214 protein-coding genes and 3 pseudogenes (1 of these 217 cut by a window edge) are annotated in these 227,680 nt (G+C 63.9%); 100 read left to right on the top strand and 117 right to left on the bottom strand.

What is annotated here, in order from left to right; genetic code table 11:
* The 5 genes from ACFDR6_RS27460 to ACFDR6_RS27440 form a co-directional block, all read right to left on the bottom strand.
* Positions 1–98, bottom strand: partial view of an ABC transporter ATP-binding protein gene (locus ACFDR6_RS27460; RefSeq protein WP_212091374.1) — the 5' portion only. 619 nt of this gene lie to the left of the window's left edge; the window shows 98 of its 717 coding nt (coding positions 1–98); its start codon is at positions 96–98; the stop codon falls past the left edge of the window.
* Entirely contained in the window at positions 91–846 is a 756-nt protein-coding gene (locus ACFDR6_RS27455; RefSeq protein WP_212091371.1) for an ABC transporter ATP-binding protein, read from the bottom strand. The genes ACFDR6_RS27460 and ACFDR6_RS27455 overlap by 8 nt, the downstream gene beginning before the upstream one ends.
* Positions 843–1,871 carry a branched-chain amino acid ABC transporter permease gene (locus tag ACFDR6_RS27450; RefSeq protein WP_212091368.1) on the bottom strand — a complete coding sequence of 343 codons (1,029 nt, stop codon included), beginning with the start codon at positions 1,869–1,871 and terminating at the stop codon, positions 843–845. The genes ACFDR6_RS27455 and ACFDR6_RS27450 overlap by 4 nt, the downstream gene beginning before the upstream one ends.
* A gap of 8 nt (positions 1,872–1,879) precedes the next feature.
* Positions 1,880–2,749, bottom strand: a complete 870-nt coding sequence (locus ACFDR6_RS27445) for a branched-chain amino acid ABC transporter permease (RefSeq protein ID WP_375860188.1) — start codon at positions 2,747–2,749, stop codon at positions 1,880–1,882.
* A gap of 166 nt (positions 2,750–2,915) precedes the next feature.
* On the bottom strand, positions 2,916–4,133 hold the full coding sequence (locus ACFDR6_RS27440; RefSeq protein WP_212091362.1) for an ABC transporter substrate-binding protein: 1,218 nt from the start codon (positions 4,131–4,133) through the stop codon (positions 2,916–2,918).
* A 530-nt stretch (positions 4,134–4,663) separates the two neighbouring features.
* Here ACFDR6_RS27440 and ACFDR6_RS27435 point away from each other — a divergent pair.
* Positions 4,664–4,963, top strand: a complete 300-nt coding sequence (locus ACFDR6_RS27435; RefSeq protein WP_375860239.1) for a hypothetical protein — start codon at positions 4,664–4,666, stop codon at positions 4,961–4,963.
* 80 nt (positions 4,964–5,043) lie between these two features.
* On the opposite strand, the gene purU is transcribed toward ACFDR6_RS27435, so the two are convergent.
* A complete protein-coding gene (gene purU / locus ACFDR6_RS27430; protein WP_212091357.1) occupies positions 5,044–5,907 on the bottom strand; it encodes a formyltetrahydrofolate deformylase in 864 nt (287 codons plus the stop codon).
* A 149-nt stretch (positions 5,908–6,056) separates the two neighbouring features.
* Here purU and ACFDR6_RS27425 point away from each other — a divergent pair, with 149 nt between their 5' ends.
* Positions 6,057–6,896 (top strand): uroporphyrinogen-III synthase, encoded by an 840-nt coding sequence (locus ACFDR6_RS27425; RefSeq protein WP_375860187.1) that lies wholly within the window; start codon positions 6,057–6,059, stop codon positions 6,894–6,896.
* A 5-nt stretch (positions 6,897–6,901) separates the two neighbouring features.
* On the opposite strand, the gene ACFDR6_RS27420 is transcribed toward ACFDR6_RS27425, so the two are convergent.
* The 3 genes from ACFDR6_RS27420 to ACFDR6_RS27410 all read right to left on the bottom strand — a co-directional run bounded on the left by ACFDR6_RS27420 (position 6,902) and on the right by ACFDR6_RS27410 (position 12,497).
* A complete protein-coding gene (locus ACFDR6_RS27420; protein ID WP_375860186.1) occupies positions 6,902–8,347 on the bottom strand; it encodes an adenylate/guanylate cyclase domain-containing protein in 1,446 nt (481 codons plus the stop codon).
* A gap of 124 nt (positions 8,348–8,471) precedes the next feature.
* Positions 8,472–9,152 (bottom strand): redoxin domain-containing protein, encoded by a 681-nt coding sequence (locus ACFDR6_RS27415; protein ID WP_212091348.1) that lies wholly within the window; start codon positions 9,150–9,152, stop codon positions 8,472–8,474.
* A 21-nt stretch (positions 9,153–9,173) separates the two neighbouring features.
* A complete protein-coding gene (locus ACFDR6_RS27410; protein ID WP_375860185.1) occupies positions 9,174–12,497 on the bottom strand; it encodes an adenylate/guanylate cyclase domain-containing protein in 3,324 nt (1,107 codons plus the stop codon).
* A 337-nt stretch (positions 12,498–12,834) separates the two neighbouring features.
* Here ACFDR6_RS27410 and ACFDR6_RS27405 point away from each other — a divergent pair, with 337 nt between their 5' ends.
* Positions 12,835–14,097 carry an MFS transporter gene (locus ACFDR6_RS27405; RefSeq protein ID WP_375860183.1) on the top strand — a complete coding sequence of 421 codons (1,263 nt, stop codon included), beginning with the start codon at positions 12,835–12,837 and terminating at the stop codon, positions 14,095–14,097.
* A gap of 93 nt (positions 14,098–14,190) precedes the next feature.
* Here ACFDR6_RS27405 and ACFDR6_RS27400 read toward each other — a convergent pair whose 3' ends face one another.
* Positions 14,191–14,865, bottom strand: a complete 675-nt coding sequence (locus ACFDR6_RS27400) for a Crp/Fnr family transcriptional regulator (protein WP_317243281.1) — start codon at positions 14,863–14,865, stop codon at positions 14,191–14,193.
* Positions 14,866–15,203: 338 nt separating this feature from the next.
* Between ACFDR6_RS27400 and ACFDR6_RS27395 the strand changes: the two genes are divergently transcribed.
* The 6 genes from ACFDR6_RS27395 (at position 15,204) to ACFDR6_RS27370 (ending at position 22,426) form a co-directional block, all read left to right on the top strand.
* The gene (locus ACFDR6_RS27395; RefSeq protein ID WP_212091335.1) at positions 15,204–16,025 is read left to right on the top strand and encodes an ABC transporter ATP-binding protein; all 822 of its coding nucleotides are present in this window, start codon (positions 15,204–15,206) and stop codon (positions 16,023–16,025) included.
* Positions 16,022–17,953 (top strand): long-chain fatty acid--CoA ligase, encoded by a 1,932-nt coding sequence (locus ACFDR6_RS27390; RefSeq protein WP_317243280.1) that lies wholly within the window; start codon positions 16,022–16,024, stop codon positions 17,951–17,953. The genes ACFDR6_RS27395 and ACFDR6_RS27390 overlap by 4 nt, the downstream gene beginning before the upstream one ends.
* A gap of 217 nt (positions 17,954–18,170) precedes the next feature.
* Positions 18,171–19,064, top strand: coding sequence for a branched-chain amino acid ABC transporter permease (locus tag ACFDR6_RS27385; protein ID WP_212091329.1), 894 nt, complete (start codon positions 18,171–18,173; stop codon positions 19,062–19,064).
* A gap of 3 nt (positions 19,065–19,067) precedes the next feature.
* A complete protein-coding gene (locus ACFDR6_RS27380) occupies positions 19,068–20,141 on the top strand; it encodes a branched-chain amino acid ABC transporter permease (protein ID WP_212091326.1) in 1,074 nt (357 codons plus the stop codon).
* A 44-nt stretch (positions 20,142–20,185) separates the two neighbouring features.
* Positions 20,186–21,469 carry an ABC transporter substrate-binding protein gene (locus ACFDR6_RS27375; RefSeq protein WP_375860181.1) on the top strand — a complete coding sequence of 428 codons (1,284 nt, stop codon included), beginning with the start codon at positions 20,186–20,188 and terminating at the stop codon, positions 21,467–21,469.
* Between the two features lie 117 nt (positions 21,470–21,586).
* Entirely contained in the window at positions 21,587–22,426 is an 840-nt protein-coding gene (locus ACFDR6_RS27370) for an ABC transporter ATP-binding protein (protein WP_375860179.1), read from the top strand.
* On the opposite strand, the gene ACFDR6_RS27365 is transcribed toward ACFDR6_RS27370, so the two are convergent.
* Positions 22,423–23,577 carry an AGE family epimerase/isomerase gene (locus ACFDR6_RS27365; RefSeq protein WP_212091317.1) on the bottom strand — a complete coding sequence of 385 codons (1,155 nt, stop codon included), beginning with the start codon at positions 23,575–23,577 and terminating at the stop codon, positions 22,423–22,425. The genes ACFDR6_RS27370 and ACFDR6_RS27365 overlap by 4 nt on opposite strands.
* Before the next feature lie 86 nt (positions 23,578–23,663).
* On the opposite strand from ACFDR6_RS27365, the gene ACFDR6_RS27360 reads away from it, so the two are divergent.
* The gene (locus ACFDR6_RS27360; RefSeq protein ID WP_375860177.1) at positions 23,664–24,887 is read left to right on the top strand and encodes a phenylacetate--CoA ligase family protein; all 1,224 of its coding nucleotides are present in this window, start codon (positions 23,664–23,666) and stop codon (positions 24,885–24,887) included.
* Positions 24,888–24,889: 2 nt separating this feature from the next.
* Here the strand turns inward: ACFDR6_RS27360 and ACFDR6_RS27355 are convergent, their stop codons facing one another.
* Positions 24,890–26,527: a carbamoyltransferase family protein gene (locus ACFDR6_RS27355; RefSeq protein ID WP_375860176.1), complete on the bottom strand. Its 1,638-nt coding sequence runs from the start codon at positions 26,525–26,527 to the stop codon at positions 24,890–24,892.
* 197 nt (positions 26,528–26,724) lie between these two features.
* Between ACFDR6_RS27355 and ACFDR6_RS27350 the strand changes: the two genes are divergently transcribed.
* The 7 genes from ACFDR6_RS27350 to ACFDR6_RS27320 are packed head-to-tail and all read left to right on the top strand — an operon-like array spanning position 26,725 to position 33,944.
* Positions 26,725–28,101 (top strand): GHMP family kinase ATP-binding protein, encoded by a 1,377-nt coding sequence (locus ACFDR6_RS27350; protein ID WP_212091308.1) that lies wholly within the window; start codon positions 26,725–26,727, stop codon positions 28,099–28,101.
* A 21-nt stretch (positions 28,102–28,122) separates the two neighbouring features.
* Positions 28,123–30,042: an N-acetylneuraminate synthase family protein gene (locus ACFDR6_RS27345; protein ID WP_317243277.1), complete on the top strand. Its 1,920-nt coding sequence runs from the start codon at positions 28,123–28,125 to the stop codon at positions 30,040–30,042.
* Positions 30,042–30,731, top strand: a complete 690-nt coding sequence (locus ACFDR6_RS27340; protein ID WP_317243276.1) for an acylneuraminate cytidylyltransferase family protein — start codon at positions 30,042–30,044, stop codon at positions 30,729–30,731. The genes ACFDR6_RS27345 and ACFDR6_RS27340 overlap by 1 nt, the downstream gene beginning before the upstream one ends.
* On the top strand, positions 30,724–31,488 hold the full coding sequence (locus ACFDR6_RS27335) for an SDR family oxidoreductase (protein ID WP_317243275.1): 765 nt from the start codon (positions 30,724–30,726) through the stop codon (positions 31,486–31,488). The genes ACFDR6_RS27340 and ACFDR6_RS27335 overlap by 8 nt, the downstream gene beginning before the upstream one ends.
* Positions 31,485–32,333: a sugar phosphate isomerase/epimerase family protein gene (locus ACFDR6_RS27330; protein ID WP_375860174.1), complete on the top strand. Its 849-nt coding sequence runs from the start codon at positions 31,485–31,487 to the stop codon at positions 32,331–32,333. The genes ACFDR6_RS27335 and ACFDR6_RS27330 overlap by 4 nt, the downstream gene beginning before the upstream one ends.
* The gene (locus ACFDR6_RS27325; RefSeq protein ID WP_375860172.1) at positions 32,330–33,091 is read left to right on the top strand and encodes an SDR family NAD(P)-dependent oxidoreductase; all 762 of its coding nucleotides are present in this window, start codon (positions 32,330–32,332) and stop codon (positions 33,089–33,091) included. The genes ACFDR6_RS27330 and ACFDR6_RS27325 overlap by 4 nt, the downstream gene beginning before the upstream one ends.
* A 13-nt stretch (positions 33,092–33,104) precedes the next feature.
* Positions 33,105–33,944 carry an SDR family oxidoreductase gene (locus ACFDR6_RS27320; RefSeq protein ID WP_375860171.1) on the top strand — a complete coding sequence of 280 codons (840 nt, stop codon included), beginning with the start codon at positions 33,105–33,107 and terminating at the stop codon, positions 33,942–33,944.
* 75 nt (positions 33,945–34,019) lie between these two features.
* On the opposite strand, the gene ACFDR6_RS27315 is transcribed toward ACFDR6_RS27320, so the two are convergent.
* The 3 genes from ACFDR6_RS27315 to ACFDR6_RS27305 all read right to left on the bottom strand — a co-directional run bounded on the left by ACFDR6_RS27315 (position 34,020) and on the right by ACFDR6_RS27305 (position 36,915).
* On the bottom strand, positions 34,020–35,159 hold the full coding sequence (locus ACFDR6_RS27315; protein WP_317243271.1) for a hypothetical protein: 1,140 nt from the start codon (positions 35,157–35,159) through the stop codon (positions 34,020–34,022).
* A gap of 81 nt (positions 35,160–35,240) precedes the next feature.
* A complete protein-coding gene (locus tag ACFDR6_RS27310; protein ID WP_375860170.1) occupies positions 35,241–36,083 on the bottom strand; it encodes a hypothetical protein in 843 nt (280 codons plus the stop codon).
* Between the two features lie 91 nt (positions 36,084–36,174).
* Positions 36,175–36,915, bottom strand: a complete 741-nt coding sequence (locus ACFDR6_RS27305; RefSeq protein WP_375860169.1) for a hypothetical protein — start codon at positions 36,913–36,915, stop codon at positions 36,175–36,177.
* A 478-nt stretch (positions 36,916–37,393) separates the two neighbouring features.
* Between ACFDR6_RS27305 and ACFDR6_RS27300 the strand changes: the two genes are divergently transcribed.
* The 7 genes from ACFDR6_RS27300 (at position 37,394) to neuB (ending at position 46,724) form a co-directional block, all read left to right on the top strand.
* Positions 37,394–38,278, top strand: a complete 885-nt coding sequence (locus ACFDR6_RS27300; protein ID WP_375860168.1) for a class I SAM-dependent methyltransferase — start codon at positions 37,394–37,396, stop codon at positions 38,276–38,278.
* A gap of 51 nt (positions 38,279–38,329) precedes the next feature.
* Positions 38,330–40,837 (top strand): hypothetical protein, encoded by a 2,508-nt coding sequence (locus tag ACFDR6_RS27295; protein WP_375860166.1) that lies wholly within the window; start codon positions 38,330–38,332, stop codon positions 40,835–40,837.
* 84 nt (positions 40,838–40,921) lie between these two features.
* Positions 40,922–42,124: an HAD-IIIA family hydrolase gene (locus ACFDR6_RS27290; protein WP_375860164.1), complete on the top strand. Its 1,203-nt coding sequence runs from the start codon at positions 40,922–40,924 to the stop codon at positions 42,122–42,124.
* A gap of 138 nt (positions 42,125–42,262) precedes the next feature.
* A complete protein-coding gene (locus tag ACFDR6_RS27285) occupies positions 42,263–43,282 on the top strand; it encodes an NAD-dependent 4,6-dehydratase LegB (RefSeq protein WP_375860162.1) in 1,020 nt (339 codons plus the stop codon).
* Positions 43,275–44,486, top strand: a complete 1,212-nt coding sequence (locus tag ACFDR6_RS27280; RefSeq protein ID WP_375860161.1) for a LegC family aminotransferase — start codon at positions 43,275–43,277, stop codon at positions 44,484–44,486. The genes ACFDR6_RS27285 and ACFDR6_RS27280 overlap by 8 nt, the downstream gene beginning before the upstream one ends.
* Positions 44,479–45,657 carry a UDP-N-acetylglucosamine 2-epimerase gene (neuC, locus tag ACFDR6_RS27275; protein WP_375860160.1) on the top strand — a complete coding sequence of 393 codons (1,179 nt, stop codon included), beginning with the start codon at positions 44,479–44,481 and terminating at the stop codon, positions 45,655–45,657. Before ACFDR6_RS27280 ends, neuC begins: the two co-directional genes overlap by 8 nt.
* Positions 45,654–46,724 carry an N-acetylneuraminate synthase gene (neuB, locus tag ACFDR6_RS27270; protein WP_317243263.1) on the top strand — a complete coding sequence of 357 codons (1,071 nt, stop codon included), beginning with the start codon at positions 45,654–45,656 and terminating at the stop codon, positions 46,722–46,724. The genes neuC and neuB overlap by 4 nt, the downstream gene beginning before the upstream one ends.
* On the opposite strand, the gene ACFDR6_RS27265 is transcribed toward neuB, so the two are convergent.
* On the bottom strand, positions 46,721–47,332 hold the full coding sequence (locus tag ACFDR6_RS27265) for an acetyltransferase (protein WP_317243262.1): 612 nt from the start codon (positions 47,330–47,332) through the stop codon (positions 46,721–46,723). The two genes, neuB and ACFDR6_RS27265, sit on opposite strands and share 4 nt — an antisense overlap.
* A gap of 195 nt (positions 47,333–47,527) precedes the next feature.
* Here ACFDR6_RS27265 and ACFDR6_RS27260 point away from each other — a divergent pair, with 195 nt between their 5' ends.
* From ACFDR6_RS27260 to ACFDR6_RS27205, 12 genes are all read left to right on the top strand, one after another.
* On the top strand, positions 47,528–48,577 hold the full coding sequence (locus tag ACFDR6_RS27260; RefSeq protein WP_375860158.1) for a nucleotidyltransferase family protein: 1,050 nt from the start codon (positions 47,528–47,530) through the stop codon (positions 48,575–48,577).
* Positions 48,574–49,482 carry a Gfo/Idh/MocA family protein gene (locus tag ACFDR6_RS27255; protein WP_375860156.1) on the top strand — a complete coding sequence of 303 codons (909 nt, stop codon included), beginning with the start codon at positions 48,574–48,576 and terminating at the stop codon, positions 49,480–49,482. The genes ACFDR6_RS27260 and ACFDR6_RS27255 overlap by 4 nt, the downstream gene beginning before the upstream one ends.
* The gene (locus ACFDR6_RS27250; RefSeq protein WP_375860155.1) at positions 49,479–50,180 is read left to right on the top strand and encodes an acylneuraminate cytidylyltransferase family protein; all 702 of its coding nucleotides are present in this window, start codon (positions 49,479–49,481) and stop codon (positions 50,178–50,180) included. The genes ACFDR6_RS27255 and ACFDR6_RS27250 overlap by 4 nt, the downstream gene beginning before the upstream one ends.
* 13 nt (positions 50,181–50,193) lie before the next feature.
* On the top strand, positions 50,194–51,015 hold the full coding sequence (locus tag ACFDR6_RS27245) for an SDR family oxidoreductase (protein WP_212091207.1): 822 nt from the start codon (positions 50,194–50,196) through the stop codon (positions 51,013–51,015).
* A gap of 10 nt (positions 51,016–51,025) precedes the next feature.
* Positions 51,026–52,549: a lipopolysaccharide biosynthesis protein gene (locus tag ACFDR6_RS27240; RefSeq protein WP_375860153.1), complete on the top strand. Its 1,524-nt coding sequence runs from the start codon at positions 51,026–51,028 to the stop codon at positions 52,547–52,549.
* The gene (locus tag ACFDR6_RS27235; protein WP_375860152.1) at positions 52,550–53,440 is read left to right on the top strand and encodes a class I SAM-dependent methyltransferase; all 891 of its coding nucleotides are present in this window, start codon (positions 52,550–52,552) and stop codon (positions 53,438–53,440) included.
* Positions 53,437–54,369 (top strand): hypothetical protein, encoded by a 933-nt coding sequence (locus tag ACFDR6_RS27230; protein WP_317243257.1) that lies wholly within the window; start codon positions 53,437–53,439, stop codon positions 54,367–54,369. The genes ACFDR6_RS27235 and ACFDR6_RS27230 overlap by 4 nt, the downstream gene beginning before the upstream one ends.
* Positions 54,370–54,394: 25 nt before the next feature.
* Positions 54,395–55,783, top strand: coding sequence for a surface carbohydrate biosynthesis protein (locus tag ACFDR6_RS27225; protein WP_212091196.1), 1,389 nt, complete (start codon positions 54,395–54,397; stop codon positions 55,781–55,783).
* 4 nt (positions 55,784–55,787) lie between these two features.
* The gene (locus tag ACFDR6_RS27220; protein WP_375860150.1) at positions 55,788–57,191 is read left to right on the top strand and encodes a capsular polysaccharide export protein, LipB/KpsS family; all 1,404 of its coding nucleotides are present in this window, start codon (positions 55,788–55,790) and stop codon (positions 57,189–57,191) included.
* Between the two features lie 11 nt (positions 57,192–57,202).
* Positions 57,203–57,952 (top strand): glycosyltransferase family 2 protein, encoded by a 750-nt coding sequence (locus ACFDR6_RS27215; protein ID WP_212091190.1) that lies wholly within the window; start codon positions 57,203–57,205, stop codon positions 57,950–57,952.
* 106 nt (positions 57,953–58,058) lie between these two features.
* Complete coding sequence (locus ACFDR6_RS27210) at positions 58,059–59,537, top strand: DUF6056 family protein (RefSeq protein ID WP_375860148.1); 1,479 nt, start codon at positions 58,059–58,061, stop codon at positions 59,535–59,537.
* A gap of 28 nt (positions 59,538–59,565) precedes the next feature.
* Complete coding sequence (locus ACFDR6_RS27205; protein WP_212091184.1) at positions 59,566–60,528, top strand: glycosyltransferase family 2 protein; 963 nt, start codon at positions 59,566–59,568, stop codon at positions 60,526–60,528.
* Positions 60,529–60,541: 13 nt separating this feature from the next.
* Here the strand turns inward: ACFDR6_RS27205 and ACFDR6_RS27200 are convergent, their stop codons facing one another.
* The 3 genes from ACFDR6_RS27200 to ACFDR6_RS27190 are packed head-to-tail and all read right to left on the bottom strand — an operon-like array spanning position 60,542 to position 63,175.
* A complete protein-coding gene (locus tag ACFDR6_RS27200; protein WP_375860147.1) occupies positions 60,542–61,465 on the bottom strand; it encodes a transketolase family protein in 924 nt (307 codons plus the stop codon).
* Complete coding sequence (locus ACFDR6_RS27195; protein WP_317243250.1) at positions 61,462–62,280, bottom strand: transketolase; 819 nt, start codon at positions 62,278–62,280, stop codon at positions 61,462–61,464. The genes ACFDR6_RS27200 and ACFDR6_RS27195 overlap by 4 nt, the downstream gene beginning before the upstream one ends.
* On the bottom strand, positions 62,258–63,175 hold the full coding sequence (locus ACFDR6_RS27190; RefSeq protein WP_375860146.1) for an NAD-dependent epimerase/dehydratase family protein: 918 nt from the start codon (positions 63,173–63,175) through the stop codon (positions 62,258–62,260). The genes ACFDR6_RS27195 and ACFDR6_RS27190 overlap by 23 nt, the downstream gene beginning before the upstream one ends.
* A gap of 168 nt (positions 63,176–63,343) precedes the next feature.
* On the opposite strand from ACFDR6_RS27190, the gene ACFDR6_RS27185 reads away from it, so the two are divergent.
* Positions 63,344–64,297, top strand: a complete 954-nt coding sequence (locus ACFDR6_RS27185) for a sulfotransferase family protein (protein ID WP_375860144.1) — start codon at positions 63,344–63,346, stop codon at positions 64,295–64,297.
* Positions 64,287–65,171: a phosphotransferase gene (locus tag ACFDR6_RS27180; protein WP_375860143.1), complete on the top strand. Its 885-nt coding sequence runs from the start codon at positions 64,287–64,289 to the stop codon at positions 65,169–65,171. The genes ACFDR6_RS27185 and ACFDR6_RS27180 overlap by 11 nt, the downstream gene beginning before the upstream one ends.
* Here the strand turns inward: ACFDR6_RS27180 and rfbG are convergent, their stop codons facing one another.
* Together rfbG and rfbF are read right to left on the bottom strand one after the other, a co-directional pair.
* A complete protein-coding gene (gene rfbG / locus ACFDR6_RS27175; RefSeq protein WP_375860141.1) occupies positions 65,172–66,236 on the bottom strand; it encodes a CDP-glucose 4,6-dehydratase in 1,065 nt (354 codons plus the stop codon). It abuts the gene before it with no gap.
* Entirely contained in the window at positions 66,233–67,003 is a 771-nt protein-coding gene (gene rfbF, locus ACFDR6_RS27170; protein WP_375860140.1) for a glucose-1-phosphate cytidylyltransferase, read from the bottom strand. Before rfbF ends, rfbG begins: the two co-directional genes overlap by 4 nt.
* A gap of 218 nt (positions 67,004–67,221) precedes the next feature.
* On the opposite strand from rfbF, the gene ACFDR6_RS27165 reads away from it, so the two are divergent.
* Together ACFDR6_RS27165 and ACFDR6_RS27160 are read left to right on the top strand one after the other, a co-directional pair.
* On the top strand, positions 67,222–68,184 hold the full coding sequence (locus tag ACFDR6_RS27165; RefSeq protein WP_375860139.1) for a UDP-glucuronic acid decarboxylase family protein: 963 nt from the start codon (positions 67,222–67,224) through the stop codon (positions 68,182–68,184).
* A gap of 39 nt (positions 68,185–68,223) precedes the next feature.
* Positions 68,224–69,528, top strand: a complete 1,305-nt coding sequence (locus ACFDR6_RS27160) for a hypothetical protein (protein ID WP_375860138.1) — start codon at positions 68,224–68,226, stop codon at positions 69,526–69,528.
* Between the two features lie 13 nt (positions 69,529–69,541).
* Here the strand turns inward: ACFDR6_RS27160 and ACFDR6_RS27155 are convergent, their stop codons facing one another.
* From ACFDR6_RS27155 to ACFDR6_RS27120, 8 genes are all read right to left on the bottom strand, one after another.
* On the bottom strand, positions 69,542–70,618 hold the full coding sequence (locus tag ACFDR6_RS27155) for a glycosyltransferase family 4 protein (protein ID WP_375860137.1): 1,077 nt from the start codon (positions 70,616–70,618) through the stop codon (positions 69,542–69,544).
* Between the two features lie 109 nt (positions 70,619–70,727).
* Positions 70,728–71,657, bottom strand: a complete 930-nt coding sequence (locus ACFDR6_RS27150; protein WP_375860136.1) for an NAD-dependent epimerase/dehydratase family protein — start codon at positions 71,655–71,657, stop codon at positions 70,728–70,730.
* Positions 71,658–71,660: 3 nt separating this feature from the next.
* Positions 71,661–72,512: a class I SAM-dependent methyltransferase gene (locus ACFDR6_RS27145; protein WP_375860135.1), complete on the bottom strand. Its 852-nt coding sequence runs from the start codon at positions 72,510–72,512 to the stop codon at positions 71,661–71,663.
* Positions 72,502–73,107 carry an acyltransferase gene (locus tag ACFDR6_RS27140; protein ID WP_317243239.1) on the bottom strand — a complete coding sequence of 202 codons (606 nt, stop codon included), beginning with the start codon at positions 73,105–73,107 and terminating at the stop codon, positions 72,502–72,504. Before ACFDR6_RS27140 ends, ACFDR6_RS27145 begins: the two co-directional genes overlap by 11 nt.
* Before the next feature lie 43 nt (positions 73,108–73,150).
* Complete coding sequence (locus ACFDR6_RS27135) at positions 73,151–74,239, bottom strand: glycosyltransferase family protein (protein WP_375860133.1); 1,089 nt, start codon at positions 74,237–74,239, stop codon at positions 73,151–73,153.
* 3 nt (positions 74,240–74,242) lie between these two features.
* A complete protein-coding gene (gene asnB / locus ACFDR6_RS27130) occupies positions 74,243–76,081 on the bottom strand; it encodes an asparagine synthase (glutamine-hydrolyzing) (protein WP_375860132.1) in 1,839 nt (612 codons plus the stop codon).
* Positions 76,082–76,084: 3 nt separating this feature from the next.
* Positions 76,085–77,638, bottom strand: a complete 1,554-nt coding sequence (locus tag ACFDR6_RS27125) for a lipopolysaccharide biosynthesis protein (RefSeq protein WP_375860131.1) — start codon at positions 77,636–77,638, stop codon at positions 76,085–76,087.
* A 142-nt stretch (positions 77,639–77,780) separates the two neighbouring features.
* Entirely contained in the window at positions 77,781–78,461 is a 681-nt protein-coding gene (locus ACFDR6_RS27120) for a hypothetical protein (RefSeq protein WP_375860130.1), read from the bottom strand.
* 327 nt (positions 78,462–78,788) lie between these two features.
* Here ACFDR6_RS27120 and ACFDR6_RS27115 point away from each other — a divergent pair, with 327 nt between their 5' ends.
* Complete coding sequence (locus tag ACFDR6_RS27115) at positions 78,789–82,406, top strand: autotransporter domain-containing protein (protein WP_375860128.1); 3,618 nt, start codon at positions 78,789–78,791, stop codon at positions 82,404–82,406.
* A gap of 30 nt (positions 82,407–82,436) precedes the next feature.
* Here the strand turns inward: ACFDR6_RS27115 and gspM are convergent, their stop codons facing one another.
* From gspM to ACFDR6_RS27070, 9 genes are read right to left on the bottom strand one after another with little or no spacing between them, the layout of a single operon-like run.
* Complete coding sequence (gene gspM / locus ACFDR6_RS27110) at positions 82,437–83,018, bottom strand: type II secretion system protein GspM (protein ID WP_212091133.1); 582 nt, start codon at positions 83,016–83,018, stop codon at positions 82,437–82,439.
* Positions 83,015–84,052, bottom strand: a complete 1,038-nt coding sequence (locus tag ACFDR6_RS27105; RefSeq protein WP_375860127.1) for a PilN domain-containing protein — start codon at positions 84,050–84,052, stop codon at positions 83,015–83,017. The genes gspM and ACFDR6_RS27105 overlap by 4 nt, the downstream gene beginning before the upstream one ends.
* A 1-nt stretch (position 84,053) precedes the next feature.
* On the bottom strand, positions 84,054–84,968 hold the full coding sequence (locus tag ACFDR6_RS27100; protein WP_317243232.1) for a type II secretion system minor pseudopilin: 915 nt from the start codon (positions 84,966–84,968) through the stop codon (positions 84,054–84,056).
* Complete coding sequence (locus tag ACFDR6_RS27095) at positions 84,965–85,699, bottom strand: PulJ/GspJ family protein (RefSeq protein WP_375860126.1); 735 nt, start codon at positions 85,697–85,699, stop codon at positions 84,965–84,967. Before ACFDR6_RS27095 ends, ACFDR6_RS27100 begins: the two co-directional genes overlap by 4 nt.
* On the bottom strand, positions 85,696–86,091 hold the full coding sequence (locus ACFDR6_RS27090) for a type IV pilus modification PilV family protein (protein WP_375860125.1): 396 nt from the start codon (positions 86,089–86,091) through the stop codon (positions 85,696–85,698). The genes ACFDR6_RS27095 and ACFDR6_RS27090 overlap by 4 nt, the downstream gene beginning before the upstream one ends.
* Positions 86,069–86,563, bottom strand: a complete 495-nt coding sequence (locus ACFDR6_RS27085; RefSeq protein WP_375860123.1) for a prepilin-type N-terminal cleavage/methylation domain-containing protein — start codon at positions 86,561–86,563, stop codon at positions 86,069–86,071. The genes ACFDR6_RS27090 and ACFDR6_RS27085 overlap by 23 nt, the downstream gene beginning before the upstream one ends.
* Complete coding sequence (gspG, locus tag ACFDR6_RS27080; protein ID WP_212091116.1) at positions 86,526–86,981, bottom strand: type II secretion system major pseudopilin GspG; 456 nt, start codon at positions 86,979–86,981, stop codon at positions 86,526–86,528. The genes ACFDR6_RS27085 and gspG overlap by 38 nt, the downstream gene beginning before the upstream one ends.
* Before the next feature lie 39 nt (positions 86,982–87,020).
* Positions 87,021–88,232 (bottom strand): type II secretion system F family protein, encoded by a 1,212-nt coding sequence (locus ACFDR6_RS27075; RefSeq protein ID WP_212091112.1) that lies wholly within the window; start codon positions 88,230–88,232, stop codon positions 87,021–87,023.
* 3 nt (positions 88,233–88,235) lie between these two features.
* On the bottom strand, positions 88,236–89,924 hold the full coding sequence (locus ACFDR6_RS27070) for a GspE/PulE family protein (RefSeq protein WP_375860122.1): 1,689 nt from the start codon (positions 89,922–89,924) through the stop codon (positions 88,236–88,238).
* Positions 89,925–90,063: 139 nt separating this feature from the next.
* Between ACFDR6_RS27070 and gspD the strand changes: the two genes are divergently transcribed.
* Complete coding sequence (gspD, locus tag ACFDR6_RS27065) at positions 90,064–92,442, top strand: type II secretion system secretin GspD (RefSeq protein ID WP_375860121.1); 2,379 nt, start codon at positions 90,064–90,066, stop codon at positions 92,440–92,442.
* 4 nt (positions 92,443–92,446) lie between these two features.
* Complete coding sequence (locus ACFDR6_RS27060; RefSeq protein ID WP_375860120.1) at positions 92,447–93,037, top strand: prepilin peptidase; 591 nt, start codon at positions 92,447–92,449, stop codon at positions 93,035–93,037.
* A 231-nt stretch (positions 93,038–93,268) separates the two neighbouring features.
* Here ACFDR6_RS27060 and ACFDR6_RS27055 read toward each other — a convergent pair whose 3' ends face one another.
* The 4 genes from ACFDR6_RS27055 to ACFDR6_RS27040 all read right to left on the bottom strand — a co-directional run bounded on the left by ACFDR6_RS27055 (position 93,269) and on the right by ACFDR6_RS27040 (position 98,815).
* Positions 93,269–93,826 carry a tetratricopeptide repeat protein gene (locus ACFDR6_RS27055; RefSeq protein ID WP_317243227.1) on the bottom strand — a complete coding sequence of 186 codons (558 nt, stop codon included), beginning with the start codon at positions 93,824–93,826 and terminating at the stop codon, positions 93,269–93,271.
* A 122-nt stretch (positions 93,827–93,948) separates the two neighbouring features.
* Positions 93,949–94,755 carry a right-handed parallel beta-helix repeat-containing protein gene (locus ACFDR6_RS27050; RefSeq protein WP_375860119.1) on the bottom strand — a complete coding sequence of 269 codons (807 nt, stop codon included), beginning with the start codon at positions 94,753–94,755 and terminating at the stop codon, positions 93,949–93,951.
* Between the two features lie 105 nt (positions 94,756–94,860).
* Positions 94,861–95,709 carry a right-handed parallel beta-helix repeat-containing protein gene (locus tag ACFDR6_RS27045; protein WP_317243225.1) on the bottom strand — a complete coding sequence of 283 codons (849 nt, stop codon included), beginning with the start codon at positions 95,707–95,709 and terminating at the stop codon, positions 94,861–94,863.
* Between the two features lie 487 nt (positions 95,710–96,196).
* Positions 96,197–98,815 carry a M10 family metallopeptidase C-terminal domain-containing protein gene (locus tag ACFDR6_RS27040; RefSeq protein WP_375860117.1) on the bottom strand — a complete coding sequence of 873 codons (2,619 nt, stop codon included), beginning with the start codon at positions 98,813–98,815 and terminating at the stop codon, positions 96,197–96,199.
* Between the two features lie 186 nt (positions 98,816–99,001).
* Here ACFDR6_RS27040 and ACFDR6_RS27035 point away from each other — a divergent pair, with 186 nt between their 5' ends.
* Positions 99,002–99,307, top strand: coding sequence for a hypothetical protein (locus tag ACFDR6_RS27035; protein ID WP_375860116.1), 306 nt, complete (start codon positions 99,002–99,004; stop codon positions 99,305–99,307).
* 116 nt (positions 99,308–99,423) lie between these two features.
* Complete coding sequence (locus ACFDR6_RS27030) at positions 99,424–100,617, top strand: CaiB/BaiF CoA transferase family protein (RefSeq protein WP_317243223.1); 1,194 nt, start codon at positions 99,424–99,426, stop codon at positions 100,615–100,617.
* Positions 100,618–100,695: 78 nt separating this feature from the next.
* Here ACFDR6_RS27030 and ACFDR6_RS27025 read toward each other — a convergent pair whose 3' ends face one another.
* From ACFDR6_RS27025 to ACFDR6_RS26995, 7 genes are all read right to left on the bottom strand, one after another.
* A complete protein-coding gene (locus ACFDR6_RS27025; RefSeq protein ID WP_317243222.1) occupies positions 100,696–101,565 on the bottom strand; it encodes an outer membrane protein in 870 nt (289 codons plus the stop codon).
* 160 nt (positions 101,566–101,725) lie between these two features.
* On the bottom strand, positions 101,726–103,243 hold the full coding sequence (locus ACFDR6_RS27020; protein ID WP_317243221.1) for a tripartite tricarboxylate transporter permease: 1,518 nt from the start codon (positions 103,241–103,243) through the stop codon (positions 101,726–101,728).
* A 12-nt stretch (positions 103,244–103,255) separates the two neighbouring features.
* Complete coding sequence (locus ACFDR6_RS27015) at positions 103,256–103,798, bottom strand: tripartite tricarboxylate transporter TctB family protein (RefSeq protein WP_375860115.1); 543 nt, start codon at positions 103,796–103,798, stop codon at positions 103,256–103,258.
* A 179-nt stretch (positions 103,799–103,977) separates the two neighbouring features.
* Positions 103,978–104,952: a Bug family tripartite tricarboxylate transporter substrate binding protein gene (locus ACFDR6_RS27010; protein WP_317243219.1), complete on the bottom strand. Its 975-nt coding sequence runs from the start codon at positions 104,950–104,952 to the stop codon at positions 103,978–103,980.
* 200 nt (positions 104,953–105,152) lie between these two features.
* Positions 105,153–109,061 carry a beta strand repeat-containing protein gene (locus tag ACFDR6_RS27005; protein ID WP_375860114.1) on the bottom strand — a complete coding sequence of 1,303 codons (3,909 nt, stop codon included), beginning with the start codon at positions 109,059–109,061 and terminating at the stop codon, positions 105,153–105,155.
* A 563-nt stretch (positions 109,062–109,624) separates the two neighbouring features.
* On the bottom strand, positions 109,625–110,422 hold the full coding sequence (locus tag ACFDR6_RS27000) for an enoyl-CoA hydratase/isomerase family protein (protein WP_317243217.1): 798 nt from the start codon (positions 110,420–110,422) through the stop codon (positions 109,625–109,627).
* A 45-nt stretch (positions 110,423–110,467) separates the two neighbouring features.
* The gene (locus ACFDR6_RS26995) at positions 110,468–111,667 is read right to left on the bottom strand and encodes a pyridoxal-phosphate-dependent aminotransferase family protein (protein WP_375860112.1); all 1,200 of its coding nucleotides are present in this window, start codon (positions 111,665–111,667) and stop codon (positions 110,468–110,470) included.
* A gap of 204 nt (positions 111,668–111,871) precedes the next feature.
* Here ACFDR6_RS26995 and ACFDR6_RS26990 point away from each other — a divergent pair, with 204 nt between their 5' ends.
* A complete protein-coding gene (locus ACFDR6_RS26990) occupies positions 111,872–114,880 on the top strand; it encodes an FAD-binding and (Fe-S)-binding domain-containing protein (protein WP_375860237.1) in 3,009 nt (1,002 codons plus the stop codon).
* Positions 114,873–115,301 carry a GlcG/HbpS family heme-binding protein gene (locus tag ACFDR6_RS26985; RefSeq protein WP_375860111.1) on the top strand — a complete coding sequence of 143 codons (429 nt, stop codon included), beginning with the start codon at positions 114,873–114,875 and terminating at the stop codon, positions 115,299–115,301. Before ACFDR6_RS26990 ends, ACFDR6_RS26985 begins: the two co-directional genes overlap by 8 nt.
* Positions 115,302–115,469: 168 nt before the next feature.
* Here ACFDR6_RS26985 and ACFDR6_RS26980 read toward each other — a convergent pair whose 3' ends face one another.
* A complete protein-coding gene (locus ACFDR6_RS26980; protein WP_375860110.1) occupies positions 115,470–116,252 on the bottom strand; it encodes an enoyl-CoA hydratase/isomerase family protein in 783 nt (260 codons plus the stop codon).
* A 168-nt stretch (positions 116,253–116,420) separates the two neighbouring features.
* On the opposite strand from ACFDR6_RS26980, the gene ACFDR6_RS26975 reads away from it, so the two are divergent.
* Entirely contained in the window at positions 116,421–117,797 is a 1,377-nt protein-coding gene (locus ACFDR6_RS26975; protein ID WP_375860109.1) for a caspase family protein, read from the top strand.
* On the opposite strand, the gene ACFDR6_RS26970 is transcribed toward ACFDR6_RS26975, so the two are convergent.
* The 5 genes from ACFDR6_RS26970 to ACFDR6_RS26950 all read right to left on the bottom strand — a co-directional run bounded on the left by ACFDR6_RS26970 (position 117,770) and on the right by ACFDR6_RS26950 (position 123,735).
* Complete coding sequence (locus tag ACFDR6_RS26970) at positions 117,770–119,884, bottom strand: molybdopterin oxidoreductase family protein (protein WP_375860108.1); 2,115 nt, start codon at positions 119,882–119,884, stop codon at positions 117,770–117,772. The two genes, ACFDR6_RS26975 and ACFDR6_RS26970, sit on opposite strands and share 28 nt — an antisense overlap.
* A gap of 154 nt (positions 119,885–120,038) precedes the next feature.
* Positions 120,039–120,845, bottom strand: a complete 807-nt coding sequence (locus ACFDR6_RS26965) for an SDR family NAD(P)-dependent oxidoreductase (RefSeq protein WP_375860107.1) — start codon at positions 120,843–120,845, stop codon at positions 120,039–120,041.
* Between the two features lie 22 nt (positions 120,846–120,867).
* Entirely contained in the window at positions 120,868–122,160 is a 1,293-nt protein-coding gene (locus ACFDR6_RS26960; RefSeq protein WP_212090992.1) for a TRAP transporter large permease, read from the bottom strand.
* On the bottom strand, positions 122,151–122,699 hold the full coding sequence (locus ACFDR6_RS26955; RefSeq protein ID WP_375860106.1) for a TRAP transporter small permease: 549 nt from the start codon (positions 122,697–122,699) through the stop codon (positions 122,151–122,153). Before ACFDR6_RS26955 ends, ACFDR6_RS26960 begins: the two co-directional genes overlap by 10 nt.
* Before the next feature lie 64 nt (positions 122,700–122,763).
* A complete protein-coding gene (locus tag ACFDR6_RS26950; RefSeq protein ID WP_375860105.1) occupies positions 122,764–123,735 on the bottom strand; it encodes a TRAP transporter substrate-binding protein in 972 nt (323 codons plus the stop codon).
* A 293-nt stretch (positions 123,736–124,028) separates the two neighbouring features.
* On the opposite strand from ACFDR6_RS26950, the gene ACFDR6_RS26945 reads away from it, so the two are divergent.
* The gene (locus tag ACFDR6_RS26945) at positions 124,029–124,811 is read left to right on the top strand and encodes a cyclase family protein (protein WP_375860103.1); all 783 of its coding nucleotides are present in this window, start codon (positions 124,029–124,031) and stop codon (positions 124,809–124,811) included.
* 4 nt (positions 124,812–124,815) lie between these two features.
* Here ACFDR6_RS26945 and ACFDR6_RS26940 read toward each other — a convergent pair whose 3' ends face one another.
* From ACFDR6_RS26940 to ACFDR6_RS26930, 3 genes are all read right to left on the bottom strand, one after another.
* Complete coding sequence (locus ACFDR6_RS26940) at positions 124,816–125,544, bottom strand: Crp/Fnr family transcriptional regulator (protein WP_212090980.1); 729 nt, start codon at positions 125,542–125,544, stop codon at positions 124,816–124,818.
* A 274-nt stretch (positions 125,545–125,818) separates the two neighbouring features.
* A complete protein-coding gene (locus ACFDR6_RS26935; RefSeq protein ID WP_283818793.1) occupies positions 125,819–125,944 on the bottom strand; it encodes a hypothetical protein in 126 nt (41 codons plus the stop codon).
* Between the two features lie 96 nt (positions 125,945–126,040).
* Positions 126,041–126,754: a helix-turn-helix domain-containing protein gene (locus ACFDR6_RS26930; RefSeq protein WP_212091669.1), complete on the bottom strand. Its 714-nt coding sequence runs from the start codon at positions 126,752–126,754 to the stop codon at positions 126,041–126,043.
* A 153-nt stretch (positions 126,755–126,907) separates the two neighbouring features.
* On the opposite strand from ACFDR6_RS26930, the gene ACFDR6_RS26925 reads away from it, so the two are divergent.
* Positions 126,908–127,225, top strand: a complete 318-nt coding sequence (locus ACFDR6_RS26925; RefSeq protein ID WP_375860102.1) for a c-type cytochrome — start codon at positions 126,908–126,910, stop codon at positions 127,223–127,225.
* A 3-nt stretch (positions 127,226–127,228) separates the two neighbouring features.
* Here the strand turns inward: ACFDR6_RS26925 and ACFDR6_RS26920 are convergent, their stop codons facing one another.
* The 3 genes from ACFDR6_RS26920 to ACFDR6_RS26910 are packed head-to-tail and all read right to left on the bottom strand — an operon-like array spanning position 127,229 to position 130,242.
* The gene (locus tag ACFDR6_RS26920; protein ID WP_375860101.1) at positions 127,229–128,332 is read right to left on the bottom strand and encodes an ABC-type transport auxiliary lipoprotein family protein; all 1,104 of its coding nucleotides are present in this window, start codon (positions 128,330–128,332) and stop codon (positions 127,229–127,231) included.
* A 3-nt stretch (positions 128,333–128,335) separates the two neighbouring features.
* Positions 128,336–129,103, bottom strand: a complete 768-nt coding sequence (locus ACFDR6_RS26915) for an ABC transporter ATP-binding protein (RefSeq protein ID WP_212090959.1) — start codon at positions 129,101–129,103, stop codon at positions 128,336–128,338.
* A 2-nt stretch (positions 129,104–129,105) separates the two neighbouring features.
* Positions 129,106–130,242, bottom strand: a complete 1,137-nt coding sequence (locus ACFDR6_RS26910; RefSeq protein WP_375860100.1) for an ABC transporter permease — start codon at positions 130,240–130,242, stop codon at positions 129,106–129,108.
* Between the two features lie 175 nt (positions 130,243–130,417).
* Between ACFDR6_RS26910 and ACFDR6_RS26905 the strand changes: the two genes are divergently transcribed.
* The gene (locus tag ACFDR6_RS26905; protein ID WP_212091668.1) at positions 130,418–130,693 is read left to right on the top strand and encodes a hypothetical protein; all 276 of its coding nucleotides are present in this window, start codon (positions 130,418–130,420) and stop codon (positions 130,691–130,693) included.
* Positions 130,694–131,179, top strand: coding sequence for a phage holin family protein (locus ACFDR6_RS26900; protein WP_212090941.1), 486 nt, complete (start codon positions 130,694–130,696; stop codon positions 131,177–131,179). It abuts the gene before it with no gap.
* Positions 131,180–131,186: 7 nt separating this feature from the next.
* Here the strand turns inward: ACFDR6_RS26900 and ACFDR6_RS26895 are convergent, their stop codons facing one another.
* Entirely contained in the window at positions 131,187–133,880 is a 2,694-nt protein-coding gene (locus ACFDR6_RS26895) for a bifunctional acetate--CoA ligase family protein/GNAT family N-acetyltransferase (RefSeq protein ID WP_375860099.1), read from the bottom strand.
* A gap of 64 nt (positions 133,881–133,944) precedes the next feature.
* On the bottom strand, positions 133,945–134,784 hold the full coding sequence (locus tag ACFDR6_RS26890; RefSeq protein WP_375860098.1) for a universal stress protein: 840 nt from the start codon (positions 134,782–134,784) through the stop codon (positions 133,945–133,947).
* 186 nt (positions 134,785–134,970) lie between these two features.
* Between ACFDR6_RS26890 and ACFDR6_RS26885 the strand changes: the two genes are divergently transcribed.
* Together ACFDR6_RS26885 and ACFDR6_RS26880 are read left to right on the top strand one after the other, a co-directional pair.
* Positions 134,971–136,503, top strand: a complete 1,533-nt coding sequence (locus tag ACFDR6_RS26885; RefSeq protein WP_375860097.1) for a bifunctional aminoglycoside phosphotransferase/ATP-binding protein — start codon at positions 134,971–134,973, stop codon at positions 136,501–136,503.
* 25 nt (positions 136,504–136,528) lie between these two features.
* Complete coding sequence (locus tag ACFDR6_RS26880; RefSeq protein ID WP_317243206.1) at positions 136,529–137,503, top strand: CHAD domain-containing protein; 975 nt, start codon at positions 136,529–136,531, stop codon at positions 137,501–137,503.
* Here ACFDR6_RS26880 and ACFDR6_RS26875 read toward each other — a convergent pair.
* Positions 137,500–139,353: a PHA/PHB synthase family protein gene (locus tag ACFDR6_RS26875; protein ID WP_375860095.1), complete on the bottom strand. Its 1,854-nt coding sequence runs from the start codon at positions 139,351–139,353 to the stop codon at positions 137,500–137,502. The genes ACFDR6_RS26880 and ACFDR6_RS26875 overlap by 4 nt on opposite strands.
* 207 nt (positions 139,354–139,560) lie before the next feature.
* Between ACFDR6_RS26875 and ACFDR6_RS26870 the strand changes: the two genes are divergently transcribed.
* On the top strand, positions 139,561–140,289 hold the full coding sequence (locus ACFDR6_RS26870; protein WP_375860093.1) for a CBS domain-containing protein: 729 nt from the start codon (positions 139,561–139,563) through the stop codon (positions 140,287–140,289).
* Between the two features lie 42 nt (positions 140,290–140,331).
* Here ACFDR6_RS26870 and ACFDR6_RS26865 read toward each other — a convergent pair whose 3' ends face one another.
* The 3 genes from ACFDR6_RS26865 to ACFDR6_RS26855 form a co-directional block, all read right to left on the bottom strand.
* A complete protein-coding gene (locus ACFDR6_RS26865) occupies positions 140,332–140,790 on the bottom strand; it encodes a RidA family protein (RefSeq protein WP_375848855.1) in 459 nt (152 codons plus the stop codon).
* 19 nt (positions 140,791–140,809) lie between these two features.
* A complete protein-coding gene (locus ACFDR6_RS26860; protein WP_212090921.1) occupies positions 140,810–142,501 on the bottom strand; it encodes a benzoate-CoA ligase family protein in 1,692 nt (563 codons plus the stop codon).
* 146 nt (positions 142,502–142,647) lie between these two features.
* Positions 142,648–143,166 (bottom strand): MarR family winged helix-turn-helix transcriptional regulator, encoded by a 519-nt coding sequence (locus ACFDR6_RS26855; RefSeq protein ID WP_212090919.1) that lies wholly within the window; start codon positions 143,164–143,166, stop codon positions 142,648–142,650.
* A 247-nt stretch (positions 143,167–143,413) separates the two neighbouring features.
* On the opposite strand from ACFDR6_RS26855, the gene ACFDR6_RS26850 reads away from it, so the two are divergent.
* Both ACFDR6_RS26850 and ACFDR6_RS26845 read left to right on the top strand, forming a co-directional pair.
* A complete protein-coding gene (locus tag ACFDR6_RS26850; protein ID WP_212090916.1) occupies positions 143,414–144,589 on the top strand; it encodes an ABC transporter substrate-binding protein in 1,176 nt (391 codons plus the stop codon).
* A gap of 27 nt (positions 144,590–144,616) precedes the next feature.
* Entirely contained in the window at positions 144,617–145,072 is a 456-nt protein-coding gene (locus tag ACFDR6_RS26845) for a cupin domain-containing protein (protein ID WP_212090913.1), read from the top strand.
* A gap of 7 nt (positions 145,073–145,079) precedes the next feature.
* On the opposite strand, the gene ACFDR6_RS26840 is transcribed toward ACFDR6_RS26845, so the two are convergent.
* The 4 genes from ACFDR6_RS26840 to ACFDR6_RS26825 form a co-directional block, all read right to left on the bottom strand.
* Entirely contained in the window at positions 145,080–146,330 is a 1,251-nt protein-coding gene (locus tag ACFDR6_RS26840; RefSeq protein ID WP_375860091.1) for a flavin-dependent oxidoreductase, read from the bottom strand.
* Between the two features lie 51 nt (positions 146,331–146,381).
* Complete coding sequence (locus tag ACFDR6_RS26835; protein ID WP_375860089.1) at positions 146,382–148,733, bottom strand: bifunctional salicylyl-CoA 5-hydroxylase/oxidoreductase; 2,352 nt, start codon at positions 148,731–148,733, stop codon at positions 146,382–146,384.
* A gap of 99 nt (positions 148,734–148,832) precedes the next feature.
* Positions 148,833–149,669 (bottom strand): enoyl-CoA hydratase family protein, encoded by an 837-nt coding sequence (locus ACFDR6_RS26830; RefSeq protein ID WP_212090902.1) that lies wholly within the window; start codon positions 149,667–149,669, stop codon positions 148,833–148,835.
* A 43-nt stretch (positions 149,670–149,712) separates the two neighbouring features.
* Positions 149,713–150,474: an SDR family NAD(P)-dependent oxidoreductase gene (locus ACFDR6_RS26825; protein WP_375860088.1), complete on the bottom strand. Its 762-nt coding sequence runs from the start codon at positions 150,472–150,474 to the stop codon at positions 149,713–149,715.
* Between the two features lie 213 nt (positions 150,475–150,687).
* On the opposite strand from ACFDR6_RS26825, the gene ACFDR6_RS26820 reads away from it, so the two are divergent.
* From ACFDR6_RS26820 to ACFDR6_RS26800, 5 genes are read left to right on the top strand one after another with little or no spacing between them, the layout of a single operon-like run.
* Entirely contained in the window at positions 150,688–151,485 is a 798-nt protein-coding gene (locus ACFDR6_RS26820) for an alpha/beta fold hydrolase (RefSeq protein ID WP_375860087.1), read from the top strand.
* Positions 151,486–151,497: 12 nt separating this feature from the next.
* A complete protein-coding gene (locus ACFDR6_RS26815) occupies positions 151,498–152,787 on the top strand; it encodes an acyl-CoA dehydrogenase family protein (protein WP_375860086.1) in 1,290 nt (429 codons plus the stop codon).
* A gap of 2 nt (positions 152,788–152,789) precedes the next feature.
* Positions 152,790–154,325: a class I adenylate-forming enzyme family protein gene (locus ACFDR6_RS26810; protein WP_375860085.1), complete on the top strand. Its 1,536-nt coding sequence runs from the start codon at positions 152,790–152,792 to the stop codon at positions 154,323–154,325.
* Entirely contained in the window at positions 154,322–155,410 is a 1,089-nt protein-coding gene (locus tag ACFDR6_RS26805) for an NAD/NADP-dependent octopine/nopaline dehydrogenase family protein (RefSeq protein ID WP_375860084.1), read from the top strand. Before ACFDR6_RS26810 ends, ACFDR6_RS26805 begins: the two co-directional genes overlap by 4 nt.
* A 3-nt stretch (positions 155,411–155,413) precedes the next feature.
* Positions 155,414–156,409, top strand: coding sequence for a 3-hydroxybutyryl-CoA dehydrogenase (locus tag ACFDR6_RS26800; protein ID WP_317243193.1), 996 nt, complete (start codon positions 155,414–155,416; stop codon positions 156,407–156,409).
* On the opposite strand, the gene ACFDR6_RS26795 is transcribed toward ACFDR6_RS26800, so the two are convergent.
* From ACFDR6_RS26795 to ACFDR6_RS26770, 6 genes are all read right to left on the bottom strand, one after another.
* Positions 156,406–157,452: a 2,5-dihydroxypyridine 5,6-dioxygenase NicX family protein gene (locus ACFDR6_RS26795; protein ID WP_317243192.1), complete on the bottom strand. Its 1,047-nt coding sequence runs from the start codon at positions 157,450–157,452 to the stop codon at positions 156,406–156,408. The genes ACFDR6_RS26800 and ACFDR6_RS26795 overlap by 4 nt on opposite strands.
* Positions 157,453–157,490: 38 nt before the next feature.
* On the bottom strand, positions 157,491–158,258 hold the full coding sequence (locus ACFDR6_RS26790; RefSeq protein ID WP_317243191.1) for an ABC transporter permease: 768 nt from the start codon (positions 158,256–158,258) through the stop codon (positions 157,491–157,493).
* Positions 158,255–159,040, bottom strand: a complete 786-nt coding sequence (locus tag ACFDR6_RS26785) for an ABC transporter permease (RefSeq protein WP_212090875.1) — start codon at positions 159,038–159,040, stop codon at positions 158,255–158,257. Before ACFDR6_RS26785 ends, ACFDR6_RS26790 begins: the two co-directional genes overlap by 4 nt.
* A complete protein-coding gene (locus ACFDR6_RS26780; protein ID WP_212090872.1) occupies positions 159,037–159,882 on the bottom strand; it encodes an ABC transporter ATP-binding protein in 846 nt (281 codons plus the stop codon). Before ACFDR6_RS26780 ends, ACFDR6_RS26785 begins: the two co-directional genes overlap by 4 nt.
* Positions 159,883–160,005: 123 nt before the next feature.
* Positions 160,006–161,700: a dihydroxy-acid dehydratase gene (ilvD, locus tag ACFDR6_RS26775; RefSeq protein WP_375860083.1), complete on the bottom strand. Its 1,695-nt coding sequence runs from the start codon at positions 161,698–161,700 to the stop codon at positions 160,006–160,008.
* 78 nt (positions 161,701–161,778) lie between these two features.
* Positions 161,779–162,762, bottom strand: coding sequence for an ABC transporter substrate-binding protein (locus tag ACFDR6_RS26770; RefSeq protein WP_212090865.1), 984 nt, complete (start codon positions 162,760–162,762; stop codon positions 161,779–161,781).
* 165 nt (positions 162,763–162,927) lie between these two features.
* On the opposite strand from ACFDR6_RS26770, the gene ACFDR6_RS26765 reads away from it, so the two are divergent.
* A complete protein-coding gene (locus tag ACFDR6_RS26765; RefSeq protein ID WP_375860235.1) occupies positions 162,928–163,836 on the top strand; it encodes an NAD(P)-dependent oxidoreductase in 909 nt (302 codons plus the stop codon).
* Between the two features lie 22 nt (positions 163,837–163,858).
* Here ACFDR6_RS26765 and ACFDR6_RS26760 read toward each other — a convergent pair whose 3' ends face one another.
* The 5 genes and pseudogenes from ACFDR6_RS26760 to ACFDR6_RS26740 all read right to left on the bottom strand — a co-directional run.
* Entirely contained in the window at positions 163,859–164,422 is a 564-nt protein-coding gene (locus ACFDR6_RS26760; protein WP_212090859.1) for a flavin reductase family protein, read from the bottom strand.
* Positions 164,423–164,431: 9 nt separating this feature from the next.
* Entirely contained in the window at positions 164,432–165,637 is a 1,206-nt protein-coding gene (locus ACFDR6_RS26755) for an acyl-CoA dehydrogenase family protein (RefSeq protein ID WP_375860082.1), read from the bottom strand.
* Positions 165,638–165,790: 153 nt separating this feature from the next.
* The gene (locus tag ACFDR6_RS26750) at positions 165,791–167,059 is read right to left on the bottom strand and encodes a CaiB/BaiF CoA transferase family protein (protein ID WP_375860081.1); all 1,269 of its coding nucleotides are present in this window, start codon (positions 167,057–167,059) and stop codon (positions 165,791–165,793) included.
* A 244-nt stretch (positions 167,060–167,303) separates the two neighbouring features.
* Positions 167,304–167,498, bottom strand: a pseudogene (locus ACFDR6_RS26745) (GNAT family N-acetyltransferase); the annotation flags it as partial.
* A pseudogene (locus ACFDR6_RS26740) lies at positions 167,499–167,951 on the bottom strand (phage terminase large subunit); the annotation flags it as partial. It lies immediately after the preceding pseudogene.
* A 295-nt stretch (positions 167,952–168,246) separates the two neighbouring features.
* On the opposite strand from ACFDR6_RS26740, the gene ACFDR6_RS26735 reads away from it, so the two are divergent.
* Positions 168,247–168,414 carry a hypothetical protein gene (locus ACFDR6_RS26735; RefSeq protein WP_375860080.1) on the top strand — a complete coding sequence of 56 codons (168 nt, stop codon included), beginning with the start codon at positions 168,247–168,249 and terminating at the stop codon, positions 168,412–168,414.
* A 141-nt stretch (positions 168,415–168,555) separates the two neighbouring features.
* Here ACFDR6_RS26735 and ACFDR6_RS26730 read toward each other — a convergent pair whose 3' ends face one another.
* Complete coding sequence (locus ACFDR6_RS26730; RefSeq protein ID WP_375860079.1) at positions 168,556–168,879, bottom strand: hypothetical protein; 324 nt, start codon at positions 168,877–168,879, stop codon at positions 168,556–168,558.
* 561 nt (positions 168,880–169,440) lie between these two features.
* Between ACFDR6_RS26730 and ACFDR6_RS26725 the strand changes: the two genes are divergently transcribed.
* From ACFDR6_RS26725 to ACFDR6_RS26715, 3 genes are all read left to right on the top strand, one after another.
* Complete coding sequence (locus ACFDR6_RS26725) at positions 169,441–169,641, top strand: hypothetical protein (RefSeq protein WP_375860078.1); 201 nt, start codon at positions 169,441–169,443, stop codon at positions 169,639–169,641.
* Between the two features lie 63 nt (positions 169,642–169,704).
* The gene (locus ACFDR6_RS26720) at positions 169,705–170,049 is read left to right on the top strand and encodes a response regulator (protein WP_212090720.1); all 345 of its coding nucleotides are present in this window, start codon (positions 169,705–169,707) and stop codon (positions 170,047–170,049) included.
* A 221-nt stretch (positions 170,050–170,270) separates the two neighbouring features.
* Positions 170,271–171,818 carry an FAD-dependent monooxygenase gene (locus ACFDR6_RS26715; RefSeq protein ID WP_375860077.1) on the top strand — a complete coding sequence of 516 codons (1,548 nt, stop codon included), beginning with the start codon at positions 170,271–170,273 and terminating at the stop codon, positions 171,816–171,818.
* Between the two features lie 114 nt (positions 171,819–171,932).
* On the opposite strand, the gene ACFDR6_RS26710 is transcribed toward ACFDR6_RS26715, so the two are convergent.
* The 10 genes from ACFDR6_RS26710 to ACFDR6_RS26665 form a co-directional block, all read right to left on the bottom strand.
* Positions 171,933–172,139 (bottom strand): hypothetical protein, encoded by a 207-nt coding sequence (locus tag ACFDR6_RS26710; RefSeq protein WP_375860076.1) that lies wholly within the window; start codon positions 172,137–172,139, stop codon positions 171,933–171,935.
* A 183-nt stretch (positions 172,140–172,322) separates the two neighbouring features.
* The gene (locus ACFDR6_RS26705; protein WP_375860075.1) at positions 172,323–172,475 is read right to left on the bottom strand and encodes a hypothetical protein; all 153 of its coding nucleotides are present in this window, start codon (positions 172,473–172,475) and stop codon (positions 172,323–172,325) included.
* A gap of 397 nt (positions 172,476–172,872) precedes the next feature.
* Positions 172,873–173,052: a hypothetical protein gene (locus tag ACFDR6_RS26700; RefSeq protein ID WP_375860074.1), complete on the bottom strand. Its 180-nt coding sequence runs from the start codon at positions 173,050–173,052 to the stop codon at positions 172,873–172,875.
* Positions 173,049–173,492 carry a hypothetical protein gene (locus ACFDR6_RS26695; protein ID WP_375860073.1) on the bottom strand — a complete coding sequence of 148 codons (444 nt, stop codon included), beginning with the start codon at positions 173,490–173,492 and terminating at the stop codon, positions 173,049–173,051. The genes ACFDR6_RS26700 and ACFDR6_RS26695 overlap by 4 nt, the downstream gene beginning before the upstream one ends.
* A 223-nt stretch (positions 173,493–173,715) precedes the next feature.
* Entirely contained in the window at positions 173,716–175,323 is a 1,608-nt protein-coding gene (locus tag ACFDR6_RS26690; RefSeq protein ID WP_375860072.1) for a TRAP transporter large permease, read from the bottom strand.
* On the bottom strand, positions 175,320–175,859 hold the full coding sequence (locus ACFDR6_RS26685; RefSeq protein WP_271546522.1) for a TRAP transporter small permease subunit: 540 nt from the start codon (positions 175,857–175,859) through the stop codon (positions 175,320–175,322). Before ACFDR6_RS26685 ends, ACFDR6_RS26690 begins: the two co-directional genes overlap by 4 nt.
* A gap of 542 nt (positions 175,860–176,401) precedes the next feature.
* Entirely contained in the window at positions 176,402–176,638 is a 237-nt protein-coding gene (locus ACFDR6_RS26680; RefSeq protein ID WP_375860071.1) for a hypothetical protein, read from the bottom strand.
* 17 nt (positions 176,639–176,655) lie between these two features.
* Positions 176,656–176,865, bottom strand: coding sequence for a hypothetical protein (locus ACFDR6_RS26675; protein ID WP_375860070.1), 210 nt, complete (start codon positions 176,863–176,865; stop codon positions 176,656–176,658).
* 141 nt (positions 176,866–177,006) lie between these two features.
* The gene (locus ACFDR6_RS26670; protein WP_375860069.1) at positions 177,007–177,381 is read right to left on the bottom strand and encodes a hypothetical protein; all 375 of its coding nucleotides are present in this window, start codon (positions 177,379–177,381) and stop codon (positions 177,007–177,009) included.
* A gap of 475 nt (positions 177,382–177,856) precedes the next feature.
* Positions 177,857–178,045: a DUF3606 domain-containing protein gene (locus ACFDR6_RS26665; protein ID WP_375860068.1), complete on the bottom strand. Its 189-nt coding sequence runs from the start codon at positions 178,043–178,045 to the stop codon at positions 177,857–177,859.
* Positions 178,046–178,179: 134 nt separating this feature from the next.
* Here ACFDR6_RS26665 and ligD point away from each other — a divergent pair, with 134 nt between their 5' ends.
* The 6 genes from ligD to ACFDR6_RS26635 all read left to right on the top strand — a co-directional run bounded on the left by ligD (position 178,180) and on the right by ACFDR6_RS26635 (position 181,324).
* A complete protein-coding gene (gene ligD, locus ACFDR6_RS26660) occupies positions 178,180–179,103 on the top strand; it encodes a non-homologous end-joining DNA ligase (RefSeq protein ID WP_375860234.1) in 924 nt (307 codons plus the stop codon).
* Between the two features lie 207 nt (positions 179,104–179,310).
* Positions 179,311–179,472, top strand: coding sequence for a hypothetical protein (locus ACFDR6_RS26655; protein WP_375860067.1), 162 nt, complete (start codon positions 179,311–179,313; stop codon positions 179,470–179,472).
* Between the two features lie 105 nt (positions 179,473–179,577).
* Positions 179,578–179,991 carry a hypothetical protein gene (locus ACFDR6_RS26650; protein ID WP_375860066.1) on the top strand — a complete coding sequence of 138 codons (414 nt, stop codon included), beginning with the start codon at positions 179,578–179,580 and terminating at the stop codon, positions 179,989–179,991.
* A gap of 13 nt (positions 179,992–180,004) precedes the next feature.
* Entirely contained in the window at positions 180,005–180,673 is a 669-nt protein-coding gene (locus tag ACFDR6_RS26645; RefSeq protein ID WP_375860065.1) for an SOS response-associated peptidase, read from the top strand.
* 223 nt (positions 180,674–180,896) lie between these two features.
* A complete protein-coding gene (locus ACFDR6_RS26640) occupies positions 180,897–181,097 on the top strand; it encodes a hypothetical protein (RefSeq protein WP_212090687.1) in 201 nt (66 codons plus the stop codon).
* The gene (locus ACFDR6_RS26635; RefSeq protein ID WP_317243179.1) at positions 181,094–181,324 is read left to right on the top strand and encodes a hypothetical protein; all 231 of its coding nucleotides are present in this window, start codon (positions 181,094–181,096) and stop codon (positions 181,322–181,324) included. The genes ACFDR6_RS26640 and ACFDR6_RS26635 overlap by 4 nt, the downstream gene beginning before the upstream one ends.
* Here the strand turns inward: ACFDR6_RS26635 and ACFDR6_RS26630 are convergent.
* A complete protein-coding gene (locus ACFDR6_RS26630; RefSeq protein WP_212090668.1) occupies positions 181,318–181,587 on the bottom strand; it encodes a DUF6894 family protein in 270 nt (89 codons plus the stop codon). The genes ACFDR6_RS26635 and ACFDR6_RS26630 overlap by 7 nt on opposite strands.
* A gap of 128 nt (positions 181,588–181,715) precedes the next feature.
* Positions 181,716–181,964 carry a hypothetical protein gene (locus ACFDR6_RS26625; protein ID WP_375860064.1) on the bottom strand — a complete coding sequence of 83 codons (249 nt, stop codon included), beginning with the start codon at positions 181,962–181,964 and terminating at the stop codon, positions 181,716–181,718.
* 290 nt (positions 181,965–182,254) lie between these two features.
* On the opposite strand from ACFDR6_RS26625, the pseudogene ACFDR6_RS26620 reads away from it, so the two are divergent.
* Positions 182,255–182,344, top strand: a pseudogene (locus ACFDR6_RS26620) (EAL domain-containing protein); the annotation flags it as partial.
* A 173-nt stretch (positions 182,345–182,517) separates the two neighbouring features.
* Here the strand turns inward: ACFDR6_RS26620 and ACFDR6_RS26615 are convergent.
* The gene (locus ACFDR6_RS26615) at positions 182,518–182,745 is read right to left on the bottom strand and encodes a hypothetical protein (protein WP_211419921.1); all 228 of its coding nucleotides are present in this window, start codon (positions 182,743–182,745) and stop codon (positions 182,518–182,520) included.
* Positions 182,746–182,871: 126 nt separating this feature from the next.
* Here ACFDR6_RS26615 and ACFDR6_RS26610 point away from each other — a divergent pair, with 126 nt between their 5' ends.
* Positions 182,872–183,066, top strand: coding sequence for a hypothetical protein (locus ACFDR6_RS26610; protein ID WP_375860063.1), 195 nt, complete (start codon positions 182,872–182,874; stop codon positions 183,064–183,066).
* A gap of 81 nt (positions 183,067–183,147) precedes the next feature.
* On the opposite strand, the gene ACFDR6_RS26605 is transcribed toward ACFDR6_RS26610, so the two are convergent.
* On the bottom strand, positions 183,148–183,339 hold the full coding sequence (locus ACFDR6_RS26605; RefSeq protein WP_375860062.1) for a hypothetical protein: 192 nt from the start codon (positions 183,337–183,339) through the stop codon (positions 183,148–183,150).
* A gap of 248 nt (positions 183,340–183,587) precedes the next feature.
* Between ACFDR6_RS26605 and ACFDR6_RS26600 the strand changes: the two genes are divergently transcribed.
* The 4 genes from ACFDR6_RS26600 to ACFDR6_RS26585 all read left to right on the top strand — a co-directional run bounded on the left by ACFDR6_RS26600 (position 183,588) and on the right by ACFDR6_RS26585 (position 186,474).
* The gene (locus ACFDR6_RS26600; RefSeq protein ID WP_212090656.1) at positions 183,588–183,908 is read left to right on the top strand and encodes a hypothetical protein; all 321 of its coding nucleotides are present in this window, start codon (positions 183,588–183,590) and stop codon (positions 183,906–183,908) included.
* 12 nt (positions 183,909–183,920) lie between these two features.
* On the top strand, positions 183,921–184,547 hold the full coding sequence (locus ACFDR6_RS26595; protein ID WP_375860061.1) for a hypothetical protein: 627 nt from the start codon (positions 183,921–183,923) through the stop codon (positions 184,545–184,547).
* A gap of 222 nt (positions 184,548–184,769) precedes the next feature.
* Positions 184,770–184,955: a hypothetical protein gene (locus tag ACFDR6_RS26590; RefSeq protein WP_375860060.1), complete on the top strand. Its 186-nt coding sequence runs from the start codon at positions 184,770–184,772 to the stop codon at positions 184,953–184,955.
* Between the two features lie 232 nt (positions 184,956–185,187).
* A complete protein-coding gene (locus tag ACFDR6_RS26585; RefSeq protein ID WP_375860059.1) occupies positions 185,188–186,474 on the top strand; it encodes an NRAMP family divalent metal transporter in 1,287 nt (428 codons plus the stop codon).
* 75 nt (positions 186,475–186,549) lie between these two features.
* Here ACFDR6_RS26585 and ACFDR6_RS26580 read toward each other — a convergent pair whose 3' ends face one another.
* Together ACFDR6_RS26580 and ACFDR6_RS26575 are read right to left on the bottom strand one after the other, a co-directional pair.
* Positions 186,550–186,834 (bottom strand): hypothetical protein, encoded by a 285-nt coding sequence (locus tag ACFDR6_RS26580; protein WP_375860058.1) that lies wholly within the window; start codon positions 186,832–186,834, stop codon positions 186,550–186,552.
* 150 nt (positions 186,835–186,984) lie between these two features.
* Positions 186,985–190,776: a LuxR C-terminal-related transcriptional regulator gene (locus tag ACFDR6_RS26575; RefSeq protein WP_375860057.1), complete on the bottom strand. Its 3,792-nt coding sequence runs from the start codon at positions 190,774–190,776 to the stop codon at positions 186,985–186,987.
* Positions 190,777–190,922: 146 nt separating this feature from the next.
* Here ACFDR6_RS26575 and ACFDR6_RS26570 point away from each other — a divergent pair, with 146 nt between their 5' ends.
* Positions 190,923–191,249, top strand: a complete 327-nt coding sequence (locus ACFDR6_RS26570) for a nuclear transport factor 2 family protein (protein WP_375860056.1) — start codon at positions 190,923–190,925, stop codon at positions 191,247–191,249.
* Positions 191,250–191,292: 43 nt separating this feature from the next.
* On the opposite strand, the gene ACFDR6_RS26565 is transcribed toward ACFDR6_RS26570, so the two are convergent.
* Positions 191,293–191,415 (bottom strand): hypothetical protein, encoded by a 123-nt coding sequence (locus ACFDR6_RS26565; RefSeq protein WP_375860055.1) that lies wholly within the window; start codon positions 191,413–191,415, stop codon positions 191,293–191,295.
* A 5-nt stretch (positions 191,416–191,420) separates the two neighbouring features.
* Positions 191,421–191,627, bottom strand: coding sequence for a hypothetical protein (locus tag ACFDR6_RS26560; protein WP_375860054.1), 207 nt, complete (start codon positions 191,625–191,627; stop codon positions 191,421–191,423).
* Positions 191,628–191,869: 242 nt separating this feature from the next.
* On the opposite strand from ACFDR6_RS26560, the gene ACFDR6_RS26555 reads away from it, so the two are divergent.
* Entirely contained in the window at positions 191,870–192,280 is a 411-nt protein-coding gene (locus ACFDR6_RS26555) for a hypothetical protein (protein WP_375860053.1), read from the top strand.
* Positions 192,281–192,354: 74 nt separating this feature from the next.
* On the opposite strand, the gene ACFDR6_RS26550 is transcribed toward ACFDR6_RS26555, so the two are convergent.
* Both ACFDR6_RS26550 and rocF read right to left on the bottom strand, forming a co-directional pair.
* Entirely contained in the window at positions 192,355–192,693 is a 339-nt protein-coding gene (locus tag ACFDR6_RS26550) for a hypothetical protein (RefSeq protein WP_212090633.1), read from the bottom strand.
* Positions 192,694–193,002: 309 nt separating this feature from the next.
* On the bottom strand, positions 193,003–193,980 hold the full coding sequence (gene rocF / locus ACFDR6_RS26545) for an arginase (RefSeq protein WP_212090619.1): 978 nt from the start codon (positions 193,978–193,980) through the stop codon (positions 193,003–193,005).
* A 257-nt stretch (positions 193,981–194,237) separates the two neighbouring features.
* On the opposite strand from rocF, the gene ACFDR6_RS26540 reads away from it, so the two are divergent.
* A complete protein-coding gene (locus ACFDR6_RS26540; protein ID WP_212090616.1) occupies positions 194,238–194,498 on the top strand; it encodes a hypothetical protein in 261 nt (86 codons plus the stop codon).
* 15 nt (positions 194,499–194,513) lie between these two features.
* Here the strand turns inward: ACFDR6_RS26540 and ACFDR6_RS26535 are convergent, their stop codons facing one another.
* Positions 194,514–197,255, bottom strand: a complete 2,742-nt coding sequence (locus ACFDR6_RS26535; RefSeq protein ID WP_375860052.1) for an EAL domain-containing protein — start codon at positions 197,253–197,255, stop codon at positions 194,514–194,516.
* A gap of 62 nt (positions 197,256–197,317) precedes the next feature.
* Entirely contained in the window at positions 197,318–198,517 is a 1,200-nt protein-coding gene (locus ACFDR6_RS26530) for a FecR domain-containing protein (RefSeq protein ID WP_375860051.1), read from the bottom strand.
* 130 nt (positions 198,518–198,647) lie between these two features.
* On the opposite strand from ACFDR6_RS26530, the gene ACFDR6_RS26525 reads away from it, so the two are divergent.
* The 3 genes from ACFDR6_RS26525 (at position 198,648) to ACFDR6_RS26515 (ending at position 202,020) form a co-directional block, all read left to right on the top strand.
* Positions 198,648–200,444, top strand: a complete 1,797-nt coding sequence (locus tag ACFDR6_RS26525; RefSeq protein WP_375860050.1) for a ShlB/FhaC/HecB family hemolysin secretion/activation protein — start codon at positions 198,648–198,650, stop codon at positions 200,442–200,444.
* 160 nt (positions 200,445–200,604) lie between these two features.
* The gene (locus ACFDR6_RS26520; protein WP_212090597.1) at positions 200,605–201,435 is read left to right on the top strand and encodes an alpha/beta hydrolase; all 831 of its coding nucleotides are present in this window, start codon (positions 200,605–200,607) and stop codon (positions 201,433–201,435) included.
* Positions 201,436–201,702: 267 nt separating this feature from the next.
* Complete coding sequence (locus ACFDR6_RS26515) at positions 201,703–202,020, top strand: c-type cytochrome (protein ID WP_212090595.1); 318 nt, start codon at positions 201,703–201,705, stop codon at positions 202,018–202,020.
* 237 nt (positions 202,021–202,257) lie between these two features.
* On the opposite strand, the gene ACFDR6_RS26510 is transcribed toward ACFDR6_RS26515, so the two are convergent.
* Together ACFDR6_RS26510 and ACFDR6_RS26505 are read right to left on the bottom strand one after the other, a co-directional pair.
* A complete protein-coding gene (locus ACFDR6_RS26510; protein ID WP_094972645.1) occupies positions 202,258–202,599 on the bottom strand; it encodes a phasin in 342 nt (113 codons plus the stop codon).
* Positions 202,600–202,748: 149 nt separating this feature from the next.
* A complete protein-coding gene (locus tag ACFDR6_RS26505; RefSeq protein WP_007601490.1) occupies positions 202,749–202,934 on the bottom strand; it encodes a hypothetical protein in 186 nt (61 codons plus the stop codon).
* A 641-nt stretch (positions 202,935–203,575) separates the two neighbouring features.
* Here ACFDR6_RS26505 and ACFDR6_RS26500 point away from each other — a divergent pair.
* Positions 203,576–203,932, top strand: coding sequence for a hypothetical protein (locus ACFDR6_RS26500; RefSeq protein WP_317243166.1), 357 nt, complete (start codon positions 203,576–203,578; stop codon positions 203,930–203,932).
* Between the two features lie 149 nt (positions 203,933–204,081).
* Here the strand turns inward: ACFDR6_RS26500 and ACFDR6_RS26495 are convergent, their stop codons facing one another.
* Both ACFDR6_RS26495 and ACFDR6_RS26490 read right to left on the bottom strand, forming a co-directional pair.
* On the bottom strand, positions 204,082–204,657 hold the full coding sequence (locus ACFDR6_RS26495; RefSeq protein WP_212090591.1) for a hypothetical protein: 576 nt from the start codon (positions 204,655–204,657) through the stop codon (positions 204,082–204,084).
* 45 nt (positions 204,658–204,702) lie between these two features.
* Positions 204,703–205,233 (bottom strand): GcrA family cell cycle regulator, encoded by a 531-nt coding sequence (locus tag ACFDR6_RS26490; RefSeq protein ID WP_375860049.1) that lies wholly within the window; start codon positions 205,231–205,233, stop codon positions 204,703–204,705.
* A gap of 165 nt (positions 205,234–205,398) precedes the next feature.
* On the opposite strand from ACFDR6_RS26490, the gene ACFDR6_RS26485 reads away from it, so the two are divergent.
* Together ACFDR6_RS26485 and ACFDR6_RS26480 are read left to right on the top strand one after the other, a co-directional pair.
* Positions 205,399–206,007 carry a S24 family peptidase gene (locus ACFDR6_RS26485; RefSeq protein ID WP_041748162.1) on the top strand — a complete coding sequence of 203 codons (609 nt, stop codon included), beginning with the start codon at positions 205,399–205,401 and terminating at the stop codon, positions 206,005–206,007.
* Between the two features lie 112 nt (positions 206,008–206,119).
* Positions 206,120–206,395: a hypothetical protein gene (locus tag ACFDR6_RS26480; RefSeq protein ID WP_375860047.1), complete on the top strand. Its 276-nt coding sequence runs from the start codon at positions 206,120–206,122 to the stop codon at positions 206,393–206,395.
* Positions 206,396–206,432: 37 nt separating this feature from the next.
* Here ACFDR6_RS26480 and ACFDR6_RS26475 read toward each other — a convergent pair whose 3' ends face one another.
* The gene (locus ACFDR6_RS26475; RefSeq protein WP_212090586.1) at positions 206,433–207,407 is read right to left on the bottom strand and encodes a quinone oxidoreductase family protein; all 975 of its coding nucleotides are present in this window, start codon (positions 207,405–207,407) and stop codon (positions 206,433–206,435) included.
* A gap of 224 nt (positions 207,408–207,631) precedes the next feature.
* On the opposite strand from ACFDR6_RS26475, the gene ACFDR6_RS26470 reads away from it, so the two are divergent.
* The 3 genes from ACFDR6_RS26470 to ACFDR6_RS26460 all read left to right on the top strand — a co-directional run bounded on the left by ACFDR6_RS26470 (position 207,632) and on the right by ACFDR6_RS26460 (position 210,311).
* The gene (locus ACFDR6_RS26470; RefSeq protein ID WP_027545881.1) at positions 207,632–207,832 is read left to right on the top strand and encodes a hypothetical protein; all 201 of its coding nucleotides are present in this window, start codon (positions 207,632–207,634) and stop codon (positions 207,830–207,832) included.
* Between the two features lie 146 nt (positions 207,833–207,978).
* Positions 207,979–208,926, top strand: coding sequence for an AAA family ATPase (locus ACFDR6_RS26465; protein WP_212090584.1), 948 nt, complete (start codon positions 207,979–207,981; stop codon positions 208,924–208,926).
* A gap of 5 nt (positions 208,927–208,931) precedes the next feature.
* Entirely contained in the window at positions 208,932–210,311 is a 1,380-nt protein-coding gene (locus ACFDR6_RS26460) for a vWA domain-containing protein (protein ID WP_375860046.1), read from the top strand.
* A gap of 34 nt (positions 210,312–210,345) precedes the next feature.
* Here ACFDR6_RS26460 and ACFDR6_RS26455 read toward each other — a convergent pair whose 3' ends face one another.
* Entirely contained in the window at positions 210,346–210,528 is a 183-nt protein-coding gene (locus ACFDR6_RS26455) for a hypothetical protein (RefSeq protein ID WP_317243164.1), read from the bottom strand.
* A 347-nt stretch (positions 210,529–210,875) separates the two neighbouring features.
* Here ACFDR6_RS26455 and ACFDR6_RS26450 point away from each other — a divergent pair, with 347 nt between their 5' ends.
* The gene (locus ACFDR6_RS26450; RefSeq protein WP_317243163.1) at positions 210,876–211,097 is read left to right on the top strand and encodes a hypothetical protein; all 222 of its coding nucleotides are present in this window, start codon (positions 210,876–210,878) and stop codon (positions 211,095–211,097) included.
* Positions 211,098–211,151: 54 nt separating this feature from the next.
* Here ACFDR6_RS26450 and ACFDR6_RS26445 read toward each other — a convergent pair whose 3' ends face one another.
* The gene (locus ACFDR6_RS26445; protein ID WP_375860044.1) at positions 211,152–212,525 is read right to left on the bottom strand and encodes a hypothetical protein; all 1,374 of its coding nucleotides are present in this window, start codon (positions 212,523–212,525) and stop codon (positions 211,152–211,154) included.
* Between the two features lie 182 nt (positions 212,526–212,707).
* Here ACFDR6_RS26445 and ACFDR6_RS26440 point away from each other — a divergent pair, with 182 nt between their 5' ends.
* From ACFDR6_RS26440 to ACFDR6_RS26420, 5 genes are all read left to right on the top strand, one after another.
* The gene (locus tag ACFDR6_RS26440) at positions 212,708–213,190 is read left to right on the top strand and encodes a nucleoside deaminase (protein WP_375860042.1); all 483 of its coding nucleotides are present in this window, start codon (positions 212,708–212,710) and stop codon (positions 213,188–213,190) included.
* A gap of 188 nt (positions 213,191–213,378) precedes the next feature.
* Positions 213,379–214,968, top strand: coding sequence for an ABC transporter ATP-binding protein (locus tag ACFDR6_RS26435; protein ID WP_375860041.1), 1,590 nt, complete (start codon positions 213,379–213,381; stop codon positions 214,966–214,968).
* Positions 214,952–216,043, top strand: coding sequence for an ABC transporter permease (locus tag ACFDR6_RS26430; protein ID WP_375860039.1), 1,092 nt, complete (start codon positions 214,952–214,954; stop codon positions 216,041–216,043). The genes ACFDR6_RS26435 and ACFDR6_RS26430 overlap by 17 nt, the downstream gene beginning before the upstream one ends.
* The gene (locus ACFDR6_RS26425; protein ID WP_375860037.1) at positions 216,030–216,947 is read left to right on the top strand and encodes an ABC transporter permease; all 918 of its coding nucleotides are present in this window, start codon (positions 216,030–216,032) and stop codon (positions 216,945–216,947) included. Before ACFDR6_RS26430 ends, ACFDR6_RS26425 begins: the two co-directional genes overlap by 14 nt.
* A gap of 78 nt (positions 216,948–217,025) precedes the next feature.
* A complete protein-coding gene (locus ACFDR6_RS26420; RefSeq protein WP_375860035.1) occupies positions 217,026–218,102 on the top strand; it encodes a BMP family ABC transporter substrate-binding protein in 1,077 nt (358 codons plus the stop codon).
* 107 nt (positions 218,103–218,209) lie between these two features.
* On the opposite strand, the gene ACFDR6_RS26415 is transcribed toward ACFDR6_RS26420, so the two are convergent.
* A complete protein-coding gene (locus ACFDR6_RS26415) occupies positions 218,210–219,559 on the bottom strand; it encodes an 8-oxoguanine deaminase (protein ID WP_375860034.1) in 1,350 nt (449 codons plus the stop codon).
* 147 nt (positions 219,560–219,706) lie between these two features.
* Between ACFDR6_RS26415 and ACFDR6_RS26410 the strand changes: the two genes are divergently transcribed.
* The 3 genes from ACFDR6_RS26410 to ACFDR6_RS26400 are packed head-to-tail and all read left to right on the top strand — an operon-like array spanning position 219,707 to position 224,674.
* Positions 219,707–220,534: an FAD binding domain-containing protein gene (locus ACFDR6_RS26410; protein ID WP_375860033.1), complete on the top strand. Its 828-nt coding sequence runs from the start codon at positions 219,707–219,709 to the stop codon at positions 220,532–220,534.
* Positions 220,531–223,254, top strand: coding sequence for a molybdopterin-dependent oxidoreductase (locus tag ACFDR6_RS26405; RefSeq protein ID WP_375860032.1), 2,724 nt, complete (start codon positions 220,531–220,533; stop codon positions 223,252–223,254). The genes ACFDR6_RS26410 and ACFDR6_RS26405 overlap by 4 nt, the downstream gene beginning before the upstream one ends.
* 22 nt (positions 223,255–223,276) lie before the next feature.
* Positions 223,277–224,674: a nucleobase:cation symporter-2 family protein gene (locus tag ACFDR6_RS26400; protein ID WP_375860031.1), complete on the top strand. Its 1,398-nt coding sequence runs from the start codon at positions 223,277–223,279 to the stop codon at positions 224,672–224,674.
* Here the strand turns inward: ACFDR6_RS26400 and uraD are convergent.
* From uraD to ACFDR6_RS26380, 4 genes are all read right to left on the bottom strand, one after another.
* Positions 224,671–225,558 carry a 2-oxo-4-hydroxy-4-carboxy-5-ureidoimidazoline decarboxylase gene (gene uraD, locus ACFDR6_RS26395; protein ID WP_212090500.1) on the bottom strand — a complete coding sequence of 296 codons (888 nt, stop codon included), beginning with the start codon at positions 225,556–225,558 and terminating at the stop codon, positions 224,671–224,673. The genes ACFDR6_RS26400 and uraD overlap by 4 nt on opposite strands.
* Before the next feature lie 3 nt (positions 225,559–225,561).
* Positions 225,562–226,497 (bottom strand): allantoinase PuuE, encoded by a 936-nt coding sequence (gene puuE / locus ACFDR6_RS26390; protein WP_212090496.1) that lies wholly within the window; start codon positions 226,495–226,497, stop codon positions 225,562–225,564.
* Positions 226,498–226,911, bottom strand: coding sequence for a DUF3830 family protein (locus tag ACFDR6_RS26385; protein ID WP_375860030.1), 414 nt, complete (start codon positions 226,909–226,911; stop codon positions 226,498–226,500).
* A gap of 89 nt (positions 226,912–227,000) precedes the next feature.
* Complete coding sequence (locus ACFDR6_RS26380; protein ID WP_375860029.1) at positions 227,001–227,267, bottom strand: hypothetical protein; 267 nt, start codon at positions 227,265–227,267, stop codon at positions 227,001–227,003.
* Between the last annotated feature and the right edge of the window lie 413 nt (positions 227,268–227,680).

Below are 227,680 nucleotides of genomic sequence, written 5' to 3'. Positions count from 1 at the left end.
AGCACCTGTCCCTCGGCGAGGCGCAAGGACATGTTTGGCAGCACGACCGCCTCGCCATAGCCGGCCCGCAATGAATCGATCGCGAGCAGGTCAGACATTGACCGCCTCCTCGCCGAGATAGACCGCCTTGACCTGCGGATCGCGCGCGACCTGCTCGGGCGGGCCCTCGGTGAGCAGCGCGCCGGAGACCAGCACCGAGATGCGGTCGGCGAAGGAGAACACGAGGTCCATGTCGTGCTCGATCAAGAGCACCGTGACGCCGCGCGGCAGGCTGCCGACGACGGCAAGGATGTCGTGACGCTCGCTCTCGGGCACGCCGGCGGCGGGCTCGTCCAGCAGGAGCACGCGCGGCTTGGCGGCGATCGCGACGGCGATCTCGAGCAGGCGCTGCTTGCCATAAGGCAACGTCACGGTCTGCTCGTTCATGACGTCGAGCAAATGGAAGCGCGAGAGCAGATCGGCGATCTCACCGTTGACGTCGCTGCGCGTGCCCATCCGCCGCCACCAATCGCCGCCATGGCCTAGGCGCTCGGAGACGGCAAGGCCGATGGTCTCGAGCGGGGTCAGATCGGGATAGAGTTGGTTGATCTGGAAGGTGCGCGAGAGCCCGCGCAGCACCCGCTCGTGCACGGGCAGATCGGTGATGTCCTGGCCTTCGAGCAGGATGCGGCCCGAGTTCGGCTTGAGGACGCCGGTCAGCTGATTGATGACCGTGGTCTTGCCGGCACCGTTCGGGCCGATAAGCGCGTGGCGGGCGCCCTGCTCGATCTTCAAGGACAGATCGCGCGTGACGCGCAGGCCGCCGAACTGCTTTTCGAGATTTTGGGTTTCGAGCACGATGGTCATGCGTCGCTCTCCGGAACGGCGACGACGGCCTTGCGCCCGGCGATTTTCTTGATGATCAGATTGGGCACGTAGAGCGCCCAGCGATGCAGACGCTGGCGGCCGACCAGCACGATCACGACCAGCACGAGGCCGATCCAGAACTGCCAGTATTGCGGGGTGATGGTGGAGAACAATTCCTGCAGCATGCGGAACACCACTGCGCCGATCAGCCCGCCATAGAGATAGCCGGTGCCGCCGATGACGAGCACCAGCATCAGATCGGCCGAGCGCTCGAAGGCAAACACATCGAGCGAGGCGATCGCGGTGGTCTGCGTGAACAGCGCGCCGGCGATGCCGGCATAGAACGCCGCCAGCGTGTAGATCGCGATCAGGCGGCGGTTGACGGGGATGCCGATCGCGGCGGCCCGCAGCGGATTGTTCTTGATCGCGCGCAGCGACAGCCCAAATGGCGAATGCACCACGCGACGGGCGAACAGGAAGAGGAGGAACAGCACGGCCAGCGAATAGAAGAAGCCGGCCTTGCCGAACATATCGAACGGGATCTCGCCGAAGATCGGCTGCATCTCGATTCCCTGCAGGCCGTCAGTACCGCCGGTGATGTTGGAGAAGCGTTCGGCGAGCGCTTCCAGCAGCAGGGCGATGCCGAGCGTGACCATCAGGCGCGTCAGGTCGACGCCCCGGATCACCAGGAAGCTGGTGGCAAAGCCGAGCACCATCGCGGCGAGACCAGCGACGATCAATGCCAGCACGGGCTCCTTGACGATGCCGTGCAAGGCAAGCAGCCCCGCGGCATAGGCGCCGACGCCGAAGAACGCGGCATGGCCGAGCGAGACGATGCCGGCATAACCGAGGATGAGGTCCAGCGACATCGTGAACAGCGCCAGCCGCAGGATGTCGGTCATGATGAGGTAGCGGGAGGGAAACAGGAAACCGCAGGCCAGCACGACCAGCCAGAAGGCGATTTCGCCGTAGTGCCAGCGCGCCTGGCGCTGGGCGTGATAACCGACGTCGGAAGCAGCGCTCATCGGCGAACTCAACGCGCGGCGGTGCGGCCGAACAGGCCGTTCGGGCGCCAGATCAGGATCACGATCATCATGGTGTAGATCACGAAGGGGCCCATCTTAGGCACGTAATACTTTCCGGCGACGTCGCCGATGCCGAGCAGTAGCGAGGCCAGGAACGGACCTGTGATCGAGGAGGACCCGCCGACGGTGACCACGATCAGGAAGTAGATCATGAACTTCAGCGGGAAGTACGGATCGAGGCCCAGGATCTCGGCACTCAGCGCGCCGCCGAGGCCGGCGAGCCCGCATCCGAATGCGAATGTGAGGGCGAACACTTGCGGCACGTTGATGCCGAGGCCGCTGGCGGCGCGGGGGTCGTCAACTGCCGCGCGCAAGCGGCTGCCGAAGCGCGTCTTGGCCAGCACCATCTGGAGACCAATGGTCAGCAGGCCGCAGATCACGATGATCATCAACCGATAGCGGCCGATGCCTACGCCGAACAGGTCGAACTGGCCCTGGAGCGCGGCCGGCAAATTGATGAAGACGCGCGAGGAGCCTTGGATGTAGTCGACGGCCGCCACCGACATGAAGGTCAGGCCGATGGTGAACAGCACCTGGTCGAGATGGCTGCGGGCATAAAGGTGGCGATAGAGCGTGCGTTCGAGCGCGATCCCGATCGCGGCCGCGGAGAGGAAAGCGAGCGGCAGTGCTGCGAAGAACGGCCAGCCCATCCGGTTGACCAGCACCATGCAAACATAGCCGCCGGCCATGGCGAAGGCGCCGTGGGCGAGATTGACGAAGTTCATCAATCCGAGGGTGACCGCGAGCCCGCAAGCGAGCACGAACAGCAGCATGCCGTAGGCAACGCCATCGAACAGGTTGGTGAGGATTGCGGTCATCGTCTCAGCTTGGAGTTATTGTCATGGCCGGATTCGTCCCGGCCATCCACGTTCTTGTCTGGGCTTTGCGTGGATGCCCGGGACAAGCCCGGGCATGACGCAGAAAGTGGCTCGCGAGATCCGGGATGAGCGCTAAGCGCGCTCCGGGATGACGCGCTTTCGCGCATCACTTCTTGGTCTTGCCGAGATCCTTGACGGCTTCGAAGGTCGCGAACTCTACATTGTAGAGCTCGCCATCGACCTTCTCGACCTTGCGGATGTAGATGTTCTGCACGATGTCGCGGGTCTCGGGATCGATCGAGATCGGGCCGCGCGGGCTTTCCCACTTCTGCCCCTTCATGGCTTCGATCAGCTTGTCGCCGTTGGTGTCGCCGCCCGTCTTCTTCAGCGCCTCGTAGATCAGATGGATGCCATCATAGCCGCCCACCGCCATGAAACCCGGACGATTGCCGAACGCCTTCTTGTAGGCGGCGACGAAATCCTTGTTCATCTGCGAGGGATGCGCCGCGGAGTAGAGATGCGCGGTGACGGTGCCGAGGACGGCGTCGCCCATATTGTTGAGGAGATCGTCATCGGTGACGTCGCCGGGTCCGATCACCTTGATGCCGGCCTTGTCGAGGCCGCGCTCGGCATATTGCTTCATGAAGTTGCCGCCCTGACCGGCCGGCACGAACACGAAGATCGCATCGGGCTTGGCGTCCTTCATGCGCTGGAGGAACGGTGCGAAGTCGGGGTTCTGCAGCGGCACCTTGACCTCTTCGACCACCTCACCGCCGCCGGCGGTGAAATGCTGCTTGAAGAAGTTCAGCGCGTCATTGCCGGGCGCATAGTCGGAAGTCAGGGTCGCCACCTTCTTGATGCCGTTCTTGACGGCCCAGTCGCCGATGATGGTGGAGGACTGCGCCAGCGTGAAGCTGGTTCGCACGATATAGGGCGAGCGCTCGGTGATGATCGAGGTGCCGGCCGCCATGACGACTTCCGGGATCTTGGCCTGCGTCGCCAGCGGTGCGGCGGCGAGCGCGGCCGGCGTCACGCCGAAGCCGGCGATGAAGTTGACCTTGTCGTTGACGATCAGCTCCTGCGCGGCGGTCTTGGTCTTGTCCGGGATCGCAGCGTCGTCCTTGAGGATGATCTCGATCTTCTTGCCGGCGACGGTGTCGCCCTTCTGCTGCATGTAGAGTTTGATCGCGTTCTCGATCTGCTTGCCGGTCGAGGCCTGGCCGCCGGTCATCGGCAGGATCAGGCCGATCTTGACGCTGTCCTGGGCCTTCGCCGGCACGATCGCTGCAAGGCTCGCGATGGCCGCAACGGCAGCTGCCCAAGCAGCCTTGGAACGAGCAGCCTTGGAAGATGCCCTATGAGACGGTTGCTTGCGTTCGAACATCAGATGTCCCTCCCCTTCATTCCTGGCTCTTGTGCCCTGGACCGAGTGCCCGGCCCTTGTCTTAAACCTAGCCCGCTCGCGGACGACGCTCGCGCGCCACATGGGCGTCTTTCGCGCCTGCCTTGTCAATCGGACGTTTGGCGACCCTTCGGCGCAAGCCGGGCGTTCCAATGTCCCATCGACCGGAAGTCGGTCGCTCGGGTTACCTCGGATAACTCGAGCAACTCGATCACCAGGGCTTTCATTTGTACGAATGTACAAAGAAAATGGACTTGTCAACGAAAACCCCTGCCGGCGACCAAACCATGCTGCCGCGGGCCTCGCATCGCAGTCTAGAAGCGGCAGCGACCGCGTGGATGGAGGATTTCGTCTTTCCTTTGCAGAATTCGGACATCCGCGCGATTTGGCAGGCTACATTTCGGTAATAAAATACCTACCTCGAATAAGCCTATTTTACCTTGTTGAAGGCTACTCTTCCTCCGGCCGGCCCGAGCTGGCGTCCAATGACCGAACGCGTGCGCGCCCAGACAATGTCCGAATTTTTTCGGTCCAAGACTTTTCGTTCCGCCCTCATCCTCGTCGCGCTCGCCGCGGGGCTGTCCGGCTGCGGGACGGTCAACGAAAAACTCTCCGCCGGCATGGGCGACTACGTCCCGCAATGGGCCGGCGGCCTGCCGGCCGATGCCCCGCCGCGCGCGGGCACGCCGCAATACGACGCCTACATGCGGGAACGCGAACGCAAGCGGCTGCTGCCCGCTGCGGATCGCGAGAAGGAAGAGCAGGCCCAGAAGAGCGCGGCGGAGGCTACGTCGGCTGGCGCGGCGCGATAAAGGACGAATGGCGAACAGGGAGTAACGAATAGAGGGCCGCCCTGCTCCATTCGCTACTCGCCACTCCCTATTCGCTACCACTAATCCACGAACACCACGGTCTTGCGGCCGTTGAGGATGACGCGGTCGTCGAGATGGTAGCGGATCGCGCGGGCGAGCACGCGGCGTTCGATGTCGCGGCCCTTGCGGACCAGATCCTCGGGCGTATCGCGATGGCTGATGCGCTCGACGTCCTGGTCGATGATCGGGCCCTCGTCGAGGTCGCGCGTGACGTAATGCGCGGTGGCACCGATCAGCTTGACGCCACGCTCATGGGCCTGATGATAGGGCTTTGCGCCCTTGAAGCCCGGCAGGAAGGAGTGGTGGATGTTGATGCAGCGTCCCGAAAGCTTCGCCGACAGATCGTCCGACAGGATCTGCATGTAGCGGGCGAGCACGACGAGATCGGTCTTCGTGTTGCCGACGAGGTCCATGATCTGGCTCTCCTGCTCGTGCTTGGTGTCCTTGGTCACGGGCAAATGGTGGAACGGGATGCCGCCGAAATCGAGCCCGCCATAGACCTCGCGCGGGTGATTGGAGACGATCGCCGTCAGCGTCATCGGCAGCTCGCCGGTGCGCCAGCGATAGAGGATGTCGACCAGGCAGTGATCCGACTTCGACACCAGCAGCATCACCTTGCGATGCGCGGCGCGGTCGCGCATCTGCCAGTCCATGCCGAAGCGCTCCGCGATCGCCGCAAAGCCGGTCTGCAGCGCCGATAGTTCCACCGCGAGATCCGCCGCGGTGAACACCACCCGCATGAAGAACTTCTTGGTCTCGATGTCGTCGAACTGCTGGGCATCGAGGATGTTCTGTCCGTTATGTGCGAGGAACGTCGACACCGCCGACACGATGCCGGGACGATCCGGACAGGACAGGGTCAGGACATATTGATGATCGGGCATGTGATGAACGGCTTGGCTCTTGATGAAGGATTGGGCAGCGGAACTGTCCGCGATTTGCGCCTGCTCTAGCACCGACCCTGGCCTTGCGCCAATCCCGCACGCGGAGTCAGGATGAACGGACAATTGCGATTTTTGACCGGAGCACACCCATGGCCGACCGCTTGAACGGCACCCGCATCCTCATCCTGGAAACGCGCGAGGAGGCGCAGTTCTCAAAACTGCTGGCCGAGCAAGGCGCCGAGGTCGTGCAGTGCCCGATGTTCACCATTCACGACGCGCCAGACCCGGCGCCGATCGAGGCCTGGATCCGCCGCGCCATCGACAAGCCTCTTGACGACCTCGTGCTGATGACCGGCGAAGGCCTGCGGCGGATCATGAAGCTCGCGCGCGCCCGTGAGCTCGACGCCGCTCTCGTCGCGGCGCTCGCCAAGGCGCGGAAATTCACCCGCGGCCCGAAGCCCGGCAAGGCGTTGCGCGAGGTCGGGCTGGAAACGCAGCAGACCACGGAGAAACCGACCACCGAAGGCGTGATCGAGATGCTGGGCAAGCTCGACTTGAAGGGACGGCGCCTCGGCCTCCAGCTCTATCCGGACAAGGATCATGGCGAGCTGACCGGCGCGCTCTCGGCACAGGGTGCCGAGGTCGATATCGTGCTGCCCTATGTCTATGACTCCAAGGCAGCGGACGTCAACATCGTCGCCGCCATCGACGACATGGCGGAGGGACGGATCGATTGCATCGCGCTGACCAATCTCGGCCAGGTCCGCCGCCTGATCGAAGCGGCGAAGGCCGATGGCAGCGAGGCGAAGTTGCGCGCGGGGTTGGAGCGGACGCTGATTGCGTCGGTGGGACCGGCGGTATCCGGCGAGCTCGCCGGACATGGCTTGCGCACCGACATCGTGCCGGCGGAGGACGCTTATTTCATGCGACCACTCATCTCGGCGATGGCTGTAGCGCTCGCGGAGAAGCAGCCATCACGAGAGAGCTGAGAGTCCTACGCGCGCAAGACACGATACACGCTGGCGTTTCCTTCAACGCCGCGAAGAGGTGCATCAAATACTGCGATCGGATGCCCGGAGAGGAGATCACTCACTCCTGGCGCCGCATACAGCGCCTCCGAGATACAAATCTCGCCCGCGTCCGCCAGCGACTGCACACGCGCGGCAACATTCACGGTCTGACCGAAATAATCCAGATTGTCGTTCAGGGTGACGGCGATAGAGGGGCCGCAATGGGCTCCAATCTTCAGGATGATGCTTGGATCGCCATGCTCGGAGTTGTGGCGCTCAATTTCTCCCAGCATGTGGAGCGCCGCCGAAACCGCGTCCGTTGGACGAGAGAAGACAGCCATGACCGCGTCCCCAATCGTCTTGACGATCGCCCCGGAATGCTCCTGGATGGTCGCACCGAGCAGAGCAAAATGTTCGCGGACCAGCGCATAGGCATTGAGATCGCCGAGCCGTTCGTACATGGCGGTCGAACCTTTGAGATCCGTGAACAGCAAGGTCACCTGCCGGATACCCAGGCCCTCCCTTTCGTCCACGCGTTCTGACCGGAACAGGCGGCGAAACGTCTGTCTCGCAAGCAACATCCCTCCAGACATGTAGGGATCGAAATCAAGCGGCGGCTTGATCGCTTGAGCCAGAACTTCAGGCGGCCAATTGATCAGGAGCAAGGAGCCTCGCATCGCTCCGGAGTTCTCCGTCTCGACAATGACGGGACCGGGCGGTACGGCGGCCAGCGAAGACGAAAAGCGCTGCCCATCGTATCCAATTCGCAAGATTGTCGGCACGGTTGTCGGCTCGCCGGTCACCGCAACGACGAACGCAGCCTGGGTTTGAATGTTGACCCCCGCCAGAGCTCCGGGACCCAGCTCGCAGCGAATGGTCGTGACGCAGACTGGTGGTAAGAACGAAAGGCCGCGAACGAACGCATGCAAATGGTCGAGAAACCGGATTTGCTGGCCCGGTATCCGTGCGTCATTCAGAAATCGAAGCTTCCAATGGAAATCCTCGACCGAAAGGGAGGCGGGATCATGAAACGGAAGCCGCCGGAGCTGCGGCGACACCGTAAACGTGACCTCTATGAAGTCGTCGAGATCGGTTTCGCCAGAGACGTCGCACAAGCCGCAAACATAATGGGTCTTGAGCGTGCGCAAGGCGCCAAAGCTATCGAGCACCATGCCGGATTGCGGACAAACAACGTCCCAGCTCATGTCGAATAGTCCGCTTCTCGTCGCATAGAGAAACAGGTCTATGCTTTCCGGCTCTGCTATGGCACGGTCGCGCGCGAATGCCAGAGGATTGACGCGGTAGAGCGATAAATCGTCACCGCTCCTGATGAGCGCTTCGAATTTGGAGATCACGCGGGGGCTCCAGGATCGGGCCCGCTCGATCTCGGTCATCTTGCTTTCGAGGAGCCTTTCCTGAATCTCGGTCATTGTACGCCCGGGATCATTACCTTCGTCACGTGCAGGCGAGGTCGGGAAAACGACGGCTGCACCTCAAGCGCAAAGGCTCATGCCTGCTGCGGCCAAGGGCAACGCGCCAACCAGACGACGATGCCTAGCCTGCCACCTGCGAAGCAGCCGACATCAACTCCTGCGGGCTCGGCATCCCGAACATGCGCTGGCCGCCTTCGGGTACCTCAGTAAAGGTCCAGCGTACGACCCCTTCCCGATCGAGCAGGAACTGGCCGAACAACTGGCCCTGGCCGGTCGCTGCCATGCGCTGATCGGCTTCCATCATCTCGTAGCCATCCTTGTTGTTGAGCTGCTCGGCAGCTGCCATGCGATTCATCGGCCCGGGCAATTCTCCGGGAATGTCCACCTGCATGCTCATGATGACGTCCATGCCCACCTTGCTCGGCCACTCCGTCTCCTTCTCCGTGAACTCGAGATTGGGCAGGCCGAACGCGCGGTGCGAAACCCGCTCGGGATCGGACGCAGCGAGCAGGTTGGGCAATGGGTGATATCGGAAGTAGAGCCGCGCCCGATCGATCGGCGTATTGACGACGGTGAGACTTTCGACGCCCTTGTCGCGCAGGGCCGCGTCAAGCTGCGCCTGTGCCGCAATATGGCGGCGGCAGAACGGGCAATGCAGGCCCCGAAACAGGCCGACCAATATCGGACTTTGCCCGCGAAAATCATCGAGCGCGATTTTCCCGTCGCGCGTGATGGCGTCCAGCACGATGTTCGGTGCGCGATCACCCGGTTGCAGCGGTCCATCGACATGACGTTCTGACATGGTTGAACTCCTTCACATGACCTAGTCAAGAAATGGCAGTACAATCAGTCCGGCGGGATCAAGCCCGTGCCTGGTGCAGACGTCATCGGCCAGCGCGAAATACCGCTCGGCCTCGGGCAAATCACCGCGATCAAGGTTCAGCGTCGCGAGACCATCATAGCATGGAAAGAGCTGCTGCGGCTCGCCGGTTTCGCTGGCGACCTCGATGGCCTGATTGTAGCAGCGGGCAGCCTGATCGGGCCGGAAATGGCATTGATGGATTTGCCCGAGTACGATCAGGGGTACGGGGAGGTGCTCGCGCTGATCGAGCGCACGGTCGATCTCGATCGCCTTTTCGGCAGCCGGCACTCCCTCCTCGGCACATCTGTCCGTGAAGGTGCAACAGGCCACGGCATAATTGGCAAGAAGGCGGGCCTGGAAGCCGAGGTCGCCGATACGATGCGCGACATCGAGCCCGCGTCTGCAAACCTCCATCGCTCTCGCCGGATCGACGATCGTGTAGAGCACGCCAAGATTGGTGTAGCCGCGACACGCTACGTTGAGGAGGCCGGCGGCTTCGGCTGCCGCGACACTTTGCTCCACCTCGCGCACCGCCTCCTGGTGTTGCCCAAGCCGCGCCAGCGCAACCCCCTTGGTGTTGAGTGCCTCCGCAATGGCGCGCGCCGCCTCGCTCCCGACCTGCTCGTCCGCGTTCGCCGGCGCGGATCGCGCGAAGCCGAGCGCCTCGTCTGCCCACCTGGCGGCGGCGACGTGATCCCCCACACGAAACGCGAGACGGCCGCGCTCCTGCAGGAGATGCGCCCACTCGATCGGCGCATCTGTCCCGCCAAGCCGTTCGGCCGCCTCGGCATAATGTGTCTCGGCGCTGGTGCGCTTGCCGGCGTCCCACAACAGGTGGCCGAGCTTGCGAAGAATTCGCGCTTCGCCGATCCGGTCCCCGGCCGTGCGATGCTCCTCAAGGGCGCGTCGGTAGTGCTCCTCGGCCGTGCTTCGGCGGCCAGCCACGCGACAGAGATCCGCGATCCGCTCATAGAGGACCAGGCGTTCCGGGCTCCGTTCGCCGCCGGCGAGCAGCACGGCGAGAGACTGCTGATAGAAGCGGATGGCATCGTCGTTGGCATAGCTCGCGCGTGCGCGATCGCCGGCCGCGCGCAGATAGCGCGCGCCCTTCGGCTTGCTTGCGCTGAGACTGAAATGGTGTCCAAGCAGGACGAGATCTTCGAGCTGCTCGGGCTCGTTGCCATAGAGCCGCTCCAGCGCGGCGCCGATCCGTCCGTGGAGCTCGATCCGGCGCTGCAGAAGCAGGTTCTGATAGATCACGTCCTGAAGCATGGTCTGCGTGAAGCGGTAGGTCCGCAGCGAAATCGAGTTCGAGCCTGCGACCTCCTCCACGATCTCGGCGTCGCACAGAAGTTCGAGCCCCGGCTCGACCCTTGCCGGCTCGGTTGCCGCCGCACCGAGAACGGCCGCATCGAAGCGCGGGCCAATCACTGCGGCTTCCTGGGCCAGGCGCCTCACCTGATGCGGCAACCGATCCAGGCGCGCCAGCAACAGCGCCTGAATGCTCGCTGGAATATCGGCGGCGGCCTCATCCGCCTTCATCCGCCACTGCGCGCCGTCACGCACGAGGGTGCCGGCTTCGATGAGACCGCGGATGATCTCCTCGAGGAAAAGCGGATTGCCGCCGGCGCGCTCGAGGATACGGCTGAACAAATGTCCCGGCGGTTCACGCAGACTGTGACCGAAGTACGCCGCGATCAGCCTTTGTCCGTCAGTGTCGCCAAGCGGAGCCAGCCGAAGAGTGGCGTGACTGATCCGGCTCGAACCGAACTGATCCAGCTCCAGCATCGGCCGATGTGTGAACAGCAGCATCAGCCGCGACCGCTCCAGCCGGTCCATCAGGAACCGCAAAGCTTCGAGCGACACCGCATCGGCCCAATGCAGATCCTCGACGATGATCAGCAGCGGCGACAGCGCGAGCCGGCGTTCGAAGATGGTACGGATCGCGAAAAAGATCTGCCGACGGAGCTGTTCGGGCTCGACGTGCCTGAGCACGGCGTCGCGGTCGCCGTGGCCAAGAACGTGCAGATAGAGAGGCATCAGGCGGTCGGCCTCGTCAGTCGCGAGGCCAAGCTCCGACAGCGCTTCGGCAACCTTCGCCTCCGCCTCTGCGGCGCCGGCCTTCTGTGCGATGCCATAGGCGCTGCGCAGCACGGCGGCGAGTGTGCCATAGGATTGTTCGCCGAGCGGCGAGCAGACCGCCTGCCGGATCGCCACGCCTGCGAAGCGATCCTCCTCACCGATGCGGACGACGAATTCGCTCACCAAGCGTGTCTTCCCGATGCCGGCCTCGCCGACGAGCCGCACCAGCTGAGCCGCGCCGCCGCACGCGCGATCGAGGCTGCCGATCACGCGCGCGAGCTCAGCGTCGCGTCCGATCAGCGGCGCATCAATGCCCAGCGTGTCGAGGCCTCGTGCCGCACGGGGCGTATCGAGCGGTCCCTTCAGACGATGGACCAGAACGCTGCCCATCTTGCCCTTGAGCGAGACCTCGCCAAGCGAATCATAGGCGAACGCATGCCGCGTCAGACGGTAGGTCAACGGTCCGACCAGCACCTCGCCCGGAGGCGCCATCGACTGCAGCCGCTGGGCGGTATTCACGGTGTCGCCGGTCACCGAATAGGATTTGGCAACGCCCACGCCCAGCCCGCCCGCAACGACGTGTCCGGTGTTGATGCCGACATGGAGCAGCAGCGGCGAACCGGCATAGGCCTTCGCGCGCTCGCTAAGTCGCGCCGTCCGGATGATCATGTCGAGGGCAGCGCGGACTGCCCGCTCCGGGTCGTCCTCGTGCGCGGCTGGCGCACCAAACAGTGCGAGCAGCGCATCGCCGATGAATTTGTCCACAAAGCCGCCAAAGCTCTGCACCGCGGCCGTCAGCTCCGCGAACAATTCGTTCTGAAGCGTCTGCATGTCCTCGGGGTCGAGCCGCTCGCTCATCGCAGTGAAGCCGCTGAGGTCGGCAAACAGCACGGTGATGGTGCGGCGATTCGCTTCGCTATCGATTTTGTCCGACGGCCGTCGAAATGCGTGTTGGGCCTCGGGCGTGAGCACGAGCGGTGGCGAAGAGGAGCTCGACGGGACTGCCGTCGAGTCCGTCCGCACCGCTGCCTGCCCGCCGCCTTTGGGGGCCGCAGCGACGAGAGTGCCGCATTTCGGGCAATACGCGAAATCCGGTGCGCATGCAAAGCCGCAACCAGGGCACGCGCTCGGCTGCTTCGTGCCGCACTGCGGGCAGAAGGCAAAGCCGCTCTGAACCTCGAAACCGCAACCCGAGCAGTTCATGGCCCAAAACCTCGCGGGAGCCGCGATGGCGCTATCCGCTGAGCCCGACCTCATGGGCCCAGGATGCGGACCAGAATGGGCTCGACGGACCGGAAGAGCAAGCGGCGGCGACTGGTCCCCCCTTCGTAGCGGATCAGACGGCGAAGCAATGCTGCGGGTGCACTGGCGGATCGAAAGCCGGCCGCAGCGCGAAGTGATTCATGGCGCAGCGCAAATTGTCGGCAAGCATGGCGGCATGCCGTAGCGTCAATTGACACGCGCGTCACCGGTACTACGCTCACGAACAGAAGAACGAATAATAAGGGCAGGGAATCGCCGTGAAACCCGTCATCGCATCTTGAACACAGCCGCACGACCTTCCGCGCTCGCGCCATTCCGCATCCGCAACTATCGTTTCCAGTGGCCGTCCGACCTGCTCACCTCCTGGGCCTTCGAGGTCGAGACGCTGGTGCTCGGCTGGTACATCCTGGTCGAGACCGGCTCGGTGCTGCTGCTCACCGTGCTTGCCTCGCTCCAGTTCGTCGGGACATTGGTCGCGCCGGTGTTCGGCATGATCGGCGACCGCATGGGCCATCGCGATCTGCTGGTCGTGATGCGTCTGGCCTATACGGTGCTCTCGTCGACCATCATGGTTCTGGCGCTGACCGGACAGTTGTCGCCGCTGAGCGTCATGATCATCGTCGCGATCATGGGCCTGATCCGCCCTTCGGATCTGGGCGTCCGGGGCGCGCTGCTCGCCGAGATCATGCCGCCCGAGCAACTGGTGGGCGCCATCAGCGTTGCACGCACCACCCAGGACAGCGCCCGCATCGCCGGAGCGTTGACGGGCGCCGGGCTGTTCGCCGTCCTCGGCATCGGCCTCGTCTATGTCGCGATCGCCTGTCTCTACTTCTCGGCCGCGCTTCTCATGCTCTGCCTGACCCGGCCGAAGAGAATTATCACCACGACCGATCTTCCCGCCGACAGCCGCGCCATTTCGCGATTGTTCGGCGACCTCAAGGAGGGGATCGTCTACGCGTGGAACGGCCCGGGAATGCGCGCGGCGCTCTGCGTCGCTTTCCTTGCCAACCTCACCGCTTTTCCTTTCACCGGCGGATTGCTGCCCTATATCGCGCGAGAGATCTTTCAGACCGACCAGACCGGCCTCGGCTATCTCTCGGCGAGCTTCGCCGTCGGCTCGCTGATCGGCTCTATCACGCTCAGTCTCGTCAGCGGGCTGCGCATTGCCCGGCTTCTGATCGGCGCGACGCTGGCCTGGTACGCCATGCTACTGATCTTCGTCGAGGTCAGGACCATGCCGGTGGCGATGGCCTGCCTCGTTCTCGCCGGTATCGCGCAGAGCATGTCGATGATCTCGGCCGCCGTGATCCTGATGCGAACGGCGAGTGCCCATCTGCGCGGCCGCGTCATGGGTGTGCGCATGATGGTGATCTATGGCCTGCCGCTGGGGTTGCTCGCCGCCGGCAGCCTGATCGACATCATCGGCTATTCCGCGACCGGCTCGCTCTATGCCGCCGCGGGCTTCATCGCGATGCTGGCGATCGCGATCCGCTGGCGCGCTGATCTCTGGCCGACGCACGCCCCCGCCAATGCGCGCTAGAGTCTCGTTCCGATGAATCGGAACGAGATTCTGGATTCTCGTTCTGACGCGGTTTCTTGACGCGAACCGGTATCCACTTCGCTCGAAAACGCTCTAGTCACCGTACCCGCGCAGCCGCTCGATATCGAGGATGGTGATGCCGCCATATTCCAGCCGCAGCAGTCCCTCCTTCTCCAGCCGGTTCAGCGACCGGTTGGCGTTCTGGCGGGACATGCCGGAGAGCGCGCCGATTTCCTCCTGGGTGATCTCCAGATGCGCCGTCGATTCCGGATAGAGGATCGGGTTGTACAGCGAGGCGATGCTGCGGGCGAGGCGCGCGGTGGCATCCAGCGTGCGGTTGACCTCGAGCATGCCGATGAACTGGCCGAGCCGTTCGTTGAGCTGGCGCACCAGAAAGCGGTTGAAGCCGACGCTGTTCTCGAACAGCCACATGAAGGCACTGCGTTCCATCAGAGCGACGCGGCTGTCGCGTAGCGCGACCACGTCATAGCGGCGCGGCTCGTTCTTGAGCACGCTGCCCTCGCCGAACCAGGCCCCCGCCGTCAGCCCGGCAAGGCTGGTCTCCTTGCCGTCCCGCGAGACGCCGCCCATGCGGGCAAGGCCGCCCACCATGCCGGCCCAATAGGCAAAAATATCGCCGCGCATGAACACGGTCTCGCCGGTGCCGTATGACCGCTCGGTGATTCCGGCCCGCGCGACCTCGATCTCCGCTCGCGTGAGCTCGCGCGACCAGGCGGCGACGCGCTTCAGATGATCTTCTGAAATCATGATCTCGCCGCCAGCCGCACCGTTCCGTCGCTCCGCCTTCTGCTGCAATGCAGCATGATGATTTCGACCGCCATCCGACGAAAGATGAAGGCCACAGCCGCCCGGCAAACTTTGTCGCAGAATTGTCAGCCGGGAGACATTTCAAAATAGCGCTATCCCCTATTGAGGACCACCTCGGGCAATGCGGCTTTTGATCCCAAACGGGAACGAGAGTGGCGCGGGCTCCGGTCGAGACCATCTGCTGCATGGCCTCACCGGCACCACCGTACTAGGATCGCCCGGAAGGAACGGACGAAGAGCGCCACTGAAGTGCGCCATCACCGGGAGGGATTCGTTTGGTGGCTACCAGTCTTGAAGTGCGCGGCGTGTCCTTGCGGTTCGGCGGCGTCCGCGCGCTGACCGACGTCAGCTTCGCCATCAGGGAGGGTGAGCTGTTCTCGATCATCGGCCCCAACGGCGCCGGCAAGACCTCGATCGTGAACTGTATTTCCGGCCGCTACAAGCCGACCGAGGGCCATCTTTTCTACCAGGGCCGCGACATCACCGGCTTGACGCCGAATGCCCGCGCCTCGCTCGGCATCGGCCGCACCTTCCAGAACCTCGCGCTGTTCCACCACATGAGCGTGCTCGACAACATCATGGTCGGGCGTCATCACCTTCTGAAGAACAATTTCCTCACGGGCTCGCTGTACTGGCTCACCGGCGCGCGCAAGGAGGAGCTCGCGCACCGCCGCAAGGTCGAGGAGATCATCGACTTCCTCGATCTCCAGTCGGTGCGAAAAGCCACCGCCGGCACCCTCTCCTACGGCCTGCGCAAGCGCGTGGAGCTCGCCCGCGCCATGGCGCTGGAGCCGCGTCTCATCCTCCTCGACGAGCCGATGGCCGGCATGAACTTCGAGGAGAAGGAGGACATGGCCCGCTACATCGTCGACCTCAACGAGGAGTTCGGGATGACGGTGGTGATGATCGAGCACGACATGGGCGTGGTGATGGACATCTCCCATCGGGTCATGGTGCTGGATTTCGGCAAGAAGATCGCCGAGGGTGACCCGGCGACCGTGCTTGCCGATCCCCACGTCAGGCGCGCCTATCTCGGCGAGGAAGACGAGGTGCTGGTCGATCCCGACGACGCTCCGCCAGCGCAGGAGAGCGCGGCATGATGGATTACGCAGGCCGCGTCGCGAAGGCCGACACCTATCCGAAGATGCTCCGGCTCAACGCGAAGGAGCATGGCAACGAGATCGCATTGCGCGAGAAGGATCTCGGGCTCTGGCGGGTGTTCACCTGGAACGACTATCAGACCCGCGTGCGCGAGTTTGCACTCGGTCTTCTCGAAGTGGGCCTTGGCCGCGGCGACGTCATCGGCATCATCGGCGACAACCGGCCGGACTGGGTGGCAGCGGAAGTGGCGACACACGCCATTGGCGGCCTCAGCCTCGGACTTTATCGCGACGTGCTTGACGAGGAGGCCTCCTATCTCCTCAACTATGGCGAGGCGCAGCTCGTCTTCGCCGAGGATGAGGAGCAGGTCGACAAGCTCCTCACCCTCGCCGAGCGCGCGCCGAAGCTGAAGCACATCATCTATTCCGATCCGCGCGGAATGAGGAAATACGACGACCCGCGACTGATGTCCGCGGAGACGTTTGCCGAGCTCGGCCGGGCACGTGCCGCGCGGGAGCCGGAGCTTTACGATCGCCTAGTGGACGCGACCAAGGGCGAGGATGTCGCGATCCTCTGCACAACCTCAGGCACGACCTCGCATCCCAAGCTGGCGATGCTTGCGGCTGGCCGCGTGCTCGGCCATTGCGCCACCTATCTCGCCTTTGACCCGAAGGGCCCCGACGACGAATACGTCTCGGTGCTGCCCTTGCCCTGGATCATGGAACAGGTCTACGTGCTCGGCAAAGGCCTCCTGTGCCGGATGAAGATCAACTTCGTCGAAGAGCCGGACACCATGATGAACGATCTGCGCGAGATCGCGCCGACGTTCGTTCTGTTCGCGCCCCGCGTCTGGGAGTCGATCGCCGCGGACGTTCGCGCCAAGGTGATGGACGCGACGCCCCTAAAGCAGCGCATGTTCGATGTCGGCATGAAGTCGGGTCTGGCCGCGCTCGCGCAGGGCAAGCGCTCCGGTCTTGCCGACGCGATCCTGTTCCGCGCGCTGCGCGACCGCCTTGGCTTCACGCGCTTGCGCTCGGCGGCGACCGGCGGCGCCGCGCTCGGCCCAGAGACCTTCAAGTTTTTCCAGGCGATGGGCGTGCCGTTGCGCACGCTGTACGGCCAGACCGAGCTGCTGGGAGCCTATACGCTGCATCCCGAGGGCAAGGTCGATCCTGACACCACCGGCGTGCCGATGTCTGACAGCGTCGAGATCCGCATCGACAATGCCGACATCCACGGCGTCGGCGAGATCGTGGTGCGGCACCCCAACATGTTCCTTGGCTATTACAAGAACCCGGAAGCAAGCGTCGCCGACATCAAGGACGGCTGGATGTTGTCGGGAGACGCCGGCTATTTCAACGCGAACCAGCAGCTCGTCGTCATAGACCGAATCAAGGACCTCGCCGAGACCTCGCGCGGCGAACGCTTCTCGCCGCAATTCATCGAGAACAAGCTGAAATTCTCGCCCTATATCGCCGAAGCCGTGGTGCTCGGGGCTGGCCGCGATGCGCTCGCAGCAATGATCTGCATCCGCTACTCCATCATCTCCAAATGGGCGGAGAAGAACCGCCTCTCGTTCACGACCTACAGCGACCTCGCCTCGCGGCCCGAAGTCTATGCGCTGCTCCACAAGGAGGTCGAGACCGTCAACGCGACGCTGCCGCCGGCCCAGCGCATCTCGCGCTTCCTGCTGCTCTACAAGGAGCTCGACGCCGACGACGGCGAGCTCACCCGCACCAGAAAGGTGCGCCGCAGCGTCATCAACGAGAAATACGCCGGGATCATCGACGCCATCTACCGCGGCGATGCGGACATCCCCGTCGACACCGTGATCCGCTTCCAGGACGGCACCACGCAGCGCGTCCGCACGACGCTGCGCGTGGTGGATCTCGGCGGGCATGGGCACATGGCGGAGGCTGCGGAGTGAGCTCGCTTCCCGCCCAGCGCGCGATGCCGGATGATGCGCCCTCTGCCCTTGAGGGAGAGGGCCTCCCCGATGTCAGCCACACCCTCACTCGGGCGAGGGATCATCTCTCCGCATCGTCACTGCCGAAACACCCCCTCAGCCGTCTTCGCTTCGCGAAGCCACCCTCTCCCACAAGGGGAGAGGGGAAGAGCGCGCCGCATCTGTCCGCGAGCATCACATGAACACCGATTTCCTCATCCAGCTCCTGGTCAACGGCCTCGTGGTCGGCACGCTCTATGGCGTGGTCGCGATGTCGTTCGTGCTGATCTACAAGGCGACGCAGGTCGTCAATTTCGCGCAAGGCGAGCTGCTTCTGGTCGGTGCCTGGGTGTGCTGGGCCCTGCTGGCGAAGTACCAGGTGCCCTTCTGGATCGGCATGCCGATGACGCTGGTGTTCATGTTCGTGTTCGGCATCGCGATCCAGGTCCTGATCTTGCGTCCGATGATCGGCGAGCCCATCATTTCCGTGATCATGGTGACGATCGGCCTGTCGACCGTGCTCCAGGCGACGCTGAAATGGATGTTCGGCGTCAATCCGCAGCCGTTCCCGCGCGTGTTCGAGAGCCAGTCCGTCAGCCTGCTCGGCCTTCAGATCCAAACCGTCTATGTCATGAGCCTCGTGGTCTCCGTCGCCATGATGATCGGAATGGCCTGGTTCTTCCGCGCATCGAAATACGGCCTCGCAATGCGCGCCACGGCGTTCAACCAGCAGGTCGCGCAGTCGCTCGGCATTTCCGTGAAGAGCGTGTTCGCGATGGCCTGGGCAATCTCGGCGACCGTGTCCGCGGTGGCAGGCGTCGTCGTCGCGGTCGTGAACGGCGTTTCCTCGGGCCTTGCCGGCTACGGCATCAAGGTGTTTCCCGCTGCGATCCTCGGCGGGCTCGACTCCGTCGGCGGCGCCGTGCTCGGCGGCATCATCATCGGCTTGCTCGAGAATGTCGCGCAATATGTCGACAGCGAGTACCTGCACTGGGGCAATCTCTACGAGATCGCGCCGTTCTACGTCCTCATCATCGTGCTGATGATCAAGCCCTACGGCCTGTTCGGCACCCACGACATCGAGCGGATCTGACCCATGGCCGGCCCTGCCCTCATTCCTGCTGGTGATTTCCGTACCTCCTACGCGGCGGACACCACGATCTTCCCGACCACCACCAGCCGCAACTTCGCTATCGCGGGCGTGCTTCTGCTGTGCCTGGCGCCACAGTTCTTCAGCGGCTACTGGCTCAGCATCCTGATCCAGATCGGCATCTTCTCGATCGCGGCACTCGGTCTGAATATCCTCGTCGGCTTTACCGGCCAGATCTCGATCGGGCACGCGGCCTTCTTCCTGCTCGGCGCCTTCACCTCGGCCTACATCTCCAACAACGCGCCGATCCCGGTATTCTTCGCAATCCCGCTCGCCGGCGTCGTCACTGCGCTGGTCGGCCTGGTCTTCGGCATCCCGGCGGCGCGGCTGAAGGGGCTGTACCTCGTCATTGCGACGCTCGCCGCGCAATACATCCTGCTCGACTTTTTCTCCCGTGCCGAATGGTTTTCGGGCGGCTCGGTGCCGGCAAGCGCAAACCCGTTCTCGATCTTCGGCTACACGCTGCGCGGCGACAAACAATACTTCTACGTCGTGCTGGCCTATGTGCTGGCGAGCTATATCCTAGTCACCAATCTGATGCGCACCCGCGACGGCCGGGCGTTGGTGGCGATCCGCGACCATTATCTCTCCGCGGAGATCATGGGCATCAACCTCACCAAGTACCGCACGCTGTCGTTCGGCCTCGCCGCCTTCTTCGCCGGCATCGCGGGCGCGCTCTATGCGCACTACCAACTCGTGGTCTCCCAGGAAGGATTCGGCATCGAGCGCTCGATCCTGTTCCTCGCCATGATCATCATCGGCGGCACCGGCTCGATTATGGGCACGCTGATGGGCACCGCTTTCGTGGTGCTCCTGCCCGAGGGGATGGAGTTCATCAGCCACTATTTGAAGGGCGGCGTGATCGACAAGGCGCTGTCGCTCAACACCAACATCACCTTCCTACGCGAGATCGCGATCGGGGTGATCATCATCGCATTCCTGATGTTCGAGCCTGACGGGCTCGCGCATCGCTGGCGGCAGATCAAGGCATACTGGAAACTCTACCCGTTCTCGCATTGAGCGCGGGCAACTTCACTTAAACAATAAACAGGAGGAACCGACCCATGACGATGAAGTCCCTTTTGAGCACCGCATCGCTCGCCATCGCGATCGCCGCATTTTCGGCGGGCGCGCAGGCGCAGATCGCGATCGGGCACCTCGCCGACTATTCCGGCGGCACCTCCGATGTCGGCACGCCCTTTGGCCAGGCCGTCGCCGACACGTTCGCCTGGGTCAACAAGAACGGCGGCGTCGGCGGCAAGCAGCTCAACCTCGACACCAACGACTACGGCTATCAGGTGCCCCGCGCGATCGCGCTCTACAAGAAGTGGTCGGCGCCGGACAGCAAGGTCGCCGCGATCATGGGCTGGGGCACCGCCGACACCGAGGCGCTGACCGGCTTCCTCGCCCAGGACAAGATCCCCGACATGTCCGGCTCCTACGCCGCCGCCCTCACCGATCCCGGAGGCATCAGCGGCAAGGCCAAGCCCGCGCCCTACAATTTCTTCTATGGCCCGAGCTATTCGGACGCACTGCGCGCGATGCTGATGTGGGCCGCCGAGGACTGGAAGGCCAAGGGCAAGTCCGGCAAGCCGAAATTCGTGCATATGGGCGCCAACCATCCCTATCCGAACGCGCCGAAGGCTGCCGGTGAAGCGATGGCGCAGGAGCTCGGCTTCGAGGTGCTGCCGCCGCTGGTGTTCGCGCTCGCGCCGGGCGACTACAGCGCCCAGTGCTTGAGCCTGAAATCTTCGGGAGCCAACTACGCCTATCTCGGCAACACCGCCGCCTCCAACATCTCGGTTCTGAAGGCCTGCAAGACCGCCGGCGTCGAGATCCAGTTCATGGGCAATGTCTGGGGCATGGACGAGAACGCCGCCAAGACCGCAGGTGATGCCGCCAACGGCGTGATCTTCCCCTTGCGCACGGCGGTGAGCTGGGGCGGCGATGCGCCCGGCATGAAGACGTTGACGGAAATCTCGAAGATGTCCGACGCCAGCGGCAAGGTCTATCGCCCCGTGCACTACGTCGCGGCCGTCTGCTCGGCGCTCTACATGAAGGAGGCGATCGACTGGGCCGCCAAGAATGGCGGTGCCACCGGTGAGAACGTCGCCAAGGGCTTTTACCAGAAGAAGGATTGGGTGCCGGCTGGAATGGAAGGCGTCTGCAATCCCTCGACCTGGACCGACAAGGACCATCGCGGCACGATGAAGGTCGATCTCTATCGCACCAAGATCTCGGGCGCGACCGACGGCGACCTCAACGATCTCATGACCAAGGGCACGATCAAGCTCGAGAAGGTCAAGACCGTCGAGCTGCCGCGTAAGCCGGAATTGCTGGGCTGGTAACGCAAACTCAGACGTCATGGCCGGGCTTGTCCCGGCCATCCACGTCTGACCTCACGGCACTAAGTACGTTGATGCCCGGGACAAGCCCGGGCATGACGAGCGTAGCAAGGCTCCCCAATGACTGACACCCTCGAAGCATCTCGCGCCAAGACAACCGCCCTGGCGTCGGCCCCCCTCCTCGCCGTGCGCAACATCGAGGTCGTCTATGACGACGTCATCCTGGTGCTGCGCGGCCTCAGCCTCGACGTGCCCAAGGGCGCGATCGTGGCGCTGCTGGGCGCCAACGGCGCCGGCAAGTCGACGACGCTGAAGGCGATCTCCGGGCTGCTCAAGACCGAGGACGGCGAGGTCACGCGCGGCGAAATCGTGTTCGACAACGAGCGGATCGACGGCATCGACCCCGACAAGATCGTCCGCCGCGGCATCTTCCAGGTGATGGAGGGGCGGCGCATCGTCGCCGACATGACGTCACTGGAAAACCTCAAGCTGGGCGCCTTCACCCGCAGGGACCGCGGGGTCGACGCCGACCTCGACATGGTCTTCAATTATTTCCCGCGCCTGAAGGAGCGCACCGGGCTTGCCGGCTACCTCTCCGGCGGCGAGCAGCAGATGCTCGCGATCGGCCGTGCGCTGATGGCGCGCCCGAAGATGATCCTGATGGACGAGCCCTCCATGGGCCTGTCGCCACTGCTGGTGAAAGAGGTGTTCTCGATCATCCAGAAGATCAACCGCGACCTCGGCGTCACTATTCTCCTGGTCGAACAGAATGCGCGCGCCGCGCTGTCGGTCGCGAGCCACGGATACATCATGGAGCAGGGCAAGGTCGTGCTCGACGGCACCGCCGATGAGCTGCGCGACAACGAGGACGTCAAGGAATTTTACCTCGGAGGTGCGGGCGACCAGCGCAAGAGCTTCAAGAACCTCAAGAGCTTCAAGCGGCGCAAGCGCTGGCTTTAACTTTCAAGCACCTGCTCCGCTTCCGTGACTGCGCAGAGAACATGATAGAACGACGACGCGGGAATGGTGTCGATCAGCGACTTGCCGTCGCGATCGAACTGGTCGTACCAGCCACCCCTCACGGGATGGCTGAGATAATGCCGTTCGAGCCGCACCAGCGCCGCGCGCGCCTCGTCAGCCGCGCCCGCCTCGCCGGATTCGGCCTGTGCAATCCACGCCTTCGCGATTTCGGTCTGCGGCCAAAGCCGGCGCGTGCTGCGGCGAATGTTGCCGATGTCGTCCCCCTCGTCGATCAGGCAGCCGGTGGCCTCGTCGCGATAGCGCAGCGCGGTCGCCAGGAGTTCGGCACGCCGCTGCCCGGTCGGACATCCCGTGATGCGTTCGAAACCCTTCAGCAGCCAGACCCATTCCGCCTGGTGCCCCGGCTCGACGCTGACCGGTTCGATTTTCGACCAGTCCTCCTCGAAATACTCCGTCAGGATGCGCTTCTGCTTGTCGTAGAGATTGGCCAGGAACAGCGCGAAGAATTCGCCGGCACGGTTCTGGAACGAAAGATCGTGTGTCGCGTCGAAGCAGGCAATCATCGCCTCGAACAGATGCATGTGCGGGTTCTGCCGGCGCGGCAGCGACATCGGAAGGCCTTCGTGCACGCCCCCATGCGGCGAGCGGAGGCGGCCATCGAGAAAAGCCAGCAGCGCGTCGATCTCCGCACGAACCTGCGCGTCCTGGTCGAGCCCGTAGACGGTCGCGAGCGCGAACAGGATGAAGGCATGGTCGTAGGCATCGCGCCGGCCGTCGAGCACCGCGCCGTCCGGCGTCAGCCTGTGCACATAACCCGGCCTGCCGTCAGGCGCTTTGGCCTTGGCCAGCAAATGCTCCAGCCCCTTCAGCGCGGTTTCGCGCCCCTCGGGATACCAGCCCATCTGCGCGGCCTTGGCGTAGCACCAGATCTGGCGTGCCTGCACGAACACGCGCCGCGGCGCGGCCGTATCCGCAGTACCGTCGCGATGCAGCCGGTCGATGAAGCCGCCCGCGGAATGATCCCAGCCGACCGTCGACCACAGCGGCAGCGCCTCGTTGATCATGCGGCGCTTCAGGCGCGCGACCACGTCCGCAGCCTCATCCACCGCAATGTTTCCTACGTCCGCCATCGGGTCCCCTCTAGGCCTCGCCAATGGCGGTCTGATACCCATGCCGGTGGCGGTGCGCAACGGATGCCAACACGGAAAGAACAGCCATGACCGCCCATTACGACGCCCGCGAGACGCGTGAGCCAGCAGCGCGCGAGGTCGATCTGTTCTCCCGCCTGCCGGAGGTGCTGCGAGCCGCAATAGCCGCGCCGGCCTATGCCGAGCGGCTCAGGGGTGTCGATCCCGCCGCCGTGACCTCCAGAGCGGCACTGGCAGGCCTGCCGGTCTTGCGCAAGTCGGAACTGCCCGCTCTGCACAAGGCCTCTGCGCCCTTCGGAGGCTTCGTGGCGGCCGCGCCCGGCTCGTTTGCCCGTCTCTTCACCTCGCCCGGCCCGATCTTCGAGCCGGAGGGACGGCAGGCCGACCCCTGGCGCGGCGCAAGGGCGCTGTTCGCGGCCGGGTTCCGCCCCGATGACGTCGTCCTCAACACCTTCAGCTATCATCTCACCCCTGGCGGCTTCATCTTCGATGCGTCGGCGCGTGCGCTTGGCTGCGCGGTGATCCCGGCAGGGCCCGGAAATACCGAGCAACAGTTCGAGCTGATCGAGGCTTACCGCCCGGTTGGCTACAGCGGCACGCCGGACTTCCTGAAGATATTGCTCGATGCCGCGGCAAGCGCCGGCCGCGACGTCTCCTCGATCAAGCGCGCGCTGGTCTCGGGTGCCGCGTTCCCGCCCTCCCTCCAGGCCGAGATCAAGGCGCGCGGCATCGACGCCTACCAGGCTTTCGGCACCGCCGATCTCGGCCTCATCGCGTTCGAGACCGAGGCTCGTGAAGGCATGGTGGTCAACGAGGACCTGATCATGGAGATCGTCAAGCCCGGCACCGGCGATCCCGTGGCGCCCGGCGACGTCGGGGAGATCGTGGTGACCTCGCTCGACCCGCATCATCCCTGGATCCGGCTTGCTCTCGGCGACCTCACCGCGGCGTTGCCGGGCGCAAGTGCTTGCGGCCGCACCAACATGCGCATCAAGGGCTGGATGGGCCGCGCCGACCAGACCACCAAGGTCAAAGGCATGTTTGTCCGTCCCGAGCAGATCGCCGAGATCGGCAAGCGTCATTCCGCGCTCGGAAGACTACGTCTCGTCGTTACACGACAGGGAGAAACCGACGCAATGACGCTGAAGGCGGAAACTGCGACCGCCAACGACGCCCTGCGCGAAGAGGTCACAGCCAGCTTGCGCGCCGTGACGAAACTCGGTGGAAGCGTCGATCTGGTCGGTCCCGGCGCGCTGCCGAACGACGGCAAGGTGATCGCGGACGAGCGGTAGGCTCAATTCGATTTCGACAGTCGGCAATTGCCGAGATACAGCACGTCCAGGCCCGAGCAGAAATAGGTGTGGAGCGCCTCCAGCGGGGCGTTCACAGTCGGCTGCTCGTTGATGTTGAGGCTGGTGTTGATCAGAACCGGCAACGAGGTCGCCTTCGCGAATTCGCCGATCAGTCGGCTGTAGAGCGGGTTGCTGTCCGCATGGACGCTCTGGATGCGCGCGGTGTTGTCGACATGGACCACCGCGGGCATGGTCTCGGCGACCTTCTCATTGACCGGGAACGTCACCACCATGAAGGGCGCGTCGAAAGTGTCCTCGAAATATTCGGCCTGGCGCTCGTACAGCACCGACGGGCAGAACGGGCGGAATTCCTCGCGGTATTTGATGGTGAGGTTGATGCGGTCCTTCATGCCCGCATGCCTGGGATCGGCCAGGATCGAGCGGTTGCCGAGCGCGCGGGGACCGTACTCCATCCGGCCCTGGAACCAGCCCACCGTCTTCTGCTCGGTCAAATCGGTGACGCAGCGCGACACGGGATCGTCGAGCAGCTCGAACCGCGCCCCGATCTTGTCGAGCGTCTCCCGGATCGTGTCGTTGGAATAATCCGGTCCCCAATAAGCGTGGGTCAGCGGCGCGATCGCGTGGCCCGCCTCCGCGCATTTCATCATCGCGGCGCCGAGCGCCACGCCCGCATCGTGCGGCACAGGCGGAACGTAGAGACGCTTCACGGACGGCTCGGCCGCAATCTCCATGTTCATCTTGCAATTCAGGCCGACACCGCCGGCGATGCAGACGTCGCCGCAGCCGGTCTCGGCGATCGCGGAACGGATCACTTCGGTGGTGACGATCTCGAGCTGCTTCTGGCCGCTTGCGGCGATGTTGGTCAGCCGCGGATCGAGCGGCTGGCCGCGCAGTCGTCGCGGCCCCAAAATCTCCTCCATCTTCTCGGTGAAGATGCGCTCCTGCCGGGTCGAGAAATCGCTGGTGAAAATCTCGGCGTCGCGCCTGCGCTTGTCGAGATCGGGATCGAGCTCGTAGTTGATGCCGTTCGGCCGCAGGAGCTTGGCAAACTTGTCGAGGTATTCAGGGCTGCCATAGGAAGACAGGCCCATCACCTTGTACTCGTCGTTGGTCATCTGATAGCCGAGATACTGCGTCAGCATCCCGTAATAGAGCCCGAGGCTGTTGTTGCGGGCGAACCGCGTCAGCACGCGGAAGTCGTTGCCGCGCGCATGGGCGACGAGGCCCGAGCTGGAATCGCCCGAGAAGTCGAAGCAGGCAACGGTCGCCTCCGAGAAACCGGAGCCGTAGAACGAGCTCGCGGCATGACAGAGGTGATGGTCGTAGAGTTCGATCTTAGGGCTGTGGCCGAACTGATAGTTGAAATATTCGGTGAGACGCTGGGTGTAGTTGGTGTAGGTCTTCAGCGGCGAGCAGATCCAATCGACCTCACGCATGGTAATGCCGGCCTGCTTCAGGCAGAAGCCGATCGCGCCACGCGGCAGTTCGCCACGTGCATGCTTCGCCAGCGTGAAACGCTCCTCCTCCGCGGCAGCGATCAACTCTCCGTCGCGCAATAACACCGCCGCACCATCATGGTGCCCGTGCTTGATCCCAGAGCTGATTCCGATCACATACATGTCGCCGAGCCCCCTTGCGGAGCCTTCTATAGAAACCTCCGCCAAAGTAAATCGGCCACCCCGTGGCCGGAGCGCTCGATGGCCGCCATTTGGGCGCGATGCCCCGGGGCCAGGAACCTTGCATCGTCCCTGCCGCTCCCGTATTACGAACTCGGCTGCGATATGGCCTGGAATTGGCCCTTCCTGGACCCCAAAACGTGCTTGAACGAACCCTCGTCACCATCTCCGAGACCGAGACAATTGAGGAAGCTTTCCGGCGCCTCAATGCAAATATGCTCGGCATCCTGTTCGCGCAGGACGCGAGCGGACGAATTGTCGGCGCGGTGACGGACGGCGACATCCGCAGGCGCATGCTGGCCGGCACAACGATCCAGGACCGGGTTGCGACCTGCATCAATCGCAACTTCGTCTGGGCACGTACCGGCGGTCCGCGCGAACAGATCCTCAAATTGCTCGACCAACGCGTGCACGTGGTGCCGATCCTGGATGGCGAGGGACGACTCGTCGACGTGTTCAGCCGCGAGCTGTTCAATCTGTCCGAAGAGAGCGAGGTGTTCGCGCGCGCGCGCTCGCCGGTGCGGATCAGCTTCTCCGGCGGCGGCACCGACCTGACACACTATTTCGTGGAGAACGATGGCGGCGCGGTCATCAATGCCACGATCAAGATGTACGCTCACGCCACGTTGCGGCGCCGGAACGATTCAAGCATCCGGATCTATTCACACGATTTTCGTCGTACGATCGAGGCCAACAATCTCGCAGAACTCGGAACGGACGGAGACCTTGCGCTGATCAAGTCCGTCGTGCGCCTGATCAAGCCGACCTATGGATTCGAGCTCGAGGTCTCCGCCGACTTCCCGGTCGGCTCCGGCCTCGGCGGCTCTGCGGTGGTCACCTCTGCCATCATCGGCTGCTTCAACGAATTCCGCGGCGACCAGTGGGACCGCCACGAGATCGCGGAGATGGCGTTCCAGGCCGAGCGGCTGATGCTCAACATCCCCGGCGGCTGGCAGGATCAATACGCCACCGTGTTCGGCGGCTTCAATCACATGGAGTTCTTCTCCGACCAGAATACCATCGTGCCGCTGCGTCTCGACCCCAATATCATCGCCGAGCTCGAGGAGAGCCTGGTGCTCTGCTACACGGGCTCCGGCCGCGATTCCGGCGCCATCCACCGCGACCAGAAGGCTCAGCACGAGACCCGCGACGCGGTCGCCGCCGCTGCCAAGCAGAAGGAAGTGACGCGCGACATCCGGCGGCATCTCCTGCGCGGCCAGCTCCTTGAATGCGGCCGACTGATCGACGAGGCCTGGCACGCCAAGCGGAAGCTGAGCTCGAAGATCTCTTCGGACGCGATCGATGCGATCTACGATTTCGCCAAGCAGCATGGCGCGGTCGGCGGCAAGCTGCTGGGCGCCGGCGGGGGCGGCTATTTCATGTTCTTCGTACGGCCGTTCGAACGCTACCAGCTCATCGCTGCGCTGGAACAACAGGGGCATGGCTGCTCGCGCATCATGTTCGAAGAGAACGGGCTGCGAACGTGGAAGTCGCGCTTTCCCGCGCGATTGGCCTGACGATATGAGACGAGAATGTTGATGACATCGCCCAAACAGCCCTCTCAGGTCCGCATCGGCAACCATCTTCTGGGCAACGGCGAACCCTGCTACGTCATTGCCGAGATCGGCAACAACCACAATGGCGACTTCGATCGCGCCATTGCCCTGGTCGATGCCGCGGTCACGGCCGGGGCCGATTGCGCCAAGTTCCAGATGCGGAAGCTGGACGAGGTCTACCGTGCGTCGAGCCTCTCGGGCAAGGACGACGACCTCGCAGTCGAGTATACGCTCGACCTGTTGCGCCGTTTCGAGCTTCCGACCGCGCAGCAAAAGAAAATCGCCGAGTACTGCGCGGCGAAGGGCATCCAGTATCTCTGCACGCCCTGGGACGCGAGCAGCGTCGCCGTGCTCGAAGGCTTCGGCGTGCAAGCCTACAAGGTAGCCTCCGCCGACCTTACCAACCTGCCGCTGCTCGCGCGCCTCGCCGCCACCGGCAAGACGCTGATCGTCTCGACCGGCATGAGCACGACGGACGAGATCAAGGCCGCGGCGAAGTTCCTCGACGACCGCAACGCTAGCTACGTGCTCCTGCATTGCCAAAGCACCTATCCGGCCGCGCTCCACAACATCCATCTCCGCTTCATGGAAACGTTGCGCGAGATCCATCCGGTCGTCGGCTATTCGGGCCACGAGCGCGGCATTGCCGTTTCAACGGCCGCCGTCGCGCTCGGCGCCGTCGTCATCGAACGCCACATCACCCTCGACCGGGAGATGGAAGGCCCGGACCATGCCGCGAGCCTGGAGCCGGAGGAATTCAGATCGCTGGTCTCCGGCATCCGCGAGGTGGAGGCGGCGCGCGGCGAGAAACTGGCCGAGCGCGCGCTGAGCCAGGGCGAGTTGATCAACCGCGAGAACCTCGCCAAGAGCCTGGTGGCCGCGCGCGATCTTTCGGCCGGCACCGTGATCTCCGAAGCCGACATCGCGGTGAAGAGCCCGGGACAGGGGCTCTCGCCGCTGAAGATGCCGGCGCTGCTCGGCCGCAAGCTGGCGCGGAGCATGGGGGCCGACGACTATTTCTTCCAGAGCGATCTCGATGAAGGCACCGCGAAAGCACGGCGATACCGCTTCGACCGCCCCTGGGGTGTGCCGGTCCGCTATCACGACACCGAGCGCTTCCTGGAGATCTGCGAGCCCGACATCATCGAGTTCCATCTCAGCTACAGCGACATGGAGCGCGATCCCGCAGCGTATCTGTCCGGCACCTACGATCTCGGCTTCGTCGTGCATGCGCCGGAGCTGTTTGCCGGCTCCAAGCTGATGGACCTCGCAACGCCGGACGAGGCCCTGCGGCGCTATTCGCTGGAGCAGACACAGGCCGTGATCGACATTACCCGCGGCCTGAAGAAGTACTTTCCCAAGACCAAGCGCCCGCCCATCGTCGCCAATATCGGCGGCTTCACCATGGACGAGCCGCTGCCGCCGGAGGAGAAAGCCGAGCGCTACCGCATCTTCGCGCAGAGCTTGACCGAGCTCGACATGGACGGCGTCGAGCTGACGCCGCAGACCATGGCGCCGTTCCCCTGGCATTTCGGCGGTCAGCGCCACCAGAACATCTTCATCTTCCCGGAGGAATCGGCCGCGTTCTGCGCCAAGCACGATTTGCGGATGTGCGTCGATATCTCCCACACGAAGCTAGCTGCCAATCATTTCGGCTTCGATCTCGCGCAAGGGCTCGCCCAGCTCGGCCCGCACACCGCGCATCTGCATTTCGGCGACGCCAAGGGACTCGACGGCGAAGGACTTCAGATCGGCGAAGGCGAGATCGATTTCAACGAGATCGGACAGGTGCTCCGCCGGCATGCGCCGACGGCGTCGTTCATTCCCGAGATTTGGCAGGGCCACAAGAACATGGGCGAAGGCTTCTGGACCGCGCTCGAGCGTCTCGAGGGGCACATCTGATGGCGCGCAAGACGCTGGCCGTGATCGCCGCGCGCGGCGGCTCCAAGGGCATCCCGCACAAGAACCTGCTCGATCTCTGTGGCAAACCGCTGATCGCGTGGACGGTCGAGCAGGCGCGCGCCGCCCGCGGCGTCGATGTGGTGGCCGTGTCTTCGGACAGCGATCAGATTCTCGCCGCGGCCGAGGCCGCCGGCGCCGTCGGCGTGCGGCGTCCGGACGACATTTCGGGCGACCTCGCCTCCTCCGAATCCGCTTGGCTACATGCGCTCGATGCGATCGACGAGCGGATGGGACGGTTCGAGCGGATCGTCGCACTCCAGGCCACCTCGCCGATCCGCGAACCCGGCGACATCGAGAGCGCGCTTGCGGCCTTCGATCGCGACCATCTCGACAGCCTGCTCTCGGTCTGCGAGGTCGAGGATTATTTCAACTGGCGGATCGGCCAAAACGGACCGGAGCCGATCAACTACGATTTTCGCAATCGCCGCATGCGGCAGCAGATCGAGAAGCGCTATTTGGAGAACGGCTCGTTCTACGTCCTGATCCCATCCCTCCTGCGCGAGCAGAACAATCGTCTCGGCGGCAAGATCGGCTTCCATATGATGGAGCGTCACAAGATGTTCCAGATCGACCGCCCCGAGGACGTCAAGCTTTGCGCCGCCATCATGCGAAGTTACGGCTATGCCTGACCTCAGCGCCTTCTCGCTCAAAGGCAAGATCGCGGTAGTCACCGGCGCCTCGCGGGGGATTGGCGCGGCCATTGCGACCGGCCTGCAAGACGCGGGCGCCATGGTGTTCGGCCTCAGCCGCTCCGGGACCGCGCCGCAGGACGTGACCCCGATTGCCTGCGACCTCTCCGACGACAAGGCGATCGAAAACGCATTCGGCATGATCGCGGCGCAAGGCAGGCATATCGACACGCTGGTCAACGCCGCCGGCATCAGCCTCCCCGCACAAGGCGATGAAAGCGAGCTTGCGCGCTTTCGCGACACGGTCGCGACCGATCTCACCGGCGTCTACGCCACCATCCTCGCCGCGTATCCGCTCTTGAAGAAGGCGGGCTCGGCTGCGATCGTTAACGTCACCAGCATCAATTCGATCCGGGGCTTTCCCGGCAACCCCGGCTACGTGGCGGCGAAGGCGGGTCTTGCGGGGCTGACGCGCGCGCTCGCCGCCGACTACGCGCCCGACGGCATCCGCGTCAACGCGCTTGCGCCGGGCTACGTCGCGACAGAGATGACCGCGAAGAGTTTTGCCGATCCGGTCATGCACGAAGACAGGCGACGCCACACCATGCTCGGCCGGTGGGGACAGCCCGCCGACATGGTGGGAGCGGCGATCTTCCTGGCATCGGACGCCTCCGCCTATGTGACCGGCCAGGAGATCTTCGTCGACGGCGGCTGGATCGCCAAAGGTCTCGCCATCAGCTCGGATACCAAATCGTGACCGCAACGCTGCAACGCATCGGCTTCATGCAGGGACGGCTCTCGGCTCTGGTCGACGGCAAGATCCAGGCATTCCCCTGGGACGAGTGGCGGGAGGAATTCGCTCGCGCGAAGGCGCTCGGCCTGACGCGGATGGAATGGACCATCGATCAGGAACGGTTGCGCGAGAACCCGCTGGCGACCGAGCCGGGGCAGCAGGAGATTCTGGCCTTGTCGCGCGAGAACGGCGTGCGCATCCCGAGCCTGACCGGCGACTGCTTCATGCAGGCGCCGTTCTGGAAGGTCGATGCCGTCGTGCGCGACGCGCTCGTCGCCGACCTCGATCTCCTGATCGCCGCCTGTAGCCGCGTTGGCATCGAGTTCGTCGTGATCCCGCTGGTCGACAACGGCAAGATCGAGCGCAAGAGCGAGAGCGATACGCTGAAGCGCGTGCTGCTTGCCCGCTCCGAGCTGCTGGCGAGACGAAACGTCAAAATCGTCTTCGAATCCGATCTGCCGCCGGACGAGCTTGCCCGGTTCGTGGAGGCATTTCCGGCCGAGACCTTCGGCATCAATTACGACAGCGGCAACAGCGCCTCGCTCGGCTACGACAGCGACGAGGAGATCGCCGCCTATGCACGCCGCATTCTCAATGTACACGTGAAGGACCGCATCCGCGGCGGCACCACCGTGCCGCTCGGCACCGGCAATGCGGACCTTGCCAAGACGATCCGGCTGATCGAGCGCTCCGGCTACAAGGGCCAATACATCCTGCAGACGGCCCGGGCATCCGACGGCGACCATGCCGGCGCGCTGGCACGATATCGCGACATGACGGTCGGCTGGATCGAGGACGCAGCGCGATGAGGCTCGAGCTGAACGATCGCGTTGCGCTCGTCACCGGCGCCAGCCGCGGCATCGGACTTGCGATCGCGAGGACGCTCGCGGCGGAAGGTGCCAATGTCGCGCTCGCGGCGCGTGGCGCCGACGCGGTGAACGCTGCGCGCGCAACGATCGGCATCAACGCGTCTGCCCACATCGCAGACGTAACCGATCCGGCCGCGGCGAAAGCACTGGTCGAAAGCGTCGACAAGCAATGGGGTCGGCTCGATATCCTGGTCTGCAATGTCGGCAGCGGCGCCTCCGTCCCGCCGGGCATGGAAACTGCGGCGGAATGGTCGCGGATCATCGACCTGAATCTGTTCGCTGCGACCAACATGATCGAAGCGGCGCGGCCGCTGATGGGCCAAGGCAGCGGCGACCGGGCCATCGTCTGCATCTCCTCGATCGCAGGGATGGCGGCGCTTGGTGCACCCGTCACCTACTATGCCGCCAAAGCCGCGCTGAATGCGACCGTGCGTGGCCTGGCGCGGCCGCTCGCGCTCGATGGTATCCGCCTCAATGCGGTCGCCCCCGGAAATATCCTGGCTGCGGACGGCACCTGGGCGCGCAAGATCGCCGAAAACAAGCAGGCGGTCGATGACATGCTCCAGCGCGAGGTGGCGCTGCGCCGGCTCGGCACGCCCGAGGAGATCGCCGATATCGTCGCCTTCCTTGCTTCGCCCCGCGCCGCCTTCATCACCGGCAGCGTGATGGTAGCCGATGGCGGCCAGCTCAGAAGCTGAACAGGAGCCTTCGATGGCAAACCCCTCCTCCCGCTACGACCTGACCGGACGGACCGCGCTCGTGACCGGCGCCGGCGGCCTGTTGGGCAGGCAGCACGTCGCAGCGCTCAGCGAAGCCGGCGCGCGCGTGGTCGTCACCGACGTCAAACTGGCGCAGGCCGAAGCTGCAGTCGCGGCGCTGAAGCAGTCTGCGCCTTCAGCCGATCTGATCGCGCTCGAGATCGACGTCACCTCGCTCGAATCGGTGCGCGCCGCAAACGATCAGCTTGCCGGCCGTGGCATCAAGGTCGACATCCTCGTCAACAACGCCGCGATCGACCCGAAGGTGACGTCGAGCCCGGGAATCATGCACTCCTCGCGCTTCGAGGCGTTCCCGGTGCCGCAATGGCAGACCGAAATCGCCGTTGGCCTGACCGGTGCGATGCTGTGTGCGCAGGTGTTCGGCGGCGAGATGGCCAAACGCCGTCGCGGCGCGATCCTCAACATCGCCTCCGATCTCGGCGTGATTGCACCGGACCAGCGGCTGTACCGTCAGCCGCAGGTGACGCGCGAAGAAGAACAGCCGGTGAAGCCGGTGACTTATTCGGTGATCAAGCACGGCCTGATCGGCCTGACGAAATATCTGGCGACCTACTGGGCCGATCATGGCGTGCGCGTCAACGCGATCTCGCCGGGTGGCGTCTTCAACAACCAGGATCCGGCTTTCGTCGAACGACTGACGCGCCTGATCCCCATGGGCCGCATGGCCGATGTCGACGAATACCGCGCGGCTGTGCAGTTCCTCTGCTCGGACGCATCGAGCTACATGACGGGACAGAATCTGGTCATGGATGGTGGGCGGAGCGTCTGGTAGCAGCACGCAGAGCTCGCATGCGGACGGCGAGGCCGCGCGCCACCTCCTCGCGCTGATCCTCAAGCAGCCCCAGCCTCAGCCGCTGTCGGCTTTCCCGTCATTCTTGCCTTCCAGCAATTTCCCAAGTCCTTCACTCGCCACGAACACGAGCCCCGCCAGTCCAGGGATGATGAGCCGCGTCTCGGAAAAATCCGCGATGAAAAAGACGAGCCCGACATGAACCAGACACGCCGAACCGACCACGGCGATCGTTCGGGTCAACGCAAGCGTCCTCACGATCGCGATCGCGAGTACGGGACTTGCGATCGCGACCACGAGTTTCATGGTCTGCAGATTTCCAACCAGCTTGCTGAAGTCGCCATTCGTGACCAGGAACGATTTGTAGTCCGTTCCGGGATGCATCCAGATCAGCGCCTTCGGCACGGCCAGTGAGATACCGATCAGCAGCCCGAACACAGCCCATTCCTTCAGGGTCGGCCATCGCCGCTCGAAAGCTGCAAGGCTCAGAAGCGAGAACGCTGAAGCGAACACGACGTCGGTCCGCCCGAAGCTGATGATCAGTCCTGAAATGATCGCGGCGGGATATCGCCGCGACGTCAGCAGAAAGAGCTGCCATAACAACCCGCCCGCGATGAACACGGGACCCATGCGCCCCGGATAGATCGCGATCTGCGTGTAGAACGCAAAGGTGAGCAGGCAGAGCCATGTCGCAGTCGGCGAGAGAAGCAGCGTCGCCAACGCAAATACGGCGAGGAACGACAGGGAATCGAACAGGTAGTTGGCGACGATATGGGTGTAGAAGGTCGAGCCCCCGTGCGTGCGATCGTCGCCGAGTATCTGGACGTAGGCCTCGGTAATCTTGGCGAACAACGGCCGCATGACGCCCTCGACAGCGTCAGTATGGGCAAACTCGCGCTCGCGATCGAGACTGAACTGCAGTTGCTCGCGAAGCAAGTTGGCTTCGTGTGCAGTGATGGACAGCGCAAGGCAGCAACTGACGAGCAGTCCCAGCGTGACCGGATTGAAGAAGCTTCTTCTCACCTTGAACAGGAGCAGCAGCGGAACGAGTGCGACGGCCACGTAGAAGGCTATTCCGGCATACCGCAGCAGACCCGGGAGATACCTGTCGGATATATTTACCCAGTACCAGGCAATGACCAGAATGTTCGAGACAATCCAGAACCCGAGTACCAGGCCGAGAGATGGTGTCTTCACGACCGCCTCAGAAGTCCAAAATCGTCCAAGTGCGCCACTTGATGACAGCATCACCCTCGCCCCGAAAATTGGCCCGTCCAGCTAATGCTGCAGAATACCGGCGAGATTCATGTGCGCCGGACGCGAGTGCTCGATGCCCAGCAACGTCCGCCGATTATCGTTCGTGCGCTGCAAGTGCAGGCTGGCGAGTGTCATTCCGACGCAAGTGGTAACCGTGGTCCCGCGACCGCCGAACGGCTTGAGAAAATCGAACACGCGACTGCCGAACATGTCGACGACCGACATCTCGCGCGCACCGAGCGGCGGAATTTCGCCGAAATCGCCCTCGATCTGCTCGCCATCCTCGCGGATCAGCTTCGAGGTCGGCCGCGCCGAATGAGCATATTCGGGATCAGAGGAGTGATTGATCAGCATCACGCTGCTGACGATGTCACTGGTCGCAATGATCTTCGGATTAATTCCGGTGAACCCGACATGCGCCTTGAGCCTGCCCTCGTTCAAGGGGCGGGCAAACGCGCCGGTGCGGTAGATCGCGACGTTGTCCCGATCGACATAGGTCATCGAATAGCTGGCAGGCGAGGATCGGAAGCCGTCCATGCGACCGCGCGACATCACGGCAATGACCAGATAATCGTCCTGCGGCAGCTTGAGCGAGGCGAACAGGCGCGACAGCTCGATCTCCACGGAGGCGCCAGGCGCGTAGCTTTCCGGAAACGCGTAGGTCGCCCGGTACTCGCCATCACGCGACAGGATGTGTAGCCTGAACCGGAGCTTCTTGCTGAAGCCCGAGGCGACCAGACTGGCGAGCTCGGGCACGAGATCCTTCACCGTTTCACGAAGATTCTTGCGCAGGCTACCGGCGACGAGGCTACGAAGATACCTGACGTCGACCGGACGGTACCAAGCAGGGATCGAGAAACCCATGCGCGACTCGACACCCGCGAAAGTCGGAAACATGAATCTGGGCTCGTAGGGCTTCCAGGGACTGGACGAGAAACGTGTCACGAATGCGCCCTTAAAAATGATGCAGGCTGAACTTGCCGTTGGCAAATTCATAATAGCTGAACGGACTGGCGATGTTGGTTCCCTTGAACTCCAGGGCGAAACCTTCGGCCGCGCCGATCAGCCCTTCAGCCTCGGGGAAAAGGTCCAGCGTGCCGATGCGAACGGCGCCCATCGGTGCGATCTCAGGCAGCGCACGCTGACCCAATTCGGTGCCGTCCAGGGCCACGAGCCTGGCCGTCCCGACCGAGACGCCCTCGGATGCGATGCAGGAGTTCACGAGCACCACGCCGGACTCCTTCAAGAACCGCGTAAGATAGGATTGCATCCAGGCGGAGGTCGGGAACGGCGCTGCGGCGACCGGTTCGCGCTCGTGCGACAGCGTTATCGCGCCGTGCTGCGAGAAATATTGTGCGTAATAGCCGGTCGTCACCTTCCGTCCGGGACGAAGCTTGGTCTCGTGCTTCGGGACCAGCGTCATCGCGACCGTTCCCGAAACGCGTGGACACAGCTCCGACGTCTGCAATTGCAATTGTCCGTTGACGCCGAGTTCCCTGTGGAAATATCCGGCCGGCTTGCCCGCCCCGTCGAAGAGCCAGACATGAGCATCCACCTCCGGATGATCCTTCATGAAAACCGAGAAGTAGTTGAAGGCGCAGATTTCCGTCGTGACGATCTCGTCGTTGCGCAGGTATAGCACGGCGGGCGGATAGCCCCTTGCGACGGCCTCGCCAATCAGCAATTCACCGGGCATGCGACAGGACTCGGCGGGAGAGCAAGGGATCGGCATGGACCGAACCGGCCGGCGGCTCTGGACAAATCATACGCGATGTTCTTGCCCGCATGCTAAAACGTCGACGCGATTTCAGGCTTGTTTACGCTGAGCCGACAGGAGAATCAACCGGGAACGGCGTCGCATCGCGCAGCTCGAAAGCCACGGCACGAGCACCGTCGTCATGCTCACGAGCAGCCGGTTTTCTTCAGCCGCGTGGCAGCCGGAAAACGCGCGGCAGCCGGACAAGATGATGCTGTACAGGCGCCCACGACTTCCCTGCCCTGGAATCCTTGCAATGCCCCTGCGGCTCCCGTATGACCGAATCCGGCTACGGGACCTGGTACCCGCTTGAAAACAGGCCGGAACATCGGCCTATCCTGGATCAAAACCGTGCTTCAGCGACTGCTCGTGCGCATCACTCCAATCACGGCGTCCATTCCGCCGAGGAACCGCTGACGTGCGCTGGCAGACAAAGGCGCGAGCGTTCTCGGTGCTGTCGAATATCCCCTGGGGCGAAGACTTGCACTATGCCCTGCAGCGCTACGTCACACGACGACTGCCACGACCCGAGAAGCAGGTCAGATCCATCTACACCCTTGCCCAGCGGCTACTGGCAGTCCACGAGACGTACAGCTTGCGGCCGCTGCGGGATTCGACCTGCTTCGAGTTCGGCGCGGGACGCGATCTGATCGTTCCGCTGGCTTTCAGCGCCCACGGCGCACGGCGCTTCATCACCGTCGACATCGAGCGCTTGGCCAAGCTGGAACTGATCCGCTCCAACGCCGCCATCGTTTCTCGACTGAGCGGCACTGACCACCCCGAGATAAATTCCCTGGAGGATCTCGAGCCTTCGTGGAGGATCGACTATCGCGCACCGTCCGATGCCCGGACGACCGGCCTGCCCGCCGCCTCGATCGACTGCGCGGTCTCCGTCGAAACGCTCGAGCACATTCCCAAGCGCGACATCGCGGCAATCTTGAAGGAGCTGCGACGCATCATGCGTCCTGACGGACTGATCCTCATGCAGATCGACTATGGCGATCATTTCAAGGGCTTCGATCCGTCCATCAGTTCGTTCAACTTCCTGACCTATTCCGAGGAGGATTGGGCGCCTTTTCAGTCGCGCTTCCAATACGTCAATCGTTTGCGCCACAGCGAATATCTGCAGCTGTTCAGGGAGGCAGGGTTTCAACTGCTGAGCGACCAGCCCGACCGCCGGCCGCCGGAACAGCATATCCTGGAACGACTGGCACCATGTTTCAGAGACTTCTCCGAAGAGGACCTTTTTACGCTCGGCTCGCTGATCGTTGGCCGCCCGGCCGAGCTATCGAAAGGAAACTGAAGATCGCCATCTCCCGGTTGCTTGGCCGAAGCCCATTGTAGAGATCTCCCGATGTGGACGACCACATTTGTCCTGACGTTCCTGTTCTTCCTGATACAGCTCGGCACCGGGTTTTCGATTCTGGCCATTGCCTCAACGAAATTCGTCGAGGTGTGCCGATTCACGAGGGCTCAGCTCGTCGTTCTCGGATTTACGGTTGGCGCATCGACAACGGGCATCCTGCTCGGACTACTCTCGCTATTCGTAAGCGATATGCGGCTTCACCTCGCTGCAATGCTTGCCGTCTCCGGCTTCGGCCTCGTATGGTCATGGCCCAACTGGCGCCTCGGCCCCGGAGAGACACGCGCCGCGGCCACTTGGTGCATCCTGGCGGTGCCGATCGCGCTCCTGACGTGGTGGTGGTCCTTCGGCGCATTTTCGAGCTTTCCTTACGGGGACATCGGCGCGGATGTTCACTGGATGAAGACCGCGCAGGAGTACGCCGACGGTGGCGTCATCAATCCCTACGCGGCCCAATCCTATGTCGATCTTCGCTCGGCACTCGCAGGCTCCCTCGCTGGAACGCTCGGCCTGGATCTTCTGAGATTCAACTGGACATATCGCTTCTTCTCAATCCTGTTCTTCCTGTTGGCGTCCTACGCCTTCGTGCAAGGCATCTATTCCACGTCCCCGCGAAAGTGGATCTCCTTCTTCTTTGCCGCGACCGGCAACGCGATTGTCCTGATGACAAACGGTAGCCTGGCTGTCGCCAGCAGTGTCGTGTTTCTCGGCGTGCTGATGAACAATGCCGAGCGGCACGCAAACGATCTGTCGACACGATCTGTTTTGCTGCTGACGGCTATCGCCGGTGCAACGCTTCTGCTCGCGTTCGCATTCAACAATAACACGCTTGTACTTGCGTTACTCATGGCCGGGCTACTCGTGGTGAGGATCCTGGGTAACACGCGAAGATATGCAGGGCTTCTCTTTCTTGGTTGCATCTGGCCAGCAACGCTGCTGCTTGCACATCGCGGTTCCTTTCTGTTCGTTCCAACAGTCCTGGTCTGCTGGCTTCTCTATCTTGCCATCGTGCGGGTGATTTCCGTATGGCCATCCGCCAGCATCTCGGTCCTGCGATTTCTTTCCTTCGCGCTGCCCCTGATCATTGCCGGAATTGTCGTCTGCGTTGCAGGAATGCGCTTCGGCTACATTCCGCCGATGAGCGCCAATGACACGTTCTCCCCGATCACTGGCCTAATTCTAGGCAGACGGATCGAGGGCGGCGAAGAGCTGTTCCTGGGCTCCGGGCCGCAGGTCGCGATGATCGAGCTTGGCAGGGCGATGGGCCCGCTTTTCACTATTTGCATCACGCTGGGCGTCGCATGGTGGTGGATGACCCGACCGGTCCTCCGTAGTCCCTCTGGCGCGATCGGACCTCAAACCGAATGCTTCCTGACACTCGTGTGGTCCTGGATTGCCGGCTGCGGCCTGATACTGGCCGCTCTCTCGGGCTTCCCTTTCCTGTATCGCATCAGCACAATCATATTGTCGTTGCTGACGATCGCGGCCACCGAGACTTTCTGTCAGTTACTGATCGATACCAGCCCTCCCCGATCCCGACGGGCCATGGTTGCGGCGGCGGTCACGGTGCTTGCGACCGCCCTTGTGGTCTTGATCTACGCGTTTGCGTGGCGGACCGACCTGCCTTTTGCCGGCTACCAGTCATTCTTGCGACCGACGGAAATCGCAGGCATCGTACTGCTCACGGCGCTCGCACTATTGACCCTGGCCCGGTTGCGACGGGTCTACATTTACAGTCTCGCCGGGGTCGTGGGGTTGGGCATGGCGATAGACAAGATCGGCCTGTCAGGCATTGTTAGAAGCTACAGTTACGGTGCGCTTCCGGACCGCACTGAGGTCATTTCCCATTACAACGCCGACGATCTTGAAGTCGCACGCTGGGCCCGCGGCAACCTGCGAAAGGGCATCCTTCTCTCGGATCCGTATACATTGGGCATGGTCCAGGCCATCACGGGCGCGCCGGCCGCCTATCTGTTCTCCAATCTGGACACCGTGAACGAAGCGGTCGCGAAGCGGACAAAATCGGTGGTGCGCACGATCCTGCAGCCGACCGAAGGACATCAGCGGCTTGAAAGCACCTGCAGCTTGATCGCTCCCCTGGTGGGGGCGATCAATTCGGAGGCCTTCTTCCAGATGCGAAGGGTCGACGCGCTGGGCGGAATCATGAAATCTGTCCGCACCGTGCCCGCAGCGGTTCGGAAGGCGGCCCCGCCGTCTTCTGACCTCATCGCGTCCGGAAGCCCGGAAATGCCCGCCGAGCAAGCCAAGTCCACGATCACGAACATCCTGGCGACAGGTGAGAACGCCTGGAACCTCGTCGCGATCATCACGCCCCGCACGATCGCGTGGACACATCTCGCGGCCGACCAGCGTCTCAGCTATTTTCCTCCTGTTGAGCCGATGGCGCCCGCTATCGCCGATGCGCTTCGCGCAAGCCCGTTTCCGGTGCTGTTTGCCAACAGGCAGGCGATCGTCGTTCGCATTCCCTGTTCACGCTGATCGTGGAAATGGGATTGAAATTGTCCCTCGCATTGTCGCAGATTGCGTTAGGCATCACCGTCCACACCATCAAAAGAGCACATCATGCTGAGACAGGCCGTCATCCTCGTCGGAGGGCTCGGCACACGGCTAGGTGAGCGCACCAAGCTGGTTCCTAAGCCAATGCTCGAGATTGGCGGGCGGCCGTTTCTCGACACGCTGATCGACGAACTCGTGCGCTACGACGTGTTCGACGAGATTCTCCTGCTTGCCGGACACAAGGCCGAGATCGTCGAGAGCCATTATGCCGAGAAGAGCAAGGGCCGGGCAAAGATCCTCGTATCGCGCGAGATCGAGCCGCTCGGCACCGGCGGCGCGCTTGTGCATGCGCGCGACCTGCTGCACGACCGGTTCCTGCTGCTCAACGGCGATTCGCTGTTTGACTTCAACCTGCTCGATCTGATCTCGCGCGCGCATGGCGGCCGCGTCCACATGGCGCTTCGCGACGGCGTGGTCGGGGACCGCTACGGGCGCGTGGTGCTCGATGGCGACGTCGTGCGTGATTTCATCGCTCCCGGCGCGGGCGCCACGGGACCGGTCAATGCCGGAATCTATGTCGTCGACAAATCCATCCTTGCCGACATCGTAGAACTTCCCGCATCGCTCGAGCAGGATGTCTTCCCCGGCCTTTCCGCGTCCGGCACACTGCGCGGTACAGCCTATCGCGGGTACTTCATCGACATCGGAATTCCCGACGATTTCGCGCGTGCTGCTCGCGAGTTGCGGGAGCAGCTACGGCGGCCGGCCGTGTTCTTCGATCGCGACGGCGTCCTCAACCACGATTCAGGATACACTTTCGAGACGCACAAGCTCGAATGGATCGAAGGGGCACGCGAGGCCGTGAAAGCCGTCAACGACGCCGGCTATTTTGCCTTCGTCATCACCAATCAATCAGGCGTCGCACGCGGCTACTACGAAGAGCACCACGTCCTCACGCTGCACCGCTGGATGGCGGACGAGATGGCGCTGATCGGCGCGCATATCGATGCGTTCGAATATTGCCCTGACCACCCCGACGGGACCGTTGCGCGCTATTGCCGAATGAGCGACCGACGCAAGCCGGCGCCCGGCATGATCACCGATCTCGCCAAACGCTTCCCCGTCGACATGACGGGCAGCATGGTGATCGGGGACAAGGAAAGCGACATGAAAGCGGCGCAGGCGGCCGGCGTGGCGGGACATCTGTTCTCGGGGGGCAATCTGGAATCCTTCGTCAAGCAGCACCTCGGCCCGGCACGTGGGGTCTAATCCGGTCGGACTGCGCTCAAATTGCCTGCGGAGATGGTCATCCGGTGGGGAGGAGGACTCGTCTGTTGCACGCAACCGCCAGTGTGCTATAGCGCCATCCTATTGCGAAGACTGGATTAATCGCGTTTGGGGTCCGGCATGGAAGATCTGAAGGGCGCCCGCGTCCTCGTCACCGGCAGCGACGGCTTCATCGGCTCGCATGTCGTCGAGGAGCTCGTGAGAGCTGGCGCCCGCGTCAAGGCGATCGTCTACTACAACTCCTTCAACTCCTGGGGCTGGCTCGACGCGGTACCGGCCGACGTGATGACGTCGGTGGAGGTAGTGGCTGGCGACATCCGCGACCCGCATTTCATGATCGCGGCCGCGAGCGGCTGCACCGATGTGCTGCACCTGGCGGCGCTGATCGCCATCCCATTTTCCTACGTGGCGCCCGATTCCTATGTCGAGACCAATGTGCGCGGCACCGTGAACGTGCTCCAGGCCGCGCGCATGGCCGGTGTGCGGCGCTTCGTTCAGACCTCGACCAGCGAGGTTTACGGCACGGCGCAGACGGTTCCGATCAAGGAGAGCCATCCACTGGTCGGGCAGTCGCCCTACTCGGCCTCAAAGATCGCCTCCGACCAAATGGCGCTGTCGTTCCAGGCTTCGTTCGACATGCCCGTCGTGGTGATCCGGCCGTTCAACACATTTGGTCCGCGGCAATCGGCGCGGGCAGTGATCCCGACGATCATCAGCCAGATCGCGACAGGCAAGCGGAGGATCCGCCTCGGCGCCGTCAGCCCGACCCGAGATTTCTCGTTCGTCACCGACACCGCGCGCGGGCTGATCGCGGGCCTCACGGCGCCTGCGGAGCAAGTCGTGGGCCAGACCATCAATCTCGGCAGCGGCTTCGAGATTTCGGTCGGCGCTACCGCGCAGATGATCGCCGACGTCATGGGGACGACGATCGAAATCGAGACCGATGAAATGCGACTGCGTCCCGCCAATAGCGAGGTCGAGCGGCTCTGGGCCGACAATTCCAAGGCACGCCAGCGGCTCGGCTGGAGCCCGGAATTCGGCGGCATCGAGGGCATGCGACGCGGCATGGTCGAGACGGTGAACTGGTTCACCAATCCTATCAACCTCGGCCGCTACAAGGCTGACGTATACAATGTCTGAGGCGATGGTGGGCGGTCCCGTGACGAAGTCAGGCTTCGATCAAAAGACGATCGTCGATGCCGTGCGACGCGCGGTGGGAACGCCGAACGGCATCCTCGGCCTGCATGAGCCGGTGTTCGCCGGCAACGAGATCGCTTATCTCGAAGAGTGCATCAAGAGCACCTTCGTCTCCTCGGTCGGTCCCTTCGTCGATCGGTTCGAACGCATGCTCGAGGAGGTCACCGGCGCCAGACGCGCGGTCGCCGTCGTCAATGGCACGGCCGCGCTGCATGCCTGCTTCAAGCTCGCCGGCGTCGAGCCCGGCGACGAGGTCATCTCGCCGGCGCTGACCTTCATCGCGACGACAAATTCAATCGCCTATTGCGGTGCAGCGCCGCATTTCGTCGACAGCTCGCTCGACACATTGGGCATGGACGCGCGCGCGCTCGCGGTGCGACTCGATACGATTGCGCAGAAGACCGCGACCGGCACCATCAATCGGGAGACCGGCCGCCGCATCGCGGCTATCGCGCCGATGCACACCTTCGGCCACCCCGTCGATCTGGACACGATCGCCGCCCTTGCGGACGAATGGAACATCGCACTCGTGGAAGACGCCGCGGAATCGCTGGGGTCGACCTACAAGGGCCACGCGGTCGGATCGCGGGCGCGCCTCGCGGCACTCAGCTTCAACGGCAACAAGATCGTCACCACCGGCGGCGGCGGCGCCATCCTGACCAATGACGAGGAGCTCGGCCGCCGCGCCAAGCACCTGACGACGACGGCGAAGCTGCCGCACAAATGGGCCTTCATCCACGACGAAATCGGCTTCAACTACCGCCTGCCGAACTTGAACGCGGCACTCGGTTGTGCCCAGCTCGAGCAGCTCGACGGCTTCCTGGCGAGCAAGCGCAAGTTGGCTTCAGCCTATCAGCGCGCCTTTGCGGATGTTCCCGGCGTCCACTTCGCGCGCGAGCCAAAGGACACTACGAGCAATTACTGGCTGAACGCGATCCTGCTCGACGAAGCAAATGCTGACCGCCGCGACGACGTCCTTGCCGCGCTCAACGATGCCGGCTTTGGCGCGCGTCCGGCCTGGACGTTGATGCACAAGCTGCCGATGTTCGCGCAAAGCCCCCGCGGCAACCTTTCCACCGCCGAATCCATCGAACGCAGGCTGATCAACCTGCCCAGCAGCGCCAGTATCAGGACCCGCGATGAATAGTGGCGCGCGAAAGATCTGTTTCGTCACCGGCAGCCGTGCCGATTTCGGGCTGCTGATCTGGCCGATGCGCGCCATCCGGGGAACACCCGGCCTGACACTTCAGCTCGTCGCCACCGGCATGCACTTCGCGCCGGAGTTCGGCTACACTTTCAACGCAATCCGCGACGAGGGGTTCGAGGTCGACGCGCGCGTCGAGACGTTGCTGAGCAGCGACACCGGCGCCGGCGTCGCGAAATCGGTCGGGCTCGGCGTCATCGGCTTTGCCGATACCTTCACACGGCTACAGCCGGATCTCGTCGTCGTGCTGGGCGACCGTTTCGAGATGTTCGCAGCCGCACAGGCCGCGATGTTCATGCGGCTGCCGATGGCGCATCTGTTCGGTGGAGACGTTACCGAGGGCGCGGTCGACGAATCCACGCGCCATGCCATCAGCAAGATGTCGCACCTGCATTTCACCAGCAATCACGCCTCGACGCGACGATTGATACAGCTCGGCGAGCACCCCTCCCGTATCCACACTATCGGCTCGGTCGGCATTGACGCCATCAAGCATGTCGATCTGATGGACCGCGACGACATAGGCGGCGCGATCGGGATGCCACTCGGCGAACGCAATGCGCTCATCACATTCCACCCCGTCACGGTCGAGGCCGGACGCTCGGTGGCCGAGCTGGACGAATTGTTCGCAGCGCTCTCGACGCTCGATCCCGCCTTTCGTTTCGTGTTCACGCTCGCCAACGCCGATGCCGAGGGCCGCGCCTTGAACGCCCGGATCGAGGCTTTCGCGGCCAGCCGGCCGAACACGATCGCGGTCGCCTCGCTCGGGCAGCTTCGCTATCTCAGCCTGATGAACCAGGTGGACGTCGTGATCGGCAATTCCTCGAGCGGCGTGCTCGAAGCGCCCTCCTTCGGAGTTCCCACGGTCGATATTGGCGACCGCCAGAAGGGACGCGAGCGCGCGACGTCTGTATTTCACGCAGCGCCCGAGCGCGGCGCCATTGCCGCCGCCATCGCCGCGGGGCTGCAGCGCGGCCGTCAAGCCACCGTCAACCCTTACGGCGACGGCGAATCCAGCCGCCGATTTGCTGAAACTATCGCTGGCATCCCCGATTTCAGACCGCTTCTGGTCAAAGGCTTTTACGAGCTTCCGCCAAGAGGGGCGCAGGCATGACCACGCACACGCTCATCATCGCAGAAGCCGGCGTCAATCATGACGGAAGCCTGGAGAAGGCGCTGGCGCTGGTCGAGGCCGCCGCGGATGCCGGCGCCGACATCGTCAAATTTCAGACCTTCAATGCGAAAGCACTGGCTGGCAGCGCAGCAAGGAAGGCCGATTATCAGCAGCGCACGACGGATGCCGACGAAAGCCAGCTTGCCATGCTGGAACGGCTCGAGTTGCCGCAGGCCGCGCATCACACGCTGATCGAACGTGCGAGGGGGCGCGGCATCGAATTCCTGTCGACGCCGTTCGACGACGCTTCGCTCGCCTTCCTGCTGTTGCTGAAGCTGCCGCGCATCAAGATCGGATCAGGCGATCTCACCAATGCACCGCTGCTGCATGCGGCCGCCAAGGCCGGCGCGAAATTGATCCTGTCGACAGGCATGGCAACGCTCGGCGAGATCGAGGAGGCGCTGGGCGTGCTCGCGCATGGCTACAGCCAATCCGATGCCCCACCAGGCATCGCCGCTTTCCGCGCCGCATGGCGCGATCCAGCAGCGCGCACGACGCTCGCACAGCAAGTGAGCCTGCTGCATTGCACGACCGAATATCCCTGCCCCGTCGGCGACGTGAACCTCGCGGCGATGGGCACGATGCGGTCCGCGTTCCAGCTTCCGGTCGGCTATTCCGATCACACAGACGGTTTCGAGATCTCGGTGGCCTCCGTCGCGCTCGGCGCGACAATCATCGAAAAGCACCTGACGCTCGACCGCGGGGCGCAAGGCCCCGATCACGCGGCTTCGCTCGAGCCCGACGACTTCAAACGCATGGTCATCGCCATCCGCAACGTCGAGCGTGCGCTCGGTGACGGCGTGAAGACGCCAAAGGGCTCCGAGATCAGGAACGTCCCTGTGGCGCGCAAGAGCATCGTTGCGGCGCGCGCGCTGAAGGCTGGCGAGACCATCGGCCCCGCCGACATCACCGCCAAGCGACCCGGTGCGGGCCGGCCGCCGATCGACTACTGGTCGCTGGTCGGAACGGCCGCGCCCCGCGCGCTCGAACCGGACGATCCGCTTTAGCCTTGCGGCTTGGCCGGCACACCGCGAAGGACCGATCCTGGCGGGCATGGCGCCGTGACGACCGATCCCATCGCGACCAGCGTGTCGTTGCCGATCGCGATGTGGTCCCTGACCCGGCTGCCGAGGCCGATGAAGCAGTTCTCGCCGATCGTCGTGCCCCCGCCGACCACGGTTCCCGGCGACAGGTGCGTGCAATCGCCGATTCGCACGTCGTGCTCGACGACGACAGCGGAATTGATGATGCAGTGATCGCCGATGCGGCTTCGTCCATTGACGATCGCGCCCGGCATGATGACGGTGCCTGCGCCGATCGTGGCTGACGGCGAGACGATCGCGCGCGGATGAATCACGGACGCCCAGCGCTTGACCGGCATGCGGCCGATCATCTGCCGGCGTGCGGGCCCCGCCTGCATCGATCCGACTCCCACCACGAAGGCGGCATCCGGATACTCTGGCGCGGCCTCGTCGGTTCCGAGATAACTGACGTCGCCCAGCGTTCCGGGCTGCCGATCGAGGAAGCCGACGACCTTGAACTGGCCGGACAACAGCGCCGCTTCGTAGACCATGAAGGCATGCTCGCCGCCGCCTATGATGATGAGATCATCCATCGCGATTCCCCTGCGCCCGGCGATCTTAACGGGGGATCGCGGGTCTTCAAACCGTCGATTCGGGCCACGAAACGCTGGGGTTAACGGAGCTGTTCAGGGGGTACCGTTGGGGTTGACGCCGCCTCTCGCACCCGCGATATAGCAAGCTCAGCCGTGGGCCGCCCCCGATATCTGGCGTATACGAGGCAGATTGCCATGAAATCCTGGCGTAAGGCCGTCGTTGGAACGCAGGCGACCGTGGGCGAGGCCATTGCTGCCATCGAGAGCGGAAGCATTCAGATTGCGCTCGTGCTCGACGACCAGAATCGCCTGCTCGGCGTGGTCACCGATGGTGACGTGAGGCGTGGCCTGCTGCGGGGTGTACCGCTCACCGGACTTGCAACTGACATCATGAACCGCGGCCCGGTGTCGGCTTCTGCGACGCTGCCGCGCGAGGATCGCCTGCAGCTGATGCGGCAGAAGTCGATCAAGCAGCTCCCGCTGCTCGACGAGGGCGGCCATCTGGTCGTGGTCGAGACGCTCGATGAACTGCTCGAACCGGCTCACTATCCGAACCCTGTCCTGATCATGGCGGGCGGCCTTGGCGAGCGCCTGGGCGCGCTGACGCGCGACGTGCCGAAGCCGATGCTCAATGTCGGCGGCCGACCGCTGCTCGAGACGATCGTCCGCAACGTCGTGCAGCAGGGTTTTGGCAACATCTTCATCTCGGTCAACTACAAGGCCCAGACGATCAAGGACTACTTTGCCGATGGTGCCGCCTTCGGCGCCAATATCCAGTACGTCCACGAAACGGAACGCCTGGGGACTGCAGGCGCCCTCGGACTCTTCAGGGCGCCGCCGGCTCTGCCCATGATCGTCACCAACGGCGACATTCTCACCACGATCAACTACGGGGCTCTCCTCGATTTCCACAACGCGACGCCGGCTGAAGCGACGATGGCCGTGCGCGAGCACAAGGTGCACGTACCCTATGGCGTCGTGTCCACGTCAGACGGTTTTCTCGACGCCATCCGCGAGAAGCCGACCGAGAGCTGGTTCGTCAGTGCCGGCATCTACGTGATCGGCCAGTCCGTCTTTCGCCACGTCACGCCCGGCGCCAGTATCGACATGCCGACCGTGCTGGAACGCGTGATCGCCGGCAAAGGGCGGGTTGCGGTCTATCCCATTCGCGAATACTGGCTCGACATCGGCCGCCTGGAGGATTTCGAGCAGGCTCATGCGGAGTTTCACGAGGTCTTCCCGTGACCTCGACAAAAGCCGTCGTGGTTGGCCTCGGCTCGATCGGCACAAGGCATGCGCGCATCCTGCGCGAGCTTGGCCTGGAGGTCGCGACCGTCAGTCGCCGCGAAGGCGGCGATTACGGATCGATCACGCAGGCCGTCGCGACGGCGCATCCGGACTATGTAGTGATTGCCACCGAGACCGCGCGCCACGCTGACGATCTGCAAGAGCTCGCGCAGGCAGGCTTCCACGGCAGCGTTCTTGTCGAAAAGCCGCTGTTCGCAACACCGGCACCGCCCCCGAGATATCCGTTTTCCCATGTCAGCGTCGGATACAATCTGCGCTTTCACCCCGTGATGACGTCTCTGGCCGAAAGACTGCGCGGGCGCGACGTGATCACGGTCGCCGCCTATGTCGGCCAGGACATCAGGGACTGGCGGCCTGGCCGCGATCACCGCGCGACCGCATCCGCCACGGCCGACGCCGGCGGCGGCGTGCTGCGCGATCTCAGCCATGAGCTGGATTATCTCCTGTGGCTGTTCGGCCCGTGGCATCGCGTCGCCGGGCTCGGCGGCGCGTCGGGCGCGCGCGACATCGACGTCGATGACCACCTCGACCTGCTGCTCGATATGCAGCGGGCGCCGTCGGTCCACGTCCACATGGACTATCTCGACCGACAGGGCATCCGCCGCATTCGCGTCAATGTCGACGACGACACCATCGAGGCAGATCTCGTTGGCAGCCGTCTTGCCGTCAACGGCAAGGCCATGGAGATCCCCAGCGAGCGCGACCAAAGCTATCGCGACATGCACGCCGCGGCGATGCGTGGTGCCAGCCCGGCTTGTTCGCTGCCCGAGGCGCTCGGCGTCGTCCACCTGATCGACGCCAGCGAGCGTGCTCTACGCACCAAGACCTGGATTTCGCCATGAGTCTTCTCTGCACGATCTGCGCGCGGGGCGGCTCGAAAGGAGTCGTCGGCAAGAATGCGCGCGACCTGCTGGGCAAGCCCGTGCTCGCATGGAGCATCGCGCAGGCGCGCGAGACCGGCCTGTTCGACGCGATCGCCTTCAGCAGCGATTCGGATGCACTGCTCGATGCGGCACTTAAGGCTGGCGCCGACATCGCAATCCGACGTCCGGACGAGATGGCGACCGATACTGCACCGAAGCTGCCGGCGATCCGCCACTGTCTCGAGCAGGCCATCGCGCAAACGGGCAAGACGCCGGAGATCTTCGTCGATCTCGACGTCACCTCGCCGCTCCGCCTGGCCTCAGACATTACTGGTGCCGTGGCACTGCTGCGCGCAAGCGGCGCGCGCAACGTCATCACCGGGGCGCCGGCGCGACGCTCGCCCTATTTCAACCTGGTCGAGCAGCGCGCCGACGGCAGCGTCGGTCTCTCCAAACCGGCCGACCCTCCGATCACGCGCCGGCAGGATGCGCCGCGCTGCTTCGACATGAACGCATCGATCTATGTCTGGCGCGTCGCGTCATTCCTGGAGCAGCCTGCGGTGTTCTATCCGGACACGCGCCTGTTCGAAATGCCGGAAGAACGCTCGATCGACATCGATTCCGATCTCGATTTTGCCCTGGTTGAATTGCTGCTGCGCCAACGACTGCCGGCCTGAGGAGCCTCAAGCGATGACCACGAGCTTCAAGGCTTTGTTCGATCTGACCGGCCGAACCGCCGTCGTCACCGGAGGCTGTGGCATCCTCGGGCGCCGCTTTGCCGAGGGCCTTGCCGAGTTCGGCGCCAACGTTGCGATTGTCGATCTGGATCAGGCCGCAACCGAGGCTGCAGCAGCCGACGTCGCCTCCCGCCATGCCGTCCGCGCCAGAGGCTACGGTTGCGACATCACCAATCCTGAAGCGGTCCGCAACACAGCCGATGCGATCGAGGCCGACCTCGGACCGGTCTCGATCCTGCTCAACAACGCCGCCAGCAAGACCCGCGACGTCGACGCCTTTTTTGCCCCGGTGGAGAAGTTCTCGCAGGACACCTGGCGGGAGATCATGGCAGTCAATCTCGACGGCATGTTCAACGTTGCGCAGGTGTTCGGCGGCCGAATGGCCGAGCGCGGCTACGGCGCTATCGTGCAGACAGCCTCGATCTACGGCCTGCTGGCGCCCGACCAGCGCATCTACGAAGGCTCCGAATATCTCGGCCGGGCCATCAACACGCCCGCCGTCTACACGGCATCCAAGGCCGGCGTGATCGGCCTGACCAAGCACCTGGCGACCTATTGGGCGGCGAAGGGCGTCCGCGTCAATACCCTCACCCCCGGCGGGGTCGAGAGTGGGCAGAATGAGACCTTCAAGGCGCGCTATGGAGCCCGTATCCCCATCGGCCGCATGGCTCGCGCGGACGAGATGGTCGGCACAATGCTGTTCCTGGTATCGGACGCCGCGTCCTACGTGACTGGCCAGAACATCGCCGTCGACGGCGGCCTGAGCGCCTGGTAGCACGACCTCAATGATCAAGCGCCTGATCCAGAACACGGTGATTTCGGCGCTTGCCTTCGGCGTAGCCGCCTTGCTGGGCCTTGCGGTCATTCCGCTGATCATCGGGACCTGGGGGGTGACCGAGTTCGGCCTCATTGTCATCTCGCGGCTATTGCTTCCCAGCGGGATGATGGCGGTGCTGGACCTCGGCCTGTCCGAGGTCGCCACGCAGGTCGTCGCGCGTGCGAGAGAGCATCGAAATTGGACGCAGGCCAGCCGTCAGATCGCTTTCCTGGGGGTGGTCTCCATCGCTCTCACCGTGATCCTCAGCGCAGCCATATGGTTCGCGACACCGCTGTTCGTCATCGTGATGAAGGTTGACGCCGCGCATCTGGAGACGTTCACCCGGATCATGCACTGCACCGCCCTCGCGAATCTGATCTTCGTTCCGGCGCTGGTGTGGGAAGGTATCGTCAAGGGCTTCGAGCGCTACAACCTGCTCCGCATTGCGGAAGTCACGTCAACGGCGGGGTATGTCGGTCTGACATTCGCAGCCGCGTGGGCCGCGGCAGGCTTTGAAGTGGTCGCCTACATCTATCTTGCCACGCTTCTGGCCCGCGCCGTCGTCATTGGAATTGCTGCGTTGGTCGCCCTGCGGCACAAGCACGTGCGATTGCTGCCGTGGACGTCGGACATCCGGCAGGATATTCTGCACCGCTGCGTGCTGCTCCTGCAGGGCAAACTGATGGGCGGCGTTTCCGGACCGCTTCAGCCGTTCCTGATCGGATTGCTGTTCGGCCCCAAGGCCGTCGGCACCTACGACGCGCTGGTGCGATTGTCACGGGTTTCCAAAGTCGTCGTCAGCCTCCTGACATCCGCCTTGCTTCCCGTTGCCAGCCGCCTCGACGAGCGCGGCAGCGCGACGGCGTTCCAGCGTCTCGGTGACCTCGGCCTCGTCATGATGCCGATGTTCGTGGTGCCGCCGCTTGCCGCGACCGCGATCCTCTCGCCCGAGATCATGAACATCTGGATCGGTCCCCTTCTTGCGCCATACGCGTTCTGGATGGGTTTGAGCTTCCTGGTTCCGATCTGTGCCCAATACGTGGCGATCGGCAGCCTGATCTTTCTGACGCGGCCGGACGTGCAATCCAGGCTCAACAGGCTGGTCGCCGTTCAGCTTCTGGTCTGGGCGGTGGTCTCCGCCGCGACATTGCACCTGTTCGCGGAACGCGCTTTGATACTCGGCCAAGTCGTCGGCAGTATCGTTATCCTGCCCTTGCAGCTGAGAGAGTTGCGCGGTGCACTCGATCTCGACCGCAATCGCTTCGCGAAGGGTATCGGAACCCAGTTCGCAATCCTTATGCTGGCAAGCATTTTTCTAGCAACAATTGCAGGTTACATTCGGTTCGACAGCGTGCTAAAGCTCGCGCTCGGTTCCATGGTTTTCTGTCTGGTTACCTGGACACTCCAGTACTTCCTCGTGCTTGAAAAGCGGCACCGGACTGTATTTCCAGCCGTCGGACAACTGATGGGACTGACATCCAAAAGCAATTGAATGAACATCCACGCGACAGACACGAAAGCCGTCATCACAGGTTTCGCTCCGGCGTCGTTGTCGGACAAGGCGGCGACTTATGCGCTGGATGCAGCGAGGAGCATCGGACGCCTCGCGATGCGCCGCGTCAAACGCACGGCCGACGTCGTAGATTCCGAGTACAATCTATCGCACTGGCAGCGAACGCTGTCGGAAAAGGCCTGGACGAAGGCCGCAAGCATCGGCGAATTCCTGATCCCGAAGAATCCCGCGCGGGGTCTTCGCAAGGTCGACAATCAGATCTGCAGGGTCGCAGCCGACGACTATTATCGCTATCGCGCCAGGGCCCTCGGCGAGCTACTCGCGCGACACACGGGTGGCGCCACGGAGATCGTCGAACTCGGTGCGGGCTGCGGCATCAATCTGCTGTCGCTGCATCTCAATCATCCCGACTGGAGGCTGCGCGGGTTCGACATCGCGCCGAACGGCATCGCTGCGGGCCGCGAGATCGCAGCGCATTATGGCCTGTCGGACCGGATAACGCTCGACAGGATCGACCTGACCGACGGCAACGACCCAAACTACGCGGCGATCAGGGACCAGGTCGTTTTCACCTATTTCTGCATCGAGCAAATTCCTTACGACGTGCGCAAGGTGGTGGACAACATCATCGCTGCGAGGCCGAAACGCGTCATCAACATCGAGCCGACGACGGAGCTGCTGAATTTTTCGAGTCCGCGAGATCTCGTCAGCTTTCTCTACATCCGCTCGGTCGACTACCAGACCCAGCTGTTCTCGACGCTCGACGATTACGAGCGACAGGGCCGCGTCCGCATCTTGGCTCGCGAACGCATGCCGTTCGCACCGACGATTCACAATGATGGTTTTTTGTATTGCTGGGAGCCCACATGACAACCGTCGACACGACGGCTGATCGGCCTGCCCCGAAAAAGGCGAAGATCAGCCAGTTCCGCCGCCTCCTATGGCACGTCAACCGCACCGATCTCGGATGGGGGCTGAAGGCGGCTCTGACCGCCCTGCAATTGCCTGCGCGCGCAAAGCGCGTCGCGCTTCTCAAGCAGCTTCCAGCCAAGCCCGAATGGGCCGAGGCGAGCCGCAAACTCGCCGAGGACGGTTACGTCGACGTGTCCGCGCTCATCGATCGCAGCCTCGCGGAAGCCGTCGCGACGTTCGCCGACGGCAAGGTGAGCCGCCTCAATGAGCTCGTCGGCCAGCAGAAGGAACGGCACAAATCGTTCTGGGTCAGCCTGCTGGACGAGGATCTCGTCAACGGCGCCTTTGCGACCGACCATCCGTTCGTGCGCAACGCCCTGCAGCCAGCCGCGCTGCGCATCATCGGCGATTTCATGCACGACCTGCCGCAATTGTCGGACGTGGTGCTGACGCTGTCGCAGCCGACTCCGAACCAGGCGCTGAGCTTCTCCCAGCTATGGCATCTCGACCACGACGACAAGCGTGTCTGCAAGCTCTTCATCTACCTGACCGATGTGCGGAACACCGCCGACGGTCCGTTCACCTTCATTCCAGCCGGACCATCGAAGGCGTTCCGCAACACGCTCAAGAGCCACATGAGCGATGCGCAGGTATTCGCCAAGACCGGTCCCGGCGTGGTCAAGGAGATGGTCGCGCCCCGCCTGTCGTGCTTCATCGTCAACACGGCCCGCTGCCTGCACATGGGAAGCCGGATCCAGTCGGATCACAGCCGCCTCCTCTACACGGCAACCTATATCCAGCAGCCGCGCATCTATCCCGAACCGCCGGCGCGCTTCCGCGCGGCGGGTGCCCTGACGGAGCTTGAGCGCACCGTGATGCGGCTCTGACACGGACCTGCCGGGAGCCCACATCTTGCGCATAGGCCTGGTGGTCGATCACCCCAAGCGTGACCTGCCGGGGGCAGTCATGCTCGGTTATCAACTCGCGCGGCGCGGCGTCTCCGTCGTGCTGGTGCCGATGTACGAGCAGGCCGTCGATGTCCCGCGACTTGGGCTGGACGCGCTGGTCGTCAACTATGCGCGTCCCGTCAATCTCGGCCTGATGCAGAGCTTTGCCGGAGCCGGGCTGGCGCTGTACGTGCTCGATACCGAAGGCGGCGTGCTCGCGGAAAAGGGCGGCAACTCGCCTCCGGCGATGGCCGCTCATATCAAGGGCAGCGGCTACGCCGATATCCTGTCGGGCTATTTCTTCTGGGGAAGCCGGCTGCACGACGCCTTCCTCGCAGCCGGAACGATGAAGCCGGAGCAGCTTCACCTCACCGGATGTCCCCGATTCGATTTCGCAGCCCCTCGCTGGCGGGCGCTGCTCGACGGCGAGCCACGCGGCTATTTGCTCGTCAACGCCAATTTCCCGCTGGTCAATTCGCGCTTTACCGGCAAGCCGGGCGGAGAACGCGAAGCGATGGTGCGAGCCGGTTGGGATGGCGCCTATGTCGACCGCTTCATCGCGGACCTGAAGCAGGTCTTCACCAACTATCTCGCCGAGATCGAGCGGCTCGCCGCAGCGCGGCCCGACCGCAACATTCTGGTGCGCCCGCACCCCTTCGAGAGCGAGGAGGTCTATCGCAACGCCCTCTCGCGCCACCCGAACGTCCTGATTGACGGCACCGGCAGCGTGCTCGACCGCATCCGCAATGCAGCCGCCGTCATTCATCTCAACTGCGGGACGGCGGTCGAATCGGTCTTGCTGGGGAAATTGCCGCTCCAACTCGAATATTTGAACACATCGATCACCGCCGGCCATGCCGCGCTGCCCGCGCGCGTGAGCCGGCAGGTTGACTCGTTCGAAGAGCTGCTCGGCGCAGTCGATCACATCGAGCGTGAGACCGAGACCTTCGATTTCGCTCGCGTTCACGCCGCCGATATCGAAGCCTTCTTCCATCTCAACGACGGAAGAGCTGCCGAACGCGTCGCCGACGTCCTAGCCCGCGCAACGCATTCGGGCCACCCCTACCTCTCGCTGCTTGCGACCGTGAAAGGCACGCGGGCAAAGCCGAGCCTAGGCCAGATCGTCAAAGGCGCCGCCAGCGCAGCGCTCGGCTCGGCCGTCACGGAGCGGCTACGCAGCCAGTTCAACCCGGCTCGGCGCGACAAACGGATCGCGCCGTCATTCGTCCAGACCCTGCTTCAGCGCATCGCCGCCTATGACCAGGCGAGCCCGTCTCAATTTACGGCAAGACGCGCGCAATGCGCGACGACGGGCTTGCCGCTCGCGAGCATTGCGATCGAACACGTCCGATAGAACCATGGCAACATCTGCAAAGACCATTCTCATCACCACCCTTGCCGAATACCAGACCCGGTTCTGGATTCCGGTCGCGCAACGCTTGCGCGCGGCAGGCCACGATGTCGAGCTGCTCGCCTTCGATGATCGCAGCGCGGAGATGTCGGCTACCGAAGGCGTTCCGGTCACGAACATGTATCGTGAAGGCCTCAAGGCCGGCCCCTCGCCCGAGGATCGCAAGGCGCTCGACGCGCGCGTCGTATCTTACGGACTCGACGGAACCAATTTCCTGTTTAGCCACGAGCGGTTCACTTTCGGAATCCGCGATACTGCCGCGCTGCGCCGGCGCTTCATGATCTATACCAACGCGATGGAGGCGGTGCTCGACCGGCTTGAGCGACAAGGCAAGCGCCCCGAACTGGTGCAGGAACTCGGCGGCTTTCTTTCCGTGATAGCGAGCTTCTACGCCGCAAAGCGCCGCGGCATCCGCAACTGGTTCATCGAGCCTTCGTTCTTTCGCGGACGCATGTACTTTACGCCCGACACTCTCGGCGCACCCGACGTAATGCCGACGCCGGCGGACGCTGTGTCGCCCGAGGTGCGCGCCTATCTCGACGAAACGCTGACGCAGCGCGCGATTGTCATCCCCAGAAAGGATCAGCACCATTATTCGGCGGCCTTCAAGAAGGTCCTCAATTTTCGCAACGCCCGCCGCCTCACCGAGAAGCTGTGGGACCAGTTCGCGCTCGGCAAGCACCAGGAGTTCGGGCACAATCTGCGTCATGCCCGTGTCCACGCTGCGATGGCGCTCAACGCGACACGGCTGCGCAAGCTCTACAAACCGATTCCGGAAACGCCCTTCGTCTACTACCCGTTCCACGTTCCCGCCGACATGGCGCTGACGCTGCGCTCGCCGGACTATCTCGACCAGGTCGCGACCGTTGACTTTCTGCTGCGCACGATCCCGGATTCGCATGTCCTGGTCGTGAAGGAGCACCCTGCCCAGATCGGTGCGATCTCGGCCGATCGCCTGTTCGAACTGGCCCGCCGTTTCGACAATTTCGTACTGCTGCCGCCGCAGACGAATAATTACACCGTTCTCAATCGCGCCGATGCGGTCATCTCCGTCAACAGCAAGTCTGGTGCGGAAGCGCTGCTGCTCGGCAAGCCCGTCGTGGTGATGGGTGATGCGTTCTACCGCTCCTGCCCGCTGGTATACGCGGTCGATCGTCTGGCCGAAGTGCCCGCGCGACTGCGCGAGGCGCTCTCCGCCGGTCCGTTCGATCCGGCCAAAGGCGCGGCTTATTTCGAATCTGCCTGGCGCCGGTCTTATCCGGGCGAGCTTTATATCGGCGATCCCAAGCTGCTCGACACGTTTGCGGCCTCCTTGCGCGCGGCAATCGCCGAGCCGGCCCGCGTGAGCTGAACGGACCCATCATGCCGCTCGTCTCGATCATTACACCGTCCTGGAATGTCGAAGGCCTGATCGAGGAGACGATCCGCTCGGTGCAGAACCAGACATTCGCCGATTGGGAGCTCTTGATCGCCGACGACTGCTCGACTGACAAGACGCCGGCTATCATCGCGGACATCGGCGAGCGCGATCCACGCGTCAAGCTGATCCGGCAAGCCAGAAATGGCGGCCCGGCGCTGGCGCGCCAGGCGTCGATCGACGCCGCTCAGGGCCGCTATCTCGCCTTCCTCGACAGCGATGATCTTTGGCTGCCCGAGAAGCTGGAGCGGCAGCTTGCCTTCGCGCAGGAGAAGCAGGCCGCCCTCAGCTACACCGCCTTCCGCCGTATCAACGAGGCTAACACCGTCACCGGACGGCTGATCGAAGTGCCGGCCTCGCTGACTTATGACCAGCTCCTGAAGAACACGGCGATCGCGACGCTGACGGCGATGGTGGATCGCGAGATCGCCGGCCCCATCGTGATGAAGAACGAGGGCTACGACGATTTCTGCCTGTGGCTATCGATCCTCGAGCGCGGCCACACCGCATACGGCCTCAATGAGGATCTTGCACGCTACCGCGTCAGGGGCTCCTCAGTATCCAGCCGCCCGATGCGCTCGGCCAAATGGGTCTGGCAGATCTACCGCAATGTCGAGCACCTCTCCCTCGTCAAATCAGCCTGGTGTTTTGCCCATTGGGGAGCGCGGGCCTGGCTGAAGCGACGGGAGTTCTAGTGACGGCGCAGCTCACCGCGCAAGCCGCACGCTGCAGCGGCCGGAAATGAACATTGCGACCCGGGTCGGTTGTCTCTAGTCTGGCCCAGATCGCAGGGGGCTTTGCGTGGACAATCAAGGTGTTATTCCAATCGCAGCGCGTCCCCACGCCGATGGCCGGGCCTGGATTGGCTGGACGCTGTGCAGCCTGTTTCCTGCAATTTTTCTGCTGGTTCTGTTCGCGCTCACGTCACTTAGCGCGCCCGAACATGACGACTTCTGCTTCGCGGATTTGTACGCGCGTCATGGTTTCATCGATACCGTATCGCTCTTCTATCACTCGCAATCGGGCCGAGTTCTGGCTCTTTGGCTGACCCAGGTTCCGCCGGCGATCTCCGCAGCGGCGGGTGTCAGCCTGTTGTCGGCCTATTCACTGACGATGGCCGCGAGCGCAGGGCTGTTCCTGGCCGGCACGGCGCTCGCCATAGTCCGTGCATGGCCTCGCACCACCGCTCTGCAATTGGTTTTCCTCATACTTGCATTCGCGAGCGCCGTGGTCAGCGCTGCCCCGAGTGTGCGCGATCTGCTCTATTGGCTCTCGGCCGTGACCTGCTATGTCCCGCCCGCCTTGATCACCATCCTAATCCTCGGAGAGTGCATTCGGACCCTTGACGGGGAGGCCGGCTTCTCCTGGACGCTCAGCCTTGCGATGGCTCTAGGCGGTTTCGCGGCTGCGCTATGCAACGAATTCACCGGGCCGTGGCTGCTGCTGATTGTCTCGGCGTCACTGGCTGCGCGCCATCTCTTCGGCCAGCAGCGCCAGATCGTGCATCACTTGCTGATCGCGATCGCCATCGCGATCGGGTGGATCATCGTTGTCTCGGCCAGCGGCAACAGCGCGCGCATGGAACAACTCCCGAACGGCGGGCATGTGACATGGTCGGTGTTTCAAGCGCTCATCGACTCGCTCGTCGGTCTCGGTCGTTTCCTTCGAGAGCCCGCCATCGTCGCCTGGTTCGCCGCCGTCGGCCTCATCGCATTGATCGAGCCTGACCCGACGCCCCAGGGGCCCCAAGTGAGAAAGCTGTTGGCTCTCGGCACAATCGCGATCTGCCTGGCGTGCTGCTACTTCGAATATTTCGCTCATCGCTATGCGACGGGCATGCGGCTCATTGAACGGGCGCAGAACCAAGCATTGATCCTGCTGCTGTTCGGATCGACGCTGGGAGTCAAGCTGATCGTCGGTGCCTGCCGCCCGCAATTGCGCGAACGGGTTGCGGCGGGCGCGTTTCGCGGCCTGCTCGGCCCCATCGGGATGCCTGCGGGCTTGGCACTGCTCACGATCGCTTCGCTCTGCCTGAGCTCCACGGCATTTCAGCTGCGCGCGCAGTGGCAGGGCCTGTACCCGTACTGGCGGGAGAGCGCCGAACGGCATGCCCTCCTGACGACGAACCGCGAGCCCGTTGTCGCGGTTCCCCGTCACAGATGGACGCCGTCCCTGCTGATGACCGCCGATGTGACTGGCAACGCTGACCGGTTGCCGAACGACTGCATCGCCAGATATTACAACAAGTCCGCCGTCTACGCCGCCGACACGCCGCGATGAACATTTGCCCTTCTCGAGAGATGCGAACGTGAAAACAATCAGCGTCATCACGCCCTGCTATAATGAAGAGCTCAACGTCAGGGATTGCTATGATGCGATCCGGAAGATCTTCGACGCCGAGCTCCAGGGCTATCGGCGCGAGCACATCTTCTGTGATAACGCTTCCGACGATCGCACGGTCGAGATCCTGCGCGAGATCGCTGCACAGGACCCCGCGGTGAAGATCATCGTCAACGCGCGTAACTTCGGCCCGCTGCGCAACACTTTCAACGGCGTGATGGCCTCGCGCGGCGACGCTGTCCTTCTGTTCATGCCGGCCGACCTGCAGGATCCACCCGAATTGCTTCCCGAATTCGTCAAGCTGTGGGAAGCCGGATACGAGATCGTCTACGGCATCCGCGCGGTGCGCGAGGAAGGGCGGCTGATGCGCGGCATCCGCAACGCCTATTACCGCCTGCTGACCCGCTTCTCCGAGGTCAACGTTCCGCCCGGCGTCGGCGACTTCCAGCTCGTCGACCGGCGCGTGGTCGAGGCCATGCGGCACGTTCGCGACACATATCCGTTCATGCGGATGATGACGTTCGAATGCGGCGGCCGCGCCGTCGGCGTCCCCTACACCTGGCGCCAGCGCAAGAAGGGATTGTCCAAGAACCGCGCCGGCGCGCTGATCGACCAGGGCCTCAACGGACTGGTGTCCTTCACCACGGCACCGGTCCGCTTCGGGCTGCTCGCGGGTTTTCTGATCTCGGCGCTGAGCGTCGGTTACGCCATCGTCAATTTCGTGGTCGGCCTGATTCTGTACCGGCAGCTCGCCGAGCCCGGCATCATCACGCTGATCGTCGCCATGTTCTTCTTCGGCGGCGTGCAGCTGTTTTTCATGGGCATGATCGGCGAGTACGTCCTCGCGATCTACGGACAGGTGCGCGAGAAGCCCGTTGTGTTCGAGCGCGAGCGCGTCAATTTCGATCCCTCGCCGCCGTCTGGCGCATGATGCGCAGGCGGCGTCAGAGCTTCGCCAGCGACTGCTCGATCCGCGCGACGATCGCCTCGGCTGAAAGGCCGGCGGCATCAAGCAGCGCCTCTCGCGACCCCGCCTGCGAGGTCTTGCCGCCCTGCTCGGGAATGCCCATGCCCGTGATCGGCGGCCGGACTGCGTCGCCGGCAAACGCGCCCGCCACCAGGCTGAACAGGCCGCCGCGCAGAATATGCTCTTCCAGCGTCACGATGAGGGAGGCATCGCGCACGACGTCGCGGATCGCGAGCTCGTCGAGCGGCTTCAGACAGGAGACGCTGACGACACCGACGCCGCACCCCCGCCTGGCGAGTTCTCCGGCGGCATCCAGCGCGCGCGATGCAATCGGCCCCGACGCAAGGATGACGACATCCCGTCCGTCACGCAAAACCCTGGGCTTGCGCAGGTCGGTCACGGCGGCGCCGAGATTCGGCTCTCCCTGACGGCTGAGCCGCAGGTAGGATGGCTTGCCGCTCGTTGCGATCAGACGCGTCGCAGCCCGCACCTCAGAGGGATCGCAGGGTACGAACACCTCGATGCCCGGCAGCATCGACATGATCCCCGCATCCTCCAGCGCGTGGTGGGTATAGCCCTGGCTGCCATAGGCATAGCCGGCGCCCACCGCCACGACCTTGACGTCGGCACCATGGTAGCAGACGTCGTTGCGGAGTTGCTCGAGGCAGCGCAACGTCGGGAAATTTCCGATCGAATAGATGAAGACCGTCTTGCCCGACAGCGCTATGCCGGCGGCGATGCCGGCCATGTTCTGTTCGGCAACGCCGACATTGAGATAGCGATCGGGAAACTTCGCCGCAAACGGCTCCAGCACGGAGTAGCCGAGATCGCCGCAGAGCAGCCAGATGTCGGGGTTCTCGCTCGCGGCCTGTGACAGGCTCTCGATGAACGTCGTTCTCATGCGCCAACCTCGGCCAACGCCTGCGCGAGCAGCTCATCAGAAGGCGAGCGGTAGTGCCATTCGAGCTTGTTCTCCATGAAGCTCACGCCCTTGCCCTTCACGGTGTGCGCGATCACGACCGTCGGCCGGCCCGACGCCGTCGGCACACCTCCCAGCACATGCTCGAGCGCAGTGAGATCGTGGCCGTCGATCTCCTCGACCTGCCAGCCGAACGCCTTCCATTTCTCGGCAAACGGATCGAGGTTCAACACCTCGGCGACCGAACCAAAACTCTGGATCTTGTTGAAGTCGACGATGACGCAGAGATTATCGAGCTTGTGATGGGGCGCGAACAGGATGCCCTCCCAGTTCGAGCCCTCGTCGCATTCGCCGTCGCTGAGCAGGCAGAACACGCGGCTGCCAGCACCCGCCGTTCGCGCGGCGAGCGCCATGCCGATTGCAATCGGCAGACCATGGCCGAGGGAGCCCGTGGAAACCTCGACGCCGGGCACGGCATGGCTGACGTGTCCGGTGAAGATCGATCCGTCGCGGCAATAGGTGTCGAGCTCTGCCGGGGAAAAGAACCCGCTTTCGGCGAGGGCGGCGTACATGATCGCCGTGGCGTGGCCCTTGCTGAGAACGAAGCGATCGCGGCTTGCTGCTTGCGGATCGGCCGGATCGACGCGCAGGATCCGCGTGTAGAGCACCGCCAGGATGTCCGCCATCGAGAGGCAGCCGCCGATATGCGAAGCCTTGGCGGCATGCACCATACGCAACGCATGCGCACGAATGCGTCGTGCGAATTCTTTCGGCTCAGGAAGATTTGGTCGCGTCATGCCAGTCTACCGTCTCGCGTAACCCCTCATCCAACGGCACTTCGGGCTTCCAGCCCAAGGCGAGCATGCGCGAAACGTCCGCAGCCAGGACCATAACCTGATCGGGCCGATACGCCAACTCGCCGAAGCCGAGAGCAGCACCCGGGTCAATCAGATCGCGCAGCCGCGTCACGGTCTCGCGCAGCGGCGGTGCGTCCGCACTGCCGACATTGAAGATGCCGCTCGCCGCATCATGCGTGATCGCCAGGCGGAAAGCGCTGGCAGCGTCGCGCGCGTGCAAAAATCCCCAGCGCTGCTCACAAGCCGTCAGCGCCATGGGATGCCCGGAGCGCAAGTTCCGAATCATGCTCGGGATTAGCCAGTGGTCGGCATCCTTCGGACCGTATGTCGAGAAGATCCGGAGCCACGCCCCCCGCAGCCCGCGCTCCTCGCACAGGCGCATCGACATCGATCCAGCCGCGAGCTTGGCCATGCCGTACAGCGTCGTCGGCCGCGGCACGTCGTCCTCCCGGATCGCGCGATCATAGGGTCCGTATTCCGCCTGCGAACCGGCTCCGACGAAGATCCTGGCGCCGGCCTGGGCGGCGAGTTCGACGAGGTCCACCGTATCGGCCACATTGACGGCCTGAACCGGACTGTTGCGATCGCTGCCTGCGACGCCGCGCCAAGCCATGTGCACGACCGCCTCGGGCGCGAACGCCCCGAGTGCTGCACGCAGCGCGTCCGGATGCTCCAGACTGCCCGGGATCACGTGCAGCCGGTTACGAAGCTCCCCGAGGCGCCAATAGGAACTTGCCGGCCGCAACAGCACGGCCACCTCGTGCCCGCGCGCCAAGAGGTCCGCGACGAGATAGGAGCCCAGGAAACCGCTCGCACCGGTGGCAAAAACACGCATAAACCCCGGGTAGATCAGCTACCCGGGCCCGTCAATGTCGCGCTTCCGCAACTCCCCCCTGCCCGGTCCCCCTCCCGGCACGGCTGAACGGCGATCCGAACTTGATTATCCGGCCCATGCGGCTAAACGGAGGGCCGGATCGAGGTTCGACGACGCAGGGGTAGACGCATGAACGACTTCAGGCTGGCCATGATTTCCGCGGGCTTCGAGCACGGCGGAAACGTCACCCATCGTCACTTCGACGGCCATCCCGACCTGCTCGTCTATCCCTTCGAATCGCAGCTCGGCAATCGGAACTTCAACGACTTCCTGGCTTCGGTCGAGCGCGTCCAGTACCGCTATCCCGAATTCCCGGAGGGGCTGACGGCGATCGAGCTCTACGAGCAGATGATCGACGAGGAGCTGAAGACCTTCCTGCGCAAGCGCAATGGCTCCAAGTTCCGCGATGCGGATTGCGTCATGGACGAGAAGAAGCGGATCGCCGAGTTCGCCCGGATCGTCGGCCAGCCGCCGATCTTCCGCCGTCAGGTGGTCGAAGCCTTCTTCCGCGCGACCTTCGCGGCTTGGGAGAACTACTACACCAAGCCGCGGCCGGACATGGTTCATGTCGGCTACTCCCCCGCCATTGGGATCGATGCCGATCGCATGGTGCGCGACTTTCCCAACATCCGCATCCTGCACATCGTGCGCAATCCATTCTCGGCCTACCGAGACACCAAGCGCCGCCCGTTCCCGCAGCCGCTGTCCAAATACCTGATCACCTGGAACATCTATCACTCGACGGTCGAGATGTTTGCCAGGATGTACCCGGAGAACGTGCGCATCTTCCGTTACGAGGACCTCGTGGACGACAAGCGCAAGTTCATGACCGAGGCGGCCGGATTCATCGGCGTGCCCTTCGCGGACAGCATGCTCTATCCGAGCTGGAACGGGGTCGAGATCAAGGACTCCATCGCACCCTGGGGAACCGTGCTCAAGAGCACAAGGGACTACAACCAGGCCGTGATCCAGGAACTTTCGAACGAGGAGCGCAGGCAGATCGCGCAGGGCACCGCAGCCCTCGCCCGTCATTTCGGCTACGACCGGATCGACTATCTGAGCCAGCTCTATCGTGCTGAGTAAGATCGCGTTCTTCGAAACCTGCGACCGCCCCGACATTGCTGCCGATCGCGCGCAGCTCCTGCCCGCGCTGCGACAGCATCTGCAATCCTTCGACCGCAACGCCGCCGTCATGGCGGCCCCTGGCGGCACGCTCGGTGCCTGCTACGATGTAGACATCTCCGGCGAAAAGCGTTTCTTGAAGACGCATCTGCCGGGCGCGCGTGCCAACCTCGCCAAGGAAGCCGACATCCTCGAGCAGCTCTACGGCGACATGATCGTGCTCGACCGTTTCGAGATCCCGCTCGCGGATGGAACGGCGCGGCTCTGCCTCACGATGCCCGCGCTCACGCCGCTGGCCGGCCCGATAGAGCCCGCTGATGCCGCTGCAATGGCAGAGGCATGCAGTGAGCGGCTCAAGGGCTGGCGGCCGAATGGGCTTGCCTCGTTCGAACTCTATCTGGCTGCTGCCGCAGTGGCTCTGAAGACCCTTGCGAGCCGCCGTCTGCTGGAGCAGGCCACCGCGGCCGAAGTCCACAGACTGATCGCGCTGCTCGGGGATCGTCACGCGAATTTGCCCGAGGCGCTCTGTCATGGCGATTTCGGACCGAAGAACATCATGCTCCAGGGAACCGCACCGCGCGTCATCGACTGGGAAGACGCATTCCGCGGGATCGCCGGCTACGACTATCTCTATTGGCTGACTTTCATGGAGAACCGGCCTTGCCTGCAGACGGCCGCTTTCGGCCGAACCGGCCTTTCGCCCGACGTCGAGCGCGCCATCCTCGTGCTCGTCGTCCTGCTCAAATCCTATCTGGCAGTCTTGTCGGACGAGCACCTGAAGCACGCGGTGTCGGCAGAGGACCGCATCGCTGAGATCCTCCATCTGCCGGGCTAATCAAGCCTGCAGGGCGCCAGCGACCTGATCGAGCTGATCGAGCGAGAAGCTGCGCAGGTCCCGGCCTTCGCGTAGCGCCTTGTACCAATCGACAGTCAAGCGAAGCCCCTGTGCCAGATCGAGCCGGGGCGTCCAGCCGAGTTCGTTCCGCGCCTTCGCGCAATCAAGCCTGAGATAGGCAGCTTCGTACGGATGCGGGCCGGAATCGGCCGTCCACCGCGCGCCGTCGCCCCACAGCGCGATCAGGCGATCGACCACCGTCCCGACCGACACCTCGCTTGCGGTATCCGGTCCAAAATTCCAGCCCCCGACGAAACGTTCATCGCCCGCCAATCGCTCGACCAGCGAGAGATAGCCGAGCACCGGATCGAGTGCGTGCTGCCAGGGCCGCACCGAATTGGGATTGCGGATGCGGAGCGCCTCGCCTGCCAGGAAGGCCCGCATCGCATCGGGCACCAGGCGGTCGCGCGCCCAGTCACCGCCGCCGAACACGTTGCCGGCACGCGCGGTCGCGACGCGCGCCGCGCCGCTCGTGTTGAAGAAGCTGTGGCGGTAGGAATGAGTCACGAGCTCGGCACAGGCCTTGCTGTTGCTGTAGGGATCGTCACCGCCGAGCCGGTCGCCCTCGCCGAAGGCGGCGCCTGTACCGTTGTTCTCGTAGCACTTGTCGCTGGTGACGTTCAGGATCACCTGCACCGAGCGCAGATGCCGCGCCGCCTCCAGCACATGCACCGTGCCCATCACGTTGGTCGCGAACGTCTCGACAGGCTCTTCATAGGAGGGGCGAACCAGCGCTTGCGCCGCCATATGGATGACGATATCGGGCTCGGCCTCCGCCATTGCGTCGCGCAAGGTCGGGAGATCGCGGATGTCGGCCACGCGGTGCCTGATGTCGTCGGCGATGCGCGCCGTGATGAACAGCGCGGATTGGTGTGTCGGCGGCAGCGCATAGCCGTAGACGTCAGCCCCGAAACGGCGCAGCAGCAGCGAGGCCCACGCCCCCTTGAAGCCGGTGTGGCCGGTGAGGAAGACCTTCTTGCCGCGCCAGAATGCCGGATCCGTCACCAGATCCTCCATTTGGCGCGGTTGCTGGCCCATTCGCCCTCGAGGAAGTTGCGATCGCGCAGCGAGTCCATCGGGTGCCAGAAGCCGGGATGCACATAGGCGCGCAGATCGTCACCGCGCACCAGTTGCTCCATCGGCTCGCGCTCCCAGATCGTGTTGTCGTCTGCGATCAGCTCGCCGACCGATGGCGACAATAGAAAGAAACCGCCATTGATCCAGCCGCCATCGTCATTGGGCTTTTCCTCGAAATTGACGACCCGGTCACCCTCGATCGCGATCGCGCCGAAGCGCTTGGCCGGCCGCACCACTGAAACGGTGGCGCGGCGCCCATGCGCCTTGTGGAAAGCGATCTCGGCGGCAAGGTCGATGTCGGCGACACCGTCGCCATAGGTCAATGCGAAGAAGGGCTCGTCCGCGACGTAGGGCAGCACCCGCTTCAACCGGCCGCCGGTCTGGGTGTCCTCGCCGGTGTCGACCAGCGTGACCCGCCACGGCTCGGCGGTTTCGCGATGCACTTCCATCCGGTTCTCGGCGATGTGAAAGGTCACGTCGGACATGTGCAGGAAATAATTCGCGAAATACTCCTTGATCATGAAGCCCTTGTAGCCGAGGCAGATCACGAAATCATGGAAGCCGTAATGGCTGTAGATCTTCATGATGTGCCACAAGATGGGCCGCCCGCCGATCTCCACCATCGGCTTTGGTCGCGTGCTGGTCTCCTCCGCGATTCGCGTGCCGAGGCCCCCTGCAAGAATTACGACTTTCATTCGTTTGCTCCGAACGGGAGGCCCGCTCCCAGCGTATTCCCGACGGCTTCTATACGAAGTGGCGAGACCTGGAAAATCATCGGCTCTCAAGCAACTTTCGATGTCAAGGGGTATTAAATTACCCTCTTGCAAAGCTATTGGCGTTTTCGCCCGTAGCCGATACCACTCTGCCCGCCGCACCGGGGCAAGACCGTCCCGCGACCCAGCTGGAACCGACCATGCCGTTTGAAAACTACAGGAACAGCCGCATCCTCGTGACCGGGGGCGCCGGGTTCATCGGATCGCACCTCTGCGAGCGACTGCTCGATGCCGGGGCCGAGGTGGTGTCCGCGGACAATTATTTCACCGGCAGCCGGCGCAACATTGCCCACCTGATCGCAAATCCGCTGTTCGAAGCGGTCCGGCACGACGTCACCTTCCCGCTCTACATCGAGGTCGACGCGATCTTCAACCTGGCCTGCCCCGCCTCGCCGATCCATTATCAGCGTGACCCCGTGCAGACCACCAAGACCTCGGTGCACGGCGCGATCAACATGCTGGGGCTCGCCAAGCGGCTCAAGGCGCGCATCTTCCAGGCCTCGACCAGCGAGGTCTACGGCGATCCGCTGATCCATCCGCAGACCGAGGATTACTGGGGCAACGTCAACCCGATCGGCATCCGCTCCTGCTATGACGAGGGCAAGCGTTGCGCCGAGACGCTGTTCTTCGACTATTGGCGTCAGCACGACCTGCCGATCAAGGTCGCGCGCATCTTCAACACCTACGGCCCGCGCATGCAGCCAAATGACGGGCGCGTGGTGTCGTCCTTCATCGTCCAGGCGCTCAAGGGCGAGCCGATCACCGTGTTCGGCGACGGTGGGCAGACCCGCTCGTTCTGTTATGTCGACGACCTCGTCGAAGCCATCATGCGGTTGATGGTGACTGCGGAAGACATCACAGGCCCGATCAACCTCGGCAACAATTCCGAGTTCACCATCCGCGAGCTCGCCGAGAAGGTCATCAAGCTCACCGGCTCGCGCTCCAAGCTGGAGTTCAAGCCGCTGCCGCAGGACGACCCGCGCCAGCGCCAGCCCGACCTCGCCAAGGCGAAAGCGGTGCTGAACTGGCAGCCGAAGGTCGCGCTCGAGGACGGGCTGAAGGAGACGATCGCCTACTTCAAGCATTCGCTCGACATAGCCTGATCTGCTCGCAACTCCCGTCGTTCGCAGCGAGCTAAGGCCATGAGCGCACCGCCCGGCATCATCAGCGATCTGCGCGCCCGCCTGGACTCGAAAGCAGCGCTGACGAAACTGGTCCTGCTGCACAGCGCCGTTACCTGCCTGTCGCTGATCGAGGTCGCGACCTTCCAGCTTTCCATCGACTTCGATCCGAAACGCCTCTGGATCGCGGTTCTCGTTGCGGCCGGCTTTTCCGTCGTCTCGCTGCTATTCGCCTCCGCCCGCTTCAGCTTCGGCTATTTCGTCGGATTCTATTTTTACACGATGATCCTGGGCTTCCTGTGGATCGACGTCTTCTCCGACTACAACTACCCGCGATTGCTTGCAGGAATTTCGGCGGCATTGGCGCTGCTGCTCTTCCTGATCCCCGTTTTGTTCATCGGGGCGCCGGTGCGGCAATTCGTGCCCCTGTCCAACGCCCGCTTCGAGCATTTGCTGACGCTCATTCTGGCGGTCTCCATCGCTACCCTCGCGGTCGCTTCGACCTACAATTTCCGGATGGTCTCGGTCGCGCGCATTTACGACTATCGCGACACCCTCGAATTTCCGGGAGCGCTGCGATATCTCATAGGATGGGTTTCCAGCACGCTGCTGCCGTTCGCCTTCGCCTGCTACTGGCTGCTCGGCCATCGCGTCCGCGCCATCCTGGTCCTGGTCCTGCTTCTGTTGTTCTATCCCGTCACGCTGACGAAATTCGCGTTCTTCACGCCGGCCTGGCTGATCACGCTGGTCGTGCTGTCACGGCTTCTGGAAGCGAGAGCATCGGTCATTGCCTCGATTTTCGTCCCGATGCTGATAGGACTACTCGTGATCTGGCTGACAGAGGCGAGCCTGAGGAGCATTCCGGGCAGATATTTCGACATCGTCAACATCCGGATGATGGCGACGGCATCAGGCGCGCTCGACCTCTACAACCACTTCTTCGCGAACCACCCGCTGACCTGGTTCTGCCAGATCTCCGTCCTCAAGCCGCTGGTGCATTGTCCCTACGACGAACCGCTGGCGGTGGTGATGCAGAACACCTACGGTTTCGGGCAAGTCAATGCATCGCTGTTTGCGACTGAGGGCATTGCCTCCGTCGGACCGTATCTTGCGCCTCTGACCGCGCTCGCATCCGGCCTGGTGCTCGCGGTTGGCAATCGGACGTCGGCGGGGCTGCCGCCCCGCCTCGTACTGATCTCCGCCGGAACGTTGCCCCACGTTCTGCTCAACGTGCCGCTTACGGTCGCGCTCCTCACGCACGGAACGGCCCTTATGTTCCTGCTCTGGTATGTGGTGCCTCGGAGTATCTTTGCACCGAAGGTCTAGTCGGGCCGCGCGCTCAGCCGGCCCGTGACTCCATCACGTCCCGAGTCAGCCGGATGAAATCCGCAACGAACGCCTCGACGCGCTGCTCGAGGTTCGGCAACAGATTGCGGACGGTCGCAGCCTCGGCCGTTTGCGCAACCTGCAACATTTGATCGGCCAGCGCCGCGGCGTCTCGGATGCCGAAGTATCGCGCGCTACCCCCGGTCTGTTCGCGATGGACATCGATGTCGGACAGAATCATCGGGACACCGAACGACTTCGCTTCCTCGACAGTCGTGCTCCACCCCTCGCATTCCGAAGGATTGATGAGCGCCATCGATGCACGCAGGAGGGCATAGACATGATCCAGGGGAATCATTCCGAGATGCTTGAAGTTCGGCTCCAGCCCGCGCGAGCTGACCTCGCTCATGGTCTTGTCGAAAAGGCCGGACTCGCGGAAGTCCTCCGTATTTCCAGAGGCCGCGACGACGACGTCGCGCCCCCGAGACTTCAGCAGATCGAGCGCATCGACCACGAGCCGGTGATTCTTGTGCCGCCAGAACTGGTTGGGCAGATAGAAATAGCGTCGCGGAAGATCATAGCGGGCGATCACATCAGACGGATCCGTGGTGAGCAGTCCGACAGGGGGCTCGCTCGCGAATCGAACGACCGAGACGCCGTTCGAACTGCCCGGATAGAACTTCCTGAGATCGCCGAGCGCGCTGGCGCTGCTCAGCATGATGTGCCGACCAGACGCGATCTGAGCCCGAAAGCCGAGATCACGCCGCCAATAGGCGCCCCTGGAGAAAAGATGGGGAAGCAGGCGATGCTGAAAATCCGGGAACCATGCGACTGCCGGAATTGGCAGGCGCCAGCCAAAGAAGCGCGCGGATTCGAACACCATGTCGATCCCGTTGGCCTTGAATTCGGCAACGGCAGGCGCGTCCAATCCAAAGACGATCGCTCGAGCGAGATCCGTCGTGCGGGCAAGTCCGGTCGCGCCGTGATCGAACACCGGCGAGCGAACGACCTCGACGCCGGGAATGCTGGCCAAGGCCGCAATCTCATCGGGATCGTCCGCCGTTCCGGCAAACAGCACAGGGACCACCATTCCCGGAGAATGCCGGTTGAGCACCTCGAACAGATTGCGTTGATAGTTGTAACCGCCCGCCCATAGGCGTCGCGGAACGTTAGTGAAAGCAATCCGCAGCGGTGCGCGCTTAGGCACGGCCCGGGCCCCTGAACCATTCGACGTAATCGGCAAGACCGCGCTCCAACGGAAGGCGCCAGTCGAAATTCATCTCGCGCAAACGCCCGTCATCCGCCAGCAGGCTGACCGGGTCGCCCGGCCGCGCCACGCCGGAATAACGAACGACGGTGTTGCTTCCCCAATTCCGGATCAGGCCTTCGGCAATATCGGCGACGCTCGTGCCGCGTCCCGAGCCGCCATTGATCGGGCGAAATTCCTGGTGCACCTCCTCCGCAACGCGCGCCAGCAAGCGAACGACATCGCGGACGTCGGTCCAATCCCTTATCTCGGCCCCGGTCCCTCCCAGATCGAGAGACCGTTCATCGCTGCTCAGCCGTGAGCAGATGTCCCAGAGCAGTTGCTTGCGAAGGTTCGGACCGTAGACCGAGAACAACCGCACGACGGTGCAGCGAAGGCCGAAACTCTGGGCATAGCTCCGGCACAGCTGCTCCATCATCAGCTTGTGATGACCATAGGGCGACATCGGCGCGAGTGCGGCGCTTTCGGGAATCGGACCGGCATGCTCCGAACCGTAGACCGCCGCGCTCGACGCCACCACCAGACGGCACGCCGGTGCAGAGCTTCGAAGCCATTCGAGCAGGCGTGCCGTGCTCGTCACCGTCCGCAAAAAGTCCTCGAACGGGCGCGCGATCGACGGCCCGACCGACGATCCACCCGCCAGATGGAAGACCTGCGACGGCAACCCGCGCGCAGCGGCGAGCGCGCTCAGGTTGGCCGCGTCAACCTCGCCGTTGATCCACGTCTGCAAGCCGAGGGCGCGCGCATCTGCTGCATCGAGCGCACCGTGACCGACGCCATGAACTGCACGCCCGGCGCCTGCCAACTCGCGAACGAGATGGCGGCCGATGAACCCGTTCGCACCGGTGACCCACGCGGACATGATCTAAACCTTGTGACAAACGAACGAATAGAGCCGGCCAGGCCTGTGGTCAAAGCCCTCGGCCAGCGAAAGCAGCGATACGAAGACACGTTGCGAGGCAAAGGCCGCGCGCCACAGCGGACCGGCTGGAATCTTCAACGTCAGCCTTTCGACAACCGCGGATCGCAGCGTCTCCATCGTGTAGGGAAACAGATTGATGGGACTTTGCAGCGGAGCCAGCGTCTCGACAGCCGCAAAGCCGGCCGATTTCAGCGCGCCGGTATAACGGTTGAGCAGGTAGGCATGCTCGCCGCCGTAAAGGCGATGCAGCGGGTGCTGATCGAGGAACTGCTGAAGATCGCTTTCCTTGCTGATCACATGCTCCCGCGCGGCGATCAGCATCCCGCCGGGGCGAAGCACACGAAACATCTCGCGGCAGGCGCCGTCGAGGTCGCGCGTGTGATGCAGCACCGCGCGCGCAAATACGAGATCGAATGTTTCGTCCGCGAACGGCAGGCGCTCCGAGAATTCCTCGACCACGTGGATCGGCAGCTTTGTCTCGGCCGCCAGATCGCGGATCGCCGCCGCACCGACGATCGCGCTGCCATCGGGCTCGAGGGCAGTTACCTCAAATCCGCTGCGAGCCAGCGCGTAGCTCGCAATGCCGCGACCGGCACCGACGTCGAGCGCCGAGCCGGAGCGGCCGGACAGCAGCGCCGCAATCGCCTGCCACTCGGAGCTTCGAAAATAGCGCTCGGCAGCCGCGGCCAGCGGATCATCGTAGAAGGCGTCACGCACGAGCTGGCCCTGATCCGGCTGATTGCGCAGCCAGACCACGGCTTCCTCCCACGTCGTGAACTTCCCGTTACCGCTCATCGGGCCGGAGCTCCCTGACCAGCACCGCCGGGTTTCCGGCCACGATCGAGAAGGCCGGCACGTCCTTGGTGACGACCGCGCCGGCCGCTACCACTGCCCCCTCGCCAACCGTTACGCCGCGTAGCACCATCGCACCCGCGCCAACCCAGGCATCATCGCAGATCCGAACCGGGGCTTCGTCGAGCGAAAGCTCACGTGGATGACCGCTCGTGAATATCTGTCGGACCTGTTCGTGTCGCGCGGCCGCCCCGATCGGATGAGTCAGACTGTCGAATACATTCGCCGAATGGGAGATCAGAACCCGGTTTCCAATCTCGATGGAGGCGGCGGACCAGATCCGCGTCCCCTCGCCGACATAACACCATTCGCCGATCCTGATCTGCCCACCATGGGCGAAGGTCATGAGTTCGCCGAAAATTCGGCTCTGCGCGCCAATGTCGATCTTGTCGGTGTCGCCGTAGATATTCCTCATCCTGGCGTCGGCGCCGAGCACAGCGCCGGCACCGAGACGGCACGTCGCACGTCCAACCATCCGCTGGACCATGTAGTCGACATTGCGGCCGGTGAACCGCTGAATCAGGAAGTTGAGGTTCATGCAATCCACTGAAAATCGCGTCGCCCGGGACGCTCTAGCACGGCTAAATCCGTCCGACGAGATCGCCGAACTGCTTCCATTGCACGTCCTTGCGGTAGACGTCCCGGACGCGGGCCCGGCCAAGGGCGGCGATCTCCGCCGACCTCGGCCAGTCCTGCAAGCTTCGAGAAATGACCTCGACGGCCTGCTCCGGGGTATCGTAGGTCTCGATGGTGCGCCCCTCCTCCATACCGTCCGGATACCCTCCGGCGTCGGAGACGAGCAGCCCGCCGCAACCCATCGCCTCGAAGCAACGCATATTGCCGCGATCAGTGCCAGCCATGTCGATCGCGCCGTTGAGCACGATCTTCGACGACCCGATCAGTTCATAGAGGCTCCTCCCAAACACGGGAGGCTTCGCAATGGCGGCGATGGCATCGGGGCGCCGGTGCTCGCGCAGCGGGAGCAATCGTCCGAGCGCGGTCTCGGCGAGCCTGGTCAGACGCGAGGCATCGAGACATAGCACGATGTTGCGACTGGCCGCGAGCTGCGCGACCTGCTCCAGCGTCCGGGCGCGCGCCCGATGGTGCCGCGAGTAGCCGCCGACGAAGACGACGTCGATCGGGCGTTCGCCGTGGCCATATTCGTCCATCACGGGATCATGTGCCGGAAAGAACAATTCGGCCCGGCATCCCTTGCCGCGCCAAATGTCGAGGATCGACGGAAAGTTTCCCAGCACGGCGCCATACGCCGTGAAATCGGCATTTCCTGACGGCGCCGCACGCCAGCACAACGCCGTCTTGACACAGCCCGGCAGCTTGGCGACGAAGGCGCTCGGATAACGCATCGGATCGAGGTTGTAGAACACCTCGGTGGCGTGATGCTCGATCTGCGCAAGCAGGATGGCCTCGAGGGTCGGCTCGCCCGACATGCCCTGCTCGCGCGCCCAGCGGCGCTGCAGGATCTCGTCGTCTCCGTTGGTGAAGAAGGCTTCCGGCGATCCATCGAGCACCGGCTTGAGGAAATGCGCCGCGCCGAAACGGTCATGCAAGAACACATCCCGCCGCTCCGCGAAGCTATGGGTATTCGCCGCAAGCTGGTTCAGCCGCAGCAGATAGGACGGGTAGAGGGCGCTATTCTGGAACAGGCGCATCGCTCAGGCGTACCTCGCCAACATCCATTTCATGTTCAAATACGGCCAGATCCGACCGACCGTCTCCCAGTCCCAAGTTTTCGACGCCGTCAAGCGGCTCACCGCTCTGCGCAAGGCCGTTTCATCCACCATTTCGGCAAAGGCCGGCACCTCGCGGTCGAGCAGGTCCGCCGTCCATCCGGCCAAAGGTCCGTTCAGCCATTCGGGCATCGGTGAATTAAAGCCGACCTTGCGGCGCGCGGTCCGGATCGATTCCGGCATCAAATTGGCCATTGCCCGCCGGGCGACCGCCTTGGTGTAGCCATCTGCGAACTTGCTGCTTTCGGGAAGCGCCATCGTGTACGTCACCAGGCGCCAGTCCATGAAGGGCATGCGGACTTCGACGCCGTGAGCCATCGAGAGACGATCGAAGTTGCGCAGGATGGTGGGAAGCACCGTGCTGTGAAACATGCGGTAGAGGCGCTTGTTCAAGCCGCCCCATTCGCGCGGCAGCACGTCGTCCTCCGCCGTCAGCGGGAGTTGAGCGGGAAGATCGCGCAGACCGCCGCGCAGAAAGTACACCCCCTGGCGCCTGAGGCCGAACGCACGCAGGACATCCACGCCGCGCCGGGTCAGCGCCGAGCGCGAGGCGAGGTCTTCGGCTGCGTTCCGGATTCGGAATGCACGCGCCTGTCCTTGCTGCAAATAGGCGCCCATCAACTCGTCCGCGCCGTGGCCGTCCAGCGACACCGTCACGTTCTGCCGCCTCAGTTGCCGATAGATCAACCACACGGCGCTGGGCAGCCCGATATAGACGTCATCGAGATCGTCGAGAATCCGATCCAGGTCTGCAAGTGCATCCGCCTGCCCGATTTCGAGGAAGGTCGGCGCAACTTCAGCCCAGGCGGCGGCCTCCTCTGCCATCGGCCGCTCGTCGTTCGAGGCGCCGGGAAACGTCGCGACAAAGGCATGACGCCATGCGGCGCTGTCGCGCGGCCCCATGCCCGCCTTCTCGTGCGCCGCCATGGTGCAGATCACCGCCGATGAATCGAAACCTCCAGACAGGCAGGTCCCGATCGGCACATCGCTGCGCATGCGCAGTGCCACGGCGTCCTGGAACAGCTCGCGAAAGCGCGCGGCGCGTTCGGCTTCGGTGGCAGGCACGGTCGGCAGATGATCCACCGTCCGCCACCAGCGCCTGACACTGACCTTGCCCTGGCGCAGCCACATGAAATGGCCGCCCTGCAGGCGGCGAACCTGGCGAAACAGGGTTCGCTCGCTTCCTTCGATCCCGAAGGGGTCGAGCAGCAGCCGGCGCGCCACTTCCGTGTCAACGGATGCATCGATCAGCCCGCTCCGCACCAGCGCCCGCTGCTCGGACGCGAAGATGAATCGCTCCGGCGACGCCGCGTAGAGCAGCGGCTTGATGCCGAAGCGATCGCGCGCAAGAAACAATTCGCGCGTGCCCGTGTCGAAGATCGCCAGAGCCCACATGCCGTTGAAGCGGGACAGCATGTCTTCCCGCCAGGCCTGCCAGGCCGCCAAGATCACTTCGGTATCGGACTGGCTGCGGAACACCGCGCCCTGCCCCTCGAGTTCGCGGCGCAGCTCGAGAAAATTGTAGATTTCGCCATTGAACACGATCACATGGCGGCCGTCCGCAGACAGCATCGGCTGATATCCGCCCTCGCCGGGATCGATGATCGCCAGCCGGCGGTGGCCGAATGCGAGGCTTCGGTCTGCGCTGAACCAGGTCCCCTCGCCGAACGGACCACGATGCGCGATCAGGCCCGTCAGCCGCGAGATGTCAGCCCGCTCCACCGCATTGCCGCCCAGATTTACGATGCCCGCGATTCCGCACATGTCCTAGACGGCCTTGAGGGGCAGGAAGCGAGCGAGGATCGAACGAATATCTTGCCGGCACACCTTCCGATACGGGCCCAACTGCGAAGCGGCAACCGCGACCACGAGGATGATCGCAGCCGTCAGCGACGAGACGGCCCCCACCGACCACCAGGACGGCGCGAGCCGGAGCGGCATGCGGTCGAGACCGTACCGCACTGCCAGCGCCATCGCGATCCCGATGCAAAGCGGCGTCAATACGCAATGCGCGACACGCGACCACATGCCGGCGAGCTTAAAATTGCGCCGCAGCAGGAAGACGACAGTCAGCATCTGCGCGATCATGCCGGCGCATGCGCTCCAGCCCGCGGCATGCCATCCGAAACGCGGCAACGCGAACGCGCTGGTGACGAGTGTGACGACACCCGTGATCAATGCGATGAGCGCGTTGGAGCGTGACCGCCCCTGCGCCAGCAGGTAAAAACCGAAGACGTTCGCGCTCGATCCGAGTATTCCGGCGATCGACAGCACGACGAGAACCCGCGCAGCCTCGGCCGCGACTTCGGCGCCGGTCCAGACATGCAGCAGCGGGCCGGCCACCGAAATCAATCCACCCAGGGCACTTGCAGCCAGAACGTTCAGAATCCACGAGGACCGGAACAGCAGATCGGCCTTTCGGTCCTCGCTCTCGCCTTGCAACGTGCTGAAGTATGGAAACAGGATTTCGCCGACCTTCAGGATACCGATATAGGTCGCCTCCTGGAGACGTTGCGCAACACCATAAAAACCGACGAACTGCGGTTGAAGCAGCGCGCCGAGCAGATATCGATCGGCCTGCCCGGCGAGCAGCGCACCGCCCTGCGCGGCGACCTGCCAGCTGCCGAACCGGAGCAGCCTGCCAAGCGCCTCGCGATGCAACGCTGGCGGTGCCAGCCATTCGCGCAGTGTACCGCACGACCAGGCCACGGCGATCAGCAGGCTGGTCGCAAACCCCAGCGCCTGGCAGCCGAGGAAAGTCGATGCGTGGGGGGCGGCAGGGATCAGGAGGAGCATTGAAACGATCGAGACCACGGTGCTGACAATGCCGGTCGAGGCGATCCGGCGATAGTCCTGCCGCGCGGTGAACAAGGAAATGAAGACCGCCGACACGCATTGGCTCAGCCAGCCGAGAGCGGCCAACGCGAAGGCCGATCCAAGGTCCTCGGCGGCTGGACCGGCCAGATGAAATCCGAGCCGCGCAAGCGGAGCTCCGGCAACCAGAAAGAAAATGGTGATCAGGCCGCCCGCGCCAGCTGCAAGCATGACCGCGGTCGCGAACAGGCGTCGCGCATCGTCGCGGTCGGACGGCTCCAGTCGCTGCGCAAGCTCGCGCGCCGTCGACAATCCGAGCGTGTTGCTGAACACAAGGGCAGGCGCAATGCATGCGGTGACAAGCCCCGCGATGCCGAATGCGGCGAGGCCGAGGTGAACGATCACGAAAGGCAGGATGGCCAGGTTCAGCACCACCGCCACCAGGAAGGCCATCGCATTCCACGCGGAGTTTCCCAGCAGGTCGGGGGGTCTTTTCCTGAACGTCATGCCAGCCAACCGGCCATCACCTCACCAAGCCCTTGCCGCATCTCCGATCGGGTCCCGCGAGGGGCGCGAATTCGGGCTAGCAGCCGATCCAGGGAATGTCGATAGTCGATAGTCTACAGGGGCCCGGCGCGCCTGCCAGCGCTCAGAGTCCATCCGACTCGCCGTTCTTCGGCGTCGAACGCGGCACGAAGGGAGAGAACGACGGATCGGCCGGGCCGGGCATCGTCAGCTTGCCCCCGGCATCCGCGGGCGGGCCCGCGGGAGCGGCTGCATCCGACCGCTGGAGCACCAGCACCTCGCTGCGCTCGCCCTGCTTGAACGTCACCTCGCGCGGCTGCACCGACGTCAGCGACCAGCCAGCGAGCGATTCGCCCTGCCGCAGACGCACGACCTTCTGATCGGCGCGGTTGACGAGAATTGCGATCGCGTCGCCTTCGCCCACCACGGCCCCGACCAGCAACAACGGCGGCGGCGCCTCGACCGGCTTGGGCGTTGCCGCAGGACTTTCCTCGACCGGCAAAGCGGCGACCGCACGCGGCGGTGGCCGGCGCATGGACGAGAAGATCGGGCGTTCCTGGGTTGCGCTCAGCGCCGAGAGCGGCACCGACCACAGCGGATTGCCACGAGGGATAGGCTTGCCCGGCATTTGCTGCGCGGGCCGCGCGATCGGTCTCACCGTTCCGACGTCGACACTTTCAGCAGCGCTGCCGGCCGCGTCGTCCGACAGGACGTCCACCCGCGACGAGGTGGCCGCCATGGTTCCGGCAGCGCCCAGCACCACGCACAGCACGGCCAATCCTGTCGGCCTCAGCCAGCCGGACATCGATATTCCCCTGCGACGACGGACCACGCCACGACGACGGCGAGGCATCCGCGCCAAACTAGTTCCGATCCACGGCGCCATCAACCCGTCCTGCCACCCTAACTAGCATGCGCACTCCGCGCTGAACCTGTTGCAATGCACGAATATGTTGCCCGACGGCCACGATGGCTGAAAATGCAGGGCGGACAGGCCCGAACCCAACGCAAATGGATATCCATTCATTGCAGGCCGTTGCAGCGCCGTGAGATTATGGCGCGGGCGCCGGGCCTACGTACGCGCCCAGGTTGTATGCTCGCGATGATTTCTTTGATGTTTTGAGACGATCGGATGGCTGGACCGACAATGGCAGGTGGGCGAATCGGATACGGGCTGCGATCCGTCGTGCGCCACTCCCTGGCGACACTCCTCGCCACCACGGCACTCGGCGTCGTCGCCGCGCATGCCGTGGACGGCACATGGACCGGCGGCTCCACAGACTGGACGGATCCCACCAATTGGTCATCCAACCCGAGCGTGCCGGACGAGACCGCGACCTTCAGCAACACCGGAAGCACGGCGGTCGACAACAACAACGGCGTCGTCAGCATCGGCACGATCCAGTTCTCGAACGCCTCGCAGGCCTATACGTTCACGATCGGCAACCCGTTCATCGTCAATGCAACGGGCATCATCAACAACGATACGGGCAATACCCAGAATTTTGGAGTCACCGCCGGCAACAACCTGGTGTTCCAGAACAGCAGCACGGCGAGCGGCGGCGCCGGGGCCGTGACCATCACCAACGATGTCGGCGGCAACGTCAACTTCATCCAGGACAGCACCGCAGGGACGGCAACTCTCGCCAACAGCGGCTTCGTCACGTTCGAGGATTCGGCCTCTGCCGGCAGCGCCCAGATCACCAACAACGCCACCGGCCAGATCGATTTCTTCAGCAATGCTTCGGCCGGCACGGCTACGATCAACAACGGCGCAGGGGGAGTGCTGAGCTTCCACAACACCACCACCGCCGCCACCTCGTCCATCATCAACGACGGAACGTTGAATTTCGACGGCTCCGCCACCGCCGGCAGCGCCACCATCACCACCAACAACGGTGCAACGACGAACTTCAGCGGGTCGGCGACCGGCGGCAGCGCGCGCTTCATCACCAACGCCGGCGGCACCGTCGACATTTCGGGCCTGACCAGCGGCGGGATGACGTCCGGCTCGATTGAAGGCGCCGGCAATTATGCTCTGGGCGCCAATACGCTTACCACCGGCAGCCTCAACACCTCGACCCAGGTCGACGGCATCATCTCCGGCACCGGCGGCCTGACCAAGGTCGGCGCAGGCACGCTGACGTTGACCGGCACCAACACCTACACGGGCGCGACGACGATCTCGGCCGGAACATTGGCAATCTCCGGCTTCGGCAGTATTTCGTCATCCAGCGTCGTCACGGTGGACGCGACCTTCGACATCTCGGCATCCGCGGTTCCGTTCAACGCCATCACGACGCTTGCCGGCAGTTCGAGCGGCGCCGTCAACCTGGGTGCCAACAATCTGGTCATTACCAACGGCTCGACCGAGTTCTCGGGTGTGATCCAGGGCACAGGCGGGTTCGAGGTTTTCGGCGGAACGCAGACGCTCTCGGGCCTAAACACCTACACCAATGTCACGCAGATCGACGCGGGCGCAACCCTGGCACTGAAGGGCGGCGGCTCGATTGCAAATTCGCTTTATGTCGCCTTCTCGGGCGCGGCTTCGACGCTCGATATTTCCCAGACCACGTCCGGGGCATCGGTGACTCAGCTGCTCTCCTTCGGCACCAATGGCGTCGTCGCGCTGGGATCGAAGACGCTGACAATTACGGCTGGCAGCGGCACCGCCTTCGGCGGCGTGATCCAGGACGGCGGCATCGGCGGCGGCACCGCAGGCAATCTTGCGATCGCGAACGGAGGGCTGCAGCAGCTCTTCGGCACCAACACCTATACCGGCACCACGACCATCGCCAGCGGCGGCGAACTCGATCTCGTCAATTTCGGCGGCAGCGACGGCAGCATCGCGACCTCGAGCAGCGTCATCGCCAACGGCATCTTCGACATCGCCGCCTTGAGTACCGGCACCGCGATCAAGTCGCTCTCGGGCGCGGGCAACGTCAATCTCGGCGCCAACACGCTGACCATCACGAACGGCAACGGCACCTTTTCCGGCGTCATCGCCGATGGCGCCGCCGGCGGCGGACTTGCTCTGACGGGCGGCACGCAGACGCTCACCGGCGTCAACACCTATACGGGCGCCACCGCCGTGAACGGCGGCACGCTGGTGGTGGACGGCTCGCTTCTGAACAGCCTGACCACCATCAACACCGGCGGCACGCTCGCCGGCAGCGGCACGATCGCGGGCGTCGCGGTCAATGGAGGCACGCTGGCGCCCGGCAGCGCGGCGAATCCGTTCGGCACGATGACCATCAGTGGATCGCTGATCTTCACCGCCGCCTCGACCTATCTGGTGCAGGTTTCCTCGACCAGTGCCAGCCTCGCCCAGGTCAATGGCGCGGCCGACCTCGGCGGTGCAACGGTGCGCGCGAACTTCACCTCGGGCACGGTCAAGAAGCAGTACACGATCTTGACCGCGGCCGGCACCCTGGCCGGCAGTACCTTCAATCCGACAGTCTTGTCGAACATGCCGACGCTCAACGCGACGCTGAGCTACGACACCAACAACGTGTTCCTCAACGTCAATGTCAATTTCGCGCAAGGCGCCGGGCTCAACGTCAACCAGCAGAACGTCGCGAACACGCTAACCAATTTCTTCAACACCGCCGGCGGCATTCCAGCGGCCTTCGCCGCGCTGGGGCCGGCGGGACTGACGACCGCATCGGGTGAGCTCGGCACCGGCATCATCCAGTCTGCAATCAACGCCGACGGCCAGTTTCTGAATCTGATGCTCGACCCGACCGTCGTCGGGCGTAGCGGCGGCTTCGCCAAGGCGGGCAGCGTCGCGCAGTTCGCCGAGAGCAACGAGGCGGCGGCCTACGCGTCGAAGCGGCCCGCCACCGCGCGCGAGCGCGAGGCTTATGCGATGGCGACCAAGGCGCCGCTGTTCTCCTCGCAGCCGAGCAGCCGCTGGAGCGTCTGGGCGGCCGGCTATGGTGGTTCGGCCGAGGTCGGCGGCAATGTGCAGGTCGGCTCGCAGGACTTGACCGCGCGGGTCTGGGGCGGCGCGGCCGGTGCCGACTACCGAATCTCGGTGGACACGCTGGTCGGCTTTGCGCTCGGCGGCGGCGGACTGAACTACTCGCTCGCCAATGCGATGGGCGCAGGCTCGGCCGACCTGTTCCAGGCCGGTGTCTATGGCCGGCACAATTTCGGAGCGGCCTATGTCTCGGCCGCGCTTGCCTATGGCTGGCACGACGTCACGACCAACCGCACCGTGGCGCTCGCCGGGGCCGACCAGCTCCAGGGCCGCTTCAAGGCCGACACGTTCTCGGCGCGCTTCGAGGGCGGCTATCGGTTCACGACGCCGCTGATCGGCATCACGCCCTATGCCGCGGCGCAGGTGACGAACTTCAACCTGCCCAACTACTCCGAAGTCAGCCTCAACGGCGGCGGCCTGTTCGCGCTGAACTACGCTTCGCAGTCTCTGACCAATACCCGCTCCGAACTCGGCCTGCGCACCGACAAGTCCTACGCCATGCAGAGCGGCGTGCTGACGCTGCGCGGCCGTGCCGCCTGGGCGCACGACTACAATCCGGGCCGCGCCGTCACCGCCGTGTTCCAGACCTTGCCGGGCACCGGCTTCGTCGTGAACGGCGCCAGGGTCGATGCCGACTCCGCGCTCGTGAGCGGCAGCGCCGAGATGAAGTGGCTGAGCGGCTTCTCCATCGCCGCCACCTTCGACGGCGAGTTCTCCGGCAACGTCACCAGCTATTCCGGCAAGGGCGTGTTCAAGTACGCTTGGTGAGGCTGACCAGTCCGCCTTGATTTGGCCGACCTATTTCCCCGCCTGCCACTGGCCCGAGACGCCCAGGATCACCCTGACGCGACCGGTGCCTGCATCGCTCAGCGCGGTGGTCTGCGGCACCTGGACGTCGAGCTGATCGACAAACAGGAACGGCATGCCGGCCTCGATATCGTAGAGCAGCTTCTGGAGCGCGGGCTGTTCCAGCTCGCAGCTCACGACGAGGCCGACGAAGCCGTCCTTGGTTCGCGCGCCGGATACGTCAACTTGCGAGGACTGGACCTGGCCGCCGGCATCGCTGACAGCAGCGGCAACCCTCTGCAGCAGATTGGCGCCCGCGACGGTCACGGTTGGCCCCTCCAGGAACGGCGTACCCGGCCGCTCGGCCGATAACGCAGCCGCATTCTTGGCGCCTCCCTTGCGGCCACGCAACTGGTCGAGCAGGTCGGAAGTCTGCGCCAGCGCTTGCCGATGGGCGACGATCTCGGCGATCGACAGCCCCGTCGTCAGCAGCAGCGCGCCGGCAATCGCCACATAGAGCGTAACCGCGATCAGCGGCGAACTCGCGAGCGCCCGCGCGACCGCATTGCCGCCGGTGAGCTTGGCACTGCTCATGGCACGTTCCTCGGTTCGATTTGCGCCTCGATATGGAAGCGCTCGCCGGGATCGGAGGAGCTGCGCGTCGTCGGGGCGTAGAAGGTCGCGCGGTTGAAATGTCCGGATTGCTCGATCAACGGGATCAGCGAGGGCGCATCGCGGGTGATGCCGCCGATCTGCAGCTTGTTGCCCACAAGATGCAGCTCGGTGACATAGGTATGGTCCGGCAACACCCGGCTCAGCGTTTCCAGCACGATCACACTCGCCGCTGTCTCGTATTTGCGGCGTTCGAGCAGCGCGAGTGGGGATCGCTCGCCGCCATCGCTGCCGCGAAGCGCGGCGCGGCGCTGGGTGATCTGCCGTTCGAGCTCCTTCTCCTGCGCGCCGAGGCCGTCGGCAAGATAGCTTGCCGCGACCGATCCGGTCACCGCGGCGACGGCGGCAAGAGCCAGCACCGCTTGCAGCGCCCGGCTCAACCGCGCCGGATCGACCGCGCCGCGCGACCTCTGCTCGAATACCTTGATGCGTCCGCCCGCGCTCGCCTCCGTCGCGATCGCGACCGCCGACGGATGGAACGGGGAGACGGCATCTACATAGCTCATCGCCAGCTTGCGCGGCGCCGCGGCGATCTCCGTGGTGATGCTGTCGCTGCCATGCGCCGCCGGAGCGCGACAACCGAACACCGCTTCGTTCGCGGTCCACGGCGTCAGCCGGTCGATCTGCGCCCGCACGATGCCGTCGAGGAAATCGGCGGCACGCGCCGGCAGTTCCAGCGGACGAAACAAAAAGCGCGACGACCGCAGCACGATCTCGACGCGGCTGCCGCGGACGATCTGCGCGAGATTGGCGCTTGCAAACTTGCCATCCTCGAACACAATCTCCTTCGGGACGTTCTCCGACTTGGTCGCTTCCAGCGCGAACGTGCCGGTCTCGCTTTCGACCAGCCGGACCACCCGCGGCGACACGGCCCGCTCCATGGCGCGAACGATCGTGCCGGCTACAGTGCCGGTCCAGGCATCGAGAATAGCGCGAAGAGAAACGAGTGAGCTCATCTCACAGAGGCTTTCCGGCGGAGCCGTCGACGGCGTTATGCCACGACAATACACGATACGGCTCATCGCCGGTTTCGAGAAGCAGGATGACGACCTCGGCCGAGCTCCGCCGATGCGACGGCAGCTCGACCGCGACTGTCAACCGGTACGCCTTCGAGCCTTCGATCGTCGCATTGGTGCTGCCGGCAAGCCCGACCAAGGCCCGGGAATCGACGTTGGGATCGGTGCGGTCACGCAGCACCTGCTGCAATAGCCCGGGCGACATGCCCGGCAGCGCCGCCACTACCTGCGGCGCGGCGTCGAGCACGTTCACCGTCCGCATGTTGCTGAACACCGTGACGAAGGGCAGCACGCGCTCCACGACGGCGGCCGGAATGCCGCGCACTAGCCAGAGTTCGTCACTATGCGGAAACGGCGCGTGACGCGGCAAATAAGGCGCGCCGAGCGTGCGATAGTAGGAATCTTCCGCATTCTCCTGGCCGGGCTCGGTCGATGCGCGCCAGGCGAGAATCCGGTCGGCATAGACGGGTGCGTCCGTCGCGGAGACACCGAGCGCCGTCATCAGGCCCGATAGCAGCGGCTTCGGTGCCATGTTGAGATCGACGCGCGCAGCCTCCGAACGGAACGTCACGCTCACCCGACCGGCACCGACCCGGGCATTGAAGGTGCCGCTGGTCGGACGCAGCGCCTCGTTCTGCGCCGTCAGACGATAGGCCGCGAGCTCGATCCCCGCGGTCACCAGCGCATCGGCCTGCAACCGGTCGGCATTGACGGAGACCGTGACCGCCGTGTTGGTCACATAGGTCAGGTAGATCAGCGCCAGCGCCGCCAGCGCCGCCAGCATCCAGAGCACCGCGACGACGATGAAGCCGCGGCCGTCGCGAAGCGTTGCATGCGCGTCCCTTGCTCCGCTCAAAGCTGCTGCTCCTCTTTCTCCGCCTGTTCCGGCCGAGTGCGCGCCGTGACGCAGGTCGCCGGGTTCTTGGCTCGGGCGCATTCGGCCGGCGCCGTAATGCGCGGAACCGCCGCGCCCGAGACCGCGAGCACCTGCCCGGAAGCACTGTCCCGCACGGTGATGCGGATGCGATCCGGCAGCTGCGGCTGCCCGCGCCAGATCGGCTGCCACTGACCGTCGGGCCCGGCATAGGCGAAGCTGACGCGGAACGGCGCCCGGATCAGCACGACCTGATCGACGAAGCGGATCTGCCCGTCGGTCGGCATCGGTTGGAACGGCGCGCGGTCGCGCACCAGGGCGAGCCCTTGAGCGTCGGCCTTTTCGATCAGACGGACGAATTCGAGGCCTGGACGCGCGCTCGGGCCGAGCGCCGTGCGCAGGAAGGTCACCGACAATTCGCCGCCGTCGAACAGCGGCACCCTGGCGTCGCCGTTCACTGTCATCTGCTCGGCGACGGAGAGGTCGGAGACGATGCGCTCGAGCCCGGTCGCAAGACGCTCGGCCCGCTGCACGTGGGCAATGCCGCGATTCCAGTTCGGCAGCCATTGCGCCGTCACGGTCGCCAGCGCCGCAAGGATGACGGTCATCAGCAGGGTTGCGAGCAGCACTTCGAGCATAGTGAAGCCGGCCTCATTGGCCAGCGCGCGGCGCAGGCGCTTCATTGCCAGGCGCTTCGTTGCCAAACCCTTCATTGCGCCGCCCTCGGCACCAGTTTCACCGTCGTGACCTGGATCGCGCTGCCGTCGGCGCGCTGCAGGCGCAGATTGACGGCCAACGGCACGAAGCGATCGCTGGCGGGATCACCGCCCGGCATCTTCATCGGCGCAACGTCGACCCGCCAGCGGCTGCCGGCCAGTTCGCCGCTCCGCCGGCCAGGTTTCAGCAAAGAGCGCGCCGGCAGGTCTGCGAGCAGGGTCTCGGCCGTGCCAGCGAGCGCCAGACGCTGGTCGATCGCGCGCGTCCCCTTCACCGTCGTGGCGATGACCGAGCCGATCGTCCCGAGCATGACCGCGATGATCGCGAGCGCGACCAGCGCCTCGATCAGGGTGAAACCAGCGGTGTCAGAGCAGCTTCTGCGGGACAATCTCGACGCCTCCGGTCAGCCAGTTGACACGCACCTCATAGCCGATACCCGGCCTCGCCAACGCGATCACCCCGCCACACGACATGCCCGACGGAAAGAAATCGATCGTCCGGCCCGCGGCCCTGTCGGCGCAGCGCGAGGCCAGCATCGCCTGCACCACCACGTCATCAGGCAGGCGGATGGTCCGGCCGGTGACTCCGGAACGGATCGCGCGCGCCTCCGCGTCCACCTGAGTCGCCACCCTGGTTTGCCGGCGCAGCGCCGCGTTGCGGTCGGCTTTCAGCAGCGCCGCGGTCTCGACCGCGTAGCTCTCCAGCCTGGCGCGCGTCGTCGTGCGCGGGACAGCCGGCAGGATGATTGCCGCCAGCAGGCCGATGATCGCGAGCACGCACAGGATCTCGATCAGCGCGAAGCCACGCGCATCGCCGATGCCCTCAGCGCGCGCCGCTAACAATGTCGGCCGCCGTTCCACTGCCGCCTTCCTGACCGTCCGATCCCAGCGAGATGATCTCATAGGGCGCGCTCGCGCCCGGAGCGCGATAGACATAAATGTGCCCCCAGGGATCGTTTGGGACTACCCCGCCGCGCAAATAAGGCCCGTTCCAGCCGGCCTGATTGGTGCTGCGGGTCAACGCGGTGAGGCCTTCGTTCGATGTGGGATAACGGCCGAGATCGAGAAAATAGAGATCGAGCGCGCTGGAAAAGCTCTCGATCTGAATCTTGGCCGCCTTCGCCTTGGACTCGCTGAGATAGTTCAGCACCCGTGGGCCGACCAGCGCCATGATCATCCCGATGATGGTGATGACGACCAGCATCTCGACGAGGGTGAAGCCCGCCTCCCCTCGGCCGGCGCGCCGCCGGCCGCGCTTCGCGCTTCGATATTTGGTCACTCCAAGCCTCTCCCGTTACCTGCTTGCCATCTGGCCCAACTAACCGACAATCTGGCTCACCGACATCAGCGCCGTCATCACCGACGTGATCAGGCCGCCGACGACCAGCGAAATCGCGATGATCGCCGCCGGGCCCGCGATGCCGACCGCGCGGTCCAGCGTGCGCTGCAATTTGGCCTCGTAGAATTCGGCGATCCGTCCCGACAGCATCGGCAATTGCCCGGTCTCGTCGCCGAGCCGGAGCATGCGGACCGCCATTGCGGGCAGTGCTTCGGTCTCGGCCAGCGCATCGGACAGCTTCGAGCCATGGCGGACGCGGTCGGCGGCATTGCTCCAGACCGCGGACGGACCGGTTGTCGCCATCATGTCGACGAGGATGCGCAGCGTGATGGTGAGATTGACGCCGCTGCCGAGGAGCAGGCCGAGATTGCGGCAGAACAGTGCCGTCCGGTATGCGCTCATCACGTTGCGGATTGCCGGCAGCCGCGTGATCGCATTGGTGACGCCGCGCCGGACGCGCTCTTGCCGGAGCAGGAGCCACGCCGCGGCGATGGTGGCCGCAAGGCCAGCCAGCACCGCGTCCGAATTGCCGCGCAGGAAGGTGGAGATGTTGAGAAAAATTCCGACCACCGGATCAATCTTGGCCCCGAAATCCTGCAGCACGCTGGCGAACTGCGGCAGCACGAAAGTGAGGAAGAACAGCAGCACGCAACCCGCCGCGCCCAAGACGAACAGCGGATAGCGGATTGCATCCGACAATCGCCGCCTCAGCCCCTCGCTGCGCGTGCGCTCGCCGGCCAGCACCTCAAGCACCTGGTCCAGCGATCCCGAAGCCTCGCCGACCCGCACCAGCGCGACATACATTGGCGGGAACAGCCCCTCGTGCCGCGCCAGCGCTTCGGCAAAGCTCTCGCCCGCGACGACGCGCGAACGGATGTCCGCAACAACCGGACGCAGCCGACCGAAATCCGGGTCGGCCGCGAGCAGCTCCAATCCGTCATTGATGCGTGCACCGGCGCGCAGCAGCAGCGCGAGGTCGCGGGTGAAGATTGTGACGTCTTCCGGCTTGGGCCGGTTGAAGAGGCTGAACACGCGGCCCGCCGAGCCGCCCTCTTCCGGCGTGACGTTGTCGACCAGCACGAGACCGAGCCGCTCGATCCGCTGCGCGACGTCGCCCGGCGCGGGCGCGGCAATGGCGCCGGAGACCAGTTCGCCGTTGGCGTTGAGCGCGCGGTAGCGATAGTTCGGCATGCGTCAGCGCACCGTCGTGACGCGGAAGACCTCGGGCACGGTGGTGAGCCCTGCCCGGCATTTGGCGACCGCATCCTCCAGCATCGTCGTCATGCCGGCCCGCATCGCGGCGGCGTCGATCGAGTGCGAGTCGGTCTGCGGGCCGATCAGCGTGCGCACCTCGTCGGACATTTCGAGGATCTCGAACACGCCGTTACGGCCGCGATAGCCTGTGCCGCCGCAGCGCTCGCAGCCGCCGGCCTCGTGCACGACCTCGCCGCACTTGAAGCCGATCACCGCAAAGCGCGGGTCCTCGGCGAGATCGGCCTCGGTCAGCGCATGCGGGACCTTGCAGCGGTCGCAGAGCACGCGCACCAGGCGCTGCGCCACCACCGCGCGCAACGTGGACTTCAGCAGGAAGCCCTCGATACCGAGGTCGATCAGCCGCGGCACGGCGGCCGCGGCCGTCTCGGTGTGCAGCGTCGTCAGAACAAGGTGGCCGGTGAGTGCCGCGTGAATGGCGATATGCGCGGTCTCCGCATCGCGGACCTCGCCGACCATGATCACGTCGGGGTCCTGTCGGACGAAGGCGCGCATGGCGGAGGCGAAGGTCAGCCCGATGGACGGCTTGACCTGGGACTGGTTGATGCCGGGAATCTCGTACTCGACGGGATCCTCGATGGTGAGGATCTTGCGCGTGGGCTCGTTCAGGATCGACAGCATGGTCGCAAGCGTCGTGGTCTTGCCGCTGCCGGTCGGGCCCGTGATCACGATCATGCCATGCGGCATCGCGAGCAGCCGCGTCATCACGCTCTCGTCGCGCGCGGCGAGACCGAGCTTGCTCATCTCCAGGAGACCACGGTCGCGCGGCAGCAGGCGGATGACGGCGCTCTCGCCATGCTGCGTCGGCATGGTCGCGACGCGAACGTCGATCTCGCTGCGCCCGACCCGCACGCGCGCGGCGCCGTCCTGCGGCAAGCGCCGCTCCGCGATGTTGAGGCTGGCGAGAATCTTGATGCGCGAGATCAGCGCCTGCGGCGGAATACCGTGCGGCGACGGCAGCGCGCGCAGCAGGCCGTCGACGCGCATGCGCACGACGAGTCCGGCGCGGAACGGCTCGACGTGAATGTCGCTGGCACGCAAGTCCACGGCGCGCTCCAGGAGATCATTGAGCGCGCGCACCACCGGTGCGCCGCTGGCGAGATCGCGCAGGCTCTCGATGTCGTCGTCCGACTGCTGCGCAACGCTCCTGCCGGTTCGATCGGCATTTGCGTCGTCGGCATCGGCCCGTTGATCGAGGACCGTGGTGATGTCCTCGTATGAGGCCACGACGACATCGACCGGCGCTCCGAACACGATTTCGGCGGCACGAATGGCAGCCGTGTCGGAGGGATCGGCGACAGCCAACCGAAATACGTCGTTGGGCGCACTGAAAGGAAAGATGGTGGATTCACGCAGAAAACGGCGCGAGAAGCCGTCGAGGCAAGGCGTGGCTGCGAGCAGTTGCGGCAGGCTCAGCCGCGTCAGACCGAAATGATCGGAGACTTCATCTGCGAATTCGGCGGCGGAAAGATCGGTGGCCTCCCACAACTCCCGCAAGGGACGCACGAGCGCGGGGTTGGCCGATTTATCGACATGGGCATGCGCCCGCGGCGGCAATGAGTATTTTTCCAGGAGGTGCTGCCGGAAGCTATCTGCGGAGCGGTCGCGCATCGCATTCACGGCGTTGACCTTGTGACCTGAAAGCAACAACTTCGGCGGGTGACGATCGGCCCTTTGCCCTTGACTTATTTATTAGCAAAAACATAATCGTGGCGCAAATTATTGCGCGTCCGAACCAAAGGGGGATCGGATGCAATTTTCAATCAATATCAGCGTGGGCAGGCGTATTTTGTTCAAGGTGGTCCAGCCGCTTTTGCGCCTTCGCTCAGCGTTGCCTGGAACGCTCCTCCTGTTGTCGTCCGCTTTCGTGCTCGGCGCCTGCATCGTGACCGCCGACCAGTCGATCGAAGCCGATCCAAAGGACCCCCGCGCCCAGGACATCGCCGACAAGGTCCGCTCCCTCGATCTTCAGCCGCGTCAACCCGCCGACGCTGGCGCGAGCGGCATTGCGCAGGCGCGATCGTCAAAGCCGGCGATCTATCTCAGCGATGGTGCAACGCCGCAGGGCGGCGGGCTGGCCGAACGCGACGATGCCGGCGGCAGCGGTTACGACCTGAATTTCGAGAACGCGCCGGTCGCCACCGTCGCAAAGGTCGTTCTTGGTGACGTACTCAACGTCGGCTACACGATCGACCCGCGCGTGCAGGGAACCGTGACCCTGGCGTCGGTGCGGCCGGTGCCCAAGGCGGATGCGCTCTACGTGCTGGAGAACGCGCTGCGCATGTCCGGTGTCGCGCTGGTCCGTGACCGCACCGGCTATCGCCTGCTGCCGGCGCCCGAAGCCGGCCCTGGCGGGATCGATCGCTCGCTGAACGCTGCGGCCGGCCAGGGCATCACCGTGGTGCCGCTTCGCTACGTCTCGGCGCAGAACATCTTCAAGCTGCTCGATGCCTTCGGCGTGAAGGCCCAGACCATGCGTCCCGACAGCGCCCGCAACACCTTGATCGTCAGCGGCAGCGGCACCGACCGGGCGACCGCGGTCGACACCATTCTCTCCTTCGACGCCGACTGGATGCGGGGGCAATCGGTCGGCATCTTCCCGGTGCGGAACTCCACGCCCGAGCCGCTCATCTCCGAGATCGAAAAGATCATGGATTCGGGCGAAGGCGGCCTGGGCCAGAACGTGGTGAAATTCCAGCCGATCGGGCGCCTCAATTCGATTCTGGTCGTCAGCCAGAAGCCGGAATATCTCAAGCGCGCGCAGACATGGATCGCGCGGCTCGACCGCTCCGACACGGAAGGCGTGAATCTGAAATCCTACCCGCTACGCTACGGCAACTCCAAGGCGGTGGTGGCATTGCTGAACGAGATCCTGTTCAGCCAGAGCGCGACCAGCACCTCCTCGCTCGACAATTCGGCGGGCCAGATCTCCCCGGGCGCGGGCATCGCGACGTCCTCGTCCGGCACCAATCCGATCGCGTCCCTCAGCGCACTTCCGACCGCAGCGGCAGGTGCCGCGACCCCGGTCACCGGCGCTCCCGGCTCGTCGCTGGCCGCCCGCCCCGCCCCTGCTGCGGCCGGCCTTCCCGGCCAGGACAACGGCTCCCTGCTCGGCACCGGCGCAAAGCCCGTCAACAATGCGATCCTTCAAAACGTGCGGATCACGGCCGACGTCACCAACAACGCGGTGCTGGTCTACGCCAACGCGGAATCACAGCGCGTCGTCGAGCAGACGATCCGGCAGATCGACCGGCCGCAGCGCCAGATCGCGATCGAGGCGACGATCGCCGAGGTCACGCTGAACGACGCCTTGAACTACGGTGTCCAGTTCTTCATCGCCAGCAAGCACGGCTCGGTTTCCAACACCATTGGCGGCGTGAGCAACAGCGCTTCGGTCGGCAGCAACATCGAGCAGCAGACCGGCGCGGTCAACGCCGCCGCCGGCGCGCTGCTCGGCCGCGCCCTGCCCGGCTTCAACTTTCTGATCGGCGCGGAAAACTCTCCGCGCGTGGTGCTCGATGCGCTCCACAACGTCACCACCGTCAAAGTGCTGTCCAACCCGTCGCTGGTCGTGCTGGACAATCAGCCAGCGACCTTACAGGTCGGCGACCAGGTGCCGTTCTCGACCGGCACCGCGACCGTGCTGACCGCCAACAACACCGTCGTCAACACCATCGACTACAAGAACACCGGCATCATCCTGCGCGTGCTGCCGCGCGCCAACGCCAACGGCAACGTCGTGCTCGACGTCGAGCAGGAGATCTCGAGCGTGGCCGCCGGCAGCACCGGCTCGCTGACGCCGACGATCTCGCAGCGCCGGGTCAAGAGCTCGATCGCGGTGACGAGCGGCCAGACCGTACTGCTCGCTGGCCTGATCAGCGAGACCGAGAACAAGCAACGCCAGGGAATTCCAATCCTCGACTCCATTCCCGGCGTCGGCGATGCGTTCTCCCACCAGGGCAGCACGCGCGCCCGCACCGAGCTGATCCTGTTCATCCGCCCGACCGTCATCAAGGACGGCGTCGATGCGCACGTCATTGCGGAGGAAATGCGCAGCAAGATGAACAGCCGCCTCGTCGGCACCAGCAATCCCGTGATTCCCGTGAACCCGCCCAAGGCGGCGCGCTAAGGGCGTGACGGATCGGGCGGCGAATGCCGGGACGGGGGCTCCGCTCGCCATCCTCCTGCTGCTCGGCGTACTCGCAAGCCTCGTCGCCGCGCCGGGCGTCGAAGGCCTGTACGGCGCGTTCCTGGCCGCCCTGATGCTGGCGACCGCGGCGAACGATGCGCGCCACTACCGCATTCCGAACGAGCTGACCGGCGCCGCGTTCGCGCTCGCGCTGCTCCGCGCCGGCGCGTTCGTGCCCGACATCGCCGCCGAAGCGCTGCTCTGGCCTCTGATCCGAGCCACGGCCACGGGCCTTCCGCTGCTGCTCCTGATGGTGCTCTACCGCCGCTGGCGCGGCCGGGACGGGCTCGGGCTCGGCGACGTCAAGCTCGCCGCCGTCTGTGGCGCCTGGCTCGAGCTTGCGACCGTGGTCGCGGTGATCGAGCTTGCGGCGCTGTTTGCGATCGGCGCTTATCTGGCCAATGCCGCCCTGCAACGGAAGCCGCTGCGCGCCACGGCGTACCTGCCGTTCGGGCTGTTCCTAGCACCGGCGATCTGGATCGGCTGGCTCGGCGAAACCTGGTACACGAACTGGCTCGGCGGCTGGCCGGGCTGAAGCCTGGGATCGGGATCATCGTCGGCCCCGCCCACAGAATCGCGAAAACAACCCCATGCACAGTAGGCGGGGTCAGGTTTTTCAATGACTTACCAGGCGGCCACTTTGAGGATTTTACGAAGCGATTTGACAAATCGGGCAAAACACCGGCCATCACGGCGATTGCACTGCCCTTCCCCCGAATCACGAACCGATAGGCAACCGCGCCGATTGGCGGGCAAGCCGCAGCGCTCAGTGCTCGCGGCTCGGCGCCCATTCCAGCGCCCGCAGGCGGGCCTGGGCGATCTCTCCGCGCGTCATCTTGGTGGTGACGGCATCGCGGATCCGAGCCCGCGCTTCGCGCGCCGGCGGCGGTGCGGCGGCCGTGGACAGATTGAGCCATTTGGAGGCTTCGACGATGTCCTGCGGAACGCCCTGGCCGCGGTCGTAAAGAAGGCCCAGCGAATACTGGGCGCGGCTGTCGCCCTGCTCTGCCGCGCGCCGGTACCACATCGCGGCCTCCGTATAGTTCTGCGGCACGCCGCGGCCGGTCTCGAACAGGAAACCAAGATAGGACTGTGCAGCGGCATTGCCCCGCTCGGCGAGTGGAATGAAGATGCGGGACGCCGTCAAATAGTCCTGGCGATGGAAAGCGGAGACGCCCTGACGGAACGATTGGGCGTAGGCCGGGACTGCCAAGGCGAGCGTCAGCAGAACGGCAGCACAGCCCCACCCCGCCCGTCGCGACCAACCGCGCGTTTGCGGCGCCGAACGGCAAAGCCCCGAATTCTGACTGTCGAGGGTCTCCATGCCACCCGCGCTCCCTGCGTACGCGGCCAGACTAGTCTGCAGGCGTCCCGAAATCCATAGCGGTGCCAGGGACAAAAAAATCTCCGGGCGCATCGCGCCCGGAGCTCGTCGATTGGACAGGCCTAGTGATACCCGCCAGCGGTAGCCGGCGTCGTGTCCGGCGCATTGCCGTTGATCTGGTTGTCCAGATAGGACAGCACGTTGCCCGTCGTGGCTGCGCCGAGATTGTTGACGATCATCGATCGACCGATACGTGCCGCTGCAACACCGCTGAGGGCGAGGCCCGTGCTCACATTCTCCGAGATGCTGGTGTTGTTGACCTGGACGTTGGACGATCCCTGCACGTTCAGGCCGACGAAGTTCTTGTGAATGGCCGTGTTGTTAATCAGGACCCGGGTGCTGCCACCGTTCGTGTTGATGTTAATCCCGGCGCCAGCGGCGGCGGCGCCGTTGTGGGAGATCACGCTGTCGCGGATCATCAGCATCGAGTTGAAGTTCGACGGATTCGAGAAGATGCCGGCTCCGGACGCACCGTTGAAGTTCCTGATGAAGCAGTGCTCGATGACCACCGAGGCCGCCTGGAGGATGTTGACGCCCTTGAGACCGGTGCCGGCACCTTCGATGTCGAGGCCGCGAAGCACGATGTGATCGGTCGCCGCGGCATTGACGTTGATGCCATTGGTGCCGGACGCCAGGATGCTGCCGACGACGCCTTCGCAATAGATCGTCATCGCCTTGGTGATGGTCACTGTGCCGAAGCCGGCGGAATCGAGGCAGTTGATCTCGCCGCCCGCGGCGGTCTTCGAGATCGCGCCGGCAAAGGTCTTGCACGGCGCGGTGCGGCTGCACGGATTGACGTCATCGCCAACACCGGACACCCACGTCCTGGTCGCCTGGGCATGAGCCGGCTGCGACACGGCGAATGGCAAGAGAAATCCCGCGACAAGAGTCCATAGAGCAATACGGCGCATATTGAACCTCCAGAATTGAACGGAAAACTTGACGTTATTGTCAGGCCAGTAGATTCCCAGGACTTAATGATAACCACCAGCGGTGGCCGGCGTCGTGTCCGGGGCGTTGCCGTTGATCTGGTTGTCCAGATACGACAGCACATTGCCGGAGGTGGCCGCCCCCAGATTGTTGACGATCACCGAGCGGCCAATCCGCACCCCCGCACCGCCGGTAAGCGCGAGGCCCGTACCGAGATTCTCCGAGATGTTGGTGTTGTTGATCTGAACGTTGGCCGATCCCTGCACGCTCACGCCGATAAAGTTCTTGTGGATCGCCGTGTTATTGATCAGGCCCCGCGCGCTGCCGCCGTTGGTGTTGATGCTGACCCCAGCTCCGTTGGCCGCGGTGCCGTTGTGCGAAATCACGCTGTCGCGGATCAAGAGCATCGAGTTGAAGTTCGACGGATTGACGAAGACGCCGACGCCGCCTGCGCTGTTGAAGTTCCTGATGAAGCAGTGCTCGATGACCACCGAGGCTGCCTGAAGGACGTTGACACCCTTGATTCCGGTTCCCGCCCCGTCGATATCGAGACCGCGCAGCACGATGTGATCGGTCGCGGCCGCGTTGATGACAACGCCGGAACTCCCTGCTGCGAGGATGCCGCCGACAACGCCTTCGCAATAGATCGAGATCGCCTTGGTGATGGTCACGACGCCGAAACCGCCCGAGTCGAGACAATTGATCTCGCCGCCCGCGGCTGTCTTCGAGATCGCGCCGGGAAAGGTCTTGCACGGGGCGGTGCGACTGCACGGATTGGCATCATCGCCCACGCCCGACACCCACGTTCTGGTGGCCTGAGCATGCGCCGGCTGCGATGCGATCACCGGTGCGAACATCCCCGCAACCACAGCCAAGAGTGCAATTCGGCGCATTTCCCTTCCTCCCCGAGATTGAGCTGAGAGCCCCAGCCTGCTGCTATGCACACATCTTCGCTGCCGCAGCCCGCAGCTCGCGCGGCTTTACGGCATCATTCTCCATATTTCGCTGAAACTTCCCCCGCCGCTTTCGGCGCTCGCAATACGGCCTTCGCGTTCGAATGATTGGGTACGCAATGCTACTGGGAAAAATGGATGCAGGCTTCTTGGCACCTCGGCTCGCGCAACTGTTGCGCGACGTACCGCGGGCTTTCTAGTGGTCGCGCCGGATCAGGCAAGGTTCAACTCGATCTATCAATTTCTGTGAGGACTTTTACGCCAGGAGCGTGCCCACGACGTCACGAACCTCGTCCATGACGGCCGCCAGGACCGAGACTCGATCGCAAACACATCGTGCATGACACACGATGGCTACGTTAAAGCCCAGCCATGACGGGAATGATGGCCCGCGCTGCGTCGATTGGACGCGACGAGACCCATGCCGTCAGCTCAGCAGGAAGCCGGGCCCGTGCAGGTTGTGAAGAAAATCGGCCACTATGTCGAACGCAGCAGCCGTGTCGTGGCTTCCCGTCAGTTGAGACCACTGCTCCGACGTGGTCTGCACATTGGCTGGCGCGGGCATGGCATCCGGTAGCTCGGACGAAGTGGTCAATGGGGTCCCGCCCTCGGTGAAGTTGAACGCAAAGCCGTCACCGGACGTCCCGGCCCCCGCCGTGGCGGGCGGCGCTGCACCGATGGCACCGTCGCCATTGAGGTCCTGGTACAGCGTCGGCTCCAGCGCCTTCAGGGATGGGTCGGTTCCCAGCACTTCCGGAGACGCGGCGAGCGTGGTCAGGAAGTTGCCATTGCTGTCCGTGCTCCAGACCGAATAGTGGGCGTTCGCCGAGTTCTTCCAGACCACGTCGTAGCCGCCGCCGGACACCTGCTCGGCGCCGATCACCGACCACGTGCTGTAATTGGCCGCATTCACGACCGAGCCAGCGTATTTCAAGGTGGGGCCGGTACCGGCCGCATCGTACAGATAGTAGTTGCTACTAAACAAGACTGCACGGGTCGCTCCGAATGCCTCGATGGTGACGCCGTTGACGGGAACCAAGGCGAGACCGATCGTGCCGTCGCCGTTGATATCCTGATGCAGCGTCGGCTCCAGCGCCTGCAGCGACGCATCGGTGCCCAGCACTTCGGGAGCCGCGGCGAGCGTGGTCAGGAAGTTGCCGTTGCTGTCCGTGCTCCAGACCGAATAATGGGCGTTCGCCGAATTCTTCCAGACCACGTCGTAGCCGCCGCCCGTCACCTGCTCGGCGCCGATGACCGACCACGTGCTGTAATTGGCCGCGATCACCGCAGCGCCGGCATATTTCAGGACCGGTCCGGTGCCAGTCGAGATGCTGTTCAGGTAATAGTTTCCACCAGACAGGACCGCGCTGGTCGATCCGAACGTCTCGATCTCGACGCCGCTGACGATGGGGATGCTGACCACCCCTGTCGTGCCGTCGCCATTGAGATCCTGTTGCAGCGTCGATTCCAGCGCCTGTAGCGAGGCGTCCGTCCCCAGCATCTCCGGAGCCGAGCCGAGAGTCGTGATGAAATTGCCGGTGCTGTCCGTACTCCAGACCGAATAGTGGGCGTTCGCCGAATTCTTCCAGACCACGTCGTAGCCGCCGCCCGTCACCTGCTCGGCGCCGATGACCGACCACGTGCTGTAATTGGCCGCGATCACCGCGGCGCCGGCATATTTCAGGACCGGTCCGGTGCCGGTCGAGATGCTGTTCAGATAATAGTTACCGCCCGTCAGAGCCACGCTCGTCGATCCGAACGTCTCGATCGCGCTCGGCACGAGGCTGGCGGCGGCAACCGTAACGCCCGCGAACTGGAAATATTCGACGCCGGTGACCGTATCGGTACCATCGGGCACGCCGCTGCGCTGGTCGGTCAGAGTGAACGTCTGGGTCGCGGAATTATACGAGACCAGGTAGTTGGCCCGGCTGCCCGAATACACCGCCGTGTCGCTGCCCGAGCCGCCATTGATGCCGTCGTTGCCCGCACCGCCGACGATCGTGTCGTTGCCGCCGCCGCCGTTCAGCGCGTTGGCGATCGCGTTGCCCACCAGCGTGTCGTTGCCGGACCCGCCGGTGGCGTTGTCGATGTAGGAGCGCGCGTCGCCGTTGTACAGATAGGCGTTGTAGACGTTGCCCGATGCGTAATGGCCGTTGCCGAGATTGGCCAGTTGCACGGAGGAGAACACCGACGAGGCACCGGGATTGAGGTTGATGCTCAGGTTCGTCGTGTAGTTCGACAGATCGTAAGTATCGACGCCGCCGCCGTCCCAGACCGTCTCGTAGACGCGGTTGGCCGAGCCGCCGACGCCGCCGCCCGGCGCGAGCTGCCCGACGCCGTTAATGAACTGCTGCCCGGTGGTCGGATTCCAGGTGTAGACGGTGTTGCTGCTTTGGGTCGTGTAGTCCGCGCCGTACATGACCTGGAGCGCGAGAATATCGTTGGCCATGTAGGTCTGCGAATATCCGTACGCTTCGTTGGTGTAGCCGCTCGTAGTCGAAGCGCCGACATAGCTGCGATAGCTCATGACGGTATATTCGCTGCTGTCGTGCGCGCTCGGCACAGCGACGTTGCCGGGGCCGCCGACCTCCTGGCTGTGCTTGAGACCGAGGGCGTGGCCGAGCTCGTGCATCGCGGTCGTGAAGTAATAGTTGCCGAGCTTGGCGAGCGAGAAGTTGTATTGAGTGCCGAACCAGATGTCGCCGCCGGACGCATAATTCCCGGGATAGTAGGCATAGGCCGTTGGATTGGCCGCGGGCGACTGCGCGATCATGATGTCGGCGCCGTTCGTTCCCGCGTACTGGATGTTGGCGTTGGTGTAACTGAGGATCAGCCCGACCGCGTAATTGATCGCCGCCTTGATCTGGGTGAGCGCCGAGGCAAGGCCCGATGTGGTCGGCTCGCTGTCGCCGCCGTAATAGGGATTGGGGTAGTCGCTGGATGCGTCGGGAAAGCTATAGGTGATCGTGCCGGTCCATTTGACGCCGGACAGCAGGCCGTCGATCTCGGCATTGTTGGTGGCACTGACATTAACGGCGGTAGCCAATGGACTCTCCAGAGCAACGCATCGCGCGATTCAGAATAAAGCAGATGATTCTAGCTTGGGAGTTAAACGTTTGGTTTAAATTGGGCAGCGGCGTCCGCGCGCCTTCCATAAGACTATGTTAGCCATCAAATCCCGTAGTCATACGGTCCCTCAGTTCCCGCGGCACGCGTCATTTGCAGGGTTTCAATGAAACGACGTTCGTTCCTGGCCGGTCTGTTGTTCGGTACTCTGATCGCGCTGGCCGGACTGGATCACCAATCTTTCGGAGGACTGCCCGCCATGGTGGAGAAGGCCAATGCGGACGAGAACGGCAAGGCGGGACGCGCGCCCTCCATGCCGATGGCCCGAGATCCTGCCGCCGCCGTGGCAGAGGAATACGAAGCCGCCCGCCGGAAGGGAACGCGGGAGGCCTTCGAGCTCTTCATCGCCCGTCACGGCGATGCCCCCCTCGCCGAACGCGCGCGCGCGGAGCTGAAGCGCCTCTCGCGCTGATCTCAGGCACCGCATCAGGCATGGCATTTCGGCAGGCTGCATCGGCGCCGGGCCGGCTTGTCGCATGATCTTTCGACACTATGGTAGGCCCGCAATCTGCCCCGGAGCCACTCAAGATGCCTTTTCCGCATGCCTCGGAAGCCCTGTCGCGCTTCACCGTGCTCGATCTGACCCGCGTCCGCTCCGGGCCCACCTGCGTGCGGCAACTGGCGGACTGGGGGGCGAATGTCATCAAGATCGACGCGCTGACCGAGGACGCCGGCGGCGAGCAGCCGGGCGGCCCGCGCCGAGGTTCCGACTTCCAGAATCTGCATCGCAACAAGCGGGCCATGACGCTGAACCTGAAGGACGAGCGCGGGCTCGCCGTGTTCAAGCGCCTCGCCGCCAAGGCCGACGTCGTGGTCGAGAATTTCCGGCCCGACGTGAAGAAGAAGCTCGGCATCGACTATGGGAGTCTCGCCGAGATCAATCCACGCATCGTCTACGGCAGCATCTCCGGCTTCGGCCAGGACGGGCCCTATCACAAGCGGCCCGGCTTCGATCAGATCGCGCAAGGCATGGGCGGGTTGATGTCGATCACCGGGGCACCGGGCGAAGGCCCGATGCGGGTCGGCATTCCCGTCGCCGATCTGACGGCCGGCCTGTTCTGCGCCATGGGCATCCTCACCGCGCTGCTCGAGCGCGAGGTCTCGGGCAAGGGCCAATGGGTGCAGACCTCGCTGCTGCAGGCCCAGATCTTCATGCTCGACTTCCAGGCAGCGCGCTGGCTGATGGAGAAAGAGGTCGCCAAGCAGGCCGGCAACAACCATCCAACCAGCATCCCGACCGGCGTGTTCAAGACCTCGGACGGCTACATCAACATCGCCACGACGGGCGGGCGGATCTGGGAGCGCTGCGCCCAGGCGATTGGCGCGCCGGAGCTCTATGCCCATCCCGATTATGCGACGGCCCCTGCCCGCTCCAAGAACCGCGACGCCCTCAACGCCGAGATCGAGAAGCACACGGTGACGAAGTCGACCGAGACCTGGGTCCGCGAGCTCAACGAGGCCGGCGTGCCCTGCGGGCCGATCTACGCCATCGACCAGATGTTCGAGGACGCCCAGGTCAAGCATCTCGGCATCGCGCAGGACGTGCCGAACGACGAGAGCCGCCAGATCCGCCTGGTCGGCCAGCCCGTGACGCTGTCACGCACGCCGAGCAGGATGGTGGCGCGGCCACCGGAATTCGGCGAGCAGACCGACGAGGTGCTGAAGGAGTTCGGCCTCAGTGCGGACGAGATCAGCAGGCTGCGGGACGCGAAGGTGGTGTGAACATCATTTGCACCGTCTCCAACGACAAAGCCCGGCGCGAGGCCGGGCTTTGCTTCTTGTTGGACGCCTCGGTTGATCTCAGTACTTGGCGACGATCGGGCCACCAAACTGATAGTTGATGCCTGCGCGCAGGATGTGATCGGTGAAGTGCGAGGAGACGTTGGCGCTGATGTCCGAGCCCGGCGCCAGCGTGAACGGGCCGGAGCTGAAGCGGCCGAGGTCCATGTAGAGATATTCGAGCTTAGCGCTCCAGTTCTGGGTGATCTTGCCTTCGACGCCGACCCCGAGGGTCCAGCCGGCACGGGTAGTGCTGTTCGAGGCGACCGACGTGATCGGGAGGCTGAAACCGTCGAGGCCGGTCATGGTGCCGGTGGTCTTGATCTCGCCGAAGGCCAGACCGCCGGTGCCATAGAACAGCACCTTCGGGGTGGCCAAGATGCCGACGCGACCGCGCAACGTGCCGAACCACTGCAGCTTCTGGTCGATTGCCAAGGTGGTGCCGCCGACGGTCCCGGGAAGAAGGAACGTCAGAAGGGGATTACAGACGCCCGGAACGGGCCCTGCTGCAGGGGCGCAGGAATATAGGGCGCTGCCTCTTTCACCCGACCATTGCAGGTCGCCCTCGATGCCGTACACCCAGTTGCCGTTTTGCCAATTGTAGCCGGCCTGGGCGCCCGCGATACCGCCGTTCATGTCGAACGCCGCGCTGGTGATTGACCCGGCCGGAGGCGCGATCGGTGCGCCGGTTGGCGTGTTGAAATAGGAGACGTCGGTGCGCGAACGGCCCCAGCTGTAGCCGCCGTTGGCGCCGACATAGAAGCCGGTCCAGCTCCAGACCGGATCGACGATAGGCGCCTTGACATAGGGCCTTGCCGCGAGATCGGCAGCAACCGCGCCCGTCGCAAACAGCGACATCGCCGCCGCCATTCCAATCACAATCCGCTTCATGGAGAATCCCCCCGCTGCACAATTTCGTGATGAAACCATACGTCGAGGCGTGCCCAAGTGCTGTGCCGGGCCAGCAACAACCAGAAATAATCGCGGCGTATAGCGGCTAGGACCAGGGCGACACCGCCATTATACCGTTGAATTTTAAAGATATTTCTCCCTAGCTGGACGCTGGCTTGCTCCCCTGCGTCAATCCGACACGGGCGAGCAAGCCGTCGATTGCCGGCCAGAACAGCAGCACGATCGCCAATGTCGTGATCGAGCCGACCAGCCCATTCGACCAGAACACCTTGAGGTTGCCACCCGAACCGATCATCGACAGGCGGAAGGCGTCCTCGGCGCGGTTGCCGAGCACGAGCGCCAGCGTGAACGGCGCCAAGGGGATGCCGATCTTCTTGAAGACGTAGCCGACCACGCCGAAACCCAGCATCAGCCAGATGTCGAACATCGCGTTCTGGATCGCATAGGCGCCGATCGCGCAGGACACCACGATCATCGGCGCCACCGCGGCGAACGGCACACGCAGGATCGAGGCGAAGATCGGCACCGTCGTCAGCACCAGCACGAGGCCGACGACATTGCCGAGATACATCGAGGCGATCAGGCCCCAGACGAAGTCCTTGTGCTCGACGAACAGCAGCGGGCCGGGATTGAGGCCCCACACCATCAGGCCACCGAGCAGGATCGCGGCGGTGCCGGAGCCGGGGATGCCGAGCGCCAGCATCGGCAGCAAGGCCGCTGTGCCGGAGGCATGCGCCGCCGTCTCGGGCGCGAACACGCCTTCGATGCGACCCTTGCCGAAACCCTCGGGGTCCCTGGCGAAGCGCTTTGCCAAATTGTAGCCCATGAAGGAGGCAGCGATCGCACCGCCCGGCGTGATGCCGAGCCAGCAGCCGATGAAAGAGGAGCGCAGCAGCGTCATCCAATATTTCGGCAAATCTCTCCAGACGCCGAGCACGACGCGGAGCGAGATGCTCGCCGCGTGTCCGCGCAGCGCCAGCCGCTCCTCCATCGTCAGCAGAATCTCGCTGATGCCGAAAAGGCCGATGACCGCGACCAGGAAGTTGATGCCCCGTAGAAGCTCGGCCGAGCCGAAGGTCATGCGCAGATTGCCCGATACGGTATCCATGCCGATGCCGGCCAGCAGCAGCCCCAGCGACATCGAGATGACCGTCTTGTGCTTGGCTTCGCGCCCCAATCCGACGAAGGAGCAGAAGGTGAGCAGATACACCGCGAAGAACTCGGGCGGGCCGAACTTCAGCGCAAAGGACGAGATCATCGGCGCGAGGAAGGTGATCAGCATCACCGCGACCAGCGAGCCGATGAAGGAGGACGTGAACGCCGCGGTCAGCGCTTCGGCCGCCCTGCCTTGCTGCGCCATCGGATAACCGTCGAATGTGGTCGCGACCGACCAGGCCTCGCCGGGGATATTGAACAGGATCGATGTAATCGCGCCGCCGAACAGCGCGCCCCAATAGATGCAGGACAGCATCACGATGGCCGAGGTCGGATCCATCGTGAAGGTGAGCGGCAACAGGATCGCAACGCCGTTGGGGCCGCCCAGCCCCGGCAGCACGCCGACGAAGATGCCGAGCACCAGCCCGACCATCATCAGCACGAGCGTCTTCCACGTCAGCAGGACGGCGAAGCCGTGAAGCAGGAGACCGAGAGCTTCCATCGCGGGACCCGCCTAGCGACCGAAGGCCGCTTCGAGCGGCCCTTTCGGCATGATGACGTCGAAGGCGACATCGAAGGTGACGAACATGATCGCCGTGAACACGAGAGCGGTGAGCAGTGACTTCCACAGCGCGATCTTGCCGACGAAGCGCATGAAGCCGGAAATCAGAAGGAAGCTTGCGACATAGAGGCCGAGGAACTGCATCACCAGGCAGAACAGCAGCGTCGGCACGAATACCGCCATCACGCGGCGGGCTTGCGCGCGCGTGACGAAGGTCTGGCGCACCGCGCGCTGCGTGCGCAGCGCCGCGACAAGGCCGTAGAGGCTGCCGCCGCCGAGAATGATGGAGAGGTAGAAGGGGAAATAGCCGGGCTCGGGCCCGGTCGCATCCCAGGCCGCGCCCGTTCGCCAATTGTCGTAGCCGAGCGTGACGGCTAGCGCGAACAGCAGGAGACAGACGACAATCTCGATCGTGCCTCTAGAGACGACAGAAGGCGAGTCGTCTTCAGGCGCGGTCGGATCGTCGACGACGATTTCAAGATCGGTTTGGGACATGAGCTGTCAGGGACGGAGTGCGGTCAATCCTCCCTCTCCCCGCGTGCGGCGAGAGGGTCGGGGTGGGGGGGAGTCTCCACGGGGACAGTGAAAGTCGGACTCGCGGAGAGTCCCCCTCACCCGGATTGCATCTTCGATGCAATCCGACCTCTCCCCGCGAACGGGGCGAGGTGAAGAGGTCACTTCGCGACGAATCCGGCTTCCGTCATCAGCGACTTGTTGACGGCATCGTCCTCCTCGAGGAACTGCACCATGTCCTTGCCGGTGAGGAAGATCGGCTTCAACGCCTGCTTCTCCATGTACTCCTTGTACTCGGCGGTCTGCGTCACCTTGTGGAAGAGATCGACGTAGAAAGCCTGCTGCTCCGGCGTGACCTTGCCGGGCAGGAACATCGCGCGCAGCATCAGATACTGGACGTCGACGCCCTCCTCCTTGCAGGTCGGGATGTCGGCCCAGGACTGCGTCTCCGTCACCTTGGTGGTGTAGGCGATGCGCTCCTTGTCGAACACGCAGAGCGGACGCACCTGGCCCGCACGCCAGACTTCGAGATTCTCGGACGGATTGTTGACGTTGGCTTCGGTGTGGTTGCCGACCAGCTGGGTCGCGGCCTCGCCGCCGGACTTGTAGGGCAGATAGGAGAACTTCGCGCCGGTCTTCTGCTCCAGGAAGACGGTCAGCACGTGATCCTCGCGCTTGGAGCCGGTGCCGCCCATCTTGAACGGCGCGCTCGCCGCCTTCGCGGCCGCGACGAACTCCTTCACCGTCTTGGGGCCAGCGCTGTTGTCCCAGAGCACAAACTGGTCGAGCGCGACCACGGAAACCGGGGTCAGCTCACGCCAGTTGAACGGGATCTTCGCCGACAGCGGCAGCATGTAGATCAGCGAATAGGCGATCAGCACCTTGTTCGGATCGCCCTCGCTGGACTTCATGTACATCAGCGCTTCCGCGCCCGAGGCGCCGCCCTTGAGCGAGACGACCACCGGCTGCTTCATCAGATTGTTCTTCTGGATCGCGGCCTGCATCATCCGCGCCATCTGGTCGGAGGCGCCACCCGCGCCCGCCGCCACCACGATCTCGACCGGCTTTGCCGGCTCCCAGGCCGCAACAGCCGGCGTGCCGCAAAGCGCGGCGGCAAGCGCAATTGCGGCCTTCATTCCATGTCCCACGTGCGTCTTCCCTAGGTTCTTGTTTGGATTGGAAATTCAGAGACGAATTCGGCGTCCATTGTGCTGGGTAATCCAGCCGAGTTCAAGCCACCCCGCGTCATCCCGGTTATGACTTTGGAATGAGAATGGCGCGGCGCAAAAAAGCGCGGGCCCGCTGTAGGGCCCGCGGCTCGGCTCGATGGCAGAGCCTACACGACCAATATGTCGTGCTGATTGAGCATCACGCCGCTCTGGACGCTGACCACGGCAACAGCCGCGCCTTGCGTCCCGTCGGCGCTGTAATAGAGCGTCTGGCTGCTGGTGTCGAAATGGAATTGGGAGAGTCCCGAAAACACATCGTCACCCGAGGTTTCGAACGTCACGTCCATCCCAGCCGTCAACCCGCCGCCAAAACCGCTCGCCGAGACCGCGATGTGGTCCTGCTCGATGGAATTGTTGAAGTCGCCGATCGTGCTCGAACCGGACGGCTGGAGGAAAGCGAAGATGTCATTGCCACCGCGGCCGGTCATGGCATTGCCGCCCGCGGCGGCGATCAGGACGTCGCTGCCGCTGCCCCCGTTCATCGTCTCGGTTCCGTTGACGGCGATCAGGATGTCATCGCCACCGGTGCCGGTCAGGACGGTCGCGCCGGCCGCGTTGTTGATGATGGTCGCGGTCGCAACATTGGACGAAATCGTCGAGCCGTCGGAAGTCGTGTAGCTGAACGAGCCGCCGAGCGTCGCGTCATCGCTGAAGAAGGCATTCCCGAACGCCACGGCACCGCCGCCGGAACTCGCCGTGATACTGCCGAGCGACAGCTGGTCGATCGTGTCGGGGTCGGTGTCGTTCAAGGCCAGGGCCCAGCTGGGGATTTCGACGGTCGCGTTGGGGCCGACATCGGTGATTACGGTCTCGCCGACCGCGGTCGGCGCGTCATTGGTGCCGATGATGGTGACGGTGACGTTCTGCGTGGTCGAGCCGCCATTGTTGTCGGCGATCGTCACCAGATAGTCCTGGGTCAGCGTCTGCCCCTGCGCCAGGAACTGGATGTCGGAATTGTCGACCGTGAAATGCCAGGCGACGGTTCCGGCGCCGCCGGCCTCGCTGACCGGATCGAGCGAGAACGTACCGAAATAGCCGCCGTCGCCCGGCACGAAGCTGGCGCTGTGTGTATCGCCGGGATCGATGTCGGAGAACGACAGCGAGCCCGCGGCGGATTCGGTGGCAGGTCCCGTCGCCGGACTGACGTTGACGGAGTCGAGGATCATGCCGGTGCCGTCGTTCTCATAGGAGAACTGGAGCAGCGTGGACGACAGCAGGCCGTCGCCGAGCACGTCGAAGGAATAATGGTTGACGCCGGCCGGCACGTTGGCGAGCGCGAGGATCGTCACGCCATCCCACGACGCCGTGAACGGCGCGCTGACGCTCTCGGGATCGCCGATGACGTCGAAGCTGACGAAGTAGTGCTGGCCCGGCGTGGTCGCGACGTTCTGCGACAGTGTTTCCGGGCTGCTGTTGGGGAGCAGCTCGACCGAATAATGGCCGAAGCTGCCGCCGAGCTCGAGCTGCGTCACGTGGATGTGGCCGCCGCCGCTCACCGTCCAGTTGGCGAAATTGCCCATCTCGAAATCGCCGTTGAGGATCACCGGCGGGCCGGCGTCCTCGGTGATCGATCCGCTGAGATTGGCCGCGGTGACCTGTGGATTGTCGTTGGCGCCGGCGATGTCGAATGTCAGCGTGGTCGAGGCCTGATGGCCCTGGCCGTCGTCGACGGTGAACGTGAACTGGTCGGTGACGTTTTCGCCGGCGAGCAGCGCATCGACCGACGCGTCCGCGACATAGCCGTAGGAGCCGTCGGCGTTGAGCACCAGCGTTCCATGCGTACCGGCCACCGAACTACCGACATTGGCAGCGCTGCCGTTGATTTCGGTAATGGTCCGCGGTGTGCTCGAATCCACCGGCTGGGTGATCTCGAAGATGGCACCGGTCGCGATGGGCATGCCGGCATCCGGACCCGCGGTGTCGGACGTCGTGATCGTCAGCGGCGTGAGGACCAGCGGATCGGCCGCACCATCGATGGTGACGGTGACGGTCTGGACCGAATTGGTGAACCCGTCCCAGACGTTGACGGCATACTGCACCGTCAGCGTCTCGCCGAGGCTCAAGAAATCGAGATCGGCATCGGCGATGCTGAAAGTCCAGTCGATACTGCCGCTGCCGCTGCCCGTGGAATCGTGCAGCACCGTCGAGAGCGCCGATTGGAGGTCCACCAGCGTCTGCGCCGGGACCGAGAAACTGTTGGCCGACCACAAAGCGTAATCCAGCACCACGCTGATCGAATGCGTGTCCGACAGGTCGACGTCGTTGAAGCTCAGCGTTCCCGTCGGCACCGGGCTCGTGGTGTTGGGCGACGGGGATCCGGTCACGCCCGGCTGCTCGGACAGCGAAGCCGATCCCGGCCCGCTCGTGACCACCGGCGCGTCGTTGGCGCCGGTAATGACGACGGAGACCGTCTGCGTCGAGCTGGTCGAGCCGTCCGCGACCACGATATTGTAGGTCACTGTCAGCGTCTCGTTGAACGCGAGATAGTCGAGGTCCTGATCGGGGATCGCAAAGTTCCAGTCGATGCTGCCAGAGCCGGTGCCCGTGGAATCGTGTAGCGTCGTGGTCAGCGCCCCGGCGAGGTCGGCCTGTGTCGGGGCCGGCGGCGTTGGTCCTGAGGTCGAGTCCAGCGTCACCGTGACCGTATGCGTGTCGCCGGTGTCCTGGTCGGTGAAAGCGAGCGTGCCCGCCGGGGTCGTCGGCGTCGTATCCAGGACTGGGGAGCCCGTGGTGGCGTCCTGCTCGACCACGGTGGAGGATTGTGGACCACTTGTGATCACGACAGGCTCGTTGATGCCGAGGATCGTGATGGTGACGTCCTGGGTCGTGGCGGCGCCGGCGGAATCGGTGACCGTGACGTGATAGACCAGCGTCAGTGTCTCGCCGCCACCGAGGAAACTGGCTGAGGAATTGGGCAACGCGAAATTCCAGTCGACCTCGCCGAACAGGTGACCGGTGGAATCGTCGAGAGAGGTGCCAAACGCCGCGAGCAGCTGTGCATTGGTGAGCGGAATTGCGCCGCCGCCCGAGCGGGTCGCCGTCACGCTGGTCGAGACCATATGGGCGTCGGCGAGATCGATGTCGATGAAAGGCAGATCGCCATTGGCGTGCAGATTGCCCGAGGAATCCAGGTTCTGGTCCTCGACCAGGCTCGCGCAGTCCGGCGGCCCGAGGAACACCGGCTTGTCGTTGGTGCCGACCACCGTCACGGTCACCGTCTGAGTGGAAACCCCGCCGGCATGATCATCGAGCTGCACCGTGTAGGTGATGTCAAGATGCTGGCCTGCGGCCAGATAATCGAAAGCGAGATCTGGCGCGGAGAAGGTGGTGTTGATGACTCCGGTCGAGGAGCCGGAAGCCTTGACGACGTTGTCGACGTGGAAGAACGACATCAGCACGGCATTGCCGAAAGAGCCCGGCAGCAGGCCGGCCGTTGCGCCGGAGGCGGATACGCCTGTAACGGTCGCGGTGTGCCCGGTATTGGCGAGGTCGTCATCGGTGAAATTGAGCGCGACCTGAATCGTGTCGGGCGTGAGCGACAGCGTCTGGTTGGCCTGCTCGGTGACCGTCGCCGCCGTCGTCGTGTTGATGACGGGCTTGTCGTCGGTGCCGGTGACCGTGATCTTGACGGTCCGGATGGCGAAGCCGCCGTGATTGTCGAACACCTTGACGTCATAGATCAGGACAAGCGTCTGGTTCTTGGCCAGGAAGTCGAAATCCTGGTCCTGGTCGCTGAAACTCCATTTGAGCTGACCCGAGCCGTTTGAATCACTCAGGATCTGCGATTGCATCGCGGTCTGAAAATGCGCAAGCGAGGCCGCCGGAACGGTCGTTCCGCCCGAGACCACGGCGGAATGCAGCGTCACCGACGTCGTATGGGTGTCGGTCCTGTCGCCGTCCCTGAAGCTCATCGTCCCCGACAGCGTGTGCAGCGTTGTTGAATCGTTGAGGTTGGCAAATTCGGTGAAGCTGCCCGTCGCGGATGACGAGGTGAAAACCGGCGTTTGGTTGGTCATGGAAAAATCCCTGCCTGCGTTGCCATGAAATTGCTGCCGCACGAGAGCGCGGCGACGTGACTAATCGGTCTGAGAAATCAGACTGGACTCAACGGTCTTGCATCAAAGCGTTGGCTTAGGGTCTTGATCTAGGAACTTGGCTTGTTCGCGAGGCCGCGCCTGGCGTCGGGATGGTCAGCAGCAATGAAATTGGAGGCGGCTCGCGTCGTCGAAAATTACGTCACTATGTCTTCAGTTCAATGACATCAGGTTGCAGCACGGTCGGTCAGAACGCTTCACACAATTCACGTCGGTCAATCAATTTGATCAGGCCTAAAATGACTTGCTGGCCGGCCTGTCGGCACGAAGAATACGAGAAGGCATCATGCAACCTCCACGATCTTATGCCTGAGCTCGCCGCGTCGTCAACGTGGCCCCGTCATCGCGAGCGCACGCGATTGCGTTCCAGAGGGTGGAACCGGTTGTGACAATTGCAATTTACCCGGGATGGCCGACGATTGGCCTTTCAGCACTCGCTTCTGCCCCCGCCGCATCCGGAGTGGCCAACCAGCGAAGGAGGCGGGCTACTTGCCCTTCCAGTTCGGCGTGCGCTTGTTGAGGAAGGCGTCCATGCCCTCGCGGAAGTCTTCGCTCATGTAGGCTTTCAGGATCAGGTCCTCGCCCTCCTCACGCGACAGCGTGCGGCGAATGCGGCGCACCGCTTCCTTGGTGGCTTCCAGCGTGAGCGGCGCGTGGCTGGCGACGAGCTTTGCGGTCTCGTCCGCGCGGCGCTGAAGTGTCTCGACGTCGGGCACGACCTCGTTGAGCAGGCCGAGTGCAAGGGCTTCCGGCGCCTCGACGAGGCGCGCCTTGAAAATCATATCCTTGGTGCGGGCGGGACCGACCAGTGCGACGACGCGGCTGATGTTGGACATCGACAGGCAGTTACCGAGCGTGCGCGCAATCGGAAAGCCGATCCGCGTCGTCTCGGTGCCGATACGGAGGTCGCAGCAGGCAGCAATGCCGGCGCCGCCGCCGGTGCAGGCGCCGGCAATGGCCGCGATCACGGGCACGCGGCACTGTTCGAGCGTGCCGAGCACGCGGTCGATGCGGGCCTCATAGTCGAGTGCATCCTGCGCGGTCTTGAAGGCGCGGAACTGCGAGATATCGGTGCCGGAGGCGAAGGCCTTATCGCCGGTGCCGGTCAGGATCAACGCCTTGATCGAGCGATCCGCGTTGATCTCCTGGCAGATCTCCGCCATGCGGTCATACATGGCGAAGGTCATTGCGTTGCGGGCCTGGGGTCGGTTGAAGGTGATCCGCGCGATGCCGTCCTGGACGGAGTAGAGCAGGTCTTCGTTGGCGGTGGTCGGTGCGTTCATCGCGCGCTCTCTTCTTGGTCAGGTCGGTTCAGGCCGCCTTGGCCCTTAGGCGACCTGAGCTTTGGTCATCGGCACGGCGTCGCGCCCCTTCAGGACGTCCATCGCCGCCAACACCCCGCCGCTCCGGTGCGGAATCTTTGCAAGATCGAGGCCCATCTCGACGCCGGCGAGCGTGCCCATCAGCATCAGATCGTTGAAATGGCCGATATGGCCGATGCGGAACACCTTGCCCTTGACCTTGTTCAGGCCGGTGCCCAGCGACATGTCGAAGTTCTCCAGCACCACCTTGCGGAAGGCGTCGGCGTCGTGTCCATCCGGCACGCGCACGCCGGTCAGCGCCGGCGAGTGCGCAGCCGGGTCGGCGCACTGGGTCTCAAGGCCCCAAACCTTGATCGCGGCGCGCGTCGCCGCGCTGTGGCGCTTGTGGCGGGTCCAGACGTTCTCCAACCCCTCCTCTTCCAGCATCTTGACCGCTTCGCGCAGGCCATAGAGCAGATTGGTCGCGGGCGTATAGGGGAAGGTTCCGAGCTTGTTGAAGTTGATCACCTCCTGCCAGTCCCAGTAGGAGCGCATGCCGGGGTTGGCCTTGGCAATGGTGAGCGCCTTCTCCGAGACGGCGTTGAAGCCGAGGCCGGGCGGCAGCATCAGACCCTTCTGCGAGCCGGCGACCGAGACGTCGATGCCCCAGGCGTCGTGCTCATATTCCATCGAGCCGAGGCCGGAGATGGTGTCGACCATCAACAGCGCCGGATGCTTGACGCGGTCGAGCAGCTTGCGCACCTCCAGCGGCGGCGTCACGCAGCCGGTCGAGGTCTCGTTGTGGACGACGCACACCGCCTTGATCGCGTGCTGCTTGTCGGCGGCCAGGCGCTTCTCGATCTCGGCGAGGTCGGCGCCATGGCGCCAATCGCTCGGGATGAAGTCGACGTCGAGCTTGAACTTGTCGGCAATGCCGCGCCACAGCACGGCGAACTGGCCGGTCTCGCACATCAGGAGCTTGTCGCCGGGTGCGAACACATTGACCATCGCAGCCTCCCAGGCGCCGGTGCCGGACGAGGGGAAGATGATCACGGGCTGCTTGGTGCGGAATACCCGCTGCATCGAGGCGAGAACCGCAAAACCGAGCTCGGCGAACTCCGGACCACGATGGTCCAGCGTCGGCATGTCCATCGCCCGCAGCACCCGGTCGGGCACATTGGTCGGTCCTGGAATCTGTAGGAAATGCCTTCCAGTGTGCACGGTCATCGGCGTCCTTCCCGGTCTTTGAAGCTTGTCTCGGCGTTGGCTCGGAGGGCCCGAATTCGGAGCTCCCGCGAGCCGCTCGCATATCACTATTCGTCGGGCTTGTCCCTCGCCCGGCGGGGTCCGTCAATGCACAAGAAGCAGGGCTCGCTTGCCAAGGGCCGTGACGGGAGGCAAGACGGTGCCGGCGAACAGCGAGAGCGGACCATGGCGGCGGAAGTGGCTGGAAATTCACCGGAATCGGTCCAAACGGACCGCCTGGCCGCACGTCTGGCCCGGGAAATCACCGGCGACGTCCTGTTCGACCCCTTCAGCCGCGGCCGCTACGCCACTGACGCCTCGTTCTACCAGATCGTGCCATCAGGCGTGGTGGTCCCGAAGACCATGGACGAGGCGTTGTTGGCGCTGGCGATCGCCCGCGACGAGGGGCGTAAGGTCACCCCGCGCGGCGGCGGCACCTCGCAATGCGGCCAGACCGTCAATGATGGGCTCGTGGTCGATCTCTCCAAGCATCTCAACCGGATCCTGTCACTCGACGTCGAGGGCCGGACCTGCGTGGTCGAGCCGGGCATCGTGCTCGACGACCTCAACCGCCAGCTCAGGAAGCACGGCCTCTGGTTTCCGGTCGACGTCTCCACGGCCTCCCGCGCCACCATCGGCGGCATGGCCGGGAACAATTCATGCGGCGGCCGCAGCTTGCGCTACGGCACCATGCGCGACAACACGCTGTCGATGGAGGCTGCGCTCGCCGACGGCACGCTGAGCCGCTTCGGCGAGGTCTCGCGCGATCTCTCCGATGTCGAGGCCGGCGACAGTGCGCGCGCCCTGTTCCGCGACCTGCTCGATCTCGGCGCCCGCGAGGCCGACGAGATTGCCACTCGCTTTCCAAAAGTGCAGCGCCGCGTCGGCGGCTACAATCTCGATGCGCTGGTCCCGCGCAATGCGCGCAACAACATGGCGCATCTCCTGGTCGGCTCCGAGGGGACGCTGGCCTTCACCACCAAGGTCGAGCTGAAGCTGTGGCCCGTGATCCGCAACAAGGCCCTCGGCGTCTGCCATTTCGGCAGCTTTTACGAGGCGATGGATGCGGCCCAGCACCTGGTCAAGCTGAAACCGATTGCGGTCGAGCTGGTCGATCGCACCATGCTCGCGCTTGGCCGCGACATCGCGATGTTCCGCCCCATCATCTCAGCCGCGATCAAGGGCGATCCTGACGCCGTGCTGGTGGTCGAGTTCGCCGAAGAAGACCAGGCGGATAACCTCGTGCGCCTCAAGCAGCTCGGCGAGCTCATGAGCGATCTCGGCTTCGGCTGGAACAACGAGACGCGCAAATGGGGCGGCGTGGTCGAGATCATTGAGCCGGCGCTGCAGAGCGGCATCGCCGATTTCCGCGCTGCCGGCCTCAACGTCATGATGTCGATGAAGCAGGAGGGCAAGCCGGTCTCGTTCGTCGAGGACTGCGCCGTGCCGCTGCCGCATCTCGCCGACTACACCGCGCGACTGAACGAGGTGTTTGCCAGGCACGGCACCAGCGGCACGATGTATGCGCACGCGTCCGAGGGCTGCCTGCACGTCCGTCCGGTGCTGAATTTGAAGCTGGAGAAAGACGTCAAGGCAATGCGCGCCATCGCCGAAGAGGCCTTCGCGCTGGTGCGCGAATACAAGGGCTCGCATTCCGGCGAGCATGGCGACGGCCTGGTGCGCTCGGAATTCCACGAGACGATGTTCGGCGAGCGTCTCGTCGCCGACTTCAGGGAAGTGAAGCAGCGCTTCGACCCCGAGGGTGTTCTGAATCCCGGCAAGATCGTCGATGCGCCCAGGATGGACGATCGCTCGCTGTTCCGCTTCAAGCCCGACTATCGGGTCGGCGAGCTCAAGACCAGGCTCGACTGGTCGGCCTGGCCCGGGGCCGGCGGCGGCTTCCAGGGCGCCGTCGAGATGTGCAACAACAACGGTGCCTGCCGCAAGCTCGAAGGCGGCGTGATGTGCCCGTCCTATCGCGCCACGCGCAACGAGAAGGATGTCACGCGAGGGCGAGCGAATACGTTGCGGCTCGCGATCTCCGGCCAGCTCGGCGAGGGCGCGCTTTCTTCCGACGAAATGATGGAGACGCTCAAGCTCTGCGTCTCCTGCAAGGCCTGCCGCCATGAGTGCCCGACTGGCGTCGACATGGCCAAGATGAAGATCGAAGTGCTCGCCGCGCGCGCCGCCTCTCACGGCCTGACGCTGCGCGACCGCCTGGTCGGCTATCTGCCGCGCTATGCCGGCCTTGCCTCGCGCTTCGCGCCGCTGGCGAATTTGCGCAACCGCAGCCCGCTATTGCGAAAGCTGTTCGAGCGCGTTGCCGGCATCAGCGCGCGCCGCGCCCTGCCCGCCTTCCGCAGCGACGTGTTTGCGCCGGCAGCCGAAGCGATTGGTCCGCAGACGGGCCGCGAGGTCGTGCTGTTCGCCGACACCTTCAATCGCGTCTATGAGCGCGAGAACCTCGACGCCGCGCTCCGCGTGCTGACAACCGGCGGCTATCGTGTGCACCTGCCCAAGCCTTTGGCCGGCAGCCGCCCGCTTTGCTGCGGACGCACGTTCCTCTCCGCCGGTCTCGTCGACGAGGCCAAAGCCGAGCTCGATCGTCTCGTGGCGGCTTTCGCGCCCTTTGCCGCGCGCGGCGTGCCGATCATCGGCCTCGAGCCGAGCTGCCTGTTGACGCTACGCGACGAGCTCGCTGCGCTGCGCCAGGACAACGATACCAAGGCGGTCGGCGCCCATGCGCTGACCTTCGAGGAATTCCTGGTGCGCGAGGCCGAGGCCGGCCGGCTGCAATTGCCGCTCGGCGCGATCGCCGACAAGGCGATGGTGCACGGCCACTGCCATCAAAAATCCTTCGGCGCCTTCAAGCCCGTCGAGCAGGTGCTGCGGCTGGTCCCCGGCCTGAAGGTCGAGACCATCGAGTCGAGCTGTTGCGGCATGGCCGGCGCATTCGGCTATGGTGCCGACACCTATGATGCCTCGATCGAGATGGCCGAACTGTCGCTGCTGCCCGCCGTGCGGCGTGCGGACCAGACTGCGCTCATCGTTGCCGACGGCACCTCCTGCCGGCACCAGATCCATGACGGCGCCCAGCGCGAGGCGCTTCACGTCGCGCGCGTGCTGGCGATGAGCCTCGACCGCGCCAAGTCCAATTCCACGTCCCTCGCTGAAAAGGAAACCAGCCATGGCTGACCTCACCCTCGATACCGCCCGCAAGATCCTCGACGCCGCCTTCGCGAAGGCCGCCGAGCTCAAGTTGAAGCCGCTGGTCGTCACCATCCTCGACACCCGCGGCGTGCTCAAGCTCGCGGCGGCGCAGGACGGCACCAGCCTGATGCGCGCCGAGATCGCGCACGGAAAGGCCTATGGCGCGCTGGCCATGGGCGTGGGCTCGCGTGCCCTGTTCCAGCGCGCGCAGGAGCAGGCCTATTTCATCGATGCCGTGAACACCATGGCCAGAGGCGCCCTGGTGCCGGTGCCCGGCGGCGTGCTGATCATGGACGGCACCACCCTGCTCGGCGCCGTCGGCGTCTCCGGCGACACTTCCGACAATGACGAGGCCTGCGCGCTCGCGGGTATCCAGGCAGCTGGGCTGAAAGCCAACGCGGGGTAGATGGTCATTCCGGGGAGCGCCACTTGGCGCGAGCCCGGAATCCATTTTCCCGCGTCGCTGGCTGCACGATGGATTCCGGGCTCGCGCTACGCGCGCCCCGGAATGACGGCGGAGGAATGCGGCCTCCGTTGAAATCGAATTGAGGTGGTAAACTCCGCTCTCGTGCAGCTACCGCCCCGTCCAGACCGGCTTCCGCTTCTCGCTGAACGCCTTCAAGCCCTCCTTGGCGTCCTCGGTCATCGCAAGCAGCGCGATCTGGCTTTCGGTATAGGCGATGCTCTCGTCGAACGACATCGAGGCGATGGCGCGCATGGCATATTTGCCGCGGCGGATCGCGGTCGGCGATTTATCGACGATGCGGCCGATCAGCCAGTCGACCTTGGCATCGAGCTCCGCCGCAGGCACGACGTAGTTGAGGAGGCCCGCGGCCTGCGCGGCCCTGGCGTCGAACGGCTCGCCCGTCAGCGCCCATTCGTTGACGAGGCGCGGCGGCGCGATGTTCTGCAACAGGCTCAGCACCTGCATCGGGAACACGCCGACCTTCACCTCCGGCAGGCCGAAGATGACGTGATCGGCCGCGACCGCCATGTCGGTCATGCACAAAAGGCCCATGCCGCCGGCCATGCAGACGCCGCCGACCCGCGCAATCGCCGGTTTTGTGGCGTTCTGTGACAAACGTAACAGATCGGCATAGTCGACATTTGGTTTGGAATGATCCATCGCGAAAGCCGCGCCGGAATTCTGCAAGTCGGCGCCCGCGCAAAACGCCTTGTCGCCCGCGCCCGTCAGCACGATGACGCGGACGTCCTTGTCGTCGTGCGCGTCGCGATAGCCTTTGGTGATGCCGGCGATGACCTCGCCGTTCAACGCGTTGCGTTTCTCCGGCCGGTTGATGGTGATCCAGAACGCCTGGCCGCGCTTCTCAGTGATGATTGCATTGGTGTCGGTCATGGTGGGTTCGCTTCCTTGTGTTCCGTTTTGCGGCCATTTGCGGCAGGACGGCCGGCGCGCGCAAGGGCAATCTGCAACGCCATGTCACCATAGCGTGTGGGCACAAATTCGCACGGCGATTGAATTAGCGGTGACGGCCGCTATCCTGGCTGGAGATTTTGATCACCGATGAGCCATTTCATGCGCGCCGCGATGACGATGTTGCTGGCAGGCCTGCTCGCGCTGAGCGCAGGATCCGCAAGCCACGCGGCCGACGCCGCCAAGCTCGCGCTGGTGATCGGCAACGCAAGATACCCCGACAACGAAGCGGTGCTGAGCGAGGTCGCCAACGATGTCCAGGACGTCGCCGAGGAATTGAAGCGCGGCGGCTTCGTCGTCGATCGCCAGAGCAATCTCACGGCCGACGCCATGCGGCAGGTGCTGGATCGCTTCTATGCCCGCATCGAACGCGGCGCCGTGGCGTTGATCTTCTTCGACGGTTTTGCCATCCAGTCCAACCGGCAGACCTACCTGCTTCCGGTCGACGCGCAGATCTGGACCGAGCCGGATGTGGCGCGCGACGGCTTCAGCCTCGACACCATTCTCGCCGAGATGAACACGCGCGGCGCTGCGATCAAGATCGCGTTGATCGATGCCTCACGCCGCAACCCGTTCGAACGGCGCTTCCGCCGCTATTCGGCGGGCCTTGCGCCGGCGATCGCGCCGAGCAATTCGCTCGTGCTCTACTCCGCAGCGCTCGGCGCGGTCGCCGCCGGGGGCAAGGCCGATCACGGCCTGTTCGTCGCCGAGTTGCTCCGCGAGATGCGCGCGCCGAATATCAGCGCCGAGCAGGCTTTGACCAACACCAAGAACGGCGTGGTCGCCGCCACCAAACGGGAACAGGTGCCGTGGCTGTCATCCTCGCTGACCACGGAATTCTCGTTCGCAGGTTCGGTGGCGCAGCCGGCCGACAACAAGGCCGCCGAGCCGGCGAAGCCGGAGCCGCAGAAGCCGGTCTGCGACGCGCCGCAACCAGAGCCTGCTCCGAACGCCGGCGATCTCGCCAGGGATCCGGTCATCGCCGATCTCAGCCGCAAGATCGCAGCGAACGTCAATGACGTCGCCTCGCGATACAAGCGCGGCCAGGTCTATGCGATCAAGCGCGCCTACGCGCTCGCCATCCAGGATTTCGACGTCGTGATCCGCAAGGATCCCAGGGATGGCGAGGCGCTCAACAACCGCTGCTGGACACGCGCTGCCACCGGCGATCTGCAGGGCGCGCTGGCCGACTGCAATCTGGCGCTCCAGATCAATCCCGGATTGAGCGATGCGCTCGACAGCCGCGGGCTCGTCAACCTCAAGCTCGGCCGGACCAATGAGGCGATCAAGGACTACAACGACGCGATCCAGCGCAACCCGCGCTCGTCGTCGTCGCTGTTCGGCCGCGGCATCGCCACGCGCAAGAGCGGCGGCGACGGTGCCATCGATATCGCTCAGGCGAAGTCGATGAACCCTGATATCGCGAAGGAGTTCGCGGGCTATGGCGTCACGGAGTGCGTGCCCTGAGCTGCAGAGGCTTTCCTGATCCAGACCTTGTTGTCATGGAATGCGGCCCCGCCGATCGGCGCGACGGCTTCGGCTCCCGTCAGCATGTTGATGCCACGCCCGCCGATATGGTTCTTGTTGGGATGAACGGATTCCGCGATCAGGACCCCGCGCCGCACGCCGTCGAACAGCGTCGCAACCAGCGTGGTCTCGCCACGGGTATTGCCGAGCGTCACCGCATCGCCGTTGGCAATGTCGAGCGCGGCCGCATCCAGCGGATGGATCATCACACTCGCCTTGCCCTCGCGCGCCTGCGAGGACGGCGTCTCGTTGAAGGTGGTGTTGAGGAAGCTGCGCGAGGGGCTGGTCGCTAGCCGGAACGGATGGGCCTGGTCGGAATGCTCGATCACCGCCCAATGGTCCGGCAGATCAGGCATCTTGTCGAAATCGCCCATGGTCACGCCGAACGGCGGATGCGCCCAGTCCGCCCTGAAATGGAATTTCCCGTCGGCATGGGCAAAGCCATCGAGATAATGCGAGGTGCGGAAGTCCGGCTGCAGGTCGCGCCAGAGGTCGGCCTCGAGGCCGGCAATGTCGCCGTGATTGCTGAGCTTCAGCGTCGCGTCGATCAATTCGCGCGGCGTCATCTCGAAGCCCCGATGTCTGGCACCGAGCCGCGGCGCCAGTCCCTGCAGCACCTGATGGTTGGAGCGGCATTCGCCGGGTGGGTCGATCAGCTTCGGCCCGACCGAGATATGTTGATGGCCGCCGCCGTAATAGAGATCGTCGTGTTCCATGAACATGGTCGCCGGCAGCACGATGTCCGCCATCAGCGCCGTCTCGGTCATGAACTGCTCATGCACTGCGACGAACAGGTCCTCGCGCGCAAAACCCTCGCGCACCAGCGCCTGCTCCGGCGCCACCGTCATCGGGTTGGTGTTCTGGATCAGCATCGCCTTGACCGGGCCCTTGCCGCGCAGGGCTTCGGCATCGCCGGTGAGGATGCGACCAATCTTGGACTGGTCGAGCGCGCGCACATTTGGGTCGATGGCATCGTGGCCTTCGATGATGGATTCGTTGAAATGCCACAGGGCGTAATTGTTGAAGAAGGCGCCGCCGCCTTCATGCTGCCAGGCGCCGGTCACCGCGGGAATGCAATTGGCCGCGTGCATCTGCGTGGCGCCATTGCGGCTGCGCGTGAAGCCGTAGCCGAAGCGGAAGAAGGTGCGCTTGGTCTCGCCAACCGCTTTCGCAAACGCTTCGATTTCCGCCACCGGGACGCCGCAAATCGCAGACGCCCATTCCGGTGTGCGCGTCTTCAGGTGCGCCTCGAGCTCGGCAGGGCAATCGGTGTATTCGTCCATATAGGCGCGGTCGGCATAGCCGTCGCGGAACAGGACGTGCATGACGCCGCAGGCAAAGGCACCGTCGGTGCCGGGCCGCAGGATGATCTTGATATCAGCCTGCTTCATGGTCTCGTTGTCGTAGATGTCGACCGCGGCAATCTTCGCGCCGCGCTCCTTGCGGGCGCGGGAGGCGTGCGTCATCACGTTGACCTGGGTGTTGACCGGATTGGTGCCCCAGATCACGACGAGGTCGGAGAGCGCCATCTCGCGCGGATCGACGCCGGCGATCTTGCCGGTGCCGATGGCATAGCCGATGCGCGCGACATTGGCGCAGATGGTCTGATAGAAGCGGGAGTATTTTTTGACGTGCGTGAGACGGTTGAGGCCGTCGCGCATCACCAGGCCCATCGTGCCGGCATAGTAATAGGGCCAGATCGATTCTGCGCCGAACTCGCGCTCGGCTGCATTGAAGCGATGGCCGATCTCGTCCAGCGCCTCGTCCCAGGAGATCCGCACGAATTGACCTGAACCCTTCGGCCCGGTGCGGCGCATCGGAAACATCACCCGCTCGGGGTGATGAATGCGCTCGGCGTAGCGCGCGACCTTCGCGCAGACGACGCCGGCCGTATAGGTCTGCTGCTTCGAACCACGGACGCGGCCGATGCTGCGGCCGTCGACCACCTCGACATCGAGAGCGCATGCCGAGGGGCAATCATGCGGGCAGGTCGAATGGCGGATTTCGATCTTGGCGTGCTGGTTCATGGCAGATTGGTAACACCAAAATACCAGCCAGCCGAGCGCATTTATCCGGCACTGCCATGCGATTTGCTCAAGCCGTGCCCGTTGCAAGGTCTTGTCGCAACTGCGAAATGCGGCCGGAACACCGAAGAGGCGCGGCTTTCGTGCGCCGATCGACCTATTTGTGCAGCTGGGTGAGACCGGTCGGCGGGCCGTCGACCGCGGTCCAGCCGCCATCGACGAACAGCGTGCTGCCGCTGACATAGCTCGCGGCATCCGAGGCAAGATAGGCCACGGCGGTGGCGACCTCATCGGCGCTGCTCCAGCGGTTGAACACGGTGTGGCCGGCGTAGAGATTGTAGATGTCGGGGCGCTGCTTGAAAGGGCCAGTCAGCGCGGTCTCGGCGATGCTCGGCGCGATCGCGTTGACGCGCACACCGACGTGGCCGACCTCGGAGGCAAAGCCCTTGACCAGCAGGCCGATGGCGGCCTTGGTCGAGCCGTAGACACCAAGGCCCGGCTCGATGGTCACCGCGCGCACCGAGGAGCAGGCGATGATGCTGCCGCCCTTCTGCTCGACCATGATGCGGCCGAACGCCTGGAAGAACCAGACGGTGCCTTTGACGTTCAGGTTGAGGACGCGGTCGAGATCCTCCTCGGTGTAGTCGAGGATGGTCTTGCGGATGTTGAGCCCGGGCGTCGTCACGGCGATGTCGAGCCGCGGAAATTTCTGCATCACGATTCTGGCGAGCGTGTTGACGTCCGCAGCGCTTGCGGCGTCGCACGCCGCTGCTTCCGCCCAGCCGCCCTTGTCGCGAATACCTGCGGCCGTCGCTTCCGCGGCCTCGAGCGCGCGATCCGCGCAGACGACACGGGCCCCTAACCCGGCGAGGGCCTCGGCCGACGACTTGCCGATGCCGGATGCGCCACCGAGGACGACTGCCGTCTTGCCGGTGAGATCGAAGAGCTTGCGATAGTCCGTCACTGATAGTGTCTCCCTGGTGCTGCTAGCCCTTGTAGCCCATCAACAGGCGAGGCAGCCACAGCGAGAATGCAGGGACGTAGGTCACGAACATCAGTGCTGCGATCAGCGCGGCATAGAACGGCAGGATGGTGCGCATCACCGCGCCCACCGAAATGCCGCCGATGGCGCAGCCCACGAACTGCGTGGTTCCGACCGGCGGGGTGTTGAGTCCAAGCGCGCAGTTGATCAGCATCAGCATGCCGAACTGCACCGGGTCCATGCCCGCCTTCATCGCGATCGGCAGAAAGATCGGAGTGCAGATCAGAATGGTCGCCGCCATGTCCATGAACGTGCCGAGCACGAACAGGATGACGTTGATGAGCAGGAAGATGACCCAGGGTTGCGTCGACACCTTGCTCATCATCTCGCCGGCCAGGTCGGCCACCTCGTAGAGTCCCATCAGGTACTGGAACATGGTGGAGACCCCGATCAGCAGCAGCACCACGCCCGTCGTCTTCACGGCCTTGGCCGCGGCACGCAGGAAGTTGCCCCAGGTCATGGTGCGATAGATGAAGAAGGTCAGCAGGATCGTATAGGTGACCGCGATGGCCGCAGATTCAGTTGCCGTGAAGACGCCGGACAGGATGCCGGCCAGAATGATGCCGACGATCAGAAGACCCGGCAGCGCGGCCGCGAGCGAGCGGAACACCTCGGCCCAGCCCGGGAACTTGCCGGCCGGATAGCCGCGCTTCACCGCGACAGCGTAGGCGGCCACGAGCATGCAGACCATCAGCACGATCGCCGGCAGGAGGCCGGCGGCGATCAGCGCGCCGATCGAGACCTTGCCGCCGGCGGCCAGGGCATAGATGATCATGTTGTGGCTGGTCGGCATCAAGGCTCCGACCAGCGAGGCGTGGGTGGTGACGTTGACGGCGTAGTCGGTGTCGAAACCCTCTTTCTTCATCATCGGGATCATCACCGCGCCCATGGCGGACACGTCGGCCACGGGCGATCCGGAGACGCCGCCGAACAGCGTGCAGGCGACCACATTCGACATGCCGAGCCCGCCGCGGATGTGCCCGACGAGGTTCTTGGCGAGCTGCACGATCTTGTCGGCAACACCGCCATGCAGCATCAGCTCGCCGCTGAACACGAAGAACGGAATGGCAAGGAAGGAGAAGATGTTCATCCCCGACATCATCTGCTGGAAGATGACCGCGACGGGCAGGCCTTCGTAGAGAATAGTGCAGATCGCCGAGAGGCCGATGGCGAAGGCGACGGGAACGCCAAGAACGAGGAAGCCGAAGAAGGTGGCGCCGAGGATCATCAGTTCCATGAGGGGACGACCTCTTCGCCGCGCAAGAGAGCCATGATGTGCTCGATGGAAAAGGAAACGATCAGGAGACCGGAGGCGATGAGCGGCACGTAGCGGATCACCTCGGGCAGGCCGAGATTGGGGATCTTCACGGTGCCGACCGAAGACCCGAGGATCCAGCCGTTATAGGCCATCGCAATGCCGAACACGGCCACCAGGACGTGGATCACGAGCTCGATCTTCTCCCGCATGTGATCCGGAAGCATGACCAGCAGACTATCCATGCCGATGTGTCCGGCATCGCGCACGCCGACCGCGGCGCCGATCAGCGTGACATAGAGGATCAGAACCAGTGCAAGGTTCTCCGTCCAGGTCGGGCTGGAATTGAGGACGTAGCGCCCGAACACCTGATAGAACACGATGGTGACGATGACGAGCAGGCCGGCCACGGACAGATACATGCCGGTGCGAGCAATCGGAGCGTTGATCCGTGACAGCAAGCCGGTGGACGGTCGTCCGACCGCCTCATGCTCATGATCTGCGACGTGTGGGTCTGTCATCCCGCGCCTCCCCGCCTGGGTCCGGTGTCGCGGGTCGGCGACTCCGGACCCGACGCCGTTGTGCTTACTTCGAGTCCTGGATGCGCTTGACGAGGCCCTGCAGCTTCTCGTCGCCGGCGAACTTCTGGTACACCGGCTTCATCGCATCGACGAACTCCTGCTTGTTGGCGATCGTCACGACCTGGACGCCAGCCGCCTCGACCGTCTTGCGCGAGGCCTGCTCACGCTCGTCCCAGAGCTTGCGCATGACGGGCACCGATTCCTTGGCTGCCTTGCGGACCATCCCCTGGTCTTCCTTGCTCAGCGTGTCCCACACCTTCTTCGACATCACGAGAACTTCGGGCGCCAGGGAGTGCTCGGTGATGTTGTAGAACTTGGCGGCCTCGAAGTGGCGCGAGGACTCATAGGAGGGCCAGTTGTTCTCGGCAGCGTCGACAAGCCCGGTCTTGAGCGCGGTATAGACTTCGCCATATGGCATCGGCGTCGGATTGGCACCGAGGCTCTGGATCATGCCGACCCACAGGTCGGATTGCTGGACGCGGATCTTCAGACCCTTGAGGTCGGCGAGGGACTTGACCGGTGCCTTGACGGTGTAGATGGAGCGGGCGCCGCTGTCGTAATAGGCAAGGCCGACCAGGCCGGCGGGCGCCATCGCCGCCAGGATCTCGTCGCCGATCGGCCCGTCGAGGACGGTGCGCATGTGCTGCGTGTCGCGGAACACGAAGGGCAGGCACAGCGCGATGGTCTCGGGCACGAAATTGTTCAGCGGCGAGGCGTTGATCCGCATCATATCGAGCGCGCCGATCTTGAGTTGCTCGATGGTGTCCTTTTCGGAGCCCAGGGCACCGTTCGGAAACACCTTGACGCCGAGCTTGCCGCCGCTCGCCGCCGCGAGCTGCTTGCCCATGAACTTGACGGCCTCGACGGTCGGATAGTCTGCCGGATGGACGTCGGCCGAGCGGAAATCGCGTGCGGTCGCCAAAGGCGCCGAGAGCGCCAGCGCAACGGCTGTGATGATACCGGTGAGTGTCTTCATCTGGGCTTTCCTCCGGGGTTGATTATATCGTTGTCGGGCAGGCTGCGGGCCGCCTTGGGTCGCTCCACTTCAGGCGTGAAGTCAAGCACCAAGTCGTCCCTAGGGCGGACGGCATTCTCTGTCCAAACCAATTCCAGCATCGATCAATGCAAGAGTTGCATCGATCTTTTTCTGAGGCAATTCGCTTTATGGCGGGTACGGCCGGTGGCCGTCGTCGCCGCCAACTGACTTGACGCCGGCAACAGGGGCCCCTCAAAATATTCGAAACAGCGGACCATGTTGAGGGAATGCCCATGCCGCGGAAGCTGATCGATATCTCGGTGCCGCTGCGAAACGACGTGACGGCCGATCCGCCGGGCAACCATCCGACGATCCAGTATATCGATCACCAGCAAGGCCTGCCCCGGATGCTGCAGTTCTTCGATGGTCTCGAGGCGCAGGATCTGCCGGACGGACAGGGCTGGGCCGTCGAACAGGTCTCGCTTTCGACCCATAACGGCACGCATCTCGATGCACCCTGGCATTTCCATCCGACAATGAACCGTGGCGAGCGGTCATGGACCATCGACGAAGTCCCGCTGGAATGGTGCTTTCAGCCCGGCGTGAAGCTCGACTTCCGGCATCTGCCCGACGGCTATGTGGCGAGCGCCGACGACGTCGAGAACGAACTGAAGCGCATCGGACACACCCTGTCGCCGCTGGAGATCGTCGTCGTCAACACCAGCGCCGGGACCAAATTCGGCCAAGCCGAATACGTCAATTCCGGCTGCGGCATGGGTTATGCAGCCACCATGTACCTGCTCGAACGCGGCGTTCGCCTGACCGGCACCGACGGCTGGAGCTGGGACGCGCCGTTCGTCTACACCGCGAGGAAATACGCCGAGACAAAGGATGCCGGCCTGATCTGGGAAGGCCACAAGGCCGGACGGCACATCGGCTATTGCCATCTCGAGAAGCTGCACAATCTCGATCAACTGCCCTCGACCGGGTTCACGGTCTCATGCTTCCCGGTGAAGATCGAACGCGCCTCCGCGGGCTGGACCCGCGCGGTCGCCATCATCGACGATCAGGCCTGAGGCATCACTCGCCGTTGAGGCCGCTCTCGGCGAGTTCGCGCAGCGCATCCGTATCCAGCACGACGATGGCGCCGTGCTCGAGGCGAACCCAGTTGCGGCCGGCCCATGCGCGCAATTGCTTGTTGATGCTCTCGCGCGTCATTCCCACCATCTCGCTGATCTCCTGCTGCGTGATGGCCAGTGTGCCGCTGCCGGAGTCGAACTTGCGCTCCTCCGTGAGACCGAGCAGCGCGCTGGCGAGCCGCCCCGGCAGGTTCTGGAGAATGACCTGCTCGACCTGCTGGCTGGTCCAGCGCAGCCGCGCACAGAGCAGCTCGATGAACTTCATCGCCAGAGCCGGCTGGCTTTTCACGAACGGCAGGAAGTCCCGGCGGTCGATGATATAGAGCTCGCAATTGGTGTTGGCGGTGGCGTCGGCGGACCTGGGCGCGCCGTCGAGCACCGCGATCTCGCCGAAGATTTCCCCGGGACCGATCAGATTGAGAATGGCGTTCCGCCCATCTGGCGACGAGGAGGAGATCTTCACGGTCCCCGAGATCACCGCGAACAGATTGTTGCCTGGATCGCCCTTGGCGGCGATCGTCGCTCCGCGCTTCACGGTGGTGTGCTTGGCGTAGCGGCAGAGTTGATCGAGAGCCTCCGGCTCCAGATCCGCGAAGATCGGGTGCTTGCGCAGGACCGATAGTTTGTTGCCCGCCGACTGTCGGGGGTCGCCGGTCTTGTCCTGAGGCACGCCGCGGGGCTCCTAAGACTACGAGGCACTGAGGTTCCTGCGTAGTCAACGTTATCAGGCTTTTCAACCGGAAAGCACGCGCGCGGTTTGAGGCAAATGCCGCGAAAAAGCCGCGGTCATGCCGGAAGTCCACATCCGAAGGATGCGTCGATGCGTTTTAATTGATGCAGAGTTGCAGGCCGCGCAAGGCGCGATTGCGTTGAGACGCTGGCGAAAGCCAGCCGGGCGAGCGTCGGCCGCTGGCTCGTCTGAGCGGACGAAGACCTCAGGCGCTTCAGCGCTTGGAATCCGGATCGAGCCGGCCGGCGCTGGTTTGCCGGTCCGCCCAAGCCAGAGCTGCGGCGAATGCGACGAAGATCGCGACGACGACAATGGACATCAGCAATGCGTCAGCGGGCATCATGCTCCTCCCTGATGGTTTGCGCCATTATTTGCCGCGGCCGGCCGGCGTCATTGATTGAGATCAAAAAAGGATCAGGGCGCCGCGGACGGACCGTCAGGCTGCGGCCAGCGCTTCGGCGCGCGCAGGATCGAGCAGGCTGATGCCGCCGTGAATGATCTCGATCACGCCGTGACGCTCCAGCTTGGTGAAGGTGCGACTGACGGTTTCGATGGTCAGGCCGAGATAGTCGGCGATGTCCTGACGGCTCATCGGAAGCGGGACCGTATCGGACAGCCCATTGTGCGCGACCAACCGTCCACGCCAGCCGAGCAGAAAGGCTGCGACTTTCTCGTCGGCGGAGCGGCGGCCGAGCAGGACCATATGGTCGCGCGCTTGGCTCAACTCGCGAACGGCCAGCTCGTTGATCCGCCTGAGCAGCTGCGGCCGGTCTTCGATGAAGCGGCCGAACGGCGCTTTGCCGAACTGGCACACGGTGACCGCGCCGATCGCATCGGCAGAAAAATTGTGCCGGCCGGACAAATTCATCCCCAGGAAATCGCCGGGCAAAGCAAAGCCCACGATCTGCCGCCGGCCGTCGGGCAGCAGCTTGTACAGACGCATGACGCCTTCGAGAACGTTGTAGAACGAACTGGTGATGTCCTCCTCGGAGAACACGGTCTCGCCGGAGCCAAAATGAACGCGGCGTCCCAGATGTTCGAACTCCCTGAGCTCGGCCGCATCCAGCGACGAACAAACCGCTGCTCCTCGCACGGCGCAATCGTCGCAGAAGTGCCCGCTCGGCTCAATCGTGACCACGGAAGGCTTCATCCACCGCTCCTCGCGTCGATCCAGCTCCGCCCCCGGCCGAGCCCGCCACGCATCTGCATTTTACTGCACTGCGCCAAAGCCAGTTGACTCAGATCAAATTCGGGTGGCATCCCCGTCTTATTCTGCATCCAGCGTTCGACAGGATCACTTTCCATGCTGCAAGGCGCCCTGCGTCACGGCCTGATTGGGCTGCTTCTGATTACGCCTGCGCTGGCGGCCCCCACCGCTGAACAGCGCGGCAAGGCCTTTGCGCGGGCCAACTGCGCACGCTGTCACGCGATCGACCGCGATTCCCGCAGTCCGCTCGAGGACGCGCCGCCGCTGCGCACCCTGCATCGGCTCTATCCGATAGAGACCCTCGGTGAGGCGCTGGCCGAGGGGATTAACACCGGTCACGCCGACATGCCCGCCTTCGAGCTCAGTCCAGACCAGATCCACGACCTTCTGTCCTACCTGAAGACGCTGCAATAGGCGTCACACCGCCTGCACGGTCCAGCCGATCAGCTCCTTGGCGATGCGAGCAAAGGCCGCGTCGAAGGCGGCGACTGAGGCGGCCGGCTCGACCTTGTCGAGCTTTTCGCTGGTCTCGACCAGGCGCGAGGCGACCACCTTGCCGTTCTTGTCGACGATCCGCGCCGACACTCCGATCTCGACCCGTGGCTCACCCTCCGTGGCAATCCGAAAGCGCCGAATGTCGATCAGGAGCTGATAATCCGCCTGGCCGAGGTCGGACGTGCGCAGCGGGGCGTGAGCGATGTCGTAATTCTCGAAGCTGTCGATCAGGCGCGCCTGGAACAATTTCGGAATGCTGTCGGACCAGAGGAAGTCCGCAAAGCCCGGTCTGTCCCCGGCGGGCGCGAACAGCATGCGCTGGGTCTGCAGCATTGCGACCGCGCTCGGCTCGGGAATGGCCAGCGACGCCGTGAGCGTCTTGCCGGCCGGACCGAGGTTCTGCGGCGAGTGCAGGTCGTAGGTGACCTTCTGCGCAGGCGTACCGCCGCCGGCCATCTTCTCCAGGCCCGCCAGAATGCCGTCGATCTTGCCGGTGTTGCGCGCCAGCCCATCGGAGAACGTCTTCAGATTGGCTATCGTGTCCTTCAGCGGGCCGGAATTGTCCTCGAGGACGGTGTCGACCCGCCGCAGGGCATCGCGCGCGGCCTGGGTCATGCTTTGACCGGCGCCGGCCTCGGCGATCAGGGTCAGGGGCTCGCCGGACTTGGCCATGATCACACCGCCTTCCAGCGTCACCACCGGCACGCCGGTCAGACCCTGGAATTCGAGACCGACCTTGGTGTCGGAACGCACCGGAGTGGCGGTGGCAACCGAGATCGTCGCGTTGACGAAGCGCGGGTTGTCAGGCGCGAGCCCGAGCTGGGTCACCTCCCCGACACGAATACCATTGAACAGCACGCCGGCGCCGACCAGAAGTCCCGGGACCGGCCCCTGGAATTGCACGTGGTAGTTCGTGCGCGGCCCGATGCCGCCGGTGTTGTTCAGCCAATAGACGAAGCCGAACACCGCGAGGATCGCGGCCAGCACGAAACTGCCGATCAGCACGTAGGGAGCGCGGGTTTCCATGTCTCATCTCATCTCGTGTTGCAGCATCTGCGAGCGCTTGCCGTGGAAATAGGCCCGCACCCAGGGATGCTCGGATTGCAGCAATTCGCGCATCGGGCCGATCGCCACGATCTTGCCGTCGGCGAGCGCGGCGACGCGGTCGCAGACCGTGGTCAGGCTCGCAAGGTCGTGAGTGACCATGAACACGGTCAGCCCCAGCGTCTTCTGCAGCGTCTTGATCAGCGCGTCGAAATCGCCCGCGGCGATCGGATCGAGGCCGGATGTCGGCTCATCGAGGAACAGGATCGGCGGATCGAGCGCGAGCGCGCGCGCCAGTGCCACGCGCTTGGTCATGCCGCCGGACAGCTCCGCCGGATATTTGTCCGCGTCCTGGGCGCGCAAGCCCACCATTTCGAGCTTGGCGATCGCAATCTCGTCCATCAGCTCCTGCGACAGGACGAGATTTTCACGCAAGGGAAACTGGACGTTCTGGCGGACCGTCAGCGAGGAGAACAGCGCGCCCTGCTGAAATAGGATGCCCCATGTCGTGGCTGCGCCGCGGCCGTGACCACCGGTGGGTTGTCCCATGACTTCGATGGCCCCGCCCTGGCGCGGAATGAGGCCAATGATGGTCCGCATCAGCACCGATTTGCCGCCGCCGGACGCCCCCACCAGCCCCAGGATTTCGCCCCGGCGGACGTCGAGCGACAGATGGTCGAGCACGATCTGGCGGCCGAAGCCGACCACGAGGTCGCGAACGCGGATCGCGAACTGGTCTTGCGGTGCATCCATCGTCACATTCCGATCGACGCGAAGAAGATCGCGAACAGGCCGTCGAGCACGATCACCAGGAAGATCGACTTCACCACCGACGTCGTGGTCTGCCGTCCGAGCGACTCCGCGCTGCCCTTGACGCGCAATCCCTCGCTGCAGGCCACGATCCCGATCACCAGCGCCATGAACGGCGCCTTCAGGATGCCCACCTCGAAATGTGTGACTGTGATGGCCTCGTGCAGCCGCGCGATGTAGATCGCCGGCCCCATGTCGCCATAGAACTGCGCGACGAGACCGCCGCCATAGAGCGCGGCAATCGATCCGATGAAGGTGAGAATCGGCAGCGCAATGATGAGGGCCAGAACGCGCGGCAGGATCAGGACTTCGACGGGATCGAGCCCCATGGTCGAGAGCGCGTCGATCTCCTCGCGCATCTTCATCGAGCCGAGCTCGGCGGTGTAGGCGCTTCCCGACCGGCCGGCGACCATGATGGCGACGATCAGCACGCCGAGCTCACGCAGCACCAGGATGCCGACCATGTCGACGGTGTAGGACTCCGCGCCGAATCTGCGGAAATGGAAGAAGCCCTGCTGGGCGATGATGGCGCCGATCAGGAAGGTGATCAGCGCGACGATGGGAATCGCCTGCCACCCGATGCGGTAGAGCTGATACACCAGCGACGTCAGCCGCAGCGAACGCGGCCGTCGCAGCACACCGATCACCGCCATGAACAATGCGCCGAGCATCTGGAGGAAGATCGTGACGTCTTCCCGCGCGCCAACCGTAGATTTTCCGAAATCGCCAAGCCTCGCCAGCAGCGGATTGGGCGCAGCCGTCGGCGCCGGCGTATTGCGGTTGACCTGACGTACCTCGTCCATCAGCCCACTGAAATGATCGGCGACACCGACGAACTCGGTCGATCTGCCGGATGACGAAGCCCTGCGAGACAGCTTTTCCAGGATCCAGGCACCGAGCGTATCGAGCGCGCTGACGCCCGACATGTCCATGGTGACGACGCGCGACCGATCGACGTCGGGTCCCACCGACCGCGACAACGTCTCGAGTGTGACCACATTCGCGGCGGTCCAGGGCCCTTCGGGACGCAAGTTCAGCACGTCGCCGGACGGCGTTGCGAGCAACAGCGGTTCGTGGTTCACGCGTTCCACCTCATCGGGGCAATTGGCCCCCAGTCAGACAGCATTTCTAGGCCAGCATATGGCCGCCGGCTTGACCTGTCTCAAGACCCGGACCACGCCGCGGATTGACGCAAATCAAGCGCGATCACGCGCGCGGGTCCTAGGCTTGCTTACGTTCAATGGGGATATCAAGTCCATGTTCAACAGTGACGGGATGAGCGAAGAACTGCGGGCGCTGAAGGTCGATGTCACACGCTTGCTGAGCACCGCCGGCGAAGAGATGTTCGAGAGCTCGAAGGATCGCGCCGAGGCGCTCGCCGATCAGATCCGGGCCGCGCTCACCGAACTCGGCGAGACCGTCGACGACGAGCAGGAGCAGCTTCAGGGGCTCATCGCGGAGCGCCCGATCACATCGCTCGCCTCCGCGTTCGCACTCGGCGTGATTGTCGGCTTCATGCTGAGGAGACACTAAGTGAATACCGAGAATGTGGTCAAACATCTGCGCGCGCTGTGGCGCACCGACCGGATCATCGCGGACATCAGGCTGCGCCATCTGTTGATCGGCCTCGGCCTGCGCGCCTTTGCGGCGCTGATCGCGGCGTTCGGGCTTCTGATGTTGGAGCTGTCTGCCTATTTCGCACTGGTCCAGATCTGGAGTGCGATTGCCGCGGCGGCCATCCTCGGCGCCGTCAACTTTGCCATTGCGGCTGTTCTGTTCGCGATCGCCGGCCGCGCTCCGTCAGGGCGTGACCTCGAACTTGCCAGCGAAATTCACGACACCTCCATCGAGGCTCTCCAGCTCGAAGCGCGAGCCCTCCAGGCCCAGGTGTCGGGTGCCGTGCATCATCCGCTCAGCACGATCGTGCCTGTGCTGGTGCCGCTGATCGCGATCATCGTCAAGAACTTGCGCACAACGGCCAGGAAGTCTGCCGCAACGTCGACTGAAGCGGGCTCCTAGAGCGCGCTCAGAGCTTCAGCTTGACGTCGCAGATATCTGGCTCGGCGGAATCCGGCTTGACCTCGAAGCCGAGGTCCCGGCACATTTCGAGCATTACGATGTTCTCCTTGAGCACGTCGCCCGATATGACCTTCAGACCTTCCGACTTGGCGTAGTCGATGATCAGCTGCATGAGGGCCCAGCCGAGCCCCCTGCCCTTGAGATCGGATCGCAGCAGGATCGCGTATTCGCCGCTCTCGTAGATCGAGTCCGAATGGAGCCGGACCACGCCGACCATTTCGCCGGTGGCCTCGTCGAATGCAATGAAGGCCATCGCGCGTGCATAGTCGAGCTGGGTGAGGCGTGCGATGAATTCGTGGGTAAACTCCTTCATCGGCGCGAAGAAACGCAGGCGAAGGTCGTGCGCCGTGACGTGGCGCAGGAATTCGTGGATCGTCGGCTCGTCCTCGGGACGCATCGGCCGCACGAAGATGCGCCAGTCGTCCTTGACCTTGAGGCGGCGCTCCCATTGCGACGGATAGGCGCGAACGGCGAAATTGGCCGGGCCGGAGCCGACAAACTTCCGTTGCGGCGGCCCGACCGCGACGCGGGCATCCACCGCGGTCACGCCGGTTTCGTCCGCCAGCAGCGGGTTGATGTCGAATTCGCGGATCTCGGGAATGTCGGCCGCCATCTGCGCGAGCTTGACCAGCACCATGGCGACGGCATCTGGCTTCACCGCCGGCACGTCCCGATAAGCGGGCAGCAACCGCGACACGCGGGTGCGGTCGATCAGGTCGCGGGCCAGTTGCAAATCGAGCGGCGGCAGCGCAAGCGCCTTGTCGTTGATGATCTCGACCGCGGTTCCGCCACGGCCGAAGACGACCACGGTGCCGAAAGTCGGATCGTCGGCGAGGCCCAGGATGAGTTCGCGCGCCTTCGCCTTGACGACCATCGCCTGGACGATCACGCCGCCAATGCGGGCCTCGGGCCGCAGCTTTCTCGCCCGGGCGAGAATGTCGGACGTGGCCGCTCGCACGGCCTCCGGCGTCGTCAGATTGAGAACGACACCGCCGACATCGGATTTGTGGATGATGTCCCGCGACATGATCTTCAGCACCACGGTGCCGCCCTGTGCAAAGATCTCCTTTGCGTAGCTCACCGCCTGCTCGACATCGGCTGCCGCATAGGTCGGCACCATCGCGATGTCGTAGGCTTCGAGCAGATTCTTGATCTCGACAGGCTCGAGCCATTCGCGGCCGTCCGCAATCGCGGCGATGACGATCTGCCTCGCTTCCCGGGCGTCCGGAACGAACGTATCAGGCATCGCGGGAGGAACCTGGCTCAGCTCCTCTACCACTTCGCGGTGTCGGACCAGATGCATGAAGCCGCGCACGGCGTCGTCTTCGGTCGGGTAGTTCGGCATACCGGCGCCGGAAAGCGCCTGAATGATGTGCTGATCGGCTCCAACCCAGGCCGCCAATACGGGCTTCGCCCAGCGACGATGCTCCTCGCGATATTTGCCGACAAGGTCCATCACGGTCGTCGCGATGTCGGCCGCCGAGGCAATCGCCGTTTGCACGTTGAGGACCAGGACCGCATCATTGTCGCGATCGGCCAGCAGCACCTCCAAAGCCGCCGCGTAGCGCGAGGCGTCGGCGTCGCCCACGATATCGACGGGATTTGCCCCGGACCAGGTCGGCGGCAGGACCGCGTCGAGCGTCTTGCGCGCCTCAGCCGAGATGGTCGCCGGGATTCCGCCGAGCTCGACCAATCGATCGACGGCGAGGACACCGATCCCGCCACCGTTGGTCAGAATAGCGAGACGCTTCCCCGCGGGCGATTCGACTCGGCCGAGTGTCTCGGCGCAATCGAACAGCTCACGCAGATCGGAGACCCGCACCACACCCGCCCGGCGGAACGCCGCGTCATACACGGCGTCGGCGCCGGCGAGCGCGCCGGTATGCGTGGCCGCCGCCTTCGCGCCCTGCGCCATGCGGCCGGACTTCACCACGACGACGGGCTTCACGCGCGCGGCGGCACGCGCCGCCGACATGAATTTGCGCGCATCCTTGATGGACTCGATGTAGAGAAGGATCGCGCGCGTCTTGTGATCCATCGCGAAATAGTCGAGCAGATCGGCAATATCGACGTCGATCTGATCGCCGATTGAGACGATGCCGGAGAAGCCGACGCCGCGCTGCGCAGCCCAGTCCACCATGCCGGCAGCGATCGCGCCCGATTGCGAGATCAGCGCGAGGCTGCCCGCCCCCGGCATATGCGCCGCAAAGCTGGCATTGAGGCTGACCCCCGGCATCATGATGCCGAGACAGTTCGGTCCGATCAGCCGCATGCCGTATTTGCGGGCCGCGGTGATCGCAGCCTCGTACAGAGATCCCGGTCCATGGCCAAGCCCGGCCGAAACGATCAATGCGCCCGCCGAGCCGCGACGCCCGGCCTGGTCGATGATGGCGGGAATCTCGCGCGACGGCGCCGTGATGACCACGAGCTCGGGCACGAAGTCCAACCGCTCCAGACTCTTCACCGAGGCGACGCCGCCGATTTCGGCATGGCGCGGATTGACGAGGCCGAACCGGCCCTTGAATTCGGCCTTGTGAATGTTCTCCAGGACAGCGCGTCCGACGGAGGCTGGACGGGCGCTCGCGCCGACGAGCGCGACTGAACGCGGCGCCAGCAGATGGTTCAGACGATAGGTTGACATGAAAGCAAGCGAGCCCGGTCAGCGACGGTTCGATGGTTGACGATCAGGCTGGAGAGTAACGAGCCTAGTGTGAGATCATAACCCAGCATGGTGGCTGGCCAATGACGGTCTTTGTCACACCGCCCCACACGATCTCGTTCAAGCGCGAATGATGATAAGCGCCCATCACGATCGCATCCATTCCATGGGAATTCGCCCAGTTTCCCAAGATCTTGCCGATCGACCTGCCGCTGCCTTTGGCCGTTTCGAAGGAGGCGTGGACGCCGTGTTCCCTCAGATGATCGACGAGAGCGGCTCCGGATTGCACGACCGCTTCGGTCTTGTCATCCGTAACCGTCACCACGCGGACCGAGGCGGCCACCTGCAGGAGCGGCAGTGCATCGCCGACCGCCCGCGCCGCACGTGCGGAGTGATCCCAGGCGATCATGACGTTCTCGAATTCCGGCCGAAGTTCGTCCGCGTGATGTTCCGGACAGAGCAGAAGCGGTCGGCCGGATTCGAACAGGAAGGTTTCGACAATGGTCTCCGTTCGACTGTCGTGCGGCTTCACCGGAACCAGTGTGAGATCGCTGAAACGGGCGTGTTCCGCCAGGATCGCCGGAATCTGGTCCGCCGGCGCCTTGCCCGTTCGGCTCCGGGCGCGAATATTGGCGCAGGACGCCGCATTGGTGAATGCGTTCAGGAGCCGTTGCGCGTCGCTCGCCTCGCGCGAAATGCCGGCCTCCGCGGCCTCGCGATCGTAGGGCAGCATCACCTTCGACCGCTCGTCAACCTCTTCCTCAAGCGCCAGCGCGGTGATCCTGGCACCGAGGTCGGCGGCGACGGCCACGCACTTCTCTATCGCAGCCAAGGATGGCCCGCGCGGCTGACCGACAAGCGGCAGAAAGACATCCTTGATGGGCATCGGATTCTCCTTGGCCCGCCACAATAAGCCGGCTTTCATCGAGACGCTTGATCCTCGTCAAGCCAAGGGAACTCGGTCCGGTGGTTCGCGGCGGGCGTTGATCGACGTCAAGGACTGGCCGCGATCCGCTCGTAGGGATTTGATCGTCGGGCGGACCGCCTCCCGACGCATCTGGATGTGCCAGACATGACAGACGATTCTGCGACCCAGGACCGGATCTTCGTGGCGCTCACCAATTCCGCTGAGCATCCGAACGTCAAGCGGATCGACACGCATGCGGCTTCGGTCCTTCTCGACGGCAGGCGTGCGCTGAAGATCAAGCGCGCCGTGCAGTTTCCGTTCCTCGATTATTCGACGCTCGAGAAGCGGAAGGCAGCCTGCGAAGAGGAGATCCGGATCAACCGGCCGCTGGCGCCGCAGATATACCATCGCGTCGTCGCGATCACCGAGGAGCCGGACGGATCGTTCAAGGTCGACGGCCCCGGCCGTCCGGTCGAGTATGCGGTCGACATGTCGCGCTTCGACGAAAACCGCACGCTGGATCATCTGGCAAGGGCTGGCCCGCTGGATGCCGCTCTTGCGTCGGCCGCTGCTGACGCGATCGTAGATTCGCACGCCGCGGCGGCCCGCGCCGGGAGCGAGGCATGGATCTCCTCCATCCCGGCCCTGATCGACGGCAACAGTCACGGCCTGCGAGCCGGCGGCCATTTCGACGCGGGAGACATCGAAAAGCTCGGCAAGGCCTCGCACGAGGCATTTCTGCGCGTTCGTCCCCTGCTCGAGGAGCGCGGCCGGAAGGGCTTCGTGCGCCGCTGCCATGGCGATCTGCATCTCGCAAACATCGTTCTGATCGAGGACCGCCCAGTGCTGTTCGACGCCATCGAGTTCGATGCGCAGATGGCAACCGTCGACGTGCTCTACGATCTCGCATTCACGCTGATGGACCTGCTGCACCACGATCAGCCAGGTGCGGCCAACATCGTCCTGAACCGCTATCTCGCAGCGACGCCGGCCGACAATCTCGATGCGCTCTCGGCCCTGCCGCTTTTCATGTCCGTCCGGGCAGCGATCCGCGCACAAGTGGCCCTGGCGCGGCTGAAGCCGGCGCATCCCGATGACCCCGGCATCCTTGGCGAGGCAAGACGCTATTTTGACCTCGCGGGGGCGCTGATCCATCCCGCCGCACCGCGCCTGATTGCGGTCGGCGGCCTGTCGGGCACCGGCAAGACGGTTCTGGCGCAAGCGCTCGCACCCGTCGTCGCGCCGTCCCCCGGGGCCGTCGTGCTGCGCAGCGACCTCGTTCGCAAGCAGATGTTCGGGGTCGAGGATACGCACCGCCTTCCGCCCTCCGCTTACACGCCGGAACACGCGGCGCGCGTCTACGATACGCTGGCTCAGCGCGCCCGGAGGGTGCTGGCGCAAGGCCATTCGGCGATCATCGACGGCGTGTTCGCCCGCGAGGACGAACGGGACGCGATCGCCGCGCTGGCACGCGAGCGCAACGTGCCGCTGAACGGCCTGTTCCTCGTTGCCGATCTCGCGACCCGGCAGATGCGGATCGGAAGCCGCCGGGGAGACGCATCCGACGCCACGGAAGAGGTTGCCGCGCTGCAGGAGCAATATAGTATCGGCCATGTTGGCTGGGCGACCATCGATGCATCCGGGACACAGGAGCAAACGCTCCAGAGCTGTCGGGACGCGATCGCTGAGGGGCAATAGGGCAAGCTGATTGACGCGGGCAAGGATGTCGCGACCCACCAAGAGCTCGACGGCGGCCAAGCATGCCAAGCCGGCGACGCGGCGCAATGCCCTGCCCGCGCGCCTCAGCCCCGGCATGGCCTGCGACACCGCCTTCCGGATCATCGCGCGCCGTCACCTCGACGCCGTCCTCGCTCAGCATGACGGCACCTGCCGCGGCGATCCCGACGCGCTGCACCAGATCCGAATCGCATTGACACACCTGCGCACCGCCATCCGCTTCTTCTCCCCGATGGTCGACGACGCTGTGCGCCCGAATGTCTGGGCCGAGCTGAAATGGCTCAACGGCCAGCTCGGCATGGTGCGGGACCTCGACGTGGCGATCGAGCGGGTCGTCGCTGAGAGTGGCGACGAGCTTGCCGTGATCGCCGAGCTTCAGCACTGGGACGAAAAGCGCGCCGAGAGCCACCGCCAGCTGGCGCGCGCGCTGCAATCCGCGCGCTATCGCCGCCTTGTCGAGCAGACCTCGACCTGGATCGAGAGAGGCCCCTGGTCGACCCGGCGCAGCAAGGAAGCCATCCGATTGCGCCGTTGCACGCTCGCTGACCAGGCGACGGAGCGGCTGACCGAATGGGAAACGACGCTGCTCAAGAAAGCGCGAAAGCTCCGCAAGCTCGACGTCGAAAAACGCCACAAACTACGCCTTCTCAACAAGCGGATGACCTATTCGATCGAGTCGCTCCAGGACCTGTTCGCCGGAGAATCGCTGACGAAACAGAAGTCCATCCTCAAGAAGTTGCGCAAGGCGCAACGATCGCTCGGACAATTGAACGACGATGCGCGGGGACAAACGCTGGCGGCGTCGTTGAACGGCGCCGGCCTCGATGCGAGCAATCGCTTCCTCAATCGCAAGCGGGAAAAGAAGCTGTTGCGGACGGCGTCGGCGGCCTATCGGAAGCTGAACAAGACCAAGCCCTTCCGCTCCTCGGAGCTCGCGCCGAGCTCCGAGCCGGAGGTCTAGGTGTGAACGTAGTCCCCCGGCGCATCGGGCAGGCTGGGCGAATCTCCAATTCCGATCTGCGGTGGATCGCAAGGCGCGCCGGAGCGCGCCGCCAGCCATTTGGCCCATTCCGGCCACCACGACCCTTCAACGTGCGGAGCCAGCTTCAGCCATTCCTCCGCGCCGACATAGGGCGCATCAGCGGCTTTGGTCAGCACCTGATAGCTATGGCCGGGCTCCTCGGGAGGCGCAACCACACCGGCATTGTGACCGCCGCTGGTCAACAGGAACGTCACGTCTGCATCGACCTGATAGTGGATCTTGTAGACGGATCGCCATGGCGCCACGTGATCGGCGAGCGTGCCGACCACGAACATCGGAGCGTGAATATCGGAGAGCGAAATGCTCCTGCCTCCGACCTGATATCGCCCCCCGGCGAGATCGTTGTCGAGGAACAGTTTTCGTAGATATTCCGAGTGCATGCGATAGGGCAGCCGCGTTGCGTCCGCGTTCCATGCCATCAGATCGCTCGGTGGCGCGCCCTCGCCCATCAGATAGTCGTGTGACAGACGCGACCAGATCAACTCGTTGGAGCGCAGCAGCTGGAAGGCGCCGGCCATCTGCGTCGTGTCGAGATAGCCATGCTGCCACATCATGTCTTCGAGAAAAGCGACCTGGCTCTCGTTGATGAAGAGCGTCAGCTCTCCCGCCTCGGTGAAGTCAGTCTGGGCGGCAAGGAGAGTGACGGTACCGAGGCGGTTATCGCCGTCACGCTCCATTGCAGCGGCGGCGATCGACAGCAATGTGCCACCCAGACAATAGCCGAGCGCATGGATCTTCCGCCCCGGCATGACCAGGCCGATCATGTCCAGCGCCGCCATGACGCCCAGCCTGCGATAATCGTCGAAGGCGAGATCACGATCCCTCGCATCCGGATTGCGCCAAGAGATCGCAAACACGGTGAAACCTTGACCGGTCAGATATCCGACCAGCGAGTTCTGCGGCGAAAGATCGAGGATGTAGTATTTCATGATCCAGGCCGGCACGATCAGGATCGGCTCGGGTCGGACCTGCGCGGTGGTCGGAGAGTACTGAATCAGCTCGATCAGTTCGTTGCGGTAGACGACCTTGCCGGGCGACGCGGCCACCGTCTTGCCGACCACAAACTGCGCGTCATCCGCCAACCTCGCGTTGGAGAGCAGGCGCATCAGGTCGCTGCACCAATTCTGCCATCCGAAGACGAAATTTTCGCCGCCACTCTGGAACGCCTTCTCCAGCACCTTCGGATTGGTCGCCGCGAAATTCGACGGCGCCAGCATGTCGAGCATCTGCCGCATCGAGAACTCCACGATGGCTTCGTTGGTGTGCGAGACGCCTCGCACGCCGATCGCGGCATCGCGCCACCAGCGCTCTCCGAGCAGAAATGCCTGAGCCAGCAGATTGAACGGTGGGACCTCCCATTGCGGTCCACTGAAGCGGCGATCCCGGCCCTGCGGCTGGATCACCGACCACGGCTTCTGTCCCGGTGACGCCGTGTGCGCGACCGCTTCCACGAGCCTGCCGGTGTCGCGCACAGCGTTGCGGAAAATCTCCATCTGACGTTGTGGCGCCGCAGCGAGATGCGCCCCCCAATCGAGCCAGGCGAGCGACAGGGCAAGCGGCGAAATTCCGCCGGTGACCCGCGCCAGCATCGCATGGAACGCACGGTCGAGAGGGTATGGCTCTGACGCAGACAGAGGATCGGCGGCGGCCGCCATTCCTGCAAGCTTTTCGGGGCTCACGGTCGAGACTGCGCGACCCGCGGCGGGATCGACGGAGAGAGCCTGCGCCGCCGTTTCTTCGGTCCGGGGAAATATCTGGACGACGCTCATAGCTGAATGCTTCCTGTCGGCTCTGTTCTAATTCCACAGGATATGGCCCCGCTTCGCATCGGGGTTGAGCTGCATCAAATCCGGGCGCTTGTCGCAGTTGCTTAATCAGGATGGGCGGGCTTCGTCCGATTGACCTGCGTCAAACCGCGCCCGGATGCTCCAGCTAGTTTTCGCGCATCGAAATTCGACAAGCCAGCGGAGTTGTCCATGCGCGCCCACCAGATCATGCCCCGGTCGGTCATCTCGGTTACCCCCGACACCAGCATCGTCGAGGCGGCAAATATCATGCTGAAACGGCACGTCAGCGGTCTCACGGTGGTCGACGATGCCGGCAAGCTGGTCGGCGTCGTCTCCGAGGGAGATTTCATCCGCCGCAGCGAAATCGGCACCGGGCGCAAGCGCGGTCGCTGGCTGAGGTTCATCCTCGGCCCGGACAAATCGGCCAGCGACTTCGTCCACGAGCACGGCCGCAAAGTCTCGGAGGTGATGACAGAATCGGTCGTGACCATCACCGAGGATACGGCGCTTGCGGAGATCGTCGAGCTCATGGAGCGGAACAACGTCAAGCGGCTTCCGGTAGTGCGCGGCGACAAGGTTGTCGGGATTGTCTCTCGCGCCAATCTGCTTCAGGCGGTGGCGGAGCTCGCACGCGAGGTGCCGGATCCGACGGCGGACGACGACCACATTCGCAGCCGTATCATGGATACCATGGAGAAGAAGGATTGGTGCCCATTCGGGCTGAACGTCATCGTCCGCAACGGCATCGTTCACCTCAGCGGCGTTATCACCGAGGAACGCGCTCGGCAGGCAGCCGTCGTCGCGGCGGAGAATGTCCCTGGCGTGAAGAAGGTGCACGACCATCTCTGCTGGGTCGACACCATTTCGGGCGTTTATCTGAACTCGCCCGAAGACAACGAACTCGCCAAGGCGAGCTGATCGAAGGCGAGCTGATCAAGGCGAAGCTGATCGCAGCAGAGTTCAGCGAGGGATGACGGCGGTGGCCTCAATTTCGACGCGCGCCGCCTTCTCCACAAGCCGAACGACCTGCACCAGCGCCATCGCAGGATAGTGCGCGCCGAAGATGTCGCGGTAGACTCTGCCCAGCTCCTTCAGATTGGCTAGGTACTCGTCCATGTCGACGACGTACCAGGTCAGGCGCACGAGATGCTCGGGCCGGGCTCCGGCCTCGGCAAGGATCGCGGCAATATTGCCCAGGGTCTGATGCACCTGCGCGACGAAGCCATCGGCGAGGCGCTCATCGGCATCCCAGCCAATCACGCCGCCGCTAACGACGATGCGCCCCTCGGCGGCCATGCCGTTGGCATAGCCCTTCGGCATCGGCCACCCCGACGGCTGGAGCACCTGCACCCGCGGACGGGCGTCATTCTCGGCTGCGGTCGGTAGCGCCGCCAGTTGCGGGCCTTTCGGCGTCGTCACGGACAATTCTCCATCCCTCTCATTCCGCCGCGACACCCGAAGACGACACAGCGGCCTGCGCCAGTTGCCGCAGGGCAAAGCGCTTCAATTTTCCGGTCTCGGTTTTCGGGAGTTGCGTCACGAACTCGATGGCGCGCGGATATTTGTAGGGCGCGATCTCGCGTTTGACATGCTCCTGCAACTCGGTCACCAGCGCGGCGTCCGGCGTCACACCGGGCGCGGCGATAACATAGGCCTTCACGATCATGCCGCGCGCCTCGTCCGGGGCGCCGACCACACCGCACTCGGCGACCGCCGGATGCGTGAGAAGCGCCGCCTCGACATCCGTGCCGGCGATATTGTAGCCGGCAGACACGATCATGTCGTCGGAGCGCGACTGGTACCAGAAATAGCCGTCGCTATCCATCAGGTAGGTGTCGCCGGTGATATTCCAGCCGTTCTGGACGTATTTGCGCTGGCGCTCGTCGGCGAGATAGCGGCAGCCGGTCGGCCCGCGCACCGCGAGCTTTCCCATGGTTCCCGGCGGAACGTCACGGCCCTCATCATCGACGATCTTGGCTTCATAGCCCGGAACGGGCTTTCCCGTGGCGCCGGGACGGATCTCGTCCTCGGTCGCGCTGATGAAGATGTGCAGTAGCTCGGTCGAGCCGATGCCGTCCATCAACTTGATGCCGGTGGCCTTGAGCCAGGCGTCGAAGGTCGGCTTGGGCAGGGTCTCGCCTGCGGAAACACATTTGCGAAGCGAGGAGATGTCGCGGCCCGGAAGCTTGGCGATCATCGCCCGGTATGCGGTTGGCGCAGTGAAGCAAACCGTGGTCTTGTACTGCTCGATCGCCGCCAGCATGTCGTCCGGCGTCGTCTTCTCGAGCACGACGAACGAAGCGCCGATATGCATCGGAAACAGCACGCCGCCGAAACCGAACGTGAATGCGAGCGGCGCCGAGCCGACGAAGCGATCCTTCTGCTCGGCCCGCAAGATATTGCGCGCATAACCGTCGCAGACCGCGAGCATGTCACGGTGGAAATGCATGGTGCCCTTGGGATCGCCTGTCGTGCCCGACGTGAAAGCGATCAGGCAGATGTCGTCGGACGCGGTATCGACCGCCCTGAACTCCGGGCTCGCATCGGCGATCAGCGCCTCGAGCGTGGTGCCCGGACCGCTCCCCCAATAGACCACCTGCTTGAGACCGATTGCGGCGGCTTTCGCCTTCTCCATCTCTTCGGAAAGCTTTCCGTCGCATAGCGCCAGCGCAATCTCCGCCTTCTGGATCGGATAGGACAGCTCCTTGGCGCGCAGCAGCGGCATCGTCGCCACCACAATGCCGCCCGCCTTGATCACCGCGAGATAGGTCGCGACCATCATGGGGTTGTTGGCAGAGCGCAGCAGCACGCGACCGCCGGGGACAAGGCCGAGCTTGCCGACCAGCACGTTGGCGATGCGGTTCACCAGGGCTTGCAGCTCGCGATAGGTGTAGCTGACGGAGGGGCTGATGACGCAAGGCGCATCGCCAAGTCCCTGCTCGACCCAGCGGTCGAGGAAATAGCTGACGCAGTTCAATCGCGGTGGATAATTCAGCTCCGGCCGCGTGAAGATGAACTCGGGCCAGAGCTCGCGCGCCGGCAGATGCTGCTGCGCAAACGTATCGACATGGGCCGTCGCGGCGTTGCCGTCATGCGAGCCCGTCACTTGAACCTTGGCGGCGTTGGCCATCGCACGCTCCTTTCAGCATGGATTGCACCCGGCAGCACGATCTGGAAAACATTTTAGGCTTAAAGCAATTTGGCGCAATAGCGGATTTTGGGCATCCGGTGCTTTTTCCTGCGGCAAAAGGGATTGGCGGCCCACCGGCCCCGCGCTTACGCCCGGCGGCGCGCGGCCGATTTCTGCGCCGACGCCTTGGTCTTGGCGAGGAGCCGCATCAATTCGCGCACATCCTTCGGCGACAGATCGGCGAAGAGATCGGCGATCCAGGTCTCGTGCTCCGCGGCCATCCTGCGGAACTCGGCACGGCCGAGCTTCGTGAGGCGGATCACCTGGACACGGCGGTCGGTCTCCGAGGTCCGACGATCGAGATGGCCGGATTCCACAAGGCGCTCGACGAGACCCGTGACGTTGCCGTTGGACACCATCATGCGCTTGGAAACATCGGACAGCGTCATGCCGTCAGGGGCCTTGTCGAGCTGCGCCATCAAATCGAAACGGGGCAGCGTGACGTCGAACCGCTGCCGCAGCCGGCCACGCACCTCGCCCTCGATCAGGGTCGTGCAGGTCAGCAGACGCAACCACAGCCGCAGTTCGTCGGCATGGTCTTCCGGCGTTTCGACAGCCTTGGTCTCGGAATCGAGCATCCCGGTGCAGTCACTCTCGGCGGGCATTGGCGCCAGCACGGATTCCCCAACATTTTGAGCTTCAAGTAAATTGAAGCCGGCCGCAAGTCCAAAGCTGCAACAATCGACCGCAGATGAGTTTCTTTAAGCTTCAAACAATTGGCGCGCCGCTTGCATGCGCACTGCCTGCCTGATGGCGGCGCCTTGAGCTTGCTTGCCGCGGCAGCCATCATCGGCATAAGCTTGGATTGGAGTACGGCCTGCAACGCTCGCCGATAGTCACGAGGGACAGATCATGAAGATGCAGATGACCTTGGCCGCAGCCACCGCGCTGCTTGGCACCGCGATGACCCCTGCCCTCGCACAGGAGAAGATCAAGCTGGGCGTGATCGTGACCCTGTCGGGGCCTGCTGCTGCACTGGGCCAACAAGTTCGCGACGGCTTTGCGCTTGCGGTGAAGGATCTCGGCAGCAAAATGGGCGGCCGCGATGTCGAGGTCGTCGTGGTCGACGATGAACTCAAGCCGGACGCGGGAGTGACCAAGGTCAAGGGCCTTCTGGAGCGCGACAAGGTCGACTTCGTGATCGGCCCGATCTTCTCCAACATCCTGCAGGCGATCCACCGGCCCGTGACGGAATCGAAAACCTTCCTGATCAGCCCCAATGCCGGTCCGTCGACGTTCGCCGGCAAGGACTGCAATCCGTTCTTCTATGTCACGTCCTATCAGAACGATCAGGTTCACGAGATCCTCGGCAAGGTCGCGCAGGATCGCGGCTACAAGCGCATGTACCTGATGGTGCCGAACTATCAGGCCGGCAAGGATTCGGTGGCGGGCTTCAAGCTCGACTACAAGGGCGAGATCGTCGAGGAATCCTACATGCCGCTGAACACCCTGGACTTCCAGCCGGAGCTGTCCAAGATCTCCTCGCAGAAGCCCGATGCCCTGTTCACGTTCATGCCGGGCGGCCTCGGCGTCAATCTCGTCAAGCAATACCGGCAGGCCGGGCTCGCCGACAGCATTCCGGTGCTCTCGGCCTTCACGGTGGATGAATCGACCCTGCCGGCACAGCAGGACGCGGCCGTCGGCATGTTCGGCGGCGCCAACTGGGCGCCCAATCTCGACAATCCCCAGAACAAGAAGTTCGTCGCCTCCTACGAGGCCGCCTACAACGTCGTGCCTGGAACCTACGCCTTCCAGGCGTATGACGCCGCGATGCTGATCGACAGTGCGGTCAAGGCCGTGAAGGGCGACCTCTCGAACAAGGACGCCGTCCGGGCCGCGCTGAAGAAGGCCGACTTCACCTCGCTGCGCGGCGCCTTCAAGTTCAACACCAACGGCTATCCGATCCAGGACTTCTACCTGACCAAGGTCGCCAAGCGTCCGGACGGCAAGTTCCAGACCGAGATCGTCCAGAAGGTCTTCGAGAATTACGGCGATCGCTACGCCAAGGACTGCAAGGCGGCGAACTAAGCCGCGGCGGATTACGGGAGGACTTCAATGAGCAGCGAAATCACCGGCATCACGCGGGCCAATGAGGGCATCCAGGGCATTTCCTGGAACATCCTCGGTCAGACCTATGTGCCGAAGAGCTATGCCGAACACAGCTTCTCCTGGCATGCGACCTTGCCGCCGGGCACGTTCGTGCCGCCGCACATTCACCCCGACCAGGATGAATATCTCTACATGCTGGAGGGCAAGCTCGACTTCATGCTCGGCAATTCGGAGTCGCAGGCAACCGCCGGCGACCTCATCCGCCTCGGCATGGGCGTGCCGCACGGCATCTTCAACAAGTCGGAACAGACTGCAAAAGTGCTGTTCTGGGTCTCGCCAAGCCGCAAGCTGTTCGACCTGTTCTGGGGCCTTCACAACATGAAGGAACAGAAGCCGGAGGACGTGGTGGCGATGGCGGCTGAGTTCAACATCCACTTCCTGCCGCCGCCGCCCGGCAGCTAGCCGCGTCTTAGGCGCGGACCGCGGCAAGTCCCGGCACTGCGGCGAAGCCCGCCTTGGTGGCATAGCCGCGCACGATGGCTTCGCGCTGGGAATAGCTCAGGACATTGTCGACATTGTCGAATCCATCTGGCGCGAGCTGCTCGACGGCGTCGATGACGCCCTCGGGGCCGCCGCGCCGGTTGGAGCGAACGATATCGGCCGTCATCGGCAGGCGCTTCTTCTCATACTCGAGCAGCGCCTGGCGCGGATGCTCGGCACGCACCAGCGCGTCCGCGAGGCAGCGCGCATCGAGGATTGCCTGTGATGCCCCATTGGAGCCGACCGGATACATGGGGTGCGCGGCATCGCCGAGCAACGTGACGCGTCCGGACGACCAGTACGGCAAGGGATCGCGGTCACAGGTCGGATATTCGTAGAATTCGGGCGTCGCCGAGATCAGGCTCCTGATGTCGACATAGGGCACGGAGAAGCGCGCGACGTGGGGCATCAGCTCTTCGCGGCGACCCGGCCGCGACCAGTCTTCCTTCCGCGGCGGCGGCACATTGCCCTCGCCGACCTTCACCAGCACGGCCCAATTGGTCAGGCGGCTCGCCGGGCTCGATCCTTCCGCGATCGGGTAGATCACCACCTTGGCATTGAGGCCGCCGGCCACGATCATCGACTTGCCGGTGAGGAACAGCGGCCAGTCGCGCGCACCGCGCCATAGCATCAGGCCGTTCCAGCACGGCGGGCCCTCGTTCGGGAACAACGTTTCGCGGACACGGGAATGGATACCGTCGGCACCGATCAGGATATCGCCGCGCGCAGTGTGGACATGGGCGCCCGCACGATCGAAGAAATAGGCGGTGACGCCGCCCTCATCCTGCGTGAACGCACCAAGCCGGCAGCCGGTGTGGATCGCCCCCTGCCCGAGCCGCTCCTCGACCGCGCGATGGATGACGCCCTGGAGGCGGCCGCGATGGATCGAGAATTGCGGCACGTCGTGGCCGGCGTCGATGCCGCGGGCTTCGCGCCAGACCTCCTGGCCGTGGCGGTTGAGATAATAGAGCTGATCGGTGCGGATCGCGACGTCGTCGAGCTTCTGCAACAGGCCGAGACCTGCGAGCTCGCGCATGGCGTGCGGCAGCGTGTTGATTCCGACGCCGAGCTCGCGAATCGTGTCGGCCTGCTCGAAGATCTCACAATCCAGGCCGCGCGAGCGCAGCATCAATGCCGTGGTGAGACCACCGATACCGCCACCGATGACAATCGCCTTCATCGCCCAAACTCCACTCGAAACACAGGCAATGGGTTAACGTCGCACGGGCGGTCACTCCGCCGCAAGCGGCTTTGTCGCCTCCGCCTTGAGCTCGGCCCGGGTCTTGGGCTTAGCCTTAATTCTCAGCTCCTCGAGGTCCTGCCGGTCGCGGACGCTGTTGCGGAAAATTTGCTCTTTTCCGGGAAGATATTGCGGCGGACAGAACGCCTCGTTTGCCCCGTACCAGGCCGCCGCCTTCATGGTGAAGAACGGATCGACCAAATGCGGCCGGCCGAGGGCGACGAGATCCGCCCGGCCGGCGGCCAGGATGGTATTGGCTTGGTCCGCGGTCGTGATGTTGCCGACGCACATCGTGGCCACGCGCGCCTCGTTGCGGACCTGATCCGAGAACGGCGTCTGGAACATGCGCCCATAAATTGGCTGCGCATCGCGAACGGTCTGTCCCGTCGAGACGTCGACGAGATCGACACCGGCTTCGGCGAAGGCCCGCGCGATCGCCACCGCGTCGTCGCCGGTGATGCCGCCATCGGCCCAGTCAGTCGCGGAAATGCGCACCGACATCGGCTTGTGCGACGGCCACACCAGTCGCAGCGCCTCGAAGATCTCGAGCGGGAAACGCAGACGGTTTTCGAGCGAACCGCCATACTCGTCCGTGCGATTGTTCGTCAACGGCGAGATGAAGCTTGCGAGCAGATAGCCGTGAGCGCAATGCAGCTCCAGCATGTCGAAGCCGCAGCGCTCGCCGCGCTCGGCCGCCGCAACGAAAGCATCCCTCACCGCGTTCATGCCGGCGCGATCGAGCTCGCGCGGCACCTGGCTGTCGGGGAAATAGGGCAACGGCGACGCCGAAGCGATCTCCCAGCCGCCTTCTTCCAGCGGACGGTCCATGCCGTCCCACATCAGCTTGGTCGCGCCTTTGCGGCCGGCGTGCCCCAGTTGCAGGCAGATTTTCGCGGCCGAATTGCCGTGGACGAAATCCACGATGCGACGCCACGCGGCCTCTTGCTCGTCGTTCCACAGGCCGGCGCAGCCGGGCGTGATACGGGCATCGCGGCTGACGCAGGTCATCTCGGTGAAGACCAGCCCCGCGCCGCCGATCGCGCGCGAGCCGTAATGCACGAGATGGAAATCTGTCGGCACGCCTTCCTTGGCCGAATACATGCACATCGGCGACACCACCGCGCGATTGGCGAGCTCCATCTCGCGCAATCGGAACGGCTGGAACAGCGGCACCATCGGCCGCCCGGTGTCGACATCGAAACCGCTGCGGCGCACCTGGCTGGCGAATGACTTTTCGACCTCGGCCACGAAATCGGGCGCGCGAAGTTTGAGATTGTCATACGTGATTGCCTTCGAGCGCGTCATCACGCCAAAGGCAAACTGCACGGGGTCGAAATCCCAGAAGCGATCGACATGCTCGAACCAGACCAGCGAGACGTCGGCGGCGTGCTGCGTCTTCTCGACCTCCTCACGGCGGCCATGTTCATAGAGATCGAGCGCCGCCTTGGTGCTCGGCGCGTTCTGCATGGCTTCGGCCAGCGCAATCGCGTCTTCCATCGCGAGCTTGGTGCCGGATCCGATCGAAAAATGCGCGCTCGCCTTGGCATCGCCAAGCAGCACCATGTTGTCCTTGACCCAGCGCTTGCTGCGGATCATCGGGAAATTGCGCCACATCGAACGGTTGGTGAGCAGCTTGTGTCCATCGAGGAACCAGCCAAAAATCTCGGCCATCCGCGCGGCGGACTGCGTCTCGTCCAGCCCCGTCAGGCCGGCCCGCTCGAACGTCTCAGGATCGGTCTCGAAGATCCAAGTCGAGTGTCCGGCCTCATATTGATAGGCGTGAGCGATGAAAGGACCCCACTCGGTCTCCTGGAAGATGAAGGTGAAGGCGTCGAGCGGCCTTGTCGAGCCCATCCAGGCAAACTTGTTGGAGCGGACGTCGACCTCCGGCTGGAAATGATCAACATGTTTCTCGCGGAAGCGGCTGTTGATGCCGTCGGCGATCAGGATGAGATCGGCATCGGCGAAGCGGGATTCGTCGTCGACGTCCACCTCGAAGTGCAGGACGACGCCAAGCTCGCGGGCCCGCTCCTGGAGGATCAGAAGCAGCTTGCGCCGCGAGCAGCCACAAAAGCCGTTGCCGCCGACCCGGTGGACGGTGCCGCGAAAATGCACGGCGATGTCGTCCCAGTAGGCGAACTCCTGGGTGATGCGGCGATAGCTCGGCAGATCGTGCTTCTCGAAATTGTCGAGCGTCGCATCCGAGAACACCACGCCGAAACCGAAAGTATCGTCGGCACGGTTGCGCTCATACACCGCGATATCGGCGCCCGGACGCTGCTTCTTGAGCAGGATCGCAGCGTAGAGACCCGCAGGTCCGCCACCGATGATCGCGACTTTCATGGGAGCCTCGCCAATTCACCCGGCCATGAAACTATTTTAAACCTAAAATAATTTCGCGCAAGTCCCCTTAGCTGGCGTAGCGCCGGCAAAGGCGTCCGTTCAATCGCCCCTGAAGACCGGCTTGACCTTGTTGGCGAAAGCCTCGAAAGCGCGCGTGAAATCGGCCGTCGTCATGCACAGGGCCTGGGCGACGGCTTCCGCCTCGATCGCTTCCTCCACAGACATTGCCCATTCCATCGCCAGCATCCGCTTGGTCATGGTGTTGGCGAAGGTCGGCCCTTCCGCGACCTGCTTGGCCAGCGATTGCGCCTGGGTCAGCACCTGCTCCGGCGTCACGATGCGGCTGAAGAAGCCCCAGCGCTCGCCCTCCTCCGCGGTCATGAACCTGCCGGTGTAGAGCAACTCGGAGGCGCGGGACTGTCCGATGATCCGCGGCAGGATCGCGCAGGCCCCCATGTCGCAACCGGCGAGGCCCACCTTGTTGAACAGGAACGCGACCTTGGCCCCGCTCGCCGCGAGGCGCATGTCCGAGGCCATGGCAACGATCGCACCGGCCCCGGCACAGATGCCCTCGACCGCGGCCACGATCGGCTGCGGGCAGGCCCGCATCGCCTTGACGAGGTCGCCCGTCATCCGCGTGAAGGCGGTCAGCCCCTTGGTGTCCATCTTCACCAGCGGACCGATGATCTCGAACACATCCCCGCCGGACGAGAAATTGCCACCCGCGCCGGTGACGACGATGGACTTGACCTCGTCATCGAACGCGCAGGCACGGAAGAAATCGGTCAATTCCCGGTAGCTTTCGAACGTCAGCGGATTCTTTCGTTCGGGCCGGTTGAGCGTGACCGTCGCAACGCCGTCGACCACCGCCAGCAGGAAGTGCTGCGGCGAATAGTCCGCGAGCGGAATGGTGACGGGATTTGCTGGTCTGCTCATGCGATCTCCTTGGCTTCCTTGTTCGGCGCCTGCGCCATGTACGCTAGACCTCGCCTCCGGCGACCGCAATCGCCTGCCCAGTGATCGCGCCGGCGCCTTCGCCGCACAACCAAAGAACCGCGTCTGCCACCTCCTGAGGCGTGATCAGGCGTCCTTGCGGATTGTGCTTGGCGAGCTCTGCGATCGCCTGCTCGCGGCTACGCCCTGTCTTGGTCATGATGTTCTCGATACTGCCCGCGACGAGATCGGTGTCGGTGAAGCCAGGACACACCGCATTCACGGTGACATTGCTGCCGGCCATCTCGAGGGCAAGGGAGCGCACGAGGCCGATCACCGCGTGCTTGGCCGCGCTGTACGCGCTGACATAGGCGTAGCCTTTCAGACCCGCCGTCGACGCGACCGCGACAATACGGCCGTAGGGACGGCCCTTCATGCCCGGCAGCACAGCATGGGCGGCGTGGACCACGCCCATGAAATTGACATCCATCATGCGCGTGAAGAGCGCGGTGTCCGACTTGGTGAATGGCGCGGATTCAGCGCTGCCCGCGTTGGCAACGAGAATATCGATCGGCTGCCGCGCGCTCGCCTCGGCAACGGCCGCCTTCAACGACGCCTCGTCGGAAACGTCGGCGACGGCCGCAAAATGCGCGGCGCCGGCGTCGATCGCCTCTGCGAGAGTCGCGGCGTTCCGGCCGAGCACGGTCACGGTGGCGCCGGCACCGACGAGAGATGCCGCTATCGCGCGGCCGATGCCGCGACCTCCACCTGTCACCAGCGCGTGCGGCGAGTGCGGCAATCCGGACATGCGCTGGCTCCCTGAGGTGCTTGTCGCTCTCCGATATATTTTAACCTTCAAGTTTTTGCAACGAAAGCGGCGCTAGCCGCCACGAATGCCGCGACACGAGAGGGCGCGGCCCGGAAATTGCTTTAAGTATAAAATTATCACTTCCCATCCCCCACAGGCCTGTTAGCATCAAAGGGCCGAGCAAAAGGATGTCGCGTGTCGCAGCCTGCGCCAATGATAACAAAGGACGGACGCTTCGCCTATGAAGCCGCGGGCGATCCGGACGCGACACCTCTGATCTTCCTGCATGGCATCGGTGGGGCCGCGCGAGCCTGGCGGCGCCAGCTTGCCACATTTGGCGACCGCTTCCGCACGATCGCGTGGGATATGCCCGGCTATGGCGGATCGGCGCCGCTCGCCAGCGTCAGCATCGCTGCCCTGGCGCAGGCGCTCCAGCAATTCATCGAACTGCTCGGTGCAACCAGACCCATTCTGGTCGGTCACTCGATCGGCGGCATGATCGTCCAGAAATGGCTGGTGCAATCGCCAAAACTGGCGCGTGCGGTCGTGCTGGCGCAGACCAGTCCTGCCTTCGGCAAGGCCGACGGCGACTGGCAGAAATCGTTCATCGCGGCGCGGCTCGGGCCGCTCGATCGCGGAGAGACGATGAAGTCGCTGGCGCCCTCGCTGGTGAAAGAGCTCGTCGGCGACGATCCCGATCCAGCCGGGATGGAGCTTGCACGCGAATGCATGGGAACTGTGCCGGAGGCAAGCTATCGCGCCATGATGCTGGCTCTCATCGGCTTCGATCAGCGCAGTACGCTTGGGGATATCTCCGTCCCGACGCTGCTGCTGTCCGGCTCCAGGGACAACAATGCGCCCGCACCGATGATGGCAAAGACGGCGACATATATTCCCTTGGCCGAATATGTCGAGCTTCCCGGCGTCGGCCATCTCGCCAATCTCGAACGCCCCGATGCCTTCGACGAGGCGCTTGGCAAGTTCCTGAACTCTCTCGCGACCAAAGCGTAAGGTGACTGCGCAATGACGATGCAAGTCAGCAAGACAATTGGAGCCACCGGCAAGGTCGCACTGGATGCACCGATCTTCGATCCGGTCGCATTCCGCCTGAGCGACGAGCAGGCCAGCATCATTGCGCGCGCCCGCGAGATCGGCCAGAGCGTGTTCGCGGCGCGCGCCGCGACCTACGATCGCGAAGCGACCTTTCCCACCGAGAATTATCGCGACCTGCACCGCGTCGGCCTGCTCGGCATCGCCGTTCCAAAGAAGCACGGCGGGCTCGGCGCGAACTACCAGACTTACGCGATAGCGGCCGCCGAGATCGGCCGCTATTGCGGTGCGACCGCGCTGACCTGGAACATGCATGTCTGCTCGACACTGTGGTCGGGGCCCCTCGCCGACGATCTCGACATGGATGCCGAGACCCGCGCGGAGCACGAGCGGCGTCGTGCGGTCCACTACAAACGCATCGTCGATGACGGCGCGATCTATTCGCAGCCTTTCTCGGAGGGTGGTGCGGCCGCCGCCGGCGGCGTCGCGTTCGGCACGGAAGCAAAACCCGTGAAAGGCGGCTGGATCGTCAACGGCAAGAAGATCTTTGCATCGCTCTCCGGCCACGCCGACTATTACGGCGTGCTCTGCACCGAGATCGAGGAAGGTGAGAAGGCATCGCGCCGCAACACGCTATATCTGGCCATCTCCGCCAAATCGGATGGCGTCTCGGTCGTCGGCGACTGGGATCCGCTCGGCATGCGCGGTACCGTTTCGCGGACGCTCCTGTTCAAGGACGTGTTCGTGCCGGAGGATTCCGCGTTGATGCCGCGCGGCGTCTATTTCCAGGCTGCGATGCGCTGGCCGCACATGTTCCTGACGTTGTCGCCGACCTATATGGGCCTGGCTCAAGCCGCCTATGATTTCACCGTCCGCTACTTGCGCGGCGAAGTGCCGGGCATGCCGCCGGTCAAGCGCCGGATGTACCCGACCAAGCAGATCGCGGTCGCGCAGATGCAGATCAAGCTCGAACAGATCAAGGGGATCTGGTTCCAGGCTGTCACCGAAGCATGCGCCAACCCGAGCAAGGAGCAGGTTCTGCGGGCCTACGCCGCGCAATATTCGGTGATGGAAGGCGCCAATGAGCTCGCCGCGCTCGCGATCCGCACCTGCGGAGGCCAGGCCATGCTTCGCTCGCTGCCACTGGAGCGGATCTATCGCGACAGCCGTTGTGGCTCGCTGATGCTGCCCTGGACCGCCGAACTGTGCCTCGACCGGATCGGACGCGAGGCGCTCTACGAAGCTGGCGAGACGGACGACTGACCGTGGACCTTTGCAGTCTAATCGACCGCAACGCGGCGTTCGCGCCGGACAAGACGGCCATTGTCTTTGAAGGCGAACGGCTGAGCTATGCGGCTTTTGCCGCGCGGATCGAGCGGACCGCGACGGCATTGAAGCAGCAGCTCGGCGTTGGCCGCGGCGACCGCGTCGCCATCCTCAGTCTGAACCGACCGGGCTACCTGGTCCTGCTTTATGCCTGCGCGCGGCTTGGCGCGATGCTGGTGCCGCTGAACTGGCGCCTTGCAGTCGCCGAGCAACTCTTCATTCTCGCTGACGCCGGCGCCAAGGTGCTGGTGCTCGAGCAAGCCTTTGAAGGCGTTCTTTCCGAGCTTGGGCGGACCGCGCCGGGTACGGCCATCGTCGGCCTCGACTTCGCGCCGCCTCGCGGCACGACCTTCGAAAGCCTGCTGGCGCGCAGCGACGGCACCGGCCGGAATCCGCACGCCGATCTCTCCTGCCCGCTGCTCATCGTCTACACATCGGGAACAACAGGGCGGCCGAAAGGCGCGGTGCTGCGCCAGGAGGCACTGTTCTGGAACGGCGTCATGAGCCAGCACATGCACAACATGACGTCCGACGACCAAGTGCTGACCGTGCTGCCATTCTTCCACGTCGGCGGCCTCAATATCCAGACGACGCCGGCCCTGCAGTTGGGCGCGACCGTCACCGTCCATGCGCGCTTCACACCGGAGACCACGCTTGCCGCCATCGAACAGGAGCGGCCGACGCTCACCGTGATGGTGCCTGCGATCATCCAGGCCGTGAGTGAGCATCCCGCCTGGGCTGCTGCGGATCTTTCGTCGCTCAAGGCCGTCGCCACCGGCTCGACCATTGTGCCTCCGCACCTGATCGAACGTTTCGTCGCGCGCGACGTCCCCGTGCTTCAGGTTTACGGCTCGACCGAAACCTGCCCGATCGCAATCTACACGCGGCTTGGCGGCGACCTTTCGCGCGCGGGATCGACCGGACTTGCCGGCCTGTGCTGCGAGGCGAAGGTGATCGATCATTCCGGTGGCGAGATGCCTGCAGGCACGCCGGGCGAGATTGCGGTGCGCGGACCCAACGTGTTCTTCGAATATTGGGGCAACGAGGCCGCCACGCGCGAGGCGTTGCACGACGGCTGGTATCGCACCGGCGACATCGGCCTGTGCGACGCCGACGGCTATTTCTGGGTGCGCGACCGCAAGAAGAACATGATCATATCAGGCGGAGAGAACGTCTACCCGGCGGAGGTCGAGCGCGTCCTGCTCGAACACCCTGATGTCAGCGAATGCGCCGTAATCGGCCGGCCCGACCCGCGCTGGGACGAGGTGCCGATCGCCTATGTCATTCCCCGGTCCGGCTGCCGACCCGAGGCGAACCGGTTGCGAGCCCATCTCCAGGCGCAACTGGCCCGCTACAAGGTGCCGCGCGACATCGTCTTCGTCACTGATCTGCCGCGCACGGCGCTGGGCAAGGTCCAGCATTTCCTGCTGAAGCAGCTCGATGCGCAGTCCCGCGCGCAAGGAGAAGCATCTTGAAGATTGCGGTTCTGGGTGGGGGAAACGGCTCGTTCGCGGCCGCAGGCGATTTTGCACTGTCGGGGCATGAGGTGCGGCTTTGGCGACGCGACGCCGATCAGGTCGCAGCGCATCGCGCCGCCGGCTCGCGCATTCTGGTGAGGGATCACAACGGCCGCCACGACGTGACGCTCGCGCTGGTCACGACCGATATCGCCGAGGCCGTCGATGGCACAGAGCTGATCCTGTGCCCCGCTCCTGCCTTCGCGCAGGCAGATATCGCTCGCCTCCTCGCCCCGCATCTGCGGGACGGTCAGGTCGTCTTCTTGCCGCCGGCGACATTCGGTTCGATGATCTTCGCGCAAGCTGCACGGAATGCCGGGAACCATGCCAAGGCGAGCTTTGCCGAAACCGGCACATTGCCGTGGCTCACCCGCAAGCACGGACCGTTCGAGGTTGCGATCACCATCCGCGCCAAGCGGCTTCCGGTCGGCGTCTTCCCGCTCGACCACGCACCACGCACACTCGAGGTGATCGGACGTGCTTTCCCCGATGCGATCGAGCCGTGCGGAGACGCGCTGTCCGGAGCGCTGATGAATGCAGGACCGATCATCCATCCGCCATTGATCGTGATGAACGCCGGTCCGATTGAACATTTCGAGCGCTGGGACATTCACAAGGAAGGCACGCAAGCGGCGATCCGGCGGGTCACCGACGCGCTTGACGCGGAGCGCATCGCGGTGCGCGAAGCGCTCGGCTACAGCGCGCCACATTTCCCGCTCGCCCATCATTACGCCAAGGAAGGCGAGATCTGGATGTATGGCCGCGGCTCACACGACCGGCTGACCGAATCCGGCGACTGGCGCGAGCGAATTGTGCTGACCGAGCACCGCTACATGCGCGAAGACCTGCGGCTTGGGTTGTCTCTGCTGGTGTCCGTCGCCGGCCTGGCTGGCGTGGCCACGCCGCTGGCCAGAGCGTTCCTGTCGATCGGCGGCGCGGTCTGCGGCGAGGATTTTGCGCAAGGCGGCCGAACGCTGGAGACGCTGGGGCTCGACAATCTCAGCAAGGCTGAACTGCAGACGCTGCTTCGCAATGGATTCTGATCGATGACCCATCGCATCAATATCGCCTGTCTCGGGGCTGGTCGCATGGGGCGCGGCATCGCCGTCGCGTTCGCCTATGCCGGGCACAAGGTCACTATGATCGACGTCAAGGCGCGCTCCGCGGAGGAGTTCTCCAAGCTGGAGGCGGACGCGCTGGGCGAAATCGGCAAGACCTTTGCCAGCCTGTCGAAGCTGGGACTGCTGACGGAAGCGGACGTTGATCCGCTCATTGCACGGGTCTCGGTGGTATCGGCCGGAGAAAGCGGCGAAGCGCTAGCCGGCGCCGGGATCGTCTTCGAGGGCGTTCCTGAAGTCGTCGAGCTCAAGCGAGAGGTACTGGGGGCGGCTTCGAAGCAAGTCGGACCTGAAACGATCATCGCCTCGACGACATCTACCATCCTGGTCGACGATCTCTCAGGCGCGATCGTCAACCCGCGCCGCTTCCTCAATGTGCATTGGCTCAACCCGGCCTATCTGATCCCGCTGGTCGAAGTCTCGCCCGGCAAAGCCACCGATCCCGCCATCGTCGGCGAGGTCAAGAGGCTGCTCGAAGGTATCGGCAAGATGCCGGTGGTCTGCGCGGCGACGCCAGGCTTCATCGTTCCGCGCATCCAGGCGCTGGCGATGAACGAAGCGGCCCGCATGGTCGAGGAAGGCGTCGCCAGCGCGGAGGAGATCGACAAGGCGATCCGCTACGGCTTTGGCTTCCGGTACGCTGTGCTCGGTCTGCTCGAGTTCATCGATTGGGGTGGCGGCGATATCCTGTACTACGCCAGTCGTTATCTCGAGGGCGCGCTTGGCAGCAACCGCTATAGGGCCCCCGATGTTATTTCCCGCAATATGCATGAGGGCCGGATCGGCCTGCGCACGGGCGCCGGATTCCTGGATTACTCAGGGATGGACGTCGACGCCTATCGCGCAAAGCGGCTGCAGGCCATGGTCGACCTGCTTCGTCACTTCGATTTGGCGCGGCCTCCGGTGCTCGACCGCAACGACTAGCCGAAGACGTCCTGGAGCACGCCTTCCCGAACCACGGCAACGCCATCGAGCTCGATCGTCGTGCCCATCATCGGCAGATCGAAATGCCCCGCCGTGTAGCGGCCGGCGAACTCGTTCGCGCCGGTAGAGAACAGGAAATTGCCGGAGACGGCTCGGATCTCGGTGCCATTGGTGTCGCGCTGGTCGTACATCGAGAGCGCTTCATAGCGCGCACCGGGGTTCATGCCGAAGCCGACATGCGACACCGCATAGGCTTCGCGGTCGCCCCATGCGCCGAGATAGGCGCGCATCATGGCGGCATCCGTGCCCTCGCCTTCCAGCTCGACGACATAGTCGTCCTTCAACGTCATCTTCACAGGTGAGGTCAGGTAGCGCTTGAACGTGAGATTGATGTCCCCGGGCGCCATCACCAATGTGCCGTTGATGGTCCCGCTCTTGGGGAAGCTGACGACGATGCCACCGGGCCAATGCGCCAGCGTGCCGGGTTTGTCGGTCCAGCCCCACACGCCGACAGTGGACGCGCCGACCATGTCGACATCGAGCGCGGTCCCGGCCTTCGAGGTCACCCGCATCCGCCTCGTCCCACGCAGCATCTTCGCCGCGGCCCGAACGCGCTTCTCGAGCGCAGGATCCGGCACCATTCGCTCCAGGGCTTCGGGATGCTCGTTGGAGATCACCAGTATCCGTGCGCCGGCCTTCAATATCTCGGGCGTCTCCACCGCGTGCATCAGGCCTTCGATGGTGCAATCCACTACGAAGCCTGCCTGCTGAAGTGCGGTGATAACCGGACCAAGCTTCTGGATCGCCTCGCTCGCCCCTGTCGAACGAACTGGAACGATATTCCGGTTACGCGGTGTCGGCATCACCACATGAAACGGCCGCGCACCCATCCGCAGCAGCGCCAGTTCTGCCAGATGCACATTCAGCGCGCGCGACTGGGTCTCCGAGAGGATCGCGGCGGTATCCCCGGCCTTCACGGCGCAACGTTCAAAGATCTCGCAGAATGCGTCAATCCATTTTGCCTCGATGCGATCAGCCAGCATGGTTCACTCCCGGTATCGTCGTTTCTTGTCGAGACGGATCACGCCTCGGGAAAGCCCCGCAAGAGATACGATCGCAAGGCTCCCAGCAGGCCGTTCAGGATCAACCCGAGCAGCGAGATCGTGATCAGCGGCACGAACATGTCGACGGCTTGGAACGTTCGGGCCGCGGTCACGAGCGCGTGCCCCAATCCGTCTGTCGACGTGATCATCTCGGCCAGAAACACCACGATGCACGAAATGACAAGCCCGATCCGGCATCCGGTCAGGATCGATGGCATCGCCGCCGGCAGCACCACCTTGAAGAGGATTGCGTAGCGCGGCGTTCCCGCTGCCATCGCCGACCAGATCAGCTTCTGTTCGACGGTCGACGCCCCGTAGTAGGTGGACAATAGAATGGGAAACAGAGCATCAGCAGCCACCAACGTGATCTTCGACCCGTGGCCGAAGCCGAGCAGCAACAGCAATGCCGGATAGAGCGCGACCTTGGGCAATGGCGCCAATACGCGCACGATCGGCCGAACCACGGCGTTGATCGCCGGATTGGCGGCGGCTGCAATGCCGATACTGACACCCAACACGACCGCAATCGTGAACCCTGCAAACAGCCGGATCAGGGTTGCCGCGATCTCCTGCTGAAACGTCCACGTCACGAGTTGCTGGAGCAGCCGGCCGAAGACGAAACCCGGTGGCGGCAGCAAGACCGCGGGCGCGAAGCCGAATGACACCAGGCCTTGCCACACCGCGACGATCAGCACGATCGGGGCAATCCCGAGAAGGACGTTTGAGGAAAACAGGCGCGACATCATGAGAAGCTCAGCGGCATGTCGAACTGAGGCTCGGACCAGCGCACCAGTCTCGCGCGGATCCGTTCGAAAATCGCATCGAGACAGATTCCCATTGCACCCACGATGATGATCATCGCAAAGACGGTTTCATACTGGCCCATGTCGAGCGCATTGAACAGGATGTTCCCGGCGCCGGACTGGCGGGCGATCATCTCGCTGGTGATCATCGTGATCAGCGCCAGCACGAGGCCCGTGCGGCACCCGGTCAGGATTTCGGGCAGCGCCGCAGGCAACACGATCCGCACCAGGCGTTGTGCCGTCGAAAGCCCCATCGCAGCGCCCGACCACAGCATCTTCTCTTCGACGGCCTTTGCGCCTTCAAAGCTGTGATAGATCACGGGAAGGCTGACGCCCAGGAAGATCACCAAAGTCTTGGTAACGTCGCCGACTCCCAGCCAGAGCATGATGATCGGCATCAACGCGGCCTTCGGCACCGGATAGATCACCATCAGGAGCGGATTGAAAAAAGCCGCGACACCCCGGCTGCGTCCCATCAACAGGCCCAGCGGAATCGAGACCAGCACCGCCACCCCAAACCCGATCGCCATGCGGCGAAGCGAGGCCAGGATGTTGATCAGCGATTCCTTATCGCCAAGAATGTCGGGAATCGCCCGGATCGCTTCGATCGCCGTCGGGAAACTGTCGTTCTTCAGCGCAAGCGAGGCGGCCTGCCACACTGCCAGCAAGCCGATGCAGGCCATCACCGGCGCGGCCCGTCTGATCAAGGCGGCCGGCGACGTCATGAGGCAGGCCCGCCTTCCTCGCCTTCATCGAACATTCGCTCGATATCCACGACGTACTTCTGGTAGCGCGGATCGAGCAACAGCTCGTTGCGGCGGCGCGGACGCGGCAGATCGATGTCGATCACCTGCCGGATGCGGCCGGGAGATTTCGACATCATCACGACCTTGTCCGAGAGAAAGACAGCCTCGTCAACCGAGTGAGTGACGAACAGCACCGTCTTGCGATCACGTTCCCAGATATTCAGAAGGTCGTTCTGCAGGCGTGTCCTGGTGTGTGCGTCGAGCGCCCCGAACGGCTCGTCCATCAGCAGCACTTCTGGATGGTAGGCAAGCGTCCGCGCCAGCGCGACGCGCTGCTTCATGCCGCCCGACAATTCCTTGGGATAGAAATTTTCAAAGCCCTTGAGGCCGACCATCTCGATCAAGGTCCGGCTCTGCGCTTCCGCCTCAGTGGCGCGCACACCTTGCTGACGCGGGCCATACATCACATTGCCCAGCACGGTCTTCCAGGGGAATAGGGCAAACTCCTGGAACACCGGTCCGCGATCCGGACCGGGCCCCGTGATCGCATGACCCTTGATCTTTGCCGCGCCGCTGGTCGGGCTGACAAAACCGCCGACGATATAAAGCAGTGTCGACTTGCCGCAACCGGACGGACCGAGGATGGAGACGAAGGCCCCCTCCTCGATCGTCAGCGAGATGTCCGAAAGCGCCACATGATCCTTGCGCGCCGAGGTCTGAAAGACCTGCGAGACGCGGTCGATCTCGATGATCGCAGAAGCCGGCTCGTGTGATGTCACCGGTCTCACCCATTCGCTCGATCTCGCCGGCACTACCGTCATCCCGTCTCTCGCCCCACGCGCGCGAACATTCTTCGACGAACCTGCTGAACGTTCTCCGTCAGCGGCACGAGCTTAGCAAGAAACCTGCCAGACAGGCGGCCATTTTCGCACCCGTGCGGTGCGTCATTCGAACCACGGCCATTCTGCCGGGCCTTCATGCGTCACGGCTCCGCCTGGCGCTTGCCCAACCAGCCGCGCATATTTTGCAAGAGCGCCTGCACGGTGACGCGGCGGACGCTGCTTCCAATCTCGCCGCCGCGTGGTGAGTTCCTGCTCGTCGAGCAGCACATCCATCCGTCGGTTTGCGGCATCGATCCGGATCCTGTCACCGTCGCGAACGAGCGCGAGCGGACCACCGACGAAGGCTTCGGGGGCCACGTAGCCGATGCACATACCGCGGGTCGCGCCGGAGAACCGACCATCGGTGATCAGCGCCACCTTTTCGCCCATGCCCTGCCCGTAGATCAGCGCGGTGACACCGAGCATCTCGCGCATGCCGGGGCCACCGACCGGCCCTTCGTTTCGGATTACAAGCACCTCGCCTGCCTTGTAGCTGCGATCCCGTACGGCTTTGACGCAGCCTTCCTCGTCTTCAAACACGCGCGCCACGCCTTCGAAGAACTGGCTCTTCAAACCTGCGACCTTGATCACCGCACCATCGGGGCAGAGATTCCCCTTCAGCACCGCCACGCCGCCGTCAGGCATGATCGGCGCGGCAGACGCGTAAACCACCTCGCCGTCCGGCGCGTTGGCTGCACCGTATTCTTCAGCAAGCGAGCGCCCTGTGATGGTGATGCAGCTGCCGTCGATGTGACCGCTCTGAATCAGCTCGCGGATCACCACGGCGGCTCCGCCGATGTCGTACACATCCTTCGCCGTGTATTTTCCCCCGGGGCGCAGATTTCCGATCAGCGGTGTCCTGGCAAAGACCTCGCCCACATCGTCGATCCCGAATACAATGCCCGCCTCGTTCGCGATCGCCGGCAGATGCAGAGCGGCATTGGTCGAGCCTCCGGTCGCAGCAACGATCGCCGCGCCGTTCTCCAGGGACTTCCGCGTCACGATGTCGCGCGGCAACGGCCCGCCACGCTCCAGCATCTCCATGATCAGGCGGCCGGCCCGTCGCGAGATCTGTGCGCGTTCGGCATAGACACCGGGCACCATCGAGACGTTGGGAATGGTCAGCCCCATCGCCTCCGAGACCATTCCCATGGTGTTGGCGGTGAACTGACCGGCGCACGCGCCGATCGTCGGCAGGCAGGCACGCTCGATCCGCTCGAGCGTGGCGCCGTCGATCTCACCGGTCATGAAGCTGCCGACTGCCTCATAGGAGTCGAGCACCGTCAGCGTCCGCCCATCCGCGCGGCCTGGAAGCGAGCTGCCGCCATAGATGAAGATGGAGGGTACGTTGCAACGAACCATGCCCATCATCACGCCAGGAAGGGTCTTGTCGCATCCGCCGTATCCGATCAGCGCGTCGTAGGCTAGACCATGGACGACGGCCTCGATCGAGTCGGCGATCAGTTCACGCGAGAACAGCGAGAACTTCATTCCCTCGTGATTCATGCTGATGCCGTCGGAAACCGACACGGTCGAGAATTCGCGCGGCGTGCCGCCGGCCTCCTCGATTCCGGTTTTGGCCGCAGCCACCTGGAATTCGTGGGTCATGTTGCAGGGCGTCTGCTCGCCCTTCATGCTGACGACGCCCACCATCGGTTTCGCAATCGCGGCGTCGTCGAGCCCCATCGCGCGCATGAATGCACGGTGCGGGGCCCGGTCGAGGCCGTCTGTCGTGACCCGTGATCGCAACTTCTTCATGCGTGCATCTTCTTCGTGCCGCGTCCCGGATCATCCGGGACGCCGCGAGCTCCTCGTTCGGATCGCACGATCGCTCGTCTATTCCAGGGGAGCGACGATCGACGGATGCTTGAACTGTGCGACATCCAGTTTCGGCAGCATTCCGGTCTCCGCGTAGATGTCCAGCATCTTCTGAATCGCGGGGAAGTTCGGCGCCGCGCCAGGATCACGGCCAAAATCGTTGTCCTTAAGCAGATAGGTCTCGAGCACCGGGATAGGCGCTTTCAGAACTTCATTGACGACCTTCAAGGTCTCCTCCCGGTTCGCCAACGCTTTCTTCATTCCTGACGTGATGTCGCGGACATAGGCCTTGACCGCTTCGGGGTTCTTGTCGACGAAATCGGCGCGGCAGGCTTCCAGGATATGCACGATGTTCGGCATGGCCTCCGACAGTGAGAACAGTTTTCTCGTGCCGCCCTTCGCCTCCGCGCGTGCGGCAAATGGCTGATTCATGTTGACGGCATCGACGCGGCCCTGGCGCAGCGCATCCTCGGACACCGCAAAGCCGACCTCGACGAGCTTGATATCCTTGGCCGGATCCACACCATTCTGCTTTAGGAGCAGGTTGAACGGACCTTGCGTGCCGCCGCCGATCACGGAAATGCCAACCGTCTTGCCCTTGAGGTCGGCGATCGTCTTGATCGGCGAGTCATCCTTGACGGCCCAATAGACCGAGAAACCGCCAGGCTTCTCGAACACGTGCTGCGCCACGATATAGGCTTTGAGGTTGCCGCCCACGACACCATTGGACAGCGACAGCGGCGCCTGCGTTGCGCAGTCGAGCGCGCCGGCCGCCAGGGCCTGCGTCATCGGCGCGGTGCCCTGAAACTGGGTCCATTCGATGTTATAGGTCTTGCCGAGATTGGGAAATTCAGCCGCGCGGCGCATCATCCAGTATTTGGATTCCTCGGCTGGAATCGTCCAGCCGACGCGGATCGTCTGCTGCGCCCATGACGAGGTTGCCCCCGCGCTCACGGCCGCCGCCGCCCCCAAAGCCAGGATCCACTTCGAAACGGTTCGCATCGTGCCCACTCCGCTGCTCCGGCGCCGACCGGCGCCACCTCAACCCGACCGCCTCAAATGTTTCATGGTTCAAACAATCAGGCAAGCCATGCGAGGCCGATGGTTTCGTCGCCCGCCGCGCAATGTATGATAAAGCGGCGCCGCTGCGGCAGAAGGAGGCAACCTATGGCTGATGCGAGCAAGGCAAACCCGCAAGGCGCCGAGAGGCTTGGTTATCTCGGCCTCGGGCTGATGGGAACACCGATGACCCGACGCCTGCTCACGGCCGGCTATCAGGTCACTGCCTGGAACCGTTCGGAGGGCAAGGTGGCCGCGCTCGTCGAAGCCGGTGCCAAGCGCGCAGCCACGCCGCGCGATCTCCTGGTGAACTCCGATATTGCCTTCATGTGCGTGACCGATGCGGCGGCCGTCGAAGACGTGATCTTCGGGCCTGAGGGGCTGGCAGCGGCATCCGGCGCTGGCAAGCTTGTCGTCGACTTCTCGTCGATACATCCCGACGCCGCACGCGGTCTCGCCAAGCGACTGAAAGACGCCAATGGCGCCGGCTGGATCGATGCACCGGTTTCCGGCGGCACGAAGGGGGCCGAGGAAGGCACGCTTGCAATCATGGCCGGTGGAGAAGCTGCTGACATCGAGAGGGTACGGCCCTACGTGTTGTCCATGGCGCGCAGATTCACCCACATGGGCCCGACCGGCGCCGGTCAGACCACAAAACTCTGCAATCAGGTGATCGTCGGTTGCGCGATGGCCGTTCTCGCGGAAGCCACACGTTTGGCCGCGAACGCGGGAATTGATGCCAATCGCTTGCCCGAAGCCCTCGCCGGCGGCTTTGCAGACTCCATTCCGCTACAGCTTTTCGTGCCGCGGATGGCCCAAGGCATTCACTCGCCACCCCTTGGCCACATTGCAACGATGCTCAAGGATCTCGATACGGTCGTCGACGTCGCACAGGCGACGTCGACGCCTGTGCCAATGGCCTCGCTTGCGGGCCAACTCTTCAGGCTGGCGAAGGCGGCGCGCGGCGCGGAAGCCGACGCGCTGGAAATTTACAAGCTTTCAGCCGCGGAGCGCTAGGCCATCCATCGCCTGAGGCACGCTAAGGGGACTTTTTGCGCTCGTCGTCCGCGAGAAATCGGCCGAACGCCCCCCGCGCGAAGAGCAGCGGCTCCCGCGCGTTGTAGGTATAGGCCTCGACCGCGCCCAGAAAGATCACATGGTCGCCGCCATAATAGCGATTCACGGAGCGGCATTGGAAGTTGGCGACGCTCTCTGCAAGGACCGGCGCCATGCCGAGGCCCGGCGTCCAGTCCACACCGGTGAACTTGTCATCCGACGATTTGGCGAATTTGCTCGCAAGTGCCTGCTGGGAGGCGCCAAGCACGTTGACCGTGAAATGGCTGGCGTTCTGGAAGATGGTCAGGCTCGACGAATAAACGACAAGGCTCCAGAGAACCAGCGGAGGATTCAGCGACACCGAGGCGAACGAATTGCACGTCAGCCCGTAAGGCTTGCCGTCAGGCGCTGCGGCCGTGATGATCGTCACGCCCGTTGCATAGGTTCCGAGGGCGTTGCGAAAGTCGCGGGGATCGATCTGCGAGTTATCGCTCGCGAACTCGTTGGCGGGGTCGGAAACGCGGGGCTGCTGCGGCAGATCACTCATCAGCCGGCCTCACAGCGTGAGATTCTCGGACGGCAGGCCCAGCGCCACGCGTCCATAATTGGTCCCGGCCGCATCGAAGTTGAATGCGAGATGCGAGTTGATCGCGTGAGCATCGCGGAATTGCCGCTGCAACACACCAGTCGTGAACAGCCCGCGCGCACCGCTCGCGGCAAACAGCATCGAGACCGCGTCCGTGCACAGGTTCACTGAAAAAGATCCATCGCGTCGATATCGGGTCTTTTTTGCCATATCAGGGACGTGACCGCGCCGCGCGTCCTCCATGGCATCCAGGCATGCCGACCTCATGATCAGGCGCGCGGCATCGATCTTCGCCGAGGCTTCTGCGATCTTGATCTGAGTGCTCTGAAAATCGCTCAGCTTGGCGCGGTTGTAGGTCGAAATGCGATGACGCGCGACCTCCGTATAATCGTCGAGGCACGCCTGCGCATTGCCCAGCGCAACCCCGGAAAGGACGTATGGGAACAGCGAGAATACGGGGAGCGCATACAGCGGATTTGGATTGATCTTGCTTCCCGGCGTCGGGCCGCCCGAGAGATCGCCGACCGCAACCGTCATGTGGTCAGCCACGAAGGCATCCCTGACCTCCACGTCGCAAGATCCCGTCCCGCGCAGTCCCGCGACGTTCCAGGTGTCCAGCACCTTGTAATCGGCTTTTGGCAGCAGAAAGATGCGATACTCGATGCCATCGGCCTCGTCGTCGGAGTAGACCACGCTCGCAAGCATATTCCAGTCGCAGGAGGCTACACCGGAGGAGAACGGCCAGCTGCCGTGCAGCCGGTATCCCCCCTCGACTTTCGTGGCGCGTCCGGCGGGGAAAATGAACGAGGATGCAATTAGCGCATCCGGATCACGGCCCCAGACAAGATCCTGCGCCTTATGCTCGAACATGCCGAGCATCCAGTGATGGCTCGCCAGATTGGCGAGATTCCAGGCGACCGAAGCGTCCGCTTGTCCGAGCAGCCCCGCGCAGTCGACCAGGGCGACATAATCAAGCTCGGCGCCGCCAATCCGCGCCGGTTGGAGCATCCGGAATAGACCACCGTCGTGGAGATCCCTTTCGGTTTCCGACGGCAGATGCCGCAGCTCCTCTGTCCGCGCCGCCCTCTCTCGGAGTCGCGGCAGCAGGGCCCCAGCCTTCGCGATCATTGCCGCATGGGCGTGCTCGCCGGCGTCCGGCCCGGTGGGCTGACCCATGCTCGGCTTTCGACCAGGCGCCATTCGTGTCCCTCGCTTTCCTGCATTTATGCGGCCGCCCCATCGCCAAATCAAGCCAATGCAGATGGCATCACGACGCATCAATTCGCACGCCGGCCGAAGCCGGGTGCCATGAGGGTTGACCGCTCAGGCTTAGACCGGCGCCAAGGGTTTGCCTGAGCCAAAGACACCCTTCCGGCTAAACTCCGCGATCCGACGCTCGTCATACCCGAGCACATTGCGCAAGACATCCTCGGTATGCTCACCTAACAGCGGGGCCGCAACGGGATCGACCGCGCCGGTGAGGCTCATGGAAATTGGCGGCTCGATGTTGGGCACCCATTCCGCTGTACGATGCGGAATCCGGTTCAAACGCTGGCGCTCGCGGGCTTCGGGTGCGTTGAACCCCTCCTCGACTGTCCGGAGATAGCCGACCGGAATATTGGCCTGTTTCATCTTCGCCATCCAGTTCTCGAGAGTATCGCCGGCAAAGACCTCTGCGATGGCTGCGCGCAGGAGCTCCTTGTTCTCGGAACGGTCCTTGCGCGTGGCAAACTGCGGACCGGTGATGAGATCTGGCCGGTTGAACACCTCGACCACGAGCCGGCGATAGAGCCGGTCGTTGGCACAGGCCATATAGAGCGGCCCATCGGAGGCCTCGTAGACACCGACAGTCGGAGAGCCGCTGGGCGAATTGCCGAACCGGCCGGGGTTCTCGCCGCTCATGAGATAGGCCATGCCGTAGAAGCCGGTCATCCCCATTGCGACGTCGAACAACGCGACTTCGACATGTTGCCCGCGGCCGAGCCGGTCCCGGGCCAGCAGCGCCATCAGGATGGCGTTGCACGCAGACATCCCCGTTGCCATGTCCACGATCGGCGGGCCGGTACGAACCGCCGGGCCGTCGGCAAATCCATTGAGCGACATGAAGCCGCTCTCCGCCTGGGTGATGGGATCGAAGCCGGGGCGCGAGGCGAACGGTCCGGAGCGCCCGTAGGCGGAGATCGAGCAATAGACCAGCCGAGGATTGAGCGGCGCGACCGTCTCATAGTCGAGCCCGAACTTCTTCATGACCCCGCTTGAAAAATTCTCCACGACCACATCCGCCTTGCGGATCAGATCCAGCGCGATCTCGCGGGCTTCGGGCACCGTGAGATCGAGCGCAATGCCACGCTTGTTGCGGTTCAGGCTGAGATAGGCGGCGCTTTCGCCGCCGATTTCAGCGTGCTCATAGGCGCGCGTATCGTCGCCGCCGTCGGGATTTTCGATCTTGATGACGTGCGCGCCGAAGTCGGCGAGTGTCTGCGTGCAGGCCGGGCCGGCGACGACACGCGTGAAATCGACGACCAGCAGACCATCGAGCGCAGTCAGGCCTCCGGTCGCCCGCGGCGAACGTTCCGGCAATTGAGGTTTGTTGGGCATCGATAGCGCTCCCTTACATCGGCTTATGGCCGCCGAATTTCCTGCAGGAGCAGACTTAAAGCCCGGCGCCGCCAACTTCGCAAGTGCCTGGCTCGCTTCACTCCAAACGCAGAAACGGCCCGGCAGCCGTCAAGCTGCCGGGCCGTTAGACATTTCCGGGCGTACGGAAGCTACGCGCAGCTCGCGCAGCCACTCTGGTATGAGAGAGTCGCGTTCCGCATCACGGGAAGCCCGCTCCAATTGCTCAGCGCAGCCACTTCCGCCAGTAGAGCGTATGCGACCAGCCCCAGGGCGTCTCGGGCTCGTGGAGCCGATAACCCGCACGGATGAAATTGTTGGCAGATACCGGATTGTCCGTCGTATCGGAGACGATGCTGTCCCATCCGAGGCGCCGCGCTCGCACTTCGATCGCCCGCATCAGCCTGAGTTGAAGTCCCTTCCAGCTCGCCCACAGCTCGGAATCCTTGACGCGGATCGTCGGCCGCAGCAGCGCGAGGCTGCGCGCGCTGAGGGATTGCGCCTCGTCGATCCAGGCGATGCGAAACCCCTCCAGCGATTTGATCGAGTCGGCGGTGTGATCCTGAAGGCCACGGAAGATGATGAGCCCGTCGCCGGGCGTCTCGATCTTGTCGCTGAACAGCTTGAAGCCGTGGCCGAGCCTCAGGCTCGCGATCTTGCCTTCGATCAGGCGCTTGGACGATTGTGCCAGCGAGCGCTGCGCCTCGCGGATGCAGACCGCGAGCGTGCCGCGCTCGGCCTGACACGTCTCGACCAGAAGCTCGCCGAAGAAGTGCGATTTCCCCGAGCCGCGTCCGCCGTAAACGCCCTTGTAGCGCGCAGGCTTCAGCAGAGGCTCGAAGATCTTCGCGGTCGGAATTTTGAGGATGGACAATGGCTAGGCTCGCTCTCCCTTAGGACGAGTACGTCGCATCATGTCGTCCCACATTTTGAATGTCCTTTGAGAGCGCGAGAGCCTCGCGCGAATTGACAAGCAGTATCCTCACCGTTTCGCTGGCGGGCGACGGCTTGCTCAACTGTTGCTGATCAACGAAATGTTTCGCGCGCGGTAGTTTCGTAGAAGCCACATGCCGCATTCGTCGAGAAATGAGGGGGCTTGCGTGAACACAGTAGTTCGTCGTCGAATCTCAATCAGGCACCCGAACACCATTCATGGCCGTGAGAACCTGATGTTCAAGAAGATCGACGACAAGACCGTGATCCTCTGGATCATCAACAACGGGCGCTTCACCGGCGATGGCCGGAAGCTGTCCTATTGCAGCGACCCGGTGCAGCGCGCCTATGCCGGGCAGAGCCGGGCCGGCAAGCAGACCAGGAACCATGGATCACCGAAATGAAAAACCCGCGGTGCTCTTGTTAAGACGAGCCTCTCGTCCACCTACATAGTTGAAGTTGTAGAATTTGATGAAAGACGCCATGGCTGCCCTCCGGGTCTTGCCCGACGCGTCGGGGCGAATTTCAAAGATCGGGCTTTCCGGTCAAGCCTTGGGACCGGCCTCGCCGCCGACGGCGTCGTCCGGGCGCACGATGACGCGCTCGACCCTGTGGATCGTTTCCACGCCCTCTTCGCTGCTCTCGATCGGCTGCGCCGACTTGCCCCAGCCGCGATCGAGGATGGCGTTGGCCGCGGAGAGTCGCACGGCCGGCGTCGCGTCGTCGCTGCGCATGATGCCGACGAGAACCCTGAGAGCTGTCCGGGTGTGGCTGCGTGCCAGCGAGCGGATCTCGGTCAGGGTGCGCGCCCTGGACGGCTTCCTGGCAGCCGGCGATCGGGTCGGCTCACCTGCGATCTCTTCATTCATGACAACATCTCCCACAACACGATCGCGACCAAGCCCGCGAGCGCGAGCGAAATCAGATAGACGGTCATCATCCCTCCATGCGAAGAAAATGCGCGGCAGATCGCGCCAGGCGAGGCGCGATCGTTTCGGGCGCGAACCCTATCTCCGTGTCTTCCGGAGACCGCAGCGGCGCGGGCCATCGGCCCATGCGCCGCGGGCCGGCACGTTCGCGCGTGCACGGCCGGCAATGGTTCGGACGGCGGGCGCGCCGATCGGCGCTCCAGGTTTGACGAGTGCGTGGCCGCAATGCGCCGCCGCCGTCCGATTCTGAAATCGAGACGAAAAAACCCGCGGCGGATGACGTCCGCGCGGGTGAACCAAACTCGTCTCGATGATGTCATCATGCCGGTGTTTTGCCCGGCGTGTCAAAGCTTCTTTCGGAAATGAAGCAGCCCGCTGCGGATTGCTCCGCGCGGGCTGAACCAAACCTCTTTCGATGATGCCATTCTGCCAGTGTTTTGCCCGACGTGTCAAAAGAACTTGCAGGCTCGGTGAACGTTAGCCGATCGGGAGGATCGGCCTATGACACGAGATACGACGCACCAGCAGGCATCGCGCGGCCTGCCCGCGGACAAGCCGCGCCGCGACAGAAAGCGCGAGATGCAGGATTCGATCATCGAAGAACCCGGCGAGACCCGGGACAGCGGCCGCGATCTCGAGCATGGCGAGGGCGGCACCATCAGCGCTCCCGAAAAGCCCGGCGATGTGTCGAAGGACGATTAGGCCCGCCGGAACCTACCGGACGAGCGGCGCGTTTACCCCTTGGTTGCAAGGAATGTTCGCGCGATGAGCCACACTGTCCTGATTGTTGACGACGATCCCGCTGTCCTCGACGTCGTCGTGGACATGCTGGAGGAGCTCGGCTGCGAGGTGGTCAGGGCCCAAAGCGGACCGGACGCACTCGACCGGCTCGAGCAACACAAGGAGATCTCCATTCTCATCACCGACATCAACATGCCCGGCATGGACGGTCATGAGCTGGCCGAGCTGGCAAGGCGAGTCCGTCCGGAGCTCAAGGTGCTGCAACTCTCCGGTCGCGAGCCCCGGCGCGGCGGCCTGCCGATGATCCGCAAGCCTTTCTCCTTCGAGGAACTCGCCGACGTCATGCAGCGAACCACCGGCATTTGCTGAATCGGCAAAACAAAACCCGCGGCGGGCATCTCCCGCGCGGGCCGAACCAGACTCTGTCGATGATGCCATCATGCCGGTGTGTTGCCCGACGTGTCAACGCGGCCAACGCGGAGGAGCAAGCCTCTCCTCCCAACTCGATATGTGGTGCGCAACGGGCTTGCTTCAAGTCCCCGCCTCTGCCGTAGAACCCCCGACCCGACACCAAGCCGAGGGGTCACGACATGTCTGTACTGCTTCCCAGTTCCCGTTCGCGCCGCCGCCCGCAGCGAACCCGCGCGGAAAACCCGGTGCGGAACGAGCACGCCGTGGTGATTGCGGGCGGCGGCCCGACCGGGCTGATGCTGGCCGCCGAGCTCGCGCTCGCCGATGTCGACGTGGCCATCGTCGAGCGGCGCCCCGATCAGGCGATGGTCGAGACGCGCGCCGGCGGATTGCACGCGCGCACGATCGAGATCCTCGATCAGCGCGGCGTCGCCGACCGCTTCCTGCGCGAAGGACGGATCGTCCAGCTCGCGGGCTTTGCCTGGACCAGGCTCGACATCAGCGACCTCCCCACACGGCACGCTTACGGGCTCGCGCTGCGGCAGGCCCACATCGAGCGCATCCTGGCCGAGTGGGCCATGGAGCTCGGGGTTCCCTTCTATCGCAATCGCGAGGTCACGGGCTTCGTGCGGGACGAGACCGGCGTCGACGTCTCGCTGTCCGGCGACGAGTGCTTGCGCGCAAATTACCTGGTCGGCTGCGACGGCGGCCGCAGCCTGGTGCGCAAGATCGCCGGCATGGACTTCCCCGGCACCGCACCGACGCTTCTCAACCTCATGGCCGAGGTCGAGATGCGCGAGGCGCCGGAATTCGGCCTGCGTCACGACGCACTCGGCTTTCACGGTCTCAGCAAGGCCGAGAGCGGACGCGTGCTGGTCGTCGTGACCGAAGCAAGTCTCGATCGCACCGGTCCGCCCACCCAGCGCGACCTCGGCGAGGCGCTCGTGGCCGTCTACGGCACCGATTTCGGCCTGCACGATCCGGCCTGGATCTCCCGCTTCACCGATGCGGCGCGCCAGGCCGTGTCCTATCGCAGCGGCCGCGTGCTGCTCGCCGGCGACGCCGCGCATATCCATCACTCCGTCGGCGGGCAAGGCCTCAATCTGGGTGTGCAGGACGCCGTCAATCTCGGCTGGAAGCTGGCGCAGGTGGTCAAAGGCATCTCGCCCGACAGCCTGCTCGACAGCTACCACGCGGAGCGCCATCCGGTTGGCGCGCGCGTCCTCAAGAACACCATGGCGCAGATCGCCCTGCTCCGCCGCGGCGACGAGGGCCGCAAGGCCGCGCGCGAGGCCGTCGCCGAGCTGCTCGGCATGGACGAGCCGCGCAAGCGCTTCGGCGCGATGATGAGCGGGCTCGACATCGCTTACGATCTCGGCGAAGGCCACGCGCTGCTCGGCCGGCGCATGCCCGATCTCGATCTGACGATCGAAGGACAGAAGCAAAACCTGTTCACGCTGCTGCACGGCGCGCGCGGCGTGCTGCTCAATTTCGGCAAGCGAGCGGCAATCGACCTCACGCCCTGGGCGGACCGCGTCGGTGTGCTCGATGCCGCCTATGACGGCCCATGGGAGCTTCCCGCGATCGGACAGGTCACCGCGCCCGGCGCGGTGCTGGTGCGGCCCGACGGGCACGTGGCCTGGGTGGGAGACGGGAGCCAGGGCGGGTTAGAGGATGCGTTGATCCGGTGGTTTGGACCGGCTGCGGCTTCCGCTTTTGAATCCTGAATAACACGGAAGCCTGTTGAACGCCGGGTCAAAAGCTGACCTCCATAGCCTGCGCGAGATGGTCAGTTAAGGGCCAAGAGCAGACTCGCGAGTTCACTCCCTTCAGGGGAGCGGCTACTGCGCCAGCAGCCAGGATGTGACAGCCTGGACAAGCAAAAAGAGCACGTACAGCCAGCCGAACATCGCGACGGTTACGTTGGCAAAGAAGAGTGAGCCGAGGACTAAGTCAGCCAATCTCCCGGTCGCGGCCTTGAGAGCTGCCGTCGGCGGGATCGAAGCTGGTGCGATCGGGAAGTGTTCGACGCCGAACGGGTGGGCCATCTTTTGCCCCTCTCATGGCTGGCAGGGGAGCGCAAAAGCGGTCTCTCAGCCACCGACGTCTCCTGATCAGTGATGCGTCTTCAATGCGCGATGATAGGCAGGGTTCAATTCGTCCTTGAGGAGTGCTGTTCCCCTCCCTCAGGGTGGCTGCTGGCCTAATGGCGCGCTGATGTTTCGGTAAAATCAGCCGCGTCTTGTGATCTCGTCCTCGATTTCTTTGAGCAACTTGAGGAGTTCGGGACCATCCATGTCTTCACGCGCGGCGCGCATATACCGCTTCACCATCTCAGTCTCAGAGAAGGGGCCGCTTGAATTGGAACAAAAGCGTTTTTGCATGCAAATGATCCGCGCTGATGAAAAAGGGGCGATCGGGACAATTTGGCATGTGCCGCTTTTTGAGGATGGTCAATTTTGCTCACTTCAAGGATAACTGTACTGGAGCCTCATTTGACCTTGGGTGGATGCTCGCTCGTTCTCGGCCAGCATATCGAGCTGATGCGCAAGGCCAGCCAGAGTATGGGCGATATTGCGAAGGATGGCCGCTTTCCGGTGCGACAGCTCCGGTTCGCGCGATCAGCGCAAATAGGCAACCTGGAAGTCCGCTCAGGGTCAGGAGCCGAAATCGTCAGGTCCTCAAAAGACGTCCGCTCTGCCCACAGTAGCCGACATCGGCCAAAAAAGAGAGCCCGCGGCTTTCCGCGGGCTTCTTAGCTTCAAGTTCGCGATACGCGGGTCAATACGCGAATATCGCCTCGCTCGGCGGCTTCCATCGGGGCTGCTCCCGGTGCGGCGACACCACCGGCGCTGCGCGATCCGGCTTGTATGCAAGCGCCTCCGCCATCCATCGCGGCCATCCCGCTTCTTGACGTAACTCAGCACGCGCTTGAAGCAGCTTCTGAAGGATATCGCTCATGCCTGCTCCTGCGAACGCAGCCAAAGCTCTTCGTGAGAAGCATCTTCGTCGCGTACCGCGCCAAGGCTGCCGAGAACACTGATCGGCATCCGCTCCACGCTCTCCTCGATCACCGCTTGCATCGTCACATTGTCGCCGGGATGAACAATGACCCGCTCGATGCGGTGAACAAACTGGAGCGGCTTGTCGTCCTCGCTCGCAATCGTTTGCAACGGCTTGCCCCATCCCCGATCGAGAAGTGCGTTGGCCGCCAGGACGCGGGCATGGGCAGGCGCATTCTTGTCGCCCGCGATCTGCACGAGAGCTCTCATGGCGACATTCGTGTGCGTCCGGGCCACGGACTTTATTTCGGTCAAGGTCCGCTGCTTCAGGGCTCGGCGAGCGGCCGCCCTCGCAAGAGCGTTCTGGGACAAAAGGTTGTTCTTGGCCGGTTCAGTCATTTGGAAATCCCTTTTCAAACAATCCAATTGCTCACGCTGCATCGGGACGCAAAAAACCCGCGGCGGAAAGCTCCGGCGCGGGTGCAAAACAAACTCGTCTCGATGATGCTATTCTGTCGGTGTTTTGCCCGACGTGTCAAACTCAGGGTAGCAGCCTTCTACTCCCTTCAGGGGCGCGGACGTCAGCTAAGGGCCAAAAGCGGAAGTGCCTCGAATGACGCCCTTAGTTCTTGGGCTGCCCGAAATCGATCACTGGCGGCGGCAACTCGATGTCCGGAATCTCGATCTTGATCTTGTCCAGATCCACCTTGGTCGGCGCATCCAGCAACCCGGTGACAGTGATCGGGAATGCGATCACGACCGCAACCATGATCACCTGCAGACCGATCCATGGCACCGCGCCCCAATAGATGTCTGAGCTCTTGACCTCCTTCGGGGCCACGCCGCGCAAATAGAACAACGCGAAGCCGAAGGGGGGATGCAGGAAGGAGGTCTGCATGTTTACGCACAGCATGATCCCAAACCAGATCAAGGCGGCATCTGCGCCGACGACAGGGGTAAGAAGCTTGAGGGCGGTCGGCGCGATCATGGGAACGATGATGAAGGCAATCTCGAAGAAGTCGAGGAAGAAGGCGACGAAGAAAATGAACAGATTGATGAAGATCAGGAAGCCCCATACGCCGCCCGGCAGCGACGTTAGCATATGCTCCAGCCACACACCGCCGTTGCAACCGAGGAAGACGATCGAGAAGCAAGTCGATCCAATAAGGATGAAAGTCACCATGCAAGTGATGCGCATGGTGGTCTCGTAACCCTGCTTCACCAAGGTACGCAGGTCCGGAATCCTGATCGCCTCGAGGCAGACCCACGCGATTGCGAGATAGGCGATCGCGAACGCGATCTTGAACGGCAGATTTTGCGTGAAATAGATGCCGATGATGGTGCCGATGCCGGCAGCCGCAACGCCGACGAGCAAAACCTTGTGGCCGGCCGAGCTGAAATCCTTGTGATGGATGACGGCAAGAACGATCGCGCCGACCGCGCCCATGGCACCGGCCTCGGTCGGCGTGGCGAGACCAAGCATCATCGTGCCGAGCACGACGAAGATCAGAACGGCAGATGGGATGATCCCCAGGAGGCATTTCCGCCAGAGCGCCCAGCCCTTGAGCGTTCTCGCTTCCTTGGGTACCGCCGGCACATGTTCCGGCTTGATCACGCTCAGGGCGAAGGTGTAGCCCGCGAATAGAGCGATCTGGAGAATCGATGGGCCCCAAGCACCCAGATACATATCGCCGACCGACTTCCCCAGCTGGTCCGCGAGCACGATCAGAACCAGCGAGGGAGGCACCAGCTGGGTAATGGTGCCCGAGGCCGCAAGCACGCCGGTGATGTAGCGAACGTTGTAGCCGTAGCGGATCATGACCGGCATCGAGATCAGCGCCATCGCTATCACCTGTGCGGCCACCGTGCCGGTGATGGCGCCGAGGATAAAGCCGACAATGATCACGGAATAGCCGAGGCCGCCGCGAACGGGGCCGAACAACTGTCCCATGGAGTCCAGCATGTCTTCCGCGAGGCCGCATCGTTCGAGGATCGCGCCCATGAACGTGAAGAATGGAATGGCCAGTAGCAGCTCGTTGGCTAGAACGCTGCCGTAGATGCGCTCCGGAATCGCCTGCAGGAAGCTGAACCCGAAAAATCCCAAATGGATCGCGAGAAATCCGAACGAAAGCCCGAGAGCGGCCAGCGTGAAGGCGACCGGAAAGCCGATCAGCATCGCCAGGACCAGGCCGCCGAACATCAGCGGCGGCATCATCTCGATCGTGATCATTGGGTCGGCCGCTCGTATTTCGCCTCGATGGTGACTTCACCGCGCAAGGCCGCCGCACGTTTGATGACCTCCGACACGCCCTGCAGAGCCACCATGAAGAATCCGGCCGTCAGGACGAACTTGATCGGCCACCGAAGGAGGCCACCGGCATTGTTGGACATTTCACCGATGATCAGCGAGTTGTAGAACATTCCCCAGGACAGGTAGCTGAGGAGCAGACATGCCGGGATGAGGAAAACCAGTGTCCCGATCAGATCCAGCCAAAGCTGGCCGCGTTCAGAGAGCATGAGGTAAAGGATCTCCACCCGAACATGCTCGTTGCGCTTGAAAGTGTAGGAGGCGCCGAACATCACGACGACAGCGAACATGTACCATTGGGTCTCTAGCCAGCTGTTGGAGCTGTAGCTGAAGGCGTATCGGATCATCGCATTGACGGCGCTGACGAGACAGGCAGCAAGCACCAATATGTTGCAGACGTTGCCGACCTTTTCGTTCAGCCAGTCGATAGCCGTACTCACCGCCAACAATGGGCGCATCGATGTCTTGTCCCCGCTCGCTGAGTGCTGACTCCGGCCGAGCAGGAGCATGGCCACCGCCTTGGCAGCCCGCCTTTTCCGCACGGGAGCTAGTTCACCCTCCTGATGCTTACGCTGTTCTTGTTTTTAGGTTTTTTGGCGAGACATGTCGGATCTCGCCTGCGGCGTGAAGCAGAGCACCTTTACCGGCGGCCAAATCCGGGTCAACCAGAAAATGGACAATGTGCCGCAGTAACAGCTAAAAGATGATTGCAGTGCTTAATCGCGTCGACCGGCGGGAGGCTACCGGCAACGCGGTCTTCGGAGGACTATCTACGGAGATACCGCTGCTCAGGGGGATTTCGTGGTCGGTGCATTTCTGATTGTCCTGTCAGTGGTCCTTCTCTGGTTTTTCCTGCCGCGCAACCGGGAGCCACATCGATGGATGGCGCTTCCATTCTTGGAAACAGGTATTCCTCTGGCTATCATCATGTCCTTCTCAGCTGGTCTGACGATGGTAATGGCCCGCTTCTTCTGAACCTGTGCGGCTTGTCGAGGTGCCCCTAGCCCTCGACATCGTACTGCTTGCAGAGGTGATCGCCGATCTGAACGAGCATGGCAACACACTCCGGGTAACCGGGACGATCCGAAACGGTGCGATCCGCGCTGGCTCGAAATTCCCAGGAATGGCCGTCGCGAAGCACGGTAATGATCATGCCATCGGGACATTCGGCATGAACCTTCAATTCGGCCTTCGCCATAGCGATCAGCTCGCTTTCAGATTTTACGGGCTTGCTCATCGTCGGCCCCTAATTCCCTAGCGAACAACGCCGGCCGCATCGTCCTTGCTGGGGACCACCCAATCGACCGCGAGCAGGCAAGCTTCGATGACGAGGAAAGCAGCCAGACCGCCGATCCAACCGAAGAAGACGATGGAAAAGATTAGGAGCAAGAGCGCGCAAAACACGTCGGCGATTACTTTAGCGACGCGCTCGCCTCGGTCCTGATCAGATGTAAAGTACGGCATTTTGCGATCTCCTCAAACCGCCCGACTCTAGCTTCGGAGCTGGCAGCAGTCCACCTTCTTCAAGAAAGCGCAAACGAAGCCTCAAGGTCCGCTATGGGTCAAAAGCGGACTAACAGTCCACTCCCGTCAAGAGCTGATCGCTTAAGGCCGGATGGCTCTGGTCACTCCGCGCAGCGGTAGCGCCAGTTGAATGGCAAAAGGCCGCGTAGCGTTTGCTTCCACAAAAGCTTGCAATGCCGGCGTGATCTCCGCTGTCCCGGCGGCAGCCTCGGCTAGCTCATCAGCAATCTCACTGGTCGCATCGCGCGCCCGACCCTCGATCGCATTGAAGACCACGACCCGGACCGGATAGGAGTACTGACCGGAGAGCAGGTCGCGAATGATGGTGTCGCGGTCGGTGTCTTGCTCGTCTGTCTCGCGCCAGGCGCAGCCGGCACGCGCGCCAAAATCCTCGAGGACCAGATAGATGTCCCGGTCGAGACGATCAGTCGGGACGATCGAGGGCGATGAACGCATACGCTTACTCCGAAACTACGCGTGGGCGGAGAGGCGGCCCCGGCTGGCAGGGGGGCTTTGGGTATGGCCGGGGCCACTCCGCCAGCTCGGCTAAGAGCCAGCACCAGACCAAATCCGTCGGACAACAGCAGTTCCTGAGTTGAGGAGATTCTTGGTGGTGCGCTGATTAAATGAACTTGAACTTATCTAACGGGGCCTCGTGGACACGTTCGCCGTCTTCCAAGGGTTCAAACATCCATCGAAAGATATACTAGGAATAACCGCTTACTCTGGTACTTAGGAAGCTCGCAGCAGGGCGAGGTGATTCGATGCTGGAAATGACCCTGATCATGGCCATCGTCGGGACAGCGCTGATCGGCGGCACCGTCATCATCTTTGAGTGGCGAGCGCTGATCGGCTACTGGCACCTCTGGACCAAGCGCTGACTTTCACCAAGTCAGCGGTGGCCTTCAGATCTACAGCCCAAAGATGAAGCTCAACGCCCCTTCAGCTTCCGCTCGACCTTCTTCCGGCTGCTGCCGACCTTCTTGACCGCCTTCTTCACAGCCGATGCCGAGCGCCCCGTCTTCTTGGCCTCGTAGCTGACTTCGTATTTCTGCCCGCCTGCCACGCGTGCGCGGTCTTGCTTGCGACCGCGCGAGGTCTGTTTCTTCGCCTTAGCCATAGTGCACCTCCATGCACTGCGAAAACGCAAGAGGATTCAGTTGGTTCCTCATTGCCCTTCGCCAGGCGGCACCTCCCGGAACGAATCCGCGCGGAAAGATTCGAATCAAAGAGTTTGTTGCGTGGAGTTGTTTGGTGGCGTCTCAGCGTCAACGGAAGTCCCCGGCGATCGGCGTCAAGGCGCCCTTCCCGGGCTTTATTGAACCGGCCTTGGCATTCTCCGTCGAGAGAGTGCCGTCCGGAGAGCGGTGGATTCACGAGATCAAGTTCGACGGCTACCGCGTCCAGCTTCACTTCGCCAACGACGCGGTCACCATCTACACGCGGCGCGGCCACGATTGGACCAAGCGCTTCAAGAAGGTCGCCGATGACGCTTGGCACATCAAGGTGGGCTCGGCTGTCATCGACGGCGAAGTCGTCGTCCCCGCCGCCGACGGCACGACGGATTTCTCGGTCCTCCAAAACGAGCTGAAGGGCAAGTCATCCAAGATCGTGCTGGTGGCGTTCGACCTGCTCTATCTCAACGGTCGGGATATTCGCAGCCTTCCGCTGGTTGAGCGCAAGGCCGAGCTGAAGAGAATCATTTCCGGCACCGATGTCCAATTCAGCGAAAGCTTCGAGATGGACGGCCGCGAGATGTTCGCCCATGCCTGCAAAGTCGGGCTTGAGGGTGTCGTCTCCAAAGTTCGCGACAGTCGCTATAGCAGCGGCCCCGGAAACAATTGGGTCAAGACGACCTGCCGGCAGCGGGAGACCCTGACCATCGCCGGCTTTGCTCTCGACGAAGGCAAATGGGACGGCGTTTATCTCGGCCGCCGCAAGGGCGATGACCTCATCTACGCCGGCAAGGTCGACCACGGGTTCGACAAGATATCCGCCGCCGAACTGCAGAAGCGCCTGGAGCCGCTGCGGCGCAGAACGCAGCCTTACGCCAAGCGTATCGCGCACAAGGGCATCTGGGTCGAACCGAAGCTGCTGGCCGAGGTCGAGTACCGCGCCAAGTCAGCCGAGGGGAAGGTGCGGCATCCCTTCTTCAAGGGATTGCGGGAGGACCTTTGATGCAGTGTTGCGCGCAAAGCGACAATCAGCGATGGGTTTGCGAAAACCATCCTGACCGGCCGGCCTTTGGACCGCGCACCTGCGAGTGCGGGGCGGCAGGAATGCCCTGCCCTGAGTGCTATCGAGGCGATGAATCCACCCGCCAACTATGCCGCCCGGCTTTCGGCCCGATCCTTTGATGGATGATGAATGAATTCGGAGTGTCGCATGAGATTCAAGTTCCACACTGAAGGATGGCAGCCGGCGAATGAGGACGACCACCTTTTGACTTGCCCGACCTGCGGTGAGCGGTTCGATTGCCGCGACTTCGGCGCGGCGCTTGAGCACCAACATGGCGAACCCGTTGAGGAGGAGCCGACGAAGCACTGACGACGAGGTTTTCCACACCCACGAGGAGCAGTGGCTGACAGGCTCCCTCGCCTACTAGGAATCGATAATTTGCCAACCGAGTTGGCTCATGGCCTTGATGATCGGATGTCCACGAAGTCGCGCCAATACCTCTTCGGCACTCAGATCAAGATGTCGGCCGAGCGGGCCAAGAAAGCTCGGAAGGAAGCCGACAAGCTGGCCTGCGAGGCGTGGAACTATCGCATGCTTGGTTACAAAGGTCCCGCCCAGCCATCGCCGACGATCGGTGACGCCATCAATGCAGGCTTCTTGTACCTCGAAGTTCGATGCCTTGGATGCGACACCAACCAAACCGTAGCCCTCGACATCATTCGACGTGCCAAGACGACGCCCGTCCATGAACTAGAACGCTACATGCGCTGCAAGGACTGTTCGCAAGTGCGTGGCTACCCATATAAGCGCAGTACGCTGGTGGCGCTGAGACCGACGAAGATTTCCGCCGAGGATCCAGCTTCATATTGGTGGCCCGGCGAGCGCTAGGATATTCCTCCACATGTGCAATCTCTATTCGATCACGACCAATCAGGCCGCCATTGCCGAACTCTTCCGCGTCGTCCGCCGCTACGAAGGCAACTTGCCGGCAATGCCCGGCGTGTTTCCGGATTACCCCGCACCTATCATCCGGGACGCAGGCCGCGGCGAGCGCGAGCTGGTGATGATGCGCTGGGGCATGCCGCCACCACCAAGCAAGCCCGGCCCGCCCGTGACCAACATTCGAAACACCTCCTCGCCGCACTGGCGCGGCTGGCTCAAGCCGGAGCACCGCTGCCTCGTGCCCGTCAACAGCTTTGCCGAATACGCACCCGAGCCGAACCCGGAGACGAAGAGGAAGGACGTGGTGTGGTTCGCGCTTGCGGAGGCACGTCCGCTGTTTGCATTCGCCGGCATCTGGACGACGTTCAACGGCGATCGCGGGACGAAGTCGAAGCCCGTGCCGGGGCCACATCAGGTTTATGGGTTTCTCACCACAGAGGCGAATGCGGTCGTTGAGCCGATCCACCCCAAGGCAATGCCAGTGCTCCTGACGTCCGAGGAGGAGTGGCAGGTGTGGCTACGAGCGCCTTGGGATGAAGCTAAGACTTTGCAGCGACCATTGCCTGATGAACAATTGAAAATAGTCGCACGGGGACCGAACAAGGAAGATATTACTTCTCTTGCTTAAGTGGGTGCGGCTTCAAGATCTTGGGCCCCCTGCACTCAAATTGAGTAAGCCGCTCAACAGGCTCAGATTCACGTCGAAATTTAATCTGCGGCACGTATCAAAAGATACAGACTCCCCGCCGCGGCAGGCCTAGACTTCCTCCGTCACCGCAAGGCCCTTGGCATGAGATCGGTGATGAGAACGCCAGTTGCGCTCCCGCCCCCACGAACAAGGGAGATGCGCCATGATCACACGGCGACGCATCAAGCATATCAAGACACTGACCGAACGTCTCGCGGACGAAGCCGCGCGCTGCCGCGAAGAAGCGCGTGCGCTGGCGCCGGGGCGCCGCCGCGAGATGCTGCTGCGCCGGGCGCGGCAGGACGAGACCGCCATGCAGATCGCCGCCTGGCTGCATTCGCCCGGCCTGAGGGCGCCGACATGAGTCAGCAATATCGCGCTTACCTCGTCGGCGAGAACGGCGTCTTCCGCTCAGCCGAAGCGTTCGAGGCCCCGTCCGACGAGTCCGCCCTCACCTTCGCGCAGCAGTTCACGCGGCACGGCAAGGTGGAAGTTTGGCAACTGGGCCGCAAGATCGCCGTGCTGGACTCGGAGCAGTCCCAACCGCCACCGCCGCCCACGCGATGCCGGCCGTCACTGACACGTCAATGACCGCGTGCGCGCGATCGCGACGCGAGATGATCGATCTCGAAGCAGAACTTCACCTGCATGATTGGCCCATTGGCGTCGCGAACGTCGATCGCCATCTCTTGCCTGCCGCCCGCGGGCGAGGCGGCCAGGACGGCGTCGCGCGCCATGTCGGCAATCGATTTGGCGGCCTCGGCCTGAACCGCGCGCGGGCTGGACAATTCCAGTCCCTCCTCGTCCAGCGCAGTTCCCGTGTCGTCGCGAAGGTCGAAGTAATATCGAGCCATGTCCGCATCCTTTGCGGTATTAGGCGCGGGGCGGACAAAGGTTTCTTTCGGGACGAAAATTCTGTCGGGATCCAGCGGTTCCGGGAACGCGAGACATGGCCGCGGTCCGGCCGCCCGAATGCGCCAGCCTAGTCCTCCGCCAGCTTGCGCTCGATATAGGCGTCCACCGTCTCGGCGAACGAGCGCTGCACGCCGACCGCCACATCATGCTGGTCGAGTGCGTCGCGCTGGAGCACGCGCAGGCCGCGCCCGCGGGCGCTGAGCGGCGCCGTGTTCAGGAACTGGTCGATCGCGCCTTTGGCGAGCGGGATGGCCTTGGGATCGCCCCTGGCGATCAGGAGCCGCAACAGGCTCTGGCATTCGGCCAAACCGGGCATGGCTTTGAACCTCTCAGCCTTGCCGCGATTTCGGCTTCGGCCGCTTCACGGGCTGGGTGTGGGTGCCGAACAGCGCCAGCAGGAACGCGACTTCTTCCTTCGAACCGATCTGGATCATGATGATCTCCTCTTCGCTTCGTTGGTCGGGGTCCGGGCACGCGGAGTTCAGGACAATCGGGTTTCAGCACTGTTTCAGGCGTGTTTCGTGCGGTGGTGATGCTCCATGGCGTCTGTGTGAAGATCTGAACATTACGGCTGCCCGAGGCCTTTCTGTTCCTTAACGCGCCTCCCCGAACGGCGAGAGCGCGCACAGCGTGCTCGGCCAGCTCACCGACGAGCAGCTCTACCGCTTCGACCAGGCCGTGGACGGCGCTGGACGATTTCGGCGCCGGCTATGCCGGCCTTCGTGGCGCTGCCGACGGTGCGCGGATTCGAGCGGATCGACGTGTCGCTCGCGGGGTGACCGGATTCTCCCGGCGCCTCCCAAGGATGCCAAAAGCCCGCGCGGATCGCTCCACGCGGGCTTTTGCTTGCCGCTTGCGCAGCCTCCCTCTTAGTTCGACGTGCAGACCTTGACGGTCTTCATGCCGGCCTCGGCTTCAGACCTCGTCTTGTACACGGTATCGCCGCTGACGACCGTCGTCTCGGTGGTGGTCGGCTTCGACTCCGTGATCGTGCACTTCTTGGTCTTGGCGTCCTGCACCACGTAGAACGCCTGTGCGAACGCAGGCGCGGCAAACGACGTCAGCACGGCGGCGGCAATGATGGTCTTGATATTCATCGTGTCCTCCTCCAGCCCGGTGATCCGGACCTGTCTTCTTTAAACTTCAAATATTGCCACTTGTTCCCGGTTACCGCCCGAACCAACGGCTGCGCCCCGCGTTCACAAGCGAACCTGGAGGCTGCGATGTTGGATCTGAGACTTGCGATGACGGCGCTGGCGATGCTGATGGCCCCGATCACCGTGGCGATGGCCGAGCCCGTCAAGGACCAGTCGCGGCCTGCGGTTCAAGCCGCCGCCGAGGCGCGTCCGATCCGCGTCATCCTTCCCGCCCCCTGGGAGCCCGCCACGACGCAGGCCGAGGCCCGGCCGGTGAAGTGACGCGGCCCGTTCAATTAGGGCCTCCGCTCAACGTCTCCAGAAAGCTCGCCCCGCACGCCTGCGGTCGCACACCGGCGCGGCTCATTTGCCGCGCTTGGCCGTTACGGTGCGCAGCGCGATGCCGTGCTGCCAGGCACGCACTCTCACGGCCGCTTCGCTCCGGTTGAGCTCGAGGGCAATCTCGTCGGGCCGCCGGCCCGCTTCCGCCATCACCTTCAAGCGCTCATGCTCTTCCGCTGTCCACCTCTTCAACAATGGATAGCGTGATTGCATGGTTGGAGCTGCCTCGCCTGCCGTGAAAGCGAGGACAATCAGCCGCCGAAGGCGAAGTTCCTCGGCTATCCCGACTGCGTGGAGGCGGAGCGACAAAACGGGACATCGTGGCAATCGTTCCTAACGGCCTCGCTTGAGCGAAGCTCAATCGAACAAGACGGCCGCGGCAAATCGGCAGCTTCGAACCCGAGCAACCATTTCGAATCTCGCTTGTTGTCGCCGCACAATCACTTGCAGGAGACAACAACATGAAACGTTCAACTCTGCTGGCCGCAACCTTGTTGCTGCTCGCCTCGGTGCCCGCGGGCGCCCAGTCGCAGCCTGCGCAAAGCGGGCCAGGCAATAACGCCGTCAACAGCTCGGACCAGAACAACTCGAACAAGCCGGTCGAGGGCCGCAACAGCTTCACCGAGGGGCAGGCGAAATCGCGGATCGAAGGCGCCGGATATTCCAACGTCTCCGGCCTGCAGAAGGACGACCAGGGCGTCTGGCGCGGCAAGGCTGACAAGGCCGGCACCAAGACCGACGTCACCCTGGACTTCCAGGGCAACGTGAACCCCGCCAAGTAAGGAATCCAAGACATGACAATCACCATCTCCCGCCTCTACGACAATTATTCCGACGCCGAGCGCGCCGTGACCCGGCTCGAAGCGGCCGGCGTGCCGCACTCCGACATCAGCATCGTCGCCAACAATTCCGACAATTGGTTCGGCTCGCGCTCCGGCAAGGTCGATCGTGACCGCGACGGCACCGACGATCGTGCCGAAGGCGCCGGCGCCGGTGCCGGCATCGGCGCCGGCCTCGGCGGCGCCGCCGGCCTTCTCGCCGGTCTCGGGCTGCTCGCCATTCCCGGCCTCGGGCCGGTCGTGGCTGCAGGATGGCTGGCAGCTACCGCAGCCGGAGCGGCCGCCGGTGCGGCCACGGGTGGAATCGTCGGCGCCCTGACGCAGGCCGGCGTCTCCAAGGAGGATGCATCGCGCTACGCCGAAGGCGTTCGCCGCGGCGGCACGCTGGTGTCCGCGAGGGTACCCGACCAAGACCGCGCGCGGCTCGATGCGCTTCTGCACGAAAGATCCGTGAACTTGCAGGACCGCAGCGCGGTCTGGCAGAAGAGCGGCTGGACCGACTTCGATGCCGCAAGTCCTCCGCTGTCTCCGCAGGACATCGGGCGCGAGCGCGAGCTCTACGGCGCGGGTACGCGGCGATAGTTTTCGCAAGACCCGACAAGACCAGGCCCCGCGGTGCGGGGCCTTTTTTGTGCGCGAGGGCGAACCCGACGCCGCGCGGGGAAAAACAGGCATTTTGGCACCAAATTTAGCCAAATTGGCTGCATCGGATTTGGCGGAATGCAATCTCTTCGCGCCATGCTGAAGCATGTCGTCCGCTCGCCTTGTTCGGACGCAATCGGGAGAGCTTCGGAGAGATCGCTCATGTATTACGTCGCCGCCGCATTGCTGGTGCTGTCGGGACTTTTCTATTCGGCGAGCCGTCACGAACTCGGACAATTCGGCTCGGACGTCTGCAGGTATGGCAGCACGTTCTGCGACAATCCGGTGGTGCTGTTCACCGGTGCCGCGCTGGCCGCCGCCTGGGGCATGTTCGTCAGCATCAAGTAGCGAGGCACCGCGGCCTCCGCCTCGTATCGGCGAGGACGACGCGGGCAATCCCTGCGGACCGCATCAGTGCCGGCATGTCCTGCGATGATGCCACTCTACATGTGTTTCGCCCGGCGGTCAAGTCGAATTAGTATTTTCAGAAATCACGGCGGCACCTCGCGCGCGGCAGGGAACTACTGTTCCCTCTTTGGCATTTGCTCAAAACACCGCGTCCTACCTCGAGGTCCACTCCATGAGCGGCAGCGCCCTCACCCCGACGAAATCCGCGCCGACGCTGTTGCAACGGCTGGGGCCGGGTCTGGTCACGGGAGCCGCCGACGACGATCCGTCGGGCATCGCCACCTATTCGCAGGCCGGCGCGCAATTCGGCTACGGGCTGCTGTGGACGGTATTTCTGACCACGCCGTTCATGATCGCGATCCAGCTCGTCAGCGCGCGGATCGGCCGCGTCACCGGCAAGGGGCTCGCCGCCAACGTCATGCAGGTCGCGCCGCGCTGGGCCGTGCTCGGCCTCATCGCCATGCTCGTCGCGGCGAACACGTTCAACATCGCCGCCGACATCGCCGCGATGGCCGAGGCGCTCTCGCTCGTCATTGGCGGGCTCAACCACGAGCACGCGCTGATCTTCGCGGCGGGCTCGACCCTGCTGCAGGTGTTCGTGCCCTATCGCCGCTATTCGCCGGTGCTGAAATTCCTCACCTTGGCGCTGTTCGCCTATGTCGCCACCGCCTTCACCGTCAAGATCCCGTGGAGCACGGCGTTGCTCGCCGCGGTGTGGCCGAAGGCAAATGTCAGCGCCGACTATCTGATGATGGTCGTGGCCGTGCTCGGCACCACGATCAGCCCGTATTTGTTCTTCTGGCAGGCTTCGCAGGAGGTCGAGGAGATGAACCAGGGCGAACGCGACAAGCCGCTCCGTGACCTCAAGCGTGGCGGCAATCACGAACTCGATCGCATCAAGACCGACACCATCTCCGGCATGCTGCTCTCCAACGGCATCGCCTTCTTCATCATCCTGACGACCGCATCGGTGCTGCACGCCAACGGCGTCACCAACATCGATTCGGCGACGCAGGCCGCCGAAGCGCTGCGGCCGCTCGCCGGAGACTTCACCTTCGCGCTGTTCGCGCTCGGCATCATCGGCACGGGCCTGCTCGCGATCCCGGTGCTGGCGGGCGCGGCCGCTTACGGCGTCGCGGAGATCTTCGGCTGGCGCGCCACGCTCGAGGCCAAGCCCGACGAGGCGGTCGGCTTCTACACCATCATCGCCGCAGCAACCATCATCGGCTTCGGCCTCGGCTTCACGGGAATAGACTCGATCCAGATGCTGGTCTGGAGCGCGGTACTGAACGGCATCGTCGCCGTGCCCATCATGGCGATGATGATGCTGATCGTGTCGAACCGCGCCATCATGGGCCGCTTCAGGGCGCGGTCATGGTTGATCGCGCTCGGCTGGCTCGGCACCGCGCTGATGGCGCTGGCCGTCCTCGCCTTGCTCGGCTCGTCGGTGATGGGCTGAGGCGAGAGAACGCCGCAAGACGACGTTCGCGGGCCGCATCGCTGCAGGCTCACACAGCTGCAGCGACTGACGAAGTTACGGCGTCACGGGATTGACTGTCGGCGATGTCTTGGGGCCCGGTCGCGCAGGCTCGATCGGCGATTTCGGGGTGGTTGGAAGCACCTTGGCGCCAACGGCCCGTGCCGCCTCTCCCGTGGTTGCATACATCGCGACATGAGCCGGCTGGGTCTTGGCGCGATTCCAGGGGCCGTGGTCGACAACCAGCATTGCCGCAATCGCCACGCCGGCCACAATAAGCGCGATCACGCCCGGATGGCGGAGAGCGCTATAGATGGAGCTTGCGAAACGACCACTCGTCATCGAAGTATCCGCTGTTGTCCTGCCCCAGGTTAATTCGGAGCGGCCTTGCCGGTTCCCCCGTTCCCATAGGCAGGTTCCAACAGAGGCCGCATTGGACCCCGCGCCGTCCCCCTCCCCGCCGCCATATTCTGTCGATGAGGATGCAACGCTTCAAATCAGCCAGTCATGGTGCGCATGTCCAACGCCGTGATGTGGATCGTCAGTGCGGTGGTTGGCCGCCTGTTCGTCCAGTGCACCGGGGACAATTCCAGCGATCTTCTGGGGGGCGGATTTCTGATCGTTCGTAATGTGGGGATCAGCAAGTTCTTTCGGCCCGAGGACAGTGACGAGCGTGGAAGGAGTGTCTTCACCGTCGAAGCGGAACACTGGTTGCTGATCGGCGCTGCCAAACTCGAACGCGGTTTTCGCGGGCTGCTCGGCTTCCGACCGGTTTGCAACGAAATGCACGACCTGCTGAGAGTTGCCGTCTGTGTTGCCGTGAGTTGCGACGCTCTCGCCTGCGTCCGCTCCCTTGGCAGAAGACGCGTGGGCTGCATTGCTATGCTCGGCGCCGCCTGACTCTGCGGTCTTCACGGCCTCGGGCGGCGTGTCCGGAATTTGAGAATTGTGCTCATGGTCATTCCCGACGCCATTGCCGGGCTTGGATTTGGCTTCCGCCATCTCTGCGGCCGCAGGCCCCGGCTCCGCAGCCTGCTTCGAGTCGCGGTGCTCCGTGTGACCGGGACTTGCGGTCATCTCGACCGCTTCCACTCCCACTCCTTGGGCAGAGGCCGCGTGGCCCGAATTGCCTTGCCCGGCGCCGCCTGACTCTGCGGTCTTCACGGCCTGCGGCGGCGTGTCCGGAGTCTGGGAATGGTGCTCTTGGTCATTCCCGACGCCATTGCCGGGCTTGGATTTGGCTTCGGCCATCTCCGCGGCCGCAGACCCCGGCTCCGCAGCCTGCTGCGAGTGGCGGTGCTCCGTATGATCGGGACTTGCGGTCATCTCGACCGCTACCACTCCTTGGGCGGAGCCCGCGTGGCCCGAATTGCCTTGCTCGGCGCCGCCCGACTCTGCGGTCTTCACAGCCCCTGGCGGCGTGTTCGGAGTCTGGGACTGGTGCTCATTGCCTTGACCGACGCTGTTGCCGGGCTTGGAGTTGGCTTCGGCCATCTCTGCGGCCGCAGACCCCGGCTCCGCAGCATGCTGTGAGTGGCGGTGCTCCGTATGACCCGGACTTGCGGTCATCTCGACCGCTACCACTCCCACTCCTTGGGCAGAGGCCGCGTGACCCGAATTGCCTTGCCCGGCGCCACCTGACTCTGTGGTCTTCACTGCCTGCGGCGGCGTGTCCGGAGTCTGGGACTGCTGCTCATTGCCGTGACCGACGCCATTGCCGGACTTGGATTTGGCTTCGGCCATCTCTGCGGCCGCAGACCCCGGCTCCGCAGCCTGCTGTGGGTGGCGGTGCTCCGTGTGATCAGGACTTGCAGAAATCTCGCCCGCTTCCACTCCCACTCCGTGGGCAGAGGCCGCGTGGCCCGCATTGCCTTGCTCGGCGCCGCCTGACTCTGCAGTCTTCGCTGCCCCCGGCGGCGTGTCCGGAGTCTGGGAATGGTGCTCATTGCCGTGGCCGACGCCGTTGCCGGGCTCGGATTCCGCCTGGGCCATCTCTGCCTTTGCCGACCCTGGCTCCGCACCGTGCTCCGAATGACCGTGGCCGGTACTGTCCGCGGCGTTGAAGCCAGGTTGGACCAATTCGCTCTGCTGCGTCGACGGAGCCCCGGTGTTCGGATTAGTCGGCACATTCTTTGCGAAGAGATTTTCCACGGCCGGAGGCGATTCACCATGACCGGGCGCGATTGATGATCCGTAAGCCGGCACACCGGACGCACTGGCACTCTCTTCCGTTGTATCCGCCGCATCGCTCCCGAAGCCGTTGGACTTTGCCGACGTTCCGGAGCCAGTTCGAACGTGTGCGAATTGGAAACTGAAACCGTCATCGGCCGAAGCGCTCCAAACGGCGGCCGCGCCGGAATCCTCGCGCGCGCGGCCGCTGTTCGTAGTCAGGGCGGCCTCATCGATCGTGGCCGCCATCAGCGCCTGTTCGAGTTGCTCCAAGGTCACCGCGACGGCCGTACCTTCAGACTGATGAACGAGATCCGTCGCCGCAACGGATACAATTCCCTGTAGATGGATTTCGAGTAGGCCGTGGTCCCCGATATCGAGGGGATGGTCGGTCGGATTGACATAGACGATCGTTTGATTGCTTGCGGGGTCGTAGATCCAGGCGAGGGTATGTGGCGGGATGGATTTGACTGCCGTTGTCAAATGCAGAAAAGCCAGCCCTCCGAATGCCGCAAGATTGAGCCTGCCCGGCCCGGTCGCGACATCCGAGACGGAGTCGGAAGAGACAGCGTCGGAAGAGACAGACTTGGAATCGATTGGGGAGCGGGACGCAATGTTGACAACGTCGCCCCCCATCAGCTGATCGCGGCTGTATCCGTCCGCACCGGAATCGTGACCGGAGTCCAATAGCCCCACGGGCTTTTGGACGTCGCGACCGGCGGTGTCTGGCCCCGCTTGGCCCTGCGCGCTTTCTTGCGTGACGCCATTTCCAGGGGTCACAAAGGCAGAATGCGGACTGAAATCGTGCGAAAGGAAATTCGTGTCGATGTTGTCCGCATGATCGGTGTCAGCATCACGCACCGCGGCCAGCTTTGCGATGGCCTTGTCTCCGATGCCAGCCAGGAAGCTGTCGATCGATGCCTGATCCAGTTCACGCGCCTGCGCGGCGAGATGAGAGTCGCTGAGATCGTAGATCAATGCCCCGGCGAGAGCGGCGAAGGTGCCATACCCTCCATGAACCGGGATCGGATTGGAAGCAAGCCGTGGGATTTGATGTTCCGAGCCTGCGCCAACGCCAATCTCCGTGTCGCTGGTTGCCCGCGGCAGATGCGCTGGAAGACTGCTCGTGCTCGATCCAACCGGACCGCCATCTTTCCACTGCTTCGAGCCCAGGAATTGCTCCGCGGTACGCAGCGCTTCCATGGCCGCGGCCGGGTTCTCGGCGAGGCTTGCTTTGGCAAGCAAGTCCCTCTCCGTGAAAGCAGGCGCCCCGCCGGATTTCGAGACGATGAGATGCTGCAGGATGGCTTTTTTCCAGACCTCGTGTCCGGTGGGCTCGTCCATCTGACCGGGACCGTCGTCATGGGCAAACACGTCGTTGGCTTCCGACGCCTTGAGTTCGTCGGCAATTGCGAACGCCAGAAAGCCCAGGGCGAGCGCGCTGAAGCCAGAGGTGCGTTGCAGTAATGAGATGGTGGCGAGCACCGTTCTGTTGGTGATCTCGAGCTTCTGAAAGATGTTGTGCAGGTGGACTTTGACAGTCCCCTGGGAAACGTCGAGCGTGCGCGCGATCTCCTTGTTCGACATTCCTTCCGAGACCAGTCGAACGATCTGGAGTTCTCGGGGGGTCAATAGCTCAAGCATCTTCTCGATCTTGCCGCCGCCGTCGGCTTCCTTGCCGGTTGGCAGGAGATCGGACTGCTCCAGCGACACACCGCTCTTTGTCATCAGCCGCAGTGATCGCAGCATGGTGGCAGGAGCGGAATATTTCGAAATTGCGCTGCAGGCGCCGACGGCAATCGCAGCCGTCAGATTGTGGTCGCTGTCCGATTCGGTAAAGAACACCAGGCGCGTGGAAAGCTTCTCGGCTTTCACGATCGCGAGGATGTCGGATGCCGTCGCGTCCGGCAGGGCGTCGGCAATGAGCGCCACGTCGGGTGTCAAACTCCGAATGGCCCCGAGGCAGCTTGTCCAGTCGCAGGTCGATGCGACGACATCGAAATCCTGCTGCGTCCCGAGTACCGACTTCAACCCCTGCAGGACGATCGGCTGCCGATCGACGAGCACGACCCGGATGGGCTTGAGGATCCCCTGCTTGGCGGACGCGTCCAACATCAACTTTGCCTCGGCCCGGTCCTCTATGTCCTTCGGCATATGGCCGTGGCCGGGTAGCGCATTAAAATACAATTAATCGATTGGAGAAAGGGGCTTAGCGGGGTTTACGCGGCCTTAATCCCAGATTTGGACGGTATATGAGAACCATGTCATTTGACCCGATGGGCGTTGCGGTCGACTGGCTCGATGCCTATCGCGCCGGCGATATCGAAGCCCTCTTGGAACTTCATGCCGACGATGCCGTGGTGCACTGCGGCTGCAGCGGGATCCAGACCATCACCGGCCGCGAGGCACTTCGTGCCTATTGGATCGATCGCCTCCGCAAATATCCCGCAGGCACGTTGGACGACCTCAATCCTTCGGACGATAGAACCGTGATCTCTTACGCCACCAGCACGGGTGTCATGAGCGCCGTCTTGGCGTTTGACGGCGCCGGGAGGATCAAGGTGGTGGACTGCAGTCCCTCGCCCTAGCCTGCGGCCCGGTCCAGACCGGCAGTCCGTGGTGTGCCCGTAACTAACCCCCGAAGAGAATCCGCAAGGCGATCACGATGATCGCCGCGATGAGAAACGAGATCGCGAGCAGCGTCCAGATCGGCCTTGTGCTTCCGCCGGCCAGGCTCGCGACGAGCATTTTCATGCTCGTCAACATTCCTCGCCCGGGAGCCCGTTCAGGTAGGCTATCCCGAGGCTGGCGAGTTCTTCGGCATCGCTCTCGCACTCTTCCTTTCTCCTGAGCAGGTGGCGTTCCAGCAGACATCGCCGGCTGTCGAACAGGTCGACATCGGGATGACGTGCGCGGTACACCGTCCATGCGGTCTCGGTGGCGTTCTTCAAGACGGCGTCGTCCACGATGCTTGCTCTCCAGGACACGGAATCCTTCGCTGCCAACTCGACGCATTTCGGAAAGTTTCTAGTTTTTCCCAGTCATATTTAGTCGCAGGGGTCCCATGGTCCCGGCTCGTTTTCTGTCGCGGTTTGTCGAAGGTCCGAGCTGGCATTGGCTCCGAGGGAGGCTCTGGCAGCTAGCAACTATTACCTACTTTTCCCGTTATAGCCGGGGCAGAGGCAGATGTGATGTAAGAGGTACCGCGATGAAGAAGATTGCAATATCGGCGCTGATGGCCGGAGCTCTTGGTCTGAGTTCGGTCGCGGCGACATCTCCAGCCGAAGCTCACTGGCGAGGCTGGGGACCGGGCATCGCCGGCGGCCTTGTCGCAGGTGCCGTGATCGGTGGCCTCGCCTCCTCGGCTTACGGCTGGGGGCCCGGCTACGGTTATTACGGTTACGGTCCTGGCTACTACCGCGCTGGCTACTACGGCGGCCCTTATGCCTATGACTACGATGCACCGTATCGTTGGGGTGGCGGATACTCTACGACGACCTACTACACGCAGCCCGTTTCCTACGGCTACCGCTATCGCCGGGTCGTACGTCCCGCCTATGCCTATTACGGCGGGCCCTATCCCGTCGTGCGGCACCGCTGGCATCATCACCACTGGTAAGCGTGTCGCGCGTTATCACGAATGCGGCCGCGCTCCGAAGGGCGCGGCCATTTTCGATGAGGCGCTGCGCTTCGCTAGGTTCGAGGGGGTGGCTGCGACGGCGCGGCAGGTTGTTGAGAAGGCGCGGCGGGCGGCTTGGGCGGCTCCGTCGGCGCAACGGAATCTCCGCCGCCGTGCGGCACGCAGGTGCCAACGTTGCTCAGCAATCTCTTCGCCTCGAGATCGCGGGCCTTCTTGTAGTCGCTGCGCCGGTCAATTCTCGCTGCGGCCAAACGGTCCCAGGCATCGAACGCATCCAGGTAATGCTGTCGCATCTGCGCCTCGGCCGAAAGGCAATCGGCGAACCTGTCGAATACGAGATTGGTATTAACCGGCGCGACGCCACCCACCAGGACCACAAGCATCCATTTCATGGTGTCCGCCTCTATTGGCGACTGCCGGAAAGATAACGCGTCGGCAAGGTCCGGCCGCGCCGCCGTCCGGTCTGGGGAAAAAGAGGCCCCAGCTCGCGGGGTTATGGGGACATCGGAGCTGGGGCCATCGGGGTCACCCTTGGGGAAGGGCACCGGGAAAACTTGGCAATTGCGCAAATGTTCCCTTCCTGTTGGAAGCGGCGACATCGAGAGAGACGCCGCCCTTGAACAGGCTGCGGCAATCCGTTCAACCCAAACCCATCCCCTGCTTCAGGAGATCGAAGCTCACCGGCTTTGTCAGCCGCCGCTTCACTCGCCCGGAGCGATCGCGTTGCTCGGCGTCGGGCGGTCGGTGATCTGCTGGCCGAACAGGCTGCCGATCAGCTCGACTGCAGTCCGCGCCGTCCGGCCGCGTTCGTCCAGGAAGGGATTGAGCTCGACGATATCGACCGATCCGACCGTCCCTGAATCGTGCAACAGCTCCATGATCAGGTGTGCCTCGCGATAAGTCGCGCCACCCGGCACCGTGGTGCCGACGCCCGGCGCCGCGGACGGGTCGAGGAAATCGACGTCGAAGCTGACGTGCAGGACGCCGTTGCGGGCCTTGACGCGCTCGATGACCCGCCGGATCAAAACGGCGACGCCGAACTCGTCGATCTGGCGCATGTCGACCACCCTGATCTGGCGCGCCCGCATCAGCTCCTTCTCCAGCTTGTCGATCGAACGCGCGCCGAACAGATCGAGCCTGTCAGGGCTGATCGAAGCGCGCGGATCGTCGCCAAGCAGGCCGTCGAGGCCCGGCTCGCCGCACAAGAACGCTGCCGACATGCCGTGCATGTTGGCGGTAATCGTCGTCTGCGGCGTGTTGTAGTCGGCATGGGCATCGAGCCAGAGCACGAACAACTCGCGTCCACGTTCCTGCCAATGGCGCGCCATGGCATTGACCGACCCCATCGACAGCGTGTGATCGCCGCCGAGGAAGATCGGCAACGCGCCCGTCTTCGCGATCTCATGGCCGCGTTGGCTCAGAAGGCGCGTCCAGCGCTGGATCTCGCGGTAGTGATTGGCTCTTTCCGGCGGCCTGTCGGCGAGGTCCCGGACATCGCTTACGGAAAGATCGCCGTAGTCGGCGACCTCGAAATCCAGGCTTTCGAGCAGGGTCGCAAGGCCCGCGGTCCGCAGCGCCGCAGGACCCATCAAGGTGCCGCGCTGCGACGCGCCCATGTCGATGGGGGCGCCGAGCAAGGCGATGCGCCGGGCGCGATCCGTCACGGTCCGATCGGTCACGGCTGCCTCCTCACGTCACAAGGTTGAGCAAGCCTAACAGAGATTCGCACCCGTCGTTTCCCGGGTACCTCTTCGATCGCCGAATCATCTCGGAACAAAATCCCGTGCGCTGAATTGCTCATCCAAGGCCGGCACCCGCCGTCAACCACGGCGCCTCGCGCGGATAGCCAAAGGTCATCCGACCCGCTGTTCAAAACGAGCGCTCGCGCGGATAGCCAAAGGTGTCGGCCTCCATCATCAGGCTTGGAGTCGCGCGCTTGAGCACCGAGATACCGCAGTCCACTTCGCAACCCGGCGCGGCCGAGCGTGCCATCGATACGGCAGCCGATGTCTCCCGCACGATCGGTGAAGTCGCCGGCGGCCTGCACGCAGCAGTCGGCCGTCTGACGTCTACGATCGAGGAATCGCGCAAGCCCGGCGGAGCCCTCGCGACGGTCTCGGCGATCACGCGCGAAGCGCCGCTCGCCAGTCTGTTCGTCGCGTTCCTCTTCGGGATGGCAATCGCGCGGCGGAGATAGACCGCCGCCACTTGCTCAGGCGGCGCTGACAGCTTCGAGTTCGGCCGCCAGAAACTGCTTTTCGAATGCCTCGGCGGGCATCGGACGGCCGAAGAAATATCCCTGCGCTTCCTCGCATCCCATGCTGACCAGGAAGTCGGCGGTTGCGCGGTTCTCGATGCCTTCAGCCACGACCGTGAGGCCGAGTTGCTTGCTGAGCCCGATTGTCGAGCCGACGATCGCGGCATCGTCGGAATTCGCGAGCAGGCCGAACACGAACGACCTGTCGATCTTGAGCCCGTCGAGCGGAAATTTCTTCAGATAGCTCAGGCTCGCATAGCCCGTGCCGAAATCGTCGAACAGGATGCGGACACCCAGTTGCTGGATCCGCTTGAACATGTCGAGCACGCGGCTTTCGTCATGGAGCAGGATGTCTTCGGTGACCTCGATCTCTAGCAGCGAGGGCGCGAGCCCCGTCGATTCGAGCAGTGCCGCAACAGAATGTGCGAGATCGCCGGAGTCAAGCTGCGAGGGCGAGAGGTTGATCGCGACGCGCACGCCGTTGCCGGACAACTCCCAGGCACGCGCCTGACGGCAGGCGGTCTCCATCACCCAGTTCGCGATCCGCTCTGACAGTGCCGAGCTGTTGACCACCGGCATGAACTCCGCAGGCGAGACGTAGCCGCGCACGGGATGTCGCCAGCGGATGAGCGCTTCGGCCCCGACGAGGCTGCCGTCGAGCAGACGAACCTGGGGCTGGTAGAATAGTTCGAACTCACCGCGATCTGCGGCAAGCGCCAACTCGCTCTCCAGCGTCAGCCGGTTCTCCAGCTCCTGCCTGATCGCAGCCTCGAACAGCACATGGCTGCCCCGCCGCGTCGCCTTGGCACGGCTCAGCGCGAGATGGCCGTTGCTCAGGAGTTCGTCAGCGTTGTGTCCGCCTTCAGGATAGACGGCAACTCCGATGCTGATCCTGACGCGGTGCTGCCGCGCGCCCGTCGCAAGCGGCGCTTCGAACGCGTACGCGATCCGCTCGGCGATTGCCGCGACCGGCTCGCCCGCCTCTGCACCATCGAGCGCGATGGCGAATTCGTCGCCGCTGAGCCGGGCAACGACCGCCTTGCCATCGACTTCTGTCCGCAGACGCTGCGCGACCGCCCGCAGCACGAGGTCTCCGGCCGCATGCCCAAGCATGTCGTTGATTTGCTGGAAGCCGTCGAGCCCGATCACGAGCAACGCGACCTCGCGAGGCTGTCGCTCCGCATCCGCGATCATGCCGACCAGTCCGGCATGCAGCGCGTTGCGATTGGCAAGACCGGTCAGCACGTCGTGTTCGGCAAGATATTTGACGCGTTCGGCCTCGCGTTTGCGCACAGAGATGTCGCGCAGGATCGCGCCGTACTGAAAGCCATCCGTTCCCTGCCAGCCCGAGAAGCTCGCCTCGACGGAGAAGGTTTCGCCATTCTTGCGCCGGCCATCGAACTCGACCACGACCGCCCCGCCCGGAACCAGAAGCGCCTGGCGCGCGGCGTCGTGCATGGACGGGCTTGCATTGCCGTCCCTCGCCACAGCGCACAGCGTTTCGAACGGGCGGCCGATCATCTCGGCCGGCGTGTAGCCGAAGATCGCGCTCGCGCCCGGATTCCAGACCGTGATCCGGTGCTCCTCGTCGGTGCAGACGAGGCCGTCGCCGAGCGACATCGCGATGCGGTGAAAGCGGCTCTCGGCGATGCGTCCCAGCAGACCGCGAAAATCGATCTCGTCCAGCGCAATCGCGGCCAGATAGGCGATGATCGCGATGTGGAATAGCGAGGTGTCGATGACGAGGGGCCATCTTGCCTGCACGAGGCCTGCAATCAATTCGACGGCCGCTCCGAGGGCGATGAGGACAGCGACGCGAATTCCGGGTGCGACGCGGCGCCACGAATACACCATCAGCAGGCAGATCAAACCCAGGCCCAGAATCATGCCGACATCGGACGTCCAGCGCAGCATCCGGCCCTGAAGGATCGATTCGGCGGCCAGCGCCTGGAGGACCGGCCCCGAGATGATCTTGCCGTTGGGGACGCTGAACCGGTCACCAAGCTCGAGCGCGGTGGCACCGACGATGATCTTCTTGTCCCTCAGCTTGGCGAGGGCAGCGGTATCGCCGCGCAGCACGTCGACATAGGATACGCTCGGAATGGAGGTTGCACGAATGCCGAAATCGATCAGGAAGGGCGGCCGCCGATTGGCGTCCTGCCCGGCCAGCACGACGGCCATCGACGGCATCAAGGCATCGCCGAGCCATTCTCCGAACGGATAGCGGCGAACGAGCCCGTCGGATTCGACTGCGACGTTCACGAGGGCCGGCCAGGACTGGTTGGCGAACGGCTTCAGTGGGCGATTGACGTGCGCCGGTCCACCGTTCGGCGACGGCTGCTTGAAGGACGGCAGGATCGTCGAGCCCCCGACCTCGCGTAGCGCATTGACGAAGGCCTGGTCGGAAGCCGGATCCGACGGCGTGCTGAAATCGACATCGAAGGCGATATCCCCGGCTCCCGCGGCCTCGAGCCTGTGCAGCAGGTCCGCGTGCAGCTGGCGCGGCCAGGGCCACACCCCGATCCGATCGATGGAGGGTGCATCGATGGCCACCACGACGACATTGCCGCTGGCCGCACGCGATTGCCAGCTGAACCGCAAATCGGTGAGCGCGTTGCGTAGCGCGCCATGCCATCCCGTGGACAGCACGATCGCGAGCGCGATCACGACGAGAATATGCGGCCGATAGCGTTTCACTTCGATCCTCCCGCGCGCTCGCTGCAATGGGAGCGCCCCCTTCATTTCCCGAGAAAACCGTCTCAGCGTCTGCCGTGGGCAACGCCATGGCCGTTGCTGCCATTGCCGCCGCCATTGCCGTTGCCGTTGTTGCCCCTGCCGTTGCCGGTGGCACCATTGTTGCCGTGGCCGTTATTGCCGTTGTTGCCACCGCCATTTGCGTTGTCGGCCCCGGGGCTGTCGCTCGATGCGCCGGCTGTTGCTGCAGCGATCGCCGCTCCTGCATGCGAAGCGCCATTGCCGGCCGTCGCAGCTCCGCTGGTCGTGAGCGCGGTCTGGACAGAGCTGTTGGATCCGGTCGGATTGGTCTTGCCGTCGCTCCAGACCGTCGTCTGGCTTCCGGTGCTCGCATTCGCCCTGCGCACTTGACCGGGAGCATCGACGCCGTGGGCCAGCCCGCGCGTGGCCTTGTGGACGTTCAGCTTGACCTCGCCGAGCGAGCTCGAGATGCGCACGACGCCGGTCTTGGGGCTTCCGTCGCCCTTAAGGGTGTGAGCTCCGGCCGCCTTGCTGCCCTTATCGACCGGACCGAGCGCGTGGATTGCATGGCCGTTCCCGGCATTGCGCGGCGCCGTCAGGCCTGATTTCGGCACGGGAATGCGCTCGACCGTCGGAGCGCGCGGCTTGCCATGCTCGATGGGATTGAACGTGCCCGCTCCGCTCAGGCTGAGGCCAGGCTTGCCGTGCTCGGAGACGGTGGCCGCCTGTCCCGGCATGACCTGGGCAATCTGTCCCGTCCTGAAGTCGGAGACTTCGACCTGGCCACCGAGCACGCCGACGTTGGTGCTGCCGGCCCCCACCGTGACACTGAACTTCGTTCCCTTGACGACGGCGGCGAGATAGGGCGTCTCGACCTCGAAATGCTTGACGTTGCGCTTCTCGACTTCGAGCAGGATCGAACCCGCCTGCTGGATGATCGTGGTCGAGAGCCCCTCCTTCTTCTCCGCCGGCAAGCCGACCACGGAGTTGGGAGCGATCAGTATCGTTTCCTCGCCGCGGACGAGCAGCACCCGGCCATTACGTCCGGTGCGGATGGTATTGCCGGGCTTGAGGGTCTCTTCCGGGTTCAGCGAAACCTGTTGCGCCCCGTCGGTCGCGATCCACACCTCGCCGGTCGACTTGCTGACCGACCAGACACCATCGTCCGCAGCGAACGCACCGGAAGCCATTCCCAGGATCAGTGCCGCCGCGAAGGCGCACCGCATTCCAATTCTGTCGAGCATGACAACCCTCAGTCCGCGTTACAGCCGGACCTGAGGCGTATCCGAAATCACTCAAGAGAGAATTAGCGGGTGACGGGCAGCGGAGCAGCGACCTTAACCAATCATTGACCATAAAAAACTATGAAAAATCATGCAGCTAATGAACTCTTACCGCCCCGCGGCAGCTTCTCCGTCAAACTACGGTGAACGACTCGCTGCGCGCGTCGAGAGGCGGCATCTCATTACCGCGCTGGCGCTATTGGCTCCCATTTTTGCGGGAGTTTCCCAAGCCTTCGCACAACAGGCGAACCAGCCGGGTTTCGATCCGCGCCAGCCCGAGAAATACTTTGAAAACCAAACCGAGCGGGAAACGCTGAGCCGTCCGCCGGTCAGGCTGCCGTCGGTCGGCCAGCCCAACACCGGTGGCAACACCAAGCCGCAATTCGTGCTGCGCGGCATCAATATCAGCGGTGCCCACGCCGTCTCCCCCGATCGCCTTGCCGCTGTCTATCAGCCGTATGTCGGCAAGAAAGTCTCGCAGGCGGATCTCGCCGGGATCGCAGGCGCGATCAGCGATCTCTACCGCGCCGACGGCTTCCATCTGAGCCGGGCCATCGTGCCGCCGCAGGACATTGCGGATGGCCGGGTCCGGATCCAGGTGATCGAGGGCGCCATCGTGCAGGTCGAGCTGAAAGGCGACGGCGCCGAGCAGTTCGGCGTCAGGCCGATGCTCGGACCGGTTCTGGCCGAGCAGCCGTCACGCCTGCCGACGCTCGAACGCCAGCTCTTCCTCATCAATGGCAGGCCGGGCATCCGGATCACCGATACCGCGCTCGAGGAGATCGGCGGCGCATCCGGCCGCTTCCGACTCACAGTCCATTTGAAGACCTGGCACGTCTTCTCCTCGTTCGGTCTGGACAATCTCGGATCATCCTCGGTCGGGCCCTGGCAGACCTATGCCACCGGCGCGTTCAACTCCTATCTCGCGCCGGGAGACACGCTGGCGGTCAACCTGTCGACGATCGCCAACGATCCTCGCGAGCTCGGCTTTGCGCGGCTGTCTTATGACGTGCCCGTCGGCGTCGATGGCGTACGTCTCGGCGCTTCCGTCCTGTACAGCGCGGTCCGGCCGGGCGATGCCCGTCGCCTCGACAGCGACATCACGACGACCGAGGCCTTCGAGCTGCGCGCCGGCGTCGTTCCGCTGCAATCGCAATCCTCCACGCTCACGCTGACTGCGGCGGCGAGCTTCAGCAACGTGTCCGAGCACGACCTGTACGGCCTCTGGTACAATGACCACATCAGGACAGCGAGCCTGACCGCCGACTACAGGCTGCAGGATCACTTCGGCGGAACAAATTTCGCGACGCTGATCTACCGCCAGGGCCTCGACGTCTTCGGCGCTTCGCATTTCAACGACGATCTGGTGTCGCGCAACGGCGCCTCGTCGAACTTCTCGGTGCTGAACCTCTGGTTCACGCGCTACCAGACGCTCAACGATGCCTGGTCGCTCAAGCTCTCCGCGGCGAGCCAGACGGCGTCGCGGCCGCTGTTCACCTCGCAGCAGTTCTATCTCGGGGGTGCGGCCTTCGGCCGGGGCTACGGCGCAGCCGAGATCAGCGGCGACAACGGCCTTGCCGGCTCGCTCGAACTGCGCTTCGACCAGAAGCTCAATTTCCGCTACTGGACCGGCTATCAGCTCTACGCCTTCGGCGACGCCGGCGCCGTCTGGAACCACGGTTACCGCCTGAGCGAGGGTCTGTCGCTCACATCGGCCGGAGCCGGTGTGCGCTTCTTCCTGCCGGACGATCTACAGGCCGATCTCGGCGTGGCCGTGCCCTTGAGCTACCGGGCACCGGACAACACGCGCCGCAGTCCCCGCTTCCTGCTCACGTTGTCGAGCGCATTCCGGCTCTGCCCCGAACGCGGCAAATCCGGCTGTCTCTAGCCCTCCGCCGCCGTTCGCAACGTAGTGCCCCCGGGGCATGCGGCCCTTTTGCGGCCTTGCTCACAAACTTGCCTGAATTTAATCCCGTAACCTGCTCACGATCGCTCGATCCGGGAGTTCCCAATGACCATATTCAGCCGAACGTGATTGAGACGAAACCATGAAGAGGGTGTTTGCCATCCTGGCGTTTCTCTGCGTCCTCGGCGTCGGGGAGTATTTCCTCGTCAGCCGGTTCGCGATCCGCCATGAGGCCCTTGCGTTGTTCGATGCCTCGCGTCAGCGGCCGATCGCCGTCGAGGTGGCCGTGCGGCGCGACTACGAGACCAAGGCCAATCTCGGCCTCTGGAAGCTCCCCCTCGCCATCATCAGCAACGGCAACACCGTCAAGGCCACCGAATATTCATTCCTCGCCAACGGACTCGCCGCGCGGGGCTATCTGGTTGTCAGCATCCAGCAGGACCTGCCGAGCGATCCGCCGTTGATGACCCTCGTCGGGCAGCAATATGTCGGCCGGCGTGACGTCTATATCCGCTGTGAGGCCAATATTCTTTTCGTGTTGGGCGAATTGAAGAGGCGTCTGGAGAACGTCGATTACGACCACATCACCCTTGTTGGCCATTCCAACGGCGGCGATGTCTCGATGTATGTCGCCCACCAGCACCCGGAGCTGGTGTCGAAGGTGATCACTCTCGACAATCTGCGGGTACCTTTCGTGCTCAGCGACGGCATGAGGATCCTGTCGTTCAGGTCCAAAGACCCGCATTTCGTGACCGATCCCGGCGTGCTGCCGACGCCGGAAGAGGCCAAGGCGCGTGGTATCGACATCGTCCACACCGGCGCGCAGCACACGGAGATGAGCGATCGCGGCCCCAACGCGGTCAAGGAGAAGATCCAGGAAACGCTTGACCGCTTCCTGCGTGACAGCGCCAGCAGCGCGCTTGCGCCGGCTGACACGAAGAGCCCGATGATCATGAATCCGGGCGACTATTAGCCGGCGGGCGCTTTGCGGCAGATCAAGGCGGTTCCGGGGCGGCGGGGTAGAAGAGCCGCATGGCCTCGGAGAGACACGTGTCGCACTATATCGAAAGTCTTGATACCAAAGGCCTGCCCGCGGCGAGGATGCCGACACCCGTGCGGCATCTCTACCGTTCGGTCCGCAAGCTGCTGCGGTCGATCATCGCCCGCATTGATCTCTCGCAATTTCCAGGGTCGTGCTGCGGATGAGCTTTGCCGCCGACGAATGCATGAAGGTTACCCTATGCACCAGCATTTGAGACGAATCTGCGTGCTGCTCGCCGTAACCTCGAGCGTCGGCACGTCCTCGGCGCTCGCAGCCGATGCCAATCACGGTGCCGATCTCGCCAAGCGCTGGTGCGCGAGTTGCCATGTCGTCGCGAACGGCCAGGCTCAGGCGAGTGCCGACGTCCCCTCCTTTGTCGCCGTCGCGCGCAGGCAGGACTTCAATCCGGAGAGGCTCGCCTTCTTCTTGCTCGATCCGCACCCGAAGATGCCGAACTTCCCCCTGAGCCGGACCGAAGCCGGCGACATCGCCGCCTACATCGCATCGCTGCGCTAGGGCACGATCCGGACCCGAAGGACCGCGTTAGCGCAAGGCGTGAAGCGGCAGCCGCCGGGGACCACATCTGCCAGAAATGCAAATCCCTGCCGGAGGACCGACAGGGATCAGCAGAAGAGATGCCAGACGGCGAATGAGCTCATTCGGTGGCCCGGCATGGATCCGCACCAGCATCGAAGTGCGGATCGCCACGCCATGCAAGTTCAATTTATGGGCACGCTGTGCACAAGCCGAGCCTCAGGACTTGCCCTTGCCCGGTTGCATGAGACTGCCGGTCATCTGGCGCATGTGATCTCCGGCGCTGGTGAACTGGCTACGCAGGAAATCGGACTGGATTCGCATCGCTTCCTGGAGGTCGGTGGCATGAACGAGCTTGCGCGCATGCTCGAAGGCCGACTTCATGTTCTGCTCGGTGAAAACCAGCGCCTGTTTCGACACCTCCGTCCCTGCGCCAGGAACGGACGACATTGATTTGGTGGCGGCTTCGAAAAACATCCCGAATGCTTTCTCCGCCTGGTCAATCGTCTTCTCGGCCAGGTCGCGCAGTTCGGCCGGAACTTCGAGCTTCGGTTCGATCATGGTCGCACTCCTCCCGTTTTCCCAACTGAATACCACACTTGCCGGATCGCCTTCCAGCGCCAGCCTCGGTGGAAATGTCGCCGGAGACCGGCTCTGGCAGGAAAACGAAGCAGGAAACGAAGGGCCCAAGGCCGGCGCGCGTCCCGGGCTCAGGACAAGGGGTGCTCGGGAAGAGCTTCTTCGGTGGCGAGGTCTTCGACCAGCTTGATGACCTCGAAACGCTGTCGAGGCGCGAGCTTCAGGAACGCACGGAGCAGCCGCAGACTTTCGACCGTACCGCTTGCAGGAGCGCCGAGCTTGAGGTGCAGTTCAGCCGCGAAATTGAGGTTCTTCATCTCGCACCTATGACAAGCATCGGCCTTTGTGATCCATTCGAGAACCGGACGCCACGACCAGACGCCACAACAGCCCTATCGCGACGAACTCTCGACCGGATGGCCCCGACCGGTTGGCACGCTGAACGAACTATCCAAGCCACGAGCTCAACCAGAGGGTTGCAATTATGTCAACAAACAACCCTTCCGACAAGTCCATCAATGGCTGTAGCGATGCTTCGTCTGCATCGCACCATGGCAATTCCGGATAACAGGAATATCGACCGCCGTCACCCACCTGCGTCAAGAAGCGGCATCAATCACGCACACAGCCGCGGTCGCTGTCAATCGGCGCAACGTTTCGGCTCGTTTCCGACATGAATGGACGTTGGCTGCGAATTCGGCGCCTTCCAGCGCATACACGCAATTGTTGAGTCCAACCCTAGCGGTTGTACCGACGGCGAAATGAAGATGGATCTCACAGCCGATCTTCTGATCCCGGCTGGATTGTCGCATCGGGATTCACTGGTCCGGAAATGCTCTCGGCCATGAACCGTTGTCCACGAACGAACGACCAAGCCGTTGCGACACGGCCACGCAGACGACGGCGCCATGGCTGAAGACTCTTCGATTCGGGCGCCTCAGCACCAAAGGACGACGGCATGATTTCTCGCTGCGATCTCATCAAGGGCGCCGCGGCCGCGCTTTTCACCCTCTCGATGCAAGGCGCATGGGCGCAGGAGACCAAGATGAACCTGTTCAAGATCATCACCGTCAAGGACGAAATCGTGGTCGGATTGTCGGCGGAGGAGCTTCAGGCGCTCGGAGGCAACGATGCGAGCGCGGTTGCGCATGCGCTGGCGCAGAAAGGCGATCTCACGGTCTGGCGATACAACGTGCATCGCGGCCCGAACGGTGAATTGCAACAGGCGCCGACCGCCAAGATCGGACTTTTGGCCAACACCTCACTCCGTGTCGAGCCCTATACGACGCCTTACCAGATCGTACCGCATCCCTAGAGCATGATCCGGCCCCGGAGGGCCGCGTTAGCGCAAAGTGCGCAGCGGTTTTCCGAGAAGATCACGACAACGTAAAGCGCGACGGCGATTCATCGCGTTTTGGGCAACGGACCGGCACGCCAGCAGCCGAGCCTGCCGGCGTGCCGTCTTCATCTTCGCCGCTGTGCCCGTTGCGTCGCTGTTTCCGTCGCAAAGCCGTAGATCAGCGCCAACCGGTCCAGGCATTCGCGAAAACGCCGTGCAAAATAGTCGTTCCAGCGCTGTGTCCGGACGGCACGACGCTGCCCGATCTGATCCATGGTCAGGCCCAGCACGAGCACGTCGTGCACCAGTGCGGCGCCGTCGGTGCCGAGTTCGCGTTCGACCCGGTTCAGCCGCAACACCGCCTGGCGCTGGCTCTCGGTGACGGGCTCGCGCATGCGCGCACCGTCGACATATTCCGTCGTCGGGTCCATCGCCTGAGGACCCCGCTCCGCCCTCTCCCAATCGCTCTGGAAGGCGCGCCCCCCAAGGTATTGCGCCTCGTCGACCTGGTGGTGTGCGTGCAGCCGGCCGAGGGGATCGCCACGGATCGACCGGATGGCCAGGATCTTCTCACCGGAATCGAGAGCCAGCGGATTGTCGACCTCGACCTCCGCCACTTCGGCATTGAACGGCACCTCGCGGGAGCGCCGATCGTAGATCTGCGCCAATTTGTAGGATTTGTTGCGTCGGACACGAGCCACTCGGATACTCCTTGCGAAATTGACGATGGAACGGGGACCACGAACTCAGGCCGCAGACACCGGCCTCAGCACGACGGGACCGGGGATTCGGGCGGACGCAGCACCGGAGCGGCGGGTCAGGCGCGCATGCGGCGCGCAATAGCTGGAGCCCGGCTGGCAGGGATGACCACAGAAGGCGATCTCCTCCCCGTCCTTGTCGCCCCCATAGGGATAGCGGCAGTCGGCCGGCCCGAGTTCGACCAGTTGGACCAGGCGGGGCTGAACGCCGACGCAGCGCAACTTCACCGGCACCGCAGGCTTCATTGCGGACTTCGGCGGCACATTCAGGTTCGGTAACACCGCGCGGCGCGGCGAGACCGGAGCCTCACCCGGCAAATACGGGGCAATCGACGGGCTCGCTATCCATTCCGGTATCACGAGCCGGAGCCTCTTGGCGCGGCCGATCACCGCATTGCGCGTGTAAGCCGTTCCAAACCTTGCGTTAATCTGTCGTCCGATCTCCGCGTAAGACATGCCCTTGAAAAAATAGTCGCGAAGCGCGTCGGAGTGCTCCGACGGCCAATGGCCCGGTTCCATATTGCTGTCCTGTGATCGGCCTCATCTGATCGAACGACCGGAGGCGAAACACACATTCCGGTATTCCGAAGATCAAGTCAAGCGATAATTCTGATATTCATAATTGCAACAATTCCGAATTTCGGATTACAAGAGCCGGACCGGTGCGCAATCGAGGGAATCACCATGTTGGACGTTGCAATGATCGAGCGGGGCCTGGAGAAAACGGGCAAGAGCAAGGGCGGCCTGGCGGCGGCCATGGGCGTGCGGCCCGGCGCAGTCTCGGAGATCCTCGGCGGCGAACGCCTGGTGAAGGCCTCGGAAATCATTCCGATCATGGAATATCTCGAGCTCAATCTCGCGCCGATCATGGGCCGCGTCGGCGCCGGCGCCGTGATCGAGCCGGATTACGAGCAGGTTCCGCCGGAGGGGCTCGGCGACATCGCGCTGCCCTTCCCGATCATGGAAGAAACCGTCGCATTCGAGATCGTGGGGGACTCGATGCTACCCAAATACGAGAGCGGCGACGTGATCGTGGTCTATAAGGACCAGCGCCATCCGCTGTCGAGCTTCTACGGCGAAGAGGCCGTGGTCCGGCTCAAGACCGGCGAACGCTATTTGAAGACCATCGAGCGTGGGAAAAGCCCGTCCGTCGTCAATCTCACCAGCTTCAATGCCAAGCCGATCGTCGGCGTGAAGCTGGAATGGGTCGGGGAGATCTGCCTGTCGATGCCCAAAGGGCAGCTCGAGCGGCTGCGCGCGAAGTCGGCGCGCCCCCGCAAGAAGGGGAAGTGAAGAGCTTCGGTCAGCCAATTTCGCTTTTCTAGAAATTTTTCTTGACTTGATTCCGTTTTTCGGAAATACTCTGCCGTGCTCCCGCAACGGGGCGCGGCAGGGCCGTTTTTCCATGCAGTATTTTGTCGTGATGATCGACTATGGACGGCGCGGCCGCGAGGCGATCGTCGACCCTGAGATCACGAGGCGAGAGGTCATCTCCCGCATCGCCTCGGGTGAATACCGGAACGTCTCGTTCATCCACGAGATTGCCGGGAATTCGGTCGAGGACGTCACCGAGGCCATCCTGACCGAGGCCGCCCTGCCCCGGATCCCGCCGGAGGATGTCGATCTCCAGACCTTCCGCTTCGACCACATCCGCGATCTGCGCAAGCACGAACGGACGTGACGCAGGCCGGATAGCCTGCGCCGCCACCCGGCCGGACTTACACCAGAAGAACGGTCGATCCCGTGGTCTTGCGTGCGGCGAGATCGGCATGCGCCTTTGCGGCGTCCTTCAGCGGATAAGTCTGGTGCACCTCGATCTTGACCGCACCGGACTTGACGACGTCGAACAGTTCATTCGCCATCGCGACCAGATTTTCGCGCTTGGCGGCGTAGGTGAACAGCGTCGGGCGGGTAACGTAGAGCGAGCCCTTCTGGGCCAGCAGGCCGAGATTGAGCGGTTCGACCGCGCCCGAGGACGCACCGAACAGCGCGGCGACGCCGAGCGGCGCGAGGCAATCCAGCGATTTCAGGAACGTATCCTTGCCGACGGAGTCGTAGACCACCGGAACCTTCTTGCCGCCCGTGATCTCGTCGACCCGCTTCACGAAATCCTCGCGCGTGTAGATGATGACGTGGTCGCAGCCATGCGTCTTGGCAAGCTTGGCCTTCTCGTCGTTGCTGACGGTGCCGATCACGGTCGCGCCGAGATGCTTGGCCCACTGGCCCAGGATCAAACCGACGCCGCCGGCCGCGGCATGCAGCAGGATGGTATCGCCGGCCTTCACCCGATAGGTTTGCCGGATCAGATATTGTGTGGTGAGCCCCTTGAGCATCATCGCCGCCGCGGTCTTGTCGTCGACGCCGTCGGGCAGCTTCAGCAGGCGGTCCGCAGGGATCAGCCTCGCCTCGGAATAGGCACCGAGCGGCGAGGCGCCATAAGCGACCCGATCGCCCGGCTTCAGATCGGTGACGCCGGGGCCGACCTCCTCGACGATTCCGGCGGCCTCGCTTCCGAGCCCGCTCGGCAGTTGCGCCGGGTACACGCCCGAGCGGTTGTAGATGTCGACGAAGTTGAGGCCGACGGCGGTGTGGCGGATGCGCGCCTCGCCCGGACCGGGCTTGCCGACGCTGACCTCCTCCCAGACCAGGACTTCCGGTCCGCCGGTCTTGTGAAAACGAATGGCATGCGTCATGGGCATTGCTCCCTTATCGTTGAGTGGAAATCCGAAAAGGCGGATTGGCCGGAGAAATAGGCATTCGGTCCGCCCGTTACAGTACAGACACGTAACAAGAATGTCACAGCGAGCGACAAACCTCCGCCGTTCCATCTCTGTTCGAAAGAGTTGATGACGCGCCTGGAGCAACCGGCAGTAGCTTTCCAGCGGGGTTTGGTGGTCGCCTGCGAAGGAGAGCCGAGATGCCAGCTTATGTACAGCATCATCAGGATGTCGAAATCGCGCCCGTGAATTGCCCCACCTGCATGGGGTTTCTGCCGATGTATGTGCGCGAGGTCGAACCGCATTGGAGCCTTGCCAAGATCGACTTTGTCTATGAATGCGCCGATTGCGGCGCCGAGGTCAGACAGACCATCCGCAAGCCGGAGCTGCTGCGGCACTGATTGCGCGAACGGCGAACCGCTCGACTATTTGCGCTAAGCGGAAAAACGCCGTTCACGCGGGTCTGATGCCTCCCAAACGAGGCTTGTTCTTTGCGGGGAACGCAGGCAGAACAAGCCTCAAGCAAGACCTTTGGGAGCGCCCTTTCGTGGCTGAACAGAAGGCCTCGACCTCGATCGAGGCAGTGGAGAGCGGCCTCGCCGCGCAGGGCTATATCGCGAGCCGGCAGATCGCCACCGCCGTCTATCTGTCGCAGCAGATCGAGAAGCCGATCCTGGTCGAGGGCCCCGCGGGCGTGGGCAAGACCGAGCTTGCCAAGGCGATCGCGGCCTGGCGCGGCATGAAGATGATCCGCCTGCAATGCTACGAGGGCCTCGACGAGGCCAAGGCGCTGTACGAGTGGAAATACGCCAAGCAGCTTCTCTATACCCAGATCCTCAAGGACAAGCTCGGCGAAGTTCTGGGCGGCGCGCAGACGCTGCATGCCGCGCTCGACCAGCTCCACGATTTCGGCGACGTGTTCTTCTCCAAGGAATTCGTCGAGCCGCGTCCCCTGCTCCAGGCGCTGGAGCAGCCGGGCGGCTGCGTGCTGCTGATCGACGAGATCGACAAGTCGGACGCGGAGTTTGAGTCGCTGCTGCTGGAGATCCTGTCCGACTTCCAGGTCACGATTCCCGAGCTCGGCACCGTCTCCGCCATCACGCCGCCGACCGTGATCCTCACCTCAAACAGCGAGCGCGACCTCGGCGACGCCTTGAAGCGGCGCTGCCTGCATCTGCATATCGGCTTCCCCGAGCAGCGGCTCGAGGAGCGCATCGTCGAAAGCCGTGTGCCCGGCATCTCGCAGACGCTGCGCCGGCAGATGGTCGGCTTCATCCACGAGATCCGCTCGCTGGATCTGAAGAAGCTACCGTCGGTCAGCGAGACCATCGACTGGGCGCGCGTTCTCGTGCTGCTCCAGGCCACGGAGCTCGACACCGAGATGGTCAAGGACACGCTCAACGTGCTCCTGAAATACGAAGCCGACATCGAGGCAGCAAGGCCGCAGGTGACGACCTTCATTGCCAAGGCGGCGCGGTCCAACGTCTTCGGTTGACGCCGATGCGCGAGAATCTCCATCGTTTCTTTCGGGCGGCCCGGGGCGTCGGCGTTCACGTCTCGCCTGCGGAAAGCATCGATGCGATGCGCGCGGTCAAGCAGGTCGGCTTTTCCGACCGGGCCATCCTGCGCGACTCCCTGCTGCTGACCCTTGCCAAGTCTCAGGACGAGAAGCTCGCACTCGGCGACTGCTTTGACCTGTTCTTCAGCCAGCCGGAGCCGCGGCAGGATCAGCCCGAGGCCGACAGCGACGAGAACGCCTCGCAGGATTCGGATCAGTCGCCCTCCTCCGGCTCGGCCAGCGAAGCAGGCGAAGGTCAGCCTCCCCAGGAGTTAGGCCCACTTGCGCAGATGCTGTTGTCGCAGGACCGCAATGCGATCGCAGCCGCCATCGCCAGCGCCTCCGGGGCTGCCTCCCTGTCGGATATACGCTACTCCACCCAGCGCGGCATCTTCTCGAGCCGCATCCTCGACGCCATGGGTCTGCAGCGCCTGCGCGACGATCTCGACGAGCTGACCGCGACCAATCCGGCACTGGCCGAACGTCTGCGCGCTGCGCTTGATGCCTTGCGCGAAGCGGTGCGCGACACGGTCTCCCAAGGGCTTGCGCTCTACGCCCGCGAGGAGGCCGAAAATCTCCGCAACGAGATCCTGCGCAACGCGCCGCTTGCGCGCATCGAGCGCCGCCAGGTCGCCGAGATGCGCGCCCTCATCCGTCAGATCGCGCGCCGCCTGCGCGAGCGCTATTCGAAGCCGCGCAAGCGCCAGCGCCGCGGTCATCTCGACGTCCGCCGCACGCTCCGTCGCAACGCGGCCTGGGGCGGTGTGCCGTTCCTCACCGCATGGAAGCGCAAGCATCGCGACAGGCCCAAGATCGTGGCGCTCTGCGACGTCTCCGGCTCGGTCGCACAGGTCTCCGACTTCTTCCTGCTGCTGATCCACTCGCTGCACGAGGTGGTCGACGACGTCCGCTCATTCGCGTTCTCCTCGCATATGATCGAGGTCAGCGAGATCCTGGAGAAGAACTCGCCGGAAGAGGCGATGGCCGAGATCATGTCAAAGGTCGGCTTCGGCTCGTCCGACTACGGCTCTTCGCTGGTCGATTTCGAGAAGGATTTCATGAGCGCGCTGACGCCGCAGACCACGGTGATCGTGCTCGGCGATGCCCGCAGCAACAATCTCGACCCGCGCGCCGACATCCTGCGCCGCATCTCCGAGCGTTCGAAGCGGCTGGTCTGGCTCAATCCCGAAGGACGGCTGGCCTGGGGCTTTGGCGATTCCGAGATGCCGCGTTACGCCACCTTTTGCAGCGTCGTGCGCCAATGCGCCACCGCGCAGCAGCTCGAGCGCGCCGTGTCCGATATCGTGGCGACTTACCAGTAGGTCCCGCTCGCGGCCAAACCTCGGTTGCGAAAGGTCAGTTTCGCGCAAGCTCCGCCTGGCCGACGTTACACTCCCGGAAGTGAAAGGCGATTTCGTCGAGCGCGCGCTGCTCCCATTCCTCGGCTTGCGCGAGCCAGAAAATCCGGCGTTCGAAATCGAGCGATGCACGCTCCCGGCACAGGGATTCCTGACTGCGAATTTCAACCAGCCTGTTCATGCACTCCACTCCTGCCGTGTGAAGTCATTCCCCGGGAATCAACGTAGCAGAATCCCGGACTGCTCGCCTCATGATTTCCAGGCATCTCGCGACACTGAATGGGACAGCGATACTTCCCATGCGCTGCGGTAGCTTGCAGCGCAGCATCAACCGCAGATCATCAATTGGTGATCGCCGCGCCGGCACGGTTCGCGATCGAGTGATCTCGCTCTCGTATCGCAACGAAGCGCGGCAATTTGTGAAGAGACGTTCTAAACGGCTCACCGAATTCCCGACTCATTGTCGTCGCACGGTCTTCATGCGGCGTCGCTAACAGAGGCGCCAACGGTCCCATCGCGCGAGGCAACATGAACAGCGATTCCGACGTCGAACTTGCACCGGACCAATGGGAAGCTCTGCGCACGCTTCGCAACCCACCGTCGAACGGTCGCCTGTCGAAGTCCTATCTCATCGAAGGCCTTGTCGAACTCGGCTTGGTCGTTATCAAGGACGGCGTGCCAGCGATGACACCGGCCGGCCGCAAGGTGCTCGTGCGCGGATCGTGCCGGCTGCTGGATCTCGTGGCGTGACAGGTTCGCGCTGATCATCTGCGCCGTTCCTCCGCTGGCACATCACCGCACCAGTCAGCCATTCCACTGCAGGAGAGGCGATCCATACGCCCTTCTCCAGACGGAGAGGAAACGCGGAAACCACGAGTGAGCCACCGCGCCCTTATAGGCCCAGGTGCGATATTTCAGACCGTGCTCGGAGATCAGTTCCTGATATCCGCCGTGGAGTTCGGTCGCGGTGCGAATGTCCTTCAATACGCCTTGCGCGCAGGAACGGTAGGTATCGCTCCCCGACAATTCATCGTAGTCCAGCATGCGATCGGCGAACTCGACGTTGAACGTCGGCCAGGAGGAGCGTCCCTGATAGGCGGGCGCCGCAATCTTGTGGATCACCTTGGTCCGCGGATTATCCACGGACACCAGGAAATGGAACGTGCTGGGGATGCGAAAGCGCGGCTCCGCAATGATGAGATCCGCGGTGGCGGCAAACAGCGTCCGCTCGCTCGCATCGTTCAGATCCCAGAAGCCGCGATGCACGCTGACGAAGTCCAGCGCGACCGAAGACGCCGGTGAGTTCGCCGGACCATCCAGGGAATGCCTGACATATCCGTCCCTGCCGAACAGACGGAGCAGATCCTTCTTGTACTGCGCAAGGTCGCACCCGAGCAGCCGCTTCAGCTCGATCTCGTCGACCAGCCCGAGCTGTACGCTCCACACGAAGGTCGTATGGACGCAAGCATTGGTCACGAAGCGCCGGCGCTCGGCACGGGTATCCGTTGCGGCGGAGCGAGGTGCATTTGTGTCACACAGCAAATACCTGCTGCCGCCGTCATCGAGTGGCTCGAGCTCGCTTGCGAGCTGCAGGATCGCACGCTTCAGGTCACCGCCATACTCGGCCAGCAGCAGGCGGCCGGCATGCGCGCATTGAGACATCGCCAGATAGGATGGCGCCCTCTGATCGGCGGAGATCATCTGTTGCAGGCCGGCCAGAATGCCGAGCAGCGTATCCGACGGACGCGAGAAGTAATTCACGCCGAGATATCGACGACGCCCCGCCGGGACGATGGTCGTCGTGACCACGCCGGCGCGAACCGCCTCCAGCAACAAACGGACGCTCTTGTCGAGTAGCCGAGCCCGCCGCACCGCGTCCTGTGCATCCATGATGGTCTCGGGGTCCAGGACATCGGGATAGAACCAGGCGAAGTCGCGGGGATAATAGGCGGATGCGTGCGGCGCGCCGGTGACGAGGAAGACCTCGGTCACCGAAAAGGCGCTGTCCATCGAGTGCCGGTAGAGGTCCTCGATGGCCGACAACGAATGATGCGATTCTCTCAGGAACCGATCCCCGAGAAAATTGACCGCCTGGAGGGCGTTGGCGAAAAACGTCGCAGCCGCACCCTGGTAGAATCGGTTTCCGTGATTTGAAGGCAACGAGATATCGCTATTCATATGGAGGCTAAAGTAACTCCGATGGTGCGGCCACCGCCCGGAGCTTGCCTGATTCGTATTTCTCCCGGATGACTTTCCGGCCTGCCGGTTCCGGTAGATTCGTGTATGAAACACGAGCCGAGCGAGGCCGATCTTGCCCAAGTCGGCCGGCGCACAGCGGAAACAATGACGGCGGAGGATTGATGACCGGCGCATCCCAACGGGACGAGCACTTCCTGCGCCTGTCCTTCGCGGTTGCCCGCCGCTCCCTCACCCATGGCAATCATCCGTTCGGCTGCATCGTCGTCGCGGACGACAAGGTGCTGATCGAGGCCGAGAACGGCTACATGCCGGAGCACGACGGCACCGCGCATGCCGAACGTCTCGCGGCGACGCAGGCCTGCCGCACGCTCAGCCGCGAGGTGCTGGCGACGGCGACGCTTTATTCTTCGGCAGAGCCCTGCGCGATGTGCGCCGGCGCGATCTACTGGGCCGGCATCGGCCGCGTCGTTTACGGCCTCAGCGAGCATCGCCTGCGCGGTGTCACCGGCAATCATCCGGAGAACCCGACCCTCGACCTGCCCTGCCGCGACGTCTTTGCCAGCGGGCAGCGGCCGACCGAAGTCGTCGGGCCGCTGCTCGAGGATGAAGCCGAAGCGCTGCACGAGGGCGCATGGACGAAGTAGATTGCGGTTTCTACTGGCTTGGACCGTCACAAATCTGCAACAGCGCCCGCGGGACGGACGTCTCTTCGCACCGGCGAAACCAAACGAGCCGCCGGTCCCAGCCGCCTGCCAAAGCGTTGAGCAAGGGATGACGCATTTTCACACCTTACGCCGGGGTTCAAACTGGCCCACTATTGGGGCACTTCACCATGCAAGCGCATCAACGAATGTTGGATTCGACACGTGACAGCCTGAATTCCGGCGCGTCCCCGCTGCTGCGGGCGATCGGGCTCACCAAACGCTATGGCGATTTCCTTGCCAACGATTCCATCGACATCGATATCTGGCCGAAGGAAATCCACGCGCTGCTCGGCGAGAACGGCGCCGGCAAGTCGACGCTGGTGAAGGCGATCTACGGGCTGATCCAACCCAGCGCCGGCGAGATCCGCTGGCAGGGCGAAGGCATGATTCTGTCCGGTCCCTCGGACGCGCGCCGCCGCGGCATCGGCATGGTGTTCCAGCACTTCTCGCTGTTCGACAATCTCACCGTCGCCGAGAACGTCGCGCTCGGCCTCGACGGCAAGGAGTCTTTCAAGGACATGTCGGCGCGGCTGGAGCAGGTGTCGAAGACCTATGGACTGCCGCTCGATCCCCGGCGCGAGGTCTGGCAATTGTCGGTCGGCGAACGCCAGCGCATCGAGATCGTCCGCGCGCTGATGCAGGATCCGAAATTCCTGATCCTGGACGAGCCCACCGCGGTGCTGACGCCGCAGGAAGCCGACCAGCTCTTCGTCGTGCTGGAGCGGCTCAAGGCCGAAGGCCGCGCTGTCCTCTATATCAGCCACAAGCTCGAGGAGGTGAAGCGGCTCTGCGACACCGCCACGATCCTGCGCGGTGGCAGGAAGGTCGCGACCTGCAATCCCAGGCTCGAGACCGCCGCCTCGCTCGCGCGCATGATGGTCGGCGGCGAGATCAAGGAGGTGAAGGCGGCATCCGGCCGCAAGACCACCGTGCCGCGGCTCGTCGTCAACGATCTGTCGCTGGCCCCCAGCGAAGCACATGGCGTACGGCTCGAACACATCTCCTTCGAGTTGAAGGGCGGCGAGATCCTCGGCATCGCCGGCGTCGCCGGCAACGGCCAGGACGAATTGTTCGCCGCGCTGTCCGGTGAGCGGTTGTCGAAGGACCCGGGCACGGTCGTGATCGAAGGTATCGCCGCCGGCCATCTCTCGATCACCCAGCGGCGCAAGCTGGGTGCGGCCTTCGTGCCCGAGGAGCGGCTCGGTCATGGCACGGCGCCACGCATGAAGCTCTCGGAGAACGCGCTGCTCACCGGTCATGCGGCCAGCGGCATGGTCCATCGCGGGTTCATCGATACCGCCGCCACGCTCAAGACCGTCGACCGCGCGACCGAGACGTTCGACGTGCGCAAGGCCAAGCGCGACCCGGAAGCAGCATCCCTCTCCGGCGGCAATCTGCAGAAGTTCATCGTGGGCCGGGAGATCCTGCGCAACCCCGCAGTACTGGTGGTGAGCCAGCCGACCTGGGGCGTCGATGCCGGCGCCGCCGCAGTGATACGCCAGGCGCTGCTTGATCTCGCAACAGCGGGCGCCGCCGTGCTCGTGACCAGCCAGGATCTGGACGAACTCACGGAGATCGCCGACCGCATCGCTGTGATGTTCCACGGCCGGCTCTCCGCACCGCTCGCAGCGAGCGAAGCGAGCCGCGAAAAGCTCGGCCTGCTCATGGGCGGCAGCAGCCTGGAGCCGAAGGAGGCCGCGCATGCAGTTGGTGCTTGAGAAGCGCGCCGAACGCTCTGGCACAATCGCCCTCGTCTCTCCGCTGATCGCGATCGGCCTCACGATCTCGACCATGGTCATGCTGTTCGCGATCCTCGGCAAGAATCCGCTGCTCGCCTTGCACGCCTATTTCATCGCGCCCTTGACCGACGGCTATTCGCTTCAGGAAATCGCGGTGAAGGCGACTCCGCTGGTCATGATCGCGATCGGGCTGTCGCTCTGCTATCTCGCCAATGCCTGGAACATCGGCGCCGAAGGACAATTCCTGATCGGCGCGGTCGCCGGAAGCTGGATCGCAGTGAAGACGCAGGGCACCGATGCCGGGGCCTGGGTGCTGCCGGCGATGTTTGTGCTCGCGGCCGCCGCGGGCGCGCTCTATGCGCTGATCCCGGCGATCTGCAAGGTGAAGTTCGGCGCCAGCGAGATCCTGACCAGCCTGATGCTGGTCTATGTCGCCGACCTCTTCCTCGACTATCTCGTGCGCGGGCCCTGGCGCGATCCGCACGGCTTCAACTTCCCGACCACGGCGGAGTTCGATCCCGTAGCGACGGTGCCGCTGCTGATCGAAGGCGGCCGGCTGCATCTCGGCTCGATCATCGCCTTGCTCGTCGTGGCGGTAGCGGCGATCCTGCTCGCGCGCACCATCAAGGGGTTCGAGATCCGCGTCGTCGGTGCGGCGCCGCGCGCCGCACGCTTCGGCGGCTTCAATGCCAACCAACTCGTCATCCTGACCTTCGCAGTATCAGGCGCGCTCGCGGGCCTCGCCGGAATCATCGAGGTCGCAGGTCCCGTCGGGCATCTCCAGCCCGGCATATCGCCCGGCTACGGCTTTACCGCGATCATCGTGGCCTTTCTGGGCCGGCTGAACCCGCTTGGGATATTGATTGCAGGCCTTTTCCTGGCGTTGACCTTTATCGGCGGCGAGCAGGCGCAGATCGCGATGAAGATCCCGTTGGACGTCACCAAGGTGTTTCAGGGTATTTTGCTGTTCTACGTACTCGCCTGCGATTCCCTGATCCTCTATCGTTTCAAGCTGGTGTTTTCGAGCCGACAGGTGACTCGTGGAGCTGGTTGAGGCCATCATCCTCGCGGTGCTCGCCGCGTCGACCCCGCTGCTGATCGCGGCGACAGGCGAGCTCGTGACCGAGCGCTCCGGCGTGCTCAACCTCGGCGTCGAGGGCATGATGATCGTTGGCGCGGCCTGCGGCTTTGCCGGCGCCTGGCTCACTGGATCGATTTTCATCGGCGCGCTGTTCGGCATCGTCGCGGGCACGCTGATGTCGCTGATCTTCGCGCTGATGACGCTCGGGCTCGCCGTCAACCAGGTCGCGACCGGCCTTGCGCTCACCATCCTCGGCGCTGGACTCTCCGGCCTGATCGGCGCCCGCTTCGTCGGCGAGCGCATCGCGCCGGCGGTGCATCTCGCCATTCCCGGCCTCACGGACATCCCGCTGATCGGCCGCGTGCTGTTCGGCGAGGACGGCTTCGTCTACTTCTCCGTCGCACTGATCGCCGGCGTCTGGTGGTTCCTGTACCGAACGCGGGCGGGATTGATCCTGCGCGCCTGCGGCGACAATCACGTTTCCGCACATGCCCTCGGCTATCCCGTGCTGCGCATCCGCACTTTCGCCGTGATGTTCGGCGGCGCCTGTGCCGGCCTGGCCGGCGCCTATCTGCCGCTCGCTTATACGCCGTTCTTCATTCCCGGCATGACCGCAGGCCGCGGCTGGATCGCGCTGGCGCTGGTGGTGTTCTCGTCCTGGCGGCCGGGCCGGCTCGTGGTCGGCGCCTATCTCTTCGGCGCGGTGACGATCCTGCAGTTGCACGCCCAAGGCTGGGGTGTCGGCATCCCCTCGCAGTTCATGTCGGCGCTGCCTTATCTTGCGACCGTCATCGTGCTGGTCCTGCTCTCCCGCGCGCGCACCGGCGGCTCGACCGCACCGGCTGCGCTCGGCGCCGTGTTCGTGCCCGACCGCTGAGCTTTCATTTCCGCGGCGTGCGCGATGGGGCGCGCACGTTGCGGGTCGTGGCCGTCCCCTGAAGTTTGGAGATTGATGATGAGGAAATCACTTCTTGCACTCGCTGCCGGGCTCTTGCTTGCCGGGAACGCCAGTGCAGCCTCCGCCGCCGACAAGCTGAAGGTCGGCTTCATCTATCTGGGTCCGATCGGAGATCTCGGCTGGACCTATCAGCACGATCTTGGGCGCCAGGCACTGGTGAAGGAATTGGGCGACAAGATCGAGACGACATATCTCGAGAACGTGCCCGAAGGCCCCGATGCCGAGCGCTCGATCGAACAGCTCGTCCGCGCCGGCAACAAGCTGATCTTCACGACCTCGTTCGGCTACATGGATCCGACGCTGAAGGTCGCCAAGAAATATCCGAACGTGCACTTCGAGCACGCCACCGGCTACAAGCGCAATCCGAACATGTCGACCTACTCGGCCAAATGGTATCAGGGCCGCTACATTCAAGGCCTGATCGCGGCCAAGATGTCGAAGGCCGGCGTGCTCGGCTATATCGGCTCGTTCCCCATTCCCGAGGTCGTCTCCGGCATCAACGCGACGATGCTGGCGGCGCAGACCATCAACCCGAACATCAAGGTCAAGATCATCTGGGCCAACACCTGGTTCGACCCGGGCAAGGAGGCCGACGCCGCCAAGGCGCTGATCGACCAGGGCGCCGACATCATCATGCAGCACACGGATTCGCCTGCCGCGATGCAGATTGCCAGCGAACGCGGCAAGCTCGCCTTCGGCCAGGATTCCGAAATGATCAAGTTCGGACCCAAGACCCAGCTGACCTCGATCCTCGACACCTGGGGCCCCTATTACATCGAGCGCGTCAAGGCCGAGCTGGCGGGAACCTGGAAATCCGAGGACACATGGGGCGGCCTCGACAGCCACATGTTCTCGATGGCGCCGTACACCAACATGCCTGACGACGTGAAAAAAATGGCAGAGGATGCCCAGGCCGCGATCACCGCTGGCAAGCTGCATCCGTTCAAGTGCCCGATCGTTGGGCAGGACGGCAAGCCGGTGGAATGCAAGGGCGGCGATCACCTCGACGACGGCCAGATCCTCGGCATGAATTTCTACGTCAAGGGCATCGACGACAAGCTTCCGGGCAAGTAGCACGCTTCTTGCTTGACCCAGATCACCTGCTCCTCCCGGAGGAGGTTCGGAGGGGGTGGCCAGAAGCACCCGGCACTTGTGGTCGCCCCCTCTTTCAATTCCTGTCCCTATCCGGCCTGCATGGCCCGCCCGGCCGAGCTGTGGCGGCGGATGAGGTCGGCGACATCGAGGCCCGGAATCGCGCCGTCGATCACGGTCCATCGTCCCGCCACCATCACCCGGTCTGCCCGATGCGCCCCGCATAGCACCAGGGCGGCCAGGGGATCGCCATGGCCGGAGAAGCGCAATTCGTCGAGCTTGAAGAGCGCGAGATCGGCGGCCTTTCCGACTGCGATTTCGCCGAGTTCCGGCCGTCCGACGCAGGCCGCCGATCCCTTGGTGGCCCAGCGCAGCGCATCCTTGTGGCTGACCTTGGTCACGCCATAGCGCGCCCGTTGCAGCAGGAAGGCGGCGCGAACCTCCTGCATCAGGTTCGAGCCGTCGTTCGAGGCCGAGCCGTCGACGCCGATCCCGATCCCGACCCCGGCCTCCTCCATTTCGCACACCGGACAGCAGCCGGAGGCCAGCAACTGATTGCTGCACGCGCAATGGCTGATGGTCGTTCTGGCCTTGCCGAGCCGCTTCATCTCGTCCGCATTGAAGAAAATGCCATGGGCCAGCCACGTGCGCGCATTGAGCCAGCCGCATTGCTCGAGATAGTCGAGCGGGCGGCAGCCATACATCTGCTCGCAGAATTTGTTCTCGTCCTCGGTCTCGGCGAGGTGGGTATGCAGGCGCACGTCGAGTTTTTCTGCGAGATCGGCGGTGGCGCGCATCAGCGAGGTCGTCACGGAAAACGGCGAGCACGGCGCCAGCGCGATCTGCACCATCGCATCCGCGCCGCGCTGGTGATGCTTCGCCACCACGCGCGCGCTGTCGGCGAGAATGGTGTCCTCGTCCTGCACGACGCTGTCGGGCGGCAGGCCGCCGTCGCGTTGCGACAAATTCATCGAGCCGCGCGTCAGCAGCACGCGCATGCCGAGCCGCCTTGCAACACCGACCTCGATATCGACGGCGTCTTCGAGCCTCGCCGGGAAGACATAGTGATGATCCGTCGTGGTGGTGCAGCCGGAGAGCAGCAGCTCGGACATCGCCACGGTGACGCCGAGCTCGAGCGCTTCAGGCGTCAGCCGCGCCCACACCGGATAGAGCGCCTGTAGCCAGGGGAACAGCTCGCGGTCCATCGCCGCCGGCAGCGCCCGCGTCAGCGTCTGGTAGAAATGATGATGGGTGTTGATCAGGCCCGGCAGCACCACGTGTTCGGCCGCATCGAACACCGCGACATCAGCGGTCGCAGGCGTGCCGCCGGCCGGGACGAGCTCGACGATCCGGCCGTCCTTCACCACGATCCCGCGCTCGGCACCGCCTGCGAGGATGGCCAGGGGATCCCTGATCCAGATCGGCATTGAATCGCTCATGATCCCGCTCCTCGCATCCCCTGACGGCAGGCTCACAAGGCTGGCACCAGCCTCAATACCATCCCGCTGCGACTTGTTGTTGCGACTTGGCTCCGGTCTTGCAAGACTCAGGCGCACGATTCACCGGGTCGAAGCTTTGGCGCAGCCATGGATTTGAATACCATCACAGCGATCGCCCATCCGCAATCGCGCGCGCAACTGCCCGACTGGACGACAGGGGATGCCTGGCTCGCGGGCGGCACCTGGCTGTTCTCGGAGCCGCAAACGCAGCTGACGCGGCTGATCGATCTTACCGATTTGAAATGGCCGGCGCTGACGATTACGGAGCGCCATCTCTCGGTGGCCGCCACCTGCACCATCGCAGAGCTCGATGGTCTCGCCTGCCCGCCTGACTGGCTCGCAGCACCGCTGATCGGCCAGTGCTGCCGTGCGTTCCTTGCCTCGTTCAAGATCTGGAAGACCGCGACCGTCGGCGGCAATCTCTGCATGTCGCTGCCGGCGGGACCGATGATCTCGCTCACCGCCGCGCTCGACGGCGTCTGCACCATCTGGAAGGCCGGCGGCGGCGAACAGCGAATTCCTGTCGCCGAGTTCGTCACCGGCAACCAGCGCAATCGGCTGACGCCGGGCGATCTGCTTCGCCAGATCGATATTCCGATTGCCGCGTTGAAGCGCCGCACCGCCTTTCGGCAGATCTCGCTGGCGCCTGTCGGCCGCTCGGCGGCGCTTCTCGTCGGCAGCCTTGATACCGATGGCACCCTGACGCTCACAATCACCGCATCGACCGTGCGGCCGATCCAGCTCCTCTTTCGCAAAGTCCCGGATGCGAGCGCGCTTCGTGCCGCGCTGGTGCAGCAGATCACCGATGAGCTGTACCACACCGACATCCACGGCCAGCCGCTCTGGCGCAAGCACATGACACTGCGGCTCGGCGAGGAGATCCGCGGCGAACTCCTGGCCGGAGAGCCCTCATGAGCTTCGAGATCAACGGCAAGCCATTTTCGCAAGCGCCACGCACCGGCCAGTGCCTGCGCACGTTCCTGCGCGAGCTCGGCTATTTCGGCGTGAAGAAAGGTTGCGATGCCGGCGATTGCGGCGCCTGCACCGTGCTGCTCGACGGCGAGCCCGTGCATAGCTGCCTGATTCCGGCGTTCCGCGCCGAGGGACGCAGCGTGACCACGATCGAAGGTCTTGGCGGGGAGCACGGCGACCATCCGATGCAGCAGGCCTTCCTCGATGCGCAAGGCTTTCAATGCGGCTTCTGCACTGCCGGCATGATCCTGACCTGCGCCTCGCTGAACCAGGCCCAGCGCACCGATCTCGGCACGGCGTTGAAGGGCAATATCTGCCGCTGTACCGGCTACCGCTCGATCGAGGATGCGATCCTCGGCAAGACCAATGTCGAGGCGAGCGTCGAGGCCGGTGCCGCATTCGGCCGCAGTCTGCCGGCGCCGGCGGGCCCCGACATCGTGCGCGGTACGGCCCGCTACACTTTCGACACCGCCATCGACGGCCTGCTGCACATCAAGCTGGTTCGGTCACCTCACGCCCACGCCAGGATCGTCGCGATCGACAAGTCGGACGCCCTTCGCGTTCCCGGCGTTCATGCGGTGCTGACGCATGAGGATGCACCATCGGTCCTGATCTCGACTGCGCGGCACGAGATGGACTGGATGGACCCGGAGGACACCCGCATTCTCGACGACGTCGTCCGCTTCATCGGACAGCGGGTTGCCGCCGTCGTCGCCGAGAGCGAAGCCGCCTCCGAGGAGGCGTGCCGGCGGATCAAGGTCGAATATGAGGTTCTCCCCGCGCTGATCGATCCGGAGCAGGCGATGGCGCCGGGCGCGCCCGTCATTCATCCTGACCGCACCACCGCGAACCGCATCGCCGACGCCAGGCGCAACCTCGCCGCGGAGACGCATGGCGAGTTCGGTGACGTCGCGGCGGCGCTCGCGACGTCCGCCGTCACCTTCGAGGGCACCTTCCACAGTCATCGCGTACAGCACGCCGCGTTGGAGACCCATGGCGGCCTCGCCTGGCTCGATCCTTCCGGCGTGCTCAACGTCCGCACCTCCACCCAGGTCCCGTTCCTGACCCGGCGCGCACTGGCGAACATCTTTGAGCTCCCCATGGACAAGGTCCGCGTGTTCTGCGAGCGCGTCGGCGGCGGCTTTGGCGGCAAGCAGGAGATGTTCGTCGAGGACATCCTTGCGCTCGCTGCGCTGAGGACCGGACGTCCCGTGAAGCTGGAGCTCACGCGCGAGGAGCAATTCATCGCGACCTCGACGCGGCACCCGATGCGGGTCCACATCAAGGCCGGCGCCGATGCCGACGGCAAACTCACCGCGCTTCAGCTCGACGTGCTCTCCAACACCGGAGCTTACGGCAATCACGCCGGCCCGGTGATGTTCCATGCGCTGGCCGAGTCCATCAGCGTGTACAATTGTCCGAACAAGCGGGTCGACGGCGCCGCCGTCTATACCAACACCGTGCCGGCGGGGGCGTTTCGCGGCTACGGCCTGCCGCAGGCGCTGATCGCGGTGGAAGCCGCGATCGACGAGCTGGCAAGGCAGCTCGGCATCAGCCCCTACGAGATGCGCCGGCGTAACATCGTCAGGCTCGGCGACCCCATGCTGTCGCCGCCGCCGTCCGAATTTCACGACGTCGTCTATGGCTCCTACGGGCTCGACCAATGCCTCGACCTCGTCGAGCGCGCCATGCAGGCCGGTGGCCCGCAGCCGGAGCTTTCGCCGGAATGGCTGCTCGGCGACGGCATCGCCCTCACCATGATCGACTCCGCGCCGCCGGCCGGGCACATCGCCGACGCCATGATTGCGCTCAACGAGGACGGCGGCTTCGACCTCACCGTCGGCACGGCCGAATTCGGCAACGGCACCAGCACGGTGCATCGGCAGATCGCAGCAACCACGCTCGCGACCACCGTCGACCGAATCCGTCTGCGCCAGTCCGATACCGCCCATGGCGGCCACGACACCGGCGCCTATGGCAGCGCCGGCACCTTCGTCGCCGGCAAGGCGACGCATGCGGCTTCCATGCAGCTTGCGACCGAGCTGAAGGCGGCGGCGGCCGATGCCTGGCTGTGCGACGTCCAGGCCTGCGTGCTCGAGGACAATGCCGTCGTCAGCGGCGTCCGGCGCATGCCTTTTGCCGAGCTGGCGAAGCTCGCCCGCGACCGCGGACGGCCATTTGCGGGCAGCGGCAATTCCACGGGCACGCCGCGTTCGGTCGGCTTCAACGTCCAGGGGTTTCGCATCGCCGTGAACAAGGGCACCGGCGAGCTCAGGATTCTCAGGAGCGTGCAGGCGGCGGACGCCGGGGTCGTCGCCAACCCCATGCAGTGCCGTGGTCAGGTCGAAGGCGGCGTCGCGCAGGCGCTCGGCGCTGCGCTCTACGAGGAGATGGTGATCGACGCCGACGGCCGCGTCGCCAACCCGAAGTTCCGCGACTATCACCTGCCCTCGTTCGGCGACGTGCCGCGCACGGAGGTGTTCTTCGCCGACACGTCCGACACGATCGGGCCGCTTGGCGCAAAGTCGATGAGCGAGAGCCCGTACAACCCGGTCGCCGCCGCGCTCGGCAACGCAATCGCCAATGCAACCGGCATCCGCTTCACCGCGCCGCCCTTCAAGCCGGACCGGCTGTTTCCCGCGTTGCTCGACAAGTTTGGTTAGGTATGTTTGGGAGGTCTCATCCATGACCAGCGAAGTCCATCCAGTCGACGAGGTTCTGCCGGTCCCACGCCTCTTGGCGCTCGGGCTCCAGCATGTGCTGGTGATGTATGCCGGCGCGATCGCCGTGCCGCTGATCATCGGACGCGCATTGAAGCTGCCGCCCGAGGATGTCGCCTTCCTGATCAGCGCCGACCTGTTCGCCTGCGGGCTCGCGACGCTGGTGCAATGCATCGGCTTCCCCGGCGTCGGCATTCGCCTGCCCGTGATGATGGGCGTGACGTTCGCGTCAGTCGGTCCGATGCTGTCGATGGCGGCAGCGCCTGATATCGGTCTGCTCGGCATCTACGGCTCCGTCATCGCCGCGGGCATCTTCGGCATCATCGTCGCACCGTTCGTCAGCAGACTGTTGCCGCTGTTTCCTCCGGTGGTCACCGGCAGCATCATTCTGATCATCGGCATCTCCTTGATGCGCGTCGGCATCAACTGGGCCGGCGGCGGCCTGCCGACACTGACCAAGATGGTCGACGGCGTCGCCGGCAGCTTTCCCAATCCGGCCTATGGCCAACTGCAGGGCCTCGGCATCTCGTTGTTCGTGCTGCTGTTCATTCTCGGCCTGATCAAATGGGGCACCGGCTTCCTCGCCAATGTCTCGGTGCTGCTCGGCATCATCGCCGGCGCCGTGCTCGCGAGCATTCTGGGCGTGATGCATTTCGACAAGGTCGCCGCCGCCTCCTGGGGCGCGCCGATCATCCCTTTCCGCTTCGGCATGCCGCAATTCCATCTGGTGCCCGTTATGACCATGTGCGTCGTCATGATCGTGGTGATGATCGAATCGCTGGGCATGTTCCTCGCACTCGGCGACATCACCGGCAAGACCGTCGACCGCGAGGCGCTGAGCCGGGGCCTGCGCGCGGACGGCGTCGGCACGCTGCTCGGCGGCATCTTCAACACCTTTCCGTACACCTCGTTCTCGCAAAATGTCGGCCTCGTCTCGGTCACTGCCGTGCGCTCGCGCTGGGTGACCGTGACGGGCGGTTGCATCATGCTCGTGCTCGGCTTGTTGCCGAAGCTGGCCGCATTGGTCGAGGCGGTGCCGCTGGTCGTGCTCGGCGGCGCAGGCCTCGTGATGTTCGGCATGGTAGCCGCAACAGGCGCGCGCATCCTCACCTCGGTCGATTTCCGCAACAACCGCTACAATCTGTTCATCGTCGCGGTCTCGATCGGCTTCGGCCTGATCCCGCTCGCCGCCCCCGGCTTTTTCCGGAATATGCCCCACGATCTCCAGCCGCTGCTGGAGTCCGGCATCCTGCTCTGCGCGATCGTTTCCGTGCTGCTCAATGCCTTCTTCAACGGCCTGAGCGGCGGCGCGACAGCGGAGGCGGACGCGGCGACGGTCGCCTCATCCGCGCAACACGTTTAACTGCCGCGATAGGTCGAATAGCTCCAGGGCGTGACCAGCAAGGGAACGTGATAGTGGCTTTCCGGCTCGCCGATCGCAAAGCGCAGCGGGATATCGTCGAGGAAGGGCGGGTCGGACAGCGGCACATTGCGTTCGGCGTAATATCTGGCGACGCTGAATCTGAGCTCGTAGCGGCCGATCGGCAGCGGGCGGCCGCCGATCAACGGCTGGTCGGTGCGACCGTCGGCATTGGTCACCGCGCGTGCGATGACGCGGCTCTCGCCGAGGCTCGCGAGCTCCACCAGCTCGATCGGGATGCCGGCCGCGGGCTTGCCGACGTGATTGTCCAGCACATGGGTCGAGAGCCGGCCATGCACCTTCAACTTGTCGTCGGCAAGGACGAGCTGATCCAGCCGTAGCGCGGAGATACGGCCGATTTCCTCGATCGCGCGTCGCGTCTCCGTCTTTGCGATGTTGCGCAAGCGCGTCTCGAAGTCGCGCAGCACGGAATCCTTGGTGTGACGGCGCACGCAGACGATGTAGGGGAAGCCGAACTTGTCGCGGTAGGCGTTGTTGACGCGCTCGAACGCAGCGTACTCGGCCTCCGACAACCGGTCGAGGCCGGCACTGTTCTGCTCGTCGGTCGATTCTGCCGTCAGGCCCGCCGCGCGCTGGGTCTTGTTGGCGAGATCGGGATGCGCCCTTATCAGCGCCAACTGAACATCAGGCTCGGCGCTCTGGATCGCCGCCATCAGGGCCGTGTGCAACTGGTTGATACCGGCGAACGGCCGCTTGCCGGCGAGCTGCTCGGCGATCCACGGCGAGTATTCGACGACGTTGGCGAGCGCCGCGACAAAATCGACGTGGCTTGCTGCATTGAGATCGGCCAGCGAGATCTGCGACATCTTTCACCCGATCTCGAATGCGTCGGCCGCCAGATGGGCGTGCTTGTCATGCCAGTGCCGTGCGATCTGCAATCGCGTCGGCACCCAGACGCGGTCGTGCTTGCCGATGTAATCCAGGAAGCGGATCAAGCCGGCAGCGCGGCCGGGCCGGCCGGCGAGACGGCAGTGCAGGCCCACCGACATCATCTTCGGCGCGCTCTCGCCTTCGGCATAGAGCACGTCGAAGGCATCCTTCAAATAGGTGAAGAACTGCTCGCCTTCGGAAAAGCCCTGCGGGTTGATGAAGCGCATGTCGTTGGCATCGAGCGTATAGGGGATGACGAGCTGCTTGCCGCTCCTGCCCTTGATCCAATAGGGCAGATCGTCGGCATAGGAGTCGCAGAGATAGAGGAAGCCGCCTTCCTCCATCAGCAGGCGGTTAGTATTGATCGAGGAGCGTCCGGTGTACCAGCCGAGGGGGCGCGAGCCGGTGGCTTCGGTATGGACGCGGATCGCCTCCGCGATCTCGGCGCGCTCCTGCGCCTCGGACATGTCCTTGTGCTCGATCCATTTCAGGCTGTGGCTGGCGATATCCCAGCCGGCCTCATTCATGGCAGCGACGATCTCGGGATTGCGCTTCAACGCGGTAGCGACGCCGAACACCGTGGTCGGCCAGTTGCGCGCGGTGAACATCCGCCACAGCCGCCAGAAGCCGGCGCGCGAGCCATATTCGAACATCGATTCGATATTGGCGTGGCGCTGACCCGGCCAGGGCTGCGCGCCGAGCACGTCGGACAGAAACGCTTCCGAGGCGCGGTCGCCGTGCAAAATGTTGTTCTCGCCGCCTTCCTCGAAATTGACGACGAACTGCACGGCTATCCGGGCATCGCCGGGCCATTGCGGGTGCGGCGGGTTGCGGCCATAGCCACGGAGATCGCGCGGGTAGCTTGTGTCGGTCACTCAGACTTCCTCGAAACGAATCGGCAGCGCGCCGTTCCACAGCACGCTCTTGCCCAGCGTCGCCAGGTTCTCGAGGCCCGAGGTCAGCGTGATGAAATGGTTGCCGGCGAGCTGGCCCATCTTGCTTGCAAAGCGCACCCCGCCATAGGCGAGCAGGATCTCGGTCTCGCTGATGCCGCCGGGATAGAGGATGATCTGGCCGGGCGCGGGGTAGCTCGTGTGGTTCTCGTAGCCCACGCCGAAATCGAGATCGCCGAGCGGCATCCATACGCCCTCGCCGCTCCAGCGCACATGGATGATGTGGCTTTCGAACGGCAGCGCCTTGCGGAAGGCGGCGACGGTCTTGGGTGCCAGTTGCTCCTCGAAGCGGGCATCGAAGCTGAAATCGCCCGCACAGATAGCGAGTTTGCCCATTTCATCTCTCTGAATCGGGGCCGGTGGCCCGTCGGACACTTTCCAGCAAAGAGCACTCCCGACAACTTCGCGCAAGTGCCGCGGCAACATCACCTGCGGTCGCAGGACCAGCCGAAAATGCCGCTCCGCCGCGTCTCCGGTTCCGGCTCGGCGGCGGGCAGCGGCGCCTCCGTCCGTTCCGCTTGCGGGGGCGGCGCGGACAGGGTCTCGCATGTCATGGCATAGACCAGCTTGCCATCCGCGGTACGCCCGGTCGGGGCACAGGGATCGGGATGCGCCGCGTTGGTCTTCGGCATTTTGGCTTGCGCGGCCGCCGGGGAAGCCATCAGCAGCAGGTCCAGCAGATATCTCGACATCGTTGTCGCCTTACGCAGCATTCGCCCATTGAACCGGATTGCCACCGGCAAGTCCATCGGTGCCAGCGGGCCGCGATTGCCGAATAATTAGCCGGCATGCCGGCGCACTCTCTCCACATCGTCATTGCGAGGAGCCCTTGCGACGAAACAATCCAGAATCCCTTCGCGGAGGGATCCTGGATTGCTTCGTCGCTTCGCTCCTCGCAATGACGGAGTGTTTGGTTGCAGACACGCCTTATCGTTCTCGCGGCTTAAATCGCCCGAGCTTTGCTTCATCTCTCACCCTCTTGTCCAAGAGGGCACAGGGAAGGCCGGGTGCCGACAGGCACCCGCGGTCCGCTGCGCGACATGCGCACGCAAAAAGAACCGCACAGCAGCATACAGGTGGTGCCGATCACTCGGCCTTCCCTGCG

The sequence above is a fragment of the Bradyrhizobium tunisiense genome (genome assembly GCF_042263385.1).
Lineage (GTDB): Bacteria > Pseudomonadota > Alphaproteobacteria > Rhizobiales > Xanthobacteraceae > Bradyrhizobium > Bradyrhizobium tunisiense.
Note: the sequence above shows the minus strand (reverse complement) of the source record. Positions and strands in the feature narration are given on the sequence as shown.

Coding starts and splice junctions, on each gene's coding strand:
- ACFDR6_RS27455 (WP_212091371.1), bottom strand. CDS start 846: ATGACCATCGTGCTCGAAACCCAAAATCTCGAAAAGCAGTTCGGCGGC.
- ACFDR6_RS27035 (WP_375860116.1), top strand. CDS start 99,002: ATGAAACGACGTTCGTTCCTGGCCGGTCTGTTGTTCGGTACTCTGATC.
- ACFDR6_RS27115 (WP_375860128.1), top strand. CDS start 78,789: ATGGCTGGACCGACAATGGCAGGTGGGCGAATCGGATACGGGCTGCGA.
- ACFDR6_RS27265 (WP_317243262.1), bottom strand. CDS start 47,332: ATGGATGATCTCATCATCATAGGCGGCGGCGAGCATGCCTTCATGGTC.
- ACFDR6_RS26875 (WP_375860095.1), bottom strand. CDS start 139,353: ATGAGCGTCGTCCAGATATTTCCCCGGACCGAAGAAACGGCGGCGCAG.
- ACFDR6_RS27195 (WP_317243250.1), bottom strand. CDS start 62,280: ATGACGCGACCAAATCTTCCTGAGCCGAAAGAATTCGCACGACGCATT.
- ACFDR6_RS27140 (WP_317243239.1), bottom strand. CDS start 73,107: ATGAACCTCAACTTCCTGATTCAGCGGTTCACCGGCCGCAATGTCGAC.
- ACFDR6_RS27185 (WP_375860144.1), top strand. CDS start 63,344: ATGAACGACTTCAGGCTGGCCATGATTTCCGCGGGCTTCGAGCACGGC.
- ACFDR6_RS27105 (WP_375860127.1), bottom strand. CDS start 84,052: ATGAGCTCACTCGTTTCTCTTCGCGCTATTCTCGATGCCTGGACCGGC.
- ACFDR6_RS27295 (WP_375860166.1), top strand. CDS start 38,330: ATGTGGACGACCACATTTGTCCTGACGTTCCTGTTCTTCCTGATACAG.
- ACFDR6_RS27005 (WP_375860114.1), bottom strand. CDS start 109,061: ATGACCAACCAAACGCCGGTTTTCACCTCGTCATCCGCGACGGGCAGC.
- ACFDR6_RS26885 (WP_375860097.1), top strand. CDS start 134,971: ATGACAGACGATTCTGCGACCCAGGACCGGATCTTCGTGGCGCTCACC.
- ACFDR6_RS27000 (WP_317243217.1), bottom strand. CDS start 110,422: ATGAACGCACCGACCACCGCCAACGAAGACCTGCTCTACTCCGTCCAG.
- ACFDR6_RS26925 (WP_375860102.1), top strand. CDS start 126,908: ATGCTGCAAGGCGCCCTGCGTCACGGCCTGATTGGGCTGCTTCTGATT.
- ACFDR6_RS27390 (WP_317243280.1), top strand. CDS start 16,022: ATGATGGATTACGCAGGCCGCGTCGCGAAGGCCGACACCTATCCGAAG.
- ACFDR6_RS26850 (WP_212090916.1), top strand. CDS start 143,414: ATGAAGATGCAGATGACCTTGGCCGCAGCCACCGCGCTGCTTGGCACC.
- ACFDR6_RS26955 (WP_375860106.1), bottom strand. CDS start 122,699: ATGACAGACCCACACGTCGCAGATCATGAGCATGAGGCGGTCGGACGA.
- ACFDR6_RS26655 (WP_375860067.1), top strand. CDS start 179,311: ATGAGATTCAAGTTCCACACTGAAGGATGGCAGCCGGCGAATGAGGAC.
- ACFDR6_RS26770 (WP_212090865.1), bottom strand. CDS start 162,762: ATGCGAACCGTTTCGAAGTGGATCCTGGCTTTGGGGGCGGCGGCGGCC.
- ACFDR6_RS26685 (WP_271546522.1), bottom strand. CDS start 175,859: ATGCGCCCATTGTTGGCGGTGAGTACGGCTATCGACTGGCTGAACGAA.
- ACFDR6_RS26930 (WP_212091669.1), bottom strand. CDS start 126,754: ATGAAGCCTTCCGTGGTCACGATTGAGCCGAGCGGGCACTTCTGCGAC.
- ACFDR6_RS26920 (WP_375860101.1), bottom strand. CDS start 128,332: ATGGAAACCCGCGCTCCCTACGTGCTGATCGGCAGTTTCGTGCTGGCC.
- ACFDR6_RS26550 (WP_212090633.1), bottom strand. CDS start 192,693: ATGAAATGGATGCTTGTGGTCCTGGTGGGTGGCGTCGCGCCGGTTAAT.
- ACFDR6_RS26785 (WP_212090875.1), bottom strand. CDS start 159,040: ATGACGTCGCCGGCCGCCTTGATCAGACGGGCCGCGCCGGTGATGGCC.
- ACFDR6_RS26520 (WP_212090597.1), top strand. CDS start 200,605: ATGAAGAGGGTGTTTGCCATCCTGGCGTTTCTCTGCGTCCTCGGCGTC.
- ACFDR6_RS26585 (WP_375860059.1), top strand. CDS start 185,188: ATGAGCGGCAGCGCCCTCACCCCGACGAAATCCGCGCCGACGCTGTTG.
- ACFDR6_RS26665 (WP_375860068.1), bottom strand. CDS start 178,045: ATGGCTAAGGCGAAGAAACAGACCTCGCGCGGTCGCAAGCAAGACCGC.
- purU (WP_212091357.1), bottom strand. CDS start 5,907: ATGCCCGATCATCAATATGTCCTGACCCTGTCCTGTCCGGATCGTCCC.
- ACFDR6_RS26935 (WP_283818793.1), bottom strand. CDS start 125,944: ATGCCCGCTGACGCATTGCTGATGTCCATTGTCGTCGTCGCGATCTTC.
- ACFDR6_RS26555 (WP_375860053.1), top strand. CDS start 191,870: ATGAAGAAGATTGCAATATCGGCGCTGATGGCCGGAGCTCTTGGTCTG.
- ACFDR6_RS27325 (WP_375860172.1), top strand. CDS start 32,330: ATGAGGCTCGAGCTGAACGATCGCGTTGCGCTCGTCACCGGCGCCAGC.
- ACFDR6_RS26645 (WP_375860065.1), top strand. CDS start 180,005: ATGTGCAATCTCTATTCGATCACGACCAATCAGGCCGCCATTGCCGAA.
- ACFDR6_RS26490 (WP_375860049.1), bottom strand. CDS start 205,233: ATGGAACCGGGCCATTGGCCGTCGGAGCACTCCGACGCGCTTCGCGAC.
- ACFDR6_RS26485 (WP_041748162.1), top strand. CDS start 205,399: ATGTTGGACGTTGCAATGATCGAGCGGGGCCTGGAGAAAACGGGCAAG.
- ACFDR6_RS26570 (WP_375860056.1), top strand. CDS start 190,923: ATGTCATTTGACCCGATGGGCGTTGCGGTCGACTGGCTCGATGCCTAT.
- ACFDR6_RS26600 (WP_212090656.1), top strand. CDS start 183,588: ATGAAACGTTCAACTCTGCTGGCCGCAACCTTGTTGCTGCTCGCCTCG.
- ACFDR6_RS26860 (WP_212090921.1), bottom strand. CDS start 142,501: ATGGCCAACGCCGCCAAGGTTCAAGTGACGGGCTCGCATGACGGCAAC.
- ACFDR6_RS27320 (WP_375860171.1), top strand. CDS start 33,105: ATGGCAAACCCCTCCTCCCGCTACGACCTGACCGGACGGACCGCGCTC.
- ACFDR6_RS26580 (WP_375860058.1), bottom strand. CDS start 186,834: ATGACGAGTGGTCGTTTCGCAAGCTCCATCTATAGCGCTCTCCGCCAT.
- ACFDR6_RS27440 (WP_212091362.1), bottom strand. CDS start 4,133: ATGTTCGAACGCAAGCAACCGTCTCATAGGGCATCTTCCAAGGCTGCT.
- ACFDR6_RS27220 (WP_375860150.1), top strand. CDS start 55,788: ATGGCAACATCTGCAAAGACCATTCTCATCACCACCCTTGCCGAATAC.
- ACFDR6_RS26795 (WP_317243192.1), bottom strand. CDS start 157,452: ATGCTGGCTGATCGCATCGAGGCAAAATGGATTGACGCATTCTGCGAG.
- ACFDR6_RS26460 (WP_375860046.1), top strand. CDS start 208,932: ATGCGCGAGAATCTCCATCGTTTCTTTCGGGCGGCCCGGGGCGTCGGC.
- rfbF (WP_375860140.1), bottom strand. CDS start 67,003: ATGAAAGTCGTAATTCTTGCAGGGGGCCTCGGCACGCGAATCGCGGAG.
- ACFDR6_RS26780 (WP_212090872.1), bottom strand. CDS start 159,882: ATGACGGTAGTGCCGGCGAGATCGAGCGAATGGGTGAGACCGGTGACA.
- ACFDR6_RS26800 (WP_317243193.1), top strand. CDS start 155,414: ATGACCCATCGCATCAATATCGCCTGTCTCGGGGCTGGTCGCATGGGG.
- ACFDR6_RS26830 (WP_212090902.1), bottom strand. CDS start 149,669: ATGAGCAGACCAGCAAATCCCGTCACCATTCCGCTCGCGGACTATTCG.
- ACFDR6_RS26480 (WP_375860047.1), top strand. CDS start 206,120: ATGCAGTATTTTGTCGTGATGATCGACTATGGACGGCGCGGCCGCGAG.
- ACFDR6_RS26445 (WP_375860044.1), bottom strand. CDS start 212,525: ATGAATAGCGATATCTCGTTGCCTTCAAATCACGGAAACCGATTCTAC.
- ACFDR6_RS27340 (WP_317243276.1), top strand. CDS start 30,042: ATGGCGCGCAAGACGCTGGCCGTGATCGCCGCGCGCGGCGGCTCCAAG.
- ACFDR6_RS26720 (WP_212090720.1), top strand. CDS start 169,705: ATGAGCCACACTGTCCTGATTGTTGACGACGATCCCGCTGTCCTCGAC.
- ACFDR6_RS26725 (WP_375860078.1), top strand. CDS start 169,441: ATGACACGAGATACGACGCACCAGCAGGCATCGCGCGGCCTGCCCGCG.
- ACFDR6_RS26385 (WP_375860030.1), bottom strand. CDS start 226,911: ATGGGCAAACTCGCTATCTGTGCGGGCGATTTCAGCTTCGATGCCCGC.
- ACFDR6_RS26915 (WP_212090959.1), bottom strand. CDS start 129,103: ATGGATGCACCGCAAGACCAGTTCGCGATCCGCGTTCGCGACCTCGTG.
- ACFDR6_RS27145 (WP_375860135.1), bottom strand. CDS start 72,512: ATGAGCGGTAACGGGAAGTTCACGACGTGGGAGGAAGCCGTGGTCTGG.
- ACFDR6_RS27425 (WP_375860187.1), top strand. CDS start 6,057: ATGGCCGACCGCTTGAACGGCACCCGCATCCTCATCCTGGAAACGCGC.
- ACFDR6_RS27450 (WP_212091368.1), bottom strand. CDS start 1,871: ATGAGCGCTGCTTCCGACGTCGGTTATCACGCCCAGCGCCAGGCGCGC.
- ACFDR6_RS26690 (WP_375860072.1), bottom strand. CDS start 175,323: ATGATCACGATCGAGATGATGCCGCCGCTGATGTTCGGCGGCCTGGTC.
- ACFDR6_RS27075 (WP_212091112.1), bottom strand. CDS start 88,232: ATGCCGAACTATCGCTACCGCGCGCTCAACGCCAACGGCGAACTGGTC.
- ACFDR6_RS27025 (WP_317243222.1), bottom strand. CDS start 101,565: ATGAAGCGGATTGTGATTGGAATGGCGGCGGCGATGTCGCTGTTTGCG.
- ACFDR6_RS27370 (WP_375860179.1), top strand. CDS start 21,587: ATGACTGACACCCTCGAAGCATCTCGCGCCAAGACAACCGCCCTGGCG.
- ACFDR6_RS27355 (WP_375860176.1), bottom strand. CDS start 26,527: ATGTATGTGATCGGAATCAGCTCTGGGATCAAGCACGGGCACCATGAT.
- ACFDR6_RS27285 (WP_375860162.1), top strand. CDS start 42,263: ATGGAAGATCTGAAGGGCGCCCGCGTCCTCGTCACCGGCAGCGACGGC.
- ACFDR6_RS26675 (WP_375860070.1), bottom strand. CDS start 176,865: ATGCCGTACTTTACATCTGATCAGGACCGAGGCGAGCGCGTCGCTAAA.
- ACFDR6_RS27420 (WP_375860186.1), bottom strand. CDS start 8,347: ATGACCGAGATTCAGGAAAGGCTCCTCGAAAGCAAGATGACCGAGATC.
- ACFDR6_RS27155 (WP_375860137.1), bottom strand. CDS start 70,618: ATGGTGGTCCCTGTGCTGTTTGCCGGAACGGCGGACGATCCCGATGAG.
- ACFDR6_RS27055 (WP_317243227.1), bottom strand. CDS start 93,826: ATGGAGACCCTCGACAGTCAGAATTCGGGGCTTTGCCGTTCGGCGCCG.
- ACFDR6_RS26820 (WP_375860087.1), top strand. CDS start 150,688: ATGATAACAAAGGACGGACGCTTCGCCTATGAAGCCGCGGGCGATCCG.
- ACFDR6_RS27335 (WP_317243275.1), top strand. CDS start 30,724: ATGCCTGACCTCAGCGCCTTCTCGCTCAAAGGCAAGATCGCGGTAGTC.
- ACFDR6_RS27415 (WP_212091348.1), bottom strand. CDS start 9,152: ATGTCAGAACGTCATGTCGATGGACCGCTGCAACCGGGTGATCGCGCA.
- ACFDR6_RS27260 (WP_375860158.1), top strand. CDS start 47,528: ATGAAATCCTGGCGTAAGGCCGTCGTTGGAACGCAGGCGACCGTGGGC.
- ACFDR6_RS27380 (WP_212091326.1), top strand. CDS start 19,068: ATGGCCGGCCCTGCCCTCATTCCTGCTGGTGATTTCCGTACCTCCTAC.
- ACFDR6_RS26605 (WP_375860062.1), bottom strand. CDS start 183,339: ATGCAATCACGCTATCCATTGTTGAAGAGGTGGACAGCGGAAGAGCAT.
- ACFDR6_RS26680 (WP_375860071.1), bottom strand. CDS start 176,638: ATGAGCAAGCCCGTAAAATCTGAAAGCGAGCTGATCGCTATGGCGAAG.
- ACFDR6_RS26855 (WP_212090919.1), bottom strand. CDS start 143,166: ATGCCCGCCGAGAGTGACTGCACCGGGATGCTCGATTCCGAGACCAAG.
- ACFDR6_RS27445 (WP_375860188.1), bottom strand. CDS start 2,749: ATGACCGCAATCCTCACCAACCTGTTCGATGGCGTTGCCTACGGCATG.
- ACFDR6_RS27125 (WP_375860131.1), bottom strand. CDS start 77,638: ATGACGTTCAGGAAAAGACCCCCCGACCTGCTGGGAAACTCCGCGTGG.
- neuB (WP_317243263.1), top strand. CDS start 45,654: ATGACCACGCACACGCTCATCATCGCAGAAGCCGGCGTCAATCATGAC.
- ACFDR6_RS26950 (WP_375860105.1), bottom strand. CDS start 123,735: ATGAAGACACTCACCGGTATCATCACAGCCGTTGCGCTGGCGCTCTCG.
- ACFDR6_RS26625 (WP_375860064.1), bottom strand. CDS start 181,964: ATGCCCGGTTTGGCCGAATGCCAGAGCCTGTTGCGGCTCCTGATCGCC.
- ACFDR6_RS27240 (WP_375860153.1), top strand. CDS start 51,026: ATGATCAAGCGCCTGATCCAGAACACGGTGATTTCGGCGCTTGCCTTC.
- ACFDR6_RS27305 (WP_375860169.1), bottom strand. CDS start 36,915: ATGCCCGGTGAATTGCTGATTGGCGAGGCCGTCGCAAGGGGCTATCCG.
- ACFDR6_RS26635 (WP_317243179.1), top strand. CDS start 181,094: ATGAGTCAGCAATATCGCGCTTACCTCGTCGGCGAGAACGGCGTCTTC.
- ACFDR6_RS26980 (WP_375860110.1), bottom strand. CDS start 116,252: ATGACCGACACCAATGCAATCATCACTGAGAAGCGCGGCCAGGCGTTC.
- ACFDR6_RS26405 (WP_375860032.1), top strand. CDS start 220,531: ATGAGCTTCGAGATCAACGGCAAGCCATTTTCGCAAGCGCCACGCACC.
- ACFDR6_RS26985 (WP_375860111.1), top strand. CDS start 114,873: ATGGCTGACCTCACCCTCGATACCGCCCGCAAGATCCTCGACGCCGCC.
- ACFDR6_RS26760 (WP_212090859.1), bottom strand. CDS start 164,422: ATGAGTGATCTGCCGCAGCAGCCCCGCGTTTCCGACCCCGCCAACGAG.
- ACFDR6_RS27135 (WP_375860133.1), bottom strand. CDS start 74,239: ATGCGCCTGTTCCAGAATAGCGCCCTCTACCCGTCCTATCTGCTGCGG.
- ACFDR6_RS26695 (WP_375860073.1), bottom strand. CDS start 173,492: ATGACTGAACCGGCCAAGAACAACCTTTTGTCCCAGAACGCTCTTGCG.
- ACFDR6_RS27250 (WP_375860155.1), top strand. CDS start 49,479: ATGAGTCTTCTCTGCACGATCTGCGCGCGGGGCGGCTCGAAAGGAGTC.
- ACFDR6_RS26815 (WP_375860086.1), top strand. CDS start 151,498: ATGACGATGCAAGTCAGCAAGACAATTGGAGCCACCGGCAAGGTCGCA.
- ACFDR6_RS26670 (WP_375860069.1), bottom strand. CDS start 177,381: ATGCGTTCATCGCCCTCGATCGTCCCGACTGATCGTCTCGACCGGGAC.
- ACFDR6_RS27095 (WP_375860126.1), bottom strand. CDS start 85,699: ATGAAGGGTTTGGCAACGAAGCGCCTGGCAATGAAGCGCCTGCGCCGC.
- ACFDR6_RS26710 (WP_375860076.1), bottom strand. CDS start 172,139: ATGGCCCACCCGTTCGGCGTCGAACACTTCCCGATCGCACCAGCTTCG.
- ACFDR6_RS26840 (WP_375860091.1), bottom strand. CDS start 146,330: ATGAAGGCGATTGTCATCGGTGGCGGTATCGGTGGTCTCACCACGGCA.
- ACFDR6_RS26890 (WP_375860098.1), bottom strand. CDS start 134,784: ATGCCCATCAAGGATGTCTTTCTGCCGCTTGTCGGTCAGCCGCGCGGG.
- ACFDR6_RS27235 (WP_375860152.1), top strand. CDS start 52,550: ATGAACATCCACGCGACAGACACGAAAGCCGTCATCACAGGTTTCGCT.
- ACFDR6_RS27290 (WP_375860164.1), top strand. CDS start 40,922: ATGCTGAGACAGGCCGTCATCCTCGTCGGAGGGCTCGGCACACGGCTA.
- ACFDR6_RS26525 (WP_375860050.1), top strand. CDS start 198,648: ATGCAGCTAATGAACTCTTACCGCCCCGCGGCAGCTTCTCCGTCAAAC.
- ACFDR6_RS26575 (WP_375860057.1), bottom strand. CDS start 190,776: ATGTTGGACGCGTCCGCCAAGCAGGGGATCCTCAAGCCCATCCGGGTC.
- ACFDR6_RS27070 (WP_375860122.1), bottom strand. CDS start 89,924: ATGCGCGACCGCTCCGCAGATAGCTTCCGGCAGCACCTCCTGGAAAAA.
- ACFDR6_RS26735 (WP_375860080.1), top strand. CDS start 168,247: ATGTTCAAGAAGATCGACGACAAGACCGTGATCCTCTGGATCATCAAC.
- ACFDR6_RS26450 (WP_317243163.1), top strand. CDS start 210,876: ATGAACAGCGATTCCGACGTCGAACTTGCACCGGACCAATGGGAAGCT.
- ACFDR6_RS26430 (WP_375860039.1), top strand. CDS start 214,952: ATGCAGTTGGTGCTTGAGAAGCGCGCCGAACGCTCTGGCACAATCGCC.
- ACFDR6_RS26975 (WP_375860109.1), top strand. CDS start 116,421: ATGAGCCATTTCATGCGCGCCGCGATGACGATGTTGCTGGCAGGCCTG.
- ACFDR6_RS27280 (WP_375860161.1), top strand. CDS start 43,275: ATGTCTGAGGCGATGGTGGGCGGTCCCGTGACGAAGTCAGGCTTCGAT.
- ACFDR6_RS26400 (WP_375860031.1), top strand. CDS start 223,277: ATGACCAGCGAAGTCCATCCAGTCGACGAGGTTCTGCCGGTCCCACGC.
- ACFDR6_RS27365 (WP_212091317.1), bottom strand. CDS start 23,577: ATGGCGGACGTAGGAAACATTGCGGTGGATGAGGCTGCGGACGTGGTC.
- ACFDR6_RS26415 (WP_375860034.1), bottom strand. CDS start 219,559: ATGAGCGATTCAATGCCGATCTGGATCAGGGATCCCCTGGCCATCCTC.
- ACFDR6_RS27120 (WP_375860130.1), bottom strand. CDS start 78,461: ATGTCCGGCTGGCTGAGGCCGACAGGATTGGCCGTGCTGTGCGTGGTG.
- ACFDR6_RS26420 (WP_375860035.1), top strand. CDS start 217,026: ATGAGGAAATCACTTCTTGCACTCGCTGCCGGGCTCTTGCTTGCCGGG.
- ACFDR6_RS26590 (WP_375860060.1), top strand. CDS start 184,770: ATGTATTACGTCGCCGCCGCATTGCTGGTGCTGTCGGGACTTTTCTAT.
- neuC (WP_375860160.1), top strand. CDS start 44,479: ATGAATAGTGGCGCGCGAAAGATCTGTTTCGTCACCGGCAGCCGTGCC.
- ACFDR6_RS26995 (WP_375860112.1), bottom strand. CDS start 111,667: ATGACCGTGCACACTGGAAGGCATTTCCTACAGATTCCAGGACCGACC.
- ACFDR6_RS27345 (WP_317243277.1), top strand. CDS start 28,123: ATGACATCGCCCAAACAGCCCTCTCAGGTCCGCATCGGCAACCATCTT.
- ACFDR6_RS27200 (WP_375860147.1), bottom strand. CDS start 61,465: ATGAGAACGACGTTCATCGAGAGCCTGTCACAGGCCGCGAGCGAGAAC.
- ACFDR6_RS26505 (WP_007601490.1), bottom strand. CDS start 202,934: ATGAAGAACCTCAATTTCGCGGCTGAACTGCACCTCAAGCTCGGCGCT.
- uraD (WP_212090500.1), bottom strand. CDS start 225,558: ATGTCGCAGATCTCGCTGGCCGATCTCAATGCAGCAAGCCACGTCGAT.
- ACFDR6_RS27410 (WP_375860185.1), bottom strand. CDS start 12,497: ATGAACTGCTCGGGTTGCGGTTTCGAGGTTCAGAGCGGCTTTGCCTTC.
- ACFDR6_RS26825 (WP_375860088.1), bottom strand. CDS start 150,474: ATGTCCGGATTGCCGCACTCGCCGCACGCGCTGGTGACAGGTGGAGGT.
- ACFDR6_RS26410 (WP_375860033.1), top strand. CDS start 219,707: ATGGATTTGAATACCATCACAGCGATCGCCCATCCGCAATCGCGCGCG.
- ACFDR6_RS27190 (WP_375860146.1), bottom strand. CDS start 63,175: ATGCGTGTTTTTGCCACCGGTGCGAGCGGTTTCCTGGGCTCCTATCTC.
- ACFDR6_RS26700 (WP_375860074.1), bottom strand. CDS start 173,052: ATGAGCGATATCCTTCAGAAGCTGCTTCAAGCGCGTGCTGAGTTACGT.
- ACFDR6_RS27030 (WP_317243223.1), top strand. CDS start 99,424: ATGCCTTTTCCGCATGCCTCGGAAGCCCTGTCGCGCTTCACCGTGCTC.
- asnB (WP_375860132.1), bottom strand. CDS start 76,081: ATGTGCGGAATCGCGGGCATCGTAAATCTGGGCGGCAATGCGGTGGAG.
- ACFDR6_RS27045 (WP_317243225.1), bottom strand. CDS start 95,709: ATGCGCCGAATTGCACTCTTGGCTGTGGTTGCGGGGATGTTCGCACCG.
- gspM (WP_212091133.1), bottom strand. CDS start 83,018: ATGAGCAGTGCCAAGCTCACCGGCGGCAATGCGGTCGCGCGGGCGCTC.
- ACFDR6_RS26705 (WP_375860075.1), bottom strand. CDS start 172,475: ATGCAAAAACGCTTTTGTTCCAATTCAAGCGGCCCCTTCTCTGAGACT.
- ACFDR6_RS26475 (WP_212090586.1), bottom strand. CDS start 207,407: ATGACGCATGCCATTCGTTTTCACAAGACCGGCGGACCGGAAGTCCTG.
- ACFDR6_RS26615 (WP_211419921.1), bottom strand. CDS start 182,745: ATGAATATCAAGACCATCATTGCCGCCGCCGTGCTGACGTCGTTTGCC.
- ACFDR6_RS27010 (WP_317243219.1), bottom strand. CDS start 104,952: ATGAAGGCCGCAATTGCGCTTGCCGCCGCGCTTTGCGGCACGCCGGCT.
- ACFDR6_RS26500 (WP_317243166.1), top strand. CDS start 203,576: ATGATTTCTCGCTGCGATCTCATCAAGGGCGCCGCGGCCGCGCTTTTC.
- ACFDR6_RS26440 (WP_375860042.1), top strand. CDS start 212,708: ATGACCGGCGCATCCCAACGGGACGAGCACTTCCTGCGCCTGTCCTTC.
- ACFDR6_RS26515 (WP_212090595.1), top strand. CDS start 201,703: ATGCACCAGCATTTGAGACGAATCTGCGTGCTGCTCGCCGTAACCTCG.
- ACFDR6_RS26765 (WP_375860235.1), top strand. CDS start 162,928: ATGGCTGATGCGAGCAAGGCAAACCCGCAAGGCGCCGAGAGGCTTGGT.
- ilvD (WP_375860083.1), bottom strand. CDS start 161,700: ATGAAGAAGTTGCGATCACGGGTCACGACAGACGGCCTCGACCGGGCC.
- ACFDR6_RS27150 (WP_375860136.1), bottom strand. CDS start 71,657: ATGTCCGCGTGGGTCACCGGTGCGAACGGGTTCATCGGCCGCCATCTC.
- ACFDR6_RS27400 (WP_317243281.1), bottom strand. CDS start 14,865: ATGATTTCAGAAGATCATCTGAAGCGCGTCGCCGCCTGGTCGCGCGAG.
- ACFDR6_RS27435 (WP_375860239.1), top strand. CDS start 4,664: ATGTCCGAATTTTTTCGGTCCAAGACTTTTCGTTCCGCCCTCATCCTC.
- ACFDR6_RS27375 (WP_375860181.1), top strand. CDS start 20,186: ATGACGATGAAGTCCCTTTTGAGCACCGCATCGCTCGCCATCGCGATC.
- ACFDR6_RS27160 (WP_375860138.1), top strand. CDS start 68,224: ATGAGCGCACCGCCCGGCATCATCAGCGATCTGCGCGCCCGCCTGGAC.
- ACFDR6_RS26470 (WP_027545881.1), top strand. CDS start 207,632: ATGCCAGCTTATGTACAGCATCATCAGGATGTCGAAATCGCGCCCGTG.
- ACFDR6_RS26895 (WP_375860099.1), bottom strand. CDS start 133,880: ATGTCAACCTATCGTCTGAACCATCTGCTGGCGCCGCGTTCAGTCGCG.
- gspD (WP_375860121.1), top strand. CDS start 90,064: ATGCAATTTTCAATCAATATCAGCGTGGGCAGGCGTATTTTGTTCAAG.
- ACFDR6_RS26530 (WP_375860051.1), bottom strand. CDS start 198,517: ATGCTCGACAGAATTGGAATGCGGTGCGCCTTCGCGGCGGCACTGATC.
- ACFDR6_RS26870 (WP_375860093.1), top strand. CDS start 139,561: ATGCGCGCCCACCAGATCATGCCCCGGTCGGTCATCTCGGTTACCCCC.
- ACFDR6_RS26750 (WP_375860081.1), bottom strand. CDS start 167,059: ATGCCCAACAAACCTCAATTGCCGGAACGTTCGCCGCGGGCGACCGGA.
- ACFDR6_RS26945 (WP_375860103.1), top strand. CDS start 124,029: ATGCCGCGGAAGCTGATCGATATCTCGGTGCCGCTGCGAAACGACGTG.
- ACFDR6_RS26960 (WP_212090992.1), bottom strand. CDS start 122,160: ATGGAACTGATGATCCTCGGCGCCACCTTCTTCGGCTTCCTCGTTCTT.
- ACFDR6_RS26845 (WP_212090913.1), top strand. CDS start 144,617: ATGAGCAGCGAAATCACCGGCATCACGCGGGCCAATGAGGGCATCCAG.
- ACFDR6_RS26715 (WP_375860077.1), top strand. CDS start 170,271: ATGTCTGTACTGCTTCCCAGTTCCCGTTCGCGCCGCCGCCCGCAGCGA.
- ACFDR6_RS26755 (WP_375860082.1), bottom strand. CDS start 165,637: ATGGGTCAGCCCACCGGGCCGGACGCCGGCGAGCACGCCCATGCGGCA.
- ACFDR6_RS26455 (WP_317243164.1), bottom strand. CDS start 210,528: ATGAACAGGCTGGTTGAAATTCGCAGTCAGGAATCCCTGTGCCGGGAG.
- ACFDR6_RS26610 (WP_375860063.1), top strand. CDS start 182,872: ATGTTGGATCTGAGACTTGCGATGACGGCGCTGGCGATGCTGATGGCC.
- ACFDR6_RS26835 (WP_375860089.1), bottom strand. CDS start 148,733: ATGAAAGTCGCGATCATCGGTGGCGGACCTGCGGGTCTCTACGCTGCG.
- ACFDR6_RS27245 (WP_212091207.1), top strand. CDS start 50,194: ATGACCACGAGCTTCAAGGCTTTGTTCGATCTGACCGGCCGAACCGCC.
- ACFDR6_RS26730 (WP_375860079.1), bottom strand. CDS start 168,879: ATGAATGAAGAGATCGCAGGTGAGCCGACCCGATCGCCGGCTGCCAGG.
- ACFDR6_RS26970 (WP_375860108.1), bottom strand. CDS start 119,884: ATGAACCAGCACGCCAAGATCGAAATCCGCCATTCGACCTGCCCGCAT.
- ACFDR6_RS27020 (WP_317243221.1), bottom strand. CDS start 103,243: ATGGAAGCTCTCGGTCTCCTGCTTCACGGCTTCGCCGTCCTGCTGACG.
- ACFDR6_RS26990 (WP_375860237.1), top strand. CDS start 111,872: ATGGCGGCGGAAGTGGCTGGAAATTCACCGGAATCGGTCCAAACGGAC.
- ACFDR6_RS27015 (WP_375860115.1), bottom strand. CDS start 103,798: ATGTCCCAAACCGATCTTGAAATCGTCGTCGACGATCCGACCGCGCCT.
- ACFDR6_RS27360 (WP_375860177.1), top strand. CDS start 23,664: ATGACCGCCCATTACGACGCCCGCGAGACGCGTGAGCCAGCAGCGCGC.
- ACFDR6_RS26565 (WP_375860055.1), bottom strand. CDS start 191,415: ATGAAAATGCTCGTCGCGAGCCTGGCCGGCGGAAGCACAAGGCCGATC.
- ACFDR6_RS26630 (WP_212090668.1), bottom strand. CDS start 181,587: ATGGCTCGATATTACTTCGACCTTCGCGACGACACGGGAACTGCGCTG.
- ACFDR6_RS27385 (WP_212091329.1), top strand. CDS start 18,171: ATGAACACCGATTTCCTCATCCAGCTCCTGGTCAACGGCCTCGTGGTC.
- ACFDR6_RS26650 (WP_375860066.1), top strand. CDS start 179,578: ATGTCCACGAAGTCGCGCCAATACCTCTTCGGCACTCAGATCAAGATG.
- ACFDR6_RS26880 (WP_317243206.1), top strand. CDS start 136,529: ATGTCGCGACCCACCAAGAGCTCGACGGCGGCCAAGCATGCCAAGCCG.
- ACFDR6_RS27165 (WP_375860139.1), top strand. CDS start 67,222: ATGCCGTTTGAAAACTACAGGAACAGCCGCATCCTCGTGACCGGGGGC.
- ACFDR6_RS27310 (WP_375860170.1), bottom strand. CDS start 36,083: ATGGGTTTCTCGATCCCTGCTTGGTACCGTCCGGTCGACGTCAGGTAT.
- ACFDR6_RS26595 (WP_375860061.1), top strand. CDS start 183,921: ATGACAATCACCATCTCCCGCCTCTACGACAATTATTCCGACGCCGAG.
- ACFDR6_RS26435 (WP_375860041.1), top strand. CDS start 213,379: ATGCAAGCGCATCAACGAATGTTGGATTCGACACGTGACAGCCTGAAT.
- ACFDR6_RS27215 (WP_212091190.1), top strand. CDS start 57,203: ATGCCGCTCGTCTCGATCATTACACCGTCCTGGAATGTCGAAGGCCTG.
- ACFDR6_RS26380 (WP_375860029.1), bottom strand. CDS start 227,267: ATGTCGAGATATCTGCTGGACCTGCTGCTGATGGCTTCCCCGGCGGCC.
- ACFDR6_RS26905 (WP_212091668.1), top strand. CDS start 130,418: ATGTTCAACAGTGACGGGATGAGCGAAGAACTGCGGGCGCTGAAGGTC.
- ACFDR6_RS26790 (WP_317243191.1), bottom strand. CDS start 158,258: ATGATGTCGCGCCTGTTTTCCTCAAACGTCCTTCTCGGGATTGCCCCG.
- ACFDR6_RS26510 (WP_094972645.1), bottom strand. CDS start 202,599: ATGATCGAACCGAAGCTCGAAGTTCCGGCCGAACTGCGCGACCTGGCC.
- ACFDR6_RS26640 (WP_212090687.1), top strand. CDS start 180,897: ATGATCACACGGCGACGCATCAAGCATATCAAGACACTGACCGAACGT.
- ACFDR6_RS27230 (WP_317243257.1), top strand. CDS start 53,437: ATGACAACCGTCGACACGACGGCTGATCGGCCTGCCCCGAAAAAGGCG.